211 protein-coding genes, 3 tRNA genes, 3 pseudogenes and 1 riboswitch (1 of these 218 cut by a window edge) are annotated in these 225,987 nt (G+C 65.2%); of the genes and pseudogenes, 67 read left to right on the top strand and 150 right to left on the bottom strand.

Annotated features, from left to right (window positions below):
- Positions 1-149: 149 nt before the first annotated feature.
- Together AB3X99_RS04260 and AB3X99_RS04255 are read right to left on the bottom strand one after the other, a co-directional pair.
- Positions 150-371: a hypothetical protein gene (locus tag AB3X99_RS04260; RefSeq protein ID WP_069267557.1), complete on the bottom strand. Its 222-nt coding sequence runs from the start codon at positions 369-371 to the stop codon at positions 150-152.
- Between the two features lie 279 nt (positions 372-650).
- Entirely contained in the window at positions 651-878 is a 228-nt protein-coding gene (locus AB3X99_RS04255) for a hypothetical protein (protein WP_368616193.1), read from the bottom strand.
- Between the two features lie 129 nt (positions 879-1,007).
- Here AB3X99_RS04255 and AB3X99_RS04250 point away from each other — a divergent pair, with 129 nt between their 5' ends.
- Both AB3X99_RS04250 and AB3X99_RS04245 read left to right on the top strand, forming a co-directional pair.
- Complete coding sequence (locus AB3X99_RS04250; protein ID WP_368616192.1) at positions 1,008-1,358, top strand: hypothetical protein; 351 nt, start codon at positions 1,008-1,010, stop codon at positions 1,356-1,358.
- Entirely contained in the window at positions 1,355-2,281 is a 927-nt protein-coding gene (locus AB3X99_RS04245) for a DnaJ C-terminal domain-containing protein (RefSeq protein ID WP_368616191.1), read from the top strand. The genes AB3X99_RS04250 and AB3X99_RS04245 overlap by 4 nt, the downstream gene beginning before the upstream one ends.
- Here the strand turns inward: AB3X99_RS04245 and AB3X99_RS04240 are convergent.
- The 5 genes from AB3X99_RS04240 to ssuD form a co-directional block, all read right to left on the bottom strand.
- Positions 2,278-2,526, bottom strand: a complete 249-nt coding sequence (locus AB3X99_RS04240; protein WP_069267560.1) for a DUF6566 family protein — start codon at positions 2,524-2,526, stop codon at positions 2,278-2,280. The two genes, AB3X99_RS04245 and AB3X99_RS04240, sit on opposite strands and share 4 nt — an antisense overlap.
- Before the next feature lie 87 nt (positions 2,527-2,613).
- Positions 2,614-2,829, bottom strand: a complete 216-nt coding sequence (locus AB3X99_RS04235) for a molybdopterin-binding protein (protein ID WP_028204871.1) — start codon at positions 2,827-2,829, stop codon at positions 2,614-2,616.
- Between the two features lie 52 nt (positions 2,830-2,881).
- On the bottom strand, positions 2,882-3,763 hold the full coding sequence (locus AB3X99_RS04230; protein ID WP_368616190.1) for an ATP-binding cassette domain-containing protein: 882 nt from the start codon (positions 3,761-3,763) through the stop codon (positions 2,882-2,884).
- On the bottom strand, positions 3,760-4,617 hold the full coding sequence (ssuC, locus tag AB3X99_RS04225; protein WP_342945653.1) for an aliphatic sulfonate ABC transporter permease SsuC: 858 nt from the start codon (positions 4,615-4,617) through the stop codon (positions 3,760-3,762). The genes AB3X99_RS04230 and ssuC overlap by 4 nt, the downstream gene beginning before the upstream one ends.
- A gap of 38 nt (positions 4,618-4,655) precedes the next feature.
- Entirely contained in the window at positions 4,656-5,813 is a 1,158-nt protein-coding gene (ssuD, locus tag AB3X99_RS04220; RefSeq protein ID WP_342945652.1) for an FMNH2-dependent alkanesulfonate monooxygenase, read from the bottom strand.
- 410 nt (positions 5,814-6,223) lie between these two features.
- Between ssuD and AB3X99_RS04215 the strand changes: the two genes are divergently transcribed.
- Positions 6,224-6,649 (top strand): hypothetical protein, encoded by a 426-nt coding sequence (locus AB3X99_RS04215; RefSeq protein ID WP_069267614.1) that lies wholly within the window; start codon positions 6,224-6,226, stop codon positions 6,647-6,649.
- Positions 6,650-6,743: 94 nt separating this feature from the next.
- Here the strand turns inward: AB3X99_RS04215 and AB3X99_RS04210 are convergent, their stop codons facing one another.
- The 5 genes from AB3X99_RS04210 to AB3X99_RS04190 all read right to left on the bottom strand — a co-directional run bounded on the left by AB3X99_RS04210 (position 6,744) and on the right by AB3X99_RS04190 (position 10,042).
- Positions 6,744-7,901 (bottom strand): enoyl-CoA hydratase/isomerase family protein, encoded by a 1,158-nt coding sequence (locus tag AB3X99_RS04210; protein WP_368616189.1) that lies wholly within the window; start codon positions 7,899-7,901, stop codon positions 6,744-6,746.
- Between the two features lie 72 nt (positions 7,902-7,973).
- A complete protein-coding gene (locus AB3X99_RS04205; RefSeq protein WP_368616188.1) occupies positions 7,974-8,687 on the bottom strand; it encodes a TetR/AcrR family transcriptional regulator in 714 nt (237 codons plus the stop codon).
- Positions 8,688-8,763: 76 nt separating this feature from the next.
- Positions 8,764-9,048, bottom strand: coding sequence for a DUF1488 domain-containing protein (locus AB3X99_RS04200; protein WP_069267565.1), 285 nt, complete (start codon positions 9,046-9,048; stop codon positions 8,764-8,766).
- 144 nt (positions 9,049-9,192) lie between these two features.
- Positions 9,193-9,540: a multidrug efflux SMR transporter gene (locus AB3X99_RS04195; RefSeq protein ID WP_042268604.1), complete on the bottom strand. Its 348-nt coding sequence runs from the start codon at positions 9,538-9,540 to the stop codon at positions 9,193-9,195.
- Between the two features lie 4 nt (positions 9,541-9,544).
- Positions 9,545-10,042, bottom strand: coding sequence for a heme-degrading domain-containing protein (locus AB3X99_RS04190; RefSeq protein WP_342945649.1), 498 nt, complete (start codon positions 10,040-10,042; stop codon positions 9,545-9,547).
- Between the two features lie 232 nt (positions 10,043-10,274).
- Between AB3X99_RS04190 and AB3X99_RS04185 the strand changes: the two genes are divergently transcribed.
- The 3 genes from AB3X99_RS04185 (at position 10,275) to AB3X99_RS04175 (ending at position 12,877) form a co-directional block, all read left to right on the top strand.
- Positions 10,275-10,351, top strand: a tRNA-Met gene (locus tag AB3X99_RS04185).
- A 71-nt stretch (positions 10,352-10,422) separates the two neighbouring features.
- Positions 10,423-11,805, top strand: coding sequence for a Swt1 family HEPN domain-containing protein (locus tag AB3X99_RS04180; RefSeq protein WP_368616187.1), 1,383 nt, complete (start codon positions 10,423-10,425; stop codon positions 11,803-11,805).
- A gap of 292 nt (positions 11,806-12,097) precedes the next feature.
- Entirely contained in the window at positions 12,098-12,877 is a 780-nt protein-coding gene (locus AB3X99_RS04175; protein ID WP_368616186.1) for a hypothetical protein, read from the top strand.
- A 416-nt stretch (positions 12,878-13,293) separates the two neighbouring features.
- Here the strand turns inward: AB3X99_RS04175 and AB3X99_RS04170 are convergent, their stop codons facing one another.
- From AB3X99_RS04170 to AB3X99_RS04125, 10 genes are all read right to left on the bottom strand, one after another.
- Positions 13,294-13,506, bottom strand: coding sequence for a hypothetical protein (locus AB3X99_RS04170; RefSeq protein ID WP_368616185.1), 213 nt, complete (start codon positions 13,504-13,506; stop codon positions 13,294-13,296).
- Between the two features lie 13 nt (positions 13,507-13,519).
- Positions 13,520-13,753 carry a hypothetical protein gene (locus AB3X99_RS04165; protein WP_368616184.1) on the bottom strand — a complete coding sequence of 78 codons (234 nt, stop codon included), beginning with the start codon at positions 13,751-13,753 and terminating at the stop codon, positions 13,520-13,522.
- A gap of 7 nt (positions 13,754-13,760) precedes the next feature.
- Positions 13,761-14,066, bottom strand: coding sequence for a hypothetical protein (locus AB3X99_RS04160; RefSeq protein ID WP_368616183.1), 306 nt, complete (start codon positions 14,064-14,066; stop codon positions 13,761-13,763).
- Between the two features lie 2 nt (positions 14,067-14,068).
- The gene (locus tag AB3X99_RS04155) at positions 14,069-15,133 is read right to left on the bottom strand and encodes a phage major capsid protein (RefSeq protein WP_368616182.1); all 1,065 of its coding nucleotides are present in this window, start codon (positions 15,131-15,133) and stop codon (positions 14,069-14,071) included.
- A 131-nt stretch (positions 15,134-15,264) separates the two neighbouring features.
- A complete protein-coding gene (locus AB3X99_RS04150; protein WP_368616181.1) occupies positions 15,265-16,146 on the bottom strand; it encodes a hypothetical protein in 882 nt (293 codons plus the stop codon).
- 137 nt (positions 16,147-16,283) lie between these two features.
- Positions 16,284-17,519 (bottom strand): AAA family ATPase, encoded by a 1,236-nt coding sequence (locus tag AB3X99_RS04145; protein ID WP_368616180.1) that lies wholly within the window; start codon positions 17,517-17,519, stop codon positions 16,284-16,286.
- Positions 17,516-17,779: a hypothetical protein gene (locus tag AB3X99_RS04140; protein WP_368616179.1), complete on the bottom strand. Its 264-nt coding sequence runs from the start codon at positions 17,777-17,779 to the stop codon at positions 17,516-17,518. The genes AB3X99_RS04145 and AB3X99_RS04140 overlap by 4 nt, the downstream gene beginning before the upstream one ends.
- A gap of 90 nt (positions 17,780-17,869) precedes the next feature.
- The gene (locus AB3X99_RS04135) at positions 17,870-18,265 is read right to left on the bottom strand and encodes a hypothetical protein (protein WP_368616178.1); all 396 of its coding nucleotides are present in this window, start codon (positions 18,263-18,265) and stop codon (positions 17,870-17,872) included.
- A 99-nt stretch (positions 18,266-18,364) separates the two neighbouring features.
- On the bottom strand, positions 18,365-18,826 hold the full coding sequence (locus AB3X99_RS04130) for a hypothetical protein (protein WP_368616177.1): 462 nt from the start codon (positions 18,824-18,826) through the stop codon (positions 18,365-18,367).
- Positions 18,823-20,127, bottom strand: a complete 1,305-nt coding sequence (locus AB3X99_RS04125) for a tyrosine-type recombinase/integrase (RefSeq protein WP_368616176.1) — start codon at positions 20,125-20,127, stop codon at positions 18,823-18,825. Before AB3X99_RS04125 ends, AB3X99_RS04130 begins: the two co-directional genes overlap by 4 nt.
- A gap of 347 nt (positions 20,128-20,474) precedes the next feature.
- Here AB3X99_RS04125 and AB3X99_RS04120 point away from each other — a divergent pair, with 347 nt between their 5' ends.
- The 6 genes from AB3X99_RS04120 (at position 20,475) to AB3X99_RS04095 (ending at position 25,616) form a co-directional block, all read left to right on the top strand.
- Positions 20,475-21,020, top strand: a complete 546-nt coding sequence (locus AB3X99_RS04120) for an NUDIX hydrolase (protein ID WP_069267568.1) — start codon at positions 20,475-20,477, stop codon at positions 21,018-21,020.
- Positions 21,021-21,046: 26 nt separating this feature from the next.
- Complete coding sequence (gene aat / locus AB3X99_RS04115) at positions 21,047-21,811, top strand: leucyl/phenylalanyl-tRNA--protein transferase (RefSeq protein WP_069267569.1); 765 nt, start codon at positions 21,047-21,049, stop codon at positions 21,809-21,811.
- 254 nt (positions 21,812-22,065) lie between these two features.
- Complete coding sequence (locus AB3X99_RS04110) at positions 22,066-22,839, top strand: arginyltransferase (RefSeq protein WP_342945631.1); 774 nt, start codon at positions 22,066-22,068, stop codon at positions 22,837-22,839.
- Positions 22,840-22,918: 79 nt separating this feature from the next.
- Complete coding sequence (locus tag AB3X99_RS04105; protein WP_069267571.1) at positions 22,919-23,953, top strand: quinone-dependent dihydroorotate dehydrogenase; 1,035 nt, start codon at positions 22,919-22,921, stop codon at positions 23,951-23,953.
- An 83-nt stretch (positions 23,954-24,036) separates the two neighbouring features.
- Entirely contained in the window at positions 24,037-24,834 is a 798-nt protein-coding gene (locus AB3X99_RS04100; RefSeq protein ID WP_368616175.1) for a cystine ABC transporter substrate-binding protein, read from the top strand.
- A 122-nt stretch (positions 24,835-24,956) separates the two neighbouring features.
- Entirely contained in the window at positions 24,957-25,616 is a 660-nt protein-coding gene (locus tag AB3X99_RS04095) for an amino acid ABC transporter permease (protein WP_028204859.1), read from the top strand.
- Between the two features lie 69 nt (positions 25,617-25,685).
- On the opposite strand, the gene AB3X99_RS04090 is transcribed toward AB3X99_RS04095, so the two are convergent.
- The 3 genes from AB3X99_RS04090 to AB3X99_RS04080 all read right to left on the bottom strand — a co-directional run bounded on the left by AB3X99_RS04090 (position 25,686) and on the right by AB3X99_RS04080 (position 29,490).
- Positions 25,686-26,663, bottom strand: coding sequence for a Gfo/Idh/MocA family protein (locus AB3X99_RS04090; protein WP_368616174.1), 978 nt, complete (start codon positions 26,661-26,663; stop codon positions 25,686-25,688).
- Positions 26,664-26,841: 178 nt separating this feature from the next.
- A complete protein-coding gene (locus AB3X99_RS04085) occupies positions 26,842-27,558 on the bottom strand; it encodes a FadR/GntR family transcriptional regulator (protein WP_069267574.1) in 717 nt (238 codons plus the stop codon).
- 372 nt (positions 27,559-27,930) lie between these two features.
- Positions 27,931-29,490 carry a mannose-1-phosphate guanylyltransferase/mannose-6-phosphate isomerase gene (locus tag AB3X99_RS04080; RefSeq protein ID WP_368616173.1) on the bottom strand — a complete coding sequence of 520 codons (1,560 nt, stop codon included), beginning with the start codon at positions 29,488-29,490 and terminating at the stop codon, positions 27,931-27,933.
- A 763-nt stretch (positions 29,491-30,253) separates the two neighbouring features.
- Between AB3X99_RS04080 and AB3X99_RS04075 the strand changes: the two genes are divergently transcribed.
- Positions 30,254-30,988: a Crp/Fnr family transcriptional regulator gene (locus tag AB3X99_RS04075; RefSeq protein WP_069267576.1), complete on the top strand. Its 735-nt coding sequence runs from the start codon at positions 30,254-30,256 to the stop codon at positions 30,986-30,988.
- Between the two features lie 165 nt (positions 30,989-31,153).
- On the opposite strand, the gene AB3X99_RS04070 is transcribed toward AB3X99_RS04075, so the two are convergent.
- From AB3X99_RS04070 to rnr, 5 genes are all read right to left on the bottom strand, one after another.
- The gene (locus AB3X99_RS04070) at positions 31,154-31,765 is read right to left on the bottom strand and encodes a hypothetical protein (RefSeq protein WP_368616172.1); all 612 of its coding nucleotides are present in this window, start codon (positions 31,763-31,765) and stop codon (positions 31,154-31,156) included.
- Between the two features lie 72 nt (positions 31,766-31,837).
- Positions 31,838-32,431, bottom strand: coding sequence for a hypothetical protein (locus tag AB3X99_RS04065; protein WP_069267578.1), 594 nt, complete (start codon positions 32,429-32,431; stop codon positions 31,838-31,840).
- An 808-nt stretch (positions 32,432-33,239) separates the two neighbouring features.
- A complete protein-coding gene (gene rpiA / locus AB3X99_RS04060) occupies positions 33,240-33,935 on the bottom strand; it encodes a ribose-5-phosphate isomerase RpiA (RefSeq protein WP_368616171.1) in 696 nt (231 codons plus the stop codon).
- Between the two features lie 112 nt (positions 33,936-34,047).
- Positions 34,048-34,791: a 23S rRNA (guanosine(2251)-2'-O)-methyltransferase RlmB gene (gene rlmB, locus AB3X99_RS04055; protein ID WP_069267580.1), complete on the bottom strand. Its 744-nt coding sequence runs from the start codon at positions 34,789-34,791 to the stop codon at positions 34,048-34,050.
- Between the two features lie 220 nt (positions 34,792-35,011).
- Entirely contained in the window at positions 35,012-37,474 is a 2,463-nt protein-coding gene (rnr, locus tag AB3X99_RS04050) for a ribonuclease R (protein WP_069267581.1), read from the bottom strand.
- Between the two features lie 394 nt (positions 37,475-37,868).
- Here rnr and AB3X99_RS04045 point away from each other — a divergent pair.
- From AB3X99_RS04045 to AB3X99_RS04035, 3 genes are all read left to right on the top strand, one after another.
- Positions 37,869-37,955, top strand: a tRNA-Leu gene (locus AB3X99_RS04045).
- 176 nt (positions 37,956-38,131) lie between these two features.
- Positions 38,132-38,218 (top strand) — tRNA-Leu (locus AB3X99_RS04040).
- Positions 38,219-38,399: 181 nt separating this feature from the next.
- A complete protein-coding gene (locus tag AB3X99_RS04035) occupies positions 38,400-38,705 on the top strand; it encodes a hypothetical protein (protein ID WP_368616170.1) in 306 nt (101 codons plus the stop codon).
- Positions 38,706-38,731: 26 nt separating this feature from the next.
- On the opposite strand, the gene oxlT is transcribed toward AB3X99_RS04035, so the two are convergent.
- The 8 genes from oxlT to AB3X99_RS03995 all read right to left on the bottom strand — a co-directional run bounded on the left by oxlT (position 38,732) and on the right by AB3X99_RS03995 (position 48,368).
- Positions 38,732-40,057 carry an oxalate/formate MFS antiporter gene (gene oxlT, locus AB3X99_RS04030; protein ID WP_368616169.1) on the bottom strand — a complete coding sequence of 442 codons (1,326 nt, stop codon included), beginning with the start codon at positions 40,055-40,057 and terminating at the stop codon, positions 38,732-38,734.
- Between the two features lie 129 nt (positions 40,058-40,186).
- A complete protein-coding gene (locus tag AB3X99_RS04025) occupies positions 40,187-41,581 on the bottom strand; it encodes an NAD(P)(+) transhydrogenase (Re/Si-specific) subunit beta (protein WP_368604113.1) in 1,395 nt (464 codons plus the stop codon).
- 9 nt (positions 41,582-41,590) lie between these two features.
- The gene (locus AB3X99_RS04020) at positions 41,591-43,159 is read right to left on the bottom strand and encodes a Re/Si-specific NAD(P)(+) transhydrogenase subunit alpha (RefSeq protein WP_368616168.1); all 1,569 of its coding nucleotides are present in this window, start codon (positions 43,157-43,159) and stop codon (positions 41,591-41,593) included.
- A 222-nt stretch (positions 43,160-43,381) separates the two neighbouring features.
- On the bottom strand, positions 43,382-43,639 hold the full coding sequence (locus tag AB3X99_RS04015; RefSeq protein WP_368616167.1) for a hypothetical protein: 258 nt from the start codon (positions 43,637-43,639) through the stop codon (positions 43,382-43,384).
- Between the two features lie 18 nt (positions 43,640-43,657).
- Positions 43,658-44,092 carry a PAS domain-containing protein gene (locus AB3X99_RS04010; RefSeq protein ID WP_368604111.1) on the bottom strand — a complete coding sequence of 145 codons (435 nt, stop codon included), beginning with the start codon at positions 44,090-44,092 and terminating at the stop codon, positions 43,658-43,660.
- A gap of 160 nt (positions 44,093-44,252) precedes the next feature.
- Positions 44,253-45,503 carry a formyl-CoA transferase gene (gene frc / locus AB3X99_RS04005; RefSeq protein WP_069267850.1) on the bottom strand — a complete coding sequence of 417 codons (1,251 nt, stop codon included), beginning with the start codon at positions 45,501-45,503 and terminating at the stop codon, positions 44,253-44,255.
- Positions 45,504-45,556: 53 nt separating this feature from the next.
- Positions 45,557-47,305, bottom strand: a complete 1,749-nt coding sequence (gene oxc / locus AB3X99_RS04000) for an oxalyl-CoA decarboxylase (RefSeq protein WP_368616166.1) — start codon at positions 47,303-47,305, stop codon at positions 45,557-45,559.
- A 343-nt stretch (positions 47,306-47,648) separates the two neighbouring features.
- Positions 47,649-48,368, bottom strand: a complete 720-nt coding sequence (locus AB3X99_RS03995) for a GntR family transcriptional regulator (RefSeq protein WP_069267852.1) — start codon at positions 48,366-48,368, stop codon at positions 47,649-47,651.
- A 217-nt stretch (positions 48,369-48,585) separates the two neighbouring features.
- Between AB3X99_RS03995 and AB3X99_RS03990 the strand changes: the two genes are divergently transcribed.
- Positions 48,586-48,981 carry a hypothetical protein gene (locus AB3X99_RS03990; protein WP_342945619.1) on the top strand — a complete coding sequence of 132 codons (396 nt, stop codon included), beginning with the start codon at positions 48,586-48,588 and terminating at the stop codon, positions 48,979-48,981.
- A 124-nt stretch (positions 48,982-49,105) separates the two neighbouring features.
- Here the strand turns inward: AB3X99_RS03990 and AB3X99_RS03985 are convergent, their stop codons facing one another.
- Both AB3X99_RS03985 and AB3X99_RS03980 read right to left on the bottom strand, forming a co-directional pair.
- Complete coding sequence (locus AB3X99_RS03985) at positions 49,106-50,821, bottom strand: long-chain fatty acid--CoA ligase (RefSeq protein WP_368616165.1); 1,716 nt, start codon at positions 50,819-50,821, stop codon at positions 49,106-49,108.
- An 81-nt stretch (positions 50,822-50,902) separates the two neighbouring features.
- A complete protein-coding gene (locus AB3X99_RS03980; RefSeq protein WP_069267855.1) occupies positions 50,903-51,676 on the bottom strand; it encodes an SDR family oxidoreductase in 774 nt (257 codons plus the stop codon).
- A gap of 370 nt (positions 51,677-52,046) precedes the next feature.
- Here AB3X99_RS03980 and AB3X99_RS03975 point away from each other — a divergent pair, with 370 nt between their 5' ends.
- From AB3X99_RS03975 to AB3X99_RS03965, 3 genes are all read left to right on the top strand, one after another.
- On the top strand, positions 52,047-53,153 hold the full coding sequence (locus AB3X99_RS03975; RefSeq protein ID WP_342945616.1) for a porin: 1,107 nt from the start codon (positions 52,047-52,049) through the stop codon (positions 53,151-53,153).
- A 452-nt stretch (positions 53,154-53,605) separates the two neighbouring features.
- Positions 53,606-54,823 (top strand): MFS transporter, encoded by a 1,218-nt coding sequence (locus AB3X99_RS03970; RefSeq protein WP_069267857.1) that lies wholly within the window; start codon positions 53,606-53,608, stop codon positions 54,821-54,823.
- A 197-nt stretch (positions 54,824-55,020) separates the two neighbouring features.
- Positions 55,021-56,826, top strand: a complete 1,806-nt coding sequence (locus tag AB3X99_RS03965; protein WP_368616164.1) for an AMP-binding protein — start codon at positions 55,021-55,023, stop codon at positions 56,824-56,826.
- 28 nt (positions 56,827-56,854) lie between these two features.
- Here AB3X99_RS03965 and AB3X99_RS03960 read toward each other — a convergent pair whose 3' ends face one another.
- The 5 genes from AB3X99_RS03960 to AB3X99_RS03940 form a co-directional block, all read right to left on the bottom strand.
- Positions 56,855-57,241 (bottom strand): hypothetical protein, encoded by a 387-nt coding sequence (locus tag AB3X99_RS03960; protein ID WP_342945614.1) that lies wholly within the window; start codon positions 57,239-57,241, stop codon positions 56,855-56,857.
- 66 nt (positions 57,242-57,307) lie between these two features.
- Positions 57,308-58,909, bottom strand: a complete 1,602-nt coding sequence (locus tag AB3X99_RS03955; RefSeq protein WP_342945613.1) for an FAD-binding oxidoreductase — start codon at positions 58,907-58,909, stop codon at positions 57,308-57,310.
- A 25-nt stretch (positions 58,910-58,934) separates the two neighbouring features.
- Positions 58,935-59,756: an anti-sigma factor gene (locus tag AB3X99_RS03950; protein WP_141710849.1), complete on the bottom strand. Its 822-nt coding sequence runs from the start codon at positions 59,754-59,756 to the stop codon at positions 58,935-58,937.
- Positions 59,757-59,827: 71 nt separating this feature from the next.
- Complete coding sequence (locus AB3X99_RS03945; protein ID WP_069267926.1) at positions 59,828-60,334, bottom strand: sigma-70 family RNA polymerase sigma factor; 507 nt, start codon at positions 60,332-60,334, stop codon at positions 59,828-59,830.
- Positions 60,335-60,403: 69 nt separating this feature from the next.
- Positions 60,404-60,550, bottom strand: a complete 147-nt coding sequence (locus AB3X99_RS03940) for a hypothetical protein (RefSeq protein WP_342945612.1) — start codon at positions 60,548-60,550, stop codon at positions 60,404-60,406.
- Here AB3X99_RS03940 and AB3X99_RS03935 point away from each other — a divergent pair.
- From AB3X99_RS03935 to AB3X99_RS03925, 3 genes are all read left to right on the top strand, one after another.
- Positions 60,549-60,785, top strand: a complete 237-nt coding sequence (locus tag AB3X99_RS03935) for a hypothetical protein (RefSeq protein ID WP_368616163.1) — start codon at positions 60,549-60,551, stop codon at positions 60,783-60,785. The two genes, AB3X99_RS03940 and AB3X99_RS03935, sit on opposite strands and share 2 nt — an antisense overlap.
- Before the next feature lie 306 nt (positions 60,786-61,091).
- Complete coding sequence (gene hfq / locus AB3X99_RS03930; protein ID WP_342945611.1) at positions 61,092-61,592, top strand: RNA chaperone Hfq; 501 nt, start codon at positions 61,092-61,094, stop codon at positions 61,590-61,592.
- Between the two features lie 235 nt (positions 61,593-61,827).
- Positions 61,828-62,016: a hypothetical protein gene (locus AB3X99_RS03925; RefSeq protein ID WP_342945610.1), complete on the top strand. Its 189-nt coding sequence runs from the start codon at positions 61,828-61,830 to the stop codon at positions 62,014-62,016.
- 143 nt (positions 62,017-62,159) lie between these two features.
- On the opposite strand, the gene AB3X99_RS03920 is transcribed toward AB3X99_RS03925, so the two are convergent.
- Both AB3X99_RS03920 and AB3X99_RS03915 read right to left on the bottom strand, forming a co-directional pair.
- Complete coding sequence (locus tag AB3X99_RS03920) at positions 62,160-62,909, bottom strand: DUF2968 domain-containing protein (protein WP_069267863.1); 750 nt, start codon at positions 62,907-62,909, stop codon at positions 62,160-62,162.
- 48 nt (positions 62,910-62,957) lie between these two features.
- Positions 62,958-63,095 (bottom strand): annotated as a pseudogene (locus tag AB3X99_RS03915) (Fis family transcriptional regulator); the annotation flags it as partial.
- A 140-nt stretch (positions 63,096-63,235) separates the two neighbouring features.
- On the opposite strand from AB3X99_RS03915, the gene AB3X99_RS03910 reads away from it, so the two are divergent.
- The gene (locus AB3X99_RS03910; protein WP_069267864.1) at positions 63,236-63,700 is read left to right on the top strand and encodes a DUF2147 domain-containing protein; all 465 of its coding nucleotides are present in this window, start codon (positions 63,236-63,238) and stop codon (positions 63,698-63,700) included.
- A 120-nt stretch (positions 63,701-63,820) separates the two neighbouring features.
- Here AB3X99_RS03910 and AB3X99_RS03905 read toward each other — a convergent pair whose 3' ends face one another.
- From AB3X99_RS03905 to typA, 6 genes are all read right to left on the bottom strand, one after another.
- A complete protein-coding gene (locus AB3X99_RS03905) occupies positions 63,821-64,276 on the bottom strand; it encodes a transposase (RefSeq protein WP_342945609.1) in 456 nt (151 codons plus the stop codon).
- A gap of 160 nt (positions 64,277-64,436) precedes the next feature.
- Positions 64,437-65,534, bottom strand: a complete 1,098-nt coding sequence (gene zapE / locus AB3X99_RS03900) for a cell division protein ZapE (RefSeq protein ID WP_069267865.1) — start codon at positions 65,532-65,534, stop codon at positions 64,437-64,439.
- Between the two features lie 115 nt (positions 65,535-65,649).
- Positions 65,650-67,080: a dihydrolipoyl dehydrogenase gene (lpdA, locus tag AB3X99_RS03895; RefSeq protein ID WP_342945608.1), complete on the bottom strand. Its 1,431-nt coding sequence runs from the start codon at positions 67,078-67,080 to the stop codon at positions 65,650-65,652.
- A gap of 101 nt (positions 67,081-67,181) precedes the next feature.
- Positions 67,182-68,450: a 2-oxoglutarate dehydrogenase complex dihydrolipoyllysine-residue succinyltransferase gene (gene odhB, locus AB3X99_RS03890; protein ID WP_342945607.1), complete on the bottom strand. Its 1,269-nt coding sequence runs from the start codon at positions 68,448-68,450 to the stop codon at positions 67,182-67,184.
- A 105-nt stretch (positions 68,451-68,555) separates the two neighbouring features.
- Positions 68,556-71,420: a 2-oxoglutarate dehydrogenase E1 component gene (locus AB3X99_RS03885; RefSeq protein ID WP_069267868.1), complete on the bottom strand. Its 2,865-nt coding sequence runs from the start codon at positions 71,418-71,420 to the stop codon at positions 68,556-68,558.
- Positions 71,421-71,759: 339 nt separating this feature from the next.
- Positions 71,760-73,586 (bottom strand): translational GTPase TypA, encoded by a 1,827-nt coding sequence (gene typA, locus AB3X99_RS03880; protein ID WP_069267869.1) that lies wholly within the window; start codon positions 73,584-73,586, stop codon positions 71,760-71,762.
- 411 nt (positions 73,587-73,997) lie between these two features.
- Between typA and AB3X99_RS03875 the strand changes: the two genes are divergently transcribed.
- The 4 genes from AB3X99_RS03875 (at position 73,998) to AB3X99_RS03860 (ending at position 79,208) form a co-directional block, all read left to right on the top strand.
- Positions 73,998-74,504: a MarR family winged helix-turn-helix transcriptional regulator gene (locus tag AB3X99_RS03875; RefSeq protein ID WP_069267870.1), complete on the top strand. Its 507-nt coding sequence runs from the start codon at positions 73,998-74,000 to the stop codon at positions 74,502-74,504.
- An 86-nt stretch (positions 74,505-74,590) separates the two neighbouring features.
- Positions 74,591-76,192 (top strand): efflux transporter outer membrane subunit, encoded by a 1,602-nt coding sequence (locus AB3X99_RS03870; protein ID WP_368616162.1) that lies wholly within the window; start codon positions 74,591-74,593, stop codon positions 76,190-76,192.
- Between the two features lie 65 nt (positions 76,193-76,257).
- Positions 76,258-77,538 (top strand): EmrA/EmrK family multidrug efflux transporter periplasmic adaptor subunit, encoded by a 1,281-nt coding sequence (locus tag AB3X99_RS03865; RefSeq protein WP_368604100.1) that lies wholly within the window; start codon positions 76,258-76,260, stop codon positions 77,536-77,538.
- Positions 77,539-77,642: 104 nt separating this feature from the next.
- Positions 77,643-79,208, top strand: a complete 1,566-nt coding sequence (locus AB3X99_RS03860) for a DHA2 family efflux MFS transporter permease subunit (RefSeq protein ID WP_368616161.1) — start codon at positions 77,643-77,645, stop codon at positions 79,206-79,208.
- Between the two features lie 105 nt (positions 79,209-79,313).
- Here the strand turns inward: AB3X99_RS03860 and truB are convergent, their stop codons facing one another.
- From truB to AB3X99_RS03815, 9 genes are all read right to left on the bottom strand, one after another.
- Positions 79,314-80,297 (bottom strand): tRNA pseudouridine(55) synthase TruB, encoded by a 984-nt coding sequence (truB, locus tag AB3X99_RS03855; protein ID WP_368616160.1) that lies wholly within the window; start codon positions 80,295-80,297, stop codon positions 79,314-79,316.
- A gap of 8 nt (positions 80,298-80,305) precedes the next feature.
- The gene (rbfA, locus tag AB3X99_RS03850; RefSeq protein WP_042272510.1) at positions 80,306-80,671 is read right to left on the bottom strand and encodes a 30S ribosome-binding factor RbfA; all 366 of its coding nucleotides are present in this window, start codon (positions 80,669-80,671) and stop codon (positions 80,306-80,308) included.
- Positions 80,672-80,855: 184 nt separating this feature from the next.
- Positions 80,856-83,813: a translation initiation factor IF-2 gene (infB, locus tag AB3X99_RS03845; RefSeq protein WP_069267874.1), complete on the bottom strand. Its 2,958-nt coding sequence runs from the start codon at positions 83,811-83,813 to the stop codon at positions 80,856-80,858.
- Between the two features lie 155 nt (positions 83,814-83,968).
- Positions 83,969-85,444 carry a transcription termination factor NusA gene (gene nusA, locus AB3X99_RS03840; protein WP_069267875.1) on the bottom strand — a complete coding sequence of 492 codons (1,476 nt, stop codon included), beginning with the start codon at positions 85,442-85,444 and terminating at the stop codon, positions 83,969-83,971.
- Positions 85,441-85,899, bottom strand: coding sequence for a ribosome maturation factor RimP (gene rimP, locus AB3X99_RS03835; protein WP_028204813.1), 459 nt, complete (start codon positions 85,897-85,899; stop codon positions 85,441-85,443). Before rimP ends, nusA begins: the two co-directional genes overlap by 4 nt.
- 501 nt (positions 85,900-86,400) lie before the next feature.
- Positions 86,401-88,152 carry a 23S rRNA pseudouridine(2605) synthase RluB gene (gene rluB, locus AB3X99_RS03830; RefSeq protein ID WP_368616159.1) on the bottom strand — a complete coding sequence of 584 codons (1,752 nt, stop codon included), beginning with the start codon at positions 88,150-88,152 and terminating at the stop codon, positions 86,401-86,403.
- 62 nt (positions 88,153-88,214) lie between these two features.
- Positions 88,215-89,180 carry an SMC-Scp complex subunit ScpB gene (scpB, locus tag AB3X99_RS03825; RefSeq protein WP_368616158.1) on the bottom strand — a complete coding sequence of 322 codons (966 nt, stop codon included), beginning with the start codon at positions 89,178-89,180 and terminating at the stop codon, positions 88,215-88,217.
- Positions 89,181-89,529: 349 nt separating this feature from the next.
- Positions 89,530-90,729, bottom strand: coding sequence for a pyridoxal phosphate-dependent aminotransferase (locus AB3X99_RS03820; RefSeq protein WP_368616157.1), 1,200 nt, complete (start codon positions 90,727-90,729; stop codon positions 89,530-89,532).
- 96 nt (positions 90,730-90,825) lie between these two features.
- Entirely contained in the window at positions 90,826-91,728 is a 903-nt protein-coding gene (locus AB3X99_RS03815; RefSeq protein ID WP_069267879.1) for a LysR family transcriptional regulator, read from the bottom strand.
- 425 nt (positions 91,729-92,153) lie between these two features.
- Here AB3X99_RS03815 and AB3X99_RS03810 point away from each other — a divergent pair.
- Positions 92,154-92,540 (top strand): annotated as a pseudogene (locus AB3X99_RS03810) (transposase); the annotation flags it as partial.
- A gap of 296 nt (positions 92,541-92,836) precedes the next feature.
- A complete protein-coding gene (locus AB3X99_RS03805) occupies positions 92,837-93,124 on the top strand; it encodes a hypothetical protein (RefSeq protein WP_141710846.1) in 288 nt (95 codons plus the stop codon).
- 252 nt (positions 93,125-93,376) lie between these two features.
- On the opposite strand, the gene AB3X99_RS03800 is transcribed toward AB3X99_RS03805, so the two are convergent.
- Positions 93,377-93,691, bottom strand: a complete 315-nt coding sequence (locus tag AB3X99_RS03800) for a hypothetical protein (protein ID WP_069267881.1) — start codon at positions 93,689-93,691, stop codon at positions 93,377-93,379.
- A 286-nt stretch (positions 93,692-93,977) separates the two neighbouring features.
- On the opposite strand from AB3X99_RS03800, the gene AB3X99_RS03795 reads away from it, so the two are divergent.
- The 3 genes from AB3X99_RS03795 (at position 93,978) to AB3X99_RS03785 (ending at position 95,646) form a co-directional block, all read left to right on the top strand.
- Complete coding sequence (locus tag AB3X99_RS03795) at positions 93,978-94,700, top strand: YdcF family protein (RefSeq protein ID WP_368616156.1); 723 nt, start codon at positions 93,978-93,980, stop codon at positions 94,698-94,700.
- A gap of 159 nt (positions 94,701-94,859) precedes the next feature.
- Complete coding sequence (locus tag AB3X99_RS03790; RefSeq protein ID WP_028204804.1) at positions 94,860-95,087, top strand: hypothetical protein; 228 nt, start codon at positions 94,860-94,862, stop codon at positions 95,085-95,087.
- A 298-nt stretch (positions 95,088-95,385) separates the two neighbouring features.
- Positions 95,386-95,646, top strand: a complete 261-nt coding sequence (locus tag AB3X99_RS03785; RefSeq protein ID WP_028212153.1) for a hypothetical protein — start codon at positions 95,386-95,388, stop codon at positions 95,644-95,646.
- A 223-nt stretch (positions 95,647-95,869) separates the two neighbouring features.
- Here the strand turns inward: AB3X99_RS03785 and arfB are convergent, their stop codons facing one another.
- Positions 95,870-96,274, bottom strand: coding sequence for an alternative ribosome rescue aminoacyl-tRNA hydrolase ArfB (gene arfB, locus AB3X99_RS03780; RefSeq protein WP_069267882.1), 405 nt, complete (start codon positions 96,272-96,274; stop codon positions 95,870-95,872).
- Positions 96,275-96,491: 217 nt separating this feature from the next.
- Between arfB and AB3X99_RS03775 the strand changes: the two genes are divergently transcribed.
- A complete protein-coding gene (locus AB3X99_RS03775; RefSeq protein ID WP_069267883.1) occupies positions 96,492-97,163 on the top strand; it encodes a VC0807 family protein in 672 nt (223 codons plus the stop codon).
- A gap of 404 nt (positions 97,164-97,567) precedes the next feature.
- Here AB3X99_RS03775 and AB3X99_RS03770 read toward each other — a convergent pair whose 3' ends face one another.
- A complete protein-coding gene (locus tag AB3X99_RS03770; RefSeq protein ID WP_368616155.1) occupies positions 97,568-98,146 on the bottom strand; it encodes a hypothetical protein in 579 nt (192 codons plus the stop codon).
- Positions 98,147-98,243: 97 nt separating this feature from the next.
- Between AB3X99_RS03770 and AB3X99_RS03765 the strand changes: the two genes are divergently transcribed.
- Positions 98,244-98,483 carry a hypothetical protein gene (locus AB3X99_RS03765; RefSeq protein ID WP_368616154.1) on the top strand — a complete coding sequence of 80 codons (240 nt, stop codon included), beginning with the start codon at positions 98,244-98,246 and terminating at the stop codon, positions 98,481-98,483.
- A gap of 3 nt (positions 98,484-98,486) precedes the next feature.
- Here the strand turns inward: AB3X99_RS03765 and AB3X99_RS03760 are convergent, their stop codons facing one another.
- From AB3X99_RS03760 to AB3X99_RS03750, 3 genes are all read right to left on the bottom strand, one after another.
- Positions 98,487-98,840 (bottom strand): hypothetical protein, encoded by a 354-nt coding sequence (locus AB3X99_RS03760; RefSeq protein WP_368616153.1) that lies wholly within the window; start codon positions 98,838-98,840, stop codon positions 98,487-98,489.
- Positions 98,841-99,395: 555 nt separating this feature from the next.
- Positions 99,396-100,100 (bottom strand): hypothetical protein, encoded by a 705-nt coding sequence (locus AB3X99_RS03755; protein ID WP_368616152.1) that lies wholly within the window; start codon positions 100,098-100,100, stop codon positions 99,396-99,398.
- Between the two features lie 285 nt (positions 100,101-100,385).
- Entirely contained in the window at positions 100,386-100,700 is a 315-nt protein-coding gene (locus AB3X99_RS03750; RefSeq protein ID WP_368616151.1) for a hypothetical protein, read from the bottom strand.
- A gap of 635 nt (positions 100,701-101,335) precedes the next feature.
- Here AB3X99_RS03750 and AB3X99_RS03745 point away from each other — a divergent pair.
- Both AB3X99_RS03745 and AB3X99_RS03740 read left to right on the top strand, forming a co-directional pair.
- A complete protein-coding gene (locus AB3X99_RS03745; protein ID WP_368616150.1) occupies positions 101,336-102,052 on the top strand; it encodes a hypothetical protein in 717 nt (238 codons plus the stop codon).
- Position 102,053: 1 nt separating this feature from the next.
- On the top strand, positions 102,054-102,806 hold the full coding sequence (locus AB3X99_RS03740; protein WP_368616149.1) for a peptidoglycan-binding domain-containing protein: 753 nt from the start codon (positions 102,054-102,056) through the stop codon (positions 102,804-102,806).
- 284 nt (positions 102,807-103,090) lie between these two features.
- Here AB3X99_RS03740 and AB3X99_RS03735 read toward each other — a convergent pair whose 3' ends face one another.
- The 3 genes and pseudogenes from AB3X99_RS03735 to AB3X99_RS03725 form a co-directional block, all read right to left on the bottom strand.
- Positions 103,091-103,540 carry a hypothetical protein gene (locus tag AB3X99_RS03735; protein ID WP_368616148.1) on the bottom strand — a complete coding sequence of 150 codons (450 nt, stop codon included), beginning with the start codon at positions 103,538-103,540 and terminating at the stop codon, positions 103,091-103,093.
- Between the two features lie 117 nt (positions 103,541-103,657).
- Positions 103,658-104,548, bottom strand: coding sequence for a hypothetical protein (locus AB3X99_RS03730; protein ID WP_368616147.1), 891 nt, complete (start codon positions 104,546-104,548; stop codon positions 103,658-103,660).
- Positions 104,549-104,941: 393 nt separating this feature from the next.
- Positions 104,942-105,115 (bottom strand): annotated as a pseudogene (locus AB3X99_RS03725) (DUF3460 family protein); the annotation flags it as partial.
- A gap of 760 nt (positions 105,116-105,875) precedes the next feature.
- Here AB3X99_RS03725 and AB3X99_RS03720 point away from each other — a divergent pair.
- Positions 105,876-106,211 carry a helix-turn-helix domain-containing protein gene (locus AB3X99_RS03720; RefSeq protein ID WP_368616146.1) on the top strand — a complete coding sequence of 112 codons (336 nt, stop codon included), beginning with the start codon at positions 105,876-105,878 and terminating at the stop codon, positions 106,209-106,211.
- A gap of 278 nt (positions 106,212-106,489) precedes the next feature.
- Here the strand turns inward: AB3X99_RS03720 and AB3X99_RS03715 are convergent, their stop codons facing one another.
- The 12 genes from AB3X99_RS03715 to AB3X99_RS03660 form a co-directional block, all read right to left on the bottom strand.
- On the bottom strand, positions 106,490-107,449 hold the full coding sequence (locus tag AB3X99_RS03715) for an HNH endonuclease (protein WP_368616145.1): 960 nt from the start codon (positions 107,447-107,449) through the stop codon (positions 106,490-106,492).
- 327 nt (positions 107,450-107,776) lie between these two features.
- Positions 107,777-108,364 carry a hypothetical protein gene (locus AB3X99_RS03710; RefSeq protein WP_368616144.1) on the bottom strand — a complete coding sequence of 196 codons (588 nt, stop codon included), beginning with the start codon at positions 108,362-108,364 and terminating at the stop codon, positions 107,777-107,779.
- A 67-nt stretch (positions 108,365-108,431) separates the two neighbouring features.
- Positions 108,432-108,929, bottom strand: a complete 498-nt coding sequence (locus tag AB3X99_RS03705) for a hypothetical protein (RefSeq protein ID WP_368616143.1) — start codon at positions 108,927-108,929, stop codon at positions 108,432-108,434.
- Between the two features lie 166 nt (positions 108,930-109,095).
- The gene (locus AB3X99_RS03700; protein ID WP_368616142.1) at positions 109,096-109,356 is read right to left on the bottom strand and encodes a hypothetical protein; all 261 of its coding nucleotides are present in this window, start codon (positions 109,354-109,356) and stop codon (positions 109,096-109,098) included.
- A gap of 34 nt (positions 109,357-109,390) precedes the next feature.
- Positions 109,391-110,098: a hypothetical protein gene (locus AB3X99_RS03695; RefSeq protein ID WP_368616141.1), complete on the bottom strand. Its 708-nt coding sequence runs from the start codon at positions 110,096-110,098 to the stop codon at positions 109,391-109,393.
- 24 nt (positions 110,099-110,122) lie between these two features.
- Positions 110,123-110,533 (bottom strand): hypothetical protein, encoded by a 411-nt coding sequence (locus AB3X99_RS03690; protein ID WP_368616140.1) that lies wholly within the window; start codon positions 110,531-110,533, stop codon positions 110,123-110,125.
- Positions 110,530-110,916, bottom strand: a complete 387-nt coding sequence (locus tag AB3X99_RS03685) for a hypothetical protein (protein WP_368616139.1) — start codon at positions 110,914-110,916, stop codon at positions 110,530-110,532. Before AB3X99_RS03685 ends, AB3X99_RS03690 begins: the two co-directional genes overlap by 4 nt.
- On the bottom strand, positions 110,916-112,079 hold the full coding sequence (locus tag AB3X99_RS03680; RefSeq protein WP_368616138.1) for a hypothetical protein: 1,164 nt from the start codon (positions 112,077-112,079) through the stop codon (positions 110,916-110,918). The genes AB3X99_RS03685 and AB3X99_RS03680 overlap by 1 nt, the downstream gene beginning before the upstream one ends.
- Entirely contained in the window at positions 112,076-112,384 is a 309-nt protein-coding gene (locus AB3X99_RS03675) for a hypothetical protein (RefSeq protein ID WP_368616137.1), read from the bottom strand. The genes AB3X99_RS03680 and AB3X99_RS03675 overlap by 4 nt, the downstream gene beginning before the upstream one ends.
- A complete protein-coding gene (locus AB3X99_RS03670) occupies positions 112,381-113,286 on the bottom strand; it encodes a ParB N-terminal domain-containing protein (RefSeq protein ID WP_368616136.1) in 906 nt (301 codons plus the stop codon). The genes AB3X99_RS03675 and AB3X99_RS03670 overlap by 4 nt, the downstream gene beginning before the upstream one ends.
- 149 nt (positions 113,287-113,435) lie before the next feature.
- Entirely contained in the window at positions 113,436-113,750 is a 315-nt protein-coding gene (locus AB3X99_RS03665; RefSeq protein ID WP_368616135.1) for a hypothetical protein, read from the bottom strand.
- Positions 113,751-114,007: 257 nt separating this feature from the next.
- Positions 114,008-115,273: a tyrosine-type recombinase/integrase gene (locus tag AB3X99_RS03660; RefSeq protein ID WP_368616134.1), complete on the bottom strand. Its 1,266-nt coding sequence runs from the start codon at positions 115,271-115,273 to the stop codon at positions 114,008-114,010.
- Positions 115,274-115,404: 131 nt separating this feature from the next.
- On the opposite strand from AB3X99_RS03660, the gene AB3X99_RS03655 reads away from it, so the two are divergent.
- Entirely contained in the window at positions 115,405-117,972 is a 2,568-nt protein-coding gene (locus tag AB3X99_RS03655) for an FUSC family membrane protein (protein ID WP_368616133.1), read from the top strand.
- A gap of 20 nt (positions 117,973-117,992) precedes the next feature.
- Here the strand turns inward: AB3X99_RS03655 and AB3X99_RS03650 are convergent, their stop codons facing one another.
- A complete protein-coding gene (locus AB3X99_RS03650) occupies positions 117,993-118,187 on the bottom strand; it encodes a hypothetical protein (protein ID WP_368616132.1) in 195 nt (64 codons plus the stop codon).
- 103 nt (positions 118,188-118,290) lie between these two features.
- Positions 118,291-118,752 (bottom strand): Lrp/AsnC family transcriptional regulator, encoded by a 462-nt coding sequence (locus AB3X99_RS03645; protein WP_028204798.1) that lies wholly within the window; start codon positions 118,750-118,752, stop codon positions 118,291-118,293.
- 128 nt (positions 118,753-118,880) lie between these two features.
- Here AB3X99_RS03645 and AB3X99_RS03640 point away from each other — a divergent pair, with 128 nt between their 5' ends.
- On the top strand, positions 118,881-119,489 hold the full coding sequence (locus tag AB3X99_RS03640; protein WP_368616131.1) for a cysteine dioxygenase: 609 nt from the start codon (positions 118,881-118,883) through the stop codon (positions 119,487-119,489).
- A 67-nt stretch (positions 119,490-119,556) separates the two neighbouring features.
- Here AB3X99_RS03640 and AB3X99_RS03635 read toward each other — a convergent pair whose 3' ends face one another.
- The 5 genes from AB3X99_RS03635 to AB3X99_RS03615 form a co-directional block, all read right to left on the bottom strand.
- On the bottom strand, positions 119,557-121,938 hold the full coding sequence (locus tag AB3X99_RS03635; RefSeq protein ID WP_342946000.1) for a mechanosensitive ion channel domain-containing protein: 2,382 nt from the start codon (positions 121,936-121,938) through the stop codon (positions 119,557-119,559).
- A gap of 238 nt (positions 121,939-122,176) precedes the next feature.
- Positions 122,177-122,821 carry an NAD(P)-dependent oxidoreductase gene (locus AB3X99_RS03630; RefSeq protein WP_069267888.1) on the bottom strand — a complete coding sequence of 215 codons (645 nt, stop codon included), beginning with the start codon at positions 122,819-122,821 and terminating at the stop codon, positions 122,177-122,179.
- Between the two features lie 105 nt (positions 122,822-122,926).
- Positions 122,927-123,382, bottom strand: coding sequence for an Rrf2 family transcriptional regulator (locus tag AB3X99_RS03625; RefSeq protein WP_069267928.1), 456 nt, complete (start codon positions 123,380-123,382; stop codon positions 122,927-122,929).
- Between the two features lie 125 nt (positions 123,383-123,507).
- Positions 123,508-123,963, bottom strand: coding sequence for a hypothetical protein (locus AB3X99_RS03620; protein ID WP_069267889.1), 456 nt, complete (start codon positions 123,961-123,963; stop codon positions 123,508-123,510).
- Between the two features lie 2 nt (positions 123,964-123,965).
- The gene (locus AB3X99_RS03615; protein WP_083245542.1) at positions 123,966-124,502 is read right to left on the bottom strand and encodes a GNAT family N-acetyltransferase; all 537 of its coding nucleotides are present in this window, start codon (positions 124,500-124,502) and stop codon (positions 123,966-123,968) included.
- Between the two features lie 59 nt (positions 124,503-124,561).
- Here AB3X99_RS03615 and AB3X99_RS03610 point away from each other — a divergent pair, with 59 nt between their 5' ends.
- Positions 124,562-125,143, top strand: coding sequence for a DJ-1/PfpI family protein (locus AB3X99_RS03610; RefSeq protein ID WP_069267890.1), 582 nt, complete (start codon positions 124,562-124,564; stop codon positions 125,141-125,143).
- A gap of 173 nt (positions 125,144-125,316) precedes the next feature.
- Here AB3X99_RS03610 and AB3X99_RS03605 read toward each other — a convergent pair whose 3' ends face one another.
- Positions 125,317-126,996: an ATP-binding protein gene (locus tag AB3X99_RS03605; RefSeq protein WP_368616130.1), complete on the bottom strand. Its 1,680-nt coding sequence runs from the start codon at positions 126,994-126,996 to the stop codon at positions 125,317-125,319.
- Positions 126,997-127,401: 405 nt separating this feature from the next.
- Between AB3X99_RS03605 and AB3X99_RS03600 the strand changes: the two genes are divergently transcribed.
- Positions 127,402-128,604, top strand: coding sequence for an ammonium transporter (locus tag AB3X99_RS03600; protein WP_368616129.1), 1,203 nt, complete (start codon positions 127,402-127,404; stop codon positions 128,602-128,604).
- A 69-nt stretch (positions 128,605-128,673) separates the two neighbouring features.
- On the opposite strand, the gene AB3X99_RS03595 is transcribed toward AB3X99_RS03600, so the two are convergent.
- Together AB3X99_RS03595 and AB3X99_RS03590 are read right to left on the bottom strand one after the other, a co-directional pair.
- Entirely contained in the window at positions 128,674-129,423 is a 750-nt protein-coding gene (locus tag AB3X99_RS03595) for an SDR family oxidoreductase (protein ID WP_342945588.1), read from the bottom strand.
- A 133-nt stretch (positions 129,424-129,556) separates the two neighbouring features.
- Entirely contained in the window at positions 129,557-130,474 is a 918-nt protein-coding gene (locus AB3X99_RS03590) for a LysR family transcriptional regulator (RefSeq protein ID WP_342945587.1), read from the bottom strand.
- Positions 130,475-130,748: 274 nt separating this feature from the next.
- Between AB3X99_RS03590 and AB3X99_RS03585 the strand changes: the two genes are divergently transcribed.
- From AB3X99_RS03585 to AB3X99_RS03565, 5 genes are all read left to right on the top strand, one after another.
- Positions 130,749-132,296: a class I adenylate-forming enzyme family protein gene (locus AB3X99_RS03585; RefSeq protein WP_368616263.1), complete on the top strand. Its 1,548-nt coding sequence runs from the start codon at positions 130,749-130,751 to the stop codon at positions 132,294-132,296.
- Between the two features lie 465 nt (positions 132,297-132,761).
- Positions 132,762-133,598 carry an IclR family transcriptional regulator gene (locus AB3X99_RS03580; protein ID WP_342945586.1) on the top strand — a complete coding sequence of 279 codons (837 nt, stop codon included), beginning with the start codon at positions 132,762-132,764 and terminating at the stop codon, positions 133,596-133,598.
- A 397-nt stretch (positions 133,599-133,995) separates the two neighbouring features.
- Complete coding sequence (locus tag AB3X99_RS03575; protein WP_368616128.1) at positions 133,996-135,360, top strand: MdtA/MuxA family multidrug efflux RND transporter periplasmic adaptor subunit; 1,365 nt, start codon at positions 133,996-133,998, stop codon at positions 135,358-135,360.
- Positions 135,361-135,366: 6 nt separating this feature from the next.
- Positions 135,367-138,489: an MdtB/MuxB family multidrug efflux RND transporter permease subunit gene (locus AB3X99_RS03570; RefSeq protein WP_368616127.1), complete on the top strand. Its 3,123-nt coding sequence runs from the start codon at positions 135,367-135,369 to the stop codon at positions 138,487-138,489.
- 4 nt (positions 138,490-138,493) lie between these two features.
- Positions 138,494-141,793 carry an efflux RND transporter permease subunit gene (locus AB3X99_RS03565; protein WP_368616126.1) on the top strand — a complete coding sequence of 1,100 codons (3,300 nt, stop codon included), beginning with the start codon at positions 138,494-138,496 and terminating at the stop codon, positions 141,791-141,793.
- A gap of 51 nt (positions 141,794-141,844) precedes the next feature.
- Here the strand turns inward: AB3X99_RS03565 and AB3X99_RS03560 are convergent, their stop codons facing one another.
- From AB3X99_RS03560 to AB3X99_RS03540, 5 genes are all read right to left on the bottom strand, one after another.
- On the bottom strand, positions 141,845-142,108 hold the full coding sequence (locus AB3X99_RS03560; protein ID WP_069267900.1) for a hypothetical protein: 264 nt from the start codon (positions 142,106-142,108) through the stop codon (positions 141,845-141,847).
- Between the two features lie 52 nt (positions 142,109-142,160).
- Positions 142,161-142,703 carry an outer membrane protein assembly factor BamE gene (bamE, locus tag AB3X99_RS03555; protein ID WP_342945582.1) on the bottom strand — a complete coding sequence of 181 codons (543 nt, stop codon included), beginning with the start codon at positions 142,701-142,703 and terminating at the stop codon, positions 142,161-142,163.
- A gap of 70 nt (positions 142,704-142,773) precedes the next feature.
- On the bottom strand, positions 142,774-143,241 hold the full coding sequence (locus AB3X99_RS03550; protein ID WP_069267902.1) for a hypothetical protein: 468 nt from the start codon (positions 143,239-143,241) through the stop codon (positions 142,774-142,776).
- A 130-nt stretch (positions 143,242-143,371) separates the two neighbouring features.
- Positions 143,372-143,935, bottom strand: a complete 564-nt coding sequence (locus tag AB3X99_RS03545) for a peroxiredoxin (protein ID WP_342945580.1) — start codon at positions 143,933-143,935, stop codon at positions 143,372-143,374.
- A 163-nt stretch (positions 143,936-144,098) separates the two neighbouring features.
- Positions 144,099-145,391 (bottom strand): EAL and HDOD domain-containing protein, encoded by a 1,293-nt coding sequence (locus AB3X99_RS03540; protein ID WP_368610317.1) that lies wholly within the window; start codon positions 145,389-145,391, stop codon positions 144,099-144,101.
- Between the two features lie 408 nt (positions 145,392-145,799).
- On the opposite strand from AB3X99_RS03540, the gene AB3X99_RS03535 reads away from it, so the two are divergent.
- Together AB3X99_RS03535 and AB3X99_RS03530 are read left to right on the top strand one after the other, a co-directional pair.
- On the top strand, positions 145,800-147,779 hold the full coding sequence (locus AB3X99_RS03535; RefSeq protein WP_368616125.1) for a putative bifunctional diguanylate cyclase/phosphodiesterase: 1,980 nt from the start codon (positions 145,800-145,802) through the stop codon (positions 147,777-147,779).
- A gap of 48 nt (positions 147,780-147,827) precedes the next feature.
- The gene (locus AB3X99_RS03530; RefSeq protein ID WP_342945998.1) at positions 147,828-149,270 is read left to right on the top strand and encodes an HDOD domain-containing protein; all 1,443 of its coding nucleotides are present in this window, start codon (positions 147,828-147,830) and stop codon (positions 149,268-149,270) included.
- Between the two features lie 60 nt (positions 149,271-149,330).
- Here AB3X99_RS03530 and AB3X99_RS03525 read toward each other — a convergent pair whose 3' ends face one another.
- The 14 genes from AB3X99_RS03525 to AB3X99_RS03460 all read right to left on the bottom strand — a co-directional run bounded on the left by AB3X99_RS03525 (position 149,331) and on the right by AB3X99_RS03460 (position 164,302).
- On the bottom strand, positions 149,331-150,686 hold the full coding sequence (locus tag AB3X99_RS03525; RefSeq protein ID WP_368616262.1) for an EAL and HDOD domain-containing protein: 1,356 nt from the start codon (positions 150,684-150,686) through the stop codon (positions 149,331-149,333).
- Between the two features lie 354 nt (positions 150,687-151,040).
- Entirely contained in the window at positions 151,041-151,841 is an 801-nt protein-coding gene (locus tag AB3X99_RS03520) for an ABC transporter substrate-binding protein (RefSeq protein WP_368616124.1), read from the bottom strand.
- A gap of 330 nt (positions 151,842-152,171) precedes the next feature.
- Complete coding sequence (gene astE / locus AB3X99_RS03515; RefSeq protein ID WP_368616123.1) at positions 152,172-153,233, bottom strand: succinylglutamate desuccinylase; 1,062 nt, start codon at positions 153,231-153,233, stop codon at positions 152,172-152,174.
- Positions 153,217-154,557: an N-succinylarginine dihydrolase gene (gene astB, locus AB3X99_RS03510; protein ID WP_368616122.1), complete on the bottom strand. Its 1,341-nt coding sequence runs from the start codon at positions 154,555-154,557 to the stop codon at positions 153,217-153,219. The genes astE and astB overlap by 17 nt, the downstream gene beginning before the upstream one ends.
- A 9-nt stretch (positions 154,558-154,566) precedes the next feature.
- Positions 154,567-156,030: a succinylglutamate-semialdehyde dehydrogenase gene (gene astD, locus AB3X99_RS03505; protein WP_368616121.1), complete on the bottom strand. Its 1,464-nt coding sequence runs from the start codon at positions 156,028-156,030 to the stop codon at positions 154,567-154,569.
- A gap of 2 nt (positions 156,031-156,032) precedes the next feature.
- Complete coding sequence (gene astA / locus AB3X99_RS03500) at positions 156,033-157,067, bottom strand: arginine N-succinyltransferase (RefSeq protein ID WP_368606961.1); 1,035 nt, start codon at positions 157,065-157,067, stop codon at positions 156,033-156,035.
- Complete coding sequence (gene aruF, locus AB3X99_RS03495; RefSeq protein WP_368616120.1) at positions 157,064-158,143, bottom strand: arginine/ornithine succinyltransferase subunit alpha; 1,080 nt, start codon at positions 158,141-158,143, stop codon at positions 157,064-157,066. Before aruF ends, astA begins: the two co-directional genes overlap by 4 nt.
- A gap of 52 nt (positions 158,144-158,195) precedes the next feature.
- Positions 158,196-159,413 carry an aspartate aminotransferase family protein gene (locus AB3X99_RS03490; RefSeq protein WP_342945573.1) on the bottom strand — a complete coding sequence of 406 codons (1,218 nt, stop codon included), beginning with the start codon at positions 159,411-159,413 and terminating at the stop codon, positions 158,196-158,198.
- A 229-nt stretch (positions 159,414-159,642) separates the two neighbouring features.
- Positions 159,643-160,614: a GlxA family transcriptional regulator gene (locus AB3X99_RS03485; protein WP_368606966.1), complete on the bottom strand. Its 972-nt coding sequence runs from the start codon at positions 160,612-160,614 to the stop codon at positions 159,643-159,645.
- A 156-nt stretch (positions 160,615-160,770) separates the two neighbouring features.
- Positions 160,771-161,559 carry an ABC transporter ATP-binding protein gene (locus tag AB3X99_RS03480; protein WP_141710848.1) on the bottom strand — a complete coding sequence of 263 codons (789 nt, stop codon included), beginning with the start codon at positions 161,557-161,559 and terminating at the stop codon, positions 160,771-160,773.
- A gap of 23 nt (positions 161,560-161,582) precedes the next feature.
- The gene (locus AB3X99_RS03475; RefSeq protein WP_069267915.1) at positions 161,583-162,296 is read right to left on the bottom strand and encodes an ABC transporter permease; all 714 of its coding nucleotides are present in this window, start codon (positions 162,294-162,296) and stop codon (positions 161,583-161,585) included.
- Between the two features lie 13 nt (positions 162,297-162,309).
- Entirely contained in the window at positions 162,310-162,999 is a 690-nt protein-coding gene (locus tag AB3X99_RS03470; RefSeq protein ID WP_028204762.1) for an ABC transporter permease, read from the bottom strand.
- 318 nt (positions 163,000-163,317) lie between these two features.
- Positions 163,318-164,070, bottom strand: coding sequence for a CbtA family protein (locus AB3X99_RS03465; RefSeq protein WP_368616119.1), 753 nt, complete (start codon positions 164,068-164,070; stop codon positions 163,318-163,320).
- A gap of 13 nt (positions 164,071-164,083) precedes the next feature.
- Positions 164,084-164,302: a CbtB domain-containing protein gene (locus AB3X99_RS03460; RefSeq protein ID WP_069267918.1), complete on the bottom strand. Its 219-nt coding sequence runs from the start codon at positions 164,300-164,302 to the stop codon at positions 164,084-164,086.
- Positions 164,303-164,341: 39 nt separating this feature from the next.
- A riboswitch (cobalamin riboswitch) is annotated at positions 164,342-164,487 on the bottom strand.
- 44 nt (positions 164,488-164,531) lie between these two features.
- Between AB3X99_RS03460 and AB3X99_RS03455 the strand changes: the two genes are divergently transcribed.
- The gene (locus AB3X99_RS03455; protein ID WP_368616118.1) at positions 164,532-165,155 is read left to right on the top strand and encodes a histidine phosphatase family protein; all 624 of its coding nucleotides are present in this window, start codon (positions 164,532-164,534) and stop codon (positions 165,153-165,155) included.
- A 73-nt stretch (positions 165,156-165,228) separates the two neighbouring features.
- Here AB3X99_RS03455 and AB3X99_RS03450 read toward each other — a convergent pair whose 3' ends face one another.
- From AB3X99_RS03450 to AB3X99_RS03420, 7 genes are all read right to left on the bottom strand, one after another.
- Positions 165,229-166,266: a patatin-like phospholipase family protein gene (locus tag AB3X99_RS03450; protein WP_069267920.1), complete on the bottom strand. Its 1,038-nt coding sequence runs from the start codon at positions 166,264-166,266 to the stop codon at positions 165,229-165,231.
- A 43-nt stretch (positions 166,267-166,309) separates the two neighbouring features.
- The gene (locus tag AB3X99_RS03445) at positions 166,310-166,891 is read right to left on the bottom strand and encodes a hypothetical protein (RefSeq protein ID WP_028204757.1); all 582 of its coding nucleotides are present in this window, start codon (positions 166,889-166,891) and stop codon (positions 166,310-166,312) included.
- A 78-nt stretch (positions 166,892-166,969) separates the two neighbouring features.
- Entirely contained in the window at positions 166,970-168,058 is a 1,089-nt protein-coding gene (locus tag AB3X99_RS03440) for a lysylphosphatidylglycerol synthase domain-containing protein (RefSeq protein ID WP_368616117.1), read from the bottom strand.
- Positions 168,055-168,954, bottom strand: coding sequence for a hopanoid biosynthesis-associated protein HpnK (gene hpnK / locus AB3X99_RS03435; protein WP_069267922.1), 900 nt, complete (start codon positions 168,952-168,954; stop codon positions 168,055-168,057). The genes AB3X99_RS03440 and hpnK overlap by 4 nt, the downstream gene beginning before the upstream one ends.
- Positions 168,954-170,375 (bottom strand): hopanoid biosynthesis associated radical SAM protein HpnJ, encoded by a 1,422-nt coding sequence (gene hpnJ, locus AB3X99_RS03430; protein WP_342945568.1) that lies wholly within the window; start codon positions 170,373-170,375, stop codon positions 168,954-168,956. Before hpnJ ends, hpnK begins: the two co-directional genes overlap by 1 nt.
- 99 nt (positions 170,376-170,474) lie before the next feature.
- A complete protein-coding gene (gene hpnI, locus AB3X99_RS03425) occupies positions 170,475-171,764 on the bottom strand; it encodes a bacteriohopanetetrol glucosamine biosynthesis glycosyltransferase HpnI (RefSeq protein WP_069269339.1) in 1,290 nt (429 codons plus the stop codon).
- On the bottom strand, positions 171,761-172,030 hold the full coding sequence (locus tag AB3X99_RS03420) for a hypothetical protein (RefSeq protein WP_342945566.1): 270 nt from the start codon (positions 172,028-172,030) through the stop codon (positions 171,761-171,763). Before AB3X99_RS03420 ends, hpnI begins: the two co-directional genes overlap by 4 nt.
- 434 nt (positions 172,031-172,464) lie before the next feature.
- On the opposite strand from AB3X99_RS03420, the gene AB3X99_RS03415 reads away from it, so the two are divergent.
- Positions 172,465-173,469 carry an LLM class flavin-dependent oxidoreductase gene (locus AB3X99_RS03415; protein WP_368616116.1) on the top strand — a complete coding sequence of 335 codons (1,005 nt, stop codon included), beginning with the start codon at positions 172,465-172,467 and terminating at the stop codon, positions 173,467-173,469.
- Positions 173,470-173,493: 24 nt separating this feature from the next.
- Here the strand turns inward: AB3X99_RS03415 and AB3X99_RS03410 are convergent, their stop codons facing one another.
- The gene (locus tag AB3X99_RS03410) at positions 173,494-174,489 is read right to left on the bottom strand and encodes an alpha/beta fold hydrolase (RefSeq protein ID WP_368616261.1); all 996 of its coding nucleotides are present in this window, start codon (positions 174,487-174,489) and stop codon (positions 173,494-173,496) included.
- A gap of 518 nt (positions 174,490-175,007) precedes the next feature.
- Between AB3X99_RS03410 and glgC the strand changes: the two genes are divergently transcribed.
- From glgC to AB3X99_RS03385, 5 genes are all read left to right on the top strand, one after another.
- A complete protein-coding gene (gene glgC, locus AB3X99_RS03405) occupies positions 175,008-176,273 on the top strand; it encodes a glucose-1-phosphate adenylyltransferase (protein WP_069269342.1) in 1,266 nt (421 codons plus the stop codon).
- A 105-nt stretch (positions 176,274-176,378) separates the two neighbouring features.
- A complete protein-coding gene (glgA, locus tag AB3X99_RS03400; RefSeq protein ID WP_368616115.1) occupies positions 176,379-177,869 on the top strand; it encodes a glycogen synthase GlgA in 1,491 nt (496 codons plus the stop codon).
- A gap of 161 nt (positions 177,870-178,030) precedes the next feature.
- Entirely contained in the window at positions 178,031-178,903 is an 873-nt protein-coding gene (gene pdxY / locus AB3X99_RS03395) for a pyridoxal kinase PdxY (RefSeq protein ID WP_069269349.1), read from the top strand.
- 101 nt (positions 178,904-179,004) lie between these two features.
- Positions 179,005-179,466 carry a hypothetical protein gene (locus AB3X99_RS03390; protein ID WP_069269344.1) on the top strand — a complete coding sequence of 154 codons (462 nt, stop codon included), beginning with the start codon at positions 179,005-179,007 and terminating at the stop codon, positions 179,464-179,466.
- A gap of 304 nt (positions 179,467-179,770) precedes the next feature.
- Positions 179,771-180,985 carry a branched-chain amino acid ABC transporter substrate-binding protein gene (locus tag AB3X99_RS03385; RefSeq protein ID WP_368616114.1) on the top strand — a complete coding sequence of 405 codons (1,215 nt, stop codon included), beginning with the start codon at positions 179,771-179,773 and terminating at the stop codon, positions 180,983-180,985.
- A 7-nt stretch (positions 180,986-180,992) separates the two neighbouring features.
- Here the strand turns inward: AB3X99_RS03385 and AB3X99_RS03380 are convergent, their stop codons facing one another.
- From AB3X99_RS03380 to AB3X99_RS03370, 3 genes are all read right to left on the bottom strand, one after another.
- Entirely contained in the window at positions 180,993-182,900 is a 1,908-nt protein-coding gene (locus AB3X99_RS03380) for a DUF3857 domain-containing transglutaminase family protein (RefSeq protein WP_368616113.1), read from the bottom strand.
- Between the two features lie 64 nt (positions 182,901-182,964).
- Positions 182,965-183,969, bottom strand: coding sequence for a helix-turn-helix transcriptional regulator (locus tag AB3X99_RS03375; RefSeq protein ID WP_368616112.1), 1,005 nt, complete (start codon positions 183,967-183,969; stop codon positions 182,965-182,967).
- A gap of 90 nt (positions 183,970-184,059) precedes the next feature.
- Complete coding sequence (locus AB3X99_RS03370) at positions 184,060-185,304, bottom strand: aminotransferase class I/II-fold pyridoxal phosphate-dependent enzyme (RefSeq protein WP_368616260.1); 1,245 nt, start codon at positions 185,302-185,304, stop codon at positions 184,060-184,062.
- Between the two features lie 136 nt (positions 185,305-185,440).
- Between AB3X99_RS03370 and AB3X99_RS03365 the strand changes: the two genes are divergently transcribed.
- Positions 185,441-186,319: a LysR substrate-binding domain-containing protein gene (locus tag AB3X99_RS03365; protein WP_069269346.1), complete on the top strand. Its 879-nt coding sequence runs from the start codon at positions 185,441-185,443 to the stop codon at positions 186,317-186,319.
- 35 nt (positions 186,320-186,354) lie between these two features.
- On the opposite strand, the gene AB3X99_RS03360 is transcribed toward AB3X99_RS03365, so the two are convergent.
- From AB3X99_RS03360 to AB3X99_RS03345, 4 genes are all read right to left on the bottom strand, one after another.
- Positions 186,355-187,005 (bottom strand): hypothetical protein, encoded by a 651-nt coding sequence (locus AB3X99_RS03360; RefSeq protein WP_069269347.1) that lies wholly within the window; start codon positions 187,003-187,005, stop codon positions 186,355-186,357.
- A gap of 218 nt (positions 187,006-187,223) precedes the next feature.
- Positions 187,224-187,919, bottom strand: coding sequence for a histidine utilization repressor (gene hutC, locus AB3X99_RS03355; RefSeq protein WP_368616111.1), 696 nt, complete (start codon positions 187,917-187,919; stop codon positions 187,224-187,226).
- Between the two features lie 59 nt (positions 187,920-187,978).
- Positions 187,979-189,514 carry a histidine ammonia-lyase gene (hutH, locus tag AB3X99_RS03350; RefSeq protein ID WP_368616110.1) on the bottom strand — a complete coding sequence of 512 codons (1,536 nt, stop codon included), beginning with the start codon at positions 189,512-189,514 and terminating at the stop codon, positions 187,979-187,981.
- A 124-nt stretch (positions 189,515-189,638) separates the two neighbouring features.
- Positions 189,639-190,571 (bottom strand): LysR family transcriptional regulator, encoded by a 933-nt coding sequence (locus AB3X99_RS03345; protein WP_069262915.1) that lies wholly within the window; start codon positions 190,569-190,571, stop codon positions 189,639-189,641.
- Positions 190,572-190,686: 115 nt separating this feature from the next.
- On the opposite strand from AB3X99_RS03345, the gene AB3X99_RS03340 reads away from it, so the two are divergent.
- Together AB3X99_RS03340 and AB3X99_RS03335 are read left to right on the top strand one after the other, a co-directional pair.
- The gene (locus tag AB3X99_RS03340; RefSeq protein WP_342945556.1) at positions 190,687-191,601 is read left to right on the top strand and encodes an NAD-dependent epimerase/dehydratase family protein; all 915 of its coding nucleotides are present in this window, start codon (positions 190,687-190,689) and stop codon (positions 191,599-191,601) included.
- Between the two features lie 106 nt (positions 191,602-191,707).
- On the top strand, positions 191,708-191,890 hold the full coding sequence (locus tag AB3X99_RS03335; protein WP_069262451.1) for a hypothetical protein: 183 nt from the start codon (positions 191,708-191,710) through the stop codon (positions 191,888-191,890).
- A 75-nt stretch (positions 191,891-191,965) separates the two neighbouring features.
- On the opposite strand, the gene AB3X99_RS03330 is transcribed toward AB3X99_RS03335, so the two are convergent.
- From AB3X99_RS03330 to AB3X99_RS03320, 3 genes are read right to left on the bottom strand one after another with little or no spacing between them, the layout of a single operon-like run.
- Entirely contained in the window at positions 191,966-192,706 is a 741-nt protein-coding gene (locus AB3X99_RS03330) for a DUF899 domain-containing protein (RefSeq protein ID WP_368616109.1), read from the bottom strand.
- A 35-nt stretch (positions 192,707-192,741) separates the two neighbouring features.
- Positions 192,742-193,146 carry an SRPBCC domain-containing protein gene (locus tag AB3X99_RS03325; RefSeq protein WP_368604925.1) on the bottom strand — a complete coding sequence of 135 codons (405 nt, stop codon included), beginning with the start codon at positions 193,144-193,146 and terminating at the stop codon, positions 192,742-192,744.
- Entirely contained in the window at positions 193,080-193,532 is a 453-nt protein-coding gene (locus tag AB3X99_RS03320; RefSeq protein WP_368604914.1) for an ArsR/SmtB family transcription factor, read from the bottom strand. The genes AB3X99_RS03325 and AB3X99_RS03320 overlap by 67 nt, the downstream gene beginning before the upstream one ends.
- 140 nt (positions 193,533-193,672) lie before the next feature.
- Between AB3X99_RS03320 and AB3X99_RS03315 the strand changes: the two genes are divergently transcribed.
- A complete protein-coding gene (locus AB3X99_RS03315; RefSeq protein WP_342945553.1) occupies positions 193,673-194,068 on the top strand; it encodes a hypothetical protein in 396 nt (131 codons plus the stop codon).
- Positions 194,069-194,188: 120 nt separating this feature from the next.
- Here the strand turns inward: AB3X99_RS03315 and AB3X99_RS03310 are convergent, their stop codons facing one another.
- Positions 194,189-195,592, bottom strand: coding sequence for an NCS2 family permease (locus AB3X99_RS03310; RefSeq protein ID WP_368604913.1), 1,404 nt, complete (start codon positions 195,590-195,592; stop codon positions 194,189-194,191).
- Between the two features lie 520 nt (positions 195,593-196,112).
- Between AB3X99_RS03310 and AB3X99_RS03305 the strand changes: the two genes are divergently transcribed.
- Together AB3X99_RS03305 and AB3X99_RS03300 are read left to right on the top strand one after the other, a co-directional pair.
- Complete coding sequence (locus tag AB3X99_RS03305) at positions 196,113-197,171, top strand: PRC-barrel domain-containing protein (RefSeq protein WP_368604912.1); 1,059 nt, start codon at positions 196,113-196,115, stop codon at positions 197,169-197,171.
- A gap of 11 nt (positions 197,172-197,182) precedes the next feature.
- Complete coding sequence (locus AB3X99_RS03300) at positions 197,183-198,433, top strand: MFS transporter (protein ID WP_141710589.1); 1,251 nt, start codon at positions 197,183-197,185, stop codon at positions 198,431-198,433.
- 214 nt (positions 198,434-198,647) lie between these two features.
- On the opposite strand, the gene AB3X99_RS03295 is transcribed toward AB3X99_RS03300, so the two are convergent.
- A complete protein-coding gene (locus AB3X99_RS03295; protein ID WP_083245099.1) occupies positions 198,648-199,121 on the bottom strand; it encodes a DUF3331 domain-containing protein in 474 nt (157 codons plus the stop codon).
- 762 nt (positions 199,122-199,883) lie between these two features.
- Positions 199,884-200,792 carry a LysR family transcriptional regulator ArgP gene (locus AB3X99_RS03290; RefSeq protein WP_368616108.1) on the bottom strand — a complete coding sequence of 303 codons (909 nt, stop codon included), beginning with the start codon at positions 200,790-200,792 and terminating at the stop codon, positions 199,884-199,886.
- A gap of 144 nt (positions 200,793-200,936) precedes the next feature.
- Between AB3X99_RS03290 and AB3X99_RS03285 the strand changes: the two genes are divergently transcribed.
- The 4 genes from AB3X99_RS03285 (at position 200,937) to AB3X99_RS03270 (ending at position 204,798) form a co-directional block, all read left to right on the top strand.
- Positions 200,937-201,554, top strand: coding sequence for a LysE/ArgO family amino acid transporter (locus tag AB3X99_RS03285; RefSeq protein ID WP_368616107.1), 618 nt, complete (start codon positions 200,937-200,939; stop codon positions 201,552-201,554).
- Between the two features lie 345 nt (positions 201,555-201,899).
- Positions 201,900-202,892 carry a hypothetical protein gene (locus tag AB3X99_RS03280; protein WP_069262459.1) on the top strand — a complete coding sequence of 331 codons (993 nt, stop codon included), beginning with the start codon at positions 201,900-201,902 and terminating at the stop codon, positions 202,890-202,892.
- Between the two features lie 206 nt (positions 202,893-203,098).
- Positions 203,099-203,848: an electron transfer flavoprotein subunit beta/FixA family protein gene (locus AB3X99_RS03275; protein WP_069262460.1), complete on the top strand. Its 750-nt coding sequence runs from the start codon at positions 203,099-203,101 to the stop codon at positions 203,846-203,848.
- 14 nt (positions 203,849-203,862) lie between these two features.
- On the top strand, positions 203,863-204,798 hold the full coding sequence (locus tag AB3X99_RS03270; RefSeq protein ID WP_368616106.1) for an electron transfer flavoprotein subunit alpha/FixB family protein: 936 nt from the start codon (positions 203,863-203,865) through the stop codon (positions 204,796-204,798).
- A 104-nt stretch (positions 204,799-204,902) separates the two neighbouring features.
- On the opposite strand, the gene AB3X99_RS03265 is transcribed toward AB3X99_RS03270, so the two are convergent.
- From AB3X99_RS03265 to AB3X99_RS03205, 13 genes are all read right to left on the bottom strand, one after another.
- Complete coding sequence (locus AB3X99_RS03265; RefSeq protein ID WP_368616105.1) at positions 204,903-205,706, bottom strand: CoA ester lyase; 804 nt, start codon at positions 205,704-205,706, stop codon at positions 204,903-204,905.
- A complete protein-coding gene (locus tag AB3X99_RS03260; RefSeq protein ID WP_368616104.1) occupies positions 205,703-207,082 on the bottom strand; it encodes an MmgE/PrpD family protein in 1,380 nt (459 codons plus the stop codon). The genes AB3X99_RS03265 and AB3X99_RS03260 overlap by 4 nt, the downstream gene beginning before the upstream one ends.
- A gap of 45 nt (positions 207,083-207,127) precedes the next feature.
- Positions 207,128-208,306: a CaiB/BaiF CoA-transferase family protein gene (locus tag AB3X99_RS03255; protein WP_069262464.1), complete on the bottom strand. Its 1,179-nt coding sequence runs from the start codon at positions 208,304-208,306 to the stop codon at positions 207,128-207,130.
- 15 nt (positions 208,307-208,321) lie between these two features.
- Entirely contained in the window at positions 208,322-209,485 is a 1,164-nt protein-coding gene (locus tag AB3X99_RS03250) for an acyl-CoA dehydrogenase family protein (RefSeq protein ID WP_069262465.1), read from the bottom strand.
- A 37-nt stretch (positions 209,486-209,522) separates the two neighbouring features.
- A complete protein-coding gene (locus tag AB3X99_RS03245) occupies positions 209,523-210,368 on the bottom strand; it encodes a MaoC family dehydratase N-terminal domain-containing protein (RefSeq protein WP_069262466.1) in 846 nt (281 codons plus the stop codon).
- Between the two features lie 158 nt (positions 210,369-210,526).
- Positions 210,527-211,315, bottom strand: coding sequence for a citryl-CoA lyase (locus AB3X99_RS03240; protein WP_133183498.1), 789 nt, complete (start codon positions 211,313-211,315; stop codon positions 210,527-210,529).
- A gap of 33 nt (positions 211,316-211,348) precedes the next feature.
- A complete protein-coding gene (locus tag AB3X99_RS03235; RefSeq protein WP_342945540.1) occupies positions 211,349-212,218 on the bottom strand; it encodes a MaoC/PaaZ C-terminal domain-containing protein in 870 nt (289 codons plus the stop codon).
- A gap of 21 nt (positions 212,219-212,239) precedes the next feature.
- Positions 212,240-213,031 (bottom strand): enoyl-CoA hydratase/isomerase family protein, encoded by a 792-nt coding sequence (locus AB3X99_RS03230; protein WP_368616103.1) that lies wholly within the window; start codon positions 213,029-213,031, stop codon positions 212,240-212,242.
- Entirely contained in the window at positions 213,028-214,164 is a 1,137-nt protein-coding gene (locus AB3X99_RS03225) for a biotin/lipoate A/B protein ligase family protein (protein ID WP_368616102.1), read from the bottom strand. Before AB3X99_RS03225 ends, AB3X99_RS03230 begins: the two co-directional genes overlap by 4 nt.
- Complete coding sequence (locus AB3X99_RS03220; RefSeq protein ID WP_368616101.1) at positions 214,161-215,336, bottom strand: phenylacetate--CoA ligase family protein; 1,176 nt, start codon at positions 215,334-215,336, stop codon at positions 214,161-214,163. The genes AB3X99_RS03225 and AB3X99_RS03220 overlap by 4 nt, the downstream gene beginning before the upstream one ends.
- A gap of 47 nt (positions 215,337-215,383) precedes the next feature.
- The gene (locus AB3X99_RS03215; protein WP_368616100.1) at positions 215,384-216,583 is read right to left on the bottom strand and encodes an acetyl-CoA C-acetyltransferase; all 1,200 of its coding nucleotides are present in this window, start codon (positions 216,581-216,583) and stop codon (positions 215,384-215,386) included.
- A gap of 62 nt (positions 216,584-216,645) precedes the next feature.
- Complete coding sequence (locus tag AB3X99_RS03210; protein ID WP_368616099.1) at positions 216,646-217,938, bottom strand: acetyl-CoA hydrolase/transferase family protein; 1,293 nt, start codon at positions 217,936-217,938, stop codon at positions 216,646-216,648.
- Positions 217,938-218,843 (bottom strand): SDR family NAD(P)-dependent oxidoreductase, encoded by a 906-nt coding sequence (locus tag AB3X99_RS03205; RefSeq protein WP_368604923.1) that lies wholly within the window; start codon positions 218,841-218,843, stop codon positions 217,938-217,940. Before AB3X99_RS03205 ends, AB3X99_RS03210 begins: the two co-directional genes overlap by 1 nt.
- 293 nt (positions 218,844-219,136) lie before the next feature.
- Here AB3X99_RS03205 and AB3X99_RS03200 point away from each other — a divergent pair, with 293 nt between their 5' ends.
- Positions 219,137-220,039: a LysR substrate-binding domain-containing protein gene (locus AB3X99_RS03200; protein WP_342945534.1), complete on the top strand. Its 903-nt coding sequence runs from the start codon at positions 219,137-219,139 to the stop codon at positions 220,037-220,039.
- 41 nt (positions 220,040-220,080) lie between these two features.
- On the opposite strand, the gene AB3X99_RS03195 is transcribed toward AB3X99_RS03200, so the two are convergent.
- From AB3X99_RS03195 to AB3X99_RS03180, 4 genes are all read right to left on the bottom strand, one after another.
- A complete protein-coding gene (locus AB3X99_RS03195; RefSeq protein WP_368616098.1) occupies positions 220,081-221,238 on the bottom strand; it encodes an acyl-CoA dehydrogenase family protein in 1,158 nt (385 codons plus the stop codon).
- 68 nt (positions 221,239-221,306) lie between these two features.
- Positions 221,307-222,845 (bottom strand): class I adenylate-forming enzyme family protein, encoded by a 1,539-nt coding sequence (locus AB3X99_RS03190; RefSeq protein ID WP_368616097.1) that lies wholly within the window; start codon positions 222,843-222,845, stop codon positions 221,307-221,309.
- Between the two features lie 263 nt (positions 222,846-223,108).
- Positions 223,109-224,482, bottom strand: coding sequence for an MFS transporter (locus AB3X99_RS03185; protein WP_368616096.1), 1,374 nt, complete (start codon positions 224,480-224,482; stop codon positions 223,109-223,111).
- A 46-nt stretch (positions 224,483-224,528) separates the two neighbouring features.
- A protein-coding gene (locus tag AB3X99_RS03180) for a cytochrome P450/oxidoreductase (RefSeq protein ID WP_368616095.1) crosses the window boundary here: on the bottom strand, positions 224,529-225,987 show its 3' portion. It continues 881 nt past the right edge of the window; the window shows 1,459 of its 2,340 coding nt (coding positions 882-2,340); its start codon lies beyond the right edge, outside the window; its stop codon occupies positions 224,529-224,531.

Below are 225,987 nucleotides of genomic sequence, written 5' to 3'. Positions count from 1 at the left end.
GAAACGACCAAGGATTTTCGAGGCAGCGTTCAGTACATTCGTGCGCTGCCGGATCCCTGCCACACAACAGCAGAGAGATGGCCAAGGACGACGACGAGATCAATCAAATCAATACGCAGCGCAATGGTTGCGTAACCTGACACGCAGCATTAGTCGAGGTCAATCATTTGCAAAGCTTGCAGCTTCCCGATTGCTGTTGCCTCTTCGTAGGTACCGCGATGCATCAAACGACCACTAGACAACGGGACACTGCCAGCCCAGACAGTATCGTCCATTGCGATGGCCCACCGCGGACCGAATTCTCCGTTGCCAACATCAAACGGCGTGAAATCGACGATGTATCCCTTGTAGCGAATGACGTGATTGTTCATTGGCTCTCCTCCCGGTTGCAATCTAACACCGGTGCCGAGGGTGAATTTTTAGAGATCGTTAAGTGAATGTGGACGCGCCACGGAAATCGTTAACGGCCGCTGTGGCAGCAACCTTTAGCGACTTGGGGCAATCCCCCCATCACATAGCGGAAGAGAGATGACTGCGTATTACGCAGAGATCGACAAGCGAAGCGCGCGGCAGCGTCATAGCAGCAACCGGCGAACGAGCCGCTCTCGCGCCTTCCGATGCGACGAGAGCGCCGAGTGAAACAGGTTTGCCTAGCCCATCAAGATTTCATCGACCATCGCGCGCCCCCAAGCGAACCCGGCGCTTTCGGCATCGTCCCGAGTCCTGTGGCTCGTCTTCAGGTCTTCACTCGAAGCGATCTCGCGTTCTGGGCCCCTGCCTACTTTCGCGCGCCATACCCACATTTCATTGGGGCACTCAAGGGTTTCCGAATGGAGGTCGTAACCACGGTAGTCGGTAAAACGCACGTTCCAGCCCATCGGCAGTCTCCTTTCAAATTGAAAGGAAATAGTAGCATGGCCGACGTCGCAGTTATGCATGTAACAGGTAATCGCCCCCCAATAGCTGGGAACCCACGCACTCAAGGCAAGTAGCGAATAGAGCCATCGATGAGCGACTACCTGACCACGAACGAACTCGCCGACTGGCTTGGACTCAGTGCGGATACCAGAGCAACGAAATTAGGAGGAGCGGCTAAAATAGCGACAGCATTTCGGAATGCCCCGCCGCAAACCCACACCAGTGTGGGGTCGATAAAGTGGGCCATATTCCGAAATCAAAATCACAGCGCTTTGATTATTAACCTGAATTTGCTGTTCGCCGACTCGATTGCGATTCCTGTTGTCGTGGGTTCGAGTCCCATCAGCCACCCCAAAGAATTCAGCAGTGAACAAATGAGCCCGCACGGGTTGCGGGCTCATTTGCGTCTGTGCACGAGAGACACCCGGGAACGTCTTTGAGCTTCGAGCAATACTACAGGCGGCTGCACCTGCCGGAGACTGCGTCCCCGGCAGAAATCAAGCGCGCCTACCGTCAACTGCGCGCGAAGTACCACCCCGACCGCAACAAGGGTCGCGAGGCGGCAGTCGAGCCGGTCTTCAAGCTCATTCAGGAGGCCTTCGAGATTCTGAGCGGCAGGCGCATCGCGCCAACGGCGAGGACAACTGGCGCCGCGAGTCCGGCCGGCAAGACCCGCAACGGCGAAGCGCAACCGCGTCAGCGTCGCGCGGCGCCGCCCATGCGCGGCGCCAACTGCCTCGTCGAGCTATTCGTGCCGCTAGAAGTCGCGATCAATGGCGGCGGCGTTCAAGCCCACTACCCTGTCAAAGGTCCGTGTCCCGCGTGCGAACAGGAAGATCGCGGCGCGCTTTGCGAACAATGTCACGGCACCGGCGTAAAGACATGGCGCAAGTCGGAAGTGGTCGCAATTCCACACGGCGCATGGGACGGTCAGCGTCTGGTGGTGGCCGGCGGCGGCCACCCCGGCGTGAACGGCGGCCCACCGGGAGACGCGACTTTCTCCGTCTCCATCGTTTGCGGCCCGGGCTTTACGCGCAACGGGCTCGATCTCGCTTGCGAGCTTCCAGTCGACTTCGTGACGGCCATGCTAGGCGGCGGCGTTCAGGCCAAGGTGCTCGGCCGCACGTTCGACGTGAAAATTCCGGCGAACGCGAATGCGCGCACGCCGATCCGTCTGCCGGGTCTTGGACTCGCGGACCGCAACGGCGGGCGCGGCAACCTCACGCTGCACCTGGTCCTCACGATGCCGGCCGCCGCTGCACATTTGACCGGGGCCGAGCGCCAGCAACTACGCGACATGTTCGCCGATGCAGCGCGCCGGGCAAGCCAGTCGCCCAGCGCGAGTTCGCAAGGCAAACGCTAGCTCGCTTGCGTGCCGCGCGCATCGATCCACGCGCGCGCCGCTTCGAAGCCCGCCTCGGCCGCCGCGTGCTCGGTGGACCAGAGGCGCGTGATAGGCACGAGCTGCCAGTCCTCCACGATCGTATCGTCCTTCAGCACACGATAGTGCGCCTTCACGCCCGTGAGCACCTGCTCGACTGCGACTTCAATGTCGTAGTCCTTGTAGCGCTCCTGGTAGTCGCCCATGTCGATGCCCTTCGGCTCCATGCTCGCCTCTTCCGTCTTCCGTTGACGGTTCATGCTAGCACTTGCGCGCGCCGCGACTCGCAGGCGGCGCCGGCGCGCGGGCACGCTTCACAGGCGCGCGATCGAGACCTCCGTCGACTTCACCAGCGCGACCACTTCCGAGCCCACCTTCAACTCGAGTTCGTCGATCGAGCGCGTGGTGATGACCGAGGTGACGATGCCGAATGCCGTATCGACATCGACTTCCGAAACGACGGGCCCGCGAATGATTTCCTTGATCTTGCCGCGAAACTGGTTGCGCACGTTGATAGCGGTAATGCTCATAGATTCGGCTCCGTGGGTTCGAGTAAAAACAACAGGATTCCTGATGAATAATTTAAGCCACTGCGCCCGTTGGCCGCCCGGCGGCTGGCAGTGGGCCGTGGCCTAGCACGCGCTGCAGCACGCTCTCCTCGAGCGCAGCAAAGCGTGCGTCGACGCGCGCCCGCGGGCGCTCGAGCGGCACGCGCTGATCGAGCGCGATGCGCCCTGCCTCGACGAGCAGAATACGGTCGCCGAGTGCGACAGCTTCGTGCACGTCGTGCGTCACCAGCAACGCGGTGAAGCGATGCTCGCGCCAAAGGCGCTCGATCAGCGCATGCATCTCGAGGCGCGTCAGCGCGTCGAGTGCGCCGAGCGGCTCGTCGAGCAGCAACAGGCTCGGACGATGCACGAGCGCACGGGCGAGCGCAACGCGCTGGCGCTGGCCTCCCGAGAGGCGCGCCGGCCACTCGTCGGCGCGCGCGAGCAGGCCCACTTCGTCGAGCACCGCGCGGGCGTCGTCACGCGCGCCGCGCCCGAGTCCGAGCATCACGTTCTGCAAGACGGTCTTCCACGGCAAGAGGCGCGCGTCCTGAAACATGATGCGCGTATCGAGCGGCGCGCCATCTGCGCCGCGCCGCTCGACGACGCCCTCGTCGGGCGTTTCGAGGCCGGCGATCAGGCGCAGCAACGTGGACTTGCCGCAACCGCTGCGTCCGACAATCGACACAAAACTGCCGCGCTCGATCGCGAGGTCGAAGCCGGCGAGCACGGCGTGCTCGCCGTAGCGCTTGCCCACACCGCGAAGGGCAACGGCGGCGTCCACTTCGGGCGTAGGCGTACGCGGTGCCACGCCCTCGCGCGCCGCTTGCGCCCTGTCGTTGCGCTCGCGCGCCTGCACGCGACCGGCATCTTCCCACCCCACACCGTAATTCGACGCCAGTTGACTCGCGCTCATGCTTCGTTCTCCTGTTGATAAGCGGGGTGCCAGCGCAGCGCCACGCGTTCGAGCGACTTCGCAAGCCAGTCGGCGAGCTTGCCGAGCGCCGCATAGAGCAGGATGCCGACCACCACCACATCGGTTTGCAGGAATTCGCGCGCGTTCATCGTCATGTAGCCGATGCCCGACTGCGCGGAGATCGTTTCGGCGACGATCAGCGTCACCCACATCAGCCCAAGCGCAAAGCGCACGCCGACGAGAATCGATGGCAACGCCCCCGGCAATATCACCTCGCGATAGAGCGCGAAACCCTTGAGCCCATAGCTGCGCGCCATCTCGACCAGATTGGCGTCCACCGAGCGGATGCCGTGAAACGTATTCACGTAGACGGGAAAGAACACGCCCAGCGCCACGAGAAAGACTTTCGCCTCCTCGCCAATGCCAAACCACAGAATCACGAGCGGAATCATGGCGAGCGCCGGGATATTGCGGACCATCTGCACGGTCGAATCGAGCGCGGTTTCCGCGGGCTTGAAAAGCCCGGTAGCCAATCCGAGCACGAGCCCGATGCCGCCGCCGATCGCGAACCCCGAAAGCGCCCGCCACGTGCTCACGCGCACGTCCGCCCACATTTCGCCCGACTCGATCAGCGACCAGGCCGCCCGCACCACGGCGAGCGGCTCGGGCAGCACGCGCGTCGAAAGCGCGCCGCTTCTTGCGGCGATCTCCCAGATCACCAGCACCGCCAGCGGCACTAGCCAGGGCGCGAGCCGCCGCCGGCTCCCCCGCACGAATCTCCGCGCGGCGCGCAGCGCACCGCCTGGGGTGGTGTGATCGCGCGCGGGTGCGGCCCTTACTACGGATTGCGTCATCGTTGCATCCTCCACGATTGCTGCCGTTCTCCAGCGCCTCAGCTCTGGCTCACTTTCGGCAGATAGTGATTCCCGACCACTTCGCCGAAAGGCCCCGAAAGGGGGCCGCCCGCGCCCTTCGCCGTGCGCCCAGGCAGCAGCGGGAACACGAGTTCCGCAAACCGGTAGGATTCCTCGAGATGGGGATAGCCGGACAAGATGAACGTCTCGATGCCAAGCTGCGCGTATTCCTTCATGAGCGCGGCAACCTGTTCAGGATTGCCGACGAGCGCCGTGCCCGCGCCGCCGCGCACGAGGCCCACGCCAGCCCACAGGTTCGGATACACCTCGAGGTCCTTGCGCGTGCCGCGCTTGCCGCCGTGCAGCGCGGCCATGCGGCGCTGGCCTTCCGAATCCATCTTCGCGAATGCGGCCTGGGCGCGCGCAACCGTCTCGTCGTCGAGGTGGCTGATGAGCTTGTCGGCGGCGGCCCACGCTTCGTCTTCGCTCTCGCGCACGATCACGTGCAGGCGAATGCCGAAGCGGATCGTGCGGCCGTGCTCGGCGGCGCGCGCGCGGATGTCGGCGATCTTGCGCGCGACGGCTTCGGGCGGCTCGCCCCACGTCAGATAGGTGTCGATGTGCGCGCCCGCCATGGCGTGCGCGGCCGGCGACGAGCCGCCGAACCACAACGGCGGATGCGGATGCTGCGCTGGCGGATACAACACTTTGCCGCCTACCGAGCGCAGATGTCGCCCCTCGAAATCGATCGCCTCGTTCGCGTGCGATGCGGCGAGCAGCTTGCGCCAGATATGCAGGAACTCGTCGGTGATTTCGTAGCGCGTGTCGTGATCGACGAAGAGGCCATCGCCTTCCAGCTCGGCCGTGTCGCCGCCCGTCACGACGTTGATGAGCAGACGGCCATTGGAGAGCCGGTCGAACGTCGCGGCCATCCGTGCGGAGAGTGCCGGCGACGAGAGGCCGGGGCGGATCGCCACGAGGAACTTCAGGCGCCGTGTCGCGGCGATGAGGCTCGACGCCACGACCCACGCGTCCTCGCACGAGCGCCCGGTAGGCAGCAGGACGCCTTCATAGCCGAGCGTATCGGCGGCGACGGCGATCTGCTGGAAATACGCGAGATCGGCCGCGCGCGCGCCCTGGGTCGTGCCCAGATAGCGGCTGTCGCCGTGGGTCGGGATGAACCAGAACACATTCATGCATTGCTCCTGCCTGGAAATTCGAAACGAATCGGGTGACTGCCGACCAGCGAGCACGCGCGGGCACGCCGCGCAAGCGAATGCGCCGCTCGTGGCTCGATTGAGAGGATTCGACAGCAGACGGAATGCGCCGGCGCGTTCCCCGTGCGCCTCGCGAGAGCGCCCGGCGACGGCGGCGCCGTCTTCATGGGGAACCAGTCTAGGGACCGCTCGCACCCTTTAGAACGATTTTTTTGAGCTTAGGTTTTCCACTTTCGTGCTTTACCCGACGCTTTAGCGTACGGTGCGCCTCGCGCGCACCGCGCGCCGATATAATGGCGCACGCACCCACAAAAACACCGGCACGCCGCGCGCATCACGCTCCATAAGGCGCGTTGCGCAGCGAGGCCAAGAAGCTCTCGCACGATTCCATGCAAAAACTGATTCTGCCGTTCGTATCCGGCTTTCTCGCGTCGCTCTTCTTTCGCGAAGCGACGCTCGCGCTCCTGCATGCCGCCCAGGTCATCGACGCGGCCGGATTTTCGACGAACCCATTCCAGCCGCTCGGGCTGCCCGAGTTCCTCGTGAATGCGATCTGGAGTGCCATCTGGGCCGTGCTGATGGCGTGGCTGCTGCGCGTGTCGCCTTCGCGGCCCGCGCCGTGGGTTCAGGCCTTCGTGTTCGGCGGCATCGTCCTCACTGCGGCAATGGTGTTCGTCGTCGATCCTCTGCGCGGCATCTGGCCGACCGGCAACATGCTGCCGCGGCTTGCCACGGGCTTCGCCTCGAATGCGATGTGGGGCTGGGGCGCGCTGGTTTTCATGCGCGCGTTCATGAGCGAAACGGCCGAAGACTGACTGCGCCTGCGGGCCGTGCGCCATGCGCGGCCCGCGTTTTCCCACCGCGCTTTCCCCCTCACACCTCCTCCACTGCTCCCTCGCGCCAGCCAGCTCAACCGATGAGTTCGCGCAGCGGGTGCTCCATCAAGCGCCAGGGGCTCTCGAACATCCGCTCGACGTCTTCGCGGCGCACGTCTTCGATATTCGCGAAGCGCCAATGCGGTTGATTGTCCTTGTCGATGATGCGCGCGCGGATGCCCTCCAGCACGTCGCCAATCGCGAAGCTCGAGCGCGTGAGGTCGAGGTCGCGGCGCAGGCAGTCGGCCATCGTGCCCTCCGCGCGCGAGACCACCTCGAGCGACACCGCCATGGAAAGCGGCGAACGCTCGCGCAGAACGTCCACCATCTGCCCGGCCCATTTTGCCTCGTCGCCCGCGCGCGCATGGCGAGCGGCTTCGAGCGATGCCAGCATGGCCGGCACATCGGCGAGCGAGAAATGCTGGTCGATCCAGCCGCGCACCGCGGCCAGCGACGATCCTTCGGCGAGTCGCCGCAATTCGGGCGCGGGCAGCGCCGCCTGGCGCATGCGCGCGACCACTTCCGCGCCGCTCGCAAACGGCTCGCTCTCCAGCGCATCGAGCAGCGCCGGCCACGCAGACTCGTCGAGCGACGCATCGGCCAGGCCCGCATACACGGCGCTCGCCTGATCGAGCGTCTCGCCTGTCACCGCGAGATACCGGCCGATCGCGCCAGGCGTGCGCGCGAGGAACCAGCCCATGCCGACATCGGGAAAGAGGCCGATGCGCGTCTCCGGCATCGCCATGCGCGTGGTCGGACCCACGAGCCGCAGCCCGCCCGTGCGATGCGCGCCCTGCGAGATGCCCATGCCGCCGCCCATGACCACGCCGTTGAGCATCGCGATGTACGGCTTCGGAAACGTGAAGATGGCGTGGTTGAGGCGATATTCGTCGGCGAAGAACGTGTCGAGCGCCGCCTGGTCGCCCGCGCGGTACGACTCGTACAAAAAGCGAATGTCGCCGCCCGCGCAGAACGCGCGCGGGTGGCGCGTACGCACGATCACCGCGAGCACGCCCGGGTCGTCGCGCCAGCGATCGAGCGCGGCGTGCATCGTGCGGACCATGGCGGTGGTGAGCGCATTGAGCGCCTGCGGGCGCTCGAGTTCGATATAGCCGATGCGGTTCGCTACGCGCGTAAGCACGTGCGAGTCGGCGTCGGCTGCGGTCGGGCTTGCGTTGGCTTCGTGTGACATGGCGATTGGCAAGGCAGAACGATGAGCGGCGCCTGAATCGGGCGAGGCGCGATCACAGGCACTCTGAGGCTATCACGACGCCACACCGGGCGCTTGCGCGGCCGACGACGCAGCCGCAGCGGCGCGCGCGCCGAACCACGCATCGAGCGTGGCGTCGATCAACGGACCGGGCGCCGCGTGCTCAAAGCCGGCACGCGCGAGCGTGAGCATCACCGCGCCGTGCAGCGTGGCCCAAAGCGACTGCGCAAGCAGGGGCCCATCGACATGCGCCCCGCTTGGCGGCGTCAGCACGGACAGCGTCGCGGCAAAGAGTTGTGCGCCGCAGGCCGGCGCAGCGCCCGCCTCAGGCTCGCCCGCCGCCTCGGCCAGCGCGGCGCGATGACGGCGTGCGGCCGGTCCCACGTGCTCCGCGCGCGTCTTGTGCGCCATGAAGATGAGTTCGTAAGTCTGCGGATGGTCGCAGCCGTACGCCACGTATGCATGCGCGAGGGCATGAAGCCGTTCGCGCGCGTCGGCGATCAGCGCGAGCGGTTCGAGCTGCGCAAGCAGTTGCGCGTAACATTCGCGGCCGAGCGCCTCGGCAATCTCGTCGCGGCCGGCGAAATAAAGATAGAGGGACGCAGGCGAATAACCGATCGCGTCGGCGATCTTGCGCATGGAGAGCGCGGCGAGCCCTTCGCGCATGACGATGCGGCGCGCAGCGTCGAGGATGCGCTCGCGCTGATCGTGCGCGCGCGCTGCGTGCCTTGCGTGGAGTTCGCGGTCCTTGCGTTCGACGATGCTCATGACGACGCTAGCCAGTTGCGGCAACCGAAATTTCCCGTGACGCCCGTGCGGGGCGTGCCTGACTACGCGTACAAGCCTACGAGTCCAGGCGTCCGGGGGGAAAGTGACCGCTCTTGAGCAGCACCGGCGTGCCGTTGCTGAGTTCGAGATGGGCGCGCGCCACAGCTTCGATGCGCGATCGGCCGGCGTCGAACGCCTGCATCCACGCGTCGCGGTTCGCGGGCAGCGCACCGAAATGGTCCTCGAGCGCCTCGACGGAAATCGCGCAGGGAACGCGTGTGCCGTCGACGAGCGCGGGAAAGACCACGGTCAGATTGGCGTCGCGATAGAGCGGCGCGTCGGCGGGAAAACGAATGATCATGTCCAGCCCCAATGGGGAAAATCAGCAGAAAGCACTGCCGCCGGAGGACGACGCGGTGCACGGCGGTAACCGGCCATGTTACGCGCGAGGCGCAATGTCTGGCGCGAATGTGGCCAGTGCGGTGGCCGGTTCGGCCGCCGTCTTTCAATGCGCCTGCATCTTCGAGAACAGATTCAGCACGACCACGCCGGCCACAATGAGCCCGAGCCCGAGCACGGCCGGCAGATCGGGCACCTGCCGATAGAGCGCCATCGCCACGAGCGTAATGAGCACGATGCCCACGCCCGACCACACCGCATAGACGATGCCCACCGGCAAACTGCGCAACGTGAGCGAGAGCCCGTAGAACGCGATGCCATACCCCACCACGACGATCGCCGACGGCACGAGCCGCGTGAAGCCATCCGACGCGCGCAACGCAGAAGTGGCGATGACTTCCGCGACGATCGCGATGACGAGCCAGGTCCAGGCCGAGAACGGAGGAATGCGCATCGTCTCAGACCTTCGCGAGCGCGAGCTGCGCGTAGTCGGCGTTGAGTTGCGCGCAGAGCGCTTCGACTACCAGTTCGTGATCGGCGCGCTGCGGCAGGCCCGAGACCGTGATCGAGCCGATCACGCCCGTACCCTCCACCGTGAGCGGAAACGAACCGCCATGCGGCGCGAAATCGGCGATCGGCAGGCCGTGCTTGTCGGCAAGCGTCGAACCGGTTTGCTGCATGCGCAGGCCGATCGCATAGGAGCTGCGCCGAAAGTGCTCGACCACGCGCGACTTGCGGCGCACCCAGTCGGCATTGTCGGGCGTGGCGCCGTCCAGCGCGCAAAAGAAGAGCTGCTGGCCGAAGGTGCGCACATCGATGGCGACGGGCAGCGCGCGGGCGCGCGCGAGTTCATGCAGATGCGAGCCGAGCTGCCAGGCACGATCGGCGTCGAAACGCGGGAACACCAGCGCATGCTCTTGCGCGGCTATCGATTGCAGGTCGAGGGGAATGTCCATGGAAGAGGCAAATGAAGCGCAGTGCGTTGTCGCAGTGCGTTGTACAAGGCAACGGCGCAGCGTGAACATCGCGAAGAGCGTGCACGGCGCCGAACGAGCCCCGATTCTATCCTGACGATTCAAGAAGCCATCCACGCGTGTCCTGCAAACTTTTTGCAAACGCGTGGAAAGGCGCTCGTCATTTGTTGTTGCAACGCGGCGCGAACTGTCATATAATCTTTTCTTCGACGGACGCGGGGTGGAGCAGTCTGGCAGCTCGTCGGGCTCATAACCCGAAGGTCGTAGGTTCAAATCCTACCCCCGCAACCAAAGCCCAGTAAGGCTTTGCGCAATTTTCGCAGTTTTGGGTAGTTCGTACTTTTCGAGATTTTGGGTACCAGGTGGGTAATCACCGCCAAATTCCTGCGAAACCGAACCCCGACCATCAAACCCGCTTCGGCGGGTTTTTTGTTTTCCGGGCCTGCAACGGGCTCGGTGCACCCGGCCTTCCCAACGACCACAAGCGCACGCCAAGCCCGCTGTACGGCCGAGTTGCCCTGCTGCCACCTAAAATTCCCATCGTCACCCACCATCACGGCGGATGTCGTCATGGCAAACGGATCTGCGAAGCCACCTATCGTTTGGGTCACCACACGGCCGCCGCTTCATCCTCAGGCTTACGCGCGGCAACTGCTATCATCGGCTGCAGTTCAAATCACGCGCGACCGTGGAAGGCTACCGTGACACCTTCAGAAGACTCCGACTGGCAAAAGCTGTCCGATCAGGTTCAGCGGGCATTGTCCGCGGGCTGGAGCAACAGCGGGATGCCTGCTACCGCTTCTGCGCTCTACAGTCGCTGGTGGCAACTGGAGACTTGGCTGCGCTCTCTTGTCTACCTTGAACTTCGCAGCGCGATGGGTTCGGCGTGGGCAGACGTGCTGCCGGTAAACTCCGCTGATCGTCAGCAAAAGGACGAGGAGTATCGCCACATGCGAACTCCCGACGCACAGGACCGGCTTGCCTACCTTGATGCGGGACCGTTATTGCAATTGACAGTCGATCAATGGCAGCTTTTTCGCTTCTATCTACCGGCTCAAAAAATCTGGGCAGGCAGAATCGAGGAACTAAAGGCGATTCGAAATCGCATTGGCCACTGTCGTAGACCACATAGTGACGACCTTGATCGCTTGGAACAGACGCTTCGTGACCTCGATGGCGGCGCGTTTCTGGCAATGTCGTCGTTCAATGATCAATTGCAGCCGAATCAGGAGTGGTCAGATGTACTGGTCAGAGACTGGATACATCAAGAACATTCAGAGGCGAGTCTGATTGACCATGCGAGGAAGCAGTACGACACGAGCTTCAGGCTTTCGATCTCACGCCGTCCATGGGCGGAGCCTTTGGCTCGAAATGAAGAGCAACTTGGTAACCGACCGGGTTATGTTTGGCACGCGTGTTGGTATTTCCGAGGTGGGAGGCCCTTCAACCTTTCGAAGTTCTGGCGAGATATCGAATTCAACAAAGACCCCATTATGCTGGTGTGCGCTGATACGCCTTCAAGTCTTCGCGTGTCATTTTCGGCCATGGAAGATCAGAGGCAAGTAAGCGACGTTATCGGTAGAAGTTTTGATGCGGCGCTGACGACTCTCAGCCTTCATCCCGGTAATGACGATTACATCGAATGGGCTCGGCGTTACTCAAACGTTGATCCACGAGTGCATGCCGGAACGCCGTGGGCAGCCGTCGAACCATCGATGGAGGGCGTCAGCATATTTTCTGCATGAGCGAACACTAGCCATTTAACGGTTCTCCAACGCCAACGTTTCAGCTAGCTTGGAGTTCTTGGGGAAACTCGCCGAAGGACAGCAACGAGTCAAAATCAACGGCTAAAACTTGGTCACAGATAATTCGGCAGCCGTTTATACAACGTTAGACCACGGAACCATGACACCCTCGCCACAACCTCCGTTCTCGGCTCGATCCAGAGGAAAGCACCGGCAAATTGACTCCGACTTTCCACCTTCAGCGAGGAGCGGACTGCTGCATTTGTTATATGACCTCGTCGAGCGTCAATACTTGGCCGACTGGACGGTGGTTGCTCGCGAATTGCATCGAATTGGGCGGCTGCCCGTTGTCACGTATAACTCTTCTTCTTCGTCGAGCCTAGAGGTAGCCAGCACAAACGCAGCGGCAGCCCTTGAAGGCCTTGGTTGGGATAAGGTCTATGACTTCTGTGAGCGCTTGTACGGCCATCTAGCTCAAGAAGTCGGACATGAGGAGCACTTCAACGGCTACGTCGTTGATTTCTCTCGTGGCGATGTTCAGACGTACATCGCGATCGAGCTTCAGCGGCTTTTCCTCGAAGAGGACCTTGCATACGAGTTCACAGAAGGTGCCGTCCGCAGACGCGGACGAAAGCACACAGTGGAACTGGCGGCTAAGTCACAGGTTGTGCTTGGTGACTCTCGCCTCACGAGTGCGCGAACACACTTTGACAAATCCCTTCAGTTTTTTCGTCACCCGACGCGCCCTGACTATGAAAACGCGGTGAAAGAGGCCGTGTGTGCCGTAGAGGCTGCGGGCAAGGCCCTCTTTCCGATGGCCAAAGCCTCGACGTTAGGCGACCTTGTGAAGTGGCTCGGATCGACAACCGAAGTCTCTGTGCCCAAAGCCATCTGTCTGACGGTTACTGGCGTTTATGCGTTTCGAAGCGGAGGTGACGGAGTGGGGCACGGAGGGGCGAATGGTGGCAAGGCGACGCTAGAAGTGACCGAATATGTGTTGGCGGTGTGCGCTTCACAGATTATTTACTTGGTTGATTTGGCGAACTCTATGGAAGTTGACATTCCTTTCTAGAATTCGCGAATAAGCAGAAAAAGGCCGCAAGCACCGCCGCTCACCGTTTGTCATGAACCGCCGACGATATTTGCGTGCGCGTCGGCGGCGCACGGATGGAACCCGCGTGCGGTCGCGCGTCAAGGCCACCACGAAACCACCGGAGTCGCCCCGGTGCCTTCCACGCTTCTGGTTAGCGCCCAGTGCCAGCCGGGTCGCGCTAGGGTCATGGCGACAATTCTGGCCGGTACCTGCGGCATTGACCCCCGGTGTTCGAGCCGCGCATCTGGGAGCGGACCACCGGGGGCGCTGACCAGCACGCTCGCCCGGAACATCCGGAGCACGCCCCGGGCTCCTCCCGCGACCTCGCGCCGCGAATCGCGCGACAAATCCTGCGCGGGCAGGACAACGCCCACCACTCGCGCGGGCCTTCCCGCTCACGAGCGGTGCAGCACTGGCGCGTCGGGTTGCGCCGCGATCACGTGACCGTCTCGCAGTTCGAGCTTGAGCCATTGTGCGTGATCCATTACGGCGCGCTTCGCAAGGGCCTGCACGGCGCGGGCATACGTCGCGCCGAACACGATTTCCGCAGCGGCACCGCCTTCTGCGGCGCGCGCGATCACGTGAGCGCATAGCATGACCGTTTTCATGATCCGTCTCTCCCTACGGCACGCGCCGCAGTGTGGTGATACGCGGCACGGGCGGGATATCGGCATCAGGACTATCCGCCGGCAACATACCGGGCATTACGGACTTGTCGGTAAGGGTGCGCAGCGCGAACGTGATCAGATCGCGCAGCACTTCGCGCCGGTCGCGCCTGTAGAGTGTGGCGAGCGCATCGACGCGAACCGAGTCCTCAATCCTGATCCATATCGTGCAGGCGCGTTCGTCGTTCATGACGACCTCACGCTGCAATGCGCATGCGCGCATGGATCGTGTTCAGGCTGCGGTAGTGTTGCCCGCCAGTGCTATCCCACCATGCAATGCTGCGCCGGGCGCACACGATGAAATCGGCCACGTCCTCGCCTCGCACGAGGTCATAGAGCATCAGCGCCAGCGGGTCCGGTTCGGCCACGAACTCGCCGCGCAGCAGACGCGCGAGAACGCGCTCGATTGCCGCGTCGGCGTCGCAGCGTGCCGTTTCTTCATCGAATTCCTGTTGCGAGCGATAGCACTGGCAACCGGGAACATAGGCGTTGAGGTCGCACATGATCACGCTCCCTTCGCGCGCTTCGTTGCCTTCGCCGGCGTGATCATCGTGCGCGCCGCCAGGGCGGGAAACACGCCGGTAATCGCGCCGCCCACGACATCGGCGAGCGGCTGCCAGTTCAGCCAGTGTTCGGCGCGGATTGCGCGCAGGTTGTTCTGCCACAGCGAGACCATCTGTGGGCCTTCGCCGTCGCCGAGGTCGAGCATGAGCGTCGCAGCCTTCGCCGCGCTGATCAGTGCGCCGGCATCGCTGAACGCGATGGCGCCGGGACAGATCCACGCGACGCTGCCGGGCGGAATGGCGGTTGACGTGATGCAGCCCAGGCCCGCGAGGAACCCGCCGTCGCGTGCGCTCAGTGTGCCGTGATCGCCGAGCCCGCTCGCAAGCCATCGCGGCGTGTCGCCGGAATTGATCACAAGCACGATGCCCTTGTCCAGCAGGTCGGGCGGGATCGACTGCAGCAGCGCGTCGAGGTCCGCAGGCGCGTCGCCCGTGCCGGCCGCAACATCGGTCAGCAGTCCGGGCGGCGTGGCCGCGTCGCCTGCACCTGCGCTAAACAGCGTGGCCTCGATGGCATCGACCAGTGCCTGCACGCAGGCGCGTTCAATCGCGGCGTCCACGTTGGCATTCGCGACGCGAAGCGATTCTTCGGTGAACGGCAAAACCGTCGCGATTTTCTTGACCGGAAGCCGCACGGTCAAGAAAGCGGGCGTGTCGCCGATGGGCTTGAGCATCGCTTCGCCAACCCAGGCGGCAGACGTGCCGCTCACGAGCGCGAGCCACGGCACGTAGGGCCTCACGTGCTGAAACTTGAAATACTGTTCGAGCTTGCCGAGCGCGCTGCGGCGTCGGATGAGGTCGGCGATGCGTCCGCCGTATGCGCCGAGCAGGTCGCTGTCGGGCGTGAGGGTGTCGGTGTCGATCAGGCCTTTGTCGATCACGACTTCGGCCTGCTGTGCGCCGCCGAAGTTACGACGGATGAAACCCTTTGCGGTTTCCGCGTCGCCGCCACTCAGGGCGAGTGCGCGCGCGCTGCGCGAAAGGCAAACGTCGAGGTCGTAGGCCATGTTGATTCCCCTGAGCGGGTCGGTCGCTCGTGCTTCACCGCATAGACTGCGCGCGCGCCGAAGCGCAGTCAAGAACGATTCATTCGCTTCCTATCGATCTTCTATTCTCAGTCCTGTCGCAAAATAGAATCTCAATCCGGCAAGCCCTTCAATGTCGCCCGCCATGCACCCATAACGGCTTCCATCGATTCGCGCTCGGCGCGCTCAATCTCGATCATGTGATTCCAGGCATCGATGTCGAGTAGCGCCACAATTTCCGCGCGCACGCGTTCGCGCAGATCGTTCGGGTTCATCGCGTCGAGTTCCCAACAGAAGCGCGGGCCGTAGCGTTCAACGAACCATCGATAGCGCGAGTCGCTGCGCTTCGTGTCGGCGTCGAAGGATTGCAGGTTGCCCGAGCGAACGTCGTCCTCGGTGAGCGCGATGCGGCGGAGGTCATACCAGTCGCCACCGTAGCGCTCGAGCCGCGCGGGCAGGTCCACTTCGCTCATGCACAGGCCGCTCGGGTCCCAGTCGCCCACGTACAGCAGCACCGTTTTCTTCTCGCGTCTGCCGATTGCCTCGGCAATGTCGTTGACCGCCGTGGCGGACGCGTAGCCGTGCATCACGCGAAAGGCTACGCCGAACTCATCGAGCACACTGGCGAGCACACCGCGCACGGTGCCCTTCTCGCTGATCACCTCCACAATGCATGGTTGCTCGCGCCAATAGTCCTTGCGGTACTGATCCATCACCGAGTCGATGAAACTCACACCGTCGCGCCACTGCGCGGCCTGCTCAACCTCGCGCGTCTCGTCAACGATCCAGTGCCACGGTATCAGCCCGCGCTCGCGTGCGATGGTCAGCAGGCGCGACACCTTTCCGGTTTCGTTCTTGTCGCTCATGCTGCCGATCAGCCCGAGCGTGAAGAGCTGGTAACACACGCTACGGACCGTAGTCGGCTTTATCTCGCGCAGGATGGTTGTGGCGACAGCGATCAGTTGCTTCGATGCTTCGTGCATTCCACGTCCCATTGTTCTCTCCGTGTAGTAATCGAAGGTCGTTACCTGGTCGTGCAATTCGTGTAAAGCGTGTAGAGGCGTGTAATTACGCGCGGCTACACGAACGTGTAACGTGTAAAGCGTGTATAGCCCCTTTAGGGGCTACACGCTTACACGCGTACACGTGAGCCGAAACCCGGGCCAAGCCTGAAATAGACGCCAGAACTCTGGATGGCACGCTTGGCCGTGAGCCATTTCCAGCCGTTGTCGAACGTGTTGCGCCGCTTCTCTTTATCCCGTGCCGCTTCCTCGCTGGCATCGTCAACATGGTTCAGGAAGTAGAACCGCTCACGCACGCGTTCCTTCTCCACGCCACGCCCGCCATATGGCGTGATGGTCGTGACCGCGAGCGGAACGCCGTGTTCGGCCAGCGCCTGCTCAAACGCATCCATCACCAGCCTGGCTGAATCGGACATCTTCTTCGGCACTTCGGATTTGGGCTGCGCTGGCGGGATCTCGTCGGTATCCTCGGCCACGAGCACCGTGACCGGCTCGCCAAACTCATCGAACAAGCCCGTGTCGAGTTTCACCATGCGCAGGTGGACCGTAAATCCTTGCGAGCCCAGGTCGCGCTGCTTCGTCACCCTGAGCGCCCGCAGGTCGCCACCGGCCAGCGTCAGCAGCAGCTCGCCGTCGAGGTCGGCGAACATCGACTTCGCGCCGCGCGCCTCATCCGTGCCGTTGAGCGTGTGATGCACGATGACCACGAGCGCTTCCAGATCGACGGCCAGCGTCTTGAGTGTGTTGCGTATGATGCCGAAGTCGCCGTTGTCGTTTTCCCGGGCCTCGCCGCGCGACGCGGAAAGCGTATCGATCACGATCAGGTTCACGGGCGGCATGCCGCGCGCCTCCATGTCCGCGGCAAGCTGGCGGATGGCGTATGCGGTTTCGAGGCTTTGCCTGAACAGGTCGAGCGGCTTCGGCACCACGGCGAGCGGTATGTAATCCAGTCCGTGATGCATCTTCACGCCAGCGATGCGCGAGATGATGTTGCCCGGCGATTCGGCTGCAACGTAGATGACGCTGCCCTCTGCCGTTTGCAGGCCGAGCACGGGCAGGCCGCCCGCCTTCATGCACGCGAGATACGTGGCGGCGGTTGATTTGCCAACCTGCGAACCCGCGATCAGGCTGACGACCTGCGCCATGGCACCCAGTTTCTGGATCACCTGTTTCGGCGGCGGGTGCGACCCGAACGTGATGTCGCTCGCCCACACCACGCACTCAACAAGCGGCGTGAATACGACGTGATGCGCCTCGCCAGGCGCTTCAGCGTCGTCGTATCCGTTTGAGCGATGTGGCCGGTTGATCGCTTCCGAGCGGGCATAGTCCTCATCGGTCGGCTTCATCGCGAGCCCCTGCCACGACTACGCAACCACTGGAGCGCTTCCTCGTTCACGTAGTCGGTAATCCACTCGCGATGCTCGCGCCACTGCGCGGGCGACATGCTGCGCTCGCAGCGCGCGAGTTCGCGCTCGATGGCGGCTTCGGTGCGCTGCTTCAGGGATTGCGCTTCGGGTGATAGGTGAGTAGGCTTGCTCCTGTCATCGTTGTTGGATTGAGTTACTGGCCCGCGTTTCGCCGCGGGCCTTCCTTTGTGATCGACCATAGCGGCCTCCACAGGTAAGTGGCGCGTTATGTGTCCTCGAAGTGCGCCCATTCTGTGATCGCGGCTCGCATGGCCGCGTTGTCCTGTGGATTACGCTGCGTTCGTTGCTGCTTCCTCGCGGGCGCGTTCTTCCATGCGTCGCTCCCACTCGCGCGCGGCCTTGTACGTGACGAGCACCTTGCGGCCGATCATCACTACGTCCGGGGCGTCGCCGCGCTTGCGCATCAGGTAGAACGTGCAACGGTCGATGTGATAGCGCGCGCAGAATTCCACCTGCGTCATTGCACCGTGTTCGGGATCGAACTTTGGTGGTGTCCACGGTTGCGGCACGCCGGCAGTTGTACCTGCATCCTTCGAGTTTGGTGGCGTGGCTTTCGTGCGCGGCCCACCGTGCGCCTTCTCGGCTGCGCCGGTTGCCTTGTCCGCGGCGGCGATTGCGCGGCTCGGGTCGGGGACGTTCGACGTTGCTTTCGCCTGAGTTTTCATTCGTTGCCTCTCACGTATTGGGGTGGATACGCGTAAATCATGGCAACAAAAAAAATGGCGTACAAAGCACGCCATTTAATCTTTTCGCGATACCAGGACTTATCCTGTTTTCCGTGGCCGTCCGCGCGCCAGTTTCGGCGTGATCTTGCGGATCGTGTCGGCGGGAATCCTGAACGTTTCGGCCAGTCGCTCCGTCCGCTCGCGCTTCGTCGTGACGCCCTCGAGTTTCAGTTTGCGGTCAGCACGCTTGATGTCCTTCCGCATGGCGTCCGTGATAACGGTTCTGTTCCTGCCGCTGATGCGGCTATTGAGCAGTGCGAGGAATGCACCTTCGCCGGACAGTGCGCGCGCCAGCAACGCTGCAAGATCGTCGCGCGCGCCATCCAGATCATCGCGGTCGTAGAGGTTGTTTCTGTTGAAAACGTCATCGACAATCTCGTACGCTTCATCGCGCGATACGACGCGCGGCGGGTAGCTCGGCGAGTACGTTTCCGCATCATGGCCCACCTCGCGCAGCACGTCGCGATACTGGTCCGTGAGTGTCTTGCGACGCGCGCTCATACTGCCGCCTTGCGTGACGCGCGCTTTTTCGCGGGGCCGTTGAACGCTGCGGCGACGGCGGCGTGCAGGTGGTCCGGTGCGAGGTGCGCGTAGCGTTCGACCATCGCATAACTCGAATGCCCCAACAACGTTTTCACGCGGTACAGGTCAACGCCGGCCGCGACCAACTGGCTCGCGAAGGTGTGTCTGCAATCGTGAAACCTGTACCGCTCGATCTGCGCCGCTTCGAGCAGCGCGTCCCACGCGTTACCGAAGTCGGTCAACGGCTCGCCGGTTTCCATGTTGGCGAACACGAACACGCGATGCGCGAGCGCCTTCCAGACCTTCAGGCAGGCGAGCAGTTCGTCACTGACCGGAATGTCGCGGCGCTTGTCGCTCTTGGCCACATCACGGCGCACATGGATCGTGCGCATTTCGAGATCGATGTCATCCCACTGCAGCGCCAGCAATTCGCCCTTGCGCATGCCGGAATTGAGCGCGGTCACGACAAGCGGTTGCAGATAGTCGGTGTAACGCACGTGCCGCAGCGAAGGCGGCGGCTTGAGCCTGCGCATGCGCCGGTGTGCGATGGTGCGTTGCCGTGCATCGCGGTTCGCTTCTTCGCGGGCCTCCATTGCCGCGTACAACCGTTCACGTTCGTCGGTCGACAGATAGCGCACGACGACATCGGCCTTGCCGTTGCGCTTGACCTTGCGCGCCGGGTTGTCGGCGATGAGTTCCGCATCGGTCGCCACGCGCAGCAGGCCTTGCAGGGCGTGCAGTTTGTTCGCGATGGTCTTGAGCTTGATGCCGGTTTTCGCGGCGCGGGCCTTCCAGCCTTCGAGCAGCCACGGCGTGAACTCATCAAGCGCACGGTCGAGGAATTCAGGAAACGACGACTTCACAAGCGCGGCGTTCGCCGTACTGATGCTGTTCGCTTCGAGGTAGGCGGTGTAGTCGGTGTCGAGGAACGCGCGCAGCGTCGGCACACCATGCGCGCGCCGGATCGTGTCGGCGGCGCGCTGCTTTTTCTCAATGATCGTCGCGGGCGTGTCGTTCTTCTGCGGCGACGTGTCGAGCAGTTTCCGGGCGGCTTCGCGGGCATCGGATGGACTCATAGCGGGGTACGATCCGATAGTCTTTCTCGGGAAGGTGCCGTCCGGCGCTTTGTAGCGCATGCAGTAGGAACGCTTGCCCCGCGCCGTGACGCGCACGGAAAAGCCGGTCAGTATGTCGTCGGCGTATTCCTGCGGTTCGCCTGTCGGGATGAGGTCGCGCACGAAATCGCGCGTGATCGCGTAGCGCTTTCGGGTCTGGGTCACGGGGAAAATTCCGTTTTGGGTAATCTTTGGGTACTGTCCGCCGCCAACATGCAGCAACACGTGACACCAAATTATACACCTAACCAATTGATAAAACAGGCGTTTGTCGCGTAGGCGGCCGTGGCCCGACGTTGTACGTTGTGTAGTGAAATCGGGCTCATAACCCGAAGGTCGTAGGTTCAAATCCTACCCCCGCAACCAGCAGAATTCGAAAGGGTTACAGGTCATTGGCCTGTAACCCTTTTTCCGTTTACGCCTCTTCCAGGCGCGGTCTTCCCATCGTTGGGCACATGAGCGAAGCCGCTGAGCGGTGATAAACTCGCATCACCCATCCCCCTATCGTGCCCATGAAATTCTGCTCGACTTGCGGTCAGGCGGTCAGCCTGCTCATTCCGCCCGGCGACAATCGCGAACGCTACGTCTGCTCACACTGCGGCACCATCCACTATCAGAATCCGCGCAACGTGGTCGGCACGGTTCCGGTCTGGGAAGACAAGGTGCTGTTGTGCCGCCGCGCGATCGAGCCGCGCTACGGCTACTGGACGCTGCCCGCCGGCTTCATGGAGATGGGAGAGACGACCGCCGAAGCCGCGGCACGCGAAACGCTCGAGGAAGCCGGCGCGCGCGTCGAGGTGCAGAACCTCTTTTCACTGCTGAACGTGCCGCGTGTGCATCAGGTGCATCTGTTCTATCTCGCGCGCCTGCTCGACATCGATATCGCAGCCGGCGAGGAAAGTCTCGAAGTGCGGCTTTTCGACGAGCACGAAATTCCCTGGGACGACATTGCGTTCCCAACGGTCGGGCAGACCCTGCGCTGTTTCTTCGCCGATCGCCAGTCGGGCAGCTTCGGGCTGCACACCGGCGACGTCCTGCGCTCGCTGCGCGACGGCTGATCGCCCTTCTAACCAAGCCCGCGACGATGGTCCCCTGGCTTTCGCCCGACGAACCGTTTCCCGCCGTCGAGCGCGCACTCGGCGCGTCGAGCGGCGCGCCAGGCCTGCTCGCCGCCAGCGCGGACCTGCTGCCGTCACGCCTCATCGATGCCTACCGGCGCGGCATTTTCCCGTGGTACTCGGACGGCCAGCCGGTGCTCTGGTGGAGCCCCGACCCGCGCATGATCCTGCGCCCCGACGAATTCAAGGTCTCGCCCTCCTTCAGGAAAACGCTCAAGCGCGTGCTGCGTGAGGACGCGTGGGAAATTCGCGTCGACAACAATTTCGCCGCCGTGATGCGCGCGTGCGCGAACGCGCCGCGGCGCGGCCAGCGCGGCACGTGGATCACCGGCGACGTGATCGACGCCTACTCCACCCTGCACCGCGTGGGCGATGCGCACAGCGTCGAGGCCTGGTTCGGCGGCGAGCGTGTGGGGGGCCTCTACGGCGTGGCGCTCGGCACGATGTTCTTCGGCGAGTCGATGTTCGCTTCCATGACCGACGCGTCGAAGATCGCGCTCGCGGCGCTCGTCGCGCATCTGCGCCGTCACGGCGTCGAGTTGATCGATTGCCAGCAGAACACCGCGCATCTCGCCTCGCTCGGCGGGCGCGAAATCTCGCGCAAGGCGTTCATCGCCCACGTGCGCACGCACGTGAATGCCGCGCCCATTCCCTGGAAGTTCGACAAAGCCGTGCTCGCCGATCTGCTCGGCGGCAGGGGCGCGCCAGACGAGTTCTTGCCCGCAGCGTGAATGGCAGGCGAGCGGCAAATGAGTGGCACATGAGCGGCGTATGATCGCTCGCGTGCGGGCTTGCGACAGCCCACGCAATTCGATGGATACATGTTCGGCGTCAATGTTAGACTGAATAGCGAACCCATCGCAGCCCGGCCTTCCCTGGCACGCCATGTGCGGCGCGCCGTATGGCCTGGCAAGGCTTGCGCGTGAGGCTGGGTGCGCGACGCGCGCGCCACGCGACGATCCGAACTGCTACGAGAGCTGCCAACGTGACGCATCCAAACGAGCTGCCGCTTTCACCGCTTTCCGCGCTGCAATTCTATGCAACGGCGCCCTACCCCTGTAGTTACCTGGAGGGGCGCATCGCGCGCTCGCAGGTGGCAACGCCCAGTCATCTCATCAACTCCGACGTCTATACCGATCTCGTGAAGGCCGGCTTCCGGCGCTCGGGCGTGTTCACCTATCGCCCCTACTGCGATGGCTGCCGCGCGTGCGTGCCGGTGCGTGTGCCGGTCGAGCGCTTCACGCCGAGCCGCACGCAGCGTCGCGCGTGGAAGCGGCACGGCGCGCTCGTCGCCACGGTCGCGCCGCTGCACTACGACGAGGCGCATTACGCGCTCTACATGCGCTATCAGTCCGCGCGCCACGCGGGCGGCGGCATGGATCGCGACAGCCGCGACCAGTACGAGCAGTTCCTGCTGCAAAGCCGGATCAACTCACGGCTGGTCGAATTCCGCGAGCCGGACCCTGGTCATCCGGACGAGCCCGGCGCGTTGCGCATGGTGAGCATGATCGACATCCTCGGCGACGGGCTCTCGTCGGTCTACACGTTCTTCGACCCGGACACGCTCCACACGAGCTACGGCACCTACAACATCCTCTGGCAGATCGAGCAGGCCCGCAGCCTTCAGCTGCCTTACGTGTATCTCGGCTACTGGATCCGCGAGAGTCCGAAAATGGCCTACAAGGCGCACTTTCAGCCGCTCGAAGGGCTCTTCGACGGCGCATGGGCGCCACTCACGCCGCTCACGCCCGAAGCCTGAGCCTGCGGCGCATCGCCCAGGGTCCGCGTTACCGCTAAAATAGCGGGTTCCCATTTTCTGGCGCCCGCGCCTTCTTCCCGTGTTCAGCACCCTTTATCCGTTCGTCCGCGACCAGCTCTTTCGCATGGACGCCGAAGACGCCCATCACCTCTCGCTGCGCATGATCGGCGCCGCCGGCCGCACCGGCATGGCGGGCCTGCTCGCCCCGCGCGTGCCCGATTCGCCGCGCACCGTCATGGGCCTCACCTTCCGCAACCCGGTGGGACTCGCAGCGGGCCTCGACAAGGAAGGCGCCGCGATCGACGGTTTCGCCGCGCTCGGCTTCGGCTTCATCGAGGTGGGCACCGTGACGCCGCGCCCGCAGCCGGGCAACCCGCGCCCGCGCATTTTCCGGCTGCCGCAGGCGGGCGGCATCATCAACCGCATGGGGTTCAACAACCACGGCGTCGAGCAGTTCGTGAAGAACGTGCAGGCCGCGCGCTATCGCGGCATTCTCGGCCTGAATATCGGCAAGAACGCCGACACGCCGATCGAGCGCGCCGCCGACGACTATCTCTTCTGCCTCGAGCGCGTCTATCCGTTCGCGAGCTACGTGACGATCAACATCTCGTCGCCGAACACGAAGAATCTGCGCCAGCTGCAAGGCGGCGGCGAACTCGACGCCCTGCTCGCCGCGCTCAAGGACAAGCAGCAGCGTCTCGCAGACATGCACGGCAAGCTCGTGCCGCTCGCGCTGAAGATCGCGCCCGATCTCGACGACGAGCAGGTCAAGGAAATCGCTGATACGCTCCTGCGCCACAAGATCGAAGGCGTGATCGCGACCAACACCACGCTCTCGCGCGCGGCGGTGGAAGGCATGCCAAATGCGAACGAAACGGGTGGCCTCTCGGGACGCCCGGTATTCGACGCCTCGAACAACGTGATCCGCAAGCTGCGCGCCGAATTGGGCGGCGACGTGCCGATCATCGGCGTGGGCGGCATTTTTTCGGGCGACGACGCGCGCGCGAAGATCGCGGCCGGCGCCTCGCTCGTGCAGGTCTACACGGGCTTCATCTACCGCGGCCCGGCACTCGTCGCCGAATGTGCGCGGGCGCTGGCCCCGGGCCGCGCGTAAAGCTATAGTGGCAGGCTAGTCATGGCGCATCGGAGGCGCTGTGCGCTAGCACCAGAATCGCAGCAGCAGAACAAGAGGAAAACATGAAATCCGGTTTGCTGAAAAAACTCCTTGCACTTGCAATCGTTGGCGCATCGTTCGTCGCAGCCAGCGCCCACGCCGATGACCTGCTCGACCAGGCCAAGGCACGCGGCACGCTGCGCATCGGTCTCGAAGGCACGTTCCCCCCGTTCAACTCGAAGGCGCCCAACGGCGAACTGGTCGGCTATGACGTCGACATCGCCCGAGCCGTCGCCGCGAAAATGGGCCTCAAGCCCGAATTCGTCACGACCGAATGGAGCGGCATCATCGCGGGCCTGCAGGCAGGCAAGTTCGACGTGATCGTGAACCAGGTCGGCGTGACCGACCAGCGCAAGGCCGTGCTCGACTTCTCGCCGGCGTACACGTACTCGGCCGCGCAGCTCATCCAGCGCAAGGACGACACGCGCGAGTTCAAGACGCTCGAAGACCTCAAGGGCAAGAAGCTCGGCGTCGGCCTCGGCACCAACTACATGGACATGGCCAAGTCGGTGCCTGGCATCGACGTGAAGACCTACCCGGGCGCCCCCGAGTATCTGCGCGACCTCGCAGCGGGCCGCCTCGACGCGGCGCTCAACGACCGCCTGATGCTCGCCTACCTGCTGAAGAACTCGCAGTTGCCGCTGCGCACGGGCGCGATGGTCGGCGCCGGCAACCCGTCGGCCATCCCGTTCAAGAAGGGCAATCCGAAGTTCGCCAAGGCGATCGACGACGCGATGACGCAACTCGAAGCCGATGGCACCTTCACGAAGATCTCGGACAAGTGGTTCGGCATCGACGTGACCAAGCCGATCTCACAATGATCCGGCAATGATCGCGAGCGCCGCACAGTCCGGCTGACGCGAAGGGCGGCATCGCACGATGCCGCCCTTCGCACATACGCCTCCATTGCAAACCGCGCCACTTCCATTCGTTACCTACGCCCATGCCCATCTATACGCTCATCATCCAGTCGCTGCCGGTGCTCGCACAGGGCGCGGTGCTGACGGTCAAGTTCGCCGTGCTTTCGATGATCTTCGGGCTCATCGGCGGTGCCGTGCTCGCGCTCATGGGCATCAGCTCGAACCGCACGCTCGTGTTCATCGCGCGCGTGTATGTGAGCCTGATGCGCGGCACGCCGCTGCTCGTGCAGATCTTCGTCATTTATTACGGATTGCCGAGCGTCGGCATCTCGCTCGACCCGACGCCCGCAGGCGTGATCGCGCTCTCTGCGAACGTGGCGGCGTATCTCTCGGAGAGCATGCGTGGCGCGATTCTCGGCATTCACAGCGGACAGTGGCTCGCGGCCTATAGCCTAGGCCTCTCGCGCACGCAGACGCTGCGCTACGTGATCGCGCCGCAGGCGTTGCGCATCGCCGTGCCGAGTCTCTCGAACAGCCTCATCAGCCTCATCAAGGACACCTCGCTCGTTTCGGTCATCACCGTGACAGAGCTGCTGCGCAGCGCGCAGGAAATCATCGCTTCGACGTATCAGCCGCTGCCGCTCTATCTCGCGGCGGCCGCCGTGTACTGGGTGCTTTGCCAGGTGCTCGAATGGGTGCAGCACTGGTACGAAAGGCGCCTCGCACTGCCTGCACGCCACTGATAGCACATGCGTTTACAGACACGGCCCGCACATGCGGGCCGTTTCGCTTACGGGCCGCTGTTTAGCGTGTCATTCGCACGGAAAACGCAGTCCGAGCGCCGCTCGCGCCGCGTCGGCCATGGCGAGCATGCGGCGCGAGGTATCGTGCGTCATCACCGGGCTTTCGAGCGCACCCGCGCGCAGCAGCTCGCAGAAGTGCGCCGTTTCGTAGTTGAGGCCGCCACCCTCGAACGGCTCGTCGAGTTCGACGACGCGGCCATCCACATAGCGCACCGTTGCGCGAACCGGATTCCACCAGTTCGCGTGTATCGTCACATTGCCGAGCGGCCCCGCCAGCAGTGCGTCGCCATAACCGTGCAGATCGAGCCCGCAGAATAATTGCGCAATACCGCGCTCATGCTGGCAATTGAGACTCGCGAAGGTATCCACGCCAGTCGAGCCGAGGCGCCCGACGGTCTGCACCTCGCGCGGCGCGCCGAGCCAGTCGACGGCAAGAAACATTTCGTACACGCCGATGTCGAGCAGCGCACCGCCCGCTTGCTCGAACGAAAGCGATGGATGGTCAGCAGGCACGCTGGCCACCGAACAGCCCGCGCGCACGAGCCCGACCGGCCCGATGGGGTCATCGTCCAGTTGCGCGCGCAACTTTCGATAGAGGGGATAAAACGGCGGCTTCATCGCCTCCATGAAGAGGCGCTGCGCGCGGCGCGCCGCGTCGAGCACGCGTTCGAGCTGCGCGCCGTTGACCGTGGCGGGCTTTTCGCACAGCACGGGCAGGCCGGCTTCGAGCGCGGCAATGGCGTACTGGGCGTGACTGTCCTGCATCGTGGCGATATACACGGCGTCGATGCCGCTCGCGAAGAGCGCATCCACGCTCTCGCACGCCTGCGCGCCGCAGGTCGCGGCAAACGCCTGCGCAGTGGCCGCGCGCCGCGACCAGACCGCTTCGACGCGCGCATGCGGCACGTGCGCGACGCCCTGCGCGAAGCGATGCGCAATGCGGCCCGCGCCGACGATGCCCCAACGTATCGTTTGTGTTTCGCTCATGTGCTGCGTGCTCCGGCTGTGAAGTCGCGGGCGGCCGCACGACGTACGTCATGTACGTCACGCGCGGCGCACCCAAAGACACGCACGATACCGGCACACGCGGCGCGCCGCAATGCGCTCGCATCGATCCACGCACAGCGCCTGGATCGATGCGAGCGAAGCGACGCCGCGAACGGCCTTAGCGCTGCTCCAACTCCGGCGCGAGCGCGCGAGTGAGTTCGTCGGCGGTGTATTCGATCATCGCGAGCGCGGCCGCTTCGGCTTCCTTCGGCGCACGCCGCTCGATCGCTTCGACGATGCGCCCATGGGCCGCCACGACGTTGTTCCAGCCGCCGTCACGCGTGCTGAGAATCGGATTCACCAGCGAGAGCGCGCCACGAATGATCGCGGCCATCTGCTGATAAAACTGATTCCCGCTCGCCGCGAGGATGCGCGTGTGCAGAAGCGCGTCGGCGGTCTGGAAATTCGGATCGTCGGTGCTCGTCTGGCGCAGCGCCTCGAACGCCTCGCGAATGCCGGCAATGTCCGCCGCGCTCGCGCGCGTGGCCGCGAGCGCGCACGCCGCCGGTTCGATCAGGCCGCGAAATTCGATTACGTCGCGCAAAAACGTCTTGTCCGGTTTCGAGCGGAAACGCCAGTTCACGACGTCCTCGTCGATCATGCGCCAGTCGCGCATGGGCCGGATGCGCGTGCCTATTTTCGGCCGCACGTCGAGCATATGACGCGCGAGCAGCATGGAGAGCGCCTCGCGCATCACCGTGCGGCTCACGTCGAACTCCTTCGAGAGGATGTCCTGCGGTGGCAGCACGGCGCCATACCGCTCCTCGACGATGCCTGAAATCAGCCCGTCCATCACCTTGCTGACGAGCGAGCGTTCCTTGTTCCCCAGTTCCATGACCCTACCCCCCCCGATGTGGGCGTTATCGCCCATGTTTGCCGGATACTGCGCGGGCCCTCGTGCGTCGTCGAACTTAGGTATTACGTTGCATGCGCTTCGCATAATTCGCCAGCCAGGATATCTCCTGACATGATGCTTGCGGCATGCATCTTGTTCGTATTTACGCGTGTTACGTCGGCCCTTGCGCTGCTGTTTTTGTAAGGCGATCGTATGGATCGCCCGCTTACTTCAATCGGCACGCTTTCAACTGGCTTCAAATCGATCGGCAGTCCCTGGCTGTGCATATGCAGGGATGCCGGCGTGCATGTTTCTTCTGCGCACGCTTTTTCGCGCGCGGCCCAACATCGTGCTTTTCAATGTTGTATTTGTTCACCGTTGTATCCGGCCGTACTCATCGTCGAAGCGCACGATGTCGTCTTCGCCCAGATAACCGCCTGACTGAACCTCGATGATCTCGAGCGGCGTCTTGCCCGGATTCTCCAGCCGGTGCCTCACTCCCAGCGGGATATAGGTCGATTCGTTTTCCGAAAGCAGGAAAACCTCCTCGCCGCGCGTGACGCGCGCCGTGCCACGCACCACGGTCCAGTGCTCCGCGCGGTGATGATGCATCTGCAGCGACAGCCGCCCGCCCGGCTTCACGACGATGCGCTTGACCTGGAAGCGTTCGCCCTGATCGAGCGAGTCGTAGCAGCCCCACGGCCGCTCCACGCGCCGGTGATGCTGCGCGACCGCGCTGCGCTCCTGCCTGAGCTTGCCCACGATCGCCTTGACGTCCTGCACGCGATCTCTCGCCGCGACGAGGACCGCGTCGGCCGTTTCGACCACCACCACGCCGTGGACACCCACGCAGGCCACGAGCCGTCCGTCCGAATGTGCGAACGTGTCGGTCACGTCTTCGAACATCACGCGCCCGCGGGCCACGTTGCCGCTCTCGTCCTTGTTCGACACCTGCCACACCGCATCCCACGCGCCCACGTCGGACCAGCCGGCCACGAGCGGCACGACCACGCCCGCGAGCCGTGCGTCGGCGCCGAGCGACTCCATCACCGCGTAGTCGATGGAATCGGACGGGCACGCGGCGAGCGCTGCGGCGTCGAGATGCACGGTGCCGTCGGCGTCGATGGCGGCCGCCTCGAACGCCGCCGCGCATTGCGCCGCGATAGCCGGCCGGCAGTGCGCGATCGCGGCAAGCCACACCGATGCGCGCACCACGAAAATGCCGCTATTCCAGAGGTAATCGCCGGAGGCCACGTAAGTCGCCGCGAGTTCGGCGCCCGGCTTTTCCACGAAGCGCTCGATCACGCGTGCGCCGCTCGCGCCGAGCGCCGCGCCCGCGCCGATGTACCCGTAGCCGGTCTCCGCGCGCTGCGGCGGCACGCCCAGCGTGACGATCGCGCCGCGCGCCGCATACCCCACTGCTTCCTCGAGCGCGGCGGCAAACGCGGCGCGATCCGCGATCAGGTGGTCCGCCGGCATGGCGATGAGCACCGGGTCGCTGTCGCATCCGGCAAGCGCGCCATCGCGACCGAGCGTCGCCTCGTGCCCGGCGCGCGCCGCCAGCGCCGCCACAGTGAGCGCCGGCGCCGTGTTGCGCGCGACCGGTTCGAGCACGACGCGAGCGGGCGTGCCGCTGCGGCCGAGCCGGTCGACGGTCATGAGCCGCAGCTCCTCGCTGCTCACGACGACAGGCGCGGCCTTGCGGATCGCCGCGCCCGCCTCGGCATACACCCCGTCGAGCCGCCGCACCGTGGCTTCGAGCAGCGACTCGCCGTCGAGCAGGTCGATCAGCTGTTTCGGGCAGTGCTCGCGCGAGAGCGGCCAAAGCCGCGTGCCCGAGCCCCCGGCCAGCACCACGGGCTGAACGATGAGCGCGACTTCGGGTTCATTGGCTGCCGCGATCAAACCGGCAGGCGTCACAAGCTGATTCATGCAGTGAGCTCCCCGTTGAAATACGTCGGGTCACGTCGACGAACGCCGCGCCTGCCTGCCGGCGGGCTCGTGCGAAGCGTCACGCGCCTCCCGGACCTCTAAAGCCTCGCAACGCCTCGAGGCTTTTTACGGACCTCATTGGAGCAAACCTCGGCATGCCAATCTGTACGCATACCCACACTGATCGCATGCGCAACGGCGGGCGCGCCGTAAAGCCACTCGCACGCGACGTTTCAGCGCCGAACTTTTTTTCGGCGGCTTCGTTTGCGTTGCAACAGAACTGAATCAAAACCGCTTGTTTTCTGGTCGCTGCCCGAATCGCCCCGGAGCCATGTTTCAACGAGGAGCCATTTCTGAATCGCCCGCTCGACAGGGGAAATAATTCAATGAAATCACCGGCTTGCGACTTCCACCCAGGCGATGCGCAGGGCGGTGGTCCGCAAATTCGCCGTACAAAACTGAAACAAAAATGCGGTGTTTCGCCGCGCTGCCGCATGGCCGACTCGCGCTCAGCCGCTTCAATGCGTGCTTTCGCACCAACTGGCACACACCCTGCTAAAGAGAGATCGCCACACGAGCGCAGATGCGGACGAACGAAACCGCGCAGACAAACGCGAGAGTGGGACGAGGCACGAACAAGCGGGACTATGGGGCCGGCACGACGAACACAAGAGCCGCACGGGAAACGGCAGACAACAACGAGTTCGGCGCACGGAATCAAAAAACAGGAGGCGGCTCGCGCCGCTTCGCACGAGGACCAGTCATGTTAACCCTTCAATCCGATCTTCACGGCAACCATTTGCTGGGCGCCCTCCCGTCGCACGAATGGCAGGCTCTCGCCCCGCACCTCGAACTCGTTCATCTGCGCACCGAACAGTTGATCTGCGATTCCGGCCAGCGCATTCATCACGTGTACTTTCCGACTACCGCGATCGTCTCGCTGCTTTCGACGATGGAGGACGGCAGTTCGGTCGAAATCGCGGCAGTCGGCCGCGAAGGCATGACGGGCGTGCCCGTGCTCACGGGCGGCGAAACGATGCCGAACCGCGTGCAGGTGCAATGCGCGGGCTTCGCCTATCGCATGAGCGCGCAAGCCCTCAAGCAGCAATTCGCGCGCTCGGACTTCCTGCGCCGCCTCATGCTGCTCTATATGCACGCGCTGCTCACGCAGGTCGCACAGACCGCTGCGTGCAATCGTCACCACTCGCTCAGCAAGCAGCTGTGCCGCTGGCTGCTGATCGAAGTGGACCGCGTGGCGTCCAACGATCTCAGCGTCACGCAGCAGCTCATCGCCGACATGCTCGGCGTGCGCCGCGAAGGCGTTACCGAAGCGGCCGGCAAGCTGCACGACGAAGGCCTGATCCATCACAGCCGCGGCCATATCCGCGTGCTCGATCGCGAGGGCCTCGAAGCCCGCGCCTGCGAGTGCTACGGGCTCGTGCGCCGCGAATTCGACCGGCTGCTGCCGCGCCTGCACCAGGCGGAAACGGTCGAGTGAACGCGTAATCGCGCGCGCGTTTTCGTTGCGCGCCGCGAGTTCACTCGCGTCTCGTCAGGCAAAGTCGAAGGGAACAGCATTGCACAGGATTCCGAATCGATCGCATCTTGCGGTGCCAGCTGAAGAGAACAGGAGCGCGCCCTCTCCTCTTCAGCCTTGCGCGATTCAATGAGCCGAAGGCACGAGCGCCTGTGCAAGCGGCAAGGCGGGCAAATGCTCGCGTTCGCGCACGAACGGGTCGGTCGGCTCCTGAAGCTTCGAGTCCGGGCTCGTGTCGGCACTGCGCAACTGCACGGGTGTGCCGTCATTCTTCGCGACCTTGCGATTGTCGCCGCAAGGATGATCGGTCAGCGCGGCAGCCTCGCGGAAGTCGTCTTCCTGACACATGATGTTGAACGCAATGTCCTTGCGGTCCATGCGCCATGCCACAGCCGCATTCAAGCGCTTGTTGCAGTCCATGTCCTTGATGGTGCCCGCCGCCGTCGCGCCCACGCCCACCACCGACACCGCGGCGGAAATGCTGCCCCAGCAGGTCTCGGTCACCGAGGCCGTCAAGGCCGGCGCATAGACCGTCGGCGTCGTGCGCACATCGTAGCCGCCGTGATACGTGACGTCCGACGTACCGCCGCTCGGCAATACGACGGTATTGGAGACGGTGCTCGTCTGGCTCGACGTGGACGTGGTCCCCGACGTCATCGTCGGCGTGGTTTGCGCCCACGCGGCGCCTGCAAACAGCAACACCCCGGCAACGGCCATTTTTTGTTTCAGCTTGCTCATTCTTCTCTCCGTGAACGGAAAGGGGGCAGCGCCCCCTCTCCGACGCGCTAGTGAACGGCTGACCCGTTCGGATTACCAGTGCATGCCGCCCGTGAGCGAACCCGAACCGCCCGCTGCGACGATGCCGACGCCGCCATCGGCATTGGCCGTGCCGGTGCCGTTCGCGCTCGCGTTCGAGGTGAAACCCGAGCCGCCGTAGCTGCCGCTCGAACCGTTGAACGACGTGTTGATCACCGACGAATTGAAGTTCTGCGAACCCGACTGCGTGGCGCTCGTGAAGCCGAGCGTCGACGAATTCTGGTTCGTGGTCGTCGTGCCGGTCTGGCCGACGTTGCCGTTAGCCGTCTGGCCGTAAGTCTGCGAGTTGCCGTTTTGCGTCGTGTAGCTCGAACCGAACGTGAGGCTCGCGTTCGAGAACGACTGGTTGCCTTGCGACACCGTAGCGTCGATATGGCCCGGCACCGTCAGCGCCGACGTGAAACTGCCGTTGACCGACGAGGTCGAGTTCGACGTGAGTGCCGTAGCGCCAAAGCCGACGCCCGCTGCGCCCACCGCCGACGTGGTGGAGGACGACGGCGCGCCCATACCGCCGGCACCGCCTGCGAATGCGGCAGCCGAAGCGAAAGAGAGCATGGCGGCGAGCGAAATGGCCTGAATCTTCTTCATGATTGTGGTCTTCCTGATAAAACAGGGGAACGTTGGATGAATGCGCGCACACTCCCCCTGATAGTGCGGGCGCATTTAACACGACTTCAATTGCAATGCCGATAAAATCACTGCATTTACGACGCGCGAATATCCCCGCGGACCAGCCCGATATAGGAAGACCGTTTAATGGAGTTACCAGATTAGATTCGCGCGCAGAACGCCACCAAGCTTTACGCATTCGCGCAAATCAGGCGATCATGCAGAATTGAAAATCCAGAGAGCAAAAATGAATACCCCGTAAAACCCTGTGCCTTTTTTCGGACCTGCATTGAATAGTAGTCCGACACAAATCGTTCAACACCCGCTGTTGTCATTATTTCCCCGTGCGCCACGCAGCGTACGCCAGCAACTTTCACGCACCGCCTGACCGAAACCCATGGGCCGCCGCGCATTTTCGCGCGCCGCCCTTCCCCTGTCCGGTCGCTTCGACGTCTCTTTTAGCGAACTTTTTGCATAACGCCGCCGGACGGTGAATTTATATCTCAGACAGTCAGATTATTGCTACGTCATTCGCATTTTTGTGTGCGGTTCTCAACGTAGCGAATTGCGAACGCCTTGAATTCGGAGATTCCCTTTCAAAAATCATTGAAGGGCAAATTGAAGTCTCAGATAGATGCGCGGACAACCAGATCCGGAAAATCGCGTTCTTTTAATGATTAATCGCGACGTTCGGTTCGGCAGGCCACGCAGGCCTGCCGGATAAAGAGCGGGAGCGCACAGGCAATCAGGCGCAAGCCTGTTGCACGCGCCGCTCGCGCGAGGCCGCTCAGGCCTTGCGGTAATCGATGCGCTCGACGCCGGATTCGCCGCCGAGCAGGCAGAAGTCCGCGCCGCGTGCGGCGAACAGACCCACCGTCACCACGCCCGGCCATGCGTTGACATGCGCCTCGAGCGTGCGCGGGTCGCTGATGCGCAGGCCCTTCACGTCGAGAATCTCGTTGCCGTTGTCGGTGATAAAGGGCGAGCCGTCCTTTTGCACGCGCAGCACCGGCACGCCGCCGAGCGCCGTCACGCGGCGGCCAACGGCCGTGCGCGCCATCGGCACGACTTCGATGGGCAGCGGGAACTGGCCGAGCACGTCGACGCGCTTGCTCGCATCGGCGATGCAGACGAACACGTCCGACACCGAAGCCACGATCTTCTCGCGCGTGAGCGCGCCGCCGCCGCCCTTGATCATGGCGCCGGCGCCGTCGATTTCATCGGCGCCGTCCACGTATACGGGCAGCGATTCGATCTCGTTGAGGTCGAAAATCTTGAAGCCGTGTGCTTCGAGGCGCGCGGTGGTCGCGACCGAGCTCGACACGGCGCCGCGGTAGCGGCCCTTGCTCGCCGCCAGCGCGTCGATGAAGCAGTTCGCGGTGGAGCCCGTACCGACGCCGATCACGGCGCCTTCCGGCACGTTCGCATTGACATAGTCGGCGGCGGCCTGGCCGACCAGTTGCTTGAGTTCGTCTTGAGTCATGGGAGTACAGCCCGAGGAGGAGAAAAACGCGGAATCCGCATAGTTTACCGGAGATGCGGGCACGGGCTGCCCGCATCTCGCAGGATCGCGAAACGGCTGATCCTGCCGGCGGTCAGCGCGCGGCCGAGCGTTGGCGCACCGCTTCGAACAGGCAGACGCCCGAAGCGACGGAAACATTCAGGCTCTCGACCGTGCCCGCCATCGGAATCTGCATGACTTCGTCGCAGGTTTCGCGCGTGAGGCGGCGCATGCCCTCGCCTTCGGCGCCCAGCACGAGCGCGACCGGACCGTCGAGCTTCGTCTGGTAGAGGCTCGCGCTCGCGTCGTCGGCGGTGCCGACCACCCACACGCCCGCGTCCTTGAGCTCGCGCAGCGCACGCGCGAGGTTCGTCACGGTGATATAGGGCACGGTGTCCGCCGCGCCGCTCGCCACCTTCGCGGCCGTGGCGTTCAGACCGACGGCGCGGTCGCGCGGGGCGATCACCGCGTGCGCGCCGGCCGCGTCGGCTACACGCAGGCACGCGCCGAGATTGTGCGGATCGGTCACGCCGTCGAGCACGAGCAAGAGCGGCGAGCCCTGGATGCCGTCGAGCAGCTCCGCGAGATTCTGCGCGAGCGCCAGATCGTGCACGCGGGCCACCACGCCCTGGTGGCGCTCCGTGTGCGCGAGACCCCAGAGGCGCGTTTCGTCGGCCGCGATCACGCGCGCGCCGGCTTCCTTCGCGGTGTGCAGGAAGTCCTGCATGCGGCGGTCGCGGCGCGTCGGATCGTAGTAGACATCCTCGACCGTGGACGCGTCGTGCCGCAAGCGTGCGGTCACCGCATGAAACCCGTAAAGAACCTTGAGACGTGACATGACTGATACAACCCCTGATGAACGTTTCGCGGCGCAGACACAGCGCCGCCAGCAACGATAGTCAGCCGGCCGCATCGTGCGGTCCGGCGTATGCAAGCCGCGCGCCCATGCGGCAAAACCCGGCGCGGCAAGCAAGTGAAAAAACCGGGCACGCGCACGGCGGCGCGGCCCGGATAGGTACTGGCTGCGGAGCGCGTTTGACGCTCCGCATGCATGGCGCTCAGCGCTTCTTGCGCGGCGCCTGCTTCTTGGGCGCCGGCTTCACGGCCGAGCGCTTCTTCGCGGTCTTGGCGGCGCCGCGTGCCGCGCGCGCCTCCTTCACCGCGACGCTCGGCGCCGGCGCAGCCTTCTTCTGGCGCGCCATGTCGCCGCCCGGCAGCGCGCGCACACGCGGTCCACCTTCCATGGTGCTCTTGTCGACCGGCATCGGCCGGTTGCCGCCCGGCTTCACGGGCGTATCGCGCACGAGGCGGAAGTCGATCTTGCGTGCGTCGAGATCCACGCGGCTCACCTGCACGCGCACGCGGTCCGACAGACGATAGCGAATGCCCGTGCGCTCGCCACGCAGCTCGTTCTTGATCTCGTCGTACTGGAAGTAGTCCGAGCCCAGTTCCGTCACGTGCACTAGACCTTCGATGAAGAGCGCGTCGAGCTGCACGAAAATGCCGAACGACGTCACGCCGCTCACCATCCCGCCGTACTCTTCGCCGAGCTTGTCGCGCATGAAGTAGCACTTGAGCCAGGCTTCGACATCGCGCGAGGCTTCGTCGGCGCGGCGCTCGTTCGCCGAGCAGTGCAGGCCCAGTTCTTCCCAGATCGCCGTGTTGGCGCCGCGGGCGCGCTTGCCGCGCTTCTCCTCGTCCTCGGCCTGCAGCGCGCGGGCGCGCGGCGAGAGCGCGGTATTGAGCTCGACGCCCTCGGGCGCCTGCGGCTGGTACTTCTTGCCCTGCAGGATCGCGTAGATCGCGCGGTGCGTGAGCAGGTCGGGATAGCGGCGAATCGGGCTCGTGAAGTGCGCGTAAGCCTCGTAGGCAAGACCGAAGTGACCGATATTGTCCGGGCTGTACACGGCCTGCTGCATCGAGCGCAGCAGCATGGTCTGCAGCATCTGCGCGTCGGGCCGGTCGCGGATGTGCGCCATCAGCGCGGCGTAGTCGCTCGCGTGCGGCGTGTCGCCGCCGCCGAGCGAAAGGCCCATGCCACGCAGGAAGGTGCGCAGGTTTTCGAGCTTTTCGGCGGTCGGCCCCGCGTGCACGCGGTACAGGCCCGGGTGCTTGTGGCGCTTCATGAAGTCCGCCGCGCACACGTTGGCCGCGAGCATGCACTCTTCGATCAGCTTGTGCGCATCGTTGCGCTGGCGCGGCACGATCTGCTCGATCTTGCCTTGCGCGTTGCAGACGATATACGTCTCGGTCGTGTCGAAATCGATCGCGCCGCGCTTCTGGCGCGCGGCGAAGAGCGACTTGTACACGCCATAGAGATTCTGCAGTTGCGGCAGCAGCGCCGCGCGGCGCGTGGCCTCGGGGCCCTTGGTGTTGGTCAGCACCGCCGCGACTTCGGTATACGTGAGCCGCGCCGCCGAATGCATGACGCCCGGATAGAACTGGTAGGCCTTGATCTCGCCGCGCGCGGTGATCACCATGTCGCACACGAGCACACAGCGGTCGACGTGCGGATTGAGCGAACAGAGCCCGTTCGAGAGCTTCTCGGGCAGCATCGGAATCACGCGGCGCGGGAAATACACCGACGTGCTGCGCTCGATCGCGTCCACATCGAGACCGCCGCCCGGCAGCACGTAATGCGAGACATCGGCGATGGCGACGATCAGGCGGAAGCCCTCGCCCTTGCCCACCTGCATCGGCTCGCAATACACGGCGTCGTCGAAGTCGCGCGCATCTTCGCCGTCGATGGTGACGAGCGGCACGTCGCGCAAGTCCACGCGATAACGAATGTCGGTGGGACGCACGGCGTCGGGCAGCTTCGCGGCTTCGTCGAGCGCGCTCTTGCTGAACTCGTGCGGCACGCCGTACTTGCGCACGGCGATCTCGATCTCCATGCCCGGATCGTCGATGTCGCCAAGCACTTCCATCACGCGGCCGAGCGGCTGCGAGTGGCGACTGGGGAAATCGGTGAGCTCGACGACAACGACCTGGCCGACCTTGGCCTTCTTGGGATTCTGCGTGACGAGGATATCGTGGCCGATGCGCTTGTCTTCCGGCGCGACGATCAGCGCGCCGTTCTCGTTGAGCAGGCGCCCGATGACACTGCGGTTCGCACGGTCGGTGACTTCGACGATATGCCCTTCCGGCCGCCCGCGCCGGTCATAGCCGACGATGCGCGCAAGCACGCGGTCGTTGTGCATGACCTTCTGCATTTCGCCTTGCGGCAGGAACAGATCGTCCTGCCCGTCGTCGCGCACGAGGAAGCCGTAGCCGTCGCGATGCCCCTGCACGCGACCGGCGACGAAATTCGAAGGATGGGCGAGCTGGTAGTGGCCGCGCGAGTCGAGCCGGATCTGCCCGTCGCGCTCCATGGCGGCGAGCCGCCTGAAGAACCCTTCACGCTCCTGGCGCTTGATGGAGAGCGCCTCGGCGATATCGTTCGCGGTGCACGGCGAGTCGCTGGTCCGCAGCACGCCGAGAATCTCTTCGCGGCTGGGAATCGGATACGGATATTTGCTCAAGGGCTTATCGATGGTTGTTCTCGTTGCGTGGACGTCGGATTTCGCGCGGCCCGAATGTGCGATACATGCGGGCGGCGCCCGGTCTTCGAGTGCTGCAATCTGCCGGCCTGTACGTGGATTGCCTGACCGCTCGCGCTGCGTGCGCCACGCTGCACGCAGCACCAGAATCACGGACTTTGGCCGGCGGAACTTCTGCGAGGCATTCTAACACTCGCATCGCACCCTACGAGCCGTGGGAGCGGCCTTGCGGCGCGACGAGACGGCCACTGCACGCGGTCTGCAACGCCTGGGCAGCCGCGCTTTATCGCCTTCCATAAAACGCTTGACAGCCGTTCCGATCCCGCTATAATTTTGGTCTTTGCTGCACAACACGTTGAACAGCAAACGACACCTTGCCCAGGTGGCGGAATTGGTAGACGCACCAGGTTCAGGTCCTGGCGGTGGCAACACTGTGGAGGTTCGAGTCCTCTCTTGGGCACCAGATTCAAAAGGCCGGCTTCATGCCGGCCTTTTTCATTTCCGGCGGCAGCAGCGAGTACAACTGCCCTGCTATCGCGTAAAACGCAGCAGCCGCGTTCCCGGGATGAAGATTTTTTGAAAAGATTTATTGACAGGCACGCGAAATCGCGTCACAATCTTCTGCTAGCTTGAAGACGTGCCCAGGTGGCGGAATTGGTAGACGCACCAGGTTCAGGTCCTGGCGGTGGCAACACTGTGGAGGTTCGAGTCCTCTCTTGGGCACCACGTCTCATCAAGCAGAAGTTAGCAGCACACAGGATTCATCGAAAAAGCCCGCAAATCTGCGGGCTTTTTCGTTTTGCGGCCTGTATCCGCCTGCCTCGCTCCGTTATGTTTCATGGTATACATTGCCACACGGCACGGCGCGTGCGTGCAAACCCATGACAAGCCGATTGAGGAAGACCGAATGGAACTCGTTGTCGTCGCAGCGATCGTCGCTGTCAGCTTTGGCGCCGCCGCGACCTGGCTGCTCGCAACCCGGCTGCCCGAACACTGGCTCGGCAAGAGCGCCAGTGAGGGCCGTTATGCCCATCTCGGGTTGGAAAACGAGCGCGCCGCCGAAGCGGACCCGCGTCGCGAGCAAGCCCGCATCGATACGCGGCGCGTACGGCGCTCACGCGTGCGCGCAAGAATACAGGGCGCCGCGCGGATGATGCGGGCGTTGCGCCCCGCAATCGCTCGCCGCGATCACGACCGCACCGCCCGCCCGTAACGCTTCTGGACGCGCTTCAATCGCGCTCACTCACGCGAACCCAGCGGCGAACGGACGAAAGCCGAATCGGCAATCCTCGACTCCTCACCCGACTGAAAGATCCAGCGCCGACGCATCGGCTGCAAGATCACCTTTGCGCTCACGCCCGCCATCATCGCCACGCAGGCGACCATGTCGAACACCATGTTCCACCCGCCGTGGATCGCCAGCAGCGTAGCGACCGGCACGAGCATCGCCGCGGTCCCCTTCGCGGTATAGAGCGTGCCCGCGTTGCCGGCCGCGTACTTCGCTCCGAACGTATCGGCGCAGGTCGCCGGAAAGTTCGAAAAGATATCGCCGTAGAACAGGAACACGAGCCCCGAGAACAACATGAAGAGATACGGGTCGTGGCCGAACGCGCGCAAGCCCAGCAGCGCGAGTCCCTCGCCGAGAAACGTGATGAACATCGTATTCTCGCGGCCGATGCGATCCGAAATCAACCCGCACAGCGGCCGCGTAAAGCCGTTGCAGAGATTGTTGATCGAGAGCGTCATGGTGAGCAGCGGCAGCGTCGCCGCGACGAGTGTGACCGGCATCGAGGCGAAGCCGTAGCTCTTCGCGATCGGGCCGATCTGCGCCGTCGCGATGATGCCGCCCGCCGCCACGCAGACGAACATCGCATACATCACCCAGAAGACGGGCGCGCGAACCATTTGCCTCGTCGTGTAGTCGGTCTTCGTCGCGACGATGCGCTTCATGCCCGCCGCGTGAGCGGGAGGCTTCGGCCGCACCATCACCAGCGCGAGCAGCATGATGCAGGCACCCTGCAGGAGTCCGAAGAACACGAACGCGCGCTCATAGCCCGACTGCTGGATCATGTTCGAGATCGGAATGACCGTGAGCGCCGCGCCCGCGCCAAAACCTGCCGCCGTCATGCCGGCGGCGAGACCGCGCCGGTCGGGAAACCATTTGAGCGCAGTGCCGACGCACGTGCCATACACGCACCCCGCGCCGATGCCCGAGATCACTGCCGCGACGTAGAGCACCGGCAGCGCGGGCGCCCACGCGTCGAGCACCCAGCCGAGCGCCACGCAACAGGCGCCGCCCATGACCACGGGGCGCGGGCCGAAGCGGTCTACGAGCCAACCCTCCACCGGCACGAGCCACGTTTCCGTCACGATGAAAATCGAAAAGGCGAGCTGAATCGCAGCCTGCCCCCAGTGATGCCGTGCATCCATCGGCACGACGAAGAGCGTCCACGCGTACTGCAGGTTCGCCACGAGCCCCATGCAGAGAATGCCAGCGACGAGCTGCACCCAGCGGTTGTGCCGCCGGGCGGTGTAGCCGCCATCGATACGATCGGTATATGCCACGTTGTCTGCCTCCATCTGTTGTGATTGCGCGCGGGCTGGTTGCGCATCGCCTCGACGCCGGTGCGTCCGCCACTTCCCCCGTTACAGCGAGCGCGGCAGACGTGAGCCCGCCGCGCCTTGCTTCAAACGTCAAGCGGCTTCGAGTTGCCGCAGCAGCGCGTCGACGCTGCCCTTCGCATCGCCAAACAGCATTCGTGTGTTGTCCTTATAGAAGAGCGGATTGTCCACGCCCGCATAGCCGGTCGCCATGCTGCGCTTGGAGACGACCACGGTACGCGCCTTCCAAACCTCCAGCACCGGCATGCCGGCGATGGGACTACCCGCATCTTCCTGCGCGCCCGGGTTGACGATATCGTTCGCGCCGATCACGAGCACGACGTCGGTGCTCGTGAAGTCTTCGTTGATTTCGTCCATTTCGAGCACGATATCGTAGGGCACCTTCGCTTCCGCGAGCAGCACGTTCATGTGGCCAGGCAAGCGCCCCGCAACGGGGTGAATGCCGAAACGCACGCGAATGCCCAGCGCGCGCAGCCGCCGCGTGATCTCGCTGATGGTGCCTTGCGCCTGCGCGACGGCCATGCCATAGCCCGGCACGATCACGACCTCCTGCGCATCGCGCAACAGCGACCCCACTTCGTCCACGCTGGTCGGCACGACTTCGCCTTGCGGCGCCTCGCTTGCCGTGGAACTCACCGTACCGAAACCGCCGAGGATTACCGAAACGAAGCTGCGATTCATTGCGCGGCACATGATGTAGCTGAGAATCGCGCCGCTCGATCCAACCAGCGCGCCCGTCGTGACGAGCAGATCGTTGTCGAGCATGAAGCCCGTTGCCGCTGCGGCCCAGCCCGAATAGCTGTTGAGCATCGAGACCACCACGGGCATGTCCGCGCCGCCGATCGCCATCACGAGATGCACGCCGAGCGCCGCCGCCAGCACGCACATCACGATGAGCGCGTAGAGCGCGTCGCCGCCATCAGGAGCACTGACGAAGCGATAGCCGAGCGCGATGCACGCGCCCAGCACGACCGCGTTGAGCAGATGCCGCGCGCTCAGCACGAACGGCTTGCCGCTCACCGTGCCCTGCAGCTTCAGGAACGCGACGATCGAACCGCTGAACGTGACCGTGCCGATGAAAGCCCCGACATAGATCTCGGTGTCGTGAATCGCGCGCTCGACGCCGCTCATCGGCGCCTTGGGCGAGAGAAAGTTCGCAAAGGCGATGAGCGTGGCCGCAAGACCCACGAAGCTGTGCAACACCGCGACGAGCTGCGGCATCTGCGTCATCTCCACGCGGCGCGCGAGCATCGCGCCCATCCCGCCGCCCACCAGCGCGGCGATGAGCGCGATTTGCAGGCCCGCACCGCCCGTGACGAGCAGTGTGGCGAGCACGGCGATCACCATGCCGGTCACGCCATAAAGGTTGCCGCGCCGCGCACTGGCGGGATGACTCAGCCCGCGCAGACTGAGGATGAAGAGCGTCGCCGCACCGAGCCACGCCATGTTGCCGATTCCGTTGAGCATGACGTCTCCTCAGGTCCGTTGGAACATCTTCAGCATGCGCTGGGTGACCAGAAAGCCGCCCGCGATGTTGATGGTCGCGACGACGAGCGCAATGCCCGCCAGCACGGTCACGATCGTGCTGGCGTTGCCCGGATGCAGCAACGCGCCGATCACGATGATCCCGCTGATCGCATTCGTCACGCTCATGAGCGGCGTATGCAACGAGGGCGTGACGTTCCAGACCACCTGATAGCCGACGAACACGGCCAGCACGAACACGGTGAAGTGCGCAACGAACGCGGGCGGCGCGACCGCGCCGAGCGCGAGCAGCAGCAACGCGGTAACGACGAGCGCCGCGAGCGACCAGACGCCGTTGCGGCGCGCGGCCTGCGCGGCGGCTTCTTTCCCGTTGCCGGTCGCGACGGCGACGGACTTCGCCTGTGCAACCGCTTGCGGCGTGGCCGAGACCTGCACCGGCGGCGGTGGCCAGCACAGCTGGCCGCGCTGAATGACAGTGGTGCCGCGCTGCACGACGTCGTCCATATCGACCTTCAACTCGCCGTCTTTGGCAGGCGTGAGATCGGTCAGCAGATGGCGGACGTTGGTCGCGTAAAGCTGGCTCGACTGGTTCGCCATGCGGCTTGGCAGATCCGTGTAACCGATGACGGTCACGCCGTTCGCATTCACGACTTCACCCGGGCGAGTGAGTTCGCAGTTGCCGCCCTGCTCGGCCGCCATGTCGACGATCACGCTGCCCGCGCGCATGCACGCCACCGTCTTCGCATCGATGAGGCGCGGCGCCGGTTTGCCGGGAATGAGCGCCGTCGTGATGATGATGTCGACCTCGCGCGCCTGGGCCTCGAACAGCGCCATCTCCGCTTCGATGAACTTCGCGCTCATCTGTTTGGCGTACCCGCCCGAACCGCCGCCTTCCTCCTCGATGTCGATGCTCAGGAACTCCGCACCCATGCTTTCGACTTGCTGGCCGACTTCGGGGCGCGTATCGAACGCGCGCACGATGGCGCCAAGACCGCGCGCGGCGCCGATCGCCGCAAGCCCCGCCACGCCTGCGCCGATCACGAGCACCTTGGCGGGCGGCATCTTGCCGGCTGCCGTGATCTGCCCGGTGAAAACGCGCCCAAAATGCTGGGCCGCTTCGACGACCGCGCGATAGCCGGCCATGTTCGCCATCGAACTCAACGCGTCGAGCTTCTGCGCGCGCGAGATGCGCGGCACGCAGTCCATCGCGAGCACCGTTGCCTCACGCGCCGCGAGTTGTTCGAGCAGCGCGGCGTTTTGCGCGGGCCAGATGAAACCGATCAGCGTCGCGCCGGGCTTGAGTCGCTGCACTTCTTCGCTCGAAGGCGGACGCACCTTGATGACGATATCCGCGCCGCTCAAGAGCGCCTGCGCATCGTCCACGACGCGCGCGCCTGCGGCACGGTAAGCGTCGTCCGGGTAGGAGGCACTGGCGCCCGCCGTCGTTTGCACTTCGACGGCGTAGCCCAGTTTGATCAGTTGTGCCACACTTTCTGGCGTCGCCGCTACGCGTCGTTCGCCTTCGTGTATCTCACGGGGGACCGCAATCGTCATCGCCATGATGCGCCTCCCTGCTGCACAAGAGCGCGCGCTGCGGCGAGAACAAACGGAATCGGCGGCGCGCCAATGCATCTGGCGCGCCGAAAGCGTAGCCACGACTTCATGAAACGTCTCCTATGTCGGCCAGAGTTGGCGCTTCAGCGCCTTATTCTGGTCCCACGCAGTTTGGATTTTTGCCTGATGCTGGAATTCTGTATGCCGCGGCTCGATGGGGGCTTTGCCCTATGACGTGCCCAGGCTGGGCGAATCGCCGCTCTTGAGAAAAGCGAGCGCCGCCTGGCGCGCACCGGCAATCGCAGCCGCCTCGCTTTCGAATACGGTTTCGTCGACCACCCATTGACGGGGCAATACAGCCGCCGCCGGTTCGTCGGCAGCGGGCTCGACCGCGTGGATCGCGGCGAACGCGGCCCAGCCCCCGTTGTGAATCATTTGTCGGGCCGAGAGTTCGACCTCGAAATGTCCGAGTCTTTCGGTATGCATCGAAGAGCTCCCGAGGTTTCAGGATTGCTGGGCCTGTGCTTCGAGTTCGGTGATGCGTTTCTTGAGCGCGCGCTCCTCCTGGAAACGCGCCGTTTCGTCGCGGATCACGGCGACGATGCCATCGAGTTCGCCCTGCGGCGAGTGCAGCAACGCCACGGTGAAGGCAATGGAAAGCGCCTTGCCCGCCTTGTCCACGGCCGGCACGCGCAGCACGTCGTTGCCATAGCGCGTCTGGCCAGTCGCCATCGTCTTGTGATAGCCATCCCAATGGCGGCCGCGCAGCCGCTCGGGAATGATCAGATCGAGCGTCTTGCCGAGCGCTTCTTCCTGCGTATAGCCGAACATACGCGTGGCCGCCGGATTCCAGAATGTGATGTCGCCGGCTGCGTCCGAGATGACGATGGCGTCCCCGATGGCGTTTGCGAGCTGCTCGAAATCGATGGCGGATTGCATGCGATGACTCTGTGGGGGATGTCGTTTATCGGCGCCGCGCGGCACGCATTGCACATGCCGCGCGGCGTCCTGCCTGCCACTCTGGTATTGCGGTGCTGCGCGGGCGCAGCGTCGGCCGCGCCCGCTTCCTGCATTCAGCTTGCGGAACTCGACGCGGAGCTCAAACCGCGCGCACCTCGTGCAGCGCCGCGATCTGCTGCGCCGTGTAGCCGAGGTCGGCCAGCACCTGGTCGGTGTGCTCGCCGAGCAGCGGCGAACCCGTGATTTCCGGCTTCAGGTCCGAGAACTTGATCGGGCTGCCCACCGTGAGGTACGAGCCGCGCGCCTTGTGCGGCACTTCGACGATAGTACCGCTCGCGCGCAGCGACGGGTCATTAGCAATTTCCTTCATGCTGAGCACCGGCGCGCACGGAATGTCGAACTTGCGCAGGATGTCGACCGCTTCGAACTTGGTCTTGTCGGCGAGCCACGCTTCGATCGTCGCGAAGATGTCGAAGATATGCGGTTGGCGCGCCTGCGCCGTAGCGTAGTTCGGGTCGTCGATCCATTCGGGTTTGCCCAGAGCACGGCAGATCGGCTCCCACGCGTGGCCCTGCACCGTGAAGTAGATATACGCGTTCGGGTCCGTCTCCCAGCCCTTGCACTTCAGAACCCAGCCCGGTTGGCCGCCGCCGCCTGCGTTGCCACCGCGCGGCACGACGTCGCTGAAGGTGCCGTGCGGGTACTGCGGGTATTCCTCGAGGTAGCCCAGGCGGTCCAGGCGCTGCTGGTCGCGCAGCTTCACGCGGCACAGGTTGACCACGCTGTCCTGCATCGACACGGCCACCTTCTGGCCCTTACCCGTTTTGTCCCGGCCGATCAGCGCCGTGAGAATGCCGATGGCGAGGTGCATGCCCGTGTTGCTGTCGCCGAGCGCAGCGGCGCTCACCGTGGGCGGACCGTCCCAGAAGCCCGTGGTCGAGGCTGCGCCTCCCGCGCACTGCGCGACGTTCTCGTAGACCTTGAGGTCGTCGTAGTGGTGGCCTTCGCTGAAGCCCTTCACCGAAGCAACGATCATCTTCGGGTTGAGTTCCTTGATGCGCTCCCATGTGAAGCCCATGCGGTCCAGTGCGCCGGGGCCGAAGTTTTCGACCATCACGTCCGATTCGCGAATCAGCTTTTCCAGCACTTCCTTGCCTTCGGGCTTCTTCGTGTCGAGCGTGAGCGAGCGCTTGTTGCTGTTGAGCATGGTGAAGTACAGGGCATCGACTTCGGGAATGTCGCGCAGTTGCGAGCGCGTCACGTCGCCGGCGCCGGGGCGCTCCACCTTGATCACGTCCGCACCGAACCACGCGAGCATCTGCGTGCAGGCGGGACCGGCCTGTACGTGCGTGAAGTCGATGATCTTGATTCCGTCGAGGGGTTTGCTCATTTCTCGTATCTCCTGGTCTACCTGATCGATCTGATCTAGCTGATTTATGGGGCTTATTTCTTCATGGCCGCGCTTTGCGGATTCAGATTCGTGAGACGACCGCTTTCGGTCCCGGCCGATTCGTCGATGACTGCGTTGATCAACGTGGGCTTGCCCGACGCGATCGCTTCGAGCAGCGCGCTCGTGAGTTCTTCGGGCGTCGTCGCCTGATGGCCGATGCCGCCGAAGGCCTCGATCATCTTGTCGTAGCGCGCGTTCTTCACGAACACCGTCGGCGCGACGTCGCAGCCGCCGCTCGGGTTGACGTCCGTGCCGCGATACACACCGTTGTTGTTGAACACGATGGTGCAGACCGGCAGGTTGTAGCGGCAGATCGTTTCGAGCTCCATGCCCGAGAAGCCGAACGCGCTGTCGCCCTCGATCGCCACGACCTGCGTGCCGCTCGTCACCGCCGCGCCGATCGCGAAGCCCATGCCGATGCCCATGATCCCCCACGTGCCCGAGTCGAAGCGCTTGCGCGGCTGGTACATGTCGATGATGCTGCGCGCGTAGTCGAGCGTGTTCGCACCTTCGTTGACCACGTTGATGTCGGGGCGCGTCTTAAGCACGTCGCGGATCGCGCGCAGCGCGCTGTGGAAGTTCATCGGCGACGGGTTCTTCGCGAGCGTCGCGGCCATCTTTTCGAGGTTCTTGTTCTTGCGTTCGGCCACGGCATCGAGCCACTCTGCCGGCGGCTTCGGGAAGTCAGTGCCGAGGCCGGCCACGAGCGCTTCCACGCACGAACCGATGTCGCCGATCACCGGCGCTTCGATGGCGACGTTGCTGTCGATTTCCGTCGGGGCGATGTCGATCTGCACGAACTGCTTCGGTCCGGCGGCCGCGCCCCAGGTCTTGCCCTTGCCATGCGAGAGCAGCCAGTTCAGGCGAGCGCCGATCAGCACCACGGCGTCCGACTCGGCCAGCACGAACGAGCGCGCGGCCGACGCCGACTGCTCGTGCGTGTCGGGCAAGAGCCCCTTGGCCATCGACATCGGCAGATACGGAATACCGCTCTTCTCGACCAGTTCGCGGATTTGCGCGTCGGCCTGGGCGTAGGCGGCGCCCTTGCCGAGCAGGATCAGCGGACGCTTTGCATTCCTGAGCACTTCGATAGCGCGTTGCACCGCATCCGGTGCGGGAATCTGGCGCGGCGCCGCGTCGACGACCTTGATGAGCGATTGCTGGCCCTTCACCGCGTCGATGGTCTGCGCAAGCAGCTTGGCCGGCAGGTCGAGATACACGCCGCCGGGGCGGCCCGAGACGGCCGCGCGAATCGCGCGCGCAATGCCGACGCCGATGTCCTCGGCGTGCAGCACGCGATACGCCGCCTTGGCATAAGGCTTCGCCGCGTTGAGCTGGTCCATCTCTTCGTAGTCGCCCTGCTGCAAGTCGACGATCTCGCGCTCGCTCGAACCGCTGATGAGAATCATCGGGAAGCAGTTCGTGGTCGCGTTGGCCAGTGCCGTGAGGCCGTTCAGGAAACCCGGCGCGGAGACGGTCAGGCAGATGCCCGGCTTCTTCGTCATGTAGCCCGCCACGGCCGCGGCGTTGCCGGCGTTCTGCTCATGCCGGAAGCCGATGAAGCGCATGCCCTCGGCCTGCGCGATACGGGCGAGATCGGTAATCGGAATACCGACGAGACCGAAGATCGTGTCGATATCGTTGAGTTTCAGCGCGTCGATGACGAGATGAAAACCATCGGTCGTTTGCTGCGCTTCCGGCACAGGGTTCTGCTGTGCCTCGTTGATGCCTGCTTCTGCCATGACGTCTCCTCTTTGGCGGGGCGTTGTGCGATCCGTGATATACAATATTCCACACACAGTATTAGTCAAGACGTTTTTTTATCCATGCCGCGTTTGCTGCACTGCATCGCGCCGCGCTGCACCGTTGCGGTCTCGTTCGATCGCTCGCCAAGCGGCAAACGTTGATGCGGCACACCACGGGCAAGCATCTACAATCGGCCCAAACGTCCCAACGAACTTGTTACGGACTCCATACTTTTCTTTCAGCATCGCGACGCTCATTCAGACGACCTGCGTATCGCTGCCCCTGACTCATGCGCCGAGCCGATATGAACCGGCGGATCGACGCGGCGCCCACTACGTGTCAGTCCAGAAAATCGCAGTTGGCTTCCACGAACAGCGCGAGTTCGATCGAGTGCTGCCGCACGAGCTGCTCGACGCGCTCGGTGTCGCGCGCCTCGAGCGCTTCGATAATGCGCATGTGCTCCACGATCGAGCGCGACGCGCGATCGCTCTGCGCGATCGTCATGCGCCGGATCGCGCGCACATGCATGAAGATGTTCTTGATGGTGTCGACGATGATGGGCGACTTCGATAGCTCCACCAGTGACTGGTGAAACATGATGTTCGCTTCCGAGTACTCCTCTATGTGGTCCGATGGCGTCGAATCGCCGAAGGTCGCGAACATGCGCCGCAGACCCGCGATGTCGTCGTCCGAGGCGCGTTGCGTGGCGAGGCGCGCGGCGATGCTTTCGAGCGCGGCCCACATATAGATCATCTCCACGATCTCCTTGCGCGTCTTGCGCAGGATGTAAACACCGCGGCGCGGCACCGTGCGCAGAAAGCCCTCCTGTTCCAGCAGCGTCATCGCCTCGCGAACCGGCGTTCGGCTCACGCCGAGCTTCTCGGTCAATTCCTTCTCGTCTAGCCGGATCTCGTCTCGCGAGCGGTAGATGTCGGTTTCGGCAATGGCCTGCTTGAGCTTCGCGTAAGCCTGATCGCGCAGCGAAGCGGTTGCGTTGATCGGCTCCAGCGTCAAGGTGACCGGGGGCATCCCGGTGACGAATTCTCTTTCGGCGGACATCGGTCGTTTGTCTCCAACGTTCTGTTTAGCCGGCGCTGCTGGGTAATTTCATATTTCCAATACAATATATCAGTACAGCGCTCATGGCTAAGCGGGGTTTACGCGGACCGGATGCAGGTCTCGCTAGATTGGCCAGCCTAATCCTCAATCCATACAGCCTTACTTATATTTTTCTAAAAAAACTTTAACTATCGGTTATTCATTGGCGCTTCTACTCTTGCTTCACGCCACTCGACATGAGGAGACAGCCATGAGCCACCTGGACACCCGCCAAGATCGTCAACTGGAAGCGCAGCTGTGCGCGTTCAATACGGCATTCGCCGAACTCGGCCTGCGTTTTCGCTGGGATGCACGTACGCTCTACTCGCTCGCATCGATCGCCGGCGAATATGCGCGCGTCGCCGCCTATATCGAGACGAATCACCCGCATCTGCTGAAGGCGTACAGCATGGAGTTCCTGTGCGAGGCGATCCTTGCTCGCAAGAACGCACAGGCGCCCGGTGAATGGCCGCTGGCCGCGCCCGCTCAACGCGGTTCACAGGAATGGGGAATGGCAGCCGCGATGGAGCAGGATTGGCGCGAAGGCGGTTTGCCTGCACTTGCCGGCGCCTGATGCGCAAGGGCGAAGTGCGAGCCCGATAAAGACGAAACCCGGCTGGATTCGCGCGCATTAGCGCGCTATCCAGACGGGGTCGATATTGAAGGACAACGAAAGAGAATTGCGCAGGCCTGCGCGTTCAGGCGTTGCGGCGCGCCTCGGCCTCTTGTTCCTGCAGCTTGCGCCACAGAATCTTGCCGCTGCCCGACTTCGGCAGGGCGTCCACGAACTGCACGATGCGCGGCGCTTTGTACGCGGCCATGTTGTCGTGCGCCCAGGCGATGATGTCGTCTTCGTTCACGCTGCCGGCCTGTTTCGGATCGAGCACGACCACGGCCTTCACGGTCTCGCCGCGGCGCGCGTCCTGGGTACCAATGATGCACACCTCGTTGATCGCCGGATGCCGGTACATCAGCGCCTCGACCTCGGCCGGCCAGACCTTGTACCCCGACGCGTTGATCATGCGCTTGAGGCGGTCGGTCATGAAGTAATAGCCTTCTTCGTCGCGCCGCGCGAGGTCGCCCGTGCGCAGGAAGCGCTTGCCGTCGCGTTCGATGAACGCTTCGCTCGTCGCCTTGGGGTCGCGCCAGTAGCCCTGCATCACCTGCGGCGCATGCATGATCAGCTCGCCCGATTCGCCTGGCGGGACCTCCTCCAGCGTGATCGGATCGATCACGCGCGAGTCGACATCGAATACCGGAATGCCGAGACATTGCGGCTTGGGACGCTGCGGCGGATTGATATGGGTGCCTGCCATCGTTTCCGACATGCCGTAGCCCTCGACGAAGTCGAGCCCGGTGAGATCCTTGAGCTTCTTGACGACTGCGTCGGGCATCGTCGCGCCGCCGCCGCGCATCCAGGCGAGGCTCGACAGGTCGTACTCGTGAATGCGCGGGTTCGAGATGAAGTCCACCACCATCGTCGAGATCGCCTGCCAGCCGTTGATGCGGTAATGCTCGATCGCACGCGCTGCAGCGTCGCGATCCCAGCGCGGCAGCAACACCACCGTCGAGCCGTTGTAGATCGGACTGTTCATGCCGCCCTGCATACCGGTTACATGAAAGAGCGGCAGCACCGAAAGCTGTACGGCATCCTGATTGCTACCAAACCAGTTGCAACCGCCCACGGCCGTCGCCATCACGCTGCGATGCGTGTGCATGCAGCCTTTGGGCTTGCCCGTCGTGCCCGAGGTGTACGGCATCACGCAGAGGTCGTCGGGACCGGCGGTCAGCGCGCCGGGTACGCAGCACGCCTCGAGCACGTCGACCCAGTGCGCAACGCCCGGACCGCTCACAGTGCGCGGTGCGCTCACGAACTCGGGCGGCGGCGAAAACGGCTCGCACTTCAGATAGTCGCTATACGTCGCAACGAGCAGATGCTGCAGGCCCTCACCTTCCTGCACGAGCGGCGCAATACGCGGGTAGAGGTCCTGCGCGACGAAAGCCGTGGTCGCGCCGCTGTCTTGCACGTAGTGCGCGAGTTCCTCGGTGAGGTTCATCGGGTTGACCGGCACGACCACGGCGTTGGCGCGCAGGATGCCGTAGTAAGCGATGACCCACTGTGGGCTGTTCTGCATGTAGAGCAGCACGCGGTCGCCGGCCTTCACGCCGCATTCCTGCTGCAGATAGCCGGCTACGCGCTCGGCCTCGTCCTTGAACTGCGCGAATGTGACGGGGGTGTCGTAGAAGACGATGAACGGCTTGTCGGGATAGCGTGCCGCCGACACCTCTGCGTTATAGAAGAGGTTCGTTTGCGGAATGCTCAGATGCGGGGAAAGATGCGAGGGCCAATGCGGCGAGGCCGGCAGCGGCGATGACGGTGAATGTGCAGAAGGCGTCGGGGCGGACGTGGACATGGCGGGCTCCGTCGGGCAAGACTTGTGAAGAACGCGGCCGCCAACTGCTCGCTGGGCGCTGGCGCCGCGTACCGTGCGCAATCAGACGATGCTCGCGCCGCCATCCACGGCGAGATATTGACCCGTCATATGCCGAGACGCCCGGCTCGCGAGAAACACCACGGCGCCCTTGAGATCGTCGTCGTCGCCGAGACGGTGCAGCGGCGTATGGTCGATCACCACCTGTCCCAGCTTGTCGAGCAGGCCCGCCGACATCTTCGAGGGAAAGAAGCCCGGGCAGATCGCATTCACGTTGATGTTGTACTTGCCCCATTCGGCAGCCAGCGCACGCGTAAAGTTGATGGCCGCCGCCTTCGAGGTGTTGTACGCGATGGTCTGCATGGGTCCGAGCGCCCCCTTCAGGCCGGCAATCGAAGCCACGTTGATGATCTTGCCACGCTGGCGCGGGATCATGCTGCGCTTGCCCACTTCGCGCGCGAGGAAGAACGGCGCGTTCACGTTCAGGTTCATGACCTTGTGCCACGCCTCGTCGGGATAGTCCTCCGCAGGGGCGCCCCACGTGGCGCCCGCATTGTTCACGAGAATGTCGATCTGCCCGCCGGCCGCCAGCGTCTCGTCCACGAGCGGCTTGGCCGCCTCGGCGCGCTGCAGGTCGCTCACGATCGTGGTCGCCTTGATGCCGAGCGCCTGCAGATGGGCCGCCGCCTCGGCCAGTTCGTCGGCCTTGCGCGCCGTGATCACCACATGGCAGCCCATCTCGCCGAGCGCCTGCGCCATCTGCAGACCCAGCCCGCGCGAGCCGCCGGTGATGAGTGCGACCTGACCGCCCAGTTCGAACATTTCCCTGACCCGCATGCTTTCGTCTCCTTGATGTCTGTCGACCGGCCGACGTTCCGGATTGCGGAACGCGATGAGATGCCAAGGATTCTAGCGAGGCCCGCTAGTCAGGAAAATAGGGAAAAGCACGACCGTTCATTAAACGGCATTTGTGCCTTTGCCGCCGGCGCTATGCGGGTTGGGTCGGCTGAAAAAGCAAACATGCGGCGAGTTAATTGCGCGCGCAACCGTTGCAATCGCGCGACAGCCAGCGTTTTCACCCCTTCACCAAGCGTCTATCATCGGCCCCCCGGCCGGCATCCACCGGCTCGGCATACGAAAAATTCGGGACCCGGCACCCCGGCGGCCCGACGCACTGACAACACGCAGCAGAAGAAAGGATTCCACCGTGAGACATACCCAGATCGCATCCGCCGTCGGCGGCCTCGCCCTCGCATTGGCTTGCCAGCACAGCTTCGCGCAAAGCTCGGTCACGCTGTACGGCATCGTCGACACCAGCATCCGCTACCTCACGAACGCCAACGCGCACAACGACAACGAACTGCAGATGACGCAAGGTCCGGTCACCGGCAGCCGCTGGGGCCTGAAGGGCTCCGAGGATCTGGGCGGCGGCCTCTCGGCCGTATTCCGCCTCGAGAACGGGTTCAATCTCTGGAACGGCCAACTGGCCAGCTCGAATACGCTGTTCAGCCGGATGGCGTACGTGGGGCTGTCGAGCAACAAGTACGGCACGGTCACGATGGGCCGTCAGAACACGCCCCTGTTCGATCAACTGGGTAATACCTTCGACCCGCTGACCGTAGGCAACTTCGACCAGGACGGCTGGCTGCCGGGCGCACTCGGCTACGGTCTGCGTGAGAACAACTCGGTCAAGTACGACGGCAAGTTCGGCGGCCTCGAAGTCGAAGGCATGTACAGCTTCGGCGGCGTGGCGGGCAGCGTCGGCGCGAGCAACATGTACGGCTTCACGGCCACCTACGCAGCCGGTCCGGTCTCGCTGCTCGCGGGCTACCAGCAGAATAGCGACGCACACAACAACAAGTACCGCGTGGCCAACCTCGGCGCGGTCTATGCGCTCGGTCCGGTGCATTTGTACGGCGGCTGGCTGTGGGGGCAGGACAATACGGGCGTGGTCGACCAGTACATGGCAGCCGCAAACTCGCCCGCGGCGATCAACTTCGTGACGCCCGTGACGAAAACCAACCGTATCGACAACGGTCTCTATGCGGGTGCCACGTGGCAGGTCAGCTCGCCGCTGTTGCTGACCGCAGCGTACTACTACGACCACGCAAAGAACGGCCTCAATGAAGACGGCGTGACGCTCAGCACCGGCGTGCGCTACTCGGCAGTCCTGCTGGCCGAGTACTCGCTGTCGAGGCGCACCGAAGTCTATGGCACGGTCGACTTCATGCGCGGCACCGGTTCGGCAACGGCCGACTTTCCGGGTCGCAACAACCAGACCGGCGTCGCCGTCGGCTTTCGCAACATCTTTTAATAGCGGATTGCCTCGCCGGGTCTGATGACCGGCACGGCGGCGGCGGGGCATCTGGATAGCGCACACGAGTGTCAACGCGCGCCTTCTCAACGCAAACGAGCGGACAAATGCCCGCTCGTTTGCATTCATTCATGCGCATCGATTAACTCATTCGCACATTGAGTGACCTTCATTTAAATTACATTTAAATTACTAATAAAACAAAAAGCTTTCGCATTTAGCTAAATCCCCCAGGGATTACTACGGGTTCCAGTCAACATGCATGCAAATGTTTAATGCCGGGCGTACACTGCTGGCGCGTAGCCCATTGCGGGGGGGCCGCTCCAAGCCACACAATCAAGCCACACAAGGCAATGCCGACACATGCATGAGATCGCGCGAGGTGTGCAAGCGCCAATTGCGATCGACAGGAGACATGGCATTGCCCCCAGTATCACAGGAGAACAATCAACATGAGCTGGACGCGTGAACAGAAGAACGTCACGATCGCGGCGTACCTGGGATGGACGCTCGATGCATTCGATTTCTTTCTGATGGTTTTCGTTCTGAAAGACATCGCCACCGAATTCAACACCAAAATCCCCGCAGTGGCTTTTGCCATTACGCTGACACTGGCCATGCGTCCGCTCGGCGCGCTGATATTCGGCCGCCTCGCCGACAAATACGGCCGTCGTCCCACGCTGATGGTCAACATCGCGTGCTACTCGATACTCGAACTGCTCACGGGCTTCTCGCCCAACCTCGCGACCTTCATCGTCCTGCGTGCGCTCTTCGGCGTCGCGATGGGCGGCGAGTGGGGCGTGGGCTCGGCGCTCACCATGGAAACCATTCCGCCCAAGTCGCGCGGCATCATTTCCGGGCTGCTGCAGGCGGGCTATCCGAGCGGCTATCTGCTCGCCTCGATCGTGTTCGGTGTGCTGTACCAGTACATCGGCTGGCGTGGCATGTTCTTCGTCGGCGTGCTGCCCGCGCTGCTCGTGGTCTATGTGCGTATGCACGTGCCCGAGTCGCCGGCCTTCAAGGAGATGGAAAAGCGCCCGCGTCCGAGCCTGCTCACCACGCTCAAGCACAACTGGAAGCTCTCCCTGTACGCCATCGTGCTGATGACGGCGTTCAACTTCTTCTCACACGGCACGCAGGATCTGTATCCGACCTTCCTGCGCGAACAGCATCACTTCGATCCGCACACGGTTTCAATCATCACCATCGTGCTCAATATCGGCGCGATCGTGGGTGGCCTCTTCTTCGGTCGGATTTCCGAAAGTATCGGCCGCCGCAAGGCAATCTTCATCGCCGCGCTGATCGCGCTGCCGGTGCTGCCGCTGTGGGCGTTCTCGCAAGGGCCGGTGCTGCTCGCGCTCGGCGCGTTCCTCATGCAGATTTCGGTGCAGGGCGCCTGGGGCGTGATCCCGGTTCACCTCAATGAAATCTCGCCTGACGAAGTGCGTGCGACCTTCCCGGGCCTCGTCTATCAGCTCGGTAACCTGTTCGCTTCGGTGAACGCCACGCTGCAGGCGTCGCTCGCCGAAACGCACAACCAGGACTACTCGATGGCCATGGCGATCGTCGCCGGCACGGTCGCCATCGTGATCGCTGTGCTGATCCCGTTCAGCCGCGAACGTCGAGGCATCGACATGACGCAGACCGCGAAAGAGGTGTCGGGCGTCTGACGTGCCCGCGGCCCCGTAACGCCGCACCGCAGCACCACCATGAAAGGCCGTGCCGGGTTCGCCCGCACGGCTTTTTTGCTGGTTTTGACGATGGTCGAACACCCGCTTGCGCACACAGGGTAAGACCTCCTGGCCGCACGGCGCGCGGCGTTGCATGATGAAAGGCACTCGGTTGCGCTACCGTCCGGAGATCCACTATGAGCGACACGCCCCAGCCCGATCCGGCGAGCCCGGTGGCAGCTTGCGCACCTCAGGCGGCCCCACCTCAGGCGGCCCCTCCCAACACCGACGGCATCTGGTACGCCTCGTACCCTCCCGGCGTGCCGCGCGAAATCCCCGCAAGCCAGTACGCCTCGCTCACCCATTACTTCGACGACTGCACGGCGCGCTTCAGCGAGCGCGTCGCCTACGTGAGCGCCGGCTCGCCGATGACCTACGCCGCACTCGCCCGCAAGGCCACGGCGTTCGCATCCTGGCTGCAAGGCGCGGGCGTGCAGCCAGGCGAGCGAGTCGCGATCATGCTGCCCAACACCTTGCAATATCCGGTTGCCCTCTTCGGCGCGCTCAAGGCCGGCGCCGTGATCGTCAACGTCAACCCGCTCTACACCGTGCGCGAGCTCGAGCATCAGTTGCAGGACAGCGGCGCGCAGACCATCGTCGTGTTCGAGAACTTCGCCGCCACGCTCGAAGCGGCGCTGCCCGGCACACAGGTGCAACGCATCGTCGTGACGGCGCTCGGCGACTTGCTGGGCGAAGGGCTAAACCTCAAGGGCCGCTTCGTCAACGTCATGCTGCGCCACGTGAAGAAGATGGTGCCGCCCTACCACCTTCCGCGTGCCGTGCGCCTGCTCGACGCACTCGCGCAAGGCGCGCGCGCCCCGCACGCGCCGGTGGCGACCCACGCCGACGATCTCGCGTTCCTCCAGTACACGGGCGGCACCACGGGTGTCGCGAAGGGCGCGATGCTCACGCACGGCAACGTGCTCGCGAACGTGCAGCAGGCAAAGGCGTGGATTGGCAACCAGTTCGACGCCAACGCCGAGACGGTGCTTACACCCTTGCCGCTCTATCACATCTATTCGCTCACCATCAATGCGCTGATCTTCCTCGCACTCGGCGGACGCAACATCCTGATCGCCAATCCGCGCGACATGAAGCGCGTGATGAAGGTACTGGAGCACGAGACGTTCAGTTGCATCAGCGCGGTCAACACGCTTTATAGCGCGCTGCTCGACAACGCGGCGTTCCGCCAGCGCGACTTCTCGGGCCTCAAACTCGCGATGGCGGGCGGCATGGCCATGCAGAAGGCCGTTGCCGACCGGTTCCGGGCCGTCACGGGCAAGCCCGTCGTGGAAGGCTACGGTCTCACCGAGTGCTCGCCGATCGTTTCGATGAATCCCGTCGATATCGCGCATGCAGAGGGAGACGAGGCGCATCCGGAAGGCTCGATCGGGCTGCCCGCGCCGTCCACGCAGGTGCGCTTTCGCAGGGACAACGGCACGTGGGCCGGCATCGGCGAAGCCGGCGAGCTCTGTGTCAAGGGTCCGCAAGTGATGAAGGGCTACTGGAATCGCCCGGACGAAACGGCAGAGGTGTTTGCCGACGGGTGGCTCACGACCGGCGACATCGGCATGATGGATGCGCGCGGTTATATCCGTCTCGTCGACCGCAAGAAGGACATGATTCTCGTGTCGGGATTCAATGTGTATCCGAACGAGATCGAGGACGTGGTCGCGATGCACCCCGGCGTGCGCGAGGTGGCGGCGATCGGCGTGCCCGATCCGGTGCAGGGCGAGCGCGTCAAGGTGTTCATCGTGAAGCGCGATCCCGCGCTCACGGAAGCCGCGCTGATCCAGTTCTGCCGCCAGCAGCTCACGGGCTACAAGGTGCCGCGCATCGTGGAGTTCCGTGAGTCGCTGCCGCAATCGACCATCGGCAAGATCCTGCGCCGCCAGCTGCGCGACGAAGAAATCGCAAAAGCGGCGAAGAAGCCGCAGACATGAGATGTCGATGCGCTATTGCTAAGGTTGCCTAAGCGAAGTCGCGCAGCGTCACCCCGCGCGCGCTGGCTAGCCGCGCGAGTACGAATCGGTCCGAGGGACGCAACGCGCCAGTCAAGTCCGCGCCAGGCTCGAGGCGCCGGGCGATCCGCGCGTGCCACAGTGTGCCGATGTCGCTATCGGCCGTATCGGCGCAGCCGTCGCCGATGGCCCACGCAACACATCCCGCGCGCGCCGCTGCGCGCTCGAGCACGCGGCCCTGCTCGAGCGCCGGGTCGAACACTGCGGCGCCTGGCGCCTCCAACGCTGCACCCGCACGAGGCACGCGTACGCCCAACGCAACGCTGAGCGCATGCGCCTGCCAAGCCGCGCCGAGCGCCACGGCCCCGGCATCGCAGAGAAAAGCCCGCCTGTCCATCGTGTCCTCCGTGCGCCTTGCAACGAATCCTTCCCGCCAATCGCTACGCAGTCTTGATTAAATCGATCACGTATAGCCGCGCTCCGCACGCCACGCCTCGGGCCAGATGCCCTGCTTGCCCGGCGAGAGGACGCCCTGCGGATCGAGTGCGTCTTTCACGGTTTGCGCGAGACGCAACAGCGCGCCGTCGTTGAAGGCGTACTGTGCCGCTGCGTAGTCCATGTAGAGCAGATGCGAGCGGTAGACGCCGTAGCCGGCCGCGCCCGCGTCGCTCATCAGCGCGCGCAGCAGGTCCCCCGCGCGGGCTGCATCGTCGCGGCGCTCACGCGCGAAGATCGCCGCGAATACATGATGCAGATAGCGCCCCGCCGCGGTGAAACCGCCGTAGTAATCGAAACCGTACTCGGCCGCGCGCGCCTTGACGAGCGCGTACTGGCGCAGCGCGTCGCGGCCATCGGCGGGGCACAGCGGCGAGAAGTCCACGTGCGCGCCGTCGCCACCGCACCAGTCGAGCATGCGAAACGCGCTCATCGCGGGAATGCCGGCGAGATTGCGGTCAGCGCCGCCCCGCGGTTCGTCGCCTTCGGCATAGCGACGCGCCGAGAAACGCACACCCGATACGCCGGCAAACGCACGCTCGACGATGCGCCGTTCCACGTCGATCACCTCGGGCTCGCCATAAAGCGCATAGTGCAGATTCCAGCGGCCCACGCCCAGATCGCGCTGCATCGCGGCGACGGCGGCCTCGGGCATTGCGCCCTCGCCTTCGTACCAGCGAGCGCGAGGCGCGAGGCTCGCGGCGCGGCGGATCGCGCCTTCGATCGCTGCGTGCTGACGTATCGTGCCGCCGAGCTGCAGCGCGCGCAGCGTATCGACGAGCACGCCGAGATCGTCCTCACGCGCGAACTGGATCTCGCCGATCACGAAGGCCCGCGGGGCGGGCATGAGCCAGAGCCCCATCTTCGTGACGACGCCGTAGTTCGACTGCGTAAAGAGCGCATCGAACGAAGGCCCGTAGCCCGGCCGGTAGAGTTGCCACGCCGTGCCGTTTTCGATCGCACCCATGCCGGTGCGCACTACATCACCGTTGGCGAGCACGACCTCCATGCCGCACTGCGAGGCGGCGTGGTCGCCATAGGCGGTCGTCCCGAAGCCGCGCTCGAGCGTGTTGCCGACCACGCTGCCCCAGCCCGCCGCGGGCGGATCGACCCACAGGCGCAGATGCTGTTCGCGCAGATGTGCGTGCAAATCGAAGTAGCTCACGCCCGGCTCGACGCGCGCCCATGCGAGGCGCTCGTCCACTTCGAGGATCCGGTTCAGGCGCTGCAGGTCGAGGACGACCGAACCCGCCAGACGCGGCGCGGCACCGCCATAGGCGAAGTTGCGCCCCGCGGAAACGGTCCACAGCGGCACGCGCGTGTCGTTCGCGACACGCAGGATCGCGCGGATCTCTTCGACACTTGCGGGGAGGATCGCAGCGGAAGGGGCGAAGGCGTGCGCATCGGCGAGCGGTACGAACGGATCGAAATACGGATCGAGCGCTGCGCCGCCACGGCAGACGTTCGGCGCGCCCACGATGCCTTCGAACGCGGCGAGCGCACGCGCGAAACGGGCCTCGTCGATGCCAGTAGGCAAGGTGGGCGCGGCACGGCGCGCGGGGTCGCTCATGGGCCTGCTCCGCCGGCGTCGCGCATCACCACTGCCCGGGCTTGCCGCCCAGCGCGCCGCATACGTCCAGCGCGATCTCGCGCAGCTTCGGTTCTGTCTGCGGCCCGGAGAGAGCATAGCCCGTGCGTTCGGTGCTCCAGTAGAACGTCCGGCGGTTGCCGTCGCGCAAGAGGCGCACGGGGTCCCGGTCCCGGGCCGAACTGGCCACGTAGAGCGTGAGGCGCTCGCCCGCATCGTTCTCGTACATGAATTGCGCGGCCGGCCCCGTGTTGCCGGGCAAGAGACGCCCGCCCACCAGCGTATAGCCGTATTCGGCCAGCGACGGCACCGAGAGCGGCTTGCCTAGCCGCCTGGAGAGCCACGCGACGAGATGCGCCTCGTCGGCCGCGCCCACTTCCACGGGATGCCGCTGCTCCGGCGAATACACCGCGTACGCGATATCGGCGCGGCGCGCAAACGCTTCGGGCGTTTCGCTGCGCGCGGCCGCCGGCGCCGAAACGAACGCCAGTGGAGCCAGGCCTGGCGCGAGCCGCGGCACGAGCGCCGTGGCCGCCACCGCGAGCCCCGCGCCCACCGCCACCCACGACGCCGCGATGCCGGCGCGCCACCACCACGGCTCGCCCGCACGCAGGACGAACACGGCGGGCGCGCTGCCTGCCGGTTCGGCTGCGCCGGACGCCGCATCCTCGCCCGCGACGCGCGCGCCTTCACACAACGCCTGCAGCGCGGCCTTCTGCGCGCGATAGGCCGCGACGCGCGCCGCTGCACGCGGATCGTCGGCGAGGCGCGCCTGCAGCGCCTCGCACTCGCCCGCGGGCAGTTCGCCGTCGACGAAAGCGCCCAGCATCGTAAGGTCCTCTTCTGGCGAAGCAGGCGGCACGCCTTCGCCGTCGCGTTCGTGGCCGAGATCGTTGTCGTTCATCGTAGCGTCCCCACCACCCTGAGCGGCGCGGCGCGCTGCGCCGGATCGCGCCCCGGATCCTGCACCGGCCCCGTATCGAGCAACGCTCGCAGATGCTCGCGCGCTCGCGACAGGCGCGACATCACCGTGCCGGCCGGCACCCCGAGCACCGCCGACGCCTCGCTGTAGCTCAACTCCTCCACGCACACGAGCAGCAGCACCTCGCGCTGCGCCGCAGGCAACGCATAGAGCGCGCGCTGCAGATCGCGCAGCACGAGACCGTCGACCTCGCCGTGCGGCGCCTCGAGCGTGCGCCACGGCGCAGCTTCATCGTCGACGGCAATCTCACGCCGGCCGCGCAACTGATCGATGTACAGATGGCGCAGGATCGTGAGCAGCCACGCGCGCAGATTGCTCTGCGGGCGAAACGAAGTCCAGCGCGAAAGCGCACGCTCCGCGGCGTCCTGCACGAGGTCGTCAGCCCAGGCGGCGTCGCCCGTCAAGGCGCGCGCATAGCGGCGCATGGGTCCGAGCTGCGCCACGACCTGCGCTTCGAACTCCGGCGACGGATGACGCAACACGCCGCACGCCGCTCAGTAGCCGCCGCCCGACGAGCCGCCCGAACTGCTCGACGACGCCCCGCCTGAATTCATGTCGCTGCAAGCCGTGAGGCCGGCTCCCGCGACGCCTGCCAGCGCCACACAAACGAGACACGCGAGACCTTTGCGAAGCCGCTCCATGATCACCTCCACTGGGTTCATCACCGATATCGCGTTAAACGTTGCAGCGGGTGCGCTTATTCCGCGCAGGCGGCGATTTCGCTTTTCGTGTGCCGCCGCACGGAACGAAGCCCTCGGGCACCGCGAGAATCATCGCAAGCGGATCGAAAACCATCGTGTAATCGCGTATAAGCGTGTGATCCGCCTCGAATCGGTCGAGCATGGCTGGCCGTCTTGGACTACGCTGTGTGAGTGAGTGCATGCGCGTCGAAAGGTCGCGCGGGTCTGTCAATCCGCGGGCCTATCGTCGGCAGGCCTCTTTCCGAAAACCGCTGTCGCTGCCCATCGCTACCTGTCATCCGGACACGCCCCTTCCCGGCAGCCGACGACAAGGGACGCAGCGATGCATTTTTCGTCAATCTGCGGTCGCGGCCGCGAGCCGGTATAGTTCTGCAGTAAGCTTACTTTCCCGCACGCGCGCTTCGCCGACACAAGGTAGAATCGCGGCGAGCAAACGTTTCCAACTGATTGCGGCATTGCGCCGCCTGGCCAAATCTAGTCCATGCCTTCCGCAGAATCGCACCCGCAAAACGACTTCATGAACGCCGCGCGTAAGGAAAGAAAGCGCGTCGAAATCTATCTGGTCAACGGCATTCGCCTGACCGGATGCATCGAGTCGTTCGATCAGTATCTGGTGATGCTGCGCACGCCCGTTGGCCTGCAAGGCATCTACAAGCGCGCCATTTCGACCATCCAGCTCGACACCGGCACCCGTCCGGGTCCGCGCCCGGGCGGCGCTCGCAGCTCGCACGGCGAGCATACGAGCCGCGGCCCGCACGGCAGCCACGGTGGCCATGGCCCGCGTGAACAACGAGAACCGCGTGAACCGCGCGAGCCACGTGAAAACTGGTCGGCGCCGTCCGGCGCGCCGTCGGGCGCATCGAGCGCCCCCGGCAATGACCGTGGCTCTCAGGACGGCCCGGTCGTCGTCACGCGCCGCCGCCGCCTCTACGGCGCGGTGAACAATGGCGGCAACGGCGGCGAAGGCTCGGGCAACAGCTAAGCCGCTGCTGGCTGGCGTACTCGCTGCACGGTACGCCGATCACGCCGACATTCAGTACAGTACGGGCGCGCCTTGGCGCGCCTGCTTGTTTGTGCGCGCGTTTCGTACAGCTACGGTGCGGTTGCGTTCAGTTTCGTTCCACCGTCTCCCGACGCGCTCTGACAGCCGTGACTCGCGGTCACGATTCCGGCTTTGCGTTATTCTGGGCGTGACGCATATCGCAACGGAGACCGCCATGAGCGCATCCAAGCCGAAAGCCCCGCAACCCTCGCAACAAGACCCGCTCGACGAAGCGCTCGAAGAAACCTTCCCCGCGAGCGATCCGATCGCCGTCGACCCCTCGCCTGCCGGCTCTCAACCGAAGCCCCATTCCGCAGACGAAACTCGCAAGGGCCGCGACACGCATCGCCACGGCAAGCACTGAGCGCGACCCGAACGATCGCACCATGAAGAAAGGCGGAGCGCCCATGACGCTCCGCCTTTTGCGTGCCGCATACGCGTGTTTCGCACAACCCGTTGCGCAGCCGGGCGCCGGGTGAGCACGCCGGCCACACCGCGCACCGGCGATTAGCGGATCGGCAGACCGCCTTCCACTTGTTGCTGCAGTTCGCGCACTTGACGCTGGACCGTGCGCAGTTGCGCCTGGGCGGCCGTCTTCTGCGCCTGCAACGCGTTCGCCTGATCGCGGCCCTGCTTCTGCCGGTCGGCGACAAGCGCCTGCTGCTCGCGCGCGATAGCCAGATCCGCCTGGAGCCGGTTCGCGTGGTCCTGCGTGAGCGCGATCATGCGGTCCGTGAACGCCTTCTGCGCTTCGAGGCGCGTGCGGCGAATTTCCACTTCGGCGAGCTGGCCCGACTTCACCGCGAAGTCGCGATAGATGGCTTCAGCACGCGTCTCGTCGCTCGTCTTGATCACGCGCCAGAACGTCTTGTTCTGGAACAGCGTCACGTAGTACGTCATTTCCTTGCCGTAAAACAGCAAGCTTGCGCCATACGAGCCGTTGTAGGTCGTGCGCAGTTCGGCGAGATCCGAGCCTCGCAGCATCTCCTGCAGCTCGGCGACGTTGCCCGCGGCGTTCTGCTTCGCTTCATCCGGCGTGAGTACGCCCGGCTGGCTCGCTGCCAAAGGCAACGCAGGGGTTGCGGCCTGATCGTCCTGCACTGCGGGTGCGGCGGTGGTCTGTGCTACGGGCGCCGCTGCTGCTGCATTCGCTGCTGCTGAATTGTCAGGCGGCGTCTGTGCGCAGCCCGTACCGATTCCCCCGATTAATACCAGCGCCGCCAGAGCGGTGCGACGAACTCTCCACTTGTAGTCCATGTAGTACCTGCTTTGAACAGTTCTAATTTTTACAAATCGGCACAATTATTACTCACTTTCACGTGTTTCGGGCCACTCGTAGAAAATTTGCCGATTACGTATCTTTTCCCACAACACATAGCAAGAATTTCTTGGGAATTGCGCGCTGTCCTTGCATCGCCAGCCGTTTTGGTCCAGCGCGGCCAGGGCCGACCAAACTAGAGTTCCTTCTCTCAAACGCGCGCGATGCTTTCCAGTATCCTGCCCTGACCTTGCGGCTTGCCAGGCGTGCCTGGCGCGACGCACGGTCAGCGTCGACACGACAAACAACATCAGTGGAGGAAGACATGAATCGAGTCATCGGACGCGCGGCGCGCCACGTTGCGCTTGCGAGTGCACTGCTATGCGGCGCCCTCGCCGCGCACGCTCAAACCGACACGCCCGTCGGCGTCTGGCAGACCATCGACGATCACACCGGCCAGCCGAAAGCGCTCGTGCAGATCAGCGCCGACGCCAACGGCGACCTGAGCGGCAAGGTCATCAAGGGCCTCGGCGCGACTGATCAGCCCGATCGGCGCTGCACGGCCTGCACCGACTCGCGCAAGGATCAGTTGATCCTCGGCATGACGATCATCGACAGCATGAAAAAGACCGCTGAGGGGTATGACGGCGGGCACATTCTCGACCCTGAGAACGGCAAGGTGTACCGCTGCAAGATGCATACGGAAGACGGCGGCCAGAAACTCGTCGTGCGCGGCTATATGGGTATTTCGCTGCTTGGCCGCTCGCAAACCTGGGTGCGTCAGCAGTGACTGCGTGCGTGAGCGGATCGACCTGAGGACCGGTGCAAAAACCAGCCAGGGGACCTGGGAGACGAAACCGGCCGAAGCGCGCACATGAGCCGCTTCGGCCGGACTTCATCAGCGCCGGTATTACGCTGTGTGGCGATACACGAAGCGACAGGTGAAAGGCTGCGACTGCGCGGACGCGCTCGCCACCAGGACGAACGGCGAATTGCGCGGCACGTTGCGCGCCGCTTCCTGCCTGCGCGCCGCTTTTTCTGCACGGCTCGCGTGCTTGCGCATGCGCGTTTCGATGGTGTCGCACAACCTCACGCCGTCTTCGCCGAACAACTCGCCCATCACGCGCTTGAGCGCCCCGTTGTAGTGCCAGGTCTTGAAGCGGCGATGGCAGGTTTGATACGAGGGGTAGCGGCGCGGCATGGCCGACCAGTTCGCGCCGCTATACATGACCCACAGCACGCCGTTGAGCACCGAGCGCGTATTGGCGAGCGGCCGTCCACGCAACTCGGTGCGCGGACGCAGTTCGGGCAGGAGCAGCATCACGCGCTGCCACTCTTCGTCGGTAATATCGCGATGCGGGGTCATGGAAGGTCCTTTGTCAGACGGTGTGCTGACAAACGATATCCACTCACCCCCGCCATCCATATCAGACGAGTCCGAATCTTGAAAAGGGTGCCGCCGCGCTCTTTTGAGACTGGCTCGACGCCTGCGTGACACTCCCTGGACCGGCGCGGACGCCGTGCGCTCAGGTCAGGGCCGTATCGACGATGCGGCGCGGCGTTTCGAGATATTCCTTCGACTGCATTTCGACGATGCGCGACACCGTGCGCGTGAACTCGTTGGCCATCGGGCCTTCCACATAGAGTTCCTCGGGCGGCACCGCGGCCGACATCAGCAGCTTGACCTTGTGGTCGTAGAACACGTCGATGAGCCAGGTGAAGCGGCGTGCTTCGGACTGCATACGAGGCGTCATCTGCGGCACGTCGGAGAGGATCACCGCGTGAAAGCGGCTTGCCAGCTCCAGATAATCGTTCTGCGAACGTGGACCGCCGCACAGCGTCGCGAAATCGAACCACACCACGCCGTCGGCCTTGCGCAGCGCCTTCAGTTCGCGCTTTTCGATGCGCAGCAGCGGGCTTTCGTCGGGGACAGCGGCCAGCTCCGCGAACGAGTGGCGCAGCGCCTTGTCGGCGGCGGCGCCGAGCGGCGTGTGATAGACCTCGACCTGCGCGAGCGTGCGCTGGCGGTAGTCGACGCCCGCATCGACGTTGAGCACGTCGAGCTTGCTCTTGATCAACTCGATCGCAGGCAGCATGCGGTCGCGATGCAGCCCGTCGGGATAGAGCAGATCGGGATCGTAGTTGGACGTCATCACGAACTGCACGCCGTTCTCGAAGAGACGGTCGAGCAGACGGTAAAGGATCATCGCGTCGGCGATGTCCGAGACGTGGAATTCGTCGAAGCAGATCAGGCGATAACGCTTCGCAATGCGGCGTGCGAGTTCGTCGAGCGGATCGGCCTGGCCCTTGAGCTCTTCGAGCTCACGGTGCACTTCGCGCATGAATTCGTGAAAGTGCAGACGCGTCTTGCGCTGCAGCGGCACGACAGCATAGAAGCTGTCCATCAGGAAGCTCTTGCCGCGCCCAACACCGCCCCACATGTACACGCCGCGCGGCAGGTCCGGGTGAATAAGAAACTTCTTGAAGGCGTTCGAACGCCGCGACTTGTATGCGACCCACTCGTCGTAGCACCGCTGCAGCCGGTCGATCGCGGCGCGTTGCGCCGTATCGGGCTTGTATCCCCGCTTCTGCAGTTCGTTTTCGTAGTATTCGGTGACGTTCATTTTCTAGGCCGCAAATGAGCAAAGGCGGGAGAGCAAAGCCCACCCGCCTCCGTACGTGATGCTGGGTACTGCGGGGCAGCGCGGCCAAAAAAGTCGGCCGCCCTGCCCTTGGCGCTTACATGTTGAGCGCGCGCTTGTCAGTGGCGAGTGCAGCTTCGCGCATGACTTCGGACAGCGACGGGTGCGGATGGCAGATGCGGCCGATGTCTTCGGCGGCAGCCTTGAATTCCATCGCCACCACGGCTTCCGCGATGAGGTCAGATGCGTTGGCCGAGATGATGTGCACGCCGAGCAGTTCGTCGGTCTTCGCGTCGGCGATCATCTTCACAAAGCCGTCGGCCTTGTTGATGCCGAGCGCGCGGCCGTTCGCCATGAACGGGAACTGGCCCGTCTTGATGTCGCGGCCTTCCGCCTTGAGCTGCTGCTCCGTCTTGCCGACCCATGCGATTTCCGGCTCGGTGTAGATCACCCACGGAATGCAGTTGTAGTCGATGTGCGGCTTCTGGCCGTCGATGATCTCGGCCACCAGCACGCCTTCGTCTTCTGCCTTGTGCGCGAGCATCGGGCCACGCACCACGTCGCCGATCGCGTACACGTTCGGCACCGACGTTGCGCAGTGGTCGTCCACGTCGATGAAGCCGCGCTCATTGGCCTTCAGCCCGATCGCTTCGAGACCGAGGTTGTCGGTGTTCGGCACGCGGCCAACCGACACGATCAGGCGGTCGGCTTCGAGCTTCTGCGCGTTGCCGTCCTTGTCCGTGTAGTTGATCGTGACGCTCTTGTCGGTCGTCGTCACTTCGCCGACCTTCACGCCAACGTGAATGTCGAGACCCTGCTTCTTGAAGAGCTTCGCGGCTTCCTTCGCGAGCGCCTGGTCAGTCGCGCCGAGGAATTCCGGCAGCGCTTCGAGGATCGTGACGTCGGCACCGAGACGGCGCCACACCGAGCCGAGCTCCAGACCGATCACGCCTGCGCCGATCACAGCGAGCTTCTTCGGCACGCTGTCGAACGTGAGCGCGCCTTCGTTGTCGGAGATGATCTTGTTGTCGACCGGAATGCCCGGCAGATGGCGTGCTTTCGAACCCGTCGCGATGATCACGTTCTTCGCCGTGACGACTTCGGTTTCGCCTTCGCCGCTCACTTCGATCTGCACGCCGGCTTCGTTCTTGCCGGTGAACTTGCCGTGGCCCTTGAGCCACGTGATCTTGTTCTTGCGGAACAGGAACTCGATACCCTTCGTCATCTTCTCGACGATGCCTTCCTTGCGGGCGATCATCTTCGCGACGTCGATCTTCACGTCGCCCACGCTGATGCCGTGGTCAACGAGATGATGCGCGGCATTTTCGAACTCTTCCGACGAGGCGAGCAGCGCCTTCGACGGAATGCAGCCGACGTTCAGGCAAGTGCCGCCGAGCTTCAGCGCGCCGGCCGGGTTCTTCCACTTTTCGATACACGCAACCGACTTGCCGAGTTGTGCGGCGCGGATCGCCGCGATATAGCCGCCAGGGCCGGCGCCGATCACGACGACGTCAAATTCTTTGGACATGGTCATCCTTTCGAGACGTGAGCGCGGCACGCGGAGCCCGGTTTCCGGAATCCGCGCGCACGGCGCTCAGTGTGAGACTTGATGCTTGATGAGGCCGATCTTTACAGGTCGAGCAGCAGACGAGCCGGATCTTCCAGCGCATCCTTCATCGCGACGAGCGACAGGACGGCTTCGCGGCCGTCGATGATGCGGTGGTCGTAAGACATCGCGAGGTAGTTCATCGGGCGGATCACGATCTGGCCGTTCTCCACCACAGCGCGTTCCTTCGTGGCGTGCACGCCGAGGATCGCCGACTGCGGCGGGTTGATGATCGGGGTCGAGAGCATCGAGCCGAACACACCGCCGTTCGAGATCGAGAACGTACCACCCGTCATTTCTTCGATCGAAAGCTTGCCGTCCTTGGCCTTCTGGCCGAACTCGGCGATCTTCTTCTCGATGTCGGCGAGGCTCATCTGGTCTGCGTTACGCAGGATGGGCACCACCAGACCGCGCGGCGAGCCGACCGCGATACCGATGTCGAAGTAGCCGTGGTAGACGATGTCGTTGCCGTCGATCGACGCGTTGACGAGCGGGAACTTCTTGAGGGCGTGCACTGCGGCCTTCACGAAGAACGACATGAAGCCGAGCTTCACGCCGTGTTCCTTTTCGAACTTGTCCTTGTACTTGTTGCGCAGGTCCATGACCGGCGCCATGTTCACTTCGTTGAACGTCGTGAGGATGGCGTTGGTTTGCTGCGACTCGAGCAGACGCTCGGCGATACGCGCACGCAGACGCGACATCGGCACACGCTGTTCCGGACGGTCGTTGAGCCAGTTCGCAGCCGATGCCGGTGCGTTGACTTGCGGCAGCGACGGCTTGGCGGTAGCCGGCTTCGCAGCCGGGGCGGCTGCGGGAGCGGCCTTCGGCGCGCCTGCGCCGAGCACGTCCTGCTTCGTGATGCGGCCGTCACGGCCCGTGCCGGCGACGTCGCCGCCTGCGAGACCCTTCTCTGCCATCAGCTTCGTCGCTGCGGGCGAGGCGACCGTGCTGCTTGCCGTCGTTGCGGCGGCGGCAGCCGGTGCAGCTGCGGGAGCCGCGGCGGCAGCCGGCGCGGCTGCGGCTGCGGGCGCTGCAACGGCGCCAGCCTTGGCTTCCGTGTCGATCCTGGCGATCACCTGTTCGCTGGTGACGGTAGCGCCGTCGCCCACGATGATCTCGGCCAGCACGCCGGCAGCCGGCGCGGGCACTTCGAGCACGACCTTATCGGTTTCGATCTCGATGACAACTTCGTCCTGGGCGATAGCTTCGCCCGGCTTCTTCTTCCACTGCAGCATCGTGCCTTCCGACACCGACTCCGAAAACTGCGGAACTTTGACTTCTACGATAGCCATGTGATTTTCCTGAATACGTATCTGGGTACGAACCGGGTCGCGCACGTGAGCGCGGGAAAGCGCGCGTCGTTCAGCACGCCTTCCCGGTTCGATTTGCTCTAGTGCTTACTTCGCGACCTGCGCGCCCTTCAGGCGGCCGAATGCACCTTCGATCAGCGCCTTCTGCTGCTCGTAGTGCTTCGCGTAGTAGCCGACAGCCGGCGATGCGGAAGCAGGACGGCCGCTGTACGCGAGCTTCATGCCTTCCTTCATGCCTTCCTTCAGGTGGTGCTCGATGTAGAACCACGGGCCCTGATTCTGCGGCTCGTCCTGCACCCAGACCACTTCGGTCGCGTTGTCGTACTTCTTCAGCTCGGCTTCGAACTGCTTGTGAGCAAACGGATAGAGCTGTTCGATACGGATGATCGCGACGTCGTTCGCCTTCGCTTCGCGGCGGTGTGCCACGAGGTCGAAGTACACGCGGCCCGAGCAGGCGACCACGCGCTTGACCTTCTTCGCGTCGATGGCTTCGTCCACTTCGCCGATGACCGGCTGGAACGTGCCCTTCGCGAGTTCGGACAGGTCCGACACGGCTTCCTTGTGACGCAGCAGCGACTTCGGCGTGAAGATGATGAGCGGCTTGCGGAACAGGCGGATCATCTGGCGGCGCAGCACGTGGAAGATCTGGGCCGGCGTGGTCGGCTGAACGACCTGCATGTTGTGCTCGGCGCACAGCTGCAGGAAACGCTCGATACGCGCCGACGAGTGCTCCGGACCCTGGCCTTCATAGCCGTGCGGCAGCAGCATCGTGAGACCCGAAACGCGGCCCCACTTCACTTCGCCCGACGAGATGAACTGGTCGATCACGACCTGCGCACCGTTGACGAAGTCGCCGAACTGGCCTTCCCACGCGACGAGCGTGTTCGGCTCGGCAGTCGAGTAGCCGTATTCGAAGCCCAGCACTGCCTCTTCCGAGAGCACCGAGTCGATCACCGTGAACTGCGCCTGGTTCTCGCCGATGTTCTGCAGCGGCACGTACGTGCCGTCGTCCCAACGCTCGCGGTTCTGGTCATGCAGAACGGCGTGGCGGTGCGTGAACGTGCCGCGGCCCGAGTCCTGGCCCGTCAGGCGAACTGCGTAGCCCGAGGCGACCAGCGACGCGAACGCGAGGTGCTCGCCCATGCCCCAGTCGAGCTTCGCTTCGCCCTTGCCCATCGCGCGGCGGTCGTTGATGACACGCTCGACCAGCGGGTGAACCTTGAAGTTCTGGGGGATCGTGGTGATGCGCTCAGCCAGACGCTTGAGCTCGGCGAGCGGCACAGCCGTATCGGCTGCGTCGGTCCACTTGCGGTTCAGGAACGGAACCCAGTCCACCGCGTACTTGCTCTTGTAGTTCGAGAGCACGGGGTCGACCGTGTGGTGGCCTTCGTCCATCGCGGCGCGATAGGCCTTGACGTAGTTGTCCGCGTCCTCAGCCGTGATCACGCCTTGCTGCACGAGCTTTTCGGCGTACAGCGCACGGGTGCCCGGGTGCTTCGCGATCGTCTTGTACATCAGCGGCTGCGTGACTGCGGGCGTGTCCTGCTCGTTGTGGCCCAGCTTGCGGAAGCAGATGATGTCGACCACGACATCCTTGTGGAACTGCATGCGGAATTCGACCGCGAGCTGGATCGCCAGCACGACCGCTTCCGGATCGTCGCCGTTCACGTGCAGCACCGGCGCTTCGATCATCTTGACGACGTCGGTACAGTAGAGCGTCGAACGCGCGTCGCGCGGGTCCGAGGTCGTGAAGCCGATCTGGTTGTTAATGACGATGTGCAGCGTGCCGTGCGTGCCGTAGCCGCGCGTTTGCGCGAGGTTCAGCGTTTCCATCACGACGCCCTGGCCTGCGAAGGCCGCGTCGCCGTGGATCTGCACCGGCAGCACCTGCAGGCCGTCTGCATCGCCGCGGCGATCCATACGGGCCTTGGCCGAGCCTTCGACCACCGGGTTGACGATTTCGAGGTGCGACGGGTTGAACGCGAGCGACAGGTGGACCGGACCGCCTTCGGTCGCGACGTCCGACGAGAAGCCCTTGTGGTACTTCACGTCGCCTGCCGGCAGGTCGTCGACGTGCTTGCCTTCGAATTCGGCGAAGAGGTCAGCCGGCATCTTGCCGAGCGTATTGACCAGCACGTTCAGACGGCCGCGGTGAGCCATGCCGATGACGATTTCCTGCACGCCCTTCGCGCCTGCGTGACGAACGACTTCGTCCATCGCGGCGATGAAGGACTCGCCGCCTTCGAGCGAGAAGCGCTTCTGGCCGACGTACTTGGTGTGCAGGAAGCGCTCGAGGCCTTCGGAGGCCGTCAGGCGCTGCAGGATGTGCTTCTTCTTGTCGTTCGAGAAGTTCGGCGTCGAGCGGATCGACTCGAGACGCTCCTTCCACCAGCGCTTCTGTTCAGGATCGCTGATGTACATGTACTCGGCGCCGATCGTACCGCAGTACGTATCGCGCAGCGCCTTGACGATCTCGCGCAGCGTCGCGCGCTCGAAACCGAAGTACAGGTTCGTGGCGCTGAACGTCTGGTCCATGTCGGCTTCGGTGAAGTCGTAGAACGCAGGCTCGAGTTCGGGGATGTTCGGACGTTCGCGACGCTTGAGCGGATCGAGATTGGCCCATTGCGAGCCGAGGAATCGATAAGCGCCAATCAGGGACTGAACGTAGACTTGCTTGCGTGCCGTGGCGAGATCTTCGCCGCCGCCGCGCGGAACAAATGCATTGGCCTTCGCGCGTTGAGCGAAGGATTCGACGATCGGCCCGTGGGCGATGTCGTTGTCTGCCGTGCCACTCGACGACGGCACGTTTTGCAGTGCGTCGAAGTACTCACGCCAGTTGTCCGGAACGGACGCAGGGTTATCAAGATATGCTTCGTATAGCTCTTCGACATACGGAGCATTGCCGCCGAACAAATAGGAGTTCAGCTGGAATTGCTTCATCGTTTCCGACATTTACGCTCACCTTTCTTCGAGTTTCTCGAGAAATAGCGGGTTACTCAACCTTCCGCGCCACGGCCTGACCGTTTAGCGGATTGCGAATCAAGTCTGCTTGGAAGGACCTAAATCATGCATCCGCGGAGTATAGCGCATATGCGCATCTCGCCACAGGATGCAATGCGACCGAACACCACGCGGGAACCCTTTTTCCACGGGCCCTTGCGGCATTCGCAACGCACTCTTCCCGCACCGCAATACAATCCCCGCCAGACGCAAAAAAGCCGCCCATAAAGCGGCGGCTTTTCTGTGAGTCTTTGTGCATTGCAGTGCAGAAAAAAGCGCTAAAAATGCCAATTACTCGGCAGCGCCTTCGCGGCTCGCGCGGCGACGCTCGTGCTCTTTGAGGTGACGCTTGCGCAGACGGATCGACTGCGGCGTGACTTCCACGAGTTCGTCGTCGTCGATGAATTCCACGGCGTATTCGAGCGACATCTGGATCGGCGGCACGAGGCGCACGGCTTCGTCGGTGCCCGAGGCGCGCACGTTGGTGAGCTGCTTACCCTTGATCGGATTCACGACGAGGTCGTTGTCGCGGCTGTGAATGCCGATGATCATGCCTTCGTACAGCGCGTCGCCCGGCTTCACGAACATGCGGCCGCGGTCCTGCAGCTTCCACAGTGCGTAGGCGACAGCGGCGCCGTCGTCCTGCGAGATCAGCACGCCGTTGCGGCGCTCGCCGAGCGAGCCTTCCTTGATCGGACCGTAGGCGTCGAACACGTGGCTCATCAGGCCCGTGCCGCGCGTGAGCGTCATGAATTCGCCCTGGAAGCCGATCAGGCCACGCGCCGGAATACGATACTCGAGACGCGTGCGGCCGCGGCCGTCCGAAGCCATGTCGAGCATTTCGCCCTTGCGGCGGCCCAGTTCTTCCATCACGCCGCCCTGGTGGCCGTCTTCGACGTCCACGGTCAGCATTTCGTACGGCTCCTGCTTCACGCCGTCGACTTCGTGCAGCACCACGCGCGGACGAGACACGGCCAGCTCGTAGCCTTCGCGGCGCATGTTTTCGATCAGGATCGTGAGGTGCAGTTCGCCACGGCCCGACACTTCGAACGTGGTTTCGTCGCCGGTGTCCTTCACGCGCAGCGCGACGTTGTGGTTCAGTTCCTTCGTGAGACGGTCGCGGATCTGGCGGCTCGTCACGAACTTGCCTTCGCGGCCGGCGAGCGGCGACGAGTTCACGAGGAAGTTCATCGTCAGCGTGGGCTCGTCCACCGTGATCATCGGCAGCGCTTCGGGGGTGTCGACCGCGCAGATCGTCGCGCCGATGCCGATATCTTCAATGCCGTTGATCAGCACGATGTCGCCGGCTTCGGCCGATTCGACCTGCACGCGCTCGAGGCCGCTGAACGACAGCACCTGGTTGATCTTGCGGTTCATCACCTCGCCTTCCGGGCCGAAGCGCAGCGCCACCGGCTGACCCGGCTTGATGCGGCCACGCTTGATACGGCCCACGCCGATACGGCCGACGTAGGTCGAGTAGTCGAGCGAGGTGATCTGCAGCTGCAGCGGGCCTTCCGGATCGGCGTCGCGAACCGGCACGTGCTCGAGCACGGCTTCGAACAGCGGGCGCATGTCGCCTTCGCGCGCATCCGGCGACAGCGAAGCGTAGCCGTTCAGGCCCGAAGCGTAGACCACCGGGAAGTCGAGCTGCTCTTCGGTCGCGCCGAGCTTGTCGAACAGGTCGAAAGTCTGGTTGATCACCCAGTCGATACGGGCGCCCGGACGGTCGATCTTGTTCACGACGACGATCGGCTTGAGGCCGAGCGCGAGCGCCTTCTTCGTGACGAAACGCGTTTGCGGCATCGGGCCTTCGACGGCGTCGACGAGCAGCAGCACCGAGTCGACCATCGACAGCACGCGTTCCACTTCGCCGCCGAAGTCGGCGTGGCCCGGGGTGTCGACGATGTTGATGTGGGTGCCTTCGTACTCGACGGCGCAATTCTTCGACAGAATCGTGATCCCGCGCTCTTTTTCGATGTCGTTCGAGTCCATGACGCGTTCGGCGATCTGCTGGTTGTCGCGGAAGGTGCCGGACTGGCGCAGCAGTTGGTCGACGAGCGTGGTCTTGCCGTGGTCGACGTGGGCAATGATGGCGATGTTGCGAAGAGCGCGGGACATAGGAACCTGGGTACAGTTGAGTGCGTCGCGCATGCCCTGCTGGCAGGCCCGGCGAGGGCGCGCGGCCGCCGCTTCGACCCGCCCCGGACTTGCTGCCGGCGGGTCAATTCAGCATCGCTGCGATGACGCACTTTTGGGAACCTGAAATTATAGCACGCGCAGATGAATTGATCTCGCGCATATCAGGAAGCACCCTGGATCAGGGCGGCCGGCGTCGCAACCGCGCAACGCGGGTAAAGATTCGACGGACGCCGCCGCGCGCCGTTCACGCCGGATTTTCCCATGCCCACGGGGCCGGATTAAGCCCCTACTCTGCAAAGGTTTCTCGGCAAAGGCAGAATAAACCTTGCCGCGTCAACTAACCGCCCCTATAATCCCTGCCTGGTCAACCATTGCACTCGCAGCAGAATCATGACGGATCCGACTCCCACGCCCCCGCCCGAAGTCCGCGACTACGACCTCGGCGAAAGCGTCGGCTACCTGATCTCGCGGGTGAAATCGACGATGTCGAACATGGTCACCCAGCGCGCCGTCGCCGAACTCGGCGTCACGAGCCAGCAGGCCAGCATCCTCTTCATGGTGGCGACCGGCAAATGCACGCTCGCAGCCGAACTCGCCCGCGAGTACGGCATCGACGCAAGCGCCGTCACACGTCTCGTCGACCGGCTGGAGAAGCGCGGACTCCTCAAGCGCGTGCGCAGCTCCGAAGATCGCCGCGCGGTGCGCCTCGCGCTGACGCCCGAGGGCCTTGCCATCGCCGCGCGCATGCCGGCGATTTTCCGCAGTGTCACCGAGCATCTGTCGGCCGGATTCACGCCTGAGGAAGTGGGCTTCCTGAAGAGCATGTTGCGGCGGATTCTTTCGAATAGCTGCGAAGCTAGCCAGAGTTCGAACCCGAATCCGCCCGAGAATCGATGACGGGGCAAGCAAATTTGAAATCGCCGAACAAGAAAATAGCTGCAGCGTCCAGTATCACCACACACTCTCACGCATCGAGACGAGCAATGAAATCCCAAACCGAGTTTGCGCCAGTTCCGGCCGTGCGGGCACTGTCCTGCCGGGCGGCGGTCGCCGCCGCGGTCGCGGCGCTCGCCCTTGCGGGTTGCGCGAACTACATCGGCATCAAGAGCGACAAGACCATCGATCAGCCGCAGCAGTTCGAAAGCTCGCAGAGCATTCCGGCACAAGGCGGCCAGTGGCCGACGCTCGACTGGGCGAACCAGTTCGGCGACCCGCAGCTGCCCAAGCTGATCGACGAGGCGCTCGAAGGTAGCCCGACCATCGCTCAGGCGCAGGCGCGCCTCGCCAAGGCCTCGTCGTATATCGAAACCTCGCGCTCGGCGCTCTTCCCGAAGGCCAACCTGAGCTACTCGTGGACCCGCGAGCTGTACTCGGCCAATGCCCTGTTCCCGCCCCCGTATGGCGGCACCTGGTATAGCGAGAACAACGTGCTCGCCAGTGCCTCGTGGGATCTGGACCTCTGGGGCAAGAACCGTCAGCGCCTCGCGCAAGCCGTGTCCTCGCAGCGTGCCGCCGAGGCCGACATGCAGCAGGCGCGCATCACGCTCGCCTCTTCGGTCGCCCGCACGTACAACCAGCTCGCCCAGCTCTACGAGCTGCGCGACATCGCCGTGCACGAGATCGACAACCGCAAGACCATCGGCACGATCACGAACGGCCGCGTGGTGGCGGGCCTCGATACCAACGTCGAGAAGCAGACCGCGAACGGCAACATCGCGACGAGCCAGGCGAACCTCTCGCAGATCGACGGCCAGATCGAATCCGTGCGCTATCAGCTCGGCGCGCTGCTCGGCAAGGGCCCCGACCGCGGCCTGCAGATCGCGCAACCGGTGCTCAACCCGGTTGCCAACGTCGCCCTGCCCGACAATCTGCCCGCCGACCTGCTCGCGCGCCGCCCCGACATCGTCGCCGCGCGCTGGCAGGTGGAAGCCGCGATGCACGACGTGAAGGAAGCCAAGGCCGAGTTCTATCCCGACGTGAACCTTGCGGCCGGCTTCGGCTTCGACGCGTTCGGCTGGGGCAAATTCCTGAACTTCACGAGCCGCCAGGCGAACATCGGCCCGGCCGTGCATTTGCCGCTCTTCGACGCGGGCGCGCTGCGCGCGCAACTGAAGGGCCGCTACGCCGACTTCGAGCTCGATGTCGCGAACTACAACCAGACGCTGATCGGCGCGTTCCAGGACGTGGCGACCAACGTGTCGACGATCCGTTCGGCAGACCGGCAACTGGTCGACGCCGATCGCGCGCTCGACGCGTCGACCAAGGCCTGGCAGCTCGCGGTCATCCGCTACAAGGCGGGGCTCTCCGAGCAGCTTCAGGTGCTCACCGCCGACCAGAACCGCCTCGCCGCGGAGCAGACGGTGTCGAACCTGAAGGCGCAGCGCCGCGACCAGCAGATGGCGCTCATCAAGTCGCTTGGCGGCGGCTTCGAAGCGCAAGGCGCGGGGCTCACGCCGCCGGCCAAAGTCGGCAGCGAAGCGCGCGGCCAGAGCGACGTGAACGGCGCACCGTGGCGCGGTACGCGCTCGCCGCAGAACGCGGCAGCGGCGGCGAACGCTTCAAATGCCGCGCCCGTGTCGAACTGAGCGCCGAGCAGCACACGAACATCAAAAACTGAACGAACAGCACGCAAGCATCCGGAGATCCTTCCATGAGCACCCCCCAGCAGCCGGCGGCCAACCCGCAGCCGAACGCGAACAGCGGCAAGCGCAAGCGCATGATGACGCTGCTTGTCCTCGTGATCGTGATTGCAGCCGTTGCCTACGGCCTCTACTACTTCCTCGTCGCACGCTTCACCGAAAGCACGGACGACGCCTACGTGAATGGCAACGTCGTGCAGATTACGCCGCAGGTCACCGGCACGGTGATCGCACTGAAAGCGGACGACACGCAAACCGTGAACGTCGGCGACCCGCTCGTGCTGCTTGATCCGGCCGACGCACGCGTGACGCTCGAGCAAACCGAAGCGCAACTCGCGCAGACGGTGCGCCAGGTGCGCGGCCTCTTCGCCGACGACAGCCAGTACGAAGCGCAAGTCGCCCAGCGTCAGTCCGACCTCTCGCGTGCGCAGGACGACCTGCGCCGCCGCATGCAGGTCGCGCAGACGGGCGCCGTCTCGCAGGAAGAGATCTCGCACGCACGCGACGCCGTGCGCAGTGCCGAAGCCGCGCTCGAAGCCGCACAGCAGCAGCTCGCCGCAAACCGCGCGCTGACCGCGAACACGACCATCGCCAATCACCCGAACGTGGAGGCCGCCGCCGCCAAGGTGCGCGACGCCTATCTGGCGAATGCGCGCAACACGCTGCCCGCACCGGTTACCGGCTACGTGGCCAAGCGCTCGGTGCAGGTGGGCCAGCGCGTCTCGCCGGGTAATCCGCTCATGTCGGTGGTGCCGCTGAACTCGCTGTGGGTCGACGCCAACTTCAAGGAAGTGCAGCTCAAGCACATGCGCATCGGCCAGCCGGTCGAGATGACGGCCGACGTCTATGGCTCGTCGGTCGTCTACCACGGCAAGGTGGTGGGCTTCTCGGCGGGCACGGGTTCCGCCTTCTCGCTGCTGCCGGCGCAGAACGCGACGGGTAACTGGATCAAGGTGGTGCAGCGCCTGCCGGTGCGTATCTCGCTCGATCCGGAAGACCTGCAGAAGCACCCGCTGCGCATCGGCCTCTCGATGCAGGTGGACGTGAGCATCCGCAACGATTCGGGTACGCAGCTCGGCAATGCGCAGAACACCGTCTACGAGACCGATGTGTTCGCCAAGTACGGCGCGGAAGCCGACGCGGAAATCGCGCGCATCATCGCCGAAAACGCCGGTCCGAACGCGCACAAGGCGGCTAGCGTCAGCAACAACGCCAGCGGCGCGACCGGCAACGCATCCGCAAAGGCGCAGGTGTCGTCCGCTCACGCGGCGAAGCCGGGCGCAAAAGGCTGATTGAAGCCCTGATAAAAGCACTCGCAGACGCCGGCGCGGGCTGATCGTCAGCCCGCGCCGCTTTGTTTCGCGCGGCCTCCAACAGGTCAACAAGAAAGGACGCCATGGCAGCAGCACAACAACCCGTCGCGCATCCGCCGCTACAGGGCGCGCAACTCGTGATCGGCACCATCGCGGTGTCGCTCGCGGTGTTCATGAACGTGCTCGACACCTCGATCGCGAACGTGTCGATCCCGTCGATCTCGGGCGACCTCGGCGTGTCGTCGGACCAGGGCACGTGGGTCATCACCTCGTTCGCGGTGGCCAACGCGATCTCCGTGCCGCTCACCGGCTGGCTCACACAGCGTTTCGGCCAGGTGCGCCTGTTCATGGCGTCGATCATCCTGTTCGTGATCTCGTCATGGATGTGCGGCCTCGCGCCCACGCTGCCCTTCCTGCTCGCCTCGCGCGTGCTGCAAGGCGCCGTGGCCGGCCCGATGATCCCGCTTTCGCAAACGCTGCTGCTCGCGAGCTACCCGCGCGCGAAGGCGCCCATGGCGCTCTCGATGTGGTCGATGACCACGCTGATCGCGCCGGTGGCCGGCCCGATTCTCGGCGGCTGGATCTCCGACAACATTTCGTGGCCCTGGATCTTCTACGTGAACATTCCGGTGGGCATCATCGCGGCGCTCGCCACGTGGGCGATCTTCCGCAATCGCGATTCGGAGGTGAGGAAGGCGCCGATCGACGGCGTGGGCCTCGCGCTCCTCATCATCTGGGTGGGCTCGCTGCAGGTGATGCTCGACAAGGGCAAGGACCTCGACTGGTTCTCGTCCACCACGGTCGTCGTGCTTGCGCTCACCGCCGTGATCGCATTCGCGTTCTTCGTGGTGTGGGAGCTGACCGCGGATCACCCTGTGGTCGACCTGTCGCTGTTTGCGCGACGCAATTTCACGGGCGGCACGATTGCGCTTTCGGTGGGCTACGGGCTGTATTTCGGCAATCTCGTGCTACTGCCGCTGTGGCTGCAAACCACCCTCGGCTACACCGCAACGGACGCGGGCCTCGTGATGGCGCCCGTGGGCTTCTTCGCCATCCTGCTCTCGCCGATCACGGGCAAGATCTTGCCGCGCACCGACCCGCGTTATATCGCGACGACAGCCTTCATCGTGTTTGCGCTGTGCTTCTGGATGCGCTCGCAATATACGACGGGCGTGGACACGTGGGCGCTTACGCTGCCTACGCTCATCCAGGGCATCGGCATGGCGGGTCTGTTCATTCCACTCGTGTCGATCACGCTGTCGGGTCTGCCGGGCCATCGCATTCCCGCGGCCTCGGGCCTGTCGAACTTCGTGCGGATCATGTGCGGCGGTATCGGCACCTCGATCTTCGAAACAGCGTGGGATCACCGGACGACGTTTCACCACGCGCGCCTGAACGAAGTGGCTACGCCGACCAACCCGGTCTTCAACCAGTCGATGCAGCAGTTCCAGGGCGCGGGTCTCGATCCTTCCCAGGCGCACGGGCTCTTCGACCGGATGCTCTCGCAGCAGGCCGCGCAACTCGGCGTGAACGACCTGTTCTGGATTTCCTCGATGATCTTCATCGTGCTGATCGCACTCATCTGGATCACGCGGCCCGAGCGTGCCGGTGGCGCGGACGCGGGTGCAGCGGCTTCGGCAGCGCATTGAGGTCGATGCGCTAGCGCTTGCGGGTATCCATAGCAAAACGGCACGTCCGCTTCCTCACCGACGTGCCGTTTTTTTTCGTGCGCGCCAGGCGCGGCGCAAGCGTACTCAGGCTGCGCTGCTGACCACCAGCCGCTCCGGCGCAAGCACGCCGTTCGCGGCCTTCGCGACGCCAAGCAGGCGCCCATCCTCTGCATAGACGCGCACGCGTTCAGCCGCTTCGCAAACCGCGCGATCGAGCACCAGCTCGTTGAGCGGCAAGCGCTGGCCATGCGTGAAGCGGCGCGCCGCCTCTACATTGAGCGTCACGGCGGGGAACGTGGAGAGCAGCGCATCGACGGGACGCAGCCAGGTGTCGCGCTCGGGCTCGTCGGCGGCGGTGAGTGCGTCGAGCGTCACTGCATGCTCGAGCGTGAGCGCGCCCACACCGGTACGCCGCAGCATCACGAGATGCGCGCCGCAGCCAAGCGCCTCGCCGATATCTTCGGCAAGCGTGCGGACGTACGTGCCCTTGCTGCAGGTCACGCGAAACGTCACCTCGGGAACCTCGGGAAGCGCGCTGGCGATCATCTCCAACGCAAGGATCTTCACCTCGCGCCCTTCGCGCTCGACCGTCTGGCCCGCACGCGCATATTCATAGAGCGGCTTGCCGTCGCGCTTGAGCGCCGAATACATCGGCGGCACCTGCACGATGTCGCCGAGGAAGCGCGTCATCGTCTCACGCACGGCGGCTTCGTCGCAGGTGACCTCGCGCGTTTCGATCGCCTCGCCTTCGGCGTCGCCGGTGGCCGTGCGAATGCCGAGGCGCATGGTCGCCTCATAGGTCTTGTCGGCTTCGAGCAGATCCTGCGAAAACTTGGTCGCCTCGCCGAAGCACAGCGGCAGCAGACCCGACGCGAGCGGGTCGAGCGTGCCGGTGTGGCCGGCCTTCTTCACGCGGTACAGGCGCTTCGCGCGAATCAACGCGTCGTTGCTCGAAAGGCCAACGGGCTTGTCGAGCAGCAGCACGCCGTCGAGCAGGCGGCGCGGGACTCTCGGTCGCGCCGCATCAGATCGCTGCCCGCCCTGATCCTGTTTCGATGATCCAGTCATTGCCCGCGTCAGTCGTCCTTCGCGCGCGTCGCGTTCGCCTCGTCGATCAGGCGCGACATCTCGACACCCTTCTCGACCGACTGGTCATAGTGGAAATGCAGCGTCGGCACCGTGTGAATGTGCAGGCGCTTGAAGAGCTGGTTGTGCAGATGACCTGCGGCGTGATTGAGCGCTTCCTGCGTGGTCTTCGGGTCGCCCGTGAGGGTCGTGAAGTAGACCTTGGCGTGCGCGTAGTCGGGCGTAAGTTCCACGCTCTGGATCGTCACGAGCCCGATTCGCGGGTCCTTGACTTCGCGCATCAGCTCAGACAGATCGCGCTGGATCTGATCCGCGATCTGCACGTTGCGATTCGGGGAAGTACGTTTTTTCGGCATGATGGTTCCACCTCTTTATCTGCGAGGCATTCGGGCGGCGTTGCGTCCCTGAAGGCGCACACGGCCGCGCAAAAAACAAAACGGGCGGGGCTGGCCAGCGCCTGCCCCGCCCGTTATCGGCAAAACCGCGGCAAACCCGCGGTCAGGCGGGCGACCCGAAGGTCTGCCCGCAGGCGCCGCTGTATTACAGCGTACGCGCGACTTCGGTGATCTCGAACACTTCGAACTGGTCGCCTTCGACGATGTCGTTGAAGTTCTTGATCGACATACCGCACTCGAAGCCTTGCTTGACTTCCTTGACGTCGTCCTTGAAGCGCTTGAGCGAGTCGAGTTCGCCGGTATGGATGACGACGTTGTTGCGGATCACGCGCACCGACGACGAACGCTTGACGAAACCGTCCGTGACCATACAACCTGCGATCAGGCCGACCTTCGGCACGCGAATCACCTGACGCACCTCGGCCATGCCCGTGACCGTCTCGCGCTTCTCCGGCGCCAGCATGCCCGACATCGCCGCCTTCACCTCATCCACTGCGTCATAGATGATGTTGTAGTAACGGATGTCGATGCCATTCGCCTCGGCAACCTTACGCGCCTGCGCATCTGCACGCGTATTGAAGCCGATGATGACCGCCTTCGAAGCCGTTGCCAGGTTGACGTCCGACTCGCTGATCGCACCGACCGCGCTGTGCACGATCTGCACGCGCACTTCGCTGGTCGACAGTTTGAGCAGCGATTGCACCAGCGCTTCCTGCGAACCCTGCACGTCCGCCTTGACGATGAGCGGCAGGTTCTGCACTTCGCCTTCGCCCATCTGCTCGAGCATGTTTTCGAGCTTCGCGGCCTGCTGCTTCGCGAGCTTGACGTCGCGGAACTTGCCTTGACGGAACATGGCGATTTCACGCGCCTTGCGATCGTCCGGCAGCACGATGACTTCTTCGCCCGCGCCCGGCACTTCCGACAGACCCTGGATCTCGACCGGAATCGACGGGCCCGCTTCCTTCGTGGGCTTGCCGGTTTCGTCGAGCATGGCGCGCACGCGGCCGTAGGCGCTGCCAGCGAGCACGACGTCGCCACGGTTCAGCGTGCCGGACTGGACGAGGATCGTTGCAACCGGCCCCTTACCCTTGTCGAGCTTCGCTTCGATCACGAGACCCTTGGCCGGCGCTGCGACCGGTGCCGTGAGTTCCAGCACTTCGGCTTGCAGCAGCACGTTTTCGAGCAGGTCGTCGATGCCTGCGCCGGTCTTCGCCGACACCGGCACGAACGGCGAGTCGCCGCCGTACTCTTCCGGCACGACGCCTTCTGCGACGAGCTCCTGCTTCACGCGCTCGAGATTCGCGTCCGGCTTGTCGATCTTGTTGATCGCCACGACGAGCGGCACACCCGCAGCCTTGGCGTGCGCGATCGCTTCCTTGGTTTGCGGCATCACGCCGTCGTCGGCTGCGACCACCAGAATGACGATGTCGGTTGCCTTCGCACCGCGAGCACGCATGGCCGTGAAGGCCTCGTGACCCGGCGTGTCGAGGAACGTGATGACGCCACGCGGCGTTTCGACGTGGTAAGCGCCGATGTGCTGCGTAATGCCGCCCGCTTCGCCCGCGGCAACCTTGGCGCGGCGGATGTAGTCGAGCAGCGAGGTCTTGCCGTGGTCGACGTGACCCATGACCGTGACGACCGGCGGACGCGGCAGTTGCTCGGCGTCCGTAGCCGTGCCCTGGCCTTCGACCAGCAGCGCTTCCGGATCGTCGAGCTTCGCGGCAACCGCACGGTGGCCGAGTTCCTCGACGATGATCATCGCCGTTTCCTGGTCGAGCATCTGGTTGATGGTGACCATCTGGCCCATCTTCATCATCGCCTTGATGACTTCCGATGCCTTCACGGACATCTTGTGCGCGAGGTCGGCCACCGTGATGGTTTCCGGCACGTGCACTTCACGCACGATCGGCTCGGTCGGCGCCTGGAACGTCGACGCGTCCTGGTGACGGCCACGGCCCTTCGGGCCGCCGCGCCAGCCGCGGTCCACGCCGCCCGACGAGTCGCCGCGCGTCTTGATGCCACGGCGCTTGGCCGCGTCGTCCTGCCAGCCGCCCTTGCCTGCGCCCGGCTTCTTGTTGCGGTCGCCCGCACCGGCACCCGGCGCGCTCGTCGAAGGCGCGGCAGTCGTGGCCGGCTTCTTCGCCGCGGCGCCTGCTCCGGCGGCCGGACGTGCCGGCGCACCTTCCGGACGGGCCGGCTTGTGCAGCGTGCCCTTGGCTTCGGCGGGCTTGGCCGGCTCGACGGGCTTGGGCGGCTCGGGCGCCTTCACCTGCGCCTTGCGCGGCGTGTTCATCATCTCGCGGATCGCGCGCGCTTCGGCTTCTGCAGCCGCGCGGCGGCGGGCGATCTCGTCCTGTTCCTTCTGCGCCTTATCGGCGGCTTCGCGCGCGGCGGCTTCGGCCTTCTGGGCCGCCTCGCGCTGCGCGGCGCGCTCGGCTGCGGCGCGCTGTTCTTCCTGCTGATCCTGCGCTTGCTTCACTTCTTTCGCTTCCGCTTCGGCATTGCGCTGCGCAGCCACGGCCTGAGCGGCCAGTTCGCGAGCGGCGGTATCGGCCGCTGCCCTCTTCTTTGCAGCTTCTTCTTCGGCGCGGCGGCGTTCGGCCTCGGCGGCCTCTTCGCGCGCACGGCGCTCCGACTCTTCACGGGCGAGCAGTTCCTGGCGCTCCTTGAGCTCCTGGGCCTGACGCTCGAGCAGTTCTGCCTCGCGGCGCGCTTCTTCCTCGCGGCGCTGCAGCTCCGCCTCTTCGGCGGCAGCAGCTGCGTCGGCTGCATGATTCGATGCCTCCGCCTCTCCGGCGGACTCGTCGCGGCGGACGAACGTGCGCTTCTTGCGCACCTCGACCTGAATGGTGCGTGCCTTACCCGTCGAATCGGACTGCTTGATCTCCGACGTATGCCGTTTCGTCAGCGTGATCTTGCGTTTGTCTGCATCAGTCGAGCCGTGAGACTTGCGCAAGTGATCGAGCAGACGCGCCTTGTCGGTCTCCGACAAGGCATCGCTCTCGCTCGCTTTCGTGACGCCCGCCGCCTGCAGCTGCTCGAGCAGCACGCCGGCAGGCATTTTCAGTTCCGCGGCAAATTGGGCTACGTTGTTACTCGCCATTCATTCCTCTTAATGCAAGGACCGATTCCTTGCGGTTGACATCGGGTCATGCGGCCTTCGGTGCCTCGCGTTCTGCAAGGCTCCGCCGCGTTCAGTTCAGTGGGTCATGGTCGCTTCCTGCTCGTCGCGCCCTGATGCAGCTTCCCGTTGGCGGGTTACTGGAACCAGTGCTCACGTGCCTTCATGATCAACGCCTTGGCGGCGTCCTCTTCCATTCCCGTCATTTCGACCAGTTCATCCACGGCCAGCTCGGCGAGCTCGTCGCGGGTGTGAACTTCATGCTGCGCCAGTTTCGCGAGCAGGTCCGGGTCGATACCGTCCAGACTCTTGAGGTCCAGCGCGGCGCTTTCCACCTTCTCCTCGTTCGCGATCGCCTGCGTGAGCAGCGCGTCGCGAGCGCGGTTGCGCAGTTCGTGCACGGTGTCCTCGTCGAACGCCTCGATTTCCAGCATTTCGTTGAGCGGCACGTAGGCGATCTCTTCGAGGCTCGTGAAGCCTTCGTCGATCAGGATGTCGGCGACTTCCTCATCCACGTCGAGACGCGCCATGAACAGGTCGCGCAGCACCGTGCGCTCCTGATTCTGCTTTTGCGCGGATTCGTCCGGCGTCATGATATTGATTTGCCAGCCGGTCAGTTCGCTGGCGAGACGCACGTTCTGGCCGCTACGGCCGATCGCGACTGCGAGTTCGCTCTCGTCGACCACGACGTCCATCGAGTGCTTTTCCTCGTCGACGACGATCGACTGCACGGCAGCCGGCGCGAGCGCGCCGATCACGAACTGGGCGGGATCTTCCGACCATAGCACGATGTCGACGTTTTCGCCACCGAGCTCGTTGCGCACGGCCTGCACGCGCGAACCGCGGATGCCGACGCAGGTGCCGATCGGGTCGATGCGCTTGTCGTAAGCCACCACGCCGATCTTGGCGCGCACGCCCGGATCGCGCGCCGCCGCCTTGATCTCGAGGAGGCCCTGTTCGATTTCGGGCACTTCCATTTCGAACAGCTTCATCAGGAACTCGGGCGCCGTGCGCGAGAGTTCGATCTGCGGGCCGCGAGCGGTGCGATCGACCTTGCCGATCCACGCGCGCACGCGGTCGCCCACGCGCAGGTTTTCCTTCGGAATCAACTGGTCGCGGCGCAGCAGCGCTTCCACACGGCCGGATTCGACAATGAAGTTGCCCTTGTCCATGCGCTTGACCGTACCGGTCATGATGCTTTCGCCGCGCTCGAGGAAGTCGTTCAGGATCTGCTCGCGCTCGGCGTCGCGCACCTTCTGCAGGATGACCTGCTTGGCGGCCTGCGCGCCGATACGGCCGAACTCGACCGAAGGTACCGGCTGCTCGACGAAACCGTCGATCTGTGCTTCCGGGTCCTGCTCGCGGGCCTCGAACAGCAGGATTTCCTGGTCCGGCTCCTGCAGGCCCGCCTCGTCCGGCACGACGCGCCAGCGGCGGAACGTTTCGTGTTCGCCGCTTTCGCGATCGATATGCACGCGGATATCCGCATCCTCGTCGAAGAGTTTCTTGGAGGCCGACGCAAGCGCCGCTTCAAGGGCGGCGAACACCACGTCCTTGTCGACATTCTTCTCGCGTGCCAGCGCATCCACCAGCATCAACACTTCGCGACTCATTGTTTGCGGCTCCTAAAGTCAACTTTGGGGACAAGGCGTGCTTTGTCGATGTCCGCGAGCGTGAAATCGAGCATCGCAGGACCCGCCTTCCCTTCGAATTCCAGACCGATGGATTCGCCTTCGGGAGCATGCACGATACCCCGGTACGATTTCCGTCCGTCCAATGGCTTTTTCAACGTGATTACCGCTTCGCAGCCTGCGAAGCGTTCGAAGTCCGCCAGTTTCTTCAGCGGACGGTCGAGACCCGGCGACGAAACCTCGAGTCGCTCGTAGTCGATGTTCTCGACCGTCAGAACGTGCTGCAGCTGACGCGTGACCTTCTCGCAGTCCTCGATCGCGATCCCCGCGGGCTGATCGATGAAGATGGTCAGCATGCCGCGCCCGGTGCGCTCGAGGTCGACCAGCTCGTAACCGAGCCCGGTGACCGTGGTTTCAATCAGTTCCGTCAGTTGCACAATGCCCACTCCAGATGTTCTGCGCAGCGGGCCAGCAACTTCCTTCGCTCTAATTCTTGCTTCGCTAGGGATTCGCGGGCCGCGCGCCAGGTGAGCGCGCGCGCTTCTCACCTACTGCCCCCCGATGACGAACGACCTGGATGGTTAGACGGCCCCCAAATTGACAATGCCGAACGTGAAACGTCGGCATCTATTGGTATCCAATTTGGGGCGAACCAAAAAAAAATGGGCGAAACGCCCATCTTCTCACTTAGCCAGGTGGTCGCACCTGGGGCGCGAATTACTACCCAGATGACAGCCGCACGCCCAGCGACTTTGTGATTCTAGCCTTTTTTGCACATTAACGCAAATCACCGGTCAAGCCCAATGCGCCTTTTGCCGTTATTTATGGGCTCGCAAGGGGATTTTCCGGTGTTTTACGCGCGAACCGCGCGCATTGCCGCCGTTGTATGGCCGCGACGCCCGCCGCATGTCGCAGACGGACGTCGCGCGCTTCGCGCGTCAGTGGCCGCGAGTGCGGTTGCGCGGCGTGCCGCGCTGGCCGCCACGGCTGTTGCCGCCCGCGCGATTGCCATTGGGGTTGGCATTGCCGCCGCCGTTGCCGGGACCGCTGCGGCGATTGCCGCTGGCATTGCCGCCCGCACGCTTGCCCTGCGCGCCCGGCGCACGGTTGCCGTCGACCTCGCGGCCGCCTGCACGGTTGCCGCCACGGCCGCCGAAACCGGAGCCCGCGCCGAAATTGCCGTGACCGGCACCCGCGCCGCCGCCGAAGCCGCCCGCCGCACCGCGCCGTCCCTGGCCCTGACGCGGCTGACCCATCGCACCGTGCGAACTCAGCACCGGCTCGCGGTTGATGAAGCCCATCGACGTCTGCATCGGATCGGGCTGGCGACGCTCCTGCTCCTTGCCGCCGCGACCGCCCTTCTCTTCGCTCGGCGCCTTCAGGCCGACCGCTGCCATCAGCGCGCGCACCTGGTTGTCTTCGAGCTCTTCCCAGCGGCCGCGCTTGAGACCCTTGGGCAGCGCGATCGGGCCGTGGCGCGTGCGGATCAGGCGGCTCACCATCAGTCCCGCCGCCTCGAACATCCGGCGCACTTCGCGGTTACGGCCTTCGGCCAGCGCGACGTGATACCAGTGATTCGTGCCTTCGCCACCGCCGTCGCGGATGCGCAGGAAACTCGCGGGGCCGTCCTCGAGCTCGACGCCCTTGAGCAGCTTCTGGCGATTCCCCTCGGTCAGCTCGCCCACCACGCGCACGGCGTATTCGCGCTCCACGCTGTAGCGCGGGTGCATGAAACGGTTGGCCAGATCGCCCGAGGTGGTCAGCATCAGCAGACCTTCGGTGTTGAAGTCCAGACGGCCGACGGCCAGCCACTTCGCCGTTTTCATCGGCGGCAGGCGATCGAATACCGACGGACGGCCTTCCGGATCGGCGTGGCTCACGATTTCGCCGGTCGGCTTGTGATAGATCAGCACGCGCGGCGGCTTGTTCTGCAGCTTGCGCTTGATGGGCTTGCCATTGATGCGGACCTGGTCGGTCGGCAGAATGCGCTGGCCGATGTGCGCGGGCTCGCCGTTCACCGAGACGCGCCCGGCGATGATCAGCTCTTCCATGTCGCGGCGCGAGCCCATGCCCGCATCCGCCAGCACTTTGTGCAGCTTCGGTGCGTCGTCGTCCGGGCTCAGCACGCGCTTGGGCTGCTGGGCACGGCCGCGGCGCAGCATCGGCGCCCGCACGCCCGAACCGGCGCCGTTGTCGGCGTCGAACGCCGGCGACGTCACGTACAGGAACAGGTCGTCCTGCGTGGACTCGCCCGCGGCGGCGGCCGGCTGGCCTTCGCCTCGCACCTGGCCCTTCTGTCGCTTGCCCGCGCCTTGCTGGCGCTCGCCCTGCTGGCGTTCGCCCTGACGCTCACCTTGAGCGGCAGCGCCCGCATTCTGGCGGCGGCCCGGCTTCTTCGCGCCTGCGTCCTTGTTGCGCGGTGCGCGCCCGGCAGGAGCACGCTCAGGCGCCGCTTGCGGCGCGTCAGCGGGCGCTGCGGGCGCGTCGGCGCTCTCCGCGCCTTCTGTGGCCTTGGCCTTCGCACCCGCGCGGCGGCGCGCGATCAGGCTGCGCGGCCCGCGGCGCAGGCCGCGGCGCGGACGCTCTTCGCCCTCGCCGCCCTGTGCTTCGCCTTCGACCTGCGAAGCCCGCGTGTCGTCGTCGCGCGCGGAGGACGCGTCGGTCGAATCGGTGTCGTGGATATCAGTCAAAACAACCTCAAAATGTCAGGTTGCGCGCCCGCTTGCGGGGCGCGTCAAAAATGCTTGTTGCTTCAGATGCCGCGTCGTGCGGCTTCGTCGTCCGTCGTCGAGACGGGGTCGTCCTGCGCCGCGTCGCGGCGGTCTTCGTGTTCTTCTTCGCCCGCCGCATCTGCTGCGTGCGCGGCATCCTGCGCGTGAGCGTCCGGGGCTGACCCGTGCTGCGCGAGGCTTGCTTCGTCATGTACCGCTTCGCCCGGGGCATCGGCTGCGTATGCAACGTTTGCGCCTGCCGCCTCGTGCGTTGGGTCCGCTTCTTCCGTTGCGTGCGTCTCGCGCGCTTCGCTTTCGGGCTGTGCGGGCGTTTCATCGCCCGGCGTTTCGCCTTCCGCTACCGGCGTCAGCGCATCTTCCGCGCCCGCGACACTGGAGGCAGCCTCGGGCTGGCCTTGCGCAACGAACTGTGCCGCGACGCTATCGGGAAACTCGATCGCATGCTGGGCAAGCAGTTGCTCGCCGAACTGGCTCGACGGATCGTCGAGCGGCGGCAATTCGTCGAGCGACTTCAGGCCGAGATCGTCGAGAAACTCCCGTGTCGTTGCATAGAGTGCCGGGCGGCCCGGCACGTCACGATGACCGATGACTTCGATCCAGTTACGGTCCTCGAGCTGTTTGACGACCTGCGTGTTGACCGTGACGCCGCGAATTTCCTCGATATCGCCGCGCGTGACCGGCTGCCGGTACGCGATGATCGCGAGCGTTTCGAGGACCGCGCGCGAATAGCGCGGCGGCTTTTCGGGGTGCAACCGGTCAAGGTACGTCCGCATGGCCGGCTTGCTCTGAAAGCGCCAGCCCGACGCGAGCCCCACCAGCTCGACGCCGCGCCCGGACCATTCATGCCGCAGGTCTTCGAGCAGGTTGCGGACCGTGTCGGCCGAAATGTCGTCGGCAAACAGTTTGCGCAGTTCGCCGATCTTCAACGGCTCCTGCGTGCAGATCAATGCAGTCTCGAGGACGATTTTCGCCTCTTGGGTATTCATGCAGCCAGGTCAGACCCTAAGTAAGGTAAATCAGGTTCAAGGAACCGGATCAGACAGACGAAAGACGATATGGAACTTGGAGACGCGCTCGCCCGATTCTGATCGGTCATATTGATGGGAGCACGCACCGGGGGGCCGAAATTCAGGCAAAGAGCCAGACCCAGCCGGAGGGAGCCGCGAAGTTCCCGCAGGGAATCGCTTGACTGAGCGCCATATTACGCAAAAACGCCGGGTGCGTAAAGACGCCATTCCGCATGAGGGGCCTCATTTTAATCCGGGCCCGTCACCGCTTTATGCCCGCTCGCGCCACGCCGGTGCATGGCGCGGTGCAAGCCGCGCCGACGCACGCTCAATGCGCTCCCACCGTCTCGAGGTAGCGCGCGAGTCGCTCGACGCCGGCGTCGAGCCGCGCGGGGTCGCACGCATAGCACCAGCGCACGAAGCCTTCCCCTTGCGGTCCGAACGCGCTTCCCGGCGCGAGGCCGAGGCCCACGTCGCGCACCAGCGCCTTGCACAACTCGAGGCTGTTCTGCGCGCCCGCCAGCCGGAAAAAAAGGTACATCGCCCCGTGCGGCACTTTCACATCGACGCCGGGCAGCTTCGCCAGCGCCGCGGCGAGGTGGTCGCGCGAGGCGCGCAGATCGGCCACCAGCGCGCGCGTGAACGGCTCGCCGTGCTCGACGGCCGCAATGCCGGCCTGCTGCACGAACGAGGGCGCACACGAGGTGTTGTACTCGACCAGCTTGCCCAGATCGTCGGTCAAGGTGCGCGGCACGACCATCCAGCCGAGCCGCCAGCCGGTCATGAGCCAGGCCTTCGAGAACGAATTGACGCAGATCAGGCGCTCTTCGCGCGACGCAAGATCGAGGAACGAGGGCGCGGTGCGCTCGCTCGTGGCGCCGTAGTAAAGGCGCTCGTAGACCTCGTCGGCGACGATCCAGATGCCGAGGCGCCGGCAATGCTCGAGCACCACGCGCTGCTGGTCGCGCGTCATCGCCCAACCGGTCGGATTGTTCGGCGAGTTGATCATGAGAAGACGCGTCTCGGGCGTGAGCGTCGCCAGCAGCCGGTCGAGATCGAGCGTCCAGCCGCGCTCGCCGTAGTCGAGCGAGACCGTCTCGACCGTGGCGCCGAGAATCTTCGGGATTTCGACGAGGTTCGGCCACAGCGGGGTCACTGCCACCACCCGGTCGCCCGCGCCGACGACGAGCTGCGCCGCCAGCATCAACGCGTTGACGCCCGCGCTCGTGACCGCCACGTTATCCACCGACGTTGCGCCGTGCAGTTCGCTCACGTAGCGCGCGAGCGATTCGCGCAGCGGCGCGATGCCGAGGTTGTGCGTATAGAACGTGTCGCCGCGCCCCAGCGCGTCGGCCGCCGCCTCGCGGATGAACGGTGGCGTCACACGGTCGGACTCGCCGAACCAGAACGGCAGCACGTCGGGAACGCCGAACCCGGCGTTCGCCACTTCGCGGATCTGCGACGAGCGCAACGCACGCACCGCTTCACGGGGCAGGGAGACGGAGGACGACGGTTCGAAATCGCTCATCGGGGTTCCGGGTGGCACAGAATGTGGGAAAGCATGCAGTGTATCGCGCGGCCCCGCGCGACGAGCTCCGCGCCTCCAGGCATGCGCGCAGCGGTTTCAGTGCCGCGCTTCGGGCTGGCCGGCAAGTTGACGGATCAGCGACCAGACCGCCTCGGCGGCCGGCGAAAGCGAGCGGTCGCGCCGCCGCACGAGTTCGACGGTGCGCTGCGCGCGCGGCACGAGCGGCCGCGCAAGCAAGGGAGCACCCGCCGGCACGGGCAGCGCGAGCCAGGGCAACACGCTGATGCCCACCCCCGCTTCGACGAGTCCGAAGACCGTGGCCGGATGGCCCAGCTCCTGCACCACGCGTGCACGCACGCCCTGCTCGCTCATCACGGCGTCGATGAGCGGGCGGCTGCCCGAAGCGTAATCCAGCATCACCAGACGCTCGCCGTCCAGCTCCTTCCACGAGACTTCCTGGCTCAGCGCGAGCGCGTGATCGCCGCGCACGACCACGCAGAACGAGTCCGTGGTCAGGCATTCGGTTTCGAGATCCTCAGCGGCAAAGGGCCCGATGATGACGCCGAAGTCCACCTCGCCCGAGCGGATCTTGCGCACGACGTCGCTCTGCACGTCGTCGCGCAAGCCAAGCGTGATGTAGGGAAACTGCCGCCCGCACGCGGCGACGACCTGGGGCATCAAGCGGCACGCGACCGTCGGACTGGCCGCCACGACGACGCGGCCGCGCCGCTGCTCGCCGATCTCGCGAATTTCACGCAGGGCGTCATCGAGATCGCCCAGCAGGCGCGGAATGCTCGCGATCAGGTTCGCGCCGACATCGGTGAGCTGCACCTCGCGCGTGGTCCGGTCGACGAGCTTCACGCCAATCTCGGCTTCGAGCTCGCGTACACATCGGCTCACCGCCGACTGCGTGAGCCCGATTTCGTCCCCGGCCCGGCTAAAGCTCTGCAGCCGGGCAACCTCGATGAAAACCCGCAACTGCCGCAGCGTCACATTCATCCGCTTGCCTCATGAATTGTCCGTTTTCATGCAATTTTATGCCGGTCACCCCTCGTTACGTATAGAGGAACCTCGCCACCCATTATTCGCCGCAATGCAGCAATACGGCGCAAACGCACGGCGGACGGGCTTGTCTGCACAAGATTGGTGATTCTCCCGATTTTCTCGATAAGTGTTTTCGAGTCTTATACGCCCCTGGCAATCTCCCGCGCGGGCTTGGCGCCACGCGGCTTCAAGACGAGAACGTACGTGCTGGCACGGTTTTCGCATTAAGGCACGCACAGGTTCGATGGACGTACCGGAAGCATGCAGTCCGGGACGATCCAGCCGGGCCCGCCTGGTACTCCGGCATCCGGCCGGGAGTCCATGAAGAGTGCGCAGCGCGGGGCAGCGCACCGGAGATAGCTTCGCTGAGGTGAAACATGATGCTGTTCGACGATTTGAGAGACAACGAATGGGCGCTGGTCGAGGCGTTGTTCTGTGCTGAACCGGCACGGAGCGAACGGCGCGGACGGCCTCGCGTCGAAGCGCGTGCTGTGGTCAACGCGGTGCTCTGGGTGCTTTCGACGGGTGAAGGCTGGTCCAAGCTGCCGGGCCGCTACCCCTCGCCGCCGACTTGCCGCCGTCGTTTCGACGAGTGGCAGGCAGACGGCACGCTTGCGGAGATCGTCAAGCGACTGAGCACGAACGGGCGCGAAATTTCGCTGCGCGGCCGTATCGGCGCCACGGCGACCAAGCCGCCCGCACCGCCCAGCCGTGATCGCCTGCGCGGCGCGTTCTGGACCAATCCGGAATCGTGGCGCGCGCCGGTCAAGATGGCCTGAGCCACGCTTAAACTGCTTTTCCGCCGGGCGCATCGTGCGCCCGGCGTGTTTATCTCCCCATCCTTTGCGTATTTCATGGCCGCTGCAGACCGCTTTCCGGTCGTGCCAGCAGCGCCACCCCTCCCCACTGATGCGGGCCGCATCGACGTCGCTGCGTCCGCAACCAGGCGATCGGCATCGCGCGATACATCTCTTTACTAATATTTACAGCGCGCTTTCGTGCCCGACGTTAGCTTAGGAGCATGTCCACTAACGTCAAGAAACTGGATTGACGGGGAACCACCATGAAATCCATGAACCTGCACATCCGGGGCATCATGGTTTCGCTGTTCGCCCTCGCCCTTTTCGCGCCGACCGCTTCGTTCGTGTCGTTCAGCGCCGCGGCCCACCCGCCGCATGCCTCCGTACCGACATGGTCGATCGCGCGCACCGGCGCGCACGCCATGCCGCCCGTAGCGCCTGGCCCGAACGCGAGCAAACCGCCAGTGCCGCGCGGCGACTTGCGGGGCGATATTGCGGACAATGCCCGCCGCAGCGCGCCGCAGAGGCAGGAACCAGCGCAGCGCCGGTAAGCCGGCCAGCGAAACACCATCGAGAGGACGGCCGGAACCGACGAACGAGCAGCGATGACGCAGGACGGTAAGAGCGTCCGGCACGTCGCGGGCTCAGCAAATACCCTGCCCCGGGGAACCACCGCGCTTCATGTGCGGTCTATCCTTACGCCATCAAGCACAGCGTGGCAGCAGTAATTCCGGTAAGCCCGTATCTTTCGATGCGGGCTTTTTTTTGGCGGGACGAAGAGGACGGGGGTACAAACGGGGGTACTACTGGCTGGCTTCGAGGCCGGATTGGGGTACGCGCTCCGCGACATAGTCGGCCACGCGATGCGCGCTCCACTGCACCGTGCGCTCGTCGCGAGCGAGCCGGGCGAATTCGGCGCGGCCGCGATCGGTCAGCACCGCGATATCGACCGGCGCATGGAAACCCGGCGCCGGCGCAACCGTGCGCTGCCGGACGATGTCCATCATGCCGAGATCGCGCAAATACTGGAACACTTCAGGACGACGCGCCCACGGGACCTGCCGATACTGCACCCGCCTCAGCGCTTCGAGTACTGCTTCGTTGGAATACGTGGTCATCTCACTTCTTTCTTAAAATGCAGTCCTGCGATCATTGAGTCTCACGCGAGCCGGCTGCGGCGCGACGCGGACCTGAGAATGGCGCAGTCTGTGCCCAAGCGGGCCCACGCGCCCTATCCGTGCGATGAGCAGCGGCAGGGACTGCAGGTTATCCGGCCCCCCGTGAAAGCGGCTTCACCGCTTCCCGCACGGCCAACGCCGCGCCACGCTCGCGGCGCAAAGGTCGGTTGGACGCACATTTTCCCGAAAACAATACGTTACCTCATCCAAATTGATTCTATTCGTTTTGTTTGTGCTATTTGTTGCGCTCGGCCTGCTGTGGCGCAGCGCGCGCTGGCGTGTCGCGGTCTGCGCGGCCGCGGTCTTCTGGCTGCTCGCGACCGGCTGGCTCACCGCGGTGCTGCTCGATATCGCCCAGCCGGAGTTGTATCGCACTCCCTACGATCAGGCGAAAATCGGCCCGGCGCACTTCGGTGCGCGCACCGCCATCATCATGCTGGGCGGCGGCACCGAATCGCACGGCGGCCGACTGGTCCCCGCGCGCGACGTCTACGCGCGCATTGCGCTTGCCGCCGAGTTGTACGCACAGTGCGCGCGCGCGGGCGGCACTTGCCGCGTGATCGTGAGTGGCGGCAACCCGGAGCACCATGCGAGCGCCGAGGCCGACAACTACGCGCCCTACCTGCTGCGCGCCGGTGTGCCGAGCGCCGATCTCGTGCTCGAAAACCAGAGCCTCACGACGTATCAGAACGCGCGCAACGTCGCGCCCATCGTCCGCGCCGGGAATGACGAAACGCTCCTGCTCGTCACGTCCTCGTACCAGATGCGCCGTGCGATGCTCGATTTCCGGCGTTTCGACATGGACCCGCTGCCTGCGGTTTCCAGCGTGCGGCATGTCGAGCGCGGCCTGCTTCCGCGCCTCGCAAATCTCAAGTCCGCTGAAACGGCGCTCCACGAATCGATTGGGGTTGCCCAGTTCTATGTGTATCGGATGATCGGCTGGTTCTAATATGACCGTTAGGCGACGTTAGATGTAACGAGATGTAACTCCCGCACGAACGGCTTACGTGATGTCATCTGGAGCGAGTATTTGATCGTTAGAATGGGGTGTCCATCCTGCTTGGACAGGCACCGGCTGGGTCCATAAACCGCTCCTTCGGAGGTAGAGATGAAAAAAGTGTCCCTCGCAGTCCTGATTTCACTTTCCGCACTGGCGGGCGCTGCGCACGCGCAGTCGGATAACGGCATCACGATGAGCACCGACCCGGCCAAGGCCGACGACGTCCTGCAACGCGCGCAGGCGCTGCAGCAGCAACAGGAAGCCGCGCCTGCGCCGGCGCCCATGATGCATCACAAGTCGGGGCATCCGCATCACAAGAAGGCCCCTGCCCAGTAAGAACGGACGAGGCTGGCCGCGCGCAGCCCAGCGCACGCGGGCGACGCCTTCCCGGGAATGAAGCCGATGCCGGTTTAGCCGCCATCGGCTTTTTTCTTCGCCGCGCCACTTCGCTGCGTTTGTGGCCTCGCGCGCAGCGGCCCGCGCCGACGCGCCGGCGCGGTATGCTAAAGTCGCGCACCTCGAAAACGCCGCGGTTGGCCAGATGCGGTCGGCTAGACGCGGTCGGCCAGACGCGGTCGGCTAGACGCGGTCGGCAGACCCAACCTTTTGTGCGCGCCACGCGCGGAGAAACGCAATGAGCAACATCCAGCTCGACATCGAATGGACCGAAGCGGCCTCACGCAAGATCGAAAAACTGATGCCGCGCGGCGGCAACCAGGATGCGTATCTCGCGCTGCCCCCCATCGAATGCCTGCCGATGGAAGGCGACGTGCTGTTTCTCGGCCCGGCCGGCAAGCAGCAGCCGTTCATCGTGGCGGAGCGCCAATACCACCACGAAGGCGACGCGGACTGGACCATCATCCTGATTCTCGACGTGCCCAACACGGCGCACTGAGCGCCTGCTTTGGAAAGCAGTTGCGCGGCCCTGGCGGTAGAGGCGCCCACGAACCGCCCGCGCCGCCGTCCGTCCCAAGCCATGCCGAACCCGACTTCGGTGCGGGCTTCTCCAATTTCGACCGCGTCTGGCGCACATGTTGTGCGCGGACTTTCCGCCCGAGCACGGGCCGCGCGAGCGCCCGTGGCGCGAGCCGGGTCAAGCCGCCGCGTGATCCGGGTCGCTAGTCGGTGACGCGCCGACGCCCCGCCTTCAGTTCACCGGTGCGCGCCTTGCTGTCGAGCCGGCGCAGCTTCGAGGCGCGCGTGGGACGCGTCGCCACGCGCGCCTTGCGCGTCACGCTCACGCTGTCGACCAGTTCCTCCAGGCGCGCAAGCGCGGCCACGCGGTTCTGTTCCTGGGTGCGGTATTCCTGCGACTTGATCACGACGACGCCCTCGCTCGTAATCCGGCGGTCGGCGAGCGCGAGCAGGCGCATCTTGAGCACCTCGGGCAACGACGAGGCGCGGATGTCGAAGCGCAGATGAATCGCGCTCGACACCTTGTTCACGTTCTGGCCGCCCGCGCCCTGCGCGCGAACGGCGACGAGTTCGATTTCCTGCAACGGGATGGGCGCGCGTGCGGTCATGGGCAACGAGAAAGAAAGCAGGCCGCATCGGGCCGGACACGCGGCAGTGTCGCACAGCGCGGCTGAATCGGCACCGGCATGACACAGGCGTGAGAACTCCTCGCGCAAGGGGCAACCCGATCCGCCGTCGGCCGCTGTGCAGCCAGTTTGCCGTCGTGCGGCGCATGAACCATACTTGCGACATTCCCTTGGGCGAACCCACAGGAGCACGCACCCCATGAAGCTGCGTCCCGCATTCGTTGCCGAACTGGCGGTCAATCTCCTGCTTCCCTGGGTCGCCTACCGTCTCGCCGAGCCGCACTGGGGCGAAGTCGGCGGCCTCATTGCCTCGGCCGCGCCGCCGCTTGCCTGGAGCATCGTCGAACTGGTGCGCTTTCGGCGGGTGGATGCGCTCTCCGCCGTCATTCTGCTCGGCATCGTGCTCTCTGTGCTCGCCGTGGCATTCGGCGGCAGCCCGCGCGTGCTGTTGATGCGCGAAAGCCTCGCCTCGGGCGCGATCGGCGCCGCGTTTCTGATCTCGCTTCTCGCCAGGCGCCCGCTCGTGTTCTATCTCACGCGAGCGACGGTCGCGCGTGAGACGCGCGAGGGCGTCGCGCGGCTCGAACAGCTCTGGAAGGAAAACACGAGCTTCGCGGCGGCCATGCGGCTGCTCACGTTCATCTGGGGCTTCGGGCTTTGTCTCGATTCCGCGCTGCGCACGTACCTGGCCGCCACGTGGCCGATCGAGCGCTTTCTCGTCGTCTCGCCGATCATCGGCTATGGCGTGTTCGGCGGCCTGATGGCCTGGACCTTCTGGTATCGCACGCGCATGCGGCGCATCAACGGCACGCACGGCCTGCTCGGCGACGCGGCCGCCGCAACGAACGCGAGCACGCTCAGCGTGGACTGAGACGCCGGCGCCAGGTTCGGCCCGGTCCGGCATGCATCGACGGTCAGATCGCGCCCGAAATACGTTAGACTCAGCGCCACAGTCCGCGGCGTACCGTCCGCTCTCGAACTCCCTCGGCAGTCGATGCGCTACTCCGTAGAAATCGACGCACCAGCCTGAACCCCTTTCCCCACGGTGTTTACAGCCAATATCACATCTCGTAACCCCCAGTTTTACCCCCGGTCCGATTTTTCGCACCAATTGCCCGCACAACAAATCCGGGCAGAAAAATGCCCGCATCGAGAGGCGGGCAAGAAAAGGGAGACTCAGTTGGGGCAAGCCTGGAGAGCAGCCCGGCACCGATGCTACGCGCGCATGGTAGGCGCGGCACCTATCCACCTGAGCAGGGGCGGGCCGTCCGCGATCTATGACGCGGTGCGTGCCTTGTGCACTTGCATCGCCGCCCACAGGCGGTCTAGAACCTTGGTATCGGGCTGCGCCTTGGCTACCACGCCCACACTCGTGTAGGCCTCCAGGCGCAGGCTGTCCAGAAGTCCCCGGCTAAACAGGATGTCGTCAAAAAAACCGTGCTGCTCGATCAGCTTAAACCACCCGTCATCCTCGCCAGCTTCGACAAAAAACATCGCACTCTGCCCGTGCTGCAACGTCAGCGGCAAGCGCGGGTTCTGGGCGTACTGCGCCGGCGAATCTACATTCTGCAGGCCCGCGATCTTCGCGCCGCGCGAGGGCTTCCACGAAAAACCTTCGATGGTGGCGGGCGTAAGGCCACGGTTCACGACGCTAATGCACAGGAATTCAGGCCACGGCGGCCCAGGCAAATCGCCACCGAGCAGGATTCTTAGCCCCACAGTGAGCCGAAGGTCCGGCCTCGGCTTTCGATTGGCGAGCCACAGGGAAACGATCACCGCGCCGCACGTCCCGATGGCGGATGCGATCTGGGCCCCGTCTACGATGTACTTCCACCACGTTGGTTGGTCTGCCATGTTTGCGTTTTTTTCTTATTGTTGAGTCAGCCGCAAGTATAAGAGCGCCCACACGGCGCGATAATCGCGGCGTCCCCCCTCATCGTGCGAGGCCGCCATGTCCCGATTCTGCCTGCCCGTCGTTGTATGGCTTTCCGATGCCGACCGCACACGGCTCGCGGAGTTTGCGGGGCGCGTGGATGCCCCCACCGAACGCGTGGGCGCGCGCCTGATATCAGAGGCTTTGCTGATGTACACGGCGGCTGAAATCGCGGGGCAGTCGAAACCTGGAACCTCAACCACCCGCGCCGGAAAGGCGGGCAAGCAATACGTTGCACCGCGCTCGCGCAAGCAGTGATCGTCAGCCAGGCCGCTTGCATTCGACCACCATCGAGCGTTCGCTCGTTGTGCCTCCAGCGAAGCCGTTGCTGCTCCCTCCAATCACCGCGCCGGATTCGCCGCTGCGGTCGATGACGGTATAGCCTCGCTCGCCGCATAGCTCTCCAGCTTTCGAATAGCATTTGTCCCAGCCGCGCGCCATACCGCTGCAGTTGAGTGTGTATGCCTTTTGTCCGTCAGGTGCGTAGCTCTCGTGAACTGAGGCGCAGCCAGCGAGCGCCATCGCAGCGAGAAAGATGATTTTTTTCATGATCGCGATGAGCCCAAAAAAAGCCCGCTTCGCGCGGGCAGTAGGAGACTGAATGAAGCTGTGCACGGGGTGCGCATAGTTCAGTCGCGATGCTACGCCCGCTCGGCACGTGCGGGACCCTATCAAAACAGACAGGTTCGCGGCACCGCCGCCACGCGTAGCGCCGTTTTCCTTTGGTCGTCGGACATACCCGCATCACGCGCCACCTGCTCACGCGTCAAAACTTTCGGGGGGGTGTCCCCCTTAATGTTTTGATTCGCACCACGAGCCGTTGGCACCGTCTCAAGCAGTTCGCGACAACGACGCGTGGCGCGCGCCTGCAGGCGAAAAAAAGCCCGCACAAAGCGGGCGGCCCCGATGTAGGCACTGTGAAGGCCAGGGCGATGCCTGGGCCGATCCTAGCGCGTTCTGGCGGCCCGTGAGCGCAAAAAAGCCCGCATGCGATGCGGGCAGATGAGAGCAGCGCTTAACCTGCGGTACCTGGGCGCATGGCTGCCTGCATCGATCGTACGCTACCTAGGTGCGTTTGCAACGTGGCGCTCAGCTCGTGCGAGCCGAAGTCCACCGAAGGCGTACGCGCCAAGCAAAAGCGTGCGCCATGCGCGGAAACGCCTGGCATCACTATTGAAACGGGAGATGACTCAATTCATAGCTTCGGTCGTCCCCCGCCTTCGGCACAAAGGCTTCTCTCGTGAATGACGGATCGTTCGGAATGCTACCCGTCCGATACGTAAGCTCTACGATTCTCCCGTTACTGATTCTTCTCAGTTCATGGACCGTTTGGGCCGCCCCATAAACGAAGGCGTTCTTGTCCTGCTTTAGCAATACGTGGTTGTCTCTCAGAAGTCGTTCATCTTGGCCCTCGGTCATCAACTCGAACCGTGTCTTTTCTGGAATTCCGCTTGCGTTGGCACGCACGAACCTGGTCTCCATTAGCAACACGGTATGGTCTAGTTCCGCTAGAAACTCTCTTGACGCGATCACGACGTTGTATCCTCGGGGAACGTCCAGCGTGTAGCGCAAGTCATAGCACTTCTGGCAGAGCTTCAGAAAACTCTCGTTCATCAGAGAAAAGAGTTCAGGGTATTTGTTCCTTACCGTGGCCCAGTGAGCTTTCTTCAGATGGCCGTGAGATTCATCGCCGTGTGATGCCATCGTCGCTTTCAAATACTTCTCTAGTGCCGTGCTTGCGAGGATAGCGCCCTGTTGCAAGAGGCCCTGCAAAAGCAGAACTCGGGCCGCAATGTAGTCACTGAATCCATCAGAGAGAAAACGAACTACACGCTCGGCATGCTCCGGCCTCACCGCACGATCTTGTTGCGCCACACAGCCCCCTTTGATCCGGTTTGCGAGTATTTCGAAGATATCGCCTGTGCCCCTAGAGGGACTATCGCTCGCGGGTTGTCCAGAGAATTTGCGCCCTCTTTCGCGGCACACTTAACGGCGGGACTTGATTGCGGGTCGCGCCAGATGAAAAAGGCCGCCGCTTTTGGGTGATCGTAGTCGAGCCTCAAGAGACCTTCAGGACTAGCGCCACATCAGTGGGCTGCTTCCAATGGTACAACAGCCTACTGTAAGAGCCCTTCGCTTCTCAACAGACCAACGCCGATCCTACTGCGGGGGCGCCAATGGCGGCGGTAGGGTGTTCGGTACAACTTCTGCATAGAAGTGCGCAATTGCGCGCCAGGTCGCGTCCCACTGCGACTTCCCTTCGAGAACGAGGTTGTCGTCGAGGTAGAGCTTTTTCCCGACAAGTCGATACTCGGCCATGCCAAACGGGGCCGCAATGCGCCACGGCCCTTTGTCGGCCGCTTCGCTCCACCATCGCCAGGTGCTATCCGAAGAAGTCTTATGGCCGAATCCAAGCGCCTTCCATCGGCGATCGTTCGGGTCGGTACTGCGGCTGTCACAATGAGGAAAGGTCACGGGACACCTCGTTAGTAGAATTGGAGTAGACCGGTCGGAGGACGATGGGAAGCAAACCGCTGGGTTCCATTGCAGAGCGGACCCGGTTTCTGGGCGGACTCAAGTACCTCGGCCGAACATTATCTATCTTGTGAATCAACTCTTCGCCTGAGTGTTCAAGCATCGGCTAGCTAAGGACCGTTGTCAGGAGCGATCCGACATCCTAATGTCCGAATGCGAGCGCAGGCCAATGGACCGATTTGCCGACTGGCAGGGGTGGGCCGAAGTCGACCGAGGCTGTGTCAAAACTCGAAACTACCCGGTTTTCGGCTGTCGCTTTACCCTTCCCGAAGTGCCGCGAAGCCGATACAGAGCGTTCTGGTGGGTCGACTTTCGCGCTCGATGTCGAAGTTGCACGTTTTGACACAGCCTCGACCCTTAGGGGACGCTCGTTTTGCCACGGAGCGAAAGGCAGGTTCCAAGGCACAGCGGCCGTTGGCGCGATACAGTGACGGCACAGTTCATCGCTTGAGCGGCCGTTCTCGGTAACCGCTGCGATGCCGCATGAGAGCGTCAGCTTGCCAACATAGAGCGTGATCGAGGTCCAGTCAAACGAATAATTGGTTGCACGGAGCCTCGCCCGAGGATGATCAGCCATGGCGAAAGATCGCACCGCAACACGTATTCGAAAAACACTCCTTACCGATAAGGCACCGTACATAATCACCATTTTTTTCGCTGCTCTTGCGTGGACAGTGGTTCGTACTGTTGATCGGCTTTCCGGTCTGCCGGTTATCCAATATCAGACGTCCGTGCAGTCGACAGACTTTCTTGATAGCCAAGCTGGGCAGATGTCTACCATCCGGTTGCGCAACATTACATCGGCGACAACATTTGAATGTCTGATCTTCGTGGTCCAGGCAGAACCCCCAGGCGGCACTTACGTTTTCGACAACCCGGCGGACAGTCGATACATTGTTCGCGGCACCGCTGTGGCGAGCGGCACCGTCACCGTAGAGACTCCGTATCTTGTACAAATTAAGCTCGAAAGATTCTGGCCTGGAAGCGATATTGAATTTGGGGTGACGTCGTTCGGCAATGGAGCGATGACTACGAAGGTTCAGCGCTGCAGAACCGAGGATGAACCGCAATCAGCTTTCGCTGGCGTCGGTGTCGGCGGGAAGCCTGAGAAAGATTCGCCTTTTCCAGTATTGCTAGAAAATGGGTGGCAAACCTCATTTGTGGAACATGAAACATACTGGCTTTGGGGAGCGCTCCTGCTTTGGGGACTGTTGCTCGTGATACTGCTGATTGTCAGCGCCTGCCTGGGGGATGATGGAACGGCGACCGAGACGCCAGATGCGGAGGTGTGAGATGAACGTAAATCGGTCAGCTATCCTGCTGGCAAGCTGTCTGTGCTCTTCCGCAATGGGGCAGACCCAGAGGGCGTCACAATCTTCGCACGGTCTATCGCACGTTGTTCTTGAGGTAGAGGTAAACGGATTGCGAATCAGCAGTTCGGGCCGCTTGTATCGGATATTGTCACCGGCCGGCCGCCGCACCCTGGTCGCCGAAATCGACAAAGATGGCAAGCTGACACCGAGCGTTACGTGCACTGCTCAAGACCGTATCATGGCCGAGCCCGATAACGTCTACGCTTTCACAGACGATGGCCCGAAAACGTGTAGGGAGCCGGTGACGTTTCTTTATAAGATGCCAATCATTAAGTCGGCGGACCGCGACTTACTTGGAAATGCTGGAAAGCTTGTGGAGGCTGGGAAATTTTCCCAAGCCCAAACGATCTATTCTTCGGTTGCGTTGCGCGCGACCAAGATGGGTGACTACGAGACCGCTCGTCTTGCCAATACAGCGTCAGTCGCGCTTGCAGCGAAACAGTTAAACAACAAGGACTGGGACAAGTACGTGACGCGTGATCCGCAACAGAACTACAAGCTCATTTTGTCTCCGGAGGGAGTAGGAAAGGTAAAGGAGTTTCAGGAAAAACACAAAATTACTCCGACGGGGGTACTCGACCTCAAAACACAAAAAGCGCTAGCCGGGTATGAAGGAACAACTGGAGCCGATATTGGCACAACGCCATCCTTTTCAACTGAGTTCAAGCGGTGATCCCTGTGCCCATCGCGTCTTGATTCGAATTGTGCTGTGAGGCCCCGGTGGCCGGCTAAACATAGGCCGAAATGCACCCGTACTCCATCTGGCAGATTTCAGAGCGAACAGGCCCTTCCCGTGGCGGCTCCGCGGGGTGGTCAATGGACCGCAATTCGCCGACTGCCGCCCGAAGCCGACCCGTTGGCGATATTCAGAGAATGCTCGCGGATGTCTTCAAACCGCTACGGAGTGGCCGCTCGGAGGACGTCGAGACTGGCCAGGCAGCCGTCCCGATCGGAGTGTTACAGAGGCTTTGCCCTCTTCCTGTACTCGTGTTCCAGAACGAAGTCTTCTCCGTGAACCAGCACTGCAATCCCCGGAACCCTTTCGAAGATGCCGGTGATTCGAAGAATGGGCACTCCGTCCTTCTCCATCAAATTGCCCGATTTCTCGCTCGATGCCACGATGTTGGAGATATTGACCGTCTTCCCTGAAGTTCCTTTCACCTCGAAGTCCATCTGATCATCGACGTTGATGTAAGGGTCACGGATAGCTAAGTCTGCGCCAGGCGCGCACTGGATGAAGGTACAACCAGGGTACAGAGCTTCGAGGAAGAGCCTTGCGATATGCTCCGCTCGTTCCTTTGCCGTGTGGTTACTGCCTTTCGCTCCTGATGGCGGGTACTTCTCGTTCAAGTCTGCAAACTGCTCGTCGCTCAGGACTATTGGTTCAGGCACGATACGTTGTCTCATAACGCGACCTCATAATTCTTAGAGTTGAGGGGAATAAACCGTTGCAAGCACGGACATGGCAGTTGTCGATGCGATCTACCGAAGGAGTCGAGAACGTCCTTGTGGGTCCGTGGGCTGTTATCTAAGCGAGGGCCGCGAGTATTCCTCCAGCGCTTCTAACGCTTTCGTAATCCGGTTTGTCAGTTCGTTATTCGTTGCGCCGCGCGAAGCAAAAACCTCCGACCTCACCTTGCGCCCGAATTCGCGATCCGCTTTGAAGTTTTCCCCTTCGCTGCGCAGGTCGTCGATGTAGCTATCTGTCGCCGCGTTCAACATCAAGACGCAATCGACCAGTTCACGGGTTAGAGGCCTGACGTCGCCGCCCCATATCGCCTCGGCTTCGAGGCTCCTTGTTTCGAACTCTGTCATTGCCGTGCCAACCGGAGACCACCGTGCAGCGAAAACATGGGCGTAGGCCTGCACCTTGTCATGCCAAGGAGTCTCGCGGCCCAAGGACTGGCTCTCGCGATATCCAGTGGGAAATTCGCCTGCGACGATGAGTGGCGCGCGGCAATTTGCAACCGCTTCACGTAGCGCGTATGCTGCGCGCATTAGACTCAATGCAGCGTCGAAGCGCGTCCTTCCCCGCAACTCCCTAAGCCAGTTGGTCAAGCCTTTCCACGCCACTGTCGCCGTGACGGCACCCGCGATCGAAAGAGCAATATCCTTGCAGATCGACACGAGCGCAGACACGTCCTCCACACGCACAGCTCCAATCGCCGGCGAATTCTTGAGGGCGGACGCCGCTGACGGCAGTTGGAGAACAAATCCGGCCGCGATCAGACAAAGTCCGAGCTTTGAACGTCTTCGGAATCGCCGGGCTCGCTCCGTTGTCTCCGTTGCTACATACGATCCCTCGTTGAGCACGTCGAGGTTCGGTAGGCCGTAAACAATGGTCAGGACCGCGCCCGCGAAGGCCAAGGCAAGGCCTGAAAGATTTGCAAAAGCGAAGACCTCGGTGAGATTCATTGTCGGTATTCGAAGCCGTGGAGCGCCAAGTTTAAGCCATGCCAGAACGCAAAATGGCCACGAACCGGAGCATCAGGCTTTCTTCGCACGGTGATCTGCAAGCTCCGCTGTTGCTGCGCTTCTTCACCCTCGACCTTTGACGCAAAACGGCCGCCGGCTAAGGTCGGCAGTGCGAGTTGAACTATGCGGGAGTTGGCCGCGCTACGCCATGCGATCAACCAGCCTGCGTAGCGAGCGCCTGGTAGGTTCGACGCCCGTGCCGACGGGCTCTTTTTTGATTCATCGCGAATTACTGGGAAACGCAGCATTGGCTGCCGAGTTCTCCCACGAGCGGTCTCTCGCCATCCACTGCCGGGAGTCCGCTCGTGAGAGCCAGGGGACGAAGCTATATGCTCAAAGCGACGAATTCACGCGAAACGGAACGGTCGAAGTATTAAACGCCTTCCATTCTTCTAAATCTATCGGCGCTTTATCCCAAAGCCTTGCTCGCCCTTTCCTCTGCCGCTCCTCGAGACCCGGATCTTTTTTGCGTAGTTCGTTGAGAAACTCGGTTACATCTGATGTATAGGCACATCGACTCCGACAAAGCGGCGTATAAGTGACAGCAACGAAATGGTTTAAAACCGCAAACCCTACGATCGAGCTCTCAACCCCTCGAAAAATGAATTCCAGTACGTCCTTTAAGTCTTTTGAAAGTTCTAGAAAAATCGGAGTAATTTGGGCTATTAGCCAAATGATTGCCAAAACTGCCAGTGATTCAGGAAGTTTTTTTTCCAGCACCTCCGCTGCCAGCTTGAGGCCCTTAAATAGAAAGCGCAAAACGATTGCCAGCGCAGCATAAATAATCACAAAAAATAGCAGCACCCCCCACGCTGGCTTCGTCATCCAAGCGGGTACGTGTACCAATAACGGATATCCCATCCACACGGTAACCAGTGTACCGAAGATGTCGGGTACATGTACCAATAACGGATACCCCACCCCCACGGTAACCAGTATTCCGAGGACGGCCATATGGTTTCGCACTTCCCCGAGCTCCACTTTTTCCAGCCGCCCGGAATACAACGAACAATGCATCATGATCCATAGAAATGGGAATGAAACTATGGCCGATATCCCCAACGCGCACTCGCCAGGCATTTTCTCCCTGAAAACATACAGACACGACAACAAGATAGTTAGCGCAATAAGAACTACGTAGAAAAAAAATATACTTACTTTATAATTACGAGTTTTTGTTTTGATTTCCATATCGTATCTCGCGGGATGCCATTCCATATTAATATTCGCGCATTTTTTATGCGAGATATTGATTTAACGGCAAAATATGAAATATCTTGAGCGGACGCGCAAATCCACGAAGAAACTTTTTGGTCCGGCCGCCCTACGCCGCGCGATCGACGCGGGCTGCGTAGCGAACGTCTGGCAGACATTGTTCGAAACGCGGCTCATAGCGCCTGGGCTCACTGACGTCGAGTACGGGCAGGGTGCCCGAAAAATCAAACTGGATCAGGTGAGCGAGCGGCTTATCATGACATCCGCACCCGCAACCACTATTAGCGCGGAACTCGGACTTAGCAGCGACTCGGGTATGCGACGCATGTTCAAGGAATTGACAGCGTTGACACCCTCGCAGTATCGCCAAATGTTTGGCCGTAACTGATTGTGTCGCTTTTATCGGCGCGAACACCTGTGGATGGGGACCCAACATTGGCGACCAGTGCGTTCTCACGAAGGTCCGTTCATCGCATAGAGGCTGCCGTTCTCGCCCAAATTCCGAACGTCGGTTCCTGGGCCGGCTACCGCCCGATGTTGCTGTCGCCTGCCGACCGAGTGCGGCCACTACCTGTTCGAGCCCGAGTTCTGCAACCGGGCAGCCAGGCCGGGAGAAAGGCATTGTCGAGAAGAACGTGCAGGACTGGCGCCGCGTATGCCGGATGGTCATTTCCTGAAACGGGAAGCGAAGTCCAGAAGCGTGTCATTAATCACGTCGCGTTCGGGTGCGAAATGCGCGTCACGATGACAGCTTGGGCAGAGTGCGACGCAATTCCAGACGCGATCGCTATTCCTGACGCCAAGGATGTGATGAACGTCGAGAAAGCCCTTGTATCGCGCGATCGCTCCGCACGTCGAGCGTTCACACTTGCCATCCGCGCGCTTGACGACGTCAGCCCGGACACGAGGATCGCGCTTCACTTCGGATCGCGTCACGGTCCGCTCACTTGCCCCATCACTTCCATAACCCGAAGGATCGGGCGCGTAGAGGTCGTCCCACGTGTCATCGATGGGCACGCGCAGTTTCACGTCACCCATCTTGACGAGATCCTGCACGCCCGGCCATTGCCAGAGCACATCAGGCACGAAATGCGCGTCTTCGTGTCGGCTGTCCATTAGATACACCGTGGGACTCGAGCCGTTTTTTGCGTGGTTCTTCGTGGTTCGTCCTAAGCGTCCGGCTTTGATCAATTCCTCGCTTACTTCCGCCTGACGACGCCAGATCAAACCCAGCTGATCGATTGGTACAAGCGCTGCGTAAGGAACAGTCTCGCCTGCGCGCTGGAAGATGAGCGCATGTGAGATGCCGACTTTAACATCACGATCGACGAGCTGGTTGAGCGTTTTATCCCAGTCATTGTCGATGAGGTCCGCTCGCAACTGGGCAGCCGAAAAACGAAGGTCGTCCGGACCGCGATGCCGCCAGCAAAGCCGCACGCGCATTTTGATCGTTTCCCCCGTTTCGGATCGCGCGGTAACAACCTGAGCCTGCGAAACCCCTCGCACGATGCGCTCATCAGACAGCACTGCGAATCCTCGGCTTTCTAGAAACGGACGGATCGCGTCGCGACTCAAGCGCTCAGCTTCAAAGCTCTCCGGCTTGCGAAATACACGTTCAGTTGGCACGACTGTCTCCGTTGGCTAGGGCATGATATTGGTGAAGCGCGCCATTTTTTGCAATACGGTTCTGCCTGCTTACAACACAGAACGGTCACTGGTTTGCTCGGGCGCGTGTGACCGCTTTTGGGCCGAACTCGGCCCCCTTTACCGTTTCGCGGCAATACGTGATAAACCTAAAAAAACCGCACGAGGCCCTGGCAGGCAAAAAAAAGCCCGCATGAGCGGGCTTTACCACTTGGGAGATGAGAGCAGCGGCTGTGCTCCCAAATCGCATACTACGCGGCCTAGTGGGCTGTGACACGTTCGCCTGGTCAAAACGAACACGGACGTGAATCAAACCTGCTTCGAGGCTACACACGCATCATGTAGAACATGGGCAACGAAGATAGCTTCCTGAATCTTCACTTCCTTGCTATTCGGTTTCTCGTACAAGTAGCGCCATTCAACGAACACGCCATTGAGGCGCGCCAGGCAATCCCTTGCTGTCGGCCGGCCATCCACCGCGTGTTGGGCCGTCGCAGCAGGCGTAGCTTTCTCGATAGCCACACGTGCGGGAGCGGGAAGCGCGTCGAACAGTGCGAGCAAGTTGTGCCCCTTCAAACTGCTGCCGTGAATTCGCCCCAGCGTTTTCACATATAGCTCTATTGCGAATGAGATGTTGACGACGAACGGCGCGGCGCTGAGTCCGTTTCGCGGCTCGTTCTTCAGGTCCTTGTCGTACAGGTAGGCTGATGTGTTGGCGAATGCCAGCGCCTGACGGAACATGCTTTGCACCAAGGTAACTTCTCTGTGAAGCCCCTTGCTCTCGATAAATGCCCGCGCTATCACTGCATCTTGCTTGATGTCACCTGTCGCCGGGACTTCCCCGATGAGTACCCCGTTCACATATAACTTCTTCATCAGCGGCTTCGCGGTTGCCATGGGTTCTCGGCTCGACAAGTTGGATTGGCGGAGCCTCGATTTTGAACCATTCCGGTGTGTAACAGCCTCAGGGCACGTCCGCGCCAAAGTCGACCCCAGGCTCGCCCATGCGCCCAAGCTGGTCGTACACGAGGCGAGTGAGTTCGCGTAGCACGATATCGGGTTCGGCGCCAAGGCGGGCAGCGAGCGGTACAGAGATACGGGCCGGCCACATCAACCACGCATCACGGGCAGCACGTGCCGCCTCGAAAAGCATGCGCCGCGCGACCTCGATCTCGATGAGTGTGCCGGACTTCTGTTCGAATTCGAGTCGGCGCAGCGCGGCAAGTGAACGCTCCTTTTCGAGCAGCACCGCCGCGTGATCGCTAGTCGTCTCACGTGAGGGCTCACGCTCGCGCGTGCGGGCGTTCGGCGAGCGCCAGCGCGTGCCAAGTTGGCGAGCATCGAGCAAGCCATCAGCGCCGCGATTGAGCCGCCCGCGATTGATCGCGCGGCGCACCGCCTTTTCATCAACATCAGCGCGCGCCGCGAACTGCGTGACGTTCAGGCGTTCAGCTTCAGCCATCGGATCAGGCTCCGGCGGACAACTTTTCAAGATTCATGGCTGCGGGAAAAACGCACGCGATCGGGGCCCGTGAGGCTTCCCAATGGAGAAGGACCCGTGCCCTAATTACGGGGGCGGGAGTTCCTCGCGTGCCCTCCAGGAGTCCCCATTGCGCGCGCCGGTGCCGTCACTCGCCGCGCCGCCGCGCATCTGCCTTGAGAATCTGCCTGCCGAGCGCCGTGGTGGGTGCCGGTGGTGGCGCGATGCCCAAGCGCTTGTTGTTTGCCGCGCAAATTTTCGCGATCAGCTTCGCCGTCTCGGCCTGCGCCTCGCGCTCGCGATCCCTTTCAATTGACGCGTGCGTAATCCTCACCATCTCCGCAAGCGCTTCGGGGGCCGCGCGCAACAAGTGCGAGAACGGTGCCGCGCTCGGCTTCTTCGTGTCCATGTTCGTGCTCCTTCGTCCGGTGATGTGTGCTCGCTCAATCGAGCGCTGCGTTGGTGAGAAAGTCGCGGCTGAATGCCGGCGAACGTGCTGCAAGTTCAGGCCAAGACAGCCACGCGCACGGCCACAGTGCGTGATCGTGTTCGCGCACGATGCGTAACCCCTGGTCTCGCAGCGCATCGACAAGGTTATGCGCAGGCCCCGCGCCACTGCCGCCGCCCTTCGATTGACGCCTGCGCACTTCGATGAGCGTGCGCTCAATCGCGAGCATGCGCTCAAGCGGCCCGCGAAGCGCATTGGCGGCGGCGTTGAAGGCTGCGAATTCCTCGATGCGCTGTGCGAGCAGATCATGCGCCGCGACTTCGAGCTGGGCATCAACGGCTTTTGTCAGTTCGCCTTCGAGTGACGCGCGGCGGGCCGCGATCACGTTCAGTGCATCGGCGGCCACCATGCCGGTGCTGATGGCTTCACGTGCCCGCGCTTCGGCCTCGCTGATGTTCGCATCGATCTCGGCCACGTCCGCAGGTCCGCCGCCATCGATCAATGCGGCTGCCATGGCTTCGGCACGCGTGCGCTTGAGTTCGCCAATCTCATCGTCATGCCCCTGCGCTGCCGACGCCAACGCACTAATGCGCTCACGTTCGGCGCCGAGCCTGGCGAGTTCGCCGCGCAATTGACGAATGTGAGTCGCGCCCGTTGCGAGCGCTGATGCTTCGCCTTCGATCTTGCTGTGTGCTTTTGCCATGATCGGCCTCCGGTAGTAAGTCAGTCAGAACGCGTCATTGAGTGAGTCGTCGGCGATGCCATTGTTGCCGCCGCGCTGTGGTGATGCTCGTGGGCCGTTCGCAACCTGCGCGTTGGCGATTTCCGCACGGCGGCGCCGCACGTGATACGGGCTCACGAGCGCGTGCACGGTGCCTTGCACATTGGGGCGCGCGCCGCCAGCGTCCGGCGTCCATACGCCTATGCTCAGTGAGCACGCGAGCGCGACGGGATCACCACGATGCAGCGCGAGCAGGCCGTCGCGGGCCGTGGCATCGAACGCGGTCATCAGGCAAAAGACGGCTTCGGCTTCGCCCTGTGTCACGCGCACGCGGGCGGTGCAATACGGATTGCCGGTGCGCGTGACCTTCTCCACCGGATCGCTAGCGAGCACGCCGGTCACCAGGGCATCGATCACGACGGCTCTCCACACTGGAGAAGGCGTGATGCGCTCGCAAGCGCCGCGTGAATCGCCCACGGCGGGCAGTTGGCAAGCGCGGCGTCCGCGAGCCTGATGGCCTCCCGCGAGAACGTCACGGGCTCGCCGTTCTCCGCCGCCGTTTGCACCTCGTCACGCAGCAGCGCGCGCAGGCGTCCGGTTCTCGGGAACCCGCACATCAGTGCGTAATTCATCAGTTCGTCAAGCAGACGGTCGGCGTTATACCAGCGCTCGGATGGCGCTGCGAACCCGCCATAGCGCGAGAGTCCGGCCAGTAGAAACAGGTAGGCCATCGAGGGCGCGCCGCGATGTTCCTGAGCCGCGATCCGTTCGGCGGCGCTCGGTGCATTCACGTTGCTCATCACTGATACCCCCGTGGCAAGTCCGGAAAAGGTATGTCGTCGAAGGGCGCGGGTTCGTCGGCGGCATCGAACGGCACCTCGTCGACGAGCAGGTATGTCATGCGCTTCACGTCGGGCCAGTGCGCGGCGCTGCCGTTATCCGCGCGAGCGTCCGCCATCGTGATTGCCTCGCGCATGAGATTGGCGGTGAAGCCGAGCCTCGCGAGTTCAGCAAGATCGCGCGCCATGTTGTCCCGCCCGTCCGGCTTCGCAGGCAACGTGTGCTCTTCGCAATAGGCGTCGGCCAGCGCTTCGGCGCGCCGGTGTTCGCCGCGACCCCTGCAGGCATCGGCCAGACGTTCGGACCATGGTTTGCGCTCCAGCGAGGTCCGCTTTTTTCTCCGCGTTCCTGTTCCGTTCGCCGGGCGAGCGTCGGTCGCGTCCGGCGAGGCCGGGGCGACTAGCGTGCGCGGCGATGAGCGCCCCTCCATTCCCCTGCTTCCCGTCCCCTGCTTTAACCCCTCAAAAACCCTAAAACCCTTGTCCCCCACAGCGGGGGAGCGTTGGGGGGTTCGTGGGGGAGCGTTGGCACTTTCGTGGGGGAGCGTCAGCGCGTCCGTGGGGGAGCGTTGACCGCTCGATGGGGGAGCGTTGCCATTGCCGTGGGGGAGCGTTGAGACATCGGTTCCTGTTGTGTTCCCGTTCACGCTCCCTCTGTGCGGGGGAACGTTTTGCGTGACCGCATCATTAACGCTCCCCACCTGCGGGGGAACGTTTTCAGCCTGCCGCGCCTTTATGAACTTCTCGCGGCCCGCCTTGTGACGCGCCTTGCTGCGTGCCCACCGTTTTTCCCACGGCTCGGGCGGCGAATACGCTGCGGCGATGCGCTCATGGCTTATGCGGTGGATGTTGCTGCCGCCCTGTCCGGTGGTGCCGACGATCTCCATGATGCCGTGCGCGCGAAACTCGGCGACGATACGCTCGACCGTGCTTTCACCGAGCCGCGTGTGATGTGCGATCCACTCCACTGAGGGGTACACGAGGCAATCGTCGTTCTCCACGAGACGCGCGAGCCGGATGAGCACGAGCATCCTGTTCGCGTCGGGCGCGTAGTTTTCCGCCGCGCGGATGATCGCCTCGGCGGCGCTCGGGTGATCCTTGTCCACCACGCGACCGGCGCTCACGATTTCATCTCCTTCGCGTAGAGAAAGCGGTACACGTGCGCGCCGCACTCGATGCAGGTGCCGTGCTGCTCGATCAGGCCGCGCTGCGCCAGTTCGCGCAGGCAGCGCGCCACCTCTTCGAACTGATGAGGCTCCATGCCCGTTCGAAACGCGATGAGCCGCGTGTGCCCGTGGAAGAGGCCCGTGCTGTCATCGGCGAGCCCAGCGCAGCACCCATAGATGGACTGGCGCAGCGCGTTGCTGCGGCTATAGCGCACGCGGCGCACGGGATGGGCGGCGGCCCACTGCTCGGCGCGCTCGCTCATGTGGCCTCCACATCGATCACATCGTCCGCAGACTGGCGAGCGCGGCGCTCGTGCTTCTTCAACAGGTCCCTCAAGCGCATGCCCTGGTAGATCGCGCCGTCAAGAAATGCGGACAGATCAAGACCGTGTTTCGTGCACTCGCTCATCACCCGCTCGACAACATCGACATCGGCAAGCGAGACGGCATTCAGGCAGGCTAGTGCCGCCATGGTCCTCCCGGCGCTCGCTGCCTTGGGGTCGGTGGCGTCATCGGCGAGGGCGGCGAGCCAGGCGGGCATCTCACCCATGTACGGCTCGAACCGACCCGCTTTGGACGCATCAATCAGATCCAATAGCGCAGTCTTCCGCTTTGCCCCTGTGAGCTTCAGCGGCTTGAGCGGCTTTTTCGCGCAATTCTTAGGCACGATCACCTCATTTGCGACCGCCGATGGGTGATGTACTTCGGGCCTTTTCGTGCGCTGCCTGCGAACCTTGTCGTCCGCACCCGTGCGCTTTTGAACTTCGGAGATTTCCGAAGTTGATTCGAGCGTGCGGCGCACACTGCCCACCGTCTTGTCGGACACCTTGAGGGCCTTCGCAATCGAGCTATCCGAACGCTCAGGTGTATCGCGCAATTGTCCCGCGATGAGTTCGCGTATCTGCTCGCGCGTGAGCATGCGGCGGGCGGTGTTGAGCGTGCGGGCGAGAGTGCGCTTGGCTTCTTCGCCGAGCCCTACGCGGACGTCGCGCGGGCAGGGCACGCCGATCTCGGCGGCGAGCTTCGAGCGGTGGTGGCCGTCGATGATCGCGCCGTGCTCATCCACGATCACCGGCAACTGTACGCCGTGCATCTCGATGCTCGCGCGCAGTTCGGCCAGCTCGATGGGCAGCAGCGGCGGCATGACCTGATAGCGTTCGCTCATGACGCCCCCTGCAGCGCTTGCACTTGCACGAGGTGCGCGCTAATCTGGCGCGGCCCCGCCGCCCTGGCGTGGGCGGGACACAGCATCGGGATTATTTGAGGGCCGCCCGACGAGCGGCCTTTTTTGTTTGCGAGGATCATGACGCCCCCTTACGCGGCAGCGGTGGCGCTCTTCGCGGCATCCGCCTTTGCCATCACATAGGCTTCAATGTCCGCGACCAAATAGTTTTGTGCCCACACGCCCACGGCAAACGGGCGCGGCCACGCCGGATCGGACTTCTCCAGGCGCTTTACGTGTGAAGTGCTCCGACCGATCATTCGCGCAGCGCCCGCGCGGTCCACTACAAGCGGCGTGGTCACGTCGACGGATGGCACGGGCAGCGGCGCAGCTTCACGCACCTTGCGCGGGCGGCCAGGGCCGCGCTTCACAGGCGCATTCGAATTCGAGGTGGTTAGATTGCTCATGGCTTTGGCTCCCTCCGCACTGGTTTGAATGATTTTTGTGCGGTTGTACGAAGCAATTCAAGCGCCATTTTCAGGCCGGATGTTCGGGAGGCTTCAGCGCGCTGTCGGTTTTATCCACAATTGGTGATGCCGAACGATGAGGGCTCAAAGCGGGAATGCCGACGGACGAATGCCGCGAGCAAAACACAACGCCCCGATATCGCCAATTGTGGTTATCGGGGCGGGCGGAGCGGCGGCGCGAGGACCCAGGGTAATCCTTATGCGGCCTTCGATGCAGCGCGCTTGCGGGCGCTCTTCTTGGCGTCATCGAACTGCACAACGTTTCCGCCTTCGAGGAAGTGTGCCCACGTCTGCATGACCGGCACGCGCTCATCGTAAAACGCCGTGCGCTCGTAAGTTTTCTGCACACCGCTTCGCGTATCGTGCGCAATCAGCGCTTCGGCTACGCGCTCCTGTATCTTCTCCCGTTCGGTGGCCCAGGTCCGCAAGGCGCTGCGCGTGCCATGCACGCTCATGCTCCCCTTCGCGTAGCCGATCTCGATGAGCAGGTCGCGCAGCACGCCGCCAGAAATCTGTTTGCCCCGCGTGGAGTTGAATATCCGATCATCGGGCCCATGCTCACCGGGAAGCGCCTTGAGCAGCTTGATCGCTGCATCGGACAATGGCACATCGTGCGGGCGGCGCATTTTCATCCGTTCGGCAGGCACGTGCCAGGCGCATGCCTCGAAGTCAATCTCACCCCACGTCGCGCCAGTGGCCTCGATGGAACGCGCACCGGTGAGCGTGATGAACTGCAGGCACGCGCTCAGGTCACCCGGCACGCCCCGCAGTCTCCTCATGAAATCCGGCATTGCCTTCCATTCGAGCGCGGCGTGGTGTTCTGCCTTGTCCTGCGGCTTCGGCAGCAGGTGCTCAAGATGCCCATCATAGCGGGCAGGATTGAGCCCTTCGCGGCTCCCCCGGCTCGCGGCCCAATCGAGAATGTTTTCGATGCGCTGCCGTAGCTGCCTGGCGGTCGCATAGCGGTCCCGCCACACGGGTTCAAGGACCTGGAGCACGTCTGCGGTGCCGATCTCCGCAACATCGGTGCGCCCGAGCTTGGCGGTGGTATGCAGCTTGATCGAATCCCGCCACGACCGCAGCGTGTTCGCGCTCCACTCCGGTTCGCGTAGCCGGATGAATTCGGCGGCGGCATCAGCGAACGTGATGCGCTTCGCCTCGGCGCGGCGCTCAACCTTGCGCTTGTGTTCCTTGCGATCCAGGGGGTCGACGCCCGCGCTGCGCAGCTTGCGCGCCTCCGCCGCGCGGTCACGGGCATCGGTCAATCCAACATCAGGCCAGCGGCCCAGGCCCAATTCGCGGCTACGATTGTGTAGCTGATATTTCAGAACCCAGCTTGCCGAACCGGTGGGCCTCACCTGTAGATGTAACCCCGCGCCATCGGGATAATATCGGGGCTTCGGCGGCGGATCGCTGATAAGCTTTCTGATAGCCGCTGCTGTCAGGCGGTGAATCGTTCGCATTGCGGTAGGCTCCAGGCCTTCGATCTAACCCCCGGTTTAACCCCCAATTTTGGGCGCGATACCTTGAGTTAGATTGAACTGATTTAGACCGGAAAATTATACCAAATCCCTTTGCAGACAAGGATTTGCAGGTGTTCAGAACCGCTCAACCCGACTCAAGAAATACCGCACTTTTCTACTCCGTAGAAATCAGGAAATTCCTATATAGCCAGTACTTTTACGGCGGCCTGCGCATCGCGATCGGCATCTCGCTTCCGGCCGTCCTGTGCCTGTTCGTCCTTCACAAGAGCGAGCTGGGTTTCACCATCTCGACCGGCGCGCTCGGCGCCTGCGTGGTCGACATGCCGGGGCCGCTCAAGTACAAGCGCAACGAAATGCTCGCGTGCAGCGTAATCGGGTTTCTCTCCGCTTACGCCACCGGCCTCGCCACCTTCAGCCCCGTCGCGCTCTGGGCCACCGTGGTGCCGCTCACCTTCGTGCTCTCGCTGATCGTGGTCTACGGCAACCGCTGGCCGCAGATCAGCTTCGCCACCCTCTTCATGATGGTGATGACGCTCGAGGAGCATTTCACGCCGCACCTCGCGCTCGTCAATGCGCTGTGGATCCTGCTGGGCGGCCTCTGGTACACGGCGTGGTCGACCATGATCAGCCAGCTCATGCTCGATCGCATCGAGCAGCAGGCGCTCGCCGAAAGCGTGTTCGCCTGCGCCGACTATCTGCTCGCGCGCGCCCAGTTCTTCGACCTCGACAACGATCTCGACGAGTGCTATCGCAACCTCGTCGCGAAGCAGATCGCCGCCGTCGAGCGCCAGGACGCGGCGCGCGACATCGTGCTGCGCAACCTGCCCAAGCTCAGGGCCGGCAAGGTCGATGCGCGGCGCGCGATGCACTTCAACCTGTTCATCAACACGGTCGATCTGCACGAGCTGTTCGTGGGCGCACACACCGACTACCCGCTCGTGCGCAACACCTTCGGCGGCTCAGACCTGCTCGTGTTCTACCGCGACCTGATCCGCAAGGCCGCCGCCGATCTCGAAGACATCGGCCTTGCAGTGCTGCAAAACGAGGCGCCGCGCGCGAGCGTGAATGTCAAAGCCGAGTTGCGCGCCATCGAATACGAACTCGAGCTGCTGAAAAAGCGCGACCTGGCCGCGACCGACCCGGAGGCCTATGCGGCGATCTCGGCGTCGTTCCGGCGTATCTGGAGCGCGACACGCCTGATCGACCGCATGCGCCGCAGCCTCGCGAGCGAAGTGCCGACGACCGAAACCGAACTGCGCATCGACGAGGCGCTCACACGTTTCGTGACGAACCGCCGCGTGTCCTGGCTGCAGATCTTCTCGAATCTCACGATGGCCTCGCCTAGCTTTCGCCACGCGCTGCGCGTGACGATCGCCGTGGCGGTCGGCTTCTGGCTGGGGCGGCTTCTGCCACTCACCAACGCCTACTGGATCGTGATGACGAGCATCATCATCCTGAAGCCCGGCTACTCGCTCACGCGCCAGCGCAACGCGCAGCGTATCGTCGGCACGCTGATCGGCTGTATCGCGAGCATTGCGCTGATCCTGCTCGTGAAGCAGCCGCTCGTGCTGCTCGTCTCGATGTTCGCGGCGATGGTGATGAGCTACAGCCTCCTGCTCTTCAACTACACGGCGAGCGTGGTGTTCACGTCGGCCTATGTGCTCCTGATGTTCCATCTGCTCGCGCCGGGCAGCATGCGCATCATCGGCGAGCGCGCGATCGATACGGTGGTGGGCTGCATGATCGCCATCGCCGCGAGCCATCTGTTTCCGTACTGGGAATACCGCCTGATGGGCAAGCTCGTGCACGACATGATCGCCGCGACGCGCAGTTATCTCGAAGCGAGCTGGTGGTGGAGCGGGCGCACGAGCGCGCCGCAGCCGGCGTTCGCGGGGGCCGGGGTGAGCGAGGCCGGCGCGCGCGTGGCCGCCCATGCAGCGCCGGCGGCGACGCGCGCAGGCGACGCGGGCGGCGTGGCGAATCCGGTGACGAGCAGCGTGAGCGCCATGGCGAGCGCTTCGGCGAACGCGGCGAGCGTCATCGACGAACCCGCAGCCGCCGCCGCGACCCTCGACGACTCGCCCACCGCCGGCGCTCCCGGCTCGCCCGTGTCGGCCGTGGGCGCGAAAACCGCTGCACAGACCGCGCAAGCCACGGCGAGCGCAGCCGCAGCGGCACCGTCGCTCGCGCGCGACTTCCGCTACCGGCTCGCGCGCAAGAACGTGCACGTGGCATTCGCGAATCTCGGCCAGGCGTTCCAGCGCATGATGCTCGAACCGAAGGCCGCGCAGAAGTTCGTGCCCGAGCTCAACGACCTGCTCGTGCGCAGCCACGTGCTCGCCTCGCAGATCACCGCCACCGCCCCGCTGCTGCGCAGCACGGCGCGGCCCGACCAGCAGGAGGTCAAGCTCGACGCACTCGAGCGCGCGCTGTCGTGCGTGCGCGAGAACCTCGTCGCCGCCGAAGCGGGCACGCCTGCGCCCGCCGATCAGGCCGACATCACGAAGCAGCTCACGCGCGAACTCGATGCGATGGTGGTGGAAGCCGAGCGCGCGCTCGGCGCCTCGGCGGAACTGCCGCAGGAACTCAAGCTGCTCGCCCACCAGTGCAAGCAGATGATCACGGCGTCCTGGTTGATTCGCCGGGACGCGAGCATCATCCGGCTACCGGAGGAATAAGAAGAAAACGGCCCGGCGCGTCACTGCGTCGAGCCGCTGGCTTGCGACGCGGCCGTGCTCGCGGATGCGTGCGCCGCGCTGGCGCCCACGGTCTCGTCGTACTCGCGCTTGCTTTTCAGTGCGTTGAACAGCACGGTGCCGATCACGAACAGCACCACCACGACGATGAGCACGGCAACGCCGACAGTGGGGTTCTTCCTGCGCGGTTCGTTCATCGGTCGTGCCCAGCCTCGAGTTGGATGACAGGAACGGGCATTCTACGCCGCCATGCCTTGCAGACGGCTTGCGGCGCGAGCCGCGGGGTCCCGCCAGATGCCGCTAGGTGCCGCTGCGCACCGGCAGCGCCGTCGAATATTTGAGCTGCTCCATCGCGAAGCTCGAACTGACGTCGAACAGCGGAACGGCGCGGATGAGCTGCTTGTAGACGCGGTCGAAGTCGTCGATATCGGAGACCACGATACGCAGCAGATAGTCGGTCTCGCCGCTCATGCGATACGCCTCGACGATTTCGGGAATCTCCTGCACGGCGCGCGTGAAGGTCTGCGCCCATGCCTCGGTGTGCTGGTTCGTGCGCACGGCGACGAACACCGTCGTCCCCACGCCGAGCTTGCGCGGGTCGCACAGCGCGACCTGCGCGCGGATCACGCCCGTTTCCTTCAGGCGCTGCACGCGCTTCCAGCACGGCGTTTGCGAAAGATTGACGCGCTGCGCCAACTCCGCGACCGGCATGGTCGCGTCCTGCTGCAGCAACTCAACCAGCTTTCTGTCGATGAGATCCATTTCCGCACTCCCCGAAGCGTAGAAATTTATTCTACACGATGGGCAAACGGGAAAAGAATAAGAAAACTCTTTCCAGGCGCGAACGGCTATAAATCTTCTTGTAGAAACCGGAAGAAGAAGAACACGCCATGAACGCCCCTGCCGAACTCGCCCTGCTGAACGCCTTCCATACCGCGGAGCAGCACGCTGCCGCCGTCGCCGGCTTCATCGCCGCGCTCGACGCCGCTTTCGATGCCTGCGCGACGCCCGGCGACCCGTCGCGCTGCGCCCGCTTCGCGCGCGGCCTGCGCGCGGCGCTCACGCGCGCGCTCGCCGACCCGGCGCTCGTCACGCACGCGCAGCGCGAAGGCAGCGCGCAGACGTATCGGCGTCATGTCATCGCGGCCGACAGCCGCGGCCGCTACACGGTCGCGGCGCTCGTCTGGCAGCCGGGCCACGCGAGCCCGATCCATGCGCATCACACCTGGTGCGGTTACGCCGTGCTCGACGGCACGCTGACCGAAACGCTCTACGCGTGGGACGACTCACGCCAGGGCGCCGACGTGATGCGCTCGCATCGGCGCGCGAGCGGCGCGGTGTCGTTCGGCGGACGCGGGCGCACCAGCATTCACCGGCTGTCGAACGGCAGCGACGCGCAGGCCGTCTCGCTGCATGTCTACGGCGTCGCCGCCGAGCACATCTCAACGCAGGTCAACGACGTGCTGCCGCTCGTGCGCAAGACGGCGCTCGTGTCTTAACGCGACTGGCCCCTATCCATCGAAGGCGTCGCAGGTGATTTGAATTTGACCTGAGCGGTGCAGACCTTCAGCCGCGGCTGCCCGCCGTGGGAATCTGGGGCGGTGCGCCCTCAGGGCCCGCCGTCGGCGGCGGCGCGGGCCGCGGCTCGTGCGAGGCATCGCGTGCCACGCCGCCGCCCACGTGCACACCATGCGGATGCGGATGACCATGCGGCTCCTCGACATCGCCGCCGCGCGAGGACATGTGCACCTGCATCTGCGGCACCGGCATCTCGATGCCGGCTTCGTCCATGTGGCGCTTCAGGCGCGCATTGAACGCGCGCGCCACACTCCACTGCTGCAGCGGCCGCGTCTTGATCTGCCCTTTCACGACCATCCAGTTCGGGTCGAACCGGTCGAGCCCCCACACTTCCACGGGCCCGAGTATCTCGCGGCGATAGCGGAAGTCGGCCACGAGTTCCGCGCCGGTCTCGCGAATCATGCGCGTGACCGTATCGAGATCGACCGAGAACGGCACGCGCACTTCGAACACGGCGAACGCGAAATCGCGCGAAAGGTTCTTCACGATCTTGATCTGCGAGAACGGAATCGCGTGGATCGCGCCCTGCCCGTCGCGCAGCCGCACGGTGCGGATCGATAGATGCTCGACCGTGCCCGCATGCCCGTTGTCGATGTCGATCCAGTCGCCCACCGAAATCGTCTCTTCGATGATGATGAACAGACCGGTGATGAGATCGGCCACGAGCGACTGCGCGCCAAAGCCGATGGCGAGACCGATCACGCCCGCGCCGGCGAGCAGCGGCGTGACGTTGATGCCGAGATTCGCCGCGGTGGCGATGCCGGTGATGGTGAGGATCGTCACGAGCACCGCGTTGCGCACGAGCGGCAGCATGGTGCGTGCGCGCGTGCTGGGCGCGCGGCCCTTGGTGCGCGGACCGCTCGGATTGAGCGCTTCGAGGATCGCAGTATCGACCGTGATCCACACGAGCCACGCGAGGAACACCGTCGACACGATCGCGAAAATGGCGTGCGCGATGCCGCGCGCGGCCACGCTCGCCTCGATGATCGCGGCGAGCGAAATGTCCCACAGGCGTGCGCACGATTCGAAGTACGCGAACCAGATGAACACCACGAGCAGCGTGCCGGCAAAGCGCAGCAGGCGCCGCAGATACGGCGAGCGCCGCCGCACGCGCGCGGGGTTCGGGCGCGTGATGCGCAGCACGACCGCCGAGAGGAAGAACGCGAGCACGAGCAGGAGCGCGGAGACCACGGAAATCTGCAGCACGTCGTCGCGGCTGCCGATCCCGCCGAACGTGGCGACGATCGAAGCGCCGGCGAGCAGCAGCATCGGCAGTTGCCAGAGCGAGGCGAGCACGTCGAGGACTTCGGTGAGCGCCTTGTGGCCGTGGCGCAGCGAATAGCTGCGGTTGCGGATGAGATGCGCGACCGGGCGCCGGAAACCAAAGGCGAACACCACCGTCAGCACTGCGGCCGCCATGTTCGCGGCGGTGCTCACCAGTGCCGCCGTGTTCGCGCCCAGCTGGCGCGCGACTTCGAAATTGGTCGCGGCGTCGCCGAGCGCGGCCAGCACGCCGATCGCAAAGAGCAGCCGGCGCGAGCGCGCGATCAGCAGGCGCACGGCCGCGCGCCGGTGCCCCGAACCGAACAGCGAAAACATGATCAGGCAGATGGACGAGAACACCGCGCCCGCGACGATCGCGTAGGCGATCACGAGGGCGAGCGTGCGCCCGAGCGCGTCGGGCAGCGAACGCTCGACCACGAGCGCGCCGAGGAACGCCACGATCCACGGCGCCGCGCGATGCACGACGAAAATCAGCAGATCGATGGTGCGGGGATCGGGCCGCAGGCCGGTCTCGACATCGAAACGCCTGAGCAGCCGCCGCTCGATCCAGCGCAGCACCGCGGCGCATGCGCCCCAGCCGGCCAGCATGGCGAACAGATCGAACACGATGCGGCCGAGGCTTTCGCCTTCTCCGCCCGAGGCGATGTCGTAAAGCTCGACGCCGGCTGCCCTGAAGCGCCCCGCCCAGTAGTGAAACGGACTGCGGCCGCGGCGGGCGTCCGCCTCGACCGAGGCGAGCCCGGATGCGATTGCGCCCAGCAGCCCCGCCGAGTTCGCCGCCGCGCCCGAAGCGGGCGCGGGCGCCACGTTTTGCGACGCGCTGCGCAGCTTCTTGAGCTGATTCAGGAGCGCGGTGCGCTGGCGCTCGTTGTCGAGCGTATTGATGACGCTATCGAGCGAGCGCGTGAACTCGGCCTGGCTCGCCGGTGACGGCGCAGAGGCCGCCTCGGCCGCCGAAGCCCCCGAGGCAGCCGCCGGCGCCCCGGTGATGATGCTCTTGAGCACCGGCAGCACGGGCGCCGGCGCGGCTTGGGCGGCGGCCCGCAGCGGCGCGGCGAGGCACGCCGCGAGGCATGCGAGGAGCATGAGTGCGCGCAGGAACGCGCGTAGACTCGGGCGCGCCGGCGCGGCGCGTGAAAGAAGTGCACGATCCGCCGGGTCGATGCGCATGCGCGACGGCCCGGCGCCCGCGCCATCGCGTCCGATGCTGGTATTCATGGCGGAGGGGCATAAACAGGACGTTCCAGTTTAGCCGCACTCCACCTCGCCGCGCCGCGCGCGTGCGTAACAGTTTGTCAGCGCGCAGGACGCGCCGCGTCGCGCCTCAGTAGGCCACCGTTGTGATCTGACGAATGAAGCGGCCCTGCTCGAGTTCGTCGACGAAGGCGATTGCGTAGTCCTCGGCAGAAATGCGGCTCTCGCCCTTCGCATCGGCGATCAGCGTATTGGCGCCCGTGCGGAATGTGCCCGTGCGCTCGCCGGGCGCGATGATCGCGGCCGGCGCGAAGAAGGTCCAGTCGATGTCGGTGACGGTACGGTAGTAGTCGAACGCCTCGCGATGGGCGAGCGCGATCGCCCTGTAGGCGTCGGGGAAGCCTTCGGTATCGACGAGTTGCTTGCCGGGCGCCACTTCCAGCGAACCGGCGCCGCCCACCACGACGAGACGCTCGAGCCCCGCGGCGCGCACGCCTTCCACGAGCGCGCGGCTCGCGACCAGCAGGTCGCCAAGCTGATCCTTGGGCGGCGCATAGGCGCTCGCCACCACATCGTGACCGCGCACCGCGGCTGCGACGCTCGCCGCGTCGAGCAGATCGGCCTTCGCCGCGTGGACGTTCGGTGCGGTCGCCACGCGCTCGGGCTGGCGCACCAGCGCGCTCACCTGGTGGCCGCGGCGCGCCGCTTCGGCGGCGATGCGAGAACCGACCATGCCGGTTGCGCCAAAGAGGGCGATTTTCAGCGTCTTGCTCATGAACTGACTCCTGTTTTCCGTAATTATGTAACTAACGAAGTTACATTTCGGGGGTGAAAAAACGGGGCAATGCCCCGCTGATGATTCTGCTTGCGCGCAGCCCGCTCAGGCCCGCCGCGCCCGCGCGCGTTCGAGCTTGCGCTCGCTGCGCGTCATGTCGTCGACGACGTCCGCGAGCGTGCGCGTGGCGAGCGACGCCTCCATGGCGCGCTGTGCGTCGTCGATCACGCCGCGCAGCGTCTGCTGGATGTGACGCCCGACGAGGCAGGCCGGATTCGGCTCCTCGCGGTGCATGGCGAACAACTGCGCGTCGTCGACTGCATGGTAGACGTCGAGCAGCGTGATCGCCTGCGGCTCGCGTGCGAGCAGCGCGCCACCGCCCGCGCCCAGTTGCGACGACGTGAGGCCCGCGCTGGCAAGCATCGACAGGAGCCGGCGGATCAGCGCGGGATTCGTGTTCACGCTGCCCGCGATGATCTCCGACGACAGCGGCACGCCCTCCTGCTGCGCCAGCAGCGCGAGCACGTGAACGGCAAAAGCGAAACGGCTACTCGTATTCACGGCAAACCTGCCACTGCTGTGCGGCGCACGAATGGTTCGAACCACGCGCGCCAAAAAGTGTAACCATCATAATTACATTAATTCGTAGCGTCAACCCGTCAGCCGCGGCCCGCACGGCTGCGGCCTTACTTCGAGGCATCCGATGCCGGTGCCGACGCGGCCGCGTTGCTCGCCCAGCGCTGCAACGAATGCCCCGCACTCGTCAAACCGGTCCCGGTGGCCGCGGCGGCCTGCCCGAGCAAGGCCTGCGCCGTGCTTGCCGCGCCGCGCAACTGGCCCTGCGCCGCCGAAGCCAGCTCGGCCGTGGACGCGCTCGCCTGTTGACCTTGCGAGGCCGCCGAATCGAGCTTCTGCTGCGCTGCACCGAGTTGCTGGTTCACGAAGCTCGCGGCCTTGTCGAGCGTTTGCGCAGCCTGCTGCGCGGCCTGGTTGGCGGCGTCCTGCGTGGCCTGCTTCACGGCGTCGGCGGACTGCTTGCTCAGATCGGGTGCGGAAGCATCGTGCTTGTTACAGCCGGCGAGCGCGGCACACACAAGCAGGGAGACCAGCGTCAGCCTTTGCGTCGAAACCTTCGAATACATGGTCATCCTGAAAAATTCGCCGCATGAAGCGGCTTGCATAGATGAAAACGCGGCAATGATACGCCGTCGCGCAACACCGACTCCGACGAAATGAGCGAAAAGCCCGCGCGCTCGAAAATCGGCCGCGACACCGCGCTCGCGTCGGCACTCAATACCGTCGAGCGGGCCTCGCGCGCGAGCGCTTCGAGCCGCGCCAGCGACAGCGTCGCGAGGCCGCGGCGCGACCACACCGGCGCGACGTAAAGCATCTCGACGTGATCGAGCGGAAAGAGCTGCCCGAACGCCGCTGCCGCGCCGTCACAGTACGCCACGAGCGTGACCCCGCGAGAAAGACGCGCGTCGAAGTCCGCGAGATCGTCAGCGGCCGCAGCCCACGCGCTGCGCTGCGCCGCGTCGTAGAACGAGGCAGCGAGCGTGGTCACGGACGCGCGGAACAACGCGGCCAGCGCGCTCGCATCGCGGCCCGGCACGTAGCGCCGCCAGTCGATGGTGTGCAGTGCGGCGCCCGCGACGCCGTGCTTTGCGAAATCGTCAAACATGATGGAGTAGACTGCCCACGCGCACGATCTGTTCCACCGTCCACCTCCGGAGACAAACGATGGCCGTCAAGAAGATCCTGTTCCTCACCGGCGATTTTGCCGAAGACTATGAAACGATGGTGCCGTTCCAGGCGCTGCAGGCAGTCGGCCACCGCGTCGATGCGGTATGCCCCGGCAAGAAGGCTGGCGAGCGCGTGAAGACCGCCATCCACGATTTCGAGGGCGACCAGACCTACACCGAAAAGCCGGGGCACCAGTTCGCGCTCAACGCGACTTTCGACGAAATCGACGCCGCCAGCTACGACGCGCTCGCCATCGCAGGGGGACGCGCGCCCGAATATCTGCGCCTCGACCCGAAGGTCATCGAGATGGTGCGTCACTTCGCCCAGGCGAACAAGCCCATCGCGGCGATCTGCCATGCGGCCCAGCTGCTCGCCGCGGCCGAGGTGATCCGCGGCAAGCGCATTTCGGCCTATCCGGCCTGCGCGCCCGAGGTGCGGCTCGCCGGCGGCGAATATGCCGACATCGCCATCGACAGCGCCGTGACCGACGCGCCCTTCGTCACCGCGCCGGCGTGGCCCGCCCATCCCGAATGGCTCCGCCAGTTCCTCGTGCTCCTCGGCACGCGCATCGAGCCGTGAGCGAGCGCTGATCCACGCGCGCGCCAGCCGCCAATTCGGGCAGCTCCGATAGAGCGCGCTTGTCTGGACGTCTAAGCGCCTGCCGGTGGTCGCAACGCCGTTGCAGGTGCCTCCCGCGATTCGCTTCGCTCGCTTGCCTTCGCATTCGCGCCACCCGCGCCATCGCCCGCACCTTATTCCGCAAGGCTACTGGGCGAAGCCTCCGAGCGGTCCGCGCGTTCGAGCGCGCTGATGATCTGCTCCGCGTCGCCGGGCAACGGCGGCGCGACCGCAAGCGCATCGGGCAGCGACAGATAGAACGTCGTCCCCTCGCCTTCCGTCGACTCCACCCACACGCGCCCGCCGTGCCGCTCGACCACGCGGCGCACGAGCGCGAGCCCGATGCCCTCGCCTGGCGCCACGTTGCCGTGCATGCGCTGAAACGCCTGAAAGAGCCGCGGCAGGCCGACCTCGGGAATACCGAGCCCGTTGTCGCGCACATAGAAAATCTGCAGCGACTCCACGCCCGGCGGTGCATGAGCCGTGCCGATCTCGACGCGCCCGTCGCGCGCCGGATCGAGATAGCTGAGCGCGTTGCCGATCAGGTTTGCAAACACCTGTTCGAGCGCAGTAGGGTCGCCCCATACGTCGGGCAGCGTTTGCACGCTCACCTGCGCGCCGCGTGCGCGGATCGACGCGTGCATCGCGTCGACCACGCGCTGCACCAGTTCCTGCACACTGATACGCTGTCGCCGATACTCCACGCGCCCCGCGCGCGCGAGCCGCAGCAGCGCGTCGATGATGTGCGATGCGCGCAGCACCGCCGTTTGCAGATAGCGCAGCGCCTCGCCGATATCCTCGTTGATGGTGCGCTCGATGCGCGCGCGCACCTGCGGCGAGAGCGAAGAATGCGCGATACGCTCGCGCAGGTCGTTGCACGCGTGATTGAGCTCGCGCGAAAAGCCCTGCAGGTTCACGAGCGGCGCGCGCAGATCGTGCGACACGCCGTGGATGAACATCTCGTTTTCCTGAGTCTGCTGGCGAAGGTTTTCGTTGATGCGTGCGAGCTGGTCTGCGCGCCGTGCAAGGTCGGCCTGAAAACCGAGCCGCAGCCGCTCGGCTTCGATCAGCCGCTGGCTGATCTGGTGCAGCGTGAGGTCGAGTTCGGCGATTTCGTCGTTGCCCGCCGTGAGCGGCGCAAGCGGTTCGTTCGCGGCCAGCCGGTTCGCGTTGTCGGAAAGGGCATCGAGCCGCCCGCGCACCCCGCGCGTAAAGACCCAGACGGCAAGCGCAACCAGCACGATCGAACCAAGCACGGCCGTCATCACGAGCGTCTGCTGCTGGGCGCGCGCCGCTTCGGCGGCGGACACCCGTAATACGTCGAGGCGGCGCTCCTCGGTCTGGAACGAGACGATCTGCGTGCGCACGCGGTCGAGCACGTCGGCGGCCATGAGCGCGCGAAAGCGCTCGGCCAGGTCGACGCGCCGGCCAGAACGCAAGAGGTCCTGCACGCGGTCCGACCATTGGCGATAGTTCTGCACGGCGTGGCGAATCTGCACGGCGCGCTCGACCTGTGTGGGATTATCGGCCACGAGATCGACGAGCCGGTCGATGCGGCGGTCCACGTCCATCCACATCGAGACCGGCGTGGCATAGCTCGTGTCGTTGGCCGCCACCGCACCGCGCAGCTTGACCGACTCGACCAGCACCGGTTCGAGCACGCGCGAAGCCTGCGCCAGCACCGCCTGGCTGTGCTGGCCCCAGCGCTCCGCGGCGGCGGCGTCGGTCTCGGCCTTCACGATGGCCGACAGCAAGCTCAGTTCGAACACGGCGGGAATCGCGATCAGCAGAAGCCCTTTGGTCGTGAGGCGCATTGCGTGGCGGGTACCGGGCGACCGGACGTGCGTGAAGTGGCAATCCGGCCATTATGTCGGCGTTTGCGCCCTATGTGCGCCCGAAATTTATCCTCGCGAAAACGCGAGAGGATTTCGATTCGCCGACAATCCATTGATGCGGAAAGGAAAATCGAATTAAGCGCCCTAACTTGGCGCGCGAGTTCCCCACCTTTGCGCGGAAGCCCCGGGATTGTGCCGGAACATGGTGCATACGCCCCGGAAATCAGCACCGGCACCGGCGATACGGCGCCTGCCATTTTTCCGCATCGGTGCACGGCCGCACCGGCTTGACGCCTGCTTTGGCTGCGAATTCACCAGTTTGGCGCTGAAGCTGGCCCATATCTTGCTCACTATGCGCCATTTTGGGCAAACTGGGTACGCCAGATGGACAATCTAAAAACCGGCACCGACACGCTATTCCTGCTGCTGGGCGCCGCCATGGTGCTCGCCATGCACGCGGGGTTCGCGTTTCTCGAACTCGGCACCGTGCGCAAGAAGAACCAGGTCAATGCGCTCGTGAAGATCCTCGTCGATTTTTCGATTTCGACGATCGCCTACTTCTTCATCGGCTATACGCTCGCCTACGGCGTGCAGTTCTTCTCGCACGCCGACGTGCTCGCCGAGCACAACGGCTACGCGCTCGTGCGCTTCTTCTTCCTGCTCACCTTCGCGGCGGCCATTCCGGCCATCGTGTCGGGCGGCATCGCCGAGCGCTCGAAGTTCAATCCGCAGCTGTTCGCGACCTTCGTGATCGTCGGCTTCATCTACCCGTTCTTCGAGGGGATGGTGTGGAACAACCGCCTCGGTTTCGAGGATGCGATGACGCACGTGTTCGGCGTGCCGTTCCATGACTTCGCGGGCTCGGTAGTCGTCCACGCGTTCGGCGGCTGGATCGCCCTGCCGGCCGTGCTGCTGCTCGGGCCGCGCCACGGCCGCTATACGCGCGACGGCCGCATCGCCGCGCACCCGCCTTCGAACATCCCGTTCCTCGCGCTGGGCGCATGGGTGCTCGCGGTGGGCTGGTTCGGCTTCAACGTCATGAGCGCGCAGACCATCGACAAGATCAGCGGTCTTGTTGCCGTCAACTCGCTCATGGCGATGGTGGGCGGCACGCTCGCCGCGTGGTTCGCGGGCCGCAACGATCCGGGCTTCACGTACAACGGGCCGCTCGCGGGGCTCGTGGCCGTGTGCGCGGGCTCGGACATCATGCATCCGCTCGGCGCGCTCGTGACGGGGGCGGTTGCCGGCGCGCTGTTCGTCTATATGTTCACCTGCGTGCAGAACCGCTGGCGCATCGACGACGTGCTCGGCGTGTGGCCGCTGCACGGCCTGTGCGGCGCATGGGGCGGCATCGCCGCGGGCATTTTCGGCCAGCGCTGGCTCGGCGGCCTGGGCGGCGTCTCGCTCGCCGCGCAGATCGTCGGCACGATTGCGGGCATCGCGATCGCCTTCCTTGGCGGGCTCGTGGTGTACGGCCTGCTGCGCAAATTCGTTGGGCTGCGCATCGATCGCGAACAGGAATTCAACGGCACCGACCTGTCGATCCACAAGATCACGGCCACGCCGGAACGCGAAACGGTTTCCTGACCGACGCGCAGTACGCTCACGCGGGCGGCGCCCTGCCGCCCGCATTCCGTACGCATCACTAACGGATCATCAAAGCTGGCCCATGCCGCCGGCGACGATCACTTCGGTGCCGATCATGAAGGCCGATTCCGCCGCGCTCAGATGCAGCACGGTCGACGCGATCTCTTCCGCCGTCGCAAAGCGCTTGAGCGGCACCAGCCCACGAATCGATTCCTCGGCCGCCGCGAGCGCGGCGGCATCCATGCCGAACTTGTTGTAGAGCGGCGTCTTCACGGGCCCGGGGCTCACCACGTTCACGCGAATGCCGCGCGGCAGCAGTTCGGCCGAAAGTGTCTTCGCGAACGAGATCAGCGCGGCCTTGCTCGCCGCATACACCGACGACGTGGGCATGCCGATATGCGCGTTGATCGAGCCGTTGAGCACGATGGCCGCACCGTCGCCCAGCACCGGCAGGAGCGATTGAATCTGGAAGTACGCGCCCTTCACGTTGGTGTCGAAGGTGACGTCCCAGAGCGCTTCGTCCACTTGCTCGAACGGCGCGAGCTTCGCCACACCCGCATTGATGAACACCGCGTCGAGGCGCAGGCCGGCGTCGCGCACGGCGGCGGCCAGCTCGCGCGCGCCGGTGATCGAGGCCGCGTCGTTGCGCCATGCGTGCGCGTTCGGGCCGAGCGCGCGCCGCGCGGCTTCGAGGCCGGCTTCGTCGCGGCCCGTGACGATGACGTGCGCGCCTTCGGCGGCATAGGCCTGTGCGGCAGCGAGGCCGATACCGCTGGTTCCGCCGGTGACGAGGACAGTTTTGTTTGCAAAGCGGTTCATGACGTTCTCCTTGAAGGGGATAGTCTCGATCTGAGACTGTGATGCCATATTGCCGGGCGGCGCGCTTTCTGCCGTACGAAGGTTTTGGCGCAGACGTTCGAAGCTGTCGAACGTTTTGCACGGGCAGCCGGCTTCAGCCCGTGACCTCGATTCCGTCCACGAGGCGCCTGGCAAGACGCGGCTCGCGCAGCCGGTCGATCCACCATTGCAGTGCGCGTCCCACGTGTTCACCGCGCCACGCCACGTAAAGCATGTTCGGCTCGCGCGGGTTCGCCGTGACCTTCTCGACCAGTTCGCCGCGCTCGATGAGCTTCGCCGCGCGCCGCCGCGGCACCCAGCCGACACCCAGGCCCTCGCGCTGCGCGAGGATCTTCGCGCGCATCGACGGCACCGCCAGCACCTCCTGCCCCCCGAGCAGCCCGTAGCCGCGGCCCGGCGTGAGGCGTGCCGAATCGCCGACCGCCACGCCGCGCTCGGCCAGCATGCGCTCGCGCGTGAGCGGCGCCTTCTCGCGCGCGAGCCGATGGCGCGGCGCCACCGCGAACACCCACTCCATCACGCCGAGTTCGAACCAGTGCAGGCCGTCGATGGCGGGCGGTTCGTTGGTCGCACCGACGATGAGATCGGCGCGGCCGTCGCGCAGCGCCTCCCAGGTGCCGGAAAGCACCTCGTGCGTGAAACGCAGCTTGACGCCCGACTGCAGCGCGTCGAAGTCGCGGACCACCGGCATGAGCAGTTCGAATTCGAGAATCTCGTCGGTGACGATCCACAAGCGGTCTTCCCAGCCGTTCGCGACCTGGCGCACGCGCTGCGTCATGCGCGCGACGTCCTGCATCAGGCGGCTCGCCTCCTCGGCGAGCAGATGCCCGGCTGGAGTGAGCTGCAGCCGGTAGCGCCGACGGTCGAAGAGCAGCGCGTCGAAGCGCGCCTCGAGTTGGCGCGCCGCATGGGAGATCGTGGAAGGCGCCTTGTTCAGCCGTGCCGCCGCGCGCGACAGGCTGCCGGTTTCGCGGATGGCGTCGAGCAACGCCAGTTCCTCTTCGGAGAGCATGTGCGACTCCATCGAACGGGTGATGAGCGATGGTATGGCAGAAAGGGAACGTAGGTCGGTTCACATGACGCCGCGTCCTTGGGGGCGAGCTGTCAAAGTCGCCTTGACGGTCTGTCCAACAAAATTGTCGTTGCCTGGCGCAATGACCAGCCCGAGAATCGAACGCACGTTCACAAACCGTGAAGCGTGCCCGCGCGCCCATCAAAAGGGAGACCATTGCGCAAGAGAACTGCATCACGCCCGCGAAAACATCTTTCCAGTGAGGTATGAGGCCATGTCCGTGCAGTCCCCGTCCCCCGACTCCCCGTTCGTCGACTTGACCGCCATGATTCGCCAACGCACGGCGGAACACGGCGCGCGCGCGGCCATTGTCTGCGAAGACGAGACCGTCACGTTCGCCGCGCTCGATGCGCTGATCGACCGCTGTGCGGCCGCGCTGCAGCGTGACGGGCTGGCACCCGAAGACGTCGTGGCCATTTGTGCGTCGAGTTCCATCCCCTATGCCGCCGTTTTCTTCGGCGCGCTCCGGGCAGGACTCGCGGTCGCCCCGCTGTCGCCCTCCACGCATGCGGACAGCCTCGTCGCCATGCTGGAGAACTCGCGGGCGCAAATCCTCTTCGCCGATGCGGCGGTTTGCCAGTTGCTTGCGGGCGTCACGCTGCCGCCTACCCTGCGCGTCGTCGACATCGGTGCAGCCGGGCAATTCGATGCCTGGCTCGCGCCCCTGGGCGCCGCGCCCTCGCACGTGGAAATTCGGCCGGAGTGGGCGTTCAACATCATTTACTCGTCCGGCACGACGGGCGCGCCCAAAGGGATCGTCCAGTCGCACGCGATGCGTTACGCCTATACGCTGCGAAGTCTCGAGCGCGGATACGGGCCGCACGCCGTCACCTTGATTGCGACGCCCCTCTATTCGAACACCACGCTGGTGAGCTTCTTCCCGACGCTCGCGCTCGGCGGAACGGTCGTCCTCATGCCGAAGTTCGATGCGAAGCAATATCTCGAGCTTGCCGAGCGCAAGCACGTCACGCACACCATGCTGGTTCCGGTGCAATACCAACGCATCCTCGGCCATCCGGACTTCGATCGCTACGACCTGTCCAGCTTCCACTCGAAGTTCTGCACGAGCGCGCCGTTCGCGGCGGCCCTCAAGGCGGACGCCCTGCGCAGGTGGCCGGGCAAACTCACCGAGTTCTATGGCATGACCGAAGGCGGCGCGTCATGCGAGCTTTGCGCGGACGAGTTTCCCGACAAGCTGCACACCGTTGGCCGCCCGCTGAACGGCCATGAAATGCGCCTGATCGATGCCGACGGACGCGAGGTCGCCGCCGGGGAAGCCGGTGAAATCGTCGGGCGCTCGCCTGCCATGATGACCGGCTACTACCGGCAACCGGACAAGACGGCGCAAGCCGAGTGGTACGACGGCGATGGGCGGCGCTTCATTCGAACCGGGGATGTCGGCCGCTTCGACGAAGACGGCTTCCTCGTGCTGATGGACCGCAAGAAGGACATGATCATCTCGGGCGGCTTCAACCTCTATCCAAGTGATCTGGAACAGGTGCTCACCCGACACCCCGAAGTCGCCGAATCCGCGGTGGTTGGCGTTCCATCGGCGCGCTGGGGCGAAACGCCGGTGGCGTTCGTCACGCTCCGGCGCGGTTCGGCATTGACCGCCGTCACGCTCGCCGCTTGGGCCAACGGGCAATTGGGGAAGATGCAGCGGCTTGCCGACGTGGTGATCGTCGACGCGCTACCGCGCAGCCCGATCGGCAAGGTGCTCAAGCGTGAGTTGCGGGAGCGCTATAGCGGCGAGGTCGCCTGACCGGCCGCCTGGCGCACGTTCGTGGATTTGGAGCCGGCGGAAAAAAAAGCGCCACGTTTGCACGTGGCGCCTTGAAAAGTTCTAGCCATTCCGAGGGCCGTGCTAGAACCTGAGAGCCGGTATTCGGATGCGCCGTGCCGTCGGAAAAAGATGCGCAATTATGCGAATTGCATACCGCATGGCACATTAAAACCCCGCAATTTTGCGGGGTCGAGGCGGATTGCCGAAATCGCATTCCATTTTTTACCTACATGCTGACTAAGTCAAGCAAAATCTCGCCAAAATGCGCCAATCGTCGAGCTTCTGGCATCCATTACAATCGTCTGAGAATTAGCGCCCTAATTTAGGGAGCGCCGCCTTGATCGAACGCAAACGGCTGTATCGCGCGGCACGCCCGCGCTGACTTTGTAACGCCTCGCGCGAAATCTCAAAACTGAAATCCTGTTTCGGAAAATTGTCCCGCCAATGACTTCCGCACCCGATTCGCGCCTTCCTGAAGACGCTCCGCGAGATAAAGACGGCGGCGCCGACGAAGTGACGGCGCTCGCGCGCGGCCTTGCCGTCCTGCGCTGCGTCGCGGCCGCCGACGCGCCGCTCAGCAACCGCGAACTGACCGAACTGACGGGCATTCCCAAGCCCACGCTTTCGCGCCTCACGGGCACGCTCGTGAGCACGGGCTTTCTCGCCCGGCTGCCCGACAGCGAACGCTTCGTGCTCACTTCGTCGGTGCTCGAGCTGTCCAACGGCTTCCTGCGCAACGCCGACATCCGCAGCCGGGCGCGGCCGTTTCTCACGCGGCTGGCCGAGCGCACCGCGCTCTCGGTGCACCTGACCGTGCGCGACCGTCTGGACATGGTCGTGATCGACGCGATCCGCCCGCGCACCGCCGTGCTCGTCACGCGCCTCGAGGTCGGCTCGCGCATCGACATGGGCCGCACCGCCGTCGGACGCGCCTACCTCGCCGCGCTCGACCCGCACGCGCGCGCGGAACTCACCGCCGCGCTGCAGACTTCGACCGGCAACGACTGGGGCGTCTTCGGCAGCCGTCTCGACGCCGCGCTCGCCGAGACCGCCGCCCACGGCTACGGGCTCGCGATCGGCGAATGGTACGAAGGGCTCAACGCCATCGCCACGGCGTTCGCGGGTCCCAACGGCGAGATCTACGCCATCAACTGCGGCGGCGCCGCGCAGCAGTGCCCGCGCGAGTGGCTCGTCAGCCACGTCGTGCCGCTGATGCGCGAATGCGTTGCGCACGTCGTCGACGAAATCGGCGGCGCCCTGCGCCTGCCCCACGCGACCTGACAACACGAGCGGCTGCGCCTTACAAAAAGCACTCGAAGGGTGTAACGCTCGTAACGTCTCGAAAGAAACGGCACTGGACTGTAACGAAGGGGGCAACGTAGCATCATGCTTTTTGGCGGCAAGGGCCAGCCGCGCCGCCGCCCTTCGCCCGTTACGCCAGCCAGCCGCCAGCGACGCCATCCATGCCCGTGAGCGCATGGCGCGGCACCCGGGCCGCAGCGCGGCGCGTCCTGACATCTTGCTAGCGCACGGCCTGGGTGGCATCGGCGCGCGCCGCTGCGCCGGCGCCATGCGCTGCGGCGCGCTTGTGCGAGCGCTTCGCGGCCGGCCCCCTGTAGTGCGCTCCGCCAAGAGCCTTCGAGAACCCCGCTTCGAGAACCTGTTACCGACCTGACCGATGGATCAACAAGAAAAGCGCCCGGATTCCCCCCGTAAAGACACGACGCCGCAGTCCCCCGCTCCGGTCGCCGCGAGGCGCGGCAAGGGCAAGTTCATCGCACTGGGTGTGGTCATCGTGATCGCCGGCATCGTGCTCGCGCGCTGGCAGCCGTGGAACAAGGCGCTCTCGGGCGGCAACGCCGCACCGGCGGCCGGCGCGCACGCGCGGCGCGGCGGTCCAGGCGCCATGCCCAACATGCCGCAGCCCGTGAGCGTGGCGACGGCGAAGGCCGGCGACATGCCCATCGTCATCACCGCGCTCGGCACGGTCACGCCGCTTGCCGACATCACGGTGCGCACGCAACTATCCGGCACGCTTCAGGACGTGTACTTCCAGGAAGGCCAGATGGTGAAAAAGGGCGACGTGCTCGCCCAGATCGACCCGCGCCCCTACCAGATCTCGCTCGCCAACGCCGAAGGCCAGCTCGCGCGCGACCAGGCGCTGCTCGCCACGGCGCGCCTCGACCTCAAGCGCTACCAGACGCTGCTCTCGCAAGACTCGATCGCGAGCCAGCAGGTCGACACCCAGGCCTCGCTCGTCAAGCAATATGAGGGCACCGTCAAGTCCGATCAGGCCAGCGTCGATACCTACAAGCTCGACCTGACCTATGCGCGCATCACGGCGCCCGTCTCGGGCCGCGTGGGCCTGCGCCAGGTCGATCCGGGCAACTACGTGACGCCCAGCGACACCAACGGCATCGTCGTGCTCACGCAGCTCGAGCCGATCAGCGTGATCTTCACGACTTCGGAGGACAACCTGCCCCCCATCATGAAGCAGCTGCGCGCGGGCACGAAAATGTCGGTCACGGCCTACGACCGCAGCAACACGACGCTGCTCGAAGCCGGCTCGCTCCAGACCATCGACAACCAGATCGACACCACCACGGGCACCGTCAAGCTGCGCGCGAGCTTCACGAACCATGAGCAGGGGCTCTTTCCGAACCAGTTCGTGAACGCGCGCCTGCTCGTCGATACGATCCACGACGCCGTGATCGTGCCCACTTCGGCCGTGCTCAACGGCTCACAGGGGCAGTACGTCTATGTCGCGAAGCCCGATAACACGGTGACGGTGCGGCTCGTGAAGGTCGGCCCCGTCGATGCCGAACGCACCAGCATCGCCTCGGGCCTCACCGTGGGCGAGCGCGTCGTGACCGACGGCTCCGACCGTCTGCGCGAAGGCGCGAAGATCACGATTCCCGCCGAGCATCCGCAACACGCCAAGGGAGCGTCGGGAGCCGCGGGCGCGCAAGGCGCATCAGGGGCCAGCGCGGCCTCGGGCGCGCGTCATGGCCATCGCCACGCCTCGCAGACGCAAGCCCAGTAAGCCAGCATGAATCCATCCCGCGCCTTTATCCTGCGGCCGGTCGGCACGGCGCTGCTCATGGCGGCGATCATGCTGGTCGGTCTCGTCGCGCTGCGCTTTCTGCCGCTTTCCGCGCTGCCCGAAGTCGATTACCCGACCATCCAGGTGCAGACCTTCTACCCGGGGGCGAGTCCGGACGTGATGACGTCCTCGGTCACGGCGCCGCTCGAACGTCAGTTCGGGCAGATGCCGTCGCTCAACCAGATGTCGTCGCAGAGTTCGGCGGGCTCCTCGGTCATCACGCTCCAGTTCAGCCTCGACCTGCCGCTCGACGTGGCCGAACAGGAAGTGCAGGCCGCCATCAACGCGGCCGGCAACCTGCTGCCCTCGGACCTGCCCGCGCCGCCGATCTACGCCAAGGTCAACCCCGCCGACGCGCCGATCCTCACGCTCGCGATCACCTCGAAGACGCTACCGCTCACGCAGATCCAGGATCTCGCCGACACCCGCCTCGCGCAGAAAATCTCGCAGGTGGCGGGCGTGGGCCTCGTGAGCCTCTCGGGCGGCCAGCGCCCTGCCGTGCGCATCCAGGCGAATCCGCGCGCGCTCGCGGCCTACGGCCTGAACCTCGACGACCTGCGCACGAGCATTTCGAACCTGAACGTCAACACGCCCAAGGGCAACTTCGACGGCCCCACGCGCGCCTACACGATCAACGCGAACGACCAGCTGACCGACGCCGACGCCTACAAGGACGCGGTAATCGCCTACCGCAACGGCCGCCCCGTCATGCTCACCGATGTCGCGAACATCGTGCAGGGCGCGGAGAACACCAAGCTCGGCGCGTGGGCCGACGGCACCCCCGCCATCATCCTGAACGTGCAGCGCCAGCCGGGCGCGAACGTGATCCAGGTGGTGGACAGCATCAAGGCGCTGTTGCCGCAGTTGCAGGAGTCGCTGCCCTCTTCGCTCGACGTGCAGATCGTCACCGACCGCACCACCACGATCCGCGCCTCGGTGCGCGACGTGCAGTTCGAGCTGCTGATGTCGGTGGTGCTCGTGGTGCTCGTGATGTACCTGTTCCTCGCGAACATCTACGCCACGATCATTCCGAGCCTTTCGGTGCCGCTATCGCTGATCGGCACGCTCGCGGTCATGTACCTGTGCGGCTTCTCGCTCGACAACCTGTCGTTGATGGCGCTCACCATCGCGACCGGTTTCGTGGTGGACGACGCCATCGTCATGATCGAGAACATCGCGCGCTACGTGGAGGCGGGCGACACGCCGCTCGAAGCGGCGCTAAAGGGTTCGAAGCAGATCGGCTTCACCATCATCTCGCTGACGGTGTCCCTGATCGCCGTGCTGATTCCGCTGCTGTTCATGGGCGACGTGGTGGGCCGCCTGTTCCACGAATTCGCCATCACGCTCGCGGTGACGATCGTGATCTCGGCCGTGGTCTCGCTCACGCTCGTGCCGATGATGTGCGCGAAAATGCTGCGCCACACGCCGCCGCCCGAAAGCCACCGCTTCGAGGCGCGCGTGCACGCGTTCTTCGACTATGTGATCGGCCGCTACGGCGTGGCGCTCGAATGGGTGCTCGCACGCCAGCGCCTCACAATGATCGTGTTCCTCATCACACTCGTGCTCACCGGCATTCTCTACGTGATCGTGCCCAAGGGTTTCTTCCCCGTGCAGGACACGGGCGTGATCCAGGCCATCACCCAGATGCCGCAATCGGTGTCGTATGCGTCGATGGCCGAGCGCCAGCAGGCGCTCGCCGCGGAGATTCTCAAGAACGAGAACGTCGAGAGCCTCACCTCGTTCATCGGCGTGGACGGCACCAATATCACGCTCAACAGCGGTCGCATGCTCATCAACCTGAAGCCGCGCGACGACCGCAGCGAAACGGCGAGCGAGATCATCCGCGACCTGCAAACGAGCGTGGCCCACGTGCCGGGCGCGACGCTCTATATGCAGCCGGTGCAGGACCTCACGATCGACTCGACGGTGAGCCCCACGCAGTATCAGTTCATGCTCACCACGCCGAACATCCAGGACTTCACGACCTGGGTGCCGAAGCTCGTGCAGCGCCTGAAGCAACTGCCCGAACTCGCGGATGTGGCGACCGACCTGCAGGACCAGGGCAGCTCGGTGTTCATCGAGATCGACCGCGCGAGCGCCGCGCGCTACGGCATCACGCCCGCGACGGTGGATAACGCGCTCTACGACGCCTACGGCCAGCGCATCATCTCGACGATCTTCACGCAGTCGAACCAGTACCGCGTGATTCTGGAAGCCGATCCGGTTCTGCAGCACTACACCGACGCGCTGAATTCGATCTACCTGCCCTCCTCGACCTCGAGCACGGGCCAGGTGCCGCTCTCGGCCATCGCGAAGTTCCACGAGCGGCCCGCGCCGCTGCTCGTCACGCATCTCTCGCAGTTCCCGGCCACGACGATCTCGTTCAACCTGGCTCAGGGCTCCTCGCTCGGCGCGGCGGTGAAGGCGATCGAGCAGGCGGAAAAAGACATCGGCCTGCCGGGCTCGTTCCAGACCCGCTTCCAGGGCGCCGCGCTCGCGTTCCAGGCGTCGCTGTCCAACGAGCTGTTCCTGATCCTCGCGGCCATCGTCACGATGTATATCGTACTCGGCGTGTTGTACGAGAGCTTCGTGCATCCCATCACGATTCTCTCGACGCTGCCGTCGGCCGGGATCGGCGCTTTGCTCGCGCTGATCCTGACCGGGCACGACCTCGACATCATCGGCATCATCGGCATCGTGCTCTTGATCGGCATCGTGAAGAAAAACGCCATCATGATGATCGACTTCGCGCTCGAGGCCGAGCGCCACGAAGGCAAGCCGCCGCGCGAGGCGATCTACCAGGCGTGTCTGCTGCGCTTCCGGCCGATCATGATGACGACGATGGCGGCGCTGCTCGGCGCCGTGCCGCTGATCCTCGGCTACGGCGCGGGCAGCGAGCTGCGCCGGCCGCTCGGCATCGCGATTGCGGGCGGCCTGATCGTGAGCCAGGCGCTCACGCTCTTCACGACGCCGGTGATCTACCTCGCGTTCGACCGGATCGCGCAGCGTCTGCGCCAGCGCTTTGGCGGCGGTTCGCACGGCGCGGCGTCGTCTTCGTCGGAGAGCTGACGCGATGAATCTCTCGCGCCCGTTCATCTCGCGCCCCGTCGCGACCACGCTGCTCGCCGTCGGCATCGCGCTGGCCGGCCTCTTCGCGTTCACGAAGCTGCCGGTCGCGCCCTTGCCGCAGGTGGACTTTCCGACCATCTCCGTGCAGGCCACCTTGCCGGGCGCGAGCCCCGAGACGGTGGCAACCAGCGTGGCGAGCCCGCTGGAGCGGCATCTGGGCTCGATTGCCGACGTCTCGGAGATGACCTCGCAAAGCTCGGTGGGCAGCACGCGCATCACGCTGCAATTCGGCCTGAACCGCGACATCGACGGTGCGGCGCGCGACGTGCAGGCGGCGATCAACGCCGCGCGCGCGGACCTGCCCACGAGCCTGCGGCAGAACCCGACCTACCACAAGGTCAACCCCGCCGACGCGCCGATTCTGATTCTCGCGCTCACCTCGCCCACGTTGAGCGCGGGCCAGCTCTACGACTCGGCGGCGACGGTGCTGCAGCAGTCGCTCTCGCAGGTGGACGGCGTGGGCGAAGTCGACGTGAGCGGCTCGGCCAATCCGGCCGTGCGCGTGGAGCTGGAGCCGCATGCGCTCTTTCACTACGGCATCGGCCTCGAGGACGTGCGCGCCGCGCTCGCCTCGGCCAACGCGAACAGCCCCAAGGGCGATATCGAATTCGGTCCGCAGCGCTTTCAGCTCTACACCAATGACCAGGCGAGCAAGGCGAGCCAGTACAAGGACCTCGTGATCGCCTACCGCAACGGCGCGGGCGTGAAGCTCTCCGACGTGGGCGAAGTGGTCGATTCGGTGGAAGACCTGCGCAACATCGGACTCGCCAACGGCAAGCGTTCCGTGCTCGTGATCCTCTACCGCCAGCCGGGCGCGAACATCATCGAGACCGTGGACCGCGTGGTCGCCATGCTGCCGCAGCTCAAGGCGTCGCTGCCCGCCGACGTCGAGGTGATCCCGACGTCCGACCGCTCGGTCACGATCCGCTCCTCGCTCAAGGACACCGAGCGCACGCTCATGATCGCCGTGGCGCTCGTCGTGATGGTGGTGTTCCTGTTCCTGCGCAACTGGCGCGCGACGCTCATTCCGAGCGTGGCCGTGCCCATCTCGATCATCGGCACCTTCGCGGCGATGTACCTGATGGGCTTTTCGCTCGACAACCTCTCGCTGATGGCGCTCACCATCGCGACCGGCTTCGTCGTCGACGACGCCATCGTCGTGCTCGAGAACATCTCGCGGCATATCGAAAACGGCGTGCCGCGCATGAAGGCGGCGCTGCTCGGCGCGCGCGAGGTGGGCTTCACGGTGCTCTCGATCAGCGTCTCGCTCGTCGCCGTGTTCCTGCCTATTTTGCTGATGGGCGGCATTGTCGGGCGCCTGTTCCGCGAGTTCGCGCTCACGCTCTCGCTCGCCATTGCGGTTTCGCTCGCTGTATCGCTCACGCTCACGCCGATGATGTGCTCGCGCCTGCTCGAAGAAGCGCACGAGAAGAAGGAAGAAGGCCGCTTCGCGCAGTGGCTCGAGCGCGGCTTCCAGCGCATGCAGGGCGGCTACGAGCGCACGCTCGGGTGGGCGCTGGCGCATCCGTTCGTCATCCTGCTCACGCTCGTCGCGACCATCGCGCTGAACGTCGCGCTCTACGTGATCGTGCCCAAGGGCTTCTTCCCGCAGCAGGACACGGGGCGCCTCGTCGGCGGCATCCAGGCCGACCAGTCCACCTCGTTCCAGGCGATGAAGGTGAAGTTCGCCGAGATGATGCGCATCGTGCAGGCGAACCCCGCCGTGGAATCGGTCGCGGGATTCTCGGGCGGGCGCGCGACCAACTCGGGCTTCATGTTCGTCTCGCTCAAGCCCAAGAGCGAGCGCAAGATTTCCGCCGACGAAGTGATCGCGCAACTGCGCGGGCCGCTCTCGAACGTGGCGGGCGCGCGCACCTTCCTGCAAGCGGTGCAGGATATTCGCGTGGGCGGCCGGCAGTCGAACGCGCAGTACCAGTTCACGCTGCTCGCGGACAACACCGCCGACCTCTACAAGTGGGGGCCGAAGCTCACCGAAGCGCTGCAGGCGCGCCCCGAACTCGCCGACGTGAATTCGGACCAGCAGCAAGGCGGCCTCGAATCGATGATCAACATCGACCGGCAGAGCGCCGCGCGGCTGAACATCACGCCCTCGCAGATCGACAACACGCTTTACGACGCGTTCGGCCAGCGCCAGGTCTCGACGATCTACAACCCGCTCAACCAGTACCACGTGGTGATGGAAGTCGCGCCGAAGTACTGGCAGAGCCCGACCATGCTCAACGAGATCTGGGTGAGCACCTCGGGCGGCACGGCGAGCGGCGCGCAGAGCACCAACGCGACGGCGGGCACGGTGACGGGCCCCACCACCGCCAAGACGGGCGGCACGGCCGCCACCACGGCGTCGAGCGCCGCGGCCATCGCAGCCGACTCCGCGCGCAACCTCGCGACCAACTCGCTCGCCGCGAGCGGCAAGTCGAGCGCGTCGTCGGGCGCGGCTGTGTCCACGTCGAAGGAAACGATGGTGCCGCTCTCGTCGATCGCCTCGTTCGGCCCCGGCACGACGCCGCTTTCGGTGAATCACCAGAGCCAGTTCGTGGCCTCGACGATCTCGTTCAACCTGCCGCCCGGCAAATCGCTCTCCGACGCCACCCAGGCGATCTACGACACGATGGGCGAGATCGGCATGCCCGCGACGATCCACGGCAGCTTCCAGGGCACGGCGCAGGCGTTCCAGCAGTCGCTGGACAACCAGCCGCTGCTGATTCTCGCGGCGCTCGCGGCCGTGTATATCGTGTTGGGCATTCTGTACGAGAGCTATATCCACCCGCTCACGATTCTCTCCACCCTGCCCTCGGCGGGCGTGGGCGCGCTGCTCGCGCTGCTGCTCTTCAAGACGGAGTTCAGCATCATCGCGCTGATCGGCGTGATTCTGCTGATCGGCATTGTGAAGAAGAACGCGATCATGATGGTGGACTTCGCGATCCAGGCCTCGCGTGAGGGGCTGAGTTCGCGCGACGCGATTCACCAGGCCTGCCTGCTGCGCTTCCGGCCGATCATGATGACGACCTGCGCGGCGCTGCTCGGCGCGCTGCCGCTCGCGTTCGGGCGCGGCGAAGGTGCGGAGTTGCGCGCGCCGCTCGGTATCTCGATCGTGGGCGGGCTGATCGTGAGCCAGATGCTCACGCTCTATACGACGCCGGTGGTGTACCTGTACATGGACCGGCTGCGCGTGTGGTGGGATGCGAAGCGCGGGCGCGCGGCGCCCGCGGCGCAAGTGGAGTGAGCGAGCGCTCCCTCAGTAGAAGACGGCTGAAGCGTGGCTTCAGCCGTTTTTTTATGCGCGTGCCTGGCGAGGCCGCGGCTGGCGCAAATGTGCGGGCAGGCAACGCACGATCAGGTGCAGCACGAGCGGCACGATGATGCCGTCGTCCACGACACCGGCGACCGGCATCGCGATGTTGAACGGGTCGAGCGCATAGAGCGCGAGCAGCGCCGTGGCGGGCACGAGCCACACGGGACGCCCCGGCTGGCGCAGCGCGTGCCAAAGCACGCGCGCATCGCCCTTCACCACATGCCATAGCAACGCGATACGTTTCATCTGCTTTCTCCTTGCGGCTGGCGCGATCGATGCGATCGGTGCGCTCGCCGACTCAATGCTGCTCGTGACCCGGTGCGTCCGAGCGCGAGGTCCTGATCACGAGCCCATCCGGCGCGAAATGGGCGTTGAACATGCCGTCCCCCGCCACACCGCCTTCGGCCCAGTGCCAGCTCCATACTTCCTCGTGGCTCAGCGCATATTTTGCTACCGTGGCCGGCTTGCCGAGCAGGCGCCGCACTTCGTCCTGCGTCATGCCAGGCACGACCTGAGCGATATTCTGCGCCGTGAGCGCCTGGGTCATCGCCACGAGCTTGCCGTTCGCGTCGAAGTCGAGCATCCACGTGGTGAGGCCGTTGGGCCCGCGCGGGTATTCGAGGCGCTGCGCGCCGTCGTCGTCCTCCCACACCATTTCGGGCTTGCCCGCCTGCCGGCGCACGTCCTCGACCGTCGACACGCCAATGCGCAGGCCGCCGAACGCCATCGAATCGGGCTTGATCGCGTTGACGGCGTCGGCGACCTTTTGCTGGTCGCAGGCCGCGAGCAGCGTGGCGCAGACAGCGATCAACGCCGCCGCGATCCAGGGTTTTCGTGACATATCCAGTCTGCGTTGCCGGGAAGTAGTTGGGACAGCGCTGCGCCCGGATCGTTCAGCGCCGCCGCCGCGCTCAGAGTTTTTGCGCAATCGCCAGCGTGAAAATACGCGCCCAGCGCTTCGCTTCGCGCTCGCTTGGCATCGGCAATTGCCAGAGCGGGCGCTTCGGGTCGGCCACTCGCAGCGCCACGTGCCAGCCGTTGGCATCGCGCGCCGCCTGGGCGCCTTGCAGGTCGGCGAAGATATACGCGCCATGTGCGCCGCCCTGCGTCAGCTCGCAGAAGCGCTTGCCCGCCGCGAGACGGGCCTCGCCCCAGGCGCCGGCCACGCGGTGTGTCCAGTCGCCTTCGCCGCGCACATTGGGCGCCACGTCGCGCATCCGGCGCCACACCCAGGCGATGAGCGCGGCGAACAACGCTGCGGCAACCACCGCTGCGCCCACGGCAACGCCCGTGCCGAAGTGCGCCGCGATGGCGTTGAAGGACCAGTACGCGCCGTAGACGAGCGCGGCAAAGGCAAGTAGAACGACGACGATCGGCATGCGAGGGATCCGTGCGGCGGGAGAGAAAAACCAGGGGCGAAACGCGGAGGGACGACTGGGACAGATCGCGACGAGGCCCGCGCGCGTGGCGGGCCCCATGGCTTACTACGTTTGCGATAACTTGCGATCCCTACTGCTGCGGATGCTGCGCGGCCCACTCCTTCAAGGCGCGCAACGTGTTACTCACGTGCTGGTCCGGCGACAGGCTCGTGTATTCGTAGATGATCTTGCCGTCCGGCGCGATCACATACGACACGCGATTGGCCATCGACTCGTGCAGCGGCATCGACGCGTCGTACGACTTGATGATCTTCGAGTCTTCGTCGGCGGCAACCGGGAACTTGCTGCGGCACTCGCTCACCGAAAACTTCGTGAGCGTGTCGATGTTGTCGTGCGAAACGCCGATCACGGTCGCACCGTACTGCTTGTACTGATCGACCGCTTCAGCGAATTCGTGCGCCTCGATCGTGCAGCCCTTCGTGAACGCAGCCGGATAGAAGTACACCACCACTGGCCCCTTCTTGAGCTCCGAAGCGAGCGAATAGGTGTAGGTCTTGCCGCCCAGCGATGCCTGGGTCGTGAAGTCGGGGGCGGAATCGCCTGGCTTGAGCGTTGCCTGCGCAGACAGCGTAAAGAGCGCAAGCCCGGCGCAGACGAGCGCCGCGGCTCCCGCCGCAAAGAACCTCGGTTTCATGTCAAATGCCCTCGAGTTGAATCGCCACGCCGGCGCGCGTTTTGCCCGCGGGTCTTGCCCATCATGCAAATGAGACGCATGACGCCGCGACGATACCGATATTGGATCACACAATTGCGGCACTCGCAGCGCGTCCCCCGGGCGCAAACCTGACAAGCTGTATTCAACCCTCGGCATAAGCCGTGAACCACGCGCCGGCCCACAGGTTCAACTCGCCGAGCAGCGGCGGCGTGAGCGCATTGAACATGCCCCCCGCCTCGCGCGCGAGGCGCTGCGCGCCGTCGTGATCGCCGCGCTCGGCCGCGGTCGCGATGCGCAGCAGCGTACCGAGCTCGCCGCGATGACCGTCGACGGCCTCGACGATCTCGCGTGCAAGGCCGAGACGATCGAGCGTGTGCTCGGGCGTCGAGCCGACCAGCACGTGCACGAGCGAGAAGATGCCGGTCATGAAGGCGGCATCGGCAAAATCGGGGTCCTGCGGGCTCAGGCTGCGCGCGGCAAGTTCCATGAAATGCGAGCGCGTGCCCGCGAGCTGCACGAGCGGGTCCGAGCCCCACGGCAGGTCGCGTCCGCTCGCGTAGAGCAGCAGTTGCGCCCAGCGCGCGATCTGGCGCGTGCCCGCCGCGAGCACCGCTTCGCGCAGCGACGAAATCGGCCGCCCCGGCGAGTACGCGCTCGAATTGACGAGACGCAACAGTTGCACCACTACGCCGGGGTGGCTGCGCAGTTCGCGCTCGAGTTCAGCCGTGCCGACGTCGTTGGCGACCAGCGCGAGCAGGCGCACGAGCGCGAGGCGCGACGCGCGCACGCGCGGCGCGCGCAGCACCTGCGGGCGCGCGAAGAAGTAGCCCTGAAACAGCTCGAAGCCGAGCGACGAGGCCAGCTCGAAGTCCTCGCCCGTCTCGACCTTCTCGGCGATCAGCGTCTTGCCGTGCGCGGCGAGGCTCGCGACGAGCCCAGGCAATGCCGCGCGCTCGGTCTGCAGCAGGTCGACCTTGATGATGTCCGCGTAGGGCAACGCGCGCAGCAGGTTCTCCGTGATCTCGCACACGTCGTCGAAGGCAATGCGGTAGCCGGCGCGCCGCAGTTGCGCGAGACGCTCCAGCACCGCGGCGTCGAAGCGCACGTGTTCAAGCACCTCCAGCACGAAGCGGCCAGGCGGCAGCAGATGCACGATGTCGTCGAACAGCAACTCGCGGCTGATATTGACATAGCCGTAGTGACGGCCAAGCACCGCGGGCACGCCGAGCTGGCCGATCGTGCGGGTCATCACCTGGGCCGTGGCGAGCGCGTCGTCGTCGACGTCCGCGCGGTTCTGCGCGCCGCCGCGGAACAGCAGTTCATAGGCGTTGAGCGCGCCATTGCGATCGAGAATAGGCTGCCGCCCGAGATAGACGAACGGCTGCGGACCCGTTGATGACCCGGTAGCAAGGTCCGGTTGTGAAGCTGACGGCATAGAAGGCGCGGAACCAGGGGTGCCCCTGCCCGCATCGTCTCGCGCAGCCTCGCTTGCCGGCGCGGCAAACGCTGACGATGAATCGGACATGGCGGATGACTCGTACGGATGGAATGGCCGGTAATGGCCGCCGACGCGCCGGGCCGCCCCTGCGGCCCGCAAGACGGGCGCTTCACGCGCGCCGACCCATCGCGCATGGCGAACGGCGTCTCGACCGGCGCCACTTTAACCGAATCTGGACGCCACCGCACCGATCTCCCGTCACGTTTATGCGTTAGGTGTTTTTTCGGTCGCCGCGGCTAAAGATTTCCCGTCCCGGGTCGATAACTTGCTCTGATGGGCGGCTTCAGCCGGACGTGGAAACCGGCCGGGATGCCACAGACAAACAAAGGGTTGCCAGCGACAGACATGGAAGCGAACAGGATCTCCGCGCCCCGCGAGGGCTGGTTGCGCACGGTCGTCGACCGGTTTTACGCGCTTGCCGGCCTCAAGGGCGTTGCCGGCGACCCGCCCATGCCTGGCGACGCGAACGCCTCACATGCCGCGCAGGCGCAGAGCGCGGCGCGCGCAGCCGAAACAGCCGACGACAAAGCCGCCGCGCCGCTCGTGCCCCCCTCGCCTCCCGCCGCCGAACCCGACTACGCCGACGCCGTTTCGCTCTCGTTCGAGAACACGGCCGCCGCGGTGGACTTCCTCGTTCACGTGGACGCGAGGCTGCACTTTCTCTACGTCTCCGACGCGAGCCTGCGCTTCGCGGGATATCACCGCGAGTTCCTGCTCGGCGCGACGCTCGCCGACATCGTCACGCCCGAGCATCACGAGCGCCTCGAAGCGCTGATCGCGCGCGCCGCGCACAGCGGCGCCGTGGAAAAGGACACCATCGACCTCGTCAAGGCGCTCACCTACCCGCTTCCCGTGGAGCTGCGCGTGCAGCGCGCCCAGTATGGCGAGACGACCGGCTTCGCCGTGGCGGGCTTCGACGTCTCCGGCTGGCAGGGCACCGAGGCCGCGCTCACGCACGCGCTCCATCACGATCCGCTCACCGGTCTGCCCAACCAGACCGCGCTCGCGCCCGAGCTGCAGCGCGCCCAGGCCGACGCGGACCATTTCGGCGTGCCGGTGGCGCTGCTGCTGCTCGACCTCGACGACTATCAGCGCGTGAACCGCGCGCTAGGCTACGACGCCGGCGACGAGCTGCTGCGCGAGACCGCGCGGCGCCTCACCCACCTCGCGCTGCAGGGCGAGATGATCGCGCGCATCGGCAGCGACGAGTTCGCCATCCTGATCACGCCGCAACGCCACGCCGCGCCCGACGAAGTGCGCGCCGCCGCCGAAGCGCTCGGCCGCCGCCTGCTCACCTCCATCCTGCAGCCGTACTCGTTTCGCAACCAGCCCGTGCACCTTTCGGCGAGCATCGGCATTGCCTTCCATCCCGACCAGCGCACGGACGCCTCCGGGGCGGGCGAGGGCGAGGCCGATGCCAGCGCCGACACCACGCCGCTCATCCGCCGCGCGGACCAGGCGCTGCAGCAGGCCAAGGCGATCGGCGGCAACACGCTGACGTTGCACGTGCCCGTCGACGATCCCACCGACGCCATACGCCTGAAGCTGGAGTCGGACCTCTACGACGGTGTGCGCAACGGCGAATTCTCGCTACACTTCCAGCCCATCACGAGCAGCGCTTCGCGCGGCGTGGTCGGCGTGGAGGCATTGATCCGCTGGCAACATCCATTGCACGGTCTCGTGCCGCCATCAACGTTTATTCCGCTTGCGGAATCCGTCGGCCTGATTAATTATCTCGGCAACTGGGTTTTGAAGGCTGCCTGTATGCAACTGACCCAATGGGACGAGCAAGGCATCGAGCTGCAGTACGTAGCGGTCAATGTCTCGCCCCAGCAGTTCCGCAATCCGCGGTTCAGGGAAAGTGTCGAGGAGGCGATCGAGCTCACCGGGGTCGACCCGGCCCGGCTGGTGTTCGAGATCACCGAAAGCCTGCTCATGCACGATCCGCAGCATGCGAAAACGCTGCTCGAAGAGCTCACCTCGCTTGGCATTCGCTTCGCGGTGGACGACTTCGGCACGGGGTATTCGAGTCTGGCGTACCTGCAGCGCTTCCCGCTCTCGAAGCTGAAGATCGATCGAAGCTTCGTCGAGAACCTCATCACTTCGCGCAACGATCAGGCGATCGTCAACGCGGTGGTGGGGCTCGCGCGTACGCTCGATCTCGAACTCGTGGCAGAGGGCGTGGAGACGGAGGCGCAGCGCGAGCTGCTGACGAACATGGGTTGCGAGCATATCCAGGGATGGCTCGTCTGCAAGGCGCTGCCTTCAGAAGAATTGCAGCAGCGCTTCGTTTCGGGTGCGTTGCACGTGCACGAGGTGCAATGATGCGGGCATCGCAAACAGCAGGGCTTTCGCGAAATTGACATGGTTCAGATGGTAAAGGCCGTCCTGCTAGACCGCTTGTGGGCCCGCATGAATGAACGCGGGGACTTCCCCTTGCTGTCGCAATCGCTGCGTACCACAGTCGCGGCGATGACCAACGACGATTACGATTTCAGCGCGCTCGTGAAGGTCGTGCTCTCGGATTTCGCGCTCACGCAGAAGGTGCTGCGTCTCGCGAATTCGGCCATGTACATGGCGTTCGGCGGCAACATCACGACCGTCACGCGCGCGCTGATGGTCCTCGGCATGGACGCGGTCGGCCATCTCGTCGTCGGCCTGAAGATCGTCGATCACTTTCACCACAGCGCGCCGCGTCGCATCGACGCCAAGCTCGAACTGAACCGCACCATGCTCTCGGGCTGCGTCGCACGCAAGCTCACCGAGCACGGCGACCTGCGCGCGGGCGAAGAGGCCGTGGTCTGCACGCTCATGCGCCAGGTGGGCAAGCTGCTCGTGGTGTTCTATCTCGAGCCCGAGTGGGACCAGATCCGCCGCGAGATCGACGAAGGCGCGAGCGACGACGAGGCCTGCCTCGAAGTGCTCGGCGTGACCTTCGAAGAGCTCGGCCTCGAAGCCGCCACGCGCTGGCGCCTGCCCGACACGATCCGTGCGGGCATGCGCCAGTACGACCCGGCCGACAAGGAACCGCGCGACGTGCAGTGGCTGCGCGCCATCACCAACTATTCGACGGAAGTCGCGCGCGTGCTGACCACGCAGGGCCTCTCGGAAGAGATGCGCGAGACGCATATCGCCGAACTCGCGCAGCACTACGGCCGCGCGCTCTCGACCGATGCCGACGTGCTCGTGCAGATGAGCCTTGCGCTTGCGCGCGAAGAAGCCGAAGACGGCGTTATGCGCGAGATCGTCGAATTGCGCGCCAATGCCGACGCCATCGCTCGCGAAGCGCTCGATCCCGAGGCGCGCATTGCGGCCGGCGTCGAGGACCTGCGCGCATTGCCGGCGGACAGCGCGCTGAGCACCGCCCTCACGCTCGCGACCGAAACCGTGCTCGCGGGCCTGGGTTTTGCCCGCAGCGTGGTATTCGTGCGACGCGGGGCGAACATGTTCGAGGCGCAGCACGGCTTCGGCCCGCACATGGGCGACGTGCTGCCCAAGCTCGCGTTTTCCGCCGCGTTCCAGCCCGACGTGTTTCACCTCGCCATCGCGAACAAGGTCGGCATTTTCATCGAGAATGCGCGCGATGCGAAGATACTCGCGCGCCTGCCCGGGTGGTATCGCTCGAGCTTCGACGACGCGCGCGCGTTCGTCCTGCTGCCCGTGGGCGCGCCTGGCGTCGAGCCCGTGGCGCTGATGTACGGCGACTGGCTCGTGACCCAGGAGCCACGCCGCATTTCACAGAAAGAGATGAGCGCGCTGAACGATCTCGCGCAGCAGCTCGCGCGCTTCTTCACCCACGTACCGCTAACCGCCTGACTCCGACTGAGTCACGACTGCGCGCGGCGCCGCATCGCTTTGCGGCACCGCCCCGCCCGCTCAATCCTCGATCCGCTCCAGCCCCTCGTCTTCCGCATCGCGGCCGGACGTGCCTGCCCATTCCGCGGCCGTGAGCGAGATCGCCGCGACGGTTGCGGCGTCGAGCGGCTCGAGTTCCGCGCACAGCGCGTCCACACGGGCCCAGTCCGCACGCTCCAGCGCCTCGGAAAGTTCGAGCAGCCGCCCGAGCGCGCCTTCACGCTTCACGATCGCCGTGCGGATCGGCTTGGCCAGCGTGAGCACTTCGAGCGTGCTTTCGAGCGGACCGCCGAACACCGCCTCGACGAACGAGAACACCCCCACGAGGAACGCCGCGTCTTCCTCTTCGAGATGTGCCTTGGCAAGTTGCGTCACCGCGATCTCCATGAAGCGCGCGCGCGTGGCCACGAGTTGCAGCAGCGGGTCGTCTTCGGCGGCGATCTTGCGGCCGTCCGCGTAGAGCAGCATCTGCGTCCAGCGCGCGATCGCGTTGGTGCCGGTCGCATTGATCGCCTCGCGCAGCGTCGTCACCTTGCGGCCGATGTTCATGCTGCCCGAGTTGGCAAGCCGCATCAGATGCATCACGAGCACGGGGTTGAGCTTCAGCTCCGCTTCGAGCTGCGCGACGGTGGGCTCGGCCGCGAGCAGATGCAGCAGGTTCAGCAGCGCCTGGCGCGGCGCGCTCGAGCGGCGCGCGCCACCGTGCGGTTTCGCGAAGAAGTAGCCCTGGAAGCGGTCGAAACCGAGCTCGTGCGCGCGCTGATAGTCGGCCTGGGTCTCGACGCCCATGGCCACGAGAAGCTTGCCCGCCGCCTTCATCACGCTCGCGAACTTCGGCAGCACCGCGGGCGCGATCTCGCGGATATCGATCTTGATGGCGTCCACATACGGCAGCAGTTTCGCGAGCGACTCGTCCGCCTTCGACACATGGTCGAGCGCGAAGCGGTAGCGGCGGCGGTGCAGTTCGACGAGCCGCGCGATCAGATCCGCATCCGCGCCGATGTCCACGGGCAACTCGAGCATGACGCGCTCGGGGCTCACGCGCTGCAGACTGTCGTGAAAAAGCGCGTCGCGAGTCATGTCGAGCCACGCGGGATGGCCCGCGAGCGAGGCGCGCAAGGCGGGTGCGGCGAAGCTTTTGAGGAGCGCGGTGCTCGTGGCGGAAGGCTTGGGCGGCAGGCTCGAGGCCTGGTCTTTGGCGGCCGCTTCGGCCTCTTGTGCGATTTCGGCGCTTTCGCGCCGGTCCACGAGGCGCGGCGACGTCTCGAACGCACAGAGGAGCCCCTCCCGGTCGAGCATCGGCTGGCGCGCGAAATACACGTCGATGGGCGGGCCGGCTTGTTCCGGCGCCTGCGTGCTGCCCGCGACTTCCGACATCTGCGGCCGGTCTGCGGCGTTCAAGCTCATGGGGTCCCCCGCGCGGCGCCGCGCGCATGGCGGCGCCCTGGTCTTGTTTCTTGGCATGCCGCAACCGTTTGCGCCTGGCACAGATCGCGCACCCGACGCGGCACTTTCTTGGCTCGATTTTATCCTGGCAAGTAAGGCGCGGAAATGAAGTTCTGCGCAATCCGCGGGATTTTTTTGCAGTTTTTGCAGTGCCACACGCGTCGCTTGCACCGCGTTGCCGCTCGACGCACGAACGATTTGATACGCAATCCGAAGCAAAGACGCGAAAAAAACCGACCGGCTGGATTTCGTCCAGCCAGTCGGTCTATCGGCGGTACTGGTCGATTACTTGAGCACGACCTTCACGTCGAAATACCTCGCCGCGATGCGGTCGATCGTGCCGTCCGCTTTCAGGTCCTTGAGCGCACCGTTCAGCGCTGCCTTGAGCGCTGCGTCGTTCTTGCGCACACCGTAGCCCACGCCCTCGCCGAGCAGCTTCGCATCAACGACCTGCGGGCCCGCGAACGCGAAAGCCGCGCCCTGCGGCTTGTTCAGGAAGCCCTTGGAAGCGGCTTCGGCGTCCAGAAACGAGGCGTCGAGGCGGCCCGAAACGAGATCCGCGTAGATCTGGTCCTGCGTCGGGTACGGCACGACGTCGACGCCCGCGGGCGCCCACTTCGCTTTCGCGTAGGTCTCCTGGATCGTGCCCTGGAGCACGCCCACGTGCTTGCCCTTGAGCGACTCGGGCGTGGGCTGCAGCGTGCTGCCCTTCTTCGCGATCATCTGGTTCGGGATTGCGTAGATCGGGTCGGTGAAGTCGATGGCCTGGCGGCGCTGGTCCGTGATCGACATGTCGGAATTGATCGCGGCGAACTTGCGCGCCTGCAGCGCCGGAATCAGGCCGTCGAACGAGTTTTCCACCCACACGCACTTTGCCTTGAGCTTCGCGCAGACGGCATTGCCCACGTCGATATCGAAGCCCTGCAGTTCGCCCGCGGGCGACTTCGATTCGAACGGCGCGTACGACGCCTCCACGCCAAAGCGGACTTCCTTGATATCGGCGGCGTGTGCGGCCCCTGCCGCGCCTGCCGTCATGGCGCCCGCGCAGAATGCGAGCGTTGCCAGCTTGTTCCAGTTCGTCTTCATCAGTGTCTCTTTCCAGTCAGATTGGGTGCGTCGGCGAAACCCGTTCTTGCAGCTTCATGGTTGGATTCGCGGCTAAAAAACGGCTTGCCGGCGCCGGCACAGGATCGCTGCACCAAAAACACGGCTCAATCGCGCGCACCGTGTGTGGTGCGCCGCAACAACCGCGAGGGCGCGATTGTACCGCGACGGCGCCGGCGCCCCGCCGCGCGGGCGGCAAGCGGCGCAAGGCGCGCCCGCGCGCGGCAGAGCGACCACGCAGTGCGTTCGAACATGCAAGTGGGTGTCGTGGATGCGCAAGCGCGTGACAGCGCGTGCGCTCGCGGCTAGCGCTCAGGCGAGCGCGGCGAGCGCGGCGAGCGTCTCGCGGGTCGTATCGACGACGAGCAGGCCCGCGCGCAAGCCCGGCTTCACGCCCGGATTCGGAAACACGATGCGCTCCTCGTCGTGCTGCACCACGTAGCGGTAGGCACCGTCTTCCGCCAGCACCTCGCCGCGCGCGAACGGCGTGAAGTTCGGCACGTCGGCGGCCACGTTGAGCTTGAGGGCCGCGCTCTGCTTCGTGATCTGGCCGATCACCGTGAAGATGCGCGGCATCTGCGCGCCCTTCGGCAACGACAATTCCCCCGCCACGAGACGGCGCACGGCGGCATCGACGCCTGCGAAGCGAGCCAGGTCGTTCTGGCCGAACGGACGCACCTTGCCCAGTTCGAGCGTGCAGGCGAGCGCGCCACACGTCTCGGCCGTAAACGACGACAAGGTCGCGCCCTTCTCGGTGTGGATCAGCACGGCTGCGATGCGCGCGTCGGCGAGCCATTCGAGCATCGCGCGCGCGGGCGGCTCGCCGGTGTGCGGCAGCAGCGCGAACTGCTCGAACGCCGAAGCGCGGATCGCCGTATGCATGTCGAGGTGCCAGCGCGCGAAGGGCGCAGCGGCAGAACTCGCGGCCTTCGCGAAGAAACGCTGCGCCGCCGCTTCGAGCGCCACGGCGCGCGGCGCCTCGCGGCTCGCCGGCACACGCGCATGGCGGCCGCCGAACAGGCGGTTGAGATCGTCGTCGAGATAACGCTCGCCCGCGCGCATCGCGCCGGCATTGCCGAGCACCGCGAGCACGCGGCAGGCGAGCGGCGAGCGGCCCGCCGCGATGTCGGCCACGAGCTGCGAGAGCAGTTCGATCGGCGCCGTTTCGTCGCCGTGTACGCCTGCCGAAAGCAGCACGCTGCGCGTCGTCTCGTCGATGTGTGCCGGCTCCAGCTCCACCACGCCCTCGTCGAGCCATTGCCAGCGCACGCCGCCCGCGCATTCGCCACGCGCGGCTTGCGGCGTGGCCGGGCGCGAGCCCGCAAGCGTGTACGCGAGAAAATCCGCAAGCGGGGTATCAGCGCTGGAAGTCATAGAGCGATCCGAGGCCGAGAATCTGCGTGAGTTCGTCGAGCGCCGTGCGCGACTCGACGAGCAGCGCCGGATCGGTCAGGTCCTGCGGCGCGAGCCGGTCGCGATAGTGCCGCTCGATCCAGCCGTCGAGGCGCGTGAAGAGCGCGTCGTTCATCCACACGCCGGGCGCCGTCGCCGCGCGCTCTTGCGCGCTGAGCACCACGCGCAAACGCAGGCACGCCGGGCCGCCGCCGTTCTTCATGCTCTCGCGCAGGTCGAACACGAGCACTTCGTCCACCGGTCCGCTGCTCGCGACCAGTTCGTCGAGATAGATCGCCACGTGCGGATTCTCGCGGCACTCCTGCGGCACGACGAGAATCTGCGTGCCGTCCGCGCGGCTCAGCAACTGGCTGTTGAAGAGATAGGACGACACGGCGTCGCCTACACTCACGCGCGCCTCGGGCACTTCGATCACGTGGAACGGCGCGTCGTGCGCCGCGAGCTTCGTGCGCAGTTCGTCGTAGACCGCCTGCTGGTCGACGAACGCGCGCTCATGGCAAAACAGCGTGCTGCGGTTGCCCACAGCGATCACGTCGTTATGGAACACGCCTGCGTCGATCACGTCCGGATTCTGCTGCGCGAACACCGTGCCGGCATCGGTCAGGCCGTGGCGCTGCGCGATGGCGCGGCTCGCCTCGAACGTCTGCCGCGCCGGGAAGCGCTTGGGCTCCGGTCCGCGGCGGTATTCGCTGCGCCCGTACACGAAGAACTCCACGCCGCGCTTGCCGTACTGTGCGCTAAAACGCGTATGGTTGGCCGCGCCTTCGTCGCCGAGCGCGGGCGTGCCGGGCAGCGCCTCGTGCACGACGAAGTGCGACGGGTCCGCGAACACCGTGGAAAGCGTGCGGCGCGTGGACTCGTGCTCGATCGCCCGATGCAGCTTGCTGCACAGGTTCGCGGGCGTGAAGTGCACGCGCCGGTTGGGCGTATCCGCCGAAGGGCTCACCGTGGCCGCATTCGCGGTCCACATCGCCGACGCGGAGCTTGCCGCCGCGAGCAGTTCGGGCGCGTCCTTCGCGGCGCGCGCGATCGCTTCGGCATCCTTACCGCCGAAGCCCAGCTCGCGCAGCAGCCGCATGGACGGCCGCTCCTGCGGCGGCAGCACGCCTTGTGCGAAGCCGAGGTCGGCGAGCCGCTTCATCTTGCGCAAGCCCTGCTGCGCCGCGGCGCGCGGGTTCGCGACGGACTTCTCGTTACTCTGCGAGGCGACGTTGCCGAACGACAGCCCGGCGTAGTTGTGCGTAGGGCCGACGAGTCCGTCGAAGTTGGCTTCAAGGGTTTGCATCGTCGTTCCTTAGAAGTGAAGACCCGGCGAAACGCTCGCGGGCATCTGCAATTGCGCGCTTTCCACCGAGGCCATCGGGTAGGCGCAGTAGTCGGCGGCGTAGTACGCGCTCGGGCGGTGGTTGCCCGAGCGGCCCGCGCCGCCGAACGGCGCGCCGCTCGACGCACCGTTGGTCGGCCGGTTCCAGTTCACCACCCCCGCGCGGATCTCGCGCGTGAAGCGCTGCCACAGCGCTTCGTCGTCGGCGAGCAGACCCGCCGAGAGGCCGTACGCCGTATTGTTGGCCTGCGCGATGGCGTCGTCGAAACCCGCGTAGCGGGTCACCTGCGCGAGCGGCCCGAAGTGCTCCTCGTCGGGCAGATCGGCGACGCCTGTCACGTCGAGAATCGCGGGCGTCACGAAGCCGAGCGCCGGGTCGCGCTGTGTCATCGGCAGCAAGGCGCGTGCGCCGCGCTCGAGCAGTTGCGCCTGTGCACCCATCAGCCTGGCCGCCGCGCGCGCCGAAATCACGGCGCCCATGAAGGGCTGCGGCTCGGCGTCGTACTCACCCACCGTGATGCGCGAACTGACTTCGACGAAGCGCGCGAGGAAGCGCTCGCCGAATGCGTCAGCGGGTACGAGAATGCGGCGCGCGCACGTGCAGCGCTGCCCCGCCGAAAGAAAAGCCGACTGGATCGCGTGATGCACGGCGGCGTCGATATCGTCGACCGGCGCGACGACGAGCGGATTGTTGCCGCCCATCTCCAGCGCGAGCACGATCTCGGGCCGTCCGCCGAACTGGCGATGCAGCAGCGTGCCCGTATCCGAGCTGCCCGTGAAGAAGAGCCCGTCGATCTGTTTGTGATTCGCAAGCGCAATGCCGGTGTCGCGCTCGCCCTGCACGAGGTTGAGCACGCCTGCGGGCAAGCCGGCTTCGCGCCAGAGTTCGACCGTCACGCGTGCCACTTCCGGAGCAAGTTCCGATGGCTTGAACACGACGGCGTTGCCCGCGATCAGCGCCGGCACGATATGCCCGTTAGGCAAATGGCCCGGGAAGTTGTACGGCCCGAACACGGCGACGACGCCATGCGGGCGATGACGCAGCACCGCAACGCCATCGGCCATCGGCGCGCGTTTCTCGCCGGTGCGCTCGCCGTAAGCGGTGATCGAAATCGCAACCTTCGCGGCCATCGACGCCGCTTCGGTGCGCGCTTCCCAGAGCGGCTTGCCGGTCTCGCGGCCAATGGCCTGGGCGAGCGTTTCCCTTTTTTCGGTGACGAGCGCGGCGAAGCGCTGCATGATCTCGCAGCGCGCTTCGAGCGGCGTTTGCGCCCACGCGGCGAACGCGCGGCGCGCGGCGTTCACGGCGCGATCGACGTCGTCGGCGCTCGCGGCATTGCCGCTCCACACGGTCTCGCCCGTGCCGGGGTTGCGCGAAGCGAACGCGGGGCCCGAGGCCGCGCACCATTGTCCATCGATGTAAAGCTCGTTCATGGTCATCCCTGTTTCTGCTTTGTTGCGGGGCCGAGCACGCGCACCGGATCGCCCGCCGCGACGTTCAGCGCCGCCGCTTCCGTGGCGCCCAGCGTGAACACACCGTCGTGCACGACGCCCGGCGCGAAACCCACGCGAAAATCGCCGAGCGACGTATTGGATACCAGTGAGCGCACGCCCTCTTCGGCATGCGCCTCACCGATCTCGACCGGCACGACCACGCTGTCGCGCACCGTGCGCAAGTCGACGATATGGCATTCGAGCACCGGGCCCGCGTCGAAGATATCGACGTGGTTTTCATAACGCAGCCCCTCGGCTTCGAGCATGCGGCGCGCAGGAATCGTGTCGGCATGCGTGAGACCGACGCAAGCCTGTGCTTCCTCGGGCAGCAGCTCGACGTACACCGGGTAACGCGGCATCAGCTCCGCGAGGAACGACTTGCGCCCGTGCGAGCTGAGGTAATCGGCAGCGTTGAAGTCGATTTGATAGAAGTGCGAACCGACCGCGCGCCAGAACGGCGATGTGCCTTGCGCGTCGAAATGGCCGCGCAGTTCCGCGCACAGGCGCTCGGGAAAGCGCTCGCGAAACTGCGCGATGAACATGAAGCGCGAACGCGACAGCAGGCTGCCCACCCCGCCCGTGCGATAGCGCGGCGAAAGAAAGAGCGAGCACACCTCGGCGTAGCCCGTGAGATCGTGCGAGATATTGAGCGCGCGCATGCGCGTCCAGATGCCGAGCTCCTGGCTTGCGTGCACCACCGTGCTCACGCGGTAGTTGTAGAACGGCTGCTCCAGGCCCACGGCCGTCTCGATGCCGCAAACGCCGGCCACGTCGCCCGTGGCCGTGTCTTCCATCACGAAGAAGTAGCCGGCTTCGCGCGGCGCGGCTTCGCCTGCGAGCGTGCGCCGCGCGCGCTCGATGCGCGCCTTGAGCGCCTCGCGGTCGGGCTTGAAGGTGGTGAGGCCGGGCCCCGTTTCCTGGGCGAGCGCGACGAGCGCGTCCACGTCGCCCGTTTGCACGACGCGTACCACGATCATTGTGCATCTCCCATATAAGCATCCTCAGTTTGCGGGGTGGCGCGATACAGCGGCGCGCAGCGCACCGGCTCGCCGTCCTGCACGCCGAGCACGGCGCGCGCGCTCGCGTCGAGCGGCGCGATGATGCCCGCGCCCTTCTCGCTTTCGGGCAGCGTCGCGAGCACGCAGCGGAACTCGCCCGCGCGCTGGCTCGCGACCAGATACGCCGCGCCTTCCAGGTTCGTAGCGGCCGCCGCTTCACGCACCGTGCGCGTCTCGTTGCCGGCGACCGAGGCCGTGCGGTCCACCTGCGCGGTCAGCACCGGGCCCGCATCGAAAATATCGACGTAACGATCCGGCTCGAAGCCCTCTTCCAGATGGATCTCGTAAGCGAGCAAGGCGCTCGGATCGGGCTCGCCGAGCACACGCTGCGCCGGCTCCGGCAGCAGCGGCACATAGAGCGGATAAGCCGGCATGACCTCGGCGATGAAGGTGCGGCTGCGTCCGCCCGAGGCCAGTTCGATGTCCTTGAAGTCGCGCCCGAAGAACTTGCGCCCCACGGCTTCCCAAAAGGGCGAGGCGCCCGTCTCGTCGGTCACGCCGAGCAGCAGCGAGAACACTTCGGGCGTGAAGCGCCGGCGGTTCATCGCGACGTACATCATGCGTGCGCGCGACATGAGATGCGCGGCCGCGTCGCCGCGCAGCGTCGGCTCGATGTAGAAGCCCGCGAGGCGGCTCTTGCCCGTGAGTTCGTGCGACATCGTGAGCGCGTGAATCTTGCGGTTCACGTGCAGCTCGCGCGACGCATGAATGAGCGCGTCGTTGCGAAACGCGTAGAACGGCTCGGCGTAGCCGGCCGCCGCCACGATGCTCGAGGTGCCGACGAGCCGCCCGGTGGCGGTGTCTTCGAGCACGAACAGATAGAACTCCTCACCGGGGAAGTCCACGTCCGCGCGAAATGAATCCTCGGAAAGCGCGATGCGCGCTTCGAGCGCCGCGCGGTCGTGCGGCAGCGAATGCAGCACCGGCTGCGCGGTACGCGCCATGTGGGCGATCGCGTCGAGATCGGAAAGCCTGGCGGGGCGAACGAATAGCATCGTCGGTCCTGTGTGTGCGCTGGGTTGCGGCTGGGTTGCGACGGGTTGCGACTTAGCGTGCGCCGATCACATCTGCGCAGGCCTGCTCGAAGCGCGCAAAGCCTTCGTCGAGGTCCGCTTCGGGAATGATGAGCGAGGGCGCGAAGCGCAGCACGTCCGGCCCGGCAATCAGCATCATCACGCCGCGATTCGCGGCCGCCCCGTTGAAGTCCTTGGCGCGGCCCGCAAAGCGCGCATTCAGTTCGGCGCCGATCAAGAGCCCCTTGCCGCGCACTTCCTTGAACATGTCGAAACGCTCGTTGAGTTTCGCGAGCTTGCCGCGAATCGCTTCGCCGCGTGCACGCACGCCCGCCAGCAGCGCCGGATCGCTCACGAGCTCGACCACCTTGCCCGCGAGCGCGGCGCCCAGCGGATTGCCGCCATAGGTCGTGCCGTGCACTCCCACCTTGAAGTGGGCGGCAATCGCTTCGGTCGTAAGCATCGCGCCAATCGGGAAGCCGTTGCCGAGCGCCTTGGCCGTCGTGAGGATGTCGGGCGTGACGCCCGTCTCTTCGTAGGCATAGAAGTGGCCCGTGCGGCCCACGCCCGTTTGCACTTCGTCGAAAATCAACAGCGCGCCGTGCGCATCGCACGCCTCGCGCAGCGCGCGCAGGAACGCGGGATCGGCGGGAATCACACCGCCCTCGCCCTGCACCGGCTCGACGATCACGGCGCAGGTCTGCGCGCCGATGGCGCGCGTGGCCGCTTCGATGTCGTTGTACGGCAGATGCGTGATGCCGCCCGGCACGGGGCCAAAGCCTTCCGAATACTTGGGCTGGCCGCCCACGCTCACGGTGAAGAACGTGCGGCCGTGGAACGACTGCGTGAACGAGACGATCTCGAACTTGTCGGCGCCGTGCCGATCGAAGGCCACGCGGCGTGCGAGCTTGAGCGCCGCCTCATTGGCCTCCGCGCCCGAGTTCGCGAAAAACGCGCGGTCGGCGAACGTGAGCGCTTCGAGCTGGCGCGCGAGACGCAGCACCGGCTCGTTGGTGTAGCCGTTGCCGATGTGCCAGAGCTTGCTGCCTTGCTCCTGCAGCACGCGCAGCAGCTCCGGATGCGCGTGGCCGAGCGAGGTCACGGCAATGCCGCAGGCGAAGTCGATGTAATCGCGGCCCTCGGTATCCCACACGCGCGAGCCGACACCGCGATCCGGCACGAACGGCGCGGGCGAGAAACACGGCACCATCACTTCGTCGAAGGTCTTGCGGCTCACAGTCTGGTCGTTCATGGCGATTCCTCTATTACTCAGTGCGTGTCGAATTCGGGGTCGGTGTGCGTTCGGGCCGCGCCCTTTCGCTTAGTTGGCTTTGCATGAGACGGGACCAAGCGCTCAAGCGCCAGGTCCCGTCGACACCTGTGCAGTGTAGGCAAGCTCGCGGCAAACGTCTTGCGCAGGCGCGACGCGTTTTTTCGTACGGAACCTGCAAGTCCGCGCGTTTGCTGCGCCGCGGCCAGTTTCACTGGACTTCCGGGGGCTCCACGAGCGCGCCCGCGCGCGGCTCGGCGGCGGCTCCGCCGTGCTGGCGCTCGATCCAGTTGCGGCGATCCTCGCGCGGCGTCACGCCGAAACGCTCGCGATACGCATTCGAAAAATGCGCAGCCGACGAAAACCCGCACGCGAGACTGATCTGCACCACCGACTTGCTGGTGCGCTGCAACTGCGAGCGCGCCTTGGCAAGACGCAGGCCCAGGTAGTACTTCGACGGCATCGCGCCGAGGTACTGGCGAAAGAGCCGTTCGAGCTGACGACGCGACACACCCACGAGATTCGCGATCTCGTCGGTCGTGAGCGGGTCCTCGATATTCGCCTCCATCAGCTTGAGCGCGTCGTTCAGGCGCGGGTGCCGCTCGCCGGGCGCGGTCACGAACGGAATGCGCTGGCGCTCGTCGCCGCTGCGCAGCGTGCTCGCGCCCAGCGCGTCGGCGATGCGCTCGGCGAGTTCCGGGCCGTGGTCGCGGCCGATCATCGCGAGCATGAAGTCGAGCGTGGCCTGGCCGCCCGAGCAGGTCGCGCGGTCGCGGTCGATTTCGTAGATGTGCTGCGTGACGATGGTGCGCTCGAACTGCTCGGCGAACTGCTGGAAGGTTTCCCAGTTCGCGGCCACGCGGTAGCCCTGCAACTGCCCCGCCATCGCGAGCCACCAGATGCCATGGTGAATGCCCGTGACGAGCGGCGTGCGCTGCCCCACGCGCGCGAGACTCGCGAGAAAGAGCCGGTAGTCGGCGAACTGCTGGTAGCGCTCGGTCACGACGATGAGCCAGTCGGCCGAAACGGCGTCGCCGAACGCGCAGTCGGCGGGCCACTGCGCGCCGCCCGCGAGCGGCACAGGGCGGCCGTTCCATGAGCACATCTGCCAGCGGTACAGCGCGCGGCCGTCGATCTCGTTCGCGAGATTGAGCGCGTCGACGATCGGGCCCACGCCCGACATCGAAACCGGCGGGAGCGCGACGATCGCCACCTGGGTCGTGCGGCCGGCGCGCGCGAGCGGCGCCTGGCCCCCGGGCGCGGCGGCCGGAACTGAAGCGGGAGGAAGAGCGGCGGAACGGACCATCGGCAAGACGCGGCGCGAGACTGAACGCGCCGCTTACTTGAGACTGCCGGAGAGGAACTGACGCAAGCGATCGCTCTTCGGCGCGCCGAGCACATCGGCGGGCGCGCCCTCCTCCTCCGTGCGCCCCTGGTGCAGGAACATCACATGATTCGAGACGTTGCGCGCAAAGCCCATTTCGTGGGTGACGACGATCATCGTGCGGCCCTCTTCGGCGAGCTTTTGCATCACCTTGAGCACTTCGCCCACGAGTTCGGGGTCGAGCGCCGAAGTCGGTTCGTCGAACAGCATCACGTCGGGATGCATCGCGAGCGCGCGCGCAATCGCCACGCGCTGCTGCTGGCCGCCCGAAAGATGCGACGGATATTGCTTCTCCACGCGGGGCGCGAGGCCCACTTTCTCCAGATACTGCCGCGCGCGGTCCTCGGCTTCCTTGCGCGGCACGCCCAGCACGTGGATAGGCGCTTCCATCACGTTCTCGAGCACGTTCATGTGCGACCAGAGGTTGAAGTGCTGGAACACCATCGCGAGCTTGGTGCGGATGCGCTGCAACTGCTTGTGATCGGCCACGTCGAGGTCGCCGTTGCGGCCCGCCTTCGTGCGCACGGCCTCGCCGTCCACGACGATCTCGCCCGCGTTCGGCTTCTCGAGGAAATTGATGCAGCGCAGGAAGGTGCTCTTGCCCGAGCCGCTCGCGCCGATGATGCTGATCACGTCGCCCTTCTTCGCGTCGAGCGAGACGCCCTTGAGCACCTCGTTGTCGCCGTAGCGCTTGTGGATGTCGCGCGCGACGAGCTTGCTATCTGAGGATTGCGTCTGAGCCAAGATGGTCTCCAGTTTCCGGTGAATCAGCGGGTGCGCACGGCGAGATGGCCGAGCCAGCGTTTTTCGGCGCGGCGGAACGCGGCCACCAGCACGAACGATACCGCACAGTAGATCAGCGCCGCGAGGCCGAACGACTCGAACGAGCGGTAGGTGGCCGAGTTGGCGTCGCGCGCGACCTTGAGGATGTCGGGCACCGTCGCGGTGAAGGCCACCGTGGTCGCGTGCAGCATCAGGATCACTTCGTTACTGTACAGCGGCAGTGCGCGGCGCAGCGCCGAAGGCAGGATCACGCGCCAGTACATCGTGAACGGGCTCATGCCGTAGGCGCGAGCCGCTTCCACTTCGCCGTGGGTGGTCGCGCGAATCGCACCCGCGAAGATCTCCGTCGTGTACGCACAGGTGTTGAGCGCGAACGCGAGCACGGCGCAGTTCAGGCCGCTGCGAAAGAACGCGTCGAGCAGCGGCTCCGAACGGATGAATGCGAGACTGTACACGCCCGTGTAGATGAGCAGCAACTGCACGTAGAGCGGCGTGCCGCGAAACACGTAGGTGTAGAAGCGCACCGGCAGCGAGAGCCAGCGGCGGCTCGAGACGCGCGCCACGGCGAGCGGCACCGCGCACACGAACCCGAAGGCCACGGAGATCACGAGCAGCCACAGCGTCATCGCGAGGCCCGAGACATGCTCGCCGTCCCAGTAGAGGAACGCGCGGCCGAATTGCTGGATGATTTCGTTCATGACGGCCTTGTCCTCACAGTTGCGCGTGACGCACGCCCACCGAATAGCGGCGTTCGAGCCAGACGAGCGCGAAGTTCGAGAGCGTGGTGATCGCGAGGTAGATGAGCGCCGCGATCACGAGGAAGAAGAACAGGTTGAAGGTGCTGCGGCCCGCGTCCTGGGCGGCCTTCACGACATCGGCGAGACCGATGATCGACACGAGCGCCGTTGCCTTCACGAGCACCTGCCAGTTGTTGCCGATGCCGGGCAGCGCGAAACGCATCATCTGCGGGAAGAGGATGCGGGCGAACACGCGCGCGCCGCTCATGCCGTAGGCGTGCCCCGCTTCGAGCTGGCCGCGCGGCACCGCGAGAAACGCGCCGCGGAACGTTTCGGTGAAGTACGCGCCGTAAATGAAGCCGAGCGTGACGACGCCGGCCACGAACGGATCGATATCGATCTGCGCCATGCCGAGCGCGTCGGTGGCTTCGTTCACGCCGATCTGGATGCTGTAGAAGAGCAGCAGCATCAGCACGAGGTCGGGCACCGAGCGGATCAGCGTCGTGTAGGCGGTCGCCACGGCGGCGAGCGGCCGGTTGAACGAGAGCTTGGCCGCCGCGCCAGCCAGACCGAGCAGCACGGCCACGCCGAGCGAGAGGAGCGAAAGTTCGATGGTCTGGATCGTGCCGGCGAGCAGCACCGGGCCAAAGCCGTAAAGGATCACGCGCGTCTCCGGAACAAAGTTGTTTTGTCGTTTCGGGCGGCCTCGCGCGGCACGTGGGCGCCGCTGAAACCGATGAACTGGCGCGGATCGTCTCAGTGCAAAATGGATTGCTCAAACTCGTGCGGCGCGGATATTGCAGTGCAGCATTGCCGCGCGACGCGTCGGCGCGTGCGGATCAGGCCCGCACAGCCGCGGGCGCGATGCTTTTGAAAGGCGAAAAAAAATGCCCCGGCACGCGAGGCGCGCGGGGCATTTACGCAAGTTTGGGGTCGCTTTTTCGATAGGCGCGCGATGTGCGCACTGCGGCCCCGGCGGAGCTTATGCGGCGCGCGTTTGCGTGCCGCGTGCGCTGCCGGTACGGGCGTTCACGCCGAGCAGCTTTTCGGCGAGCGCGCCGAACAGCAGACCGATCGTCGTCCAGAGAATGAACTGCATGCCGATCGACACCGTGCGGAACTTCCACAGCAGCACGGCCGGGAACGCGGCGGGCACTTCGTTGATCGTCGGCAACGCGAGCTGGATCGCGCCGATCACGACGACGAACAGCACGAGCGCCACGACCGAAGCGTTCCAGAGGCCAAGGCGCGGCACGAACGCGGCGCGCACCTTGAGCGAGAACACCGACACGGCGATCGAGATCGCGATCATCAGGAAAAAGAGCCCGGTGCGATAGCCGATCGTCTCCGGGTCGCCGACCGAGGGCGGATTCGCCGGATACTTGATGTTCGGCACCAGGTAGATCGCGACGAACGCCGCGAGCGCGAGCCAGGCCGAGAGCGCGCGCGGCGAAAGACGCCCCACGCGACCATTGGCATACGCGAAGACGAGCGCAAAGAGTCCGCCGATCGACGCGCCATAGACCATCACGCCCGTGAAGAGACCGACGCTCGCCTGGGTCTTGCGGCTGACGATTTCGGGCTCGGGCGCTTCGCCCTTCGCGGCGTCGGCCTTCTCCTCGAAGGAGATCGCCTGATCGATTTGGGGCTCGCCCGCGATCTTCGCGAAGCCGAACGTGAGAAGTCCCGCGGCGATGCCTGCGAGCATGCCGCGCACCAGCAACTTGCCAACCATGGTCAGCTCCCGGTCAGTGGCAGGGGAAGCCGAGCAGATGGCGGCCGTCGTGAACGAACTCGTGGACGTACATGCCCGGGAAGATCGACGTGGCGCCCTGCTCGGCGCCCACGAAGTACAGGGCCAGCAGCAGCATCAGGCCGCCGAAGATCGCCCAGGGCAGGATGTCTCGCAGCGCAATGGGCGCCGGCGCGGCCGGGGCGTGCTGCAAGGGGAATGAGGTTTCGGACATGCTGACTTCTCCTGGGGTTACGCGCCCCGCTAGTCGTTGAAAGAGTGGTTCACGACGCGCAGGTCTGACTTCCGTTGCTTCGATGTTTTCGACGGCAAGCAGTTACAGTGGCGCGACCGCGCCGGACTTGCACCGGCTTCCGCGTGTCGTGGAGCCTGTATTCTACGCGCTGCGGCGGCCGGCCGCGGCCCGGATGTCAGCCAAAGAGTAGTGAAGCATAAGGAAAAGCATGTCGACGACAGTCTGGCTGGTGAGCCATGCGGCGAACGCTGCGCTGCGCTCGGGCACGTTCCCGCACGTGCCTGAAGTGCCTGTTGCGGGTGAAGACGCCGAAGCAGCGCTCGACGCGCGCGCACTCGAGGCGCTTGCCGCCTGGCGCGAGCGCTGGCACGCGGGGCTGGCCGGTGGTAATCGCAATGGCGAGGCGCCGCGCGCGCTCACGAGTCCCGCCGCGATCGCCTGCGCGAGCGCACGCGCGGCAGGCTTCGCCGGGGCAACGCCAGCTGAAGCGCTCGCCGAAGCCGCCTTCGGTGCATGGCAAGGCCAGCGCCTGACGGATCTCGCGCGTGAAGCGCCCGAGGCCCTTGCGGCCTGGACGCGCGATCCGGGCTTTCGGCCGCCAGGCGGCGGCGAATCGTTCGACGATGTCCGCACGCGCGTCGGCGCCTGGCTCGATGCGGTGCCCGACTCGGGGCACAACGTGGTCGCCTTCACGCACGCGAGCGTGATCCGGGCGGCGATTCTTCACGCGCTGGGCGCGCCGTCGGCGGGGTTTCGCTCGATCGAAATCGCGCCGCTTTCCGTGACGGCCCTACGCCGCACAGAGCACGGCTGGGTTTGGCTCGCGGCGTGAAGTGAGGACCGGAACGGCGCTACCGCCCTGCCCTCGCCGTCGCCGGCATTCTGGATCGGTAGCCAGAAGCGCTCTAGTCCAGCCCCAGCTGTGCCTTGATGGCCGGCATCATGTACTGCACGGCTGCGCGCCCTTCCTCGATGGCGGGCGCGGCGCGATGAAAGTCGAAAATCCCCATGCCGCCCAGGCGCGGCTGGATCAGCACGTCGGCGGGCTCGCCTGCCAGGCGGCTGCGCGTAATGCGCACCTGCATGATGTCGATGCTCTGGGCCACCGAACTCAACACGGAAGGCGCACGCGTGCTAGGCGGCGGCGCCACGCGCACGTCCGGACCGCCAGCCGCGCCGGGGCCTGCAGGCTGCAGCCAGCGCGGAAAGCGCTTGCCATTGCGGCGCAGGAGCGGTTCGGGCCCCGCTTCGCTGTTTTCGGCACCATTGGCGCCGCCGCTGGCCGCCACGGCGGCCGATGCCGCCGTGGCCGCGTCGCTCGCCTCCACGGGCAGCTCGCGCGGCATCGTGTCGATCGCACCGCCCAGGTCGCGGCCGTTGAGAATGTCGTGATTGAGGTCGATGGCGATCACGGTGTCGGCGCGCATCGCACGCGCGGCGGATACCGGCACGGGGTTGCTCAGTCCGCCATCCACGAGCCACACGCCGTCATGCCAGATCGGCGTGAAGATGCCGGGAATCGCGATCGAAGCGCGCACGGCGTCCACCACGCCGCCTTCGCGCAGCCAGACTTCGCGTCCCGTGTCGAGTTCGGTAGCAACCGCCGTGAACGGCAGCCTCAGGTCATCGATCGAGCGGCCGTTGAACTGGTGCGCAAACAGGTCGATCACTTTGCGCCCGCCGAGCAGCCCGCCCGAAAAACGCAAGTCGAGCAGGCGCACCACTGTCTGCCAGGTCAGCTTGCCTACCCAGTCTTCAAGCCAGTCGAGATCGCCGTTCGCGTACACCGCGCCGACGAGCGCGCCAATCGACGTACCGCATACCACGTCGGGCTTGATGCCCGCTTCCTCGAGCGCGCGAATCGCGCCGATATGCGCCCAGCCGCGCGCAGCGCCACCGCCGAGCACGAGTCCGACACGCTTGGGCCGTCGCCGGTTCATCATGCGCGCCTCCTTGCGTGGCCCTGGGTCGACTGAGTCAACGCAGTCAGCGACCGCGGATCACGTCCGAGCGCGAGGTCGTCGTGACCCGCCCGTCCGGTCCGAAATGCACATTGAAATACGCTTCGGGCGTCACGCCCCCTTCCAGCCACTTCCAGCTCCACACCGTCTCCTTCTTCAAGCGGTAGCCGGCCACTTGCCCGGGTTTACCGAGCAATCGCCGGACCTCGTCCTCACTCATGCCGACGCGGATCTTCGCGAAGTTTTCCGCAGTAAGCGCCTGAGTAATGGCCACGAGCCGCCCGTTCGGACCGATGTCGACCATCCAGGTCTTGAGGCCCTGCGGGCCGCGCGGATATTCGAGGCGGCGCGAGCCGTCGTCGAACACGCGCTCGGTCTCGGGCTTGCCCATTTGCTCGCGCACCTGCTCGAGCGTGGAAACGCCTGGCGTGAGGCCCTTGAGCAGCAGCGCGTCGGGCTTCACGGAATCGAAGAACGCCTTGAATCCCTGCCGGATGGTATCGAGCATGGCATCGAACTGGCGATCGTCGCAGCCGGAAAGCGTGAACGCCGCCGTGGCGGCGCACGCGAGCGCGAGCGAACGCGTGAGTGAAAACGTGGGCTTCATGTCCTTGCTAACGCATCAACATGGGCTTGCGTCTACGCGCGCCGATCCGGCGCGCATCGACATGCCCACAATGTACCGTCAATGGACCTGATCGTGCTGCGAGTCCCGCTTCGGGGTCGGCGCGCGTGCGGACACGCTCGCCGCGGCGGGCAGCGCGTCAGCAGTCTGCGCGGCCGCCTGCGCGCCGTGGCGCATGGTGCGACGCGTGCGAACGATTTCCGCAGCCTGCCACGAGAGCAGCGCGAGCACGCCGAACACCACTTCGCGCATGCGCTTGACGAGCGCGAGCGAGAACGCCACGTCCTGGCTCACGCCAAACAGCTGCGCGAGCAGCACCACGGCGACTTCCTGCACGCCGAGCCCGGCGGGCACCATGAAGGCGGCATGACGCACGGCCTGGGTGATGGCTTCGATGGCGAGTGCATCGCCCACCGTCACCGGATGGCCGAGCAGCGCGAGCGCCCACCAAGTCTCGAACGCGCCGAGCATGTAGCCGGCGAGCTGCCAGAAGAAAGCGCGAAACATGAGGCCCGTGCGCGACATCAGCGCGTCGAGATCGGCGTCGAGCTGCTTGCCGTCGATGCCGAGCATGAGCGGATTGTCGGCGCCGAGCAGCTTCGCGGCCCAGCGTTCGATCGCATGGAAAACGCCGCCGCGACGCACCAGCAACACGGCGAGCACGGGCAGCGGCGCCGTGAGCACGAGCGCCAGTGCGATCGTGGCGATGGTGCGCAGCGAGCCGCCGGCGCCGGTCGCCGCAACGATCAGCACGACGCCGAGCGCCGAGAACGCGTATTGCACGGCAATCGTCACGAACACCTCGACGATCACCGAAGCCGTGACCTCGCTCGCATTGCGCACCTTCCAGCGCGCGAGACGAATGCCGACGAGTTCGCCGCCCACGCCGACCACGGGCAGCAGCCGGTTCACTGCCTCGCGTACGGTCGCGGTCCACCAGAGGAAGCTCAGCGGTGCGCGCTTGTCGAGCAGGAGGCGCCACGCATGCGCGTCGAGCAGGAGCGGCAGCGCGTGGAACGGCACGAGCCAGAGCAGCATGGGGCCTGCGGTGCCGATCACGCGCAGCACATCGTGCGCGCCGTTATGGACGACGAGACCGATCAGGATGGCGATCCCGGCGGGCAAGCCCAGCCATTGCAGCCACTTCATGACACCTGCACCTCGGGGCCGCGCGACGCAGCGGGATCGGAGCCCGAAGCCGCGCCGAAAAACACGTCGGTGAAGCCGCCCCGGCGCACGCCCGCTTGCGCGAGCGCTGCAGCCACGCGAGGCGAAATGAGCGCGCCGAATTCGTCGGCGTGGCGATACGTCTGCATCGACGGCGTGATGGGCCCTTCGTGCGCATCATCGGCGAGCGCCGGGTGGCAGTAGATCTCGCCTACGCCCTGCGCGGGCAGATGCGCGAGCGCGTCGAGCACGGCGGCCTCGTCCATTGCGCCCGTCTTCGCGATGCCGACCACGTAGTCGTTGTGCGCGACGCCCGCACGCGCGAGCCGCGCGCGCACGAGCGCGAGCCAGGGCTTGAGCGCGAACGGCGCGCCCGCCTCGAGCGGCAAACGCATCGCGCGCAAACCATAGTCGCGGCCGATCTCGAGAATCAACGCGAGCACCGTGGGATGCAGATGAAAATGCTTGTGCGTGTTCACGTGATCGAGCGCGAGCCCGGTCGCCGCGAACGCTTCGAACTGCGCGCGGATCTCCTTCGCGAGCTGCCTGCGCACGTGCGGCAGGAAGAAGAAGCGCACGCCGTCGCGGACCATGTTGTCGCCGAAACGCCCTTGCGCGTCGACGAGTGCGGGAATCTGCGCGCGCGGCAGCATGGCCGCACCGTCCGCCAGCACCAGATGCAGCCCGACGCGCAAACCCGGCGTGCGGCGCGCCCGTGCCACGGCGTCCGCCGCGGCGGGCGCGGCCACCATCAGGCTCGCGCAGTCGAGCACGCCCTCGCGATGCGCGCGCTCCACCGCCGCATTGACCCGCTCGTGCAGGCCGAAGTCGTCGGCGGTGAAGATGAGCGCGCGCGCATCGTGAGACGAGCGGTCCATCATGCCTCGTGTGCGCGCAGGAAGCGGAAGAACTCCACGCCTTCGCGCAGACGCCGCTTCATCATGTCCCAGCTCGTGAGCATCTCGCGCACGATCTCCCAGATCTTCGACGGCCGGAAATAGAACTGGCGATAGAACTGTTCGAGGTGGTGATAGATCTCGTCGCGCGACAGATGTGAATAGCCGATCGCCGCCAGTTGCACGCCTTCCTTGCTCACCAGGTTGATGGTCTTGTTCTCTTCCATCCAGCCGTTTTCCACGGCCTGCTTGTACAGCGTCGTGCCCGGATAGGGCGCCGCCAGCGACACCTGAATCGTATGCGGATTGATTTCCTTCGCGTACTCGATCGTCTTCTTGATCGTGTCCTGCGTCTCGCCCGGCAGCCCCAGAATGAAGGTGCCGTGCACCTTGATGCCGAGCGTCTTGCAGTCGGCGCTGAAGCGGCGCGCGAAGTCCGTGCGCACGCCCTTCTTGATGTTCACGAGAATCTGGTCATCGCCCGATTCGAAGCCCACGAGCAACAGACGCAGGCCGTTTTCCTTCATGATCTTGAGCGTCTTGTACGGCACGTTCGCCTTCGCGTTGCACGACCACGTCATGCCGAGCTTGCCCAGACCGATGGCGATCGCTTCGGCGCGCGGCAGGTCGTCGGTGAAGGTGTCGTCGTCGAACATGAGCTCCTTGACTTCCGGCATGTTCTCGCGGATCCACTTCGCTTCCTCGAGCACGTTCTCGACCGAACGCGTGCGGTAGACGTGGCCGCTCACGGTCTGCGGCCACAGGCAGAACGTGCAGCGCGACTTGCAGCCCCGGCCCGTGTAGATCGACACGTACGGGTAGTTCAGGTAGCCGATGAAGTAATTCTCGATCTTCAGGTCGCGCTTGTAGATCGGCGCGACGAACGGCAGCGAGTCCATGTCTTCCAGCACCGGACGCCCCGGGTTGTGCTCGATCGAGCCGTCCTTCGCGCGCCACGAAATGCCCTTGACCTCGGCCAGCGGCATGCCTTCGGCGATTTCCTTGCAGGTGAAGTCGAATTCCTCGCGGCAGACGAAATCGATCGCCTCGCTCGCCGTGAGCGAATTGTGCGGATCGACCTGCACCTTCGCGCCCACCAGACCGATGACGATCGACGGCTTGCGCTTCTTGAGGTCTTCGCAGAAGAGCGCGTCGGTCGGGAACGACGGCGTGCTCGTGTGGATGATGACGAGGTCGTATGCGGCTGCAATCTTCAGCGTTTCTTCCACGCCCAGACCGTCGGCCGGTGCGTCGAGCACGCGGCTGTCGGGCACGAGGGCCGCGGGCTGCGCGAGCCAGGTGGGATACCAGAACGAGCGGATCTCGCGCTTTGCCTGGTAGCGCGAGCCCGCGCCACCGTCGAAGCCGTCATACGACGGGGCCTGCAGAAACAGCGTTTTCATGCGATGAGTGCTCCGGGTACCCGTACTGTGCCGGGTGATGATTGAGGTGACAATTCGGTAAAAAAGCGCGCTACCACAGCGCGGTATCAAAGCGACGCCTCAGCGAGCGTCCGATCCTTCGACGGCAGGCCGCCGCGTGCTCGCGGGCCTGGCCATGGCGGAAGGCGCTGCGGCCTCGGGATTGGCGACGCTCACGCGCACCCCGCGCCAGATCACATGCGAGCCGAACGCGGCGGAAAGCCACTGCAGCGCCAGCAGCACGTCGCGCAGCGGCACGAGCGGCAAATCGCGCCAGAACCCTCGCCAGCTTCCGCTCGCTCGCGCGTGCAGTATCAAACGCGCAATGATACCCGCCATCGTGGCCGTGGCGAGTCCGGCCAGCGCCGCGCGCGTCGTCGCGCACGCGCCGATGCCCGCGCCGGCCGCGAGCAGGCCGTAGAACAGCGCGCCCAGCACGAGCCACGGCGTGGGAAACGTGATGAACAGCGAAGCGAAGCCCGCCGGATTCACCGAGCGGATGGTGCGCAGCCAGCGCGTCTCGCGCAGCCAGAGCGAGCCGAAGGTCGGCTCGATCACGTCGGTGGCGACCACCACTGGCGCCAGCACCGTGGCGAGGCCGTGATCGCGCGCATAGCGGGCGAGCAGGTAGTCGTCGGCGAGGCAGTCCTTGAGCGCAGCGAAACCGCCGATGCGCTCGAGCGTCGTACGGGAAAGCGCGAGCGTCGCGCCAAAACCGAACGCGCGCGAGCCCGTGGAATGCGCCACGCGCACCGAAGGCGCGAACCACTCGTTGATGAAGAGCGCACCCACGCGGGGCCAGAAACCGCCGATGCTGCGGGCGCTGTAGAGACAGGTCACGACGCCCACGTCCGGGTCGGCGAGCGGCGCGGTGACGATCTCCAGATAGTCGGGCTCGACGGCGATATCGCTGTCGGCCACGACGATCGCGTCGTAGCGCGCGCGCGCCGCCAGATTGATGAGGTTGCTCACCTTGAGATTACTGCCGTGCACACGCGGGTCGATCACGAGTTCGATGTCGTGGCCGGGATACGCCGCCTGCAACCGGCGCACCACGGCAATGGCCGGGTCCGCCGGCGACGACACGCCGAACAGCAACTGAAAACGCGGATGCCGCTGCTCGCAGAAGGTCGCGAGATTCTCGTAGAGGCGTGGCTCGGCGCCGCACAAGGGCTTGAGCACGCTCACAGGCTGCGGTTGCGCCCGGCGCGCACGACGCGCGGCTTCGCGCACGAGCGCGGCCGAACCGAGGCGCGGCATCGTCAGCGCGGCAACGAGGCCGTAGAAAGCGGCCACGCCGCACAGCACGACCACGACCCAGACGAGCACGGGCCAGGCCGCCGGGATGGCGAAAACCTGCGCCACCGTCATGACGCGCCGCCTTGCCGGGTCACGTGGGCCAAGCCGCGCTCGCCGCGGGCTGCGCGCAAGGGGAGAAGCTCCTGCGGTGCCCCGACCGGAATTCGCGTTTCACCACGTACCATTTCCCTGCCCTGAAAATCCAGAAATAAGCCGCGCATCTTAGCCGCATTACGTATTTGAAGCGGGAAACCAGACAATGGATGCCGGTTTGCAGGATGCGAGGCAATTGAACAAACAACGAAGGGAGATAAACCATCGTATGAAACATTGGACATGGTCGATCCCCGATTCGACGCCGAAAATTGTATCAGCAAGCTCCGTCAGTTGCTTCCGACGGACGCGGGAAAATGCGTTGCCAAAGTTGTAAAAGCGTAACTATTTCAGCGATTAAACGGCTGCCTTCCAGCGCTTTTCCGACCCGAAAAAATTCGGTAAGCATCTAGAAATGGTTCTTTAATAATTCTGAATTGAAAGCGCGGCTTTTGCATTGAAACAGGAGTAGTTCTCGTTAATATTCAAATTGACTGGGCGTAAAGGCAATCAGCCATTTCTGAACCCACGCCGCCTGCATGGGTTCCCGAAGGCCGCCAGCACGAACGAAAGTGGTTTGGCACAATGGCCGCACCTTGCGACTGCCTTGCGGCCTCGCGTCGGGCACCCGGCGCACAGCACGCGCGTCGCGCCCCTCATACAGGCCCCACGCTAGCCCATGACCCTCTTCTCCGTACTCGACCTCTCGCCCATCCCGGCAGGCTCCCATGCCGGCGCCGCGCTGCACAACACCCTCGATCTCGCCCGGCACGCCGAGCGCCTCGGCTACCACCGCTTCTGGCTGGCCGAACATCACAACATGACGGGTATCGCCAGCGCGGCGACTTCAGTGGTGATCGGCTACGTGGCGGGCGGCACGCAGACCATCCGCGTGGGCTCGGGCGGGATCATGCTGCCAAACCACGCGCCGCTCGTGATTGCCGAGCAGTTCGGCACGCTCGAAGCGCTCTACCCCGGCCGCATCGACCTCGGCCTCGGGCGCGCGCCCGGCACCGACCAGACCACGGCGCGCGCGTTGCGCCGCGACCTGCAGGGCAGCGCCGACAGCTTCCCCGACGACGTGGCCGAACTGCAGCGCTATTTCGCGGCGCCCGTCGAAGGCCAGCGCGTGCGCGCCGTGCCCGGCGCTGGGTTGAACGTGCCGCTCTATATCCTCGGCTCGAGCCTCTATGGCGCCCAGCTCGCGGCGGCCATGGGTCTGCCGTTCGCGTTCGCCTCGCACTTCGCGCCCGACCATCTGCTCACGGCACTGCGTCTGTACCGCTCGCAGTTCCGTCCGTCGGCGGTGCTCGCCAAACCCCATGCGATGGTCGGCGTGAACGTGTTCGGCGCGCCCACCAACGAAGAAGCGCGCTTTCTCTTCACCTCGCTGCAACAGCAGTTCGTGAATCTGCGGCGCGGTACGCCGGGGCAGTTGCCGCCGCCGGTCGAGCAGATCGCGGCAAACGAGTTCGAACTCGCCGGCGTGTCGCACTCGCTCGCCTGCTCCGTGGTGGGCGACCAGGAAACCGTGCGCGCGGGCCTCGCCTCGGTGATCGGGCAGACCGGCGCGGACGAGCTCATCGTCACCGCGCAGATCTACGACCACGCGGCGCGTCTGCGTTCGTTCGAGATGGCGGCGCAGGCGCGCGATGAATTGAAGGAAGCCGCCGCGGGACGGTAACCGCGCCCGCGTGCGAACGCCCCCTTAGTGCGAGGCGTTCAACGCGTCGAGGCCTTTGAGCAGCGCGGCATGAAACGCCCGCGGATCCTGCATCTGCGGCGCGTGCCCGAGATCGGCGAACTCCACCAGCGTCGCGTGGGGAATGGCGCGCTGCGCGGCTTTGGCCAGCACCGGATAGTGCCCGAGCTGCGCACGCACCTCGGGCGGCGCGAGATCCTTGCCGATGGCGGTCGTGTCCTTGTCGCCGATGAGCAGGAGCGTCGGCATCTGCAACTGCCCGAACTCAGAGATCACCGGCTGCGTGTAGATCATGTCGTAAAGCAGCGCGGAGTCCCACGCCACTTGCGTCTTGCCCGGCCCGCGATACATGCCCGCCAGCATCTGCACCCACGGCTCGTAGGCCGGCCGCCACTGGCCCGCGTAATAGGTGGCCTGCTCGTAGCGGCGAATACCGTCAGCGCTCGTCTTGAGCTCGCGCGCGTACCAGTCGTCGACCGAAATCGACGGCACGCCCTTGGCCTTCCAGTCTTCCAGCCCGATCGGGTTCACGAGCACGAGCTGCTCCGTTTCGCCCGGATACATGAGCGCGTAGCGCACCGCCAGCATGCCGCCCGTCGAATGGCCGACGATCGTCGCATCGTGCACGCCGAGCGCCGCGAGCAGCGCATGCGTGTTGCGCGCGAGCTGCTGAAAGCTGAACTGATACGAGGCGGGCTTGCTGGATTTGCAAAAGCCGATCTGGTCCGGCGCGATCACGCGGTAGCCCGTGGCGTGCAACTCGCGGATGGTGGCGTCCCACGTCGCCGAGCAAAAGTTCTTGCCGTGCAGCAGGACCACGGTGCGTCCGTTCGGTTTCGCGGGCTGCACGTCCATGTACGCCATGTGCAGCGTCTGGCCCTGCGAAACGAACGCAAAGTCATGCACGGGATGCGGATACTCGAAGCCCTGCAGCTCGGCACCATACGCGGGGCCGTCGGGCGTCTCGATCGCGGCTTGCGGTGACGACGCCGCCAACGGCATGACCCCGGTCGCCTCGGGGTCGGCAGCGAGGGCGACGTGACAGAGTGCGGCCGCACTCAGCGCGGCAACGAAGGGAGCGAAGGCAGCAAAGCGGGCAAGCGTGTGGTTCAGGATGGCTCTCATCGACGGGAGATCGGGCGAAAGGTCGGACAGAAGAACAGGACGGCGAGATGGCGCCGGTACAGCCAGCGATTCTAGCGGCCCCGCCCCGCTCATGCCGGCTTTCTCGTCCAGCGCGTCTGTAGGGCATGCGGTTTGCTGCTCATCAGCGCCTCGCACGACTGCGGCGCGCATCTCCGGCACCGGGCACCGGCAATTCGCGCTACGCTGCATTCGGTGCTAGAACAGTCAATACAGGACGCACGAGACGTCCGCGACGCGAGAGACGCACGCGTGTTGCACCGCGAAACGCGCCGCATCAGGGACGCGACAAGCACGCGAAAGAAGGACCGCACCGGCCCGGGCACGACGAGGCGGGCCGCGGCGGCCGTACCGGGGGGCACAACAAGGAGACGACCATGGAAACCCCGGCAAGCCTCAACGATCTGCAACGCACCACCCTCGCCATCGTGCTCGCTGGCGGCCGCGGCACGCGCCTCGGGCCGCTCACCAACAAGCGCGTGAAGCCGGCCGTGTACTTCGGCGGCAAGTACCGCATCATCGATTTCGCCCTCTCGAACTGCCTGAATTCGGGCATCCGCCGCATTGCGGTCGTCACGCAGTACAAGGCGCACTCGCTCTTGCGCCACCTGCAGCGCGGCTGGGGCTTCCTGCGCGGCGAATTCAACGAGTTCCTCGATCTGTGGCCCGCGCAGCAGCGTGTGGAAGGCGCGCACTGGTATCGGGGCACCGCCGACGCCGTCTACCAGAACATCGACATCATCCGCTCGATCAGACCGAAATACGTGGTGGTGCTGGCCGGCGACCACATCTACAAGATGGACTACACGCGCATGATCGCCGACCATGCCGCAAGCGGCGCCGACTGTACGGTGGGCTGCATCGAAGTGCCGCGCATGGAAGCGCGCGCGTTCGGCGTGATGGCCGTGGATGAGTCGCGCCGCGTGACCGGCTTCGTCGAAAAGCCCGAGGATCCGCCCGCCATGCCAGGCCGCCCCGACATCGCGCTCGCGAGCATGGGCATCTATGTGTTCGACACGAACTATCTCGTCAAACTGCTCGAAGAGAACATCGCGCGCTCGGCCACCGACCACGACTTCGGCAAGGACATCATTCCGCGCGTGGTGAGCGACGGCCATGCGATCGCACATCCGTTCAGCATGTCCTGCGTGTCGTCGGACCCGGCCGCCGAACCCTACTGGCGCGACGTGGGCACGGTCGACGCCTACTGGTCCGCCAACCTCGACCTCGCCTCGACCATCCCCGCGCTCGATCTCTACGACCGCAACTGGCCGATCTGGACCTACCAGGAACAGTTGCCGCCCGCCAAGTTCGTGCGCGACCTCAACGGCCTGCAGGGCTCGGGCACCAACCTGATCGTGTGTGGCGGCAGTGTGATCTCGGGTTCGCAGATCTCGCGCTCGGTGCTCTCGTCGAATGTCGTCGTGCAGTCGTTCTGCAACATTGCCGAGGCAGTCTTGTTGCCACAGGTGACGGTGGGCACGAGTTGCCGGCTGCGCAAGGTCGTCGTGGACCGCGGCTGCACGGTTCCCAACGGCACCGTGATCGGCGAAGACGCTGCGAGCGACGCCGAGCGGTTTTATCGCACCGAGAGCGGCGTCGTGCTGGTCACGAGCGAGGCGCTGGCGAAACTGCCTGGCTAGTCCATGCGCCCCGCGAAGCCGATCCGCGAGACCGGCTTCGCTCACGGGCGCGCCAACCCGCAAACAACCCGCAAGCAACCCGAGCACCGAGAGGACTGACTCCCGATGACCATTCGCGTCCTGCACGTAGCCAGCGAGCTGTATCCGCTCCTGAAGACCGGCGGCCTCGCCGACGTTACCGCCGCCCTGCCCGCCGCGCTGATCGAACAAGGCGCCGACGCCCGCCTGCTGCTGCCGGGCTTCGCGCCCGTGGCGGCGGGCCTCGAGGACCTGCGCCCCGTCGCGCGCCTTACGCGCACGTTCGGCGCGCCCGAGGCGACGCTCGAACTCGGGCGTCTGCCCGGCAGCGAGCTGGCCGTCTACATGATCCGCGCCGATGCGTTCTACGCGCGCCCCGGCAACCCCTACCTCGACGCCGAGCACGTGCCCTACGGCGACAACGCGCAACGTTTCGCGCTGCTCGGCTGGACCGCCGCGCAACTCGCGCTGCACCTCGATGCCGACTGGGCGCCCGCGATCGTGCAGGCGCACGACTGGCATGCGGGACTCGCGCCGGCCTACCTGCGCGCGGCGGCGCGCGAGCGCGGCACGAGCTTGGCGCCCGGCGGCGCGCGCTCGATCTTCACGATTCACAACCTCGCGTATCAGGGCATCTTCCCCGCGCAGCAGTTCGACACGCTCGGCCTGCCGCGCGACTTCTTCGACATGCATGGCGTGGAGTTCTACGGCCAGCTTTCGTTTCTGAAAGCCGGCCTCTATTTCGCCGACAAGATCACGACGGTGAGCCCGACCTACGCACGCGAGATTCAGACGGTCGCCCAGGGCGGCGGCCTCGAGGCGCTGCTGCGCGGCCGCACGCACGACCTCGTCGGCATTCTCAATGGCGTGGACTACGCCGTCTGGAATCCGTCGAGCGACGCGGCCATCGCCACGCGCTATTCGGCCACACGCCAGAGCGGCAAGATGCGCTGCAAGGCGGCGCTGCAGACGCGCATGAAGCTCGCGCAGAAGCACGACGCCCCGGTGTTCGGCGTGGTGAGCCGGCTCACCGAGCAAAAGGGCCTCGACCTGCTGCTCGCGGCGCTGCCCGAGATCGTCGCGCGCGGCGGGCAGCTCGTCGTGCTAGGCACCGGCGACCCTAGCCTCGAACAGGGCTATACGCGCGCCGCGCACCAGCATCCCGAATCGGTGGCCGTGGAGCTGGGCTTCGACGAGACGCTCGCGCACGAGATCGTCGCGGGCGCCGACGTGATGATGGTCCCCTCGCGCTTCGAGCCGTGCGGGCTCACGCAGCTCTATGCGCTCGCTTATGGCGCGCTGCCGCTCGTGCACCGTGTGGGCGGACTCGCCGATACGGTGGTCGATGCCTCGCTGGAGAATCTCGCCGATGGTCTCGCCACCGGCTTCGTGTTCGAGCGCTTCGAGCCCGACGCGCTCACGGCCGCGATCCGCCGCGCCTTCGCGCTCTACGGGCGCAGCCGCGACTGGCGCGAGACGCGCTCGCGTGCAATGCAGCAGGACTTCGGCTGGGCCGCGTCGGCGCAACGCTACATGGCGCTCTATCGCGAGCTAGCCGGTCAACACGTCGTGGCCTAGCGCCCGCCCGGACGCATTGCAGCCGCTGGCAGCGAGCGCGCGCGCAACACCGCGCCCACGCATCCATCGACTGGGCGCAGCGAATTCGGTTATCGTTGCTGCACCTGCGCAAAGGCGCGCTGCTCGAAGCGCCGCAAGCGATAACGAAATCTGGACCGGCCATGAAAAACGTTTTGAGCATCCAGTCGCACGTCGTGTTCGGTCACGCGGGCAACAGCGCCGCGGTGTTTCCCATGCGCCGCCTGGGCGTCAATGTCTGGCCGCTCAACACGGTGCAGTTCTCGAATCACACGCAATACGGCCACTGGACCGGCGCCGCCATCGGCTCGGACGAGGTCGTGGATCTCGTCGAAGGCATCGGCGCGATCGGCGTGCTGCCGCGCTGCGATGCGGTGCTCTCTGGCTACCTCGGCGCCCCCGAGCAGGCCCAGGCCGTGATCGACGTGGTGCGCGCCGTCAAGGCCGCCAACCCGCAGGCGCGCTACTTTTGCGACCCGGTGATGGGCACGCTCAACGCCGAGAACGGCTGCCGCGTCGAGCCCGGCATTCAGGAGTTCCTCGTGCGCAACATGCCCGAGGTCGCCGACGCGATGATCCCCAATCACATCGAGCTGCAACGACTCGTGGGCCGCGAGATCGAGACCGCGGAAGAAGGTGTGCTCGCGTGCCGCGAATTGCTGCGCCGCGGCCCGAAGCTGGTCCTCGTGAAGCATCTGCTCGACCGCAACAGCCCTGCCGACCGCTTCAACATGCTCGTCGTGACCGAGCATGAAGCATGGCTCGGCCAGCGCCCGCTCTACCCGTTCGCGCGCCAGCCGGTGGGCGTGGGCGACGTGACGAGCGCGGTGTTCGTCGCGCGCCTGATGCTCGGCGACTCGCTGCGCCGCGCGTTCGAACACACGCTCGCGGCCGTGAACGCCGTAGTGAAGGCGACTTACGACGCAGGCCGTTACGAGCTGGAAATCGTCGCGGCGCAAGACCAGATCGCGCGCCCGCGCGAATGGTTCGACGCCTGGGCGGTGGAAGCCGCCTAAACTGAAGCGGTGCGCGCGCGGCCTATAATGCCGTCCGCATGACTCGCGGCGGCCAGACACAGTGCACGGCCGCGGCGCCCACCGTCTTTAGAGAATGACCGATGTCCGATTCAATCCGTAGCGAACAGGAAGAGTATTTCGAGCAGCTTTGCCTTGCCGTCGACGCCGGCGAGACCCACGAGCAGGAAGCCATCGAATACTTCGAGGAACACAGCCACGAAAGCGGTTTCGACGCCGCCGTGTGGCTCGACATCGCGCTTTACCATGCACCCGACGTCGCGCGCGGCATCATCGACTTCGTCGACGAGAGCGAGCGCGAACGCAGCGACATCGCCCAGACCATTGCCGACACGCTCGACATCTCGTACGGCGACGACGAATGCGCACGCTTCGAAGCGACGATTCGCTTCGCGCTCGCCAATGGCATTCCCGTCGATCTCGACGTGGTGCTCGACGGCTGCAACCGCGCGCTCGACGACCTCGAAGCATGGGCGAGCGCCGACACCATGGCGCCGCTCGTGCGCCTGCGCGACGCGCTCTTCGAACTGCAAAGGGGCGAGTAGCCCGAGCGCGCGGCACGGCGTGAGCGGCTGACCTGGCGGCCTGATATATTGCTCGCCATCCGCCGCCTCGCGAGGGCGCGCGCCCAGCCGGCGCACATGGGGAGCTGGCTGAGACCCCCACGAGACACGCCACCCACGCGCGCAGCCGTCGCACAGCCCGTTCCGGCAAGCCGCAGTCGCAATCAGCAAGACGCAAGACCCGAAGACGAGACGCCCCGTCTACGCGCCACGCCGGCGCGCGGCGCGGCGTACCCGGACAAAACGCACACAAGAACACCGCGCCGCTGTCGCGCAAGGAGTCACCATGAGTCCCGCTGCCGCGCCTGCAACCGCTGGCGCCTGCGCATTCGCCACGCCGTACCGGGCGTGCCGCAGGCTTGCGGCTGGGCTCCTGATCGGCGCGCTGGCCACCGTCGGCACGCTCGGCGCGAGCCGCAGCGCTCTGGCCGCCGGCCCGCTCGACGTGCGCATCGGCTTCGTCTCGCCGCTCTCGGGCGACTCCGCCGACTACGGCCGCGATCTGCAAAACGGCGTGCAGCTCGCCCTCGACGAGGCGAACGCGCAAAACCTCAAGATCGGCGAGCAGGCGGCGCACTTCGAACTCGTGCCCATCGACGATCGCAGCGACCCACGCCTCGGCGTGCAGGCCGCCGCGACGCTGGCGAATCAGGGAGTGAACGCCGTGGTCGGCCACTTCAACTCGGGCTCGGCCATTCCGGCCTCGCGCATCTACGAGAGCGCGGGCATCCCGATGATCAGCCCCGCGGCCACCAATCCCGTCATCACGTCGCAAGGCTTCGCGAACACCTTCATGGTGATTGCAAACGACGCGCAGAACGCCGGCATCGCAGGCGCCTGGGCGGTGGACGTGATGAAGGCCAAACGCGTGGCCATCATCGACGACCGCACCGCCTTCGGTCAGGGCGAAGCCGACATGTTCGAGCGCGCGGTGCGCGAGCATGGCGGCAACGTGGTCGCGCGCGAGTTCGCGCAAAGCGTGGCGAGCGACTTCGGCCCGCAGCTCGCGAAAATCAAGGCCGCCGATGCCGATCTGCTCTACTTCGGCGGCCTCGCGCACCAGGGCGCGGCGCTCGCGAAGCAGATGAAGGCGCGCAGCATGAACGCGCAGTTCGTGGGCGGCGGCGGCGTGGCGAACGCCGACTTCACCCAGGCCGCGGGCGCAGCCGCCGAAGGCGCGATGGCCTGGGAGTACGGCCGCCCGCTCGCGCAGCTGCCGGAGGGCCCGCGTTTCGAGCAAGCCTATAAAGCCCGCTTCGGCGCCAACGTGCTCGCCTACGCGCCGTTCGGCTACGACGCGGCGTGGGCCGCGATCCACGCGATGGTCAACGCGAAATCGGCGCAACCCGAGGTCTACCGCAGCGCGCTCAAGACGCTCGCCTTCGACGGCGTGACGGGCCGCATTGCCTTCGAGCCAGACGGCTCGCTCAAGAACGGCGCCTCCACGCTCTGGCAGGTGAAGAAAGGCGTGTGGGTGCCCGTGACGACGCGCGGCGGCTGAGCGCCGCTCACGGTTGCTGCGGCGCGCTCGCCGCCCGCACGACGATCTGCGCGTGCGTGTCGCGCTCGATGCGCAAGAGCGCGTCGCGCATCCGCGCGAATTCGTCGGCCGTGCACATCTGGTGACCAAAACGCGCCGCTAGCCGCCGCTCGATCTGCAGCGTGCGCGAGCGCGCGTCGAACACGTAATGCGACGTGTAGTCGAGAAACGCGTCGCTCGCTTGCGTGTCTTGCGGCACATCGGTCACGCGCGCGAACGCGGGCAGCACGATCTGCGCGCTCTCCGTGAATTCCCCGCCGATGCACGCCCACGGCTGCGTGCGGCGCGGCTGCGCGAGCCAGCTGTCGATCTGCGTGGCAATGCCACCCGTGAAGCTGCTCGTGGCGGGGATTGCCGTCGTGCCGTCGCGCCAGACCACATGATCGAGTGTGCCTTCCATCGTCACCGAAAACGGTCCGTCGGTTGCCTCGGTCGGGGCCGTGCTGACGTGCGCGGTGCCGGCGAGTCCGGTGAGCCGCAGGCGCTGTGCCGCGAGTTGCTGCGCCTGCGCGTGCGTGGCGCGGCGAAACGAGTTGCGCTCGGGCTCCGCGCCCGCGCCTTCGTCTTCCACGTAGTAGCTGTAGGTGGCGTCGCCGGTCGCCGCCACCTCGAGCGACAGGCGCGCCGTGCGCTCGCGCCGCACGGTCGCGGGCGTACGCGAAAGCACGCCGTCGTCGACGAGCAGCACGGGCCGGTCCATCACGCCTGGCGGCAAATAACCGAACGCGTAGCCGCCCGAAGAGGTATCCGCATACACGCCGAGGTCGGACAGCCACGCAATCGCATGGTTGATCGCGTGCGCGCCATAGCCCGGCACGTCGGGCAGCGTATAGACGGGGCCGAGATCGAGCAGCACGGGCTCGGCGCGTATGCCCACCGCCGCGAGCAGCGCGCTGAAGAGCGCCACGTGGTCCTTGCAGTCGCCGTAGCGGTTGTGCAGGATGTCGGTCGCGCGATGCGGCACGGCCGCGGTCTCGCCAAGAAAGAGCGCGACATAGCGGATATTGAAGCGCATCCAGTCGTAAATGCGGCGCGCCTTCTCGCGCGGGTCGCTCACGCCCGCCGTGAGCGCCTGCGCAAGCGACGCGATGGCCGGATCGGTCCCGGTGGGATCGGCGGCGGCTTCGCGATAACGCGCGGCGAACGCGGCGAAGTCGGGCATTGTCGACACCATCAGCCGGTCGCCCCAGTTCACGTAGGCGACCGCCCCAGCTTCGAGCGGCGGATAGGGGCCGTGCCGGTAGTCGAACGCGTAGCGGGTGCGGCCGTTCGCCGTCTCGGGGGCGAGCGCCGCGTAGCCACGCGCGTCGGCGTGGAGCGGCACGTTGGCGGGCAAATCGAAGATGAGGCGCTGAAACTCGACCGGTTCGCCCGTCGGCTCGACGAAGTACGAGAACGAGCCCGCGTCGAGCGCCTTCGCGCGGCGCTTGGCGAAATGCAGATGCACGCGCGACCCGACCTGGACGCCCGGAAAGATCACCGTGCGCAGCACGCCGTCCTCGAACGTGGGCGCGCCCGCCGAGCGCGGCTCCTGCACGTCGCGAATGCCGCTTGCGCCGACCGCGTGCGCGGTGCCGTCCGGATCGACGGTTTCGGCCGACAGCTGGGTAATCGTTTCGATATCCTTATTGAACCAGACGTAACGCTGGGCGATCTCGTCCACGCCGGCGGTGGTGTTGGCGCGCAGCACGGTGTCGTCGTCCTCGACGACCGAGCCGTCCTGCTGCACGACGAACAGATGCACGTCGCGCTCGAGCGTGTATGGCGGCACGTCGGTTTGCGCGGCGCGATCGGCGGTCTCGACGCGTGCCGTGCTGTCGGGGCTGCGGTCGCTCGCCTGGGCGCGGGCATGGCCGCTCACAACTGCCAACGTCAACGCTAGACACGACGCAACGCACCGGGCGGCGCGTCTGAGCCCCTCGCCTCGCGTCATGGGCGTCTCAGGCGCGCGCCGCGGCTTGCGCGGGGTTCGGCCATGAGGTCTGCGCGAGAGAGCACTCGCGCTGCGCGACACGCCATGCGCGGGGACTCGCGCCGAACTCCGCGCGAAACGCCGCGTTGAAGTTCGACAGATCGTTGAAGCCGCTCGCGAGCGCAACGTCGACGATCTTCGCTTCGTCGTCGGCGGCAAGATGCAGGGCGGCGGCGCGCAATCGCGCGCGCAGCAGGTATTGATGCGGCGTCACGCCGGCCACCGCCGAGAAGGTGCGCAGAAAATAGAACTCACTCACGCCCGCCGCGCTCGCGAGGCTGGCGAGCGTATGCGCATCGTCGGGCGTTTCGTCGATCAGCCGCAGCGTCGCAACCACACGTGCCGCCGCCGCGGCGCCCGGCGTGGCAGGCGTCGCCGCGTCCTTGCCGCTCGCGACCACGCGCAAGGTCGCGAGCGCGAGTTCCAGTGCAATTTCGCCCCAGGCGGCCACCCCGGTCGCATGGTCCCGCTCTTGCGCGAGCGCGTCGGCGCAAGCGTGCGCCACGAGCGGCGCGAGCGCGCGCACCGGCGGCACCCGCGCGGCCCGCCAGCGGCGCGCGCCGGGCGCGAGGCCCGCGGCTGCGGCCTGCTCGTCGAGCCAGCCAGGGTCGTAGTGGAACGAGAGGCAGCGGTCGCCCGCCGCATGACGGTGGCCGCATTCGAAGCAGGCGCCGGTTTCCCCGAGCATGAGCGCGCCGGGCGTCATCAGCGCGCGCGCGTTGCCGCTGCGGTAGCCGAATACGCCCGCCGCCACGACGGCGAGGCACGCGCTCGTGTGGCGCTCCTCGTAAGGCCGGTCGCCGGGACCGAGCGTGCAGACCACATCGTCGACCGACCAGCCGGCGCCCGCCGCGAGCGGACGCGCCGTGGGCGCACGGCCGCTATCGGCGCGGCCTTCGCGCTCGCGCTGGGCGAGCGCGCGTTGCAATGAAACGGCGAGACCTTGCACGGCAACCTCGCGTGAAGTTGGCACGTTCGTTGGCTACGTTCGTTGACTACGTTCGTAGGCTACGTCTGCCGTTGTAACACATCGCCGCGAGCGTCGCCGGAGCGGCCCCGGCTGCTATCGCCGCCGTTCCTCGATGGCGCGCAGAAGCGACAGCGCGATGCCCTCGGCGGCAAGGCGCACCTCGTCGAGCGCCGGAAACGACGGCGCAATCCGCAGATGACTGTCGTGCGGATCGACGCCATACGGAAACGCCGCGCCCGCGGGCGTGAGGACGAGTCCCGCCGCCGCCGCGAGTTCGACCGTGCGGCGCGCGCAACCCTCGGGCGCATAAAGGCTGATGAAATAGCCGCCGCGCGGCACGTTCCAGCTCACGCCGGGTACGCCGGCAAGGCGCGCGCGGAACACCTCGTCGACCGCATCGAACTTCGGCTTGAGCAGCGCCCGATGGCGCGCCATCAACCCGGTGAGCGTCGCGCGGTCGCGCAGGAAGCGCACGTGGCGCAGCTGGTTGAGCTTGTCCGGCCCGATCGTGCGCACGGTTGAGTGCTTCTGCCACCAGGCCACGTTACGCGGCGCAGCGGCGAGCCACGCGAACGCCCCGCCGCCGAAGGTCACCTTCGAGAGCGACGCGAACATCAGCGCGCGGTCTGCGTGGCCCGCCGCCGCGCAGGCTTCGAATACGTCGAGCGTCGTGTGCGCTTCGTCGCTCAGATGGTGAAAGCGGTAGGCGTCGTCCCAGAAGAGCCGGAAATCGGGCGCGGCGGGCATGGCGGCCAGGCGCCGGATCACCTCGTCGGACCAGATCGCGCCCGTCGGGTTGCTGTAGAGCGGCACGCACCACATGCCCTTGATCGACGCATCGTCGCGCACGAGCGCTTCCACGCGGTCCATGTCGGGGCCGTCCTCGTGCATCGGCACGGCGATCATGCGCACGCCCAGCGCCTCGCAGATCGCGAAGTGGCGGTCGTAGCCCGGCACCGGGCACAGGAATGCGATCTCGCTCTGCGCTCGCCATGGCGCGCCCACCTCTGCGCCCTCGCCCGCCGGCACGCCGTGCAGCAGCGCGAAAGTCAGCGCGTCGTGCATCAGTTCGAGGCTCGAATTACCCGCCGCGATCACCTGGGCGGCCGGCACGCCGAGCAGCCCAGCGCCCAGCTCGCGCGCCTCGGGCAAGCCGCTCGCCAGGCCGTAGTTGCGGCAATCGAAGCCATCGCGCGCGAGATAGCCCGCCTGTGCGGCTTCGTCGATGAGCGCCTGCGAGAGGTCGAGCTGTTCGGGCGAAGGCTTGCCGCGCGACATGTCGAGCCGCATCTGCAGTTGCTGGAATCGTTCGTAGGTCAAATCGACGGGCGGCGACATCAACATGGGCTTCTCCAGAAAGCGAAGGACGATGCGAAGAACAACGCGAAGGGTCGGTACGGCCCCAGTATCGGCGCGCCCCCGCGTTCAGACAAACGCGTTATATTGAAGCCTTCGATCAATTTTTCTTATACCAATGAAGACCCTCGACCTCGACGTGCTGGCCATGGTGGTGGCCGTCGCCGACGCCGGCAGCTTCGTGCGCGGCGCCGCGCTCGTGCACCGCTCGCAGGCCGCGCTCAGCATGCAGATCCGCGCGCTCGAGGAATCCATCGGCAAGCCGCTCTTTATCCGTGCACCGCGCAGCGTCACGCCCACGCCCGACGGCCAGACGCTCATCGCCTACGCGCGGCGCATGCTCGCGTTGCGCGACGAAGCGTGGGCCTCGCTCGCGCACCCGGAAGTGACGGGGCGCGTGTCGATCGGCGTGCCCGACGATTACGCGTCCTCGCTCATGCCGCCGGTCCTGCGCAAGTTCTCGGCGAACTGGCCGAAGGTGGAGATCCAGGTGATCGGGCTGCCGAGCAGCGCGCTCCTGCCGCTCCTGAAGGACAACAAGATCGACCTGGCCTGCATCACGCGCACGCGAGGCCTCGCGGGCGAGTTCATCCGCTTCGAGCCGATGGTGTGGGCCGCGCCCCCCGCGGCGGTGAGTGCGGCGAGCGGGCGCGAGATCTGGCGCGAGCGTCCCTTGCCGGTCGCCCTCTTCGGCGGCGGCAGCGTCGCGCACACGAACGCGATCCAGGCGCTGGAGCGCGCGAAGATCGCCTATCGCACATCGTATGAAAGCCCGAGCCTGATGGGCCTGTGCAGCATGGTGGCCGCGGGTCTCGCCATCGCGCCGCTCGCGCGCTGCGCGGTGCCCGAGACGTTCGTCACGCTCGGCCGCCAGCATGGCCTCCCGGCACTGCCCGAACTGGAAGTGGTGCTCGCGCGCAGCGCGCGCTCGAACCGTCCGCCGTGCGACTTTCTCGCCGACCAGATCCTCGCGGAACTGCGCGTTCAGGAGCGGTGATCTTCCGACGATGCTTCGGGCAACGAATCAGTCGATCAATCGTCGCCCAGCCGCGAAAGCAACGCGTAGAGGCGAGAGACATGCCGCAATAGCATTTCGCGATGCTTCTCGATCTGTTCGAGGCGGCCTTCGAGGTCGGCGCGCACGCGCTCGTCGGGGTCGGCGTAGTTGATCACGTCTTCGATACGCGAGCGCAGCACCGCGGGCTCGACCGGCGGCACGCTCAGGTAGCGCTCGAGCTTGCGCACGTCCTGCGCGGCGAGATCGCGGATCTTGCGCGTGCCCGCGAGACGCCGGTGCGCCTCGGGCGTCGCCGTCGCTTCCTCGCGCTTCGCGCCCTGGCCGAAGATCGGCTCGACGCGCAGCACAGGCGCCTTGCGTACCGGATGCGCGGTGCCGCGAAAGCGCGCGCGCGGCGTCTCGCTCGCGATCGCTTCGCGCGTCTCGTCGGGCACCTCGGCGCTGTCGTGCTTCACGTCCATCCAGCCTTCTGGCAGACCCGTGACGGCTTCCACGCCGCGCACGAACTCCGCGCTGAAGTCGCGCTGGCCCGACACGATCAGCTTCATGTAGCTCGCGGAAAACGTCATCATGCGCGCGAGCCGGGTGGCCGACCCGACCTCGCGCGTGAGCAGCGCCAGATTGGCACGCCACATCGGCATGAGCGTGGCGTTGGCATCGTCCATTGCGGAGCTCCTCCTTCGTTCGCGTCATCTGCCAATGATAAAGGCTGCGGCGCACCACGCGCGCTTTCGCGGGCCATCTGCCCCATACGCGCGCTGTCGTTGGCAATAGGGTCAGCTAACGGTAAAGGGAGCAAGGCACATGCCGACGACTGTCGGCCATGCACGGGGAAATGACTGAGGAAATGACGGCGAGCGGCGCGGCCGGACCTTGGCAGGCCTTAGAAATGGCCCGTGAAGCGGTAACGGCTGCCCGGATGCCAGAGATTGGCGACCGAGGCGACGAGCCCACGCGAGCGGGTGCGCCGGTGCAATACGAGGCACGGCTCGGCCTCCCCCATCGCGAGGTGCGCGCGCGTCTGCGCCTCGGGGGCGAGCGCCTCGATGCGATACTCCACGCCCTGCAGCGGCGCGACATGCACGAGGTACTGGTTCGGCGTAATGTGCGTGAAGTCCTGCGCCGCGTAATCGGGCGCGACGGCGGGATTGACCCAGCGCTCTTCTAGCTGCACGGGCTCGTCGTTTTCGAAGTGAAGCACCCGCGAGTTGAACACCTGATCGTTCGCGGCGAGCCCCATTTCGACGGCGAGCGCCTCGTCGGCGCGATGCACGCCGATCTCGAGCACCTCGGCGCGGTAGCGGTGCCCGCGCGCGAGGATTTCGTCGGAGATGCTGCGAATGGCGACGAGCGTCGATTCGTACTTCGGCCGCGCGACGAAGGTGCCCGCGCCCTGCACGCGCGTGAGCACCTGTTCCGCGGTGAGTTCGCGCAACGCCCGGTTCACGGTCATGCGCGCGACCTTGAACTCGCGCGCCAGTTCGTTCTCCGAAGGCACCTGGTCGCCCTCACTCCACTCACCGGCGTGAATGCGCGCGAGGACGAAGTCCTTGATGCCCTGGTATGCGGGAGCGTTCATCGCGTTGGCCCGTGCTTTGGCTTGGCGTCTGCTTGTGCGTGATCGCGCGTGCTTGCGCTTTACTGCGCCTCGGATTCGAATGCCAACGGGCTGTGCGAAGCGATGGCACCGTTCTGCACGAGACGCGCAATCGCTTCGATATCCGGCGCGAAGTAGCGGTCGAGGTCGTAGTGCGGCACCTCGGCACGCACCGACTGCATCACATGCGCAAGCGCAGGGCTCGTGTGGTGCGGCGCGCGCAGGTCCACGCCCTGGGCCGCGGCGAGCAGTTCGATCGCGAGGATGTTGGCCGTGTTGTCGGCGATGTCGGCGAGCTTGCGCGCGGCGAACGTCGCCATCGACACGTGGTCTTCCTGGTTTGCCGAGGTCGGCAGCGAATCGACCGAAGCGGGATGCGCGAGCGTCTTGTTTTCCGACGCCAGTGCAGCCGCCGTGACGTGCGCGATCATGAAGCCCGAATTCACCCCGCCGTCCTTCACGAGGAAAGGCGGCAGGCCCGAGAGCGTGGCGTCGATGAGCAGCGCGATGCGGCGCTCGGCCAGCGCGCCGATTTCGGCTGCGGCCAGCGCGAGATTGTCGGCGGCGAAGGCCACCGGCTCCGCGTGGAAGTTGCCGCCCGAAAGCACTTCGTTCGTTTCCGGGAAGATCAGCGGATTGTCCGACACCGCGTTCGCTTCGATGAGCAGCACCTGCGCTGCGTGACGCATCTGGTCGAGACACGCGCCCATCACCTGCGGCTGGCAGCGCAGCGAGTACGGGTCCTGGACCTTGCCGCAGTCGCGGTGCGAGAGGTTGATCGCCGAGCCTTCGAGCAGCGTGCGATAGGCCGCGGCCGCCTCGATCTGGCCGCGATGGCCGCGCAGTTCGTGAATGCGCGCGTCGAACGGCTTCACCGAACCTGCCGCCGCGTCCACGCAGAGCGCGCCCGAGACGAGCGCCGTGCGGTACAGGTCCTCGATCGCGAACATGTTGTAGATCGCGAGCGCCGCGGAAGCCTGCGTGCCGTTGAGCAGCGCGAGACCTTCCTTGGCCTGCAGCGCGAGCGGCTTGAGGCCCGCAGCCGCGAGACCGGCTTCGGCGCTGGCGCGCTCGCCGCGGATGAACACTTCGCCGATGCCGAGCAGCACCGCCGACATATGCGCGAGCGGCGCGAGGTCGCCCGAGGCGCCCACCGAGCCCTTCACGGGAATGAGCGGCAGCACGTCGGCGTTGAACAGCGTGATGAGCGCGTCCATCACTTCGCGGCGGATGCCCGAATAGCCCCGGCCCAGGCTCGACAGCTTCAGCGCCATGAGCAGACGCACGACCGGGCGCGACATCGGCTCGCCCACGCCCACGGCGTGCGAGAGCACCAGATTGCGTTGCAGCAGTTCGAGCTGGTCGCTCGGGATATGCGTGCTCGCGAGACGCCCGAAGCCCGTATTGATGCCGTAGGCGGGCTCGCCCTTCGCCGTGATCTCGGCAACGGCGCGTGCGCCAGCGTCGATGGCCGTGAAGCTGGCCGGATCGAGCTCGAGCCGCACTGCCTCGCGCGCGATCTGGCGCAGGTGGGGCAGGGTCAGATGGCCGGGCGTGAGGCGAAGGGTGGGGAGCATGGTCGAATCCTGTCTATACAAGTCGCGAAAGTGGCCGAAGTCTAGCCTGGCGCGCCTGTCTATACAACTCCCCTTTGCGGCCCGTGTAGCCTGGGATTATCCACGAGAGCGCCGCCGGCGCCCGTCACGCGTCGAGTTGCAGCCTGCCCCCGATAAACGCGAGAAAGCATTGCACGCGTGCGGCGAGCGCCGCACTGCGGTAGTAGACCGCGTGGATCGGCTGGCGCGATTCGATCAGCGCGTCGTCGACCACGGTGACGAGGCGGCCCGCCTCGCGGTCGGCCGTCGTGAGGAAGTCGGAGAGGCACGCAATGCCGCTGCCGGCGAGCGCGAGCTGGCGGATCGTCTCGCCGCTCGAGGCCAAAAGCGCGGGCGCGATCGTGTAGCCGGGCTCGGTCGCCTGGGTCTTTGCGGCCGTGTGCGTTTCGTCGCCGGCCGCCAGCCGCAGCGGCCAACCGTTCAGATGCGCGGGCGCCGTAAAGCCGATCAGCCGATGCTCGCGCAACGCGGCCACGCTGCGCGGCGTGCCGTGTGCCGCGAGATAGCCGGGACTCGCGACGATGCGCAAACGGCTCGTGCCGAGCGAGCGCGCGTGCAGCGTGGAGTCCTGCAGCGTGCCGATGCGAATGGCGATATCCACGCGCTGCTCCAGCAAATCGACGATGCGCTCGTTGTTCGTGAGTTCGAGTTCGATCTCGGGGTAAGCGTCGGCGAATGCCGCGACGTGCGGCACGATGCAGTGAAGCATGAACGGCGTGGCCGCATCCACGCGCAACCGCCCGGAGGGACGCTCGCGGTGGCGCGTGACGGCCTCCTCGGCGTCCGCCAGCGCCGCGAGAATCGTGCGAGCGCGATCGAGGAACAGCTCGCCCTCTTCGGTGAGTTGCAGGCGCCGCGTGGTGCGCAGGATCAGCGCGACACCGAGCTGCTTTTCGAGCCGCGTCAGCGCGCGGCTCACGCCCGAGACGGTCTGCTCGAGCTTTTCGGCCGCGGCGGTAATCGACCCCGCATCGATCACGGTGACGAATACGAGCAGTTCGTCGGTCGACGTCTTCATCGTGGACATTCTTGATCCGCAGTCAATATTCATTTGAGACTAACACGGTTTTTGCAAAACCCGGATGCCCCGATACTGGCTCCCATCGCAATCAAGACAGGATCAGGAGCCACTCATGAAAGTCTTCGTGACAGGCGCAGGCGGATTTATCGGCGGCTCGATCGCGGCGCATCTCGTGCGCGCGGGCCACACGGTGCGCGGTCTCGTGCGCAGGCCCGAGCAGTTCGCCGACCTCGAAAAGCTCGGCATCACGCCCGTACAGGGCGATCTCGACGACCGCGCGACGCTAATGGGGCAAGCACGCGACGCCGACGCCGTGATCAACGCGGCGAGCAGCGACCACCGCGGTGCGGTCGAGGCGCTCATCGACGCGCTCGAAGGCTCCGGCAAGACACTCCTGCATACGAGCGGATCGAGCATCGTGGGCGACGCGTCGGGCGGCGAGGCAACCGCGCATATCTATCGCGAAGACGCCCTGCCCGAGCCGACCGCCGACAAGGCGCCGCGCGTGGCCATCGACAATCTCGTGCTCGCGGCCGCCGCGCGCGGCGTGAAGAGTGCCGTGCTCTGCAATACGCTGATCTATGGCGTGGGCGCGGTGCCGGGCGCCGCGAGCGTACAGCTGCCGCGGCTCGTCCGCCAGGCGCAGAAGAGCGGCGTGATGCGTCACGTGGGGCGCGGACTGAACATCTGGTCGAACGTGCATGTCGACGACGTCGCCGAACTCTATCGCCTCGCGCTCGAAAACACGCCCGCGGGCACGTTCTACTTCGTGGAAAGCGGCGAAGCGAACTTCCGCGACATGACCACGGCGCTCGCCGACGTGATGGGTCTGGGCGCGCCGCAGGACTGGCCGCTCGAAGCCGCGATCGAAGAATGGGGCTACGAAATGGCGTCCTACGGCCTCGGCTCGAACAGCCGCGTGCGCGGCGAGCGCGCCCGCACGCTGCTCGGCTGGCAACCGCGGCGCACCTCGGTCACGGACTGGATCCGCAACGAGATGCTAAAAGCGCCGATCGCGCAAAAATAAGTGTTGTAGCGCACCTAATTGTTGCGTATCCGTAAGGTCGCTCCGCTAGAATCCGAGCGTCTTGCACTCGCCGCCGGCGCGCTGCCCGCCGGTACCGGATACGCCGATGCTCCTCGCGCTGAACTTCTACTGGCTAACCAACCTGCTGGCCATCCTGTTCATCGTCGCGTGCCTCTACGACACGCGCTACGACGAATATGGCACGCTGACGCTCGCCGCCGGCGCGATGGGACTCGTCGTGATGGCGATCGAAGTACTGCTGCGCCCCGCGTTCGACATGTCGCTGTAACGCGCTCTTTTCCCGATTCATTCGCGACCGGCGCAGCTTTCTTTCGTTGCGCTAACGACTGTCCGCCCAACGCATCTACTGCTTCTCGTGCGCACAGCACGACGCCGGCGCGGGCGCGTCTTCATAGCGATCGTGGTGGCGCATCCACTCGCGCATATCCTTCTCTTCGTTGCGTCCCTTTGCGGTCAACTCCAGCATCGCATAGGTGCCGATCAACATCTCTCCACCGCGCGCGTAGGTCGAATACGTGTGATACACGTTGCCCGCTTCGTCGCGATAAAACGCGCTGACGCCGGGCAGCTCGTCGCTCATGTAGTCCTGCTCGATGTAGTTGTAGATCGCCTTGCCGCGCGCCTTGTCGCCTTCGCTGAACGATACGTGATAGTCGAAGTTGAAGTCGCTCGCATGCGACGAAACCCACGGAAATCGCCAGCCCATGCGTTGTTTGAACGCTTCGATCTGCGCGAGCGGCGCGCGCGAAACGGCCACGTAAGTCACGTCGTGATGCTCCAGATGCGGCAGCATGCCGTCCACGTGATCGGACAGGAACGAGCAGCCCGGGCACCCCTCTTCCCACTCCGGCCCGAGCATGAAGTGGTAAATGATCAGCTGGCTGCGCGGCCCGAATAGCTGCGCAAGCGTGCGCGGGCCTTGCGGTGTCTCGAATGTATAGGTCTTCTCGACCTTCACCCACGGCAGTGCCTGGCGCTTGGCCACCAGCGCGTCGCGTGCGTGCGTGAAGGCGCGCTCTTCGGCGAGAAGCGCCTTACGGGCCTCCAGCCATTCGGTCTGCGAAACGATCTTGTCCGATTCCATCTTTCGATTCCTCCGTGCGCTTGAATGAGCGCCGTTCAGTCGAACAGCGCCACCAGTTGATCGATCGAACTCGTCCAGCCCTCGTTGTGCGAGTCGCGCGCCGCCTCGTCGAAGAAGCGTTCGTGCTCGAGCGTGAGGTCAGTGGCGGACCCGTCGGCGCGCAGCGTCACCGTGACGAGCGACTCGCGCTCCGGTGTGCTGCGCCACACCCACGTGAAGACGAGCTTTTCGTCGGGCACGACTTCGAGATACGTGCCGCTCACATCGTGGTCTTCGCCGTTCGCACCGCGCATGATCACGCGAAAGCGCCCGCCCTCGCGCACGTCGGCTTCGGCGTGAATGCAGGTGGTATCGAACGGGTGCATCCAACGCATCAGTTGCGACGGCTGCGTCCACGCCGCGTAGACCTTCGCGGCCGTGGCGTTGAGACGTCGCCGGATGGTGAGGCTGGGAGCTTGCGGGGCGTTGCCAGGTCCGGCTGCGGGTTGGGTAGACATGCATCTTCCTCCACGAAAGCGGCGAGTCGATCGAGCGTTTCACTCCAGAAGCGTTGATAGTGCGCGAGCCACTGCATCGCGTCCTCCATCGGCCCGGCGGCGAGCCGGCACGCCACGGTGCGGCCGGTCTTCGCGCGCGTGACGAGGCCCGCCTGAGCGAGAACGTCCAGATGCTTCATGACCGCGGGCAGCGACATCGCAAATGGCTGTGCGAGCGCGCTCACCGAGAGCTCGTCGTGCTGCGCGAGGCGCGCGAGCAGCGCGCGCCGCGTGGGATCGGCGAGCGCCGCGAAGGTGCGGTCGAGGGTGGCGTCTTCATACTTAACCATGTGGTTTAGCATAGACGACGAGCGAGCGATGTCAAGAGATGCGTAAGTCGTCCGCGAGCGGCGGTGCGCACGGCCGCATCGGCGCCACTAGAATGGCGATTTCTGCGCGCCGCGCCCCGCTATCTCCGCCCCATCACGCCATGCCGTCCAAAATCCGCAACTCACTGCTCTGGATCTTCGACGCCTTCGAGCGCGAGGCCGGCTATATCCGCAAGCCGATGTTCGGCTGCGACGCCGCCTATCTCGACGGCCTGCTGTGCCTCGTGGCCGCCGACCGCGACCCGCCCTTCAACGGCGTGCTGGTCTGCACGTCGCGGGAAAACCATGCGTCGCTCATCGAAGCGATGCCGGCGTTGCGAGTGCACCCCGTGCTCGGCAAATGGCTCTATGTGCCGCAAGCCGATGCCGCGTTCGAAGACACGGCCGCGCAGTTGAGCGCGCTCGTGCTCGCGCGCGACCCGCGCATTGGCGTGGAGCCCAAGCCACGCAAGCCGCGCAAAGCGGCCAAGGCTCGCAACAGCGTGCTGCCCGGGTAGCGCGCCAGAACATAGCGCGCAAAAGCCACACGGCCCGCGCCGCCGTGAAGCGACGCGGGCCGTGCAGCCGCCCGGGCGGGCCGCCATGGCCGCCGGGCGAATGACCGGGTCATCCGATGATCAGATGGCCCAGCCGCCCAGGTAGAACGCGGCCAGCACGCCGGCGATCACCACCGTGCCCACGTTCAGCTTGCGGATCTCGCCGCTCACCACGCGGCCGATCACGAGCGTGCAGAAGCCCAGCATGATGCCCGTGACGATGTTCGCCGTAAGCACGATGAACACGGCGCATACGAGGCCCGACATCGCGTCGACCATATCGGCCATGTCGAGGCGGCTCACGCTCGAGAGCATCATGAGGCCGACGTACATCAGCGCGGGCGCCGTCGCATACGAGGGCACGAGGCCCGCGAGCGGCGCGAAGAACATCACCGCGAGGAACAGCACGCCTACCGTGGCGGCGGCTAGGCCCGTCTTCGCGCCCGCGGCCACGCCCACCGTCGATTCGATATAGGCCGCCGCCGGCGCGCCGCCCAGGAAGCCCGAGAAGATCGAGCTGACCGAGTCGGCCGTGAGCGCGCGCCCGCCGTTGACGATGCGCCCGTTCGCGTCGAGCTGGCCCGCCTGCCCTGCCACGGCGCGGATCGTGCCGGTCGCGTCGAACACGGCCGTCATCACGAGCGCCAGCACGCTCGGCAGCACGGCGAGCGAGAGCGCACCCTTGATGTCCATCGCGCCGATCAGCGAGGCATGGCCCGGCGCCGACAGCGAAGGCCACGCGAACACGCCATGAAAGCTCACGGCCGGATCGATGGCGAGACCGAGCGCGGAGATCGCGACGATCACGATCAGGATCGAGCCCGGCACGCGGCGGCGCACGAGGCCGAAGATCGCGGCGAGGCCGACCACGGAAAGGATCACGGGCAGCGAGGTGATATGGCCGAGCGAGACCGGCAAGCCCGCGCCCGGATTCTTGACCACGAGGCCCACGTCATTGGCGGCGATCAGCAGCAGGAAGAGGCCAATGCCGATGCCCGTCCCATGCGCGATGCCGTGCGGCAGGTTGCGCAGGATCCACGAGCGCACGCCCGTCACCGAAATGCCCGTGAACACGAGGCCCATGAGGAACACCGCGCCGAGCGCGACTTCGGGCTTCAGGCCCTTGCCGAGCACGAGGCCGAAGGCGGTGAACGCCGTCAGCGAAATGGCGCAGCCGATGGCGATCGGCAGGCGCGCCCACAGGCCCATGAGCAGCGAGCCGAACGCCGTGGTCAGGCACACGGCCACGAACACGGCGCTGGTGTCGAAGCCCGCCTTGCCGAGCATGCCCGGCACGACGAACACGGAATAGACCATCGCGAGGAAGGTGGTGACGCCCGCAATCGTCTCCTGACGCAGCGAGCTGCCGCGCTCGGCAATGTCGAAATAACGGTCGATGAAACCCGAGGCCGGGCCCAATGAATCCGGGGACTCGACTTCGGCGGCGGTCGCACCGGCGAGCGGCTGCGCGTGGGGTTCGATCATGGTGAGTGCCTCCTTTATCAGCATGCTGAAACGGTTCACGGCTCACCAGCCCGATCCGTCATCAGGTTCGTCTCGAATTGAATTAGTCGTGTCGACGCGTTGCCGGCGCCTTCTTCCACTTCCAGGCGCTCATCGTTTTGACATCTCTTATGGATGGAGCGAAGGTTAGGCGAACACGATTTGCGCTCCCATCGCACGAATCGCATTGCGTTCATGCCGCGATGCTTATATGCCCGTGTACAGGGCACGGCGCGGAGGCCGGCCCCGCGTTTACACCTGGGCGTGAAGCGGGCCGTTGCCGCGTGCACCGGGGCTGGTTTCGTATGACGAAGCGCGATCGTCCCGGCGCGGCGCTTGCGGCGAGTCGACCAGCCGGCCGCCCACGCTGGTCGCCCACGCTGGTCGCCTTGACGCCGTCATTAAGCGGATCGGGCCGGTGCGCGGGTTACACTCACGCATCCCGACCCGGTTTCCCCTGCCGCGCGCGCGTCGCGACGGCTGCTCCAAGGAGTTTCAGTAGATGAGACGCGGCTTCCTGCGTTGCGCACGTCCCGTTTTTCACTTCCCGTACGCCCTTACGCTGCTGATTCTGCTCACGCTTTCGGGCTGCAGCCTATTCCGGCCGGCCCCGCCGCCCGAGCCGGAAGCGCCCGTAGCCACGGAGCCCGAGCCGGCCGCGAGCGAGCCCGAGGCCGCGTCCGCGCCCGAGATGGCGAGCGAGCCGGAAGCGGGGGGCACGGCGAAGCCGGCGCCGAAGAAGCCGCGCCCCGCGCCGGTGCACCGCCGCCGTCCCGCGCCAGCGCCGCCCGCGCCCGCCAGCGCCCCGCCGGCGCCCCCCCCCGCGCCCATCGTGCAGGTACGCACGCTCGAGCGCGGCACCTTCCGCACGCTGCTCGACAGCGAAGTGCAAAAGACCGACGGCAAGGTCGTGGGCCGCGCCGTCGACATGGTCACGGGCCCCGGCGGCAAGCCCGTCGACGTCGTGGTGAACCTGCAGGGCTTCATGGGCATTGGCGACCGCAAGGCCAACTTCCCGTGGAGTGGTGTGCGCGTGAATACCCAGGCGAAAACGCCCGCCATCACGCTCGCCCTGCCGGCCAGCCAGCTGCAGGTTCCCGACCGGCCCAAGGCCGGTGCGCCGCAGCCCGGCAACCCCGAGGCGAGCGCGACGCGCCTGCCCATGCTCGACGCGGACGTGGAACGCGCCAACGGCGGCAAGGTCGGCCGCGTCGTCGACGTGCTGCTCGACGGCAGCGCCGCCCCGCAGGCCGTCGTGCTCGACGTGAGCGGCACGCTCGAGAAACGTCATACGATCGCGGCCGACTGGTCGGCGCTGCACTTCGTCACGAAGAACAACACGCTCGAAGCGCAGCTCGAAATGAGCGACCAGCAGGTGGATGCCTCGCCGCCCTACGCACCCGACCAGCCGGTGCACGCGGTCACGCCCGCCGCCCCGCCGCCGCCGGCCCCGGCCCCGGCCGCTTCGGCCGCTTCCGCCACTTCGGCTGCTTCGGCTGCGCAAGCCGCGCCCGCTGCATCGCCCGTCGCCTCGGCGGCCAATGCCCACGGTGCCAAATGACGGACGGCACCATGCAACAACCCAATCCAGGCCAGCGCAGCGTGCGCGCGCTCGACTGGCTGAACTTCTTCGTGGCGAACGTACAGACGGGCTTCGGGCCGTTCATTGCGTCGTATCTGGCATCGCACAAGTGGACCCAGGGCGAGATCGGCCTGGCGCTTTCTGTGGGCACGATCAGCGCGATGGTGAGCCAGGTGCCGGGCGGCGCCGCTGTGGACGCCCTGCGCAACAAGAAGGCCGCCGCCGCGTGGGCGATCATCGCGATCATCATCTCTGCCGTCCTGCTCGCCGCGAGCCCGACCGTCGTGGCGGTGATGGCCGCCGAGGTCTTCCACGGCTTCGCCAGCTGCATGCTCGTGCCGGCCATGGCGGCGCTCGCCCTCGCGCTGGTGGGCCGCCAGAACCTGGGCGACCGGCTTGGCCGCAACGCGCGCTGGGCCTCGATCGGCAGCGCGGTGGCCGCCGGCCTGATGGGCCTGTGCGGCGAGTACTGGTCGCCGCGCTCCGTGTTCTGGCTGACGGCTGCGCTCGCGTTGCCCGCGCTCGTCGCGCTCGCGATGATCGAGTACGACCAGAACGCCGCCTACGCCAAACCCGCGGCCAGGCCCGGCAAGGCCGCCGCGGCAGTTGCCGGCGAACCGCGCGAAACGATCCTCGACCTGCTGCGCGACCGGCGCATGCTGACCTTCGCGGCCTGTGTGGTGCTGTTCCACCTCTCGAACGCCGCGATGCTCAACCTCGCCGCCGGCGAAGTGACGGCCGGCATGGGCGACAACGTTCAGCTCGTGATCGCGGCGTGCATCATCGTGCCGCAAGCCATCGTCGCGTTGATGTCACCCTGGGTCGGCCGCACCGCGCAGGCCTGGGGGCGCCGCCCCGTGCTGATTCTGGGCTTTTGCGCGCTGCCGCTGCGGGCGCTGCTGTTCGCCGCCGTCGGCAACCCCTACTTCCTCGTCCCGGTGCAGATGCTCGACGGCCTGTCGGCCGCCGTGTTCGGCGTGATGCTGCCGCTCATCGCCGCCGACGTGGCGGGGGGCAAGGGCCGCTACAACCTGTGTATCGGGCTCTTCGGACTGTCGGCGGGGATCGGGGCGACGCTTTCGACGGCCCTTGCCGGCTTTATCGCCGATCACCTGGGCAATACGGTGAGCTTCCTCGCGCTCGCGAGCGCGGGCGCCGCCGCCGTGCTGCTGGTTTGGCTTGCGATGCCCGAGACGCGCGACGCGCTCGAAGAGGAAAACGCCCGCGACGCCACCGTGTGAGCGGTGCGCCGCCGGGGCGGGCGCCGGTTGCGCCTGCGCCGACGGATGGCGGCGACCCGCCTTTCACCCTGCAAACGAACAACGGCGCCCTTGGGGCGCCGTTTTGTTCTTGTGCAGTTCATGACATGAGCATGACGAGGTGTGACCAGCCACGTGGCATGTGAACGGCGGGTGGCATACCCGCGCGGGCGACCGGTGCGCCCTGGGACGCCGCTCAGGCGGCCAGCGCCTCGTCCAGACGCGCCGCGACCACGGCGTTGGGCAGGTTGTCGAGCTTGCTCGCGAGGATCATCGCGTCGGCATTGGCCGGGCGGTGACGGCGATTGGGGCTCGGCCGGAACACCGCGTCGCCGCGGCGGATCTTCTCGCCGGTCAGCGCACAAACGGCGCTGCGGCGCGCCGTGCAGACCCGCCACAACTGGTCGGAGTAACGGCCATAGGTGGCGTCGCTCCAGCAAACGGTGATGCTGTCCGGATCATGCCGCCGGATCAACGTGATGCCCTGCGCATCCCACGAACGGACGGTGGCACGCCGCCGGTTCGCCGCCTCCGATGCGCCGCGTGTGATGGGTACCGGTTTGCAGCTTCTGCCGCCTTCGAATTCGCCGTCCAGGCTTAACGGCTCGGAAGCCGCGGACAGAAGGTCAATGGTTTGTTGCCAAACGCTGCCGGTATCTAATTTCGTCATAATGCACCTCGTGCACGTGGAAACGATTCAAATATGCCGGTCGAATAAGCACTCTGCCACGTCCGGATTATAGCGTGTCCAACTCGCAATCCACAGGAAAAACGCAATTTTCACACGATAATGCGAAACGCAAAAGACGAGACGGCAGAGCTTTCAGTTCCGGCTGTACGCCTCCAATGTTGGTTTCTTTACATCCGTGAACTTTTTTGCCGATTTGATGATACTTAACAATCTCACCGCGGAAAAAATAACCGGTTTCAGGCCTGGATGTCACGCGTCGCGCGACTTTCCACATAACTGAATTGTTACAGCGCCCGCTGCGCCACGCGCACGCATAAAGCCCGAAATGCCCGCCCATGGCCGATCTCGCGGTCTTTACCGGCATCGCGACGGCTCCACTCTTACACACGGGACGTGACCGATCAATGAAACGCAATGCATCTATTCGACATCGGTGCATCAGACATATCACATACTAAACGTCAGTCTATTGGACGCGAAATTCTCGCACGAAGCTTGCATTCTCCACACCCATAGAATATCGAAGCATTCCACTATTCGAAAAGCAATTAATGGATTTCGGATATTGCTTTAGATGCATTGCCGCGACCCAATGCTGACATTGTGCAACTCGCAGGAGAGAAATAGCAACAAAACGGTGATGTTACGAGCCCTGTCGTGCGCACCGAAAGTCAGCACACTAATCCACCATTGAATCCGTGGATAAAGACAAACGAATGAAGCTATCGCGCGGCGCGCATCTTATGTCCCGCGGCCCTGATCGAGAAATTCGCCGGCGCGCACCTTGAGCATGGCGCCGAAGTCGTCGAGCCAGCCAATGGAAAGCCGCCAGCTTTGCCAGTACAGTTCGACGTCGAGCGCGCAGCCGGGCGTGAGCTCGACGAGTTCGCCACGCGCGAGATGCGGCGCGATCATGCGCTCCGGGCACATGCCCCAGCCCAGACCGTTCAGGCAGCAGCGCAGAAAACCGGCCACATGAGGAATCCAGTGCAGCGGCGCGTCGATCTGCGCGCGCGTGATGCGGCGAATGAAGCGCTTTTGCAGTTGATCCTTGGGATTGAACTCGACGCACGGCGCGTGGCGCAGCGTGTCGCGCGTCACCCCTTGCGCGAAATGCCGCTCGAAGAACGCCGGCGAGCACACCGCGAGGTAGCGCATGCGCCCGAGGCGCGTCGAGCGGCAGCCCTGCACGGGCTCGGCCTGCGTCGTGACGGCGCCCTGCACGCTCCCGTCGCGCATGCGTTGCGCGGTGTGATCCTGGTCGTCGATCACGAGATCGAGCAGAACGCCGCGCTCGACGCAGAAGCCCGCCACGGCGTCGATGAACCAGGTACCCACGCTGTCGTCGTTCACGGCCACCCGTAGCGTCGGCCGCGCCGCCCCCAGCGCGCTCGTGAAGGTCGGCATCGCCCCGCCCAGCTCCGCCTCGAGCAATTGCACGCGCTCCGTGTGACGGCACAGCAGCGCGCCGGAAGCCGTCGCGACACAAGGCTGGCCACGCTTCACGAGCACAGTGCCCACGCGCTCCTCCAGCAGCTTCACGCGCTGCGAAACCGCCGAGGGCGTAACGTTGAGTGCGCCCGCGGCGCGATCGAACGAACCATGCCGCACGACGGCGGCGAGCGCATCGAGCAAGGCATAGTCGAGCATTAGCGTTCCTTAATCCGGTTAATGAAAATGAGCTTTGCTTATGCGGCTCATGGCGGCAGACTAGCGCCATTCCCTGTCGATGTCCAATGACCGCAGGCGCTGCGCACCGCGCCGCCCGCGGCGCCTACTTTCTTCGCAACCGTCATGAACTGGCTCGCTTTCACTCACGGCGCGGCGCTCTGCGCCTCGCTCATCGTCACGATCGGCGCACAGAATGCGTTCGTGCTGCGTCAGGGCATCCTGCGCTCGCACGTCGGCAAGATCGTCCTGCTCTGCACACTGTCCGATTTCGTGCTGATCGGCGCGGGGGTAGGCGGCGCTTCGGCGCTCGTCGAGCGCTATCCGACCTTCGTGCACATCGTGCTGTACGTGGGGCTCGCGTGGCTCGTGTGGTTCGGCATCGGCGCGCTGCGCCGTGCGGTGCGCCCGTCGCACGCGGTGCTGGACAGCCATGCCGCGGCGGATGCGCCCGAACAGCGCGCCTGGCCGATCATCCTCATGACGCTCGCGTTCACCTGGCTCAATCCGCACGTGTATCTCGACACCTTCCTGCTGATCGGCACGGCTGGCGCGAGAGAACCGCAAGGCAGCCGCCTCGCCTTCGCGATCGGCGCGATGTCCGTGAGCGCGGTGTGGTTCGTCGCGCTCGGCTACGGCGCACGCGGGCTTGCGCCGCTGTTCCGGCGTGCGGGTGCATGGCGCGTGCTCGACGGCGCTATCGGCGGGATGGTGCTGTTGATCGCCTTCGCGCAATTGCGCTGAAGTCCGCGAAAGCGCCGCGCGGCTTGCGCACTTGCCGCGTGTGCCGCGTTTTCCATGACGACCCGCTACCCCACGCGGCAAGCGTGCCGCACCGCCATGCTCAGGCCCGCTCGTTCGCGCCGCGATTGTTCAACGATTCGATATGGAGCGGCCCGTTATTGCGCCGAACGAGACAGACTCGATCGGAAGCGGCAGTCGGCCTTCTCGCGCGACGTCTGAACGATAGCTAACGATTCGACGGCACGTCGCGCTCATCGCGCATCGCGCCGGTTCGAAGTAAGCTCTTGCGACGACTGCAATCTCTTCTGCACTGCGTGCCTTTGCCGCCAGCAAAAGAACAGCGAGATGGACGACCTGATCCTCGACGCCTTCGATGCGTCGCAACTGATTCCCGGCTTCCACGCGCCAGCGCTGCCCGTCGAGCGTCCGGACCGCGAAACGCTCGACGCCGCCGAGCGCAACACGCGCCACTGGACGAGCCGTGTCACCGGTGCGCTCACGCCGGGCTCCGACGTGCATCGCGACGAAATGTGCCGCATGTTCCGCGAGACCTTCAATCCTTACCGGCCCTCGGTACTCGATTGGCCGCAGCTCGAAGCCGCGGCGCTCAAGCGCATTACCGATCTGCCCATCTGGGACATCGCCGTGCAAACGGAAGGCCGCGCGCGCCTGCGCATGGCCGCCTATGCCGCCTCGCTCGACGACGCCGTAATGCGCGACGCGCTCGCACTCAACGCGTGGGAGGAGAACCGCCACAAGGAAGTGCTCTCGCGCATGGTGGCGGCGTACGGCATCAAGCTCGCGAGCGAGCCGCCCTACGTGTACCCCAAGGACGCCGAATGGGCCTACCTCGTGACGGGCTATAGCGAATGCGTGGACAGCTTCTTCGCGTTCGGCCTCTTCGAAGTGGCGCGACGCTCGGGCCTCTTTCCGCCCGAACTCATCGACACGTTCGAGCCCGTCATGCAGGAAGAATGCCGCCATATCCTGCTGTTCGCGAACTGGGTGGCCTGGCACCGAGTCCGGCTCACCTGGTGGCAACGCATTCGCTTCGAGTTGAAGGTGGCCGGCGTCTGGGCCTTTCTGGCGTGGGAACGCGTTGGCCTCGCGCGCGCCATGGATGCCGAGGGCAACGAACACCGGCACGACAACAACTTCACGATGAACGGCGCGCAGCAGGTGACGGACGTGGACATCAGCGTACCGGAACTCATGCACCTGTGTCTCGCCGAGAACGAGCGGCGCTTTGCGGGCTACGACAAGCGTCTGCTGCGCCCGGTGACCATGCCGCGGCTCGTGCGCTTCGCACTGCGCTTCGTGCGCGACAAGAAGCACTGACGCTCCCCCCTTCCCCTGCACGCGCGCCGCTTCGTTCGAACGGACGATTGCGACGCGCGCTGCTTTCATGTGACGCTTCGCGCCCATGCAGGTTGCGCGGTGCCGCTTTAGCGTGCTCGAAGCACGCCTTCCGCAAAGCTGAATTCCGCGCAGCTCACGCGTCTGTCACAGTGACGAAAGCATTGCCCCTATCGAGGAGAGAGAGCTTGAAAATTCTGGTGCCCGTCAAGCGCGTGGTCGATTACAACGTGAAGGTCCGAGTGAAGTCGGACGGCACGGGGGTGGATATCGCCAATGTGAAATTTTCGATGAACCCGTTCGATGAAATTGCCGTTGAAGAAGCGGTGCGTCTGAAGGAAGCCGGCGTGGCGACCGAAGTCATTGCCGTTTCGTGCGGTGTATCGCAGGCCCAGGAAACGCTGCGCACGGCCCTCGCTATCGGCGCGGATCGTGCCGTGCTGGTGGAGTCGAACGACGATCTGCAGCCGCTCGCCGTGGCGAAGCTTTTGAAAGCGCTCGTCGACAAGGAACAGCCGTCGCTGATCATCCTCGGTAAGCAAGCCATTGATGACGATTCGAATCAGACCGGGCAGATGCTCGCTGCGCTGGCAAACTTGCCGCAAGCGACGTTCGCCTCGAAGGTGGTCGTGGCCGACGGCAAGGCGACCGTGTCGCGCGAAGTGGACGGTGGCGCGGAAACGCTGTCGCTCAAGCTGCCCGCGGTCGTCACCACGGACCTGCGCTTGAACGAACCGCGCTACGTCACGCTGCCGAACATCATGAAGGCGAAGAAGAAGCCTTTGGAGACGCTCAAGCCTGAAGACCTGGGTGTCGACGTCGCGCCGCGTCTGAAGACGCTGAAGGTTGCCGAGCCGCCCAAGCGCAGCGCAGGCGTGAAGGTGCCGGACGTGAAGACGCTGGTCGAGAAGCTGAAGACGGAAGCCAAGGTGCTGTAAGGAGCGAGACGAAAATGACGAATCTGGTTATTGCTGAACACGACAATCAGTCGATCAAGGCTGCAACGCTGAACACGGTCGCCGCAGCACAGATAATTGGCGGCGACGTTCACGTGCTGGTCGCGGGCCACAATGCGCAAGCCGCAGCGGATGCCGCCGCGAAGATCGCAGGCGTCGCAAAGGTGCTGCTTGCCGACGCGCCGCAACTCGAACAAGGTATCGCGGAAAACGTCGAAGCGACGGTCCTTGGCATTGCAAAGAACTACACGCACATCCTGGCTCCGGCAACGGCAGCGGGCAAGAGCGTCACGCCGCGTATCGCCGCGAAGCTCGACGTCGCCCAGATCAGCGACATCATCGCGGTGCACAGCGCCGACACGTTCGAGCGTCCGGTCTACGCGGGCAATGCTATCGCGACGGTGCAGTCGGTCGATCCGATCAAGGTCATCACGGTCCGTTCGACGGCGTTCGATGCAGTCGCTGCCGTTGGCGGCAACGCAGCGATCGAAAAGATCGAAGCCGCAGCCGACAGCGGACTCTCACAATTCGTGAGCCGCGAAGTGACCAAGCTCGACCGTCCGGAACTCACGAGCGCGAAGATCATCGTCTCGGGCGGCCGGGGTCTGGGCAGCGGCGAGAACTACACCAAGGTTCTGGAGCCGCTCGCGGACAAGCTCAACGCCGCACTTGGCGCCTCGCGCGCAGCGGTGGATGCTGGTTACGTGCCGAACGACTATCAGGTCGGCCAAACCGGCAAGATCGTCGCGCCGCAGCTGTACGTGGCCGTCGGTATCTCGGGTGCGATCCAGCATCTGGCCGGCATGAAGGACTCGAAGGTCATCGTCGCGATCAACAAGGACGAAGAAGCGCCGATTTTCAGCGTGGCCGACTACGGCCTCGTGGGCGACCTGTTCACGGCCGTACCGGAACTCGCTCGGGCAATCGGCTAATACCGCCGCCAGGCTGGCAGCAAAAAACGGAAGGCGCCTTTGTGAAAACAAGGCGCCTTCTTTATCGACTTCATCGCAGCAACTTCTACGACGACGGCAAGCGTTCAAGCACCCAGAATCCGCCGCGCCTTGAGGATCACCGGCATGTCGACCATCTTGCCTTCGAGCGCCACCGCCGCCCCGCCGCTCGCCTGCACCGCATCGAGCACGCGCTGCGCCCATGCGCGCTCAGCCTCGCTCCATGCGTACGCGCGATGCACAGGCTCGATCTGCTTCGGATGAATGCAAAGCTTGCCGCCGTAGCCGAATCGCCGTCCACGCCGTGCTTCACGCTCGAGAAGACCGGCATCGTCGAATACGGTCGAAACACCGTCCACGGGCGCCGCAATGCCCGCAAGGCGCGAGGCCAGCACGATCTGCGAACGGAACGCGTCGAGTTCCTCGCCGTCGCCGTCGATACCCATATCCACCTGAAAGTCGAGCGTGCCGAACGCGACGCGCAGCACGCCTTGTGCGCGACACACTGCGTCCAGGCCCGCGATGCCGCGCGCCGTTTCCACGATCGGCAACACGTGCAGCGCGCCGTGCGCGTCTGAACGCACCGCCGCGACCTGCTCCGCGCTTTCCGCCTTCGGCAACATGATGCCCGCCACGCCCGCATGTCCCGCGAGGGCGGCGACATCATCGGCGAACCAGGGCGTGTCGGTGCCGTTCACGCGCACCCACACGGGGCGCACGGGGTCCAGCGACACAAGCACGGCGTCGCGCGCCGCGCCCTTCTGGTCCGGCGCAACCGCATCTTCCAGATCGAAGATCACGGCATCCGCCCCTGCGCCACGCGCCTTCTCGAAGCGCTCGGGCCGGTTGCCCGGTACGAAGAGATACGAACGGGAAAGCACGGCGCTCATACACCCATCCTCTCGCCGAACAGCGCGCCCACGCGCTGCGCCTCGGCAATGCCCCACGCCGCGTCGAGCAGACGCTGCGCATCGCTTTCGCTCGCTGCGCCCGAAAATGCCGCGAGCCGCACGAACTTCGCGCCGATCTCCTCGCGCGAGAGCGTATTGCCCGGATCGCCCTTCGGCTCGTCCACGCGGCCCTGCAACGTCCGGCCGTCGCGCGTCGTCACGCTCACCTTGCCGATCCAGCGGGCGGGATATGCGCGATCCACTTCCTCGTCCAGCGCCATCGTCACGCGTTCGCGAAACGCGGCGATATCGTCCGCCGAGGAGTCGCGCTCGAACTCGTTCACGCCTGCATAGCCGCGATAGGCGACCAGTCCGAGCACCGTCCCCATGTTGAATTTCGCCTGGTGAACGGTGCTCGGCACGACCACGCTGCCGAGCACGTCGATGGCGCCCTGATGCACATGCGCTGTCACGCTCGCGATATCGTCGGGATTCAGACCGTGCGCTTCGATCACGGAAAGCAGCGCGTCAGCGGCCGGATGCGTATGACGGCACGCCGCGTGATACTTGAACGAGGTTTCGACCGTGGCCCAACGCTCGCCCAGGCGATCGACCAGCTTTGCAGGATCGGCGTCGCTCGACATGCCTGCCGCCATGCCCTGTGCGCCTTCGAGAACGCGCTGTGCGCCGCGAAACCCGTCCGCCGCGAGCTGGGCGGCCATCAGTCCATTCGCAGCCGCCATGGCCGTGTGCAGTTGCTTCGAATCGGCCGCGTCGCGCAGGAACTCCCACAAGCCGCTCGCCTGCGTGCCCGCCGATCCGAATGCGTCGAGCATCTGCTCAGGGGTGAGCTTGAGCAGACGACCTGCGGCCGCGGCAGCCGCGATCGTGCCCACGGTGCCAGTCGTGTGAAATATCTTGTAGTGCGAACGTCCCATGAATTCGCCGACGCGGATGCCCACCTCGTAACCCGCCACCGAGGCCGCGATGAACTCGTGTCCCGAGGCGCCCAGTGCCTGCGCGAGTGCCAGCGTCACCGGAAACACGACAGTAGCCGGATGCAGCACCGAGCCGTTGTGCACGTCGTCCTGCTCGACGAAATGCGAAGCGGCGCCGTTGGTCATCGCGGCGAAATACGCCGTGGTGCGAGTGTGGTCGATGATGATGTCGCACGGCCCTTGCGCGCCGGTGCCACCGCGCGCGGCACGTGCGAAGCGCGCAATCGTTTCGACCGGACGCGCGCCCTTTCCGCCCAGCGCGGAGCCGAGCCAGTCCACGTAAAGATTGACGGCGCGCTCGACCACGTGAGTCGGAATCGCGTCGAAGCGCAGTTGCGAGGCGAAGGCCGCGAGCGCGCGGCTGGGATGATCTGTCATGGCAGCGTAGTTCAGTGGAGTCGGTTTGCGAAGCGCGAGACGCGATCAGATGGCTCCGGCTTCGCGCAGCGCGCCGATGCGCGCCGCGTCATAGCCAAGCTCACGCAGGATTGATTCGGTATGCTGACCGAGCGCGGGCACCGCATCCATGCGGGCGTCGAATGCGCAAGGCGCGCCCGGCGGCAACAGCGCCGGAACGGTCCCCGCCGAGGTCTGCACCTCGCGCCAGCGCTCGCGTGCCTGCAGTTGCGGGTGCGCCCAAACATCGGCCATCGTGTTCATCTGGGCGTTGGCAATGCCGGCGCGGTCGAGCCGTTCAATGACCTGCGCGGCGGTCAGCTTCGAAAACGCATCGACGATCAGTTCGCGCAGTTCCGCACGGCGTGCGGAACGCTGGGAGTTCGCGGCAAAGCGCTCATCGGTGGCGAGTTCCGGCTGCAGCAGCACGTGCTCGCAAAAGAGCTTCCATTCGCGATCGTTCTGCAGGCCGAGCATCACCGACTTGCCGTCGCCGGCGGGAAACGGCCCATAGGGATAGATTGTCGCGTGCGAAGCGCCTGCGAGTGGCGGAGGCGTTTGCCCGTCGATCGCGTAGTAGAGCGGATAGCCCATCCACTCCACCATGCTCTCCAGCATCGAAACGTCGATGCGGCAGCCGCGCCCGGTGCGACCGCGCATCAGCAACGCACTGAGGATGTTCGAGTAGGCATACATGCCTGCGGCGATATCGGCGATCGAGCAGCCTGCCTTCGCGGGCTCGCCGGCCGACCCCGTGATGGAGAGGAAGCCCGATTCGCTCTGGATCAGCAGATCGTAGGCCTTGCGCTCGCGGTAAGGACCGTCGTCGCCGTAACCGGAGATGTCGCACACGATCAGCTTCGGGTAACGCTCGCTGAGCGCTTCGTAGCTCAGCCCAAGTCGCGCGGCGGCGCCCGGGGCGAGATTCTGCACGAGCACGTCGGCGTCGGCGAGCAGCGCGTCGAGGATCGGCGCGGCCTCTTTGTGCTTGACGTCGAGCGAGAGGCTTTCCTTCGAGCGGTTCGTCCACACGAAGTGCGATGCGAGTCCATGCACGCGCTCGTCATAGCCGCGCGCGAAGTCCCCGACGCCAGGCCGCTCGATCTTGATCACGCGCGCGCCGAGATCGGCAAGCTGGCGCGTGCAGAAAGGCGCAGCGATCGCGTGTTCGAGCGTGACGACCTTGATGCCGTCGAGTGGTCTCATGGCGCGCGCCTCCGGTCAGAACGAACGCGGCAGGCCGAGCACATGCTCCGCCACGTACGAAAGGATCAGGTTGGTCGAGATCGGCGCGACCTGGTAGAGGCGCGTCTCGCGGAACTTGCGCTCCACATCGTACTCGCAGGCGAAGCCAAAACCGCCGTGGAACTGCAGGCATGCATTCGCGGCTTCCCACGAAGCGTCGGCGGCGAGCAGCTTCGCCATATTGGCCTGCGCGCCGCAGGCCTCGTGCGCGTCGAAGCGGCGCGCGGCCTCGAAGCGCATCAGGCTCGCGGCTTCGACGTTGACGAACGCGCGCGCGATGGGAAACTGCACGCCCTGGTTCTGTCCGATCGGCCGCCCGAACACGATGCGCTCCCTGGCATAGGCGCTCACCTTGTCGATGAACCAGTAGCCGTCGCCGATACACTCGGCCGCGATCAGCGTGCGCTCGGCGTTCAGGCCGTCGAGGATGTACTTGAAGCCCATTCCCTCCTCGCCGATCAGGTTTTCCGCCGGAATTTCGAGGTTATCGAAGAAGAGTTCGTTGGTCTCGTGATTGACCATGTTGAGAATCGGCTGCACGGTGAGGCCGTTGCCGATCGCCTCGCGCAGGTCCACCACGAAAATCGACATGCCTTCGGACTTCTTCTTGACGTCGGCAAGCGGCGTGGTGCGCGCAAGCAGGATCATGAGGTCCGAATGCTGCACGCGCGAAATCCACACCTTTTGCCCGTTGATCACGTAGCGGTCGCCCTTGCGTACCGCCGTCGTCTTGATCTTCGTGGTATCGGTGCCCGTCGTGGGCTCGGTTACGCCCATCGATTGCAGGCGCAGTTCGCCGCTCGCGACTTTCGGCAGGTACTTGCGCTTTTGCTCGGCCGAGCCGTGGCGCAGCAGCGTGCCCATGTTGTACATCTGGCCGTGACAGACACCCGAGTTGCCGCCCGAGCGGTTGATCTCTTCCATGATGACCGAAGCTTCGGTCAGGCCCAGACCCGATCCGCCGTACTCCTGAGGAATCAGCGCAGCGAGCCAGCCCGCTTTCGTGAGTGCGTCGACGAATTCCTCGGGATAACCGCGCGCCTCGTCGATCTTGCGGAAGTATTCACCGGAGAACTGCTGGCACAGATCGCGCACGGCTTCGCGGATGTCCTGAAACGAATCTTGTTGCGTGGTTTGCATGATCGATATGAATTCGCTATGCAGTTCGTGTTGCCGTTCAGGCCAGCGTGGCGGTGGCCTGCATCGTCAGATAGCCGTCGTGGTCTTTCGCCCAGAGTTCGACCGAGCGCGCGTCGTCCGCGAGCTTGCCGCACAGCGTGAACGCGTGGCCTGCGAACGTGGGCCGTACCGCGCGAAACGCAAACGTTGCGATGGTGGCGTCGGGCCGCTCGCGGCGCACGAGGTCGAGCAGCAGCGTGGCGATGAGCGGGCCGTGCACGACGAGGCCCGGATAGCCCTCTTCCTGCGTGACGTACGGGAAGTCGTAGTGAATGCGATGACCGTTGAAGGTCAGCGCGGAATAGCGGAACAGCATGAGCGCACTGGCGGTGAGCGTTCGCGACCATGTCTCGCCTTCGGGTGCCACTACCGGCTTGGGCGCGCTCGCGCCGGGTTGCGGCGCGTCGCGATAAACGATGTCGTGCTCTTCCTCGATGCACAGCGCCCCGCCGCTCTCGTAGCGATGCTGCACGGTCACGAACACGAGACGGCCGCTACGGCCGGTCTTGTCCTCGATGTTCGCGATGGTAGAGGTGCGCGCGGCCTCGCTGCCCGCGCGCAGCGGCGCGTGAAAGGTGAGGCGTCCGCCCGCCCACATGCGGCGCGGCAGTTCGACCGGCGGCAGAAAGCCACCGCGTTTCGGGTGGCCATCGGGACCCGCTTGCGCGAGCGGCGAGACGGGCAGAAAATAGAGCCAGTGCCACAGCGGCGGCACGGCGCTATCGGGGGCTTCGCGATCGAGCGTGGCCGCGAGGGCGCGCAGCGGAAACGCGGTGATATCGTCGGTGAGCGTTTCGGTCTTGTCGAGCCACGCACTGAGCGTTGGCGTTTGCGATTCCGGCATGGCGTTTCTCCGATTCGAGACTGTTGGCCATACTATGAACGGCTCACATCGTTTCGCGAAGTTGCCTTTGCCGAATCGGCCCTTTCGCTTTCGTTAATCCCCCGACCATTGCGGCCCGATACTTGCACGCGGCTTTCAACCACGGCCGCGCGCAGGCCTCACGCTTCGCCGCGCAGATGGGCGGAGGCTTCGTCTTCCACGCGCTGCCACAACTCGAACGACATGGGGCGCTCGCCTTCTTCGAGCAGATGACCCACGAGGCCAATGGCGCGCGCCATCACACCGAAGCCGCGCACGATACGCCACGGGAAGCCGAATTCGCAGCAAATCGCGCCGATCGCACCCGTCGCATTGATCGGCAGTGCCTTGCCCGACGCACGCTCGGCCTCCGCGCCAATGAGTTGCATGAGGGTCACATAGCGCCCCGACATGCCGTTTTGCGCGGCCAGTTCGAAAAGGCGCGGCGTGCGGGGATCGATGGGCTTGTGCAGCGGATGGCCGAGCCCCGGAATCGGCGTACCACGCGCGCGCCATGCGGCGACGGTATCGACTGCGAGTTTCTCCAGGTCGTCGCACTGGCCGTCATAAGGCAGCGTTTCGGATAGCATGCGGCACGCGCCTTCCATGCTGCCGACGAACACCGAGCCGAGGCCGCATAGCCCCGCGGCGACAGCCGCCTGCAGCGACTCGGGCGCGCCCGCATAGGTCATGCGCGCGGCGATGGCGCTTGGCGTCATGCCGTGCTCGACGAGCGTGATGACGATGGCGTTGAACATCGCGGACTGCTGCGGCGTGGCCGCCTTGCCCGTGAGTTGCAGAAACGCGAAGTCGCCGAGATTCATGTGGCCGAGCACTTCGTCGGGCAGACTCTTGCCTCGCACGACGATACGATCGGGCGTGCTGTACGCGATATCGGAGCGCACGAGCGGTTTCGGTTGACGGGCCATAGTCCTGATTTCCTTCGTTATACAGAATAGCGCTCAGCGCAACTGCGCGCGCCCATGGTTGAGCACGAGCACGTCGCGTTCCAGCACGCGCGCGCGAAAACTCACTTCGTCGCCATCTCGCCACATCTCGGTGCGGATCGTCTCGCCCGGATACACAGGTGCCGTAAAGCGTGCGTGAAACGCCGCGAGGCGTTGTGGGTCGCTTGCGCACAGCGTCTTGAGCACGGCATGCGCGGCCACGCCCCACGTGGCGAGCCCGTGCAGGATAGGCCGTTCGAAACCCGCCGCGCGTGCGACCTGCGGGTCGGCATGCAACGCGTTGTCGTCACCGCACAGGCGATAAATCAGCGCCGTTTCCGGGCGCGTCGGCAGATCGCAATGATGATCGGGCGCGCGCTCGGGCATCGGCGGCGGCGGCGCGGGCGCTTCGTCGCTCAAACCGTTGTCCGCGCTGAAGCCGCCGTCCCCACGGCAGAACGTGAGCTGCGTGACGGTGGCATACAGGTCGCCGCTTGCCTTGTCGGTAATGCTACGCTGGATTTCGAGCAGCGCGCCCTTGCCTGCGCCTTTGTCGACCACCCGCGTGATGCGCGAGCGGCCGATCACCGTTGCGGCCGGCGGCAGCGGCTTGTGCATCACGAGGCTCTGCTCGCCGTGCAACAGCCGCACCCAGTCGATGCCCGAGCGCGGGTCGCGCGCCCAGAAGCCGGGAAAGCCGAGCACGACGGCAAGCGTCGGCGGCACGCGCAACTCTTTTTCGTAGACGAATGCCAGGTCGTCCGGATCGACGGGATTGGCGCCGTATCCCACAGCGAGGCTGTAGAGCATGGCGTCGCGCGCGGTATAGGTTTGCTCGACGTCCTTGAACGGCCAGTTGCGCAGGGTGTGATAGTCGATCGTCATGGCGGTGCGTGGGATGAAAGATCAGGCCTCGGCGGCGGGCCACTTGAAGAGCGGGTCGGCCTTCTCGCGAAAGCGCTTCACGGCTTCGCGATGGAATTCGGTCGTGAACGCAATGCCCTGCGCCGCCGACTCGATTTCGAGCATCGCGCGCAGGTCGCTGCCAAGCGACTGATTCAACGCGCGCTTGGCCAGACCGAACGCAATGGGCGACGCCGTCGCGAGACTGGCCGCGACCTGCGTAGCGCGTGCATGAAGCTGTTCGGGCTCGACGACTTCGAGCACCGCGCCGATCTCCTTCGCTTCTGCGGCGCGTACCTCGCGCGCCGTAAAGACGAGATCCTTCGCGCGCGCGAGTCCCACCACGCGCGGCAGCGTATAGAACGCGCCGCAATCGGGCACGAGACCGACTTTCATGAAAGGCATGCAAAAGCGCGCCCGCGTGCTGGCAATCACGAAATCGGCGGCGAGTGCGAAGCTGAAGCCCGCGCCGTAACACACCCCATCCACGGCCGCGATCACCGGGCGGTCGAGGTCGATCAGCATGCTCACCCAGCCATGCAGGTCGTCGATCCGGTCGCGTCCCGCTTCGGCGCTCGTCACGTTCATGCCGCGCACGTCGCCGCCCGAGCAGAAGTCATTGCCCGCTCCGCGCAAAATGACCGCACGCACGCCGCGGTCGGCACGTATGCGCTGCACGGCTTCGAGCAATTCCACCCGCATCTCGCCGTTGAGCGCGTTCTTCGCCTCCGGACGATTGAACGTGAGCGTCGCGACGCCCGCGTCCTGTTCAACCAGCACCGTTTTTTCGCTCATGCGCTCACCCCGGCGCTTGCGAGTTCTGCGAGTGCCTTGTCGAGCGCCGTGATGAGATGCACAGGCTCAACGCCGGCGAATTCCACGTCGGGACGTGCGAGAAATGCCTCGATATGCGCCGCGCAGGCTTCTCGCGTGGCGGCAAGGCCGGTGAAGCCGTCTTCGAGCCAGGCGACCGAAGCCAGCGGACGCGGGTGCCAGTCGCCGTTGACGATCGCCTTGACCACCGTGCCGTCACGCACGAGCAGACTCAGCCAGATCAGCCCTGCCGGCGCCTTTTCGCGTCCGCGCACGATACGGTCTCCCATCGCGCTGATTGGACTGTAACGCGCGGCCTCGCTCTTCTCATGGAACCAGCTCTCTTCGTGCAGCTCGCGCTCGTATTGCTGGGCAAAAACGAGTTCTTCACTGCCGAGCGCGCCAGATACGAGCGCCACTTCCCCGAACGTGCGGCGAACGCAGGCCGTGACCCACGCGGTCAACTCATCGGCGCTCACCTCGCGGCCGAGTTCCTGCTCCAGAAACGTGTAGCGCGACCCGAGATCCTTGTGCTTCTTGTCCTTCACCTTCTCTGGCGCCATGGGCATGGCGCGCGCCGCGATTGCCGTGTCGATCGCCTTCACGTTCAGCAAAATGCGGAACGTCAGCACGCCGCCTTCGATCTTCAGCGATGTGGCCACGAGCTTGCGTCCGTCGATCTCGACGTCGTTCAGCGGCCGATAAGCGGCTTGCAGGCCGAACACATCGCGTAGCGCTTCGGCGACGTGGCCCAGTATCGTCGGAAACGCTTGCGCCGCCGTTTGGGGCACGCCGGGCAGACCGATGGGCAGATAGAACGCGAGAAATGCCGAGCCGCGCCCCGCGTAAATCGCGCCGCCGCCGCTCACGCGCCGCCGCGCGAGCACGTTGTTGTCGCGGCAGAACGGCAGATCGAGCACCTGGTTCGGATCTTCGTTCACGCCTACGGTGATGCTGTCTTCGTTGAAGACGTTCAGATAGACCGTGGGCGGTACGAGATTCTCGGCCACGGCGCACTCGACGGCCGGCGACACCGAAATGGAAAAGTCCGCGTAGCTGTGGCCGCCTACGACGAGTCGCCACGGGGTTGGGGTGTGCGTTGCGCTTGCATTCATGTCGTCTCTCTCCGTTGATCTTCTACGAGTGCCGCGCCCTCGAGCTTCGCGACCGTCTCGATGGCGTCCGCGTGTATGAGCGTCTGGCGCTTGAAGCGCTCGGCTATGGCCTCGATCGCACCGCCCTGCACCGTCCCTTCCACCTGCAGCGTCAGATGGTCGCCGCCATGAGTCTTAGTGCCGACCACGAGCCGATAGGCGCCCGTCGCGCCCTCCAGGCCCAGCAGCACCGTCTTCAATTCGGATGGGTAGACCTTCACGCCCTTGATCTTCACCATCGAATCTGCACGGCCGAACACCACGCGCGGCAGCGACACCGTGCGCCCATGCACGGGCGCAGTGCGCTCGAGCATGGTGAGGTCGCCAGTGCGATAGCGCACGAGCGGTTGCAGTTCCTTGTTCAGATGCGTGAGCACGAGTTCGCCACGTTCGCCCTCGGCAACCGGATTGCCGGTGTCCGGGTCGATGACTTCGGCGTACAGCAGTTCGTCGAACACATGCACCCCCGTACCACCGGGGAATGTCCGCGCCACCGGCAGGCATTCGGAAAGCGAGTAACTGTCGATCAACAACGTGCCCGGCATCGCTTCGCGCACGCGGGCGTACAGCGCGGCATTGCCCGTGAACGCTTCGCCACCCGCGAAGAACACGCGCGGCACGGGGCAACCCGCTTCGATGAGCTTGAGCGCATGCGACGGATTACCGGCCAGCACCGTCACGCCGCATTGCTGCGCGACACGTGCCGCGCGCTCGGTCTCGCCCGGGCCATGCGGAATGCACGCCACGCCGCGCGCTTCCATTTGGGTCTGATAGAAAAGCCCCGCAACGAAGAGGTGATAGCCGAACGTCACCATGCACACGTCGCCGGGACCGATGCCGCACGCGTCGAGATGCTGCCCGCACGCGGCTTCGATGGCACGCAGATCGGCCGCGCTCTGCAGGATCGGCACCAGCGTCGCGCCCATCGGCGTGAGGTGCACGCGCACCGGCGGAATGGCCGGCGCAAACGCGCCGTAGCCGGGGCAATTCATCTCGGCCACCAGTTCGGCGCGCGTCATGAGCGGCACGCGCTCGGCGAACTCCGCCGCGCTCGCAACGCTGCCCGGAAGACGTCCCGCATAGAACGGATGCGTTTGCAGCCGGGCGAGCTGCGCGTTGAGTGCATCGAGCATCGTCTCCTCCTTGTTATGTTCCGTAGGGATGCGAAGAGCGTTCGTACTCAAGCCGCCCGCTCGAAAATCGCCGCGATGCCCTGGCCGCCGCCTACGCACATGGTTTCGAGGCCATAGCGGCCCTTGCGGCGCTGCAGTTCGTAAAGCAAGGTCGTGAGCATACGTACGCCGGTCGCGCCGATCGGATGACCGAGCGAAATGCCCGAGCCGTTCACGTTCAGCCGCGCTTCGTCGTGCCAGCCCCAACCCTTGAGCACCGCGAGCACCTGGCACGCGAAGGCTTCGTTCAGTTCGACGAGATCGAGTTGATCGAAGCTGAGCCCGGTCTTGTGCAGCAGCTTTTGCACGGCCGGCACCGGGCCGATGCCCATCGTCGCGGGCTCGCATCCCGAAGCTGCCCAGCCCGTGAGGTAACCGAGCGGCGTGAGGCCCAGTTTGTCGAGCTGGTCTTCGGCGACGATCAGGCACGCAGCCGCGGCGTCGTTCTGCTGGCTCGCGTTGCCCGCCGTCACCGTGCCGCCTTTCATGAGCGGCTTGAGCTTCGCGAGCGACACCTCGCTTGCGTCGGCGCGCACGCCTTCGTCGCGTGCGAACAGCACCGGGTCGCCCTTGCGTTGCGGCACCGAAACCGCCACCACCTCGTCGGCGAAGCGGCCCGACTCCCATGCCGCCGCGGCGCGCTGGTGGCTGCGCACGGCGTACGCGTCCGCTTCCTCGCGCGTGATGCCGTATTCCTTCGCGAGGTTTTCAGCCGTTTCGATCATCCCGGAGATGTAGCCGAAGCGCGCTTCGGGCTGCGAGCGTTCGCGGCCACGCTCGAGACGGTCGTGCATCTTCACCGAGCCTGCGCGAGCGCCCCAACGCATGTCGGTCGTGTAGTACTCGATATTGCTCATGCTTTCCACGCCGCCGGCCACGACCACGTCCGCCGCGCCGCTCTGCACCATCATCGCGGCGGTCACGACCGCCTGCAGCCCGCCGCCGCAACGGCGATCGAGCTGCATGCCGGGCACCTGCACGGGCAGCCCTGCTTCGAGCGCAGCCCAGCGGCCGATGCAAGGCGTTTCGCTGTTCGCATACGATTGCGCGAAGACCACGTCCTCGATGCGTGCCGGGTCCACGCGGCTGCGCGCGATGGTTTCGCGCAGCACCGTGGCCGCGAGCGTTTCGACGGAAACAGGGCGCAGGCTGCCGCCGAAGGTGCCGACCGGCGTGCGTACGGGTGCGACTATCGCTGCTCTTCTCATTTCGGATTCCTTTACATGGAGTCTGGTTGTTGTTGTTCGCCGCGTCGTGTGCCTGCGTACCGTCAAACCGCTATCGCATCCCGCCGCGCATGGTGTTGCGCCGCCAGCTGTTCGCGCCATTCTGGCGGCGCGATGGCGAGCATGCGCTCGGTGCGCTGGGCGAGCGTGAGCCCGCGCAGATCGGCCACGCCGTGCTCGGTGACGATCACCGCGGCGTCGCTGCGCGGCGTGCTGACCGGCCCCGAAAGACGCGCGACGATGCGACTGCCATGCCGCGTGCTGGCTGCGAGCGCGACGATCGCGACGCCCCCGTGCGAGCGCGCCGCGCCGCGCATGAAATCGAGCGCCCCGCCCACGGCGCCCACATAGCGACCGCCTGCAGCTTCCGCATTGACCTGCCCCGTCAAATCGACTTCGAGCGCCGAGTTGATCGCCACGAACCGGTCGAGGCTGCCGAGCACGTCGATGTCGTGGGTATAGGCCGTGGCGCGAAACTGAATCTGCGCATTGCGGTGCGCATGCGCGTAGACCTTGCGCGTGCCCATCATCGTGCCGGCCACGCTCACGCCTCGATCGCGCGGCTTGCGGGCATTCGTCACCACCCCCGCTTCGATCAGATCGACCACGGCGTCGCCGATGGTGCCGCTATGCACGCCAAGGTCGCGCCGGTCGCGCAACTGCGCGACGATGGCCTCGGGCAGCGCGCCCAGCCCGAACTGGATTGTCGAGCCGTCTTCGATCAGGGATGCGGCGTGCTGCGCGATGCGCCGCTCGATGTCGCCGGCCTGCGTGGCAGGCGCTTCCAGCGGCGCGCGGTCGGTATGGATCAGCACGTCGAAATCATCGCCGCACAACATGCGCTCGCCGAAGGTCCACGGCGCCGCCGCATTTACCTCCGCAATGACCACGCGCGCACTGTCGATCAGCGGCACGAGATACTCATGGGCGATCGAGAGGCTGTAGCGGCCCGCCTCATCGGCGGGGGCAACTTGCAGCAGCAACACGTCGATGCGGTTCGGACCCGTAGTCAGCACGCTGCGAAACTGCGAGTAGTGACACGGGAGGATGTCGAGCACGCCTTCGCGTTCGAGCCGCCGGTTCGTACCCGATGCGCCATAGGCCATGAAGTCCACGCAGTCAGCATACTCGGGCTCGAGTGTGTCGGACCACGAAGCGCCCACGAACACGCGAAAGCGCCCGCCCGTCGCCTTGCGCTGCGCCATCAGCAGCGCCGTGAGCGTGCACGGCTCCGCACCGCACTGGCCCCATGCGAGCGTGTCACCCCGGCGCACATACTGCGCGAAATCGAGCTGCGCGGCGTCGACGACGCGCGCCGCGCGCGGGCCGCGCGTCATCAGACGGGGTCCCAGCTGAAGACATCGGCAGAAACATCGAGCGTATGGAACGACTTGCGCAGCGCCGGCATGGCATGCTCGGCGATCGTCTCCGGCGTCCAGCCTTCGCCGCGATGCACCGAACGCACGGGGCGCGGCTGGCTCATCAGGAAGATTTCGTTGTTGCGGACCGCGAAAATCTGGCCCGTCACGTCGGCGGCCTGTTCGCTCGCGAGGTAGACGGCGAGCGGCGCGATCTTCGCGGGCGTCATCTGCTTGATCTTGGCAACGCGTGCTTCCTGTTCCGGCGAATCGATCTTGATAGAGTTGATCATGCGGCTCCAGGCGAACGGCGCGATGCAGTTCGAACGGATACCGAACTTTTCCAGATCGAGCGCGATGGATTTCGACAGGCCCGCAATGCCGAGCTTCGCGGCGCTATAGTTGGCCTGCGCGAGATTGCCGATCAGCCCGGACGTGGACGTCATATGCACGAACGCCCCGCTGCGCTGCTCCTTGAAGTGGTCGGCGGCGGCGCGCGAAACGTAGTAAGAGCCGTAGAGGTGAACCTTGAGCACGGCGTCCCACTCCTCTTCGCTCATCTTGTGGAAGAAGCGGTCGCGCAGGATGCCCGCGTTGTTCACCACGCAATCGATACGGCCGAACACGTCCAGCGCGTTCTGCACGATGCGGGCGGCGCCGGCGGCGTCGGCCACGCTGTCGGTGTTCGCCGTGGCCTGGCCGTCGAACGCCGTGATCTCGTTCACGACGGCTTGCGCGGGGCCGTCGTTATGGCCCTCGCCGGTGAGCGTGGCGCCCACGTCGTTCACCACGACTTTCGCGCCGTGGCGCGCCATCATGAGCGCGATATCGCGGCCAATGCCGCCGCCCGATCCTGTCACCACCACGACCTTGCCGTCCAGCATTCGTTGCGTCGTCATCGTTTTCGCTCCTCCAGCCCGCGCTGCGCCGGGCATTCATTCGATTTGAATCGTGATGCGGCAAGCTGTGCCGTTCGTGTTGCAGCTTGACGCATCGGCCAAAGCTGCACAATTTGGATATGCCGAACGCCTGTTTCGGCCAGGATTAACCCGTACTATCGCTAATGGCGTGCGTCGCGCCGCGGCGCAATAATGGCTGGAGTCTGCTCGCCCCTCATGTTTTTCGCATCCCTCTAACGAACGAGCTGACGCACATTGGAGTCACGGCAAGTCAACCCATGCATTTCGATCTCGTCGACCTGAAGCTCTTCACCCACGTAGCCGAGGCGAGCAGCCTCACGCGCGGCGCGGAACGCGCGCACCTGTCGCTGCCCGCGGCGAGCACGCGTATCAAGAATCTCGAAGAACAGGTGGGCGTGAAGCTCTTGAGCCGCACGAGCCAGGGGGTCACGCTAACGGGCCCCGGCGAGACGCTGCTCGCCCACGCGCGCCGCGTGCTCAAGCAACTCGAGCAACTCACGGGAGACTTGCAGGAATATTCGCAGGGGGTGAAGGGCCATGTGCGCGTGTTTGCGAACACCACGGCGATGAGCGAGTTCCTGCCTGCCGTGCTGCGCACCTACCTCATCAATCATCCCGACGTGTACGTGGACATTCACGAGCGCCTTTCGCCCGATATCGTGCGCGCCGTGCAGGACGGCACGATCGATATCGGCATCGTGGCCGGCAATGTGCGCACCGAGGGACTGCAGGTGCTGCCCTACCGGCGCGACCGGCTCGTGCTCGTCACCGCGCTCAGCCACCCGCTTTCGCAAGCGAGCGAGATGGCGTTTGCCGATACGCTCGACTACGACTTCATCGGGCCGCCCGACGAAAGCGCGATTTTCTCGTTTCTCAAGCGCGCCTCGTCGGATCTGCAACGCACGATACGCTGGCGCATCCAGATCGGCAATTTCGAAGCCGCGTGCCGCATGATCGAGGCGAACATCGGCATTGGCGTGCTGCCCGAAGGTACGGCGCGCCGCCACGCGCAAACCATGTCGCTCAAGATCGTGCCGCTCACCGACGAGTGGGCCGTGCGCAAACTGCAGATCTGCATGACCGACCGCGATGCGCTGCCGCTGTTCGCGCGCAAGCTCGTCGATCTGCTGGTGGCCGACGGCATCGGCCGCCTCGAATAGCCCCATGACGCGGCGCGCGTGCTGCGCGCCGCCCCTCTCGACTAGCGCCCGCCGGCCGCCCGAATCATGTTGCGCGCAATGACGATCTGCTGGATCTGGCTCGTGCCTTCGTAGATGCGGAAGATGCGCACATCGCGGTAGAAACGCTCGATGCCATAGTCGGACATATAGCCCGCGCCGCCGAAAATCTGCACCGCGCGGTCTGCCACCCGCCCGCACATTTCGGATGCGAAGAGCTTCGCGCACGCGGCCTCGGTGCTCACGTTCTGGCCGGCATCGCGGCGGCGCGCCGCGTCGAGCACCATGCAGCGCGCCGCGTAGAGTTCGGTCTGGCTATCGGCGAGCATGGCCTGCACGAGCTGGAACTCGGCGATCTTCTCGCCGAACTGCTCGCGCTCCATCGCGTAGCGCAGCGCGTCGTCGAGCATGCGCTGCGCCACGCCCACGCAGATCGCCGCGATATGAATACGCCCCTTGTCGAGCACCTTCATCGCGGTCTTGAAGCCCACACCTTCTTTGCCGCCGATGATGTTTTTCGCGGGCACCTTCACGTCCTCGAAGATGACGTCGCAGGTATGCGCGCCGCGCTGGCCCATCTTCTTGTCGCGCTTGCCGAAGTTGATGCCGGGCGTTTTTGCGTCGACGATGAACGAGGTGATGCCGCCCGCGCGCGGCTCGTCGGGATTGGTGCGCGCCATCAGTGTAAACATGCCGGCCTGCGGCGCATTCGTGATGAAGCGCTTGGTGCCGTTCACCACGTAGTGGTCGCCGCGCCGCTCGGCGCGCGTCTTGATCGATGCGGCGTCCGAGCCCGCGCCCGGCTCCGTGAGCGCGAAGCTCGCGATGATCTCGCCGCTCGCAAGCTTCGGCAGCCATGTTGCCTTTTGCTCGTCGGTGCCGTCGATCACGATGCCCTGCGAGCCGATACCTACCGTCGTGCCGATGATCGAGCGAAACGCGGGCGAAGTCTTGCCGAGTTCGAACATCACGAGCACTTCTTCTTCCATCGTGAGATCGAGCCCGCCGTACTGCTCCGGGATGGTCAGGCCAAAGAGGCCCATGGCCTTCATGTCATCGACGATATCGGCCGGAATTTCATCGGTTTCGGCCACGCGCTCTTCGTTCGGCACGAGACGCTCGCGCACGAAGCGCGCGACGTTGTCGAGCAGAACGTTCATCGTTTCCTGGTCGCGAATCATGGTGTATGCCCTGCAATCGTTGATCGGGCGGCACGACGCCGCCCGTGAGGATGACAAATCAGGAATGCTCAGTGAGCGCGCACGGCACGTTTGGCCATTTCGCGCAGTGGCTGCTTTTGCAGCTTGCCGCTGGCCGTGGTCGGAATCATGTCGATGGTCACGATTTCCGAGGGGCGCTTATAGGCCGAGAGCCGCTCGCTCAGATAATGGGCGAGATCGGCCGTGTCGATCGTCGCGCCGTCCTTCGCTTCCACGAACGCCACGACTTCCTCGTTACCTTCGGCGTCGCGCCGCCCCACCACGGCGCTCTGGCGCACCGCTGCGTAGGTGTTGATGACCGACTCGACTTCGATGGGATACACGTTGAAGCCCGAACGGATGATGAGATCTTTCGAGCGGCCCACGATGAAGAGCGCGCCGTCCGCGTCCAGCCGGCCGAGGTCGCCGGTCTTGAGCCAGCCTTCCGCATCGAGCACTTCGGCGGTCAGGCCCGGCTCGCGGTAGTAACCGTGCATGGCGCCGGGACCGCGCACCCACAACTCGCCCGCTTCGCCGCGCGGCACATCGTGACCGTCGGGCCCGACCACGCGCAACTCGGCACCCTCGACGATCTCGCCCGAAGACACGTCCTTGCGCGGACGGTCCATGCGTGTGATGAATAGCGAGCCCGCGTACTCGGTCATGCCGTAGCCGTGATGCAGCGGCATGCCGAAGAGCGCTTCGACCTGCTGCTTGAGCGTGGGATCGAGCGGACCTCCGCCCGTGTACAGGTATCGCAAACGGGGCGCATGTACCGTGCCGCCGTGCTCGCGCACATAGGCGACGATGCGCGTGAAGAGCGTCGGCACCCCCTGCAGGATGGAGATTTCGGAGGCGGCGAGCGCTTTCACGACCTCCTCGGCCGAAAAGCGCGCGGCCAGATGCAGGCTCGCGCCCGCCTCGAAGGTGGCGAGCAGCAGCGTGGCGAGTCCGAAAATATGCGACATCGGCATGACCGCGTACGCGCAGTCCGCCTGTGTCATGTCGCGCGATGTCGCCGAGACATGCGCGAAATGCAGCAGGCCGCGATGCGTGGCCATCACGCCCTTGGGCTGGCCCGTCGTGCCCGACGTGTAGATGAGCACCGCGACCTCGTGCGCGAGCGCTTCGGCCTCGCGCGCGGCGTCGAGGTCGGGCGCGGCCATCATCAGCGGACCGAGCCCGGCGGGCGCGATCTCTCGCGCGCGATAGCGCACGCCATGACGCAGCGCGTCGGGCGAAGCACCATGCGTAAACAGCATGAGACGCGGCCCGCAATGGGCGCGAATCGTCTCGATCTCTCGTTCCGAGAGCCGCGCATTGACCACGGCCGGCCACGCGCCGATTTCGGATAGCGCGAACAGCAGCGTCACCACGGCCGCGCAGTTTTCGGCCACGACGAGCACGCGGTCACCCACGTCCACGCCCTGCTCGCGCAAAAACCGCTGCGCCTGCCCCACGTCGCTCCAGAGCTGCCCGAAGCTCGTCACCTTTGCTTCTTCGCGTATCGCCACGGCTTCGGGCGACGCCTGCGCCCAATGCCGCGCGATATCGCTGATCTTGCGCGCCGCTCGCCTCACCACTGTCACCTCCCGTCGTTGCTCTTTGACTGCGTACGGCGCGCCGTGGCACGCCGCATCGCGACAGGTATCAGTGTGGTTCAGGCGCGGCCTGCCAACAATTCGTTTTCGATAAAGCCGGCATTCGTCTGCCGAGAAGTCGGAATTCACCCCGATGGCCCGGGCTTCGAGGCGATTATCTTCTCGACCGGGAGCGTGCTCGGCGGGCGCTCAGCCCTCGTGGGTGACGCGTGCGAGGCGCCGGTGCGGCCCTGCGCAGGCGCTGCCGCCAGTCACTCCATCTGCGCCGCCGCACGCTCGCCTCCCATCGTGCCCCTGGAAGCGCTATTCGCCCGATGAATCGCCACGATGCCCGCGAGCGACACACAGGCCGGCACGGCCGCCGCGAGAAAGAGCGCCGACGACGACCACTGCAGGTGCAGGAGCGCGCCGCCCAGCACCGGGCCGACGACCGAGCCGATACGCCCCACGCCGAGGCTCCAGCCGATGCCGGTCGAGCGCAGCGCGGTCGGATAGTAGGTCGCGGCGAGCGCGTTGAGCGCGGGCTGGCCGCCGATGATCGTAAAGCCCGTGACGAAGATCGCCGCGAACATCGCGGCCACGGAGACCATCACGGCGGGATTGCCGATGGCGGCCGTCGAGACGATGGCGATCAGGAACGTCGTGGCGAGCACGCGCGTGAAGCCCGCAAGGTCGATGATGCGCCCGAGCAGCAGCGTGCCGATCACACCGCCGCCCCACAATGCCGTGCCGGCGAACACGGCGGTCCGGGTCGAATAGCCGGCGTCGCGGATCACGGTCGGCAGCCAGTTCGAGAGGAAATACATGGCGAGCAGGTTCGAGAAGTTCACGACCCACAGCAGCACGGTCACCCGCGCGCGCCCTTCCTTGAACAGCTCGACGAACGGCACGCCGCGCGAGCGCGTTTCCACGCTCGTGAACTGCACGCCGGCCGGCAACGCGAGCGCAGGCGCCACGCGCGACAGATTGCGGCGCACGCGCGCCTGCGTGCGCTCACCACGGCCGCGAAACAGGAGGAACTGGATCGACTCGGGCAACGCGAGCCACATCAGCACGCCGAGCACGAGCGGAATCGCGCCGCCTACGAAGAACACGGCACGCCACCCGAACGCGGGAATCAGCGCCGCGGTGATCAGGCCACCCACCACGCCGCCCAGCGTGAAGCCGCACGAGACGATCATCATGAGCGTGACGCGCATGCGGCGCGGGCTGTACTCGCCCGCGAGCGCCATCGCGTTCGGCATGATGCAGCCAAGCCCCAGCCCCGCAACGAAGCGCCAGGCCACCAGTTGCGCGATCGAATGCGCGAAGCCCGTTGCGACCATGCACGCGGAAAAGAACAGCGTCGCGCCGATCAACACCGGGCGGCGGCCGATCTTGTCGGCGAGCGTGCTGAACGTGAGCGAGCCCACCAGCATGCCAAAGAGGCCCGCACCGAACACCGGCGAGAGCGTCTCCTTCGCGATGCCCCACTCGCGGATCACGACCGGCGCCACGTAGCCCATGGCCTGCACATCGAAGCCGTCCATCACGAGGCACAATGCGCACAGCGTGACCACGAGGAGCTGATACGGCCCGAACCGGCTTTCGTCGATGATGCCGGTAACCTCCACCGCCTTGTTCATGCAATGTCTCCAATATTGTTTTGTCGTCCCGATCGCTCTACGGCGATTAAAGTTCGAGTACCAATCGCCCGCTTTTCGCTCGCGAGCAACAGGTCATCATGCGGGTTTGCGTGTCGCGTTCGGCGCGCGTGAGCACTACGTCGCGATGGTCGATCTCGCCCGCCAGCACGCGCACCTCGCACGAGCCGCACAAGCCTTCTTCGCAATCGCTTTGCACGTCGATGTTCGCGCGGCGCAGCGCGTCGAGCACGGTCTGGTCGGCGCCCACGTTGAGTACGAGCCCTGAGTCTTTCAGCTCGACTTCGAACGCCTGCTCCCGCGAGGGGTCGAGCTTGCCGCCGGTCGCCGCGAAATGCTCCACGCGCAGTGCATCCTCGGGCCACACCTCGCTGCACGCTTCGAGTGCTTCAAGCATGCGCGCCGGGCCGCACGCGTAGACGCGCGTATGCTCGTCGACGTACAGCGCGGCAAAATCGTTGCGCGAGCCTTCGTCCGAAACGTGCAGATGCAGGCGCTCGTCGTGCAGCTGCGCGAGTTCGTCGACGAGCGCCATCGTCCTGCGCGAGCGCCCGCTATAGTGCAATTCGTAGTCGATGCCCAGTTCGCGCGCGCGGCGCGCCATGGCGCTTACCGGCGTGATGCCGATGCCGCCCGCAATGAAGATCGCGCGCCGCCCCTCTTCGTCGAGCCGGAAGTGGTTGCGCGGGCCGCGTATCTTCAGGCGCATGCCTGCGTGCAACGTGTCGTGCACCCAGGCCGAACCGGCGCGGCTTTGCATTTCGCGTAGCACGGCGATCTCGAACGCGCCCGTGTCGGCGGGGTCCGAGCACAGCGAGTACTGGCGCGAGATGCCGGTGTCGCCGCACTCCACGTCGATATGCGCACCCGCCGCCCAGCGCGGCAGCGCGCCGCCCTCCGGCGCGACGAGGCGCACACGGACGATGCCTTCTGCCACGGCGTCCACACGCTCGACCACCACAGGCCGCGAAAGCGCGTGCGCCGACGGCTCGCCAATGCGCACCGCCACGTGCGCGCCGAGCAGCGCCGGATTCGCGCGCTCCGGGTTTTGCGCGGGGTCCCATTCCACGAAGACATGCTCAGGACCCCGGAACGACGTGTTGGGCACATACGTGAACGTCTGCTCGGCCAGACGCATGTGCGGCAAGCGGCGCGTGAATTCTTCGAGGAAGATCTGCATCTCCATACGCGCGAGGTTCTTGCCCATGCACTGGTGCGAGCCATAGCCGAACGTGACGTGGTCGCTCGCGTTGTCGCGGCGAATATCGAACAGGTCGGCATCGGCGAAATGGCGCTCGTCATGATTCGCCGAGGACGTCACGATGAGCAGCTTCGAACCCGCCGGAATGTCGATGCCGCCGATTTGCACGTCTTTTGTTGCGAGGCGCCGCCAGGCCGCTACCGAGCCGTTGTGGCGCAAGCACTCCTCCACCGCGTTCGGAATGAGGCTCGGGTCCTCGCAGATCTCGCGCCACGCATGCGGGTGC

Origin of the sequence: Paraburkholderia sp. BR10882 (genome assembly GCF_040948855.1) — a bacterium.
In the GTDB taxonomy this organism is placed as follows: domain Bacteria; phylum Pseudomonadota; class Gammaproteobacteria; order Burkholderiales; family Burkholderiaceae; genus Paraburkholderia; species Paraburkholderia nodosa_A.
Note: the sequence above shows the minus strand (reverse complement) of the source record. Positions and strands in the feature narration are given on the sequence as shown.

Coding starts and splice junctions, on each gene's coding strand:
- AB3X99_RS03450 (WP_069267920.1), bottom strand. CDS start 166,266: ATGATGAACCGGCGACGGCCCAAGCGTGTCGGACTCGTGCTCGGCGGT.
- AB3X99_RS03695 (WP_368616141.1), bottom strand. CDS start 110,098: ATGGCAAAAGCACACAGCAAGATCGAAGGCGAAGCATCAGCGCTCGCA.
- AB3X99_RS03820 (WP_368616157.1), bottom strand. CDS start 90,729: ATGAGCGATTTCGAACCGTCGTCCTCCGTCTCCCTGCCCCGTGAAGCG.
- AB3X99_RS03790 (WP_028204804.1), top strand. CDS start 94,860: ATGAAAAAAGTGTCCCTCGCAGTCCTGATTTCACTTTCCGCACTGGCG.
- AB3X99_RS03385 (WP_368616114.1), top strand. CDS start 179,771: ATGAGTCCCGCTGCCGCGCCTGCAACCGCTGGCGCCTGCGCATTCGCC.
- ssuD (WP_342945652.1), bottom strand. CDS start 5,813: ATGAATGTGTTCTGGTTCATCCCGACCCACGGCGACAGCCGCTATCTG.
- AB3X99_RS03940 (WP_342945612.1), bottom strand. CDS start 60,550: ATGGAGCGGCTTCGCAAAGGTCTCGCGTGTCTCGTTTGTGTGGCGCTG.
- lpdA (WP_342945608.1), bottom strand. CDS start 67,080: ATGTCCAAAGAATTTGACGTCGTCGTGATCGGCGCCGGCCCTGGCGGC.
- rpiA (WP_368616171.1), bottom strand. CDS start 33,935: ATGACTCAAGACGAACTCAAGCAACTGGTCGGCCAGGCCGCCGCCGAC.
- AB3X99_RS03320 (WP_368604914.1), bottom strand. CDS start 193,532: ATGGTTAAGTATGAAGACGCCACCCTCGACCGCACCTTCGCGGCGCTC.
- AB3X99_RS04140 (WP_368616179.1), bottom strand. CDS start 17,779: ATGGTCGATCACAAAGGAAGGCCCGCGGCGAAACGCGGGCCAGTAACT.
- AB3X99_RS04235 (WP_028204871.1), bottom strand. CDS start 2,829: ATGAGCATTACCGCTATCAACGTGCGCAACCAGTTTCGCGGCAAGATC.
- nusA (WP_069267875.1), bottom strand. CDS start 85,444: ATGAGTCGCGAAGTGTTGATGCTGGTGGATGCGCTGGCACGCGAGAAG.
- aat (WP_069267569.1), top strand. CDS start 21,047: ATGGTCCCCTGGCTTTCGCCCGACGAACCGTTTCCCGCCGTCGAGCGC.
- astA (WP_368606961.1), bottom strand. CDS start 157,067: ATGATCGTGGTACGCGTCGTGCAAACGGGCGACGTGGACGCGCTCGTC.
- AB3X99_RS03910 (WP_069267864.1), top strand. CDS start 63,236: ATGAATCGAGTCATCGGACGCGCGGCGCGCCACGTTGCGCTTGCGAGT.
- AB3X99_RS03255 (WP_069262464.1), bottom strand. CDS start 208,306: ATGAGACCACTCGACGGCATCAAGGTCGTCACGCTCGAACACGCGATC.
- AB3X99_RS04255 (WP_368616193.1), bottom strand. CDS start 878: ATGGGCTGGAACGTGCGTTTTACCGACTACCGTGGTTACGACCTCCAT.
- AB3X99_RS04035 (WP_368616170.1), top strand. CDS start 38,400: ATGGAACTCGTTGTCGTCGCAGCGATCGTCGCTGTCAGCTTTGGCGCC.
- AB3X99_RS03490 (WP_342945573.1), bottom strand. CDS start 159,413: ATGAACGACCAGACTGTGAGCCGCAAGACCTTCGACGAAGTGATGGTG.
- AB3X99_RS03985 (WP_368616165.1), bottom strand. CDS start 50,821: ATGTCCACGTCCGCCCCGACGCCTTCTGCACATTCACCGTCATCGCCG.
- AB3X99_RS03195 (WP_368616098.1), bottom strand. CDS start 221,238: ATGATTCGCGACCAGGAAACGATGAACGTTCTGCTCGACAACGTCGCG.
- AB3X99_RS03235 (WP_342945540.1), bottom strand. CDS start 212,218: ATGACGATCGACTATCACACCCTGCGCAACTGGCCGTTCAAGGACGTC.
- AB3X99_RS03335 (WP_069262451.1), top strand. CDS start 191,708: ATGCTCCTCGCGCTGAACTTCTACTGGCTAACCAACCTGCTGGCCATC.
- AB3X99_RS03775 (WP_069267883.1), top strand. CDS start 96,492: ATGAAGCTGCGTCCCGCATTCGTTGCCGAACTGGCGGTCAATCTCCTG.
- AB3X99_RS03295 (WP_083245099.1), bottom strand. CDS start 199,121: ATGACGAAATTAGATACCGGCAGCGTTTGGCAACAAACCATTGACCTT.
- AB3X99_RS04165 (WP_368616184.1), bottom strand. CDS start 13,753: ATGAACGACGAACGCGCCTGCACGATATGGATCAGGATTGAGGACTCG.
- hpnK (WP_069267922.1), bottom strand. CDS start 168,954: ATGGACCGCTCGTCTCACGATGCGCGCGCGCTCATCTTCACCGCCGAC.
- AB3X99_RS04015 (WP_368616167.1), bottom strand. CDS start 43,639: ATGCATACCGAAAGACTCGGACATTTCGAGGTCGAACTCTCGGCCCGA.
- AB3X99_RS03440 (WP_368616117.1), bottom strand. CDS start 168,058: ATGAAGTGGCTGCAATGGCTGGGCTTGCCCGCCGGGATCGCCATCCTG.
- odhB (WP_342945607.1), bottom strand. CDS start 68,450: ATGGCTATCGTAGAAGTCAAAGTTCCGCAGTTTTCGGAGTCGGTGTCG.
- AB3X99_RS03550 (WP_069267902.1), bottom strand. CDS start 143,241: ATGCCGATCGTCGTCGTTCTACTTGCCTTTGCCGCGCTCGTCTACGGC.
- AB3X99_RS03285 (WP_368616107.1), top strand. CDS start 200,937: ATGAACTGGCTCGCTTTCACTCACGGCGCGGCGCTCTGCGCCTCGCTC.
- AB3X99_RS03475 (WP_069267915.1), bottom strand. CDS start 162,296: ATGAACGAAATCATCCAGCAATTCGGCCGCGCGTTCCTCTACTGGGAC.
- AB3X99_RS03860 (WP_368616161.1), top strand. CDS start 77,643: ATGGCAGCAGCACAACAACCCGTCGCGCATCCGCCGCTACAGGGCGCG.
- AB3X99_RS03735 (WP_368616148.1), bottom strand. CDS start 103,540: ATGAGACAACGTATCGTGCCTGAACCAATAGTCCTGAGCGACGAGCAG.
- hutC (WP_368616111.1), bottom strand. CDS start 187,919: ATGAACGCTCCCGCATACCAGGGCATCAAGGACTTCGTCCTCGCGCGC.
- AB3X99_RS04160 (WP_368616183.1), bottom strand. CDS start 14,066: ATGTGCGACCTCAACGCCTATGTTCCCGGTTGCCAGTGCTATCGCTCG.
- AB3X99_RS03535 (WP_368616125.1), top strand. CDS start 145,800: ATGGAAGCGAACAGGATCTCCGCGCCCCGCGAGGGCTGGTTGCGCACG.
- bamE (WP_342945582.1), bottom strand. CDS start 142,703: ATGTCACGAAAACCCTGGATCGCGGCGGCGTTGATCGCTGTCTGCGCC.
- AB3X99_RS04120 (WP_069267568.1), top strand. CDS start 20,475: ATGAAATTCTGCTCGACTTGCGGTCAGGCGGTCAGCCTGCTCATTCCG.
- AB3X99_RS03705 (WP_368616143.1), bottom strand. CDS start 108,929: ATGGCTGAAGCTGAACGCCTGAACGTCACGCAGTTCGCGGCGCGCGCT.
- AB3X99_RS03815 (WP_069267879.1), bottom strand. CDS start 91,728: ATGAATGTGACGCTGCGGCAGTTGCGGGTTTTCATCGAGGTTGCCCGG.
- AB3X99_RS03445 (WP_028204757.1), bottom strand. CDS start 166,891: ATGAAGCCCACGTTTTCACTCACGCGTTCGCTCGCGCTCGCGTGCGCC.
- AB3X99_RS03675 (WP_368616137.1), bottom strand. CDS start 112,384: ATGAGCGAGCGCGCCGAGCAGTGGGCCGCCGCCCATCCCGTGCGCCGC.
- AB3X99_RS03390 (WP_069269344.1), top strand. CDS start 179,005: ATGTCCGATTCAATCCGTAGCGAACAGGAAGAGTATTTCGAGCAGCTT.
- AB3X99_RS03800 (WP_069267881.1), bottom strand. CDS start 93,691: ATGACCACGTATTCCAACGAAGCAGTACTCGAAGCGCTGAGGCGGGTG.
- AB3X99_RS03420 (WP_342945566.1), bottom strand. CDS start 172,030: ATGTCCAATGTTTCATACGATGGTTTATCTCCCTTCGTTGTTTGTTCA.
- AB3X99_RS03260 (WP_368616104.1), bottom strand. CDS start 207,082: ATGACAGATCATCCCAGCCGCGCGCTCGCGGCCTTCGCCTCGCAACTG.
- typA (WP_069267869.1), bottom strand. CDS start 73,586: ATGTCCCGCGCTCTTCGCAACATCGCCATCATTGCCCACGTCGACCAC.
- AB3X99_RS03310 (WP_368604913.1), bottom strand. CDS start 195,592: ATGATCGAACCCCACGCGCAGCCGCTCGCCGGTGCGACCGCCGCCGAA.
- AB3X99_RS03220 (WP_368616101.1), bottom strand. CDS start 215,336: ATGCTCGATGCACTCAACGCGCAGCTCGCCCGGCTGCAAACGCATCCG.
- AB3X99_RS03210 (WP_368616099.1), bottom strand. CDS start 217,938: ATGACGCGCGGCCCGCGCGCGGCGCGCGTCGTCGACGCCGCGCAGCTC.
- AB3X99_RS03770 (WP_368616155.1), bottom strand. CDS start 98,146: ATGGCAGACCAACCAACGTGGTGGAAGTACATCGTAGACGGGGCCCAG.
- AB3X99_RS03635 (WP_342946000.1), bottom strand. CDS start 121,938: ATGCTCCTCGCATGCCTCGCGGCGTGCCTCGCCGCGCCGCTGCGGGCC.
- AB3X99_RS03740 (WP_368616149.1), top strand. CDS start 102,054: ATGAACGTAAATCGGTCAGCTATCCTGCTGGCAAGCTGTCTGTGCTCT.
- AB3X99_RS03600 (WP_368616129.1), top strand. CDS start 127,402: ATGGACAATCTAAAAACCGGCACCGACACGCTATTCCTGCTGCTGGGC.
- AB3X99_RS03785 (WP_028212153.1), top strand. CDS start 95,386: ATGAGCAACATCCAGCTCGACATCGAATGGACCGAAGCGGCCTCACGC.
- AB3X99_RS04145 (WP_368616180.1), bottom strand. CDS start 17,519: ATGAAGCCGACCGATGAGGACTATGCCCGCTCGGAAGCGATCAACCGG.
- truB (WP_368616160.1), bottom strand. CDS start 80,297: ATGACTGGATCATCGAAACAGGATCAGGGCGGGCAGCGATCTGATGCG.
- AB3X99_RS04195 (WP_042268604.1), bottom strand. CDS start 9,540: ATGCGCATTCCTCCGTTCTCGGCCTGGACCTGGCTCGTCATCGCGATC.
- AB3X99_RS03700 (WP_368616142.1), bottom strand. CDS start 109,356: ATGGACACGAAGAAGCCGAGCGCGGCACCGTTCTCGCACTTGTTGCGC.
- AB3X99_RS03935 (WP_368616163.1), top strand. CDS start 60,549: ATGATCACCTCCACTGGGTTCATCACCGATATCGCGTTAAACGTTGCA.
- AB3X99_RS03225 (WP_368616102.1), bottom strand. CDS start 214,164: ATGAATGCAAGCGCAACGCACACCCCAACCCCGTGGCGACTCGTCGTA.
- AB3X99_RS03645 (WP_028204798.1), bottom strand. CDS start 118,752: ATGGATCTCATCGACAGAAAGCTGGTTGAGTTGCTGCAGCAGGACGCG.
- AB3X99_RS03265 (WP_368616105.1), bottom strand. CDS start 205,706: ATGAGCGCCGTGCTTTCCCGTTCGTATCTCTTCGTACCGGGCAACCGG.
- AB3X99_RS03250 (WP_069262465.1), bottom strand. CDS start 209,485: ATGCAAACCACGCAACAAGATTCGTTTCAGGACATCCGCGAAGCCGTG.
- AB3X99_RS03955 (WP_342945613.1), bottom strand. CDS start 58,909: ATGAGCGACCCCGCGCGCCGTGCCGCGCCCACCTTGCCTACTGGCATC.
- hpnJ (WP_342945568.1), bottom strand. CDS start 170,375: ATGAAAACGCTGTTTCTGCAGGCCCCGTCGTATGACGGCTTCGACGGT.
- AB3X99_RS03745 (WP_368616150.1), top strand. CDS start 101,336: ATGGCGAAAGATCGCACCGCAACACGTATTCGAAAAACACTCCTTACC.
- AB3X99_RS03685 (WP_368616139.1), bottom strand. CDS start 110,916: ATGAGCAACGTGAATGCACCGAGCGCCGCCGAACGGATCGCGGCTCAG.
- AB3X99_RS04150 (WP_368616181.1), bottom strand. CDS start 16,146: ATGGGACGTGGAATGCACGAAGCATCGAAGCAACTGATCGCTGTCGCC.
- AB3X99_RS03595 (WP_342945588.1), bottom strand. CDS start 129,423: ATGAACCGCTTTGCAAACAAAACTGTCCTCGTCACCGGCGGAACCAGC.
- AB3X99_RS04215 (WP_069267614.1), top strand. CDS start 6,224: ATGCAAAAACTGATTCTGCCGTTCGTATCCGGCTTTCTCGCGTCGCTC.
- AB3X99_RS03330 (WP_368616109.1), bottom strand. CDS start 192,706: ATGGAATCGGACAAGATCGTTTCGCAGACCGAATGGCTGGAGGCCCGT.
- AB3X99_RS03630 (WP_069267888.1), bottom strand. CDS start 122,821: ATGAGCAAGACGCTGAAAATCGCCCTCTTTGGCGCAACCGGCATGGTC.
- zapE (WP_069267865.1), bottom strand. CDS start 65,534: ATGAACGTCACCGAATACTACGAAAACGAACTGCAGAAGCGGGGATAC.
- AB3X99_RS04230 (WP_368616190.1), bottom strand. CDS start 3,763: ATGAGCGCGAGTCAACTGGCGTCGAATTACGGTGTGGGGTGGGAAGAT.
- AB3X99_RS03270 (WP_368616106.1), top strand. CDS start 203,863: ATGACGAATCTGGTTATTGCTGAACACGACAATCAGTCGATCAAGGCT.
- AB3X99_RS03370 (WP_368616260.1), bottom strand. CDS start 185,304: ATGTCGCCGCCCGTCGATTTGACCTACGAACGATTCCAGCAACTGCAG.
- AB3X99_RS04130 (WP_368616177.1), bottom strand. CDS start 18,826: ATGAGCGCGCGTCGCAAGACACTCACGGACCAGTATCGCGACGTGCTG.
- AB3X99_RS03610 (WP_069267890.1), top strand. CDS start 124,562: ATGGCCGTCAAGAAGATCCTGTTCCTCACCGGCGATTTTGCCGAAGAC.
- AB3X99_RS04240 (WP_069267560.1), bottom strand. CDS start 2,526: ATGGAGCCGAAGGGCATCGACATGGGCGACTACCAGGAGCGCTACAAG.
- AB3X99_RS03605 (WP_368616130.1), bottom strand. CDS start 126,996: ATGCGCCTCACGACCAAAGGGCTTCTGCTGATCGCGATTCCCGCCGTG.
- AB3X99_RS03640 (WP_368616131.1), top strand. CDS start 118,881: ATGAACGCCCCTGCCGAACTCGCCCTGCTGAACGCCTTCCATACCGCG.
- AB3X99_RS03520 (WP_368616124.1), bottom strand. CDS start 151,841: ATGAAGACGAACTGGAACAAGCTGGCAACGCTCGCATTCTGCGCGGGC.
- AB3X99_RS03660 (WP_368616134.1), bottom strand. CDS start 115,273: ATGCGAACGATTCACCGCCTGACAGCAGCGGCTATCAGAAAGCTTATC.
- astB (WP_368616122.1), bottom strand. CDS start 154,557: ATGCAAACCCTTGAAGCCAACTTCGACGGACTCGTCGGCCCTACGCAC.
- AB3X99_RS04260 (WP_069267557.1), bottom strand. CDS start 371: ATGAACAATCACGTCATTCGCTACAAGGGATACATCGTCGATTTCACG.
- AB3X99_RS03980 (WP_069267855.1), bottom strand. CDS start 51,676: ATGCGGGTCAGGGAAATGTTCGAACTGGGCGGTCAGGTCGCACTCATC.
- AB3X99_RS04210 (WP_368616189.1), bottom strand. CDS start 7,901: ATGTCACACGAAGCCAACGCAAGCCCGACCGCAGCCGACGCCGACTCG.
- astD (WP_368616121.1), bottom strand. CDS start 156,030: ATGAACGAGCTTTACATCGATGGACAATGGTGCGCGGCCTCGGGCCCC.
- AB3X99_RS04070 (WP_368616172.1), bottom strand. CDS start 31,765: ATGAGCAAGCTGAAACAAAAAATGGCCGTTGCCGGGGTGTTGCTGTTT.
- aruF (WP_368616120.1), bottom strand. CDS start 158,143: ATGCTATTCGTTCGCCCCGCCAGGCTTTCCGATCTCGACGCGATCGCC.
- frc (WP_069267850.1), bottom strand. CDS start 45,503: ATGAGCAAACCCCTCGACGGAATCAAGATCATCGACTTCACGCACGTA.
- AB3X99_RS03615 (WP_083245542.1), bottom strand. CDS start 124,502: ATGTTTGACGATTTCGCAAAGCACGGCGTCGCGGGCGCCGCACTGCAC.
- AB3X99_RS04080 (WP_368616173.1), bottom strand. CDS start 29,490: ATGAATCAGCTTGTGACGCCTGCCGGTTTGATCGCGGCAGCCAATGAA.
- AB3X99_RS04100 (WP_368616175.1), top strand. CDS start 24,037: ATGAAATCCGGTTTGCTGAAAAAACTCCTTGCACTTGCAATCGTTGGC.
- AB3X99_RS04025 (WP_368604113.1), bottom strand. CDS start 41,581: ATGCTCAACGGAATCGGCAACATGGCGTGGCTCGGTGCGGCGACGCTC.
- AB3X99_RS03465 (WP_368616119.1), bottom strand. CDS start 164,070: ATGGTTGGCAAGTTGCTGGTGCGCGGCATGCTCGCAGGCATCGCCGCG.
- AB3X99_RS03540 (WP_368610317.1), bottom strand. CDS start 145,391: ATGCCGTCAGCTTCACAACCGGACCTTGCTACCGGGTCATCAACGGGT.
- AB3X99_RS04200 (WP_069267565.1), bottom strand. CDS start 9,048: ATGATCATTCGTTTTCCCGCCGACGCGCCGCTCTATCGCGACGCCAAT.
- hpnI (WP_069269339.1), bottom strand. CDS start 171,764: ATGACGGTGGCGCAGGTTTTCGCCATCCCGGCGGCCTGGCCCGTGCTC.
- AB3X99_RS03575 (WP_368616128.1), top strand. CDS start 133,996: ATGGATCAACAAGAAAAGCGCCCGGATTCCCCCCGTAAAGACACGACG.
- AB3X99_RS03240 (WP_133183498.1), bottom strand. CDS start 211,315: ATGGCCCGTCAACCGAAACCGCTCGTGCGCTCCGATATCGCGTACAGC.
- AB3X99_RS04250 (WP_368616192.1), top strand. CDS start 1,008: ATGAGCGACTACCTGACCACGAACGAACTCGCCGACTGGCTTGGACTC.
- glgC (WP_069269342.1), top strand. CDS start 175,008: ATGGAAACCCCGGCAAGCCTCAACGATCTGCAACGCACCACCCTCGCC.
- AB3X99_RS04205 (WP_368616188.1), bottom strand. CDS start 8,687: ATGAGCATCGTCGAACGCAAGGACCGCGAACTCCACGCAAGGCACGCA.
- AB3X99_RS03360 (WP_069269347.1), bottom strand. CDS start 187,005: ATGGACGATGCCAACGCCACGCTCATGCCGATGTGGCGTGCCAATCTG.
- AB3X99_RS03245 (WP_069262466.1), bottom strand. CDS start 210,368: ATGCCGGAATCGCAAACGCCAACGCTCAGTGCGTGGCTCGACAAGACC.
- AB3X99_RS04135 (WP_368616178.1), bottom strand. CDS start 18,265: ATGAAAACTCAGGCGAAAGCAACGTCGAACGTCCCCGACCCGAGCCGC.
- AB3X99_RS03200 (WP_342945534.1), top strand. CDS start 219,137: ATGCATTTCGATCTCGTCGACCTGAAGCTCTTCACCCACGTAGCCGAG.
- AB3X99_RS03710 (WP_368616144.1), bottom strand. CDS start 108,364: ATGGCAACCGCGAAGCCGCTGATGAAGAAGTTATATGTGAACGGGGTA.
- hfq (WP_342945611.1), top strand. CDS start 61,092: ATGCCTTCCGCAGAATCGCACCCGCAAAACGACTTCATGAACGCCGCG.
- AB3X99_RS03925 (WP_342945610.1), top strand. CDS start 61,828: ATGAGCGCATCCAAGCCGAAAGCCCCGCAACCCTCGCAACAAGACCCG.
- AB3X99_RS03205 (WP_368604923.1), bottom strand. CDS start 218,843: ATGCTGGACGGCAAGGTCGTGGTGGTGACAGGATCGGGCGGCGGCATT.
- rlmB (WP_069267580.1), bottom strand. CDS start 34,791: ATGTCACGTCTCAAGGTTCTTTACGGGTTTCATGCGGTGACCGCACGC.
- AB3X99_RS03460 (WP_069267918.1), bottom strand. CDS start 164,302: ATGTCCGAAACCTCATTCCCCTTGCAGCACGCCCCGGCCGCGCCGGCG.
- AB3X99_RS03665 (WP_368616135.1), bottom strand. CDS start 113,750: ATGAGCAATCTAACCACCTCGAATTCGAATGCGCCTGTGAAGCGCGGC.
- AB3X99_RS04155 (WP_368616182.1), bottom strand. CDS start 15,133: ATGGCCTACGACCTCGACGTTTGCCTTTCGCGCAGCGCGCGCGCACTC.
- rbfA (WP_042272510.1), bottom strand. CDS start 80,671: ATGCCGAAAAAACGTACTTCCCCGAATCGCAACGTGCAGATCGCGGAT.
- AB3X99_RS04190 (WP_342945649.1), bottom strand. CDS start 10,042: ATGGACATTCCCCTCGACCTGCAATCGATAGCCGCGCAAGAGCATGCG.
- AB3X99_RS03300 (WP_141710589.1), top strand. CDS start 197,183: ATGCAACAACCCAATCCAGGCCAGCGCAGCGTGCGCGCGCTCGACTGG.
- AB3X99_RS03960 (WP_342945614.1), bottom strand. CDS start 57,241: ATGGACAGGCGGGCTTTTCTCTGCGATGCCGGGGCCGTGGCGCTCGGC.
- AB3X99_RS03345 (WP_069262915.1), bottom strand. CDS start 190,571: ATGAAGACGTCGACCGACGAACTGCTCGTATTCGTCACCGTGATCGAT.
- AB3X99_RS04020 (WP_368616168.1), bottom strand. CDS start 43,159: ATGGCGATGACGATTGCGGTCCCCCGTGAGATACACGAAGGCGAACGA.
- scpB (WP_368616158.1), bottom strand. CDS start 89,180: ATGAATACCCAAGAGGCGAAAATCGTCCTCGAGACTGCATTGATCTGC.
- AB3X99_RS03765 (WP_368616154.1), top strand. CDS start 98,244: ATGTCCCGATTCTGCCTGCCCGTCGTTGTATGGCTTTCCGATGCCGAC.
- AB3X99_RS03965 (WP_368616164.1), top strand. CDS start 55,021: ATGAGCGACACGCCCCAGCCCGATCCGGCGAGCCCGGTGGCAGCTTGC.
- AB3X99_RS03545 (WP_342945580.1), bottom strand. CDS start 143,935: ATGAAACCGAGGTTCTTTGCGGCGGGAGCCGCGGCGCTCGTCTGCGCC.
- AB3X99_RS03730 (WP_368616147.1), bottom strand. CDS start 104,548: ATGAATCTCACCGAGGTCTTCGCTTTTGCAAATCTTTCAGGCCTTGCC.
- AB3X99_RS03805 (WP_141710846.1), top strand. CDS start 92,837: ATGAAATCCATGAACCTGCACATCCGGGGCATCATGGTTTCGCTGTTC.
- AB3X99_RS03560 (WP_069267900.1), bottom strand. CDS start 142,108: ATGAAACGTATCGCGTTGCTATGGCATGTGGTGAAGGGCGATGCGCGC.
- AB3X99_RS03945 (WP_069267926.1), bottom strand. CDS start 60,334: ATGCGCCGCTATGCGCGCGCCTTGACGGGCGACGCCGCCTGGGCTGAC.
- AB3X99_RS03585 (WP_368616263.1), top strand. CDS start 130,749: ATGTCCGTGCAGTCCCCGTCCCCCGACTCCCCGTTCGTCGACTTGACC.
- AB3X99_RS03565 (WP_368616126.1), top strand. CDS start 138,494: ATGAATCTCTCGCGCCCGTTCATCTCGCGCCCCGTCGCGACCACGCTG.
- AB3X99_RS03305 (WP_368604912.1), top strand. CDS start 196,113: ATGAGACGCGGCTTCCTGCGTTGCGCACGTCCCGTTTTTCACTTCCCG.
- AB3X99_RS03455 (WP_368616118.1), top strand. CDS start 164,532: ATGTCGACGACAGTCTGGCTGGTGAGCCATGCGGCGAACGCTGCGCTG.
- AB3X99_RS03650 (WP_368616132.1), bottom strand. CDS start 118,187: ATGAACGAACCGCGCAGGAAGAACCCCACTGTCGGCGTTGCCGTGCTC.
- AB3X99_RS03340 (WP_342945556.1), top strand. CDS start 190,687: ATGAAAGTCTTCGTGACAGGCGCAGGCGGATTTATCGGCGGCTCGATC.
- AB3X99_RS03290 (WP_368616108.1), bottom strand. CDS start 200,792: ATGCTCGACTATGCCTTGCTCGATGCGCTCGCCGCCGTCGTGCGGCAT.
- AB3X99_RS04170 (WP_368616185.1), bottom strand. CDS start 13,506: ATGAAAACGGTCATGCTATGCGCTCACGTGATCGCGCGCGCCGCAGAA.
- AB3X99_RS03620 (WP_069267889.1), bottom strand. CDS start 123,963: ATGTATTCGAAGGTTTCGACGCAAAGGCTGACGCTGGTCTCCCTGCTT.
- hutH (WP_368616110.1), bottom strand. CDS start 189,514: ATGCTCCCCACCCTTCGCCTCACGCCCGGCCATCTGACCCTGCCCCAC.
- AB3X99_RS03950 (WP_141710849.1), bottom strand. CDS start 59,756: ATGCTGGGCGCTTTCGTCGACGGCGAACTGCCCGCGGGCGAGTGCGAG.
- AB3X99_RS03920 (WP_069267863.1), bottom strand. CDS start 62,909: ATGGACTACAAGTGGAGAGTTCGTCGCACCGCTCTGGCGGCGCTGGTA.
- AB3X99_RS03580 (WP_342945586.1), top strand. CDS start 132,762: ATGACTTCCGCACCCGATTCGCGCCTTCCTGAAGACGCTCCGCGAGAT.
- AB3X99_RS03670 (WP_368616136.1), bottom strand. CDS start 113,286: ATGAGCGAACGCTATCAGGTCATGCCGCCGCTGCTGCCCATCGAGCTG.
- AB3X99_RS03995 (WP_069267852.1), bottom strand. CDS start 48,368: ATGTCCGCCGAAAGAGAATTCGTCACCGGGATGCCCCCGGTCACCTTG.
- AB3X99_RS03865 (WP_368604100.1), top strand. CDS start 76,258: ATGAGCACCCCCCAGCAGCCGGCGGCCAACCCGCAGCCGAACGCGAAC.
- AB3X99_RS03410 (WP_368616261.1), bottom strand. CDS start 174,489: ATGCCGTTGGCGGCGTCGTCACCGCAAGCCGCGATCGAGACGCCCGAC.
- AB3X99_RS03525 (WP_368616262.1), bottom strand. CDS start 150,686: ATGTCGGAAGTCGCGGGCAGCACGCAGGCGCCGGAACAAGCCGGCCCG.
- AB3X99_RS03570 (WP_368616127.1), top strand. CDS start 135,367: ATGAATCCATCCCGCGCCTTTATCCTGCGGCCGGTCGGCACGGCGCTG.
- AB3X99_RS03315 (WP_342945553.1), top strand. CDS start 193,673: ATGCCGTCCAAAATCCGCAACTCACTGCTCTGGATCTTCGACGCCTTC.
- AB3X99_RS03365 (WP_069269346.1), top strand. CDS start 185,441: ATGAAGACCCTCGACCTCGACGTGCTGGCCATGGTGGTGGCCGTCGCC.
- infB (WP_069267874.1), bottom strand. CDS start 83,813: ATGGCGAGTAACAACGTAGCCCAATTTGCCGCGGAACTGAAAATGCCT.
- pdxY (WP_069269349.1), top strand. CDS start 178,031: ATGAAAAACGTTTTGAGCATCCAGTCGCACGTCGTGTTCGGTCACGCG.
- AB3X99_RS04095 (WP_028204859.1), top strand. CDS start 24,957: ATGCCCATCTATACGCTCATCATCCAGTCGCTGCCGGTGCTCGCACAG.
- astE (WP_368616123.1), bottom strand. CDS start 153,233: ATGACTTCCAGCGCTGATACCCCGCTTGCGGATTTTCTCGCGTACACG.
- AB3X99_RS04010 (WP_368604111.1), bottom strand. CDS start 44,092: ATGCAATCCGCCATCGATTTCGAGCAGCTCGCAAACGCCATCGGGGAC.
- AB3X99_RS03970 (WP_069267857.1), top strand. CDS start 53,606: ATGAGCTGGACGCGTGAACAGAAGAACGTCACGATCGCGGCGTACCTG.
- AB3X99_RS03280 (WP_069262459.1), top strand. CDS start 201,900: ATGGACGACCTGATCCTCGACGCCTTCGATGCGTCGCAACTGATTCCC.
- AB3X99_RS04075 (WP_069267576.1), top strand. CDS start 30,254: ATGTTAACCCTTCAATCCGATCTTCACGGCAACCATTTGCTGGGCGCC.
- arfB (WP_069267882.1), bottom strand. CDS start 96,274: ATGACCGCACGCGCGCCCATCCCGTTGCAGGAAATCGAACTCGTCGCC.
- AB3X99_RS03720 (WP_368616146.1), top strand. CDS start 105,876: ATGAAATATCTTGAGCGGACGCGCAAATCCACGAAGAAACTTTTTGGT.
- AB3X99_RS04085 (WP_069267574.1), bottom strand. CDS start 27,558: ATGGAACTGGGGAACAAGGAACGCTCGCTCGTCAGCAAGGTGATGGAC.
- AB3X99_RS03530 (WP_342945998.1), top strand. CDS start 147,828: ATGGTAAAGGCCGTCCTGCTAGACCGCTTGTGGGCCCGCATGAATGAA.
- AB3X99_RS03905 (WP_342945609.1), bottom strand. CDS start 64,276: ATGACCCCGCATCGCGATATTACCGACGAAGAGTGGCAGCGCGTGATG.
- AB3X99_RS03485 (WP_368606966.1), bottom strand. CDS start 160,614: ATGTCGGGCGTGGGCCCGATCGTCGACGCGCTCAATCTCGCGAACGAG.
- AB3X99_RS03885 (WP_069267868.1), bottom strand. CDS start 71,420: ATGTCGGAAACGATGAAGCAATTCCAGCTGAACTCCTATTTGTTCGGC.
- oxc (WP_368616166.1), bottom strand. CDS start 47,305: ATGGCAGAAGCAGGCATCAACGAGGCACAGCAGAACCCTGTGCCGGAA.
- ssuC (WP_342945653.1), bottom strand. CDS start 4,617: ATGACGCAATCCGTAGTAAGGGCCGCACCCGCGCGCGATCACACCACC.
- AB3X99_RS03185 (WP_368616096.1), bottom strand. CDS start 224,482: ATGAACAAGGCGGTGGAGGTTACCGGCATCATCGACGAAAGCCGGTTC.
- AB3X99_RS03870 (WP_368616162.1), top strand. CDS start 74,591: ATGAAATCCCAAACCGAGTTTGCGCCAGTTCCGGCCGTGCGGGCACTG.
- AB3X99_RS04090 (WP_368616174.1), bottom strand. CDS start 26,663: ATGAGCGAAACACAAACGATACGTTGGGGCATCGTCGGCGCGGGCCGC.
- AB3X99_RS03590 (WP_342945587.1), bottom strand. CDS start 130,474: ATGCTCTCCGAAGAGGAACTGGCGTTGCTCGACGCCATCCGCGAAACC.
- AB3X99_RS03215 (WP_368616100.1), bottom strand. CDS start 216,583: ATGAGAAGAGCAGCGATAGTCGCACCCGTACGCACGCCGGTCGGCACC.
- AB3X99_RS03230 (WP_368616103.1), bottom strand. CDS start 213,031: ATGAGCGAAAAAACGGTGCTGGTTGAACAGGACGCGGGCGTCGCGACG.
- AB3X99_RS03875 (WP_069267870.1), top strand. CDS start 73,998: ATGACGGATCCGACTCCCACGCCCCCGCCCGAAGTCCGCGACTACGAC.
- glgA (WP_368616115.1), top strand. CDS start 176,379: ATGACCATTCGCGTCCTGCACGTAGCCAGCGAGCTGTATCCGCTCCTG.
- AB3X99_RS04065 (WP_069267578.1), bottom strand. CDS start 32,431: ATGAAGAAGATTCAGGCCATTTCGCTCGCCGCCATGCTCTCTTTCGCT.
- AB3X99_RS03415 (WP_368616116.1), top strand. CDS start 172,465: ATGACCCTCTTCTCCGTACTCGACCTCTCGCCCATCCCGGCAGGCTCC.